This window comes from Paenibacillus sp. FSL L8-0663 (genome assembly GCF_038008125.1).
Classification (GTDB): Bacteria; Bacillota; Bacilli; order Paenibacillales; family Paenibacillaceae; genus Paenibacillus; species Paenibacillus polymyxa_D.
This window is the reverse complement of sequence record NZ_JBBOYM010000001.1, coordinates 4,740,729-4,912,500: the sequence shown is the minus strand read 5'-3', so window position 1 is coordinate 4,912,500 and position 171,772 is coordinate 4,740,729. Positions and strand designations below refer to the sequence as shown.

118 protein-coding genes, 11 tRNA genes, 2 rRNA genes and 2 pseudogenes (2 of these 133 only partly in view) are annotated in these 171,772 nt (G+C 47.3%); 99 read left to right on the top strand and 34 right to left on the bottom strand.

The genetic code is table 11. The features are described 5' to 3' along the window. The 20 genes from MKY75_RS21705 to glmS form a co-directional block, all read left to right on the top strand. Window positions 1-2,485 (top strand): 23S ribosomal RNA (locus MKY75_RS21705) (it extends 441 nt beyond the left edge of the window). A gap of 151 nt (window positions 2,486-2,636) precedes the next feature. Continuing rightward, a 5S ribosomal RNA gene (rrf, locus tag MKY75_RS21700) occupies window positions 2,637-2,753 on the top strand. Window positions 2,754-2,772: 19 nt separating this feature from the next. Beyond that, window positions 2,773-2,848: transfer RNA gene (locus MKY75_RS21695), tRNA-Asn, on the top strand. A gap of 3 nt (window positions 2,849-2,851) precedes the next feature. After that, window positions 2,852-2,924 (top strand) — tRNA-Thr (locus MKY75_RS21690). A gap of 11 nt (window positions 2,925-2,935) precedes the next feature. Next, window positions 2,936-3,007, top strand: a tRNA-Glu gene (locus MKY75_RS21685). Window positions 3,008-3,018: 11 nt separating this feature from the next. After that, window positions 3,019-3,094, top strand: a tRNA-Val gene (locus MKY75_RS21680). Between the two features lie 55 nt (window positions 3,095-3,149). Beyond that, a tRNA-Gln gene (locus MKY75_RS21675) sits at window positions 3,150-3,224 on the top strand. Between the two features lie 4 nt (window positions 3,225-3,228). Then, window positions 3,229-3,304: transfer RNA gene (locus MKY75_RS21670), tRNA-Lys, on the top strand. 11 nt (window positions 3,305-3,315) lie between these two features. Continuing rightward, window positions 3,316-3,396 (top strand) — tRNA-Leu (locus MKY75_RS21665). A 10-nt stretch (window positions 3,397-3,406) separates the two neighbouring features. Next, window positions 3,407-3,481: transfer RNA gene (locus MKY75_RS21660), tRNA-Gly, on the top strand. A 5-nt stretch (window positions 3,482-3,486) separates the two neighbouring features. Next, window positions 3,487-3,563 (top strand) — tRNA-Arg (locus MKY75_RS21655). 20 nt (window positions 3,564-3,583) lie between these two features. Beyond that, window positions 3,584-3,657, top strand: a tRNA-Pro gene (locus MKY75_RS21650). 9 nt (window positions 3,658-3,666) lie between these two features. Continuing rightward, window positions 3,667-3,737 (top strand) — tRNA-Gly (locus MKY75_RS21645). Window positions 3,738-4,476: 739 nt separating this feature from the next. Next, complete coding sequence (gene ppc, locus MKY75_RS21640; protein ID WP_029516811.1) at window positions 4,477-7,269, top strand: phosphoenolpyruvate carboxylase; 2,793 nt, start codon at window positions 4,477-4,479, stop codon at window positions 7,267-7,269. 191 nt (window positions 7,270-7,460) lie between these two features. Further along, window positions 7,461-8,027, top strand: coding sequence for an RNA polymerase sigma factor SigW (gene sigW / locus MKY75_RS21635; protein ID WP_016818747.1), 567 nt, complete (start codon window positions 7,461-7,463; stop codon window positions 8,025-8,027). Between the two features lie 150 nt (window positions 8,028-8,177). Beyond that, a complete protein-coding gene (locus tag MKY75_RS21630; protein WP_069011562.1) occupies window positions 8,178-8,801 on the top strand; it encodes an anti-sigma factor in 624 nt (207 codons plus the stop codon). A gap of 221 nt (window positions 8,802-9,022) precedes the next feature. Continuing rightward, a complete protein-coding gene (gene cdaA / locus MKY75_RS21625) occupies window positions 9,023-9,856 on the top strand; it encodes a diadenylate cyclase CdaA (protein WP_013312127.1) in 834 nt (277 codons plus the stop codon). Next, window positions 9,853-11,322 carry a CdaR family protein gene (locus tag MKY75_RS21620; RefSeq protein ID WP_340886511.1) on the top strand — a complete coding sequence of 490 codons (1,470 nt, stop codon included), beginning with the start codon at window positions 9,853-9,855 and terminating at the stop codon, window positions 11,320-11,322. Before cdaA ends, MKY75_RS21620 begins: the two co-directional genes overlap by 4 nt. Before the next feature lie 59 nt (window positions 11,323-11,381). After that, on the top strand, window positions 11,382-12,722 hold the full coding sequence (gene glmM / locus MKY75_RS21615; protein WP_029516808.1) for a phosphoglucosamine mutase: 1,341 nt from the start codon (window positions 11,382-11,384) through the stop codon (window positions 12,720-12,722). A 632-nt stretch (window positions 12,723-13,354) separates the two neighbouring features. After that, window positions 13,355-15,187, top strand: coding sequence for a glutamine--fructose-6-phosphate transaminase (isomerizing) (glmS, locus tag MKY75_RS21610; protein ID WP_029516807.1), 1,833 nt, complete (start codon window positions 13,355-13,357; stop codon window positions 15,185-15,187). 302 nt (window positions 15,188-15,489) lie between these two features. Here the strand turns inward: glmS and MKY75_RS21605 are convergent, their stop codons facing one another. After that, window positions 15,490-15,768, bottom strand: coding sequence for a helix-turn-helix domain-containing protein (locus MKY75_RS21605; RefSeq protein ID WP_165150842.1), 279 nt, complete (start codon window positions 15,766-15,768; stop codon window positions 15,490-15,492). Between the two features lie 295 nt (window positions 15,769-16,063). Here MKY75_RS21605 and MKY75_RS21600 point away from each other — a divergent pair, with 295 nt between their 5' ends. Together MKY75_RS21600 and MKY75_RS21595 are read left to right on the top strand one after the other, a co-directional pair. Beyond that, the gene (locus MKY75_RS21600) at window positions 16,064-16,300 is read left to right on the top strand and encodes a transposase (protein ID WP_340886510.1); all 237 of its coding nucleotides are present in this window, start codon (window positions 16,064-16,066) and stop codon (window positions 16,298-16,300) included. A 99-nt stretch (window positions 16,301-16,399) separates the two neighbouring features. Beyond that, complete coding sequence (locus tag MKY75_RS21595; RefSeq protein ID WP_238438049.1) at window positions 16,400-16,762, top strand: TnsA endonuclease N-terminal domain-containing protein; 363 nt, start codon at window positions 16,400-16,402, stop codon at window positions 16,760-16,762. A gap of 333 nt (window positions 16,763-17,095) precedes the next feature. Here MKY75_RS21595 and MKY75_RS21590 read toward each other — a convergent pair whose 3' ends face one another. After that, complete coding sequence (locus tag MKY75_RS21590) at window positions 17,096-17,326, bottom strand: hypothetical protein (protein ID WP_161626990.1); 231 nt, start codon at window positions 17,324-17,326, stop codon at window positions 17,096-17,098. Window positions 17,327-17,717: 391 nt separating this feature from the next. On the opposite strand from MKY75_RS21590, the gene MKY75_RS21585 reads away from it, so the two are divergent. From MKY75_RS21585 to MKY75_RS21555, 7 genes are all read left to right on the top strand, one after another. After that, window positions 17,718-17,843, top strand: a complete 126-nt coding sequence (locus MKY75_RS21585) for a hypothetical protein (RefSeq protein ID WP_340886507.1) — start codon at window positions 17,718-17,720, stop codon at window positions 17,841-17,843. Further along, entirely contained in the window at window positions 17,836-32,868 is a 15,033-nt protein-coding gene (locus tag MKY75_RS21580; protein WP_340886506.1) for an amino acid adenylation domain-containing protein, read from the top strand. The genes MKY75_RS21585 and MKY75_RS21580 overlap by 8 nt, the downstream gene beginning before the upstream one ends. A gap of 154 nt (window positions 32,869-33,022) precedes the next feature. Then, a complete protein-coding gene (locus MKY75_RS21575; protein WP_340886504.1) occupies window positions 33,023-36,331 on the top strand; it encodes a non-ribosomal peptide synthetase in 3,309 nt (1,102 codons plus the stop codon). Beyond that, window positions 36,321-38,147 (top strand): ABC transporter ATP-binding protein, encoded by a 1,827-nt coding sequence (locus MKY75_RS21570; RefSeq protein ID WP_340886502.1) that lies wholly within the window; start codon window positions 36,321-36,323, stop codon window positions 38,145-38,147. The genes MKY75_RS21575 and MKY75_RS21570 overlap by 11 nt, the downstream gene beginning before the upstream one ends. Beyond that, window positions 38,144-39,877 carry an ABC transporter ATP-binding protein gene (locus tag MKY75_RS21565; protein WP_340886499.1) on the top strand — a complete coding sequence of 578 codons (1,734 nt, stop codon included), beginning with the start codon at window positions 38,144-38,146 and terminating at the stop codon, window positions 39,875-39,877. The genes MKY75_RS21570 and MKY75_RS21565 overlap by 4 nt, the downstream gene beginning before the upstream one ends. Before the next feature lie 230 nt (window positions 39,878-40,107). Then, window positions 40,108-58,875 (top strand): non-ribosomal peptide synthetase, encoded by an 18,768-nt coding sequence (locus tag MKY75_RS21560; RefSeq protein ID WP_340886496.1) that lies wholly within the window; start codon window positions 40,108-40,110, stop codon window positions 58,873-58,875. Between the two features lie 219 nt (window positions 58,876-59,094). After that, window positions 59,095-59,388: a hypothetical protein gene (locus MKY75_RS21555; RefSeq protein ID WP_340886493.1), complete on the top strand. Its 294-nt coding sequence runs from the start codon at window positions 59,095-59,097 to the stop codon at window positions 59,386-59,388. A 642-nt stretch (window positions 59,389-60,030) separates the two neighbouring features. Here MKY75_RS21555 and MKY75_RS25640 read toward each other — a convergent pair. Then, window positions 60,031-60,464 (bottom strand): annotated as a pseudogene (locus MKY75_RS25640) (DinB family protein); the annotation flags it as partial. Between the two features lie 552 nt (window positions 60,465-61,016). Then, window positions 61,017-61,571, bottom strand: a complete 555-nt coding sequence (locus MKY75_RS21540) for a GNAT family N-acetyltransferase (protein WP_165149533.1) — start codon at window positions 61,569-61,571, stop codon at window positions 61,017-61,019. 437 nt (window positions 61,572-62,008) lie between these two features. Between MKY75_RS21540 and MKY75_RS21535 the strand changes: the two genes are divergently transcribed. After that, window positions 62,009-62,221, top strand: coding sequence for a hypothetical protein (locus MKY75_RS21535; RefSeq protein ID WP_029519366.1), 213 nt, complete (start codon window positions 62,009-62,011; stop codon window positions 62,219-62,221). Between the two features lie 575 nt (window positions 62,222-62,796). On the opposite strand, the gene bglS is transcribed toward MKY75_RS21535, so the two are convergent. Further along, the gene (gene bglS / locus MKY75_RS21530) at window positions 62,797-63,510 is read right to left on the bottom strand and encodes a beta-glucanase (protein ID WP_029519363.1); all 714 of its coding nucleotides are present in this window, start codon (window positions 63,508-63,510) and stop codon (window positions 62,797-62,799) included. A gap of 385 nt (window positions 63,511-63,895) precedes the next feature. Between bglS and MKY75_RS21525 the strand changes: the two genes are divergently transcribed. The 6 genes from MKY75_RS21525 (at window position 63,896) to MKY75_RS21500 (ending at window position 71,158) form a co-directional block, all read left to right on the top strand. Beyond that, complete coding sequence (locus tag MKY75_RS21525) at window positions 63,896-65,242, top strand: cellulase family glycosylhydrolase (protein WP_069011603.1); 1,347 nt, start codon at window positions 63,896-63,898, stop codon at window positions 65,240-65,242. A 178-nt stretch (window positions 65,243-65,420) separates the two neighbouring features. Continuing rightward, window positions 65,421-66,398 (top strand): LacI family DNA-binding transcriptional regulator, encoded by a 978-nt coding sequence (locus tag MKY75_RS21520; protein ID WP_340886490.1) that lies wholly within the window; start codon window positions 65,421-65,423, stop codon window positions 66,396-66,398. Window positions 66,399-66,562: 164 nt separating this feature from the next. After that, window positions 66,563-67,888 (top strand): ABC transporter substrate-binding protein, encoded by a 1,326-nt coding sequence (locus tag MKY75_RS21515; RefSeq protein WP_029519359.1) that lies wholly within the window; start codon window positions 66,563-66,565, stop codon window positions 67,886-67,888. A gap of 59 nt (window positions 67,889-67,947) precedes the next feature. Further along, entirely contained in the window at window positions 67,948-68,832 is an 885-nt protein-coding gene (locus MKY75_RS21510) for a carbohydrate ABC transporter permease (RefSeq protein ID WP_029519358.1), read from the top strand. After that, window positions 68,832-69,659, top strand: a complete 828-nt coding sequence (locus MKY75_RS21505) for a carbohydrate ABC transporter permease (RefSeq protein ID WP_340886488.1) — start codon at window positions 68,832-68,834, stop codon at window positions 69,657-69,659. Before MKY75_RS21510 ends, MKY75_RS21505 begins: the two co-directional genes overlap by 1 nt. A gap of 83 nt (window positions 69,660-69,742) precedes the next feature. Continuing rightward, a complete protein-coding gene (locus MKY75_RS21500) occupies window positions 69,743-71,158 on the top strand; it encodes a glycoside hydrolase family 32 protein (protein ID WP_029519355.1) in 1,416 nt (471 codons plus the stop codon). 75 nt (window positions 71,159-71,233) lie between these two features. Here MKY75_RS21500 and MKY75_RS21495 read toward each other — a convergent pair whose 3' ends face one another. After that, entirely contained in the window at window positions 71,234-72,421 is a 1,188-nt protein-coding gene (locus MKY75_RS21495; RefSeq protein WP_029519354.1) for a macrolide family glycosyltransferase, read from the bottom strand. 199 nt (window positions 72,422-72,620) lie between these two features. On the opposite strand from MKY75_RS21495, the gene MKY75_RS21490 reads away from it, so the two are divergent. The 8 genes from MKY75_RS21490 (at window position 72,621) to MKY75_RS21455 (ending at window position 81,455) form a co-directional block, all read left to right on the top strand. Further along, on the top strand, window positions 72,621-72,815 hold the full coding sequence (locus MKY75_RS21490) for an H-type small acid-soluble spore protein (protein ID WP_016820419.1): 195 nt from the start codon (window positions 72,621-72,623) through the stop codon (window positions 72,813-72,815). Window positions 72,816-72,833: 18 nt separating this feature from the next. After that, window positions 72,834-73,004, top strand: coding sequence for a hypothetical protein (locus tag MKY75_RS21485; RefSeq protein ID WP_013373210.1), 171 nt, complete (start codon window positions 72,834-72,836; stop codon window positions 73,002-73,004). A gap of 252 nt (window positions 73,005-73,256) precedes the next feature. Continuing rightward, entirely contained in the window at window positions 73,257-74,495 is a 1,239-nt protein-coding gene (locus MKY75_RS21480) for a sensor histidine kinase (RefSeq protein ID WP_029519353.1), read from the top strand. Further along, window positions 74,492-75,142: a response regulator gene (locus MKY75_RS21475; RefSeq protein ID WP_069011601.1), complete on the top strand. Its 651-nt coding sequence runs from the start codon at window positions 74,492-74,494 to the stop codon at window positions 75,140-75,142. The genes MKY75_RS21480 and MKY75_RS21475 overlap by 4 nt, the downstream gene beginning before the upstream one ends. A gap of 172 nt (window positions 75,143-75,314) precedes the next feature. Continuing rightward, a complete protein-coding gene (locus tag MKY75_RS21470) occupies window positions 75,315-76,736 on the top strand; it encodes an efflux RND transporter periplasmic adaptor subunit (protein ID WP_029519351.1) in 1,422 nt (473 codons plus the stop codon). Then, window positions 76,733-79,843: an efflux RND transporter permease subunit gene (locus MKY75_RS21465; RefSeq protein ID WP_340886485.1), complete on the top strand. Its 3,111-nt coding sequence runs from the start codon at window positions 76,733-76,735 to the stop codon at window positions 79,841-79,843. Before MKY75_RS21470 ends, MKY75_RS21465 begins: the two co-directional genes overlap by 4 nt. Before the next feature lie 126 nt (window positions 79,844-79,969). Next, complete coding sequence (locus tag MKY75_RS21460; RefSeq protein ID WP_340886483.1) at window positions 79,970-80,431, top strand: MarR family winged helix-turn-helix transcriptional regulator; 462 nt, start codon at window positions 79,970-79,972, stop codon at window positions 80,429-80,431. Beyond that, entirely contained in the window at window positions 80,418-81,455 is a 1,038-nt protein-coding gene (locus MKY75_RS21455) for a threonine aldolase family protein (RefSeq protein WP_029519348.1), read from the top strand. Before MKY75_RS21460 ends, MKY75_RS21455 begins: the two co-directional genes overlap by 14 nt. 222 nt (window positions 81,456-81,677) lie before the next feature. On the opposite strand, the gene MKY75_RS21450 is transcribed toward MKY75_RS21455, so the two are convergent. After that, window positions 81,678-82,517, bottom strand: coding sequence for a helix-turn-helix transcriptional regulator (locus MKY75_RS21450; RefSeq protein ID WP_029519347.1), 840 nt, complete (start codon window positions 82,515-82,517; stop codon window positions 81,678-81,680). Window positions 82,518-82,705: 188 nt separating this feature from the next. Between MKY75_RS21450 and MKY75_RS21445 the strand changes: the two genes are divergently transcribed. After that, window positions 82,706-86,014, top strand: coding sequence for a pectinesterase family protein (locus MKY75_RS21445; protein ID WP_340886480.1), 3,309 nt, complete (start codon window positions 82,706-82,708; stop codon window positions 86,012-86,014). A gap of 191 nt (window positions 86,015-86,205) precedes the next feature. Next, on the top strand, window positions 86,206-87,423 hold the full coding sequence (locus MKY75_RS21440) for a macrolide family glycosyltransferase (protein WP_340886477.1): 1,218 nt from the start codon (window positions 86,206-86,208) through the stop codon (window positions 87,421-87,423). 8 nt (window positions 87,424-87,431) lie between these two features. Here MKY75_RS21440 and MKY75_RS21435 read toward each other — a convergent pair whose 3' ends face one another. Both MKY75_RS21435 and MKY75_RS21430 read right to left on the bottom strand, forming a co-directional pair. Next, window positions 87,432-88,658 carry a sugar efflux transporter gene (locus tag MKY75_RS21435; RefSeq protein WP_209949876.1) on the bottom strand — a complete coding sequence of 409 codons (1,227 nt, stop codon included), beginning with the start codon at window positions 88,656-88,658 and terminating at the stop codon, window positions 87,432-87,434. A gap of 211 nt (window positions 88,659-88,869) precedes the next feature. Further along, the gene (locus MKY75_RS21430; RefSeq protein ID WP_165149518.1) at window positions 88,870-89,643 is read right to left on the bottom strand and encodes an alpha/beta fold hydrolase; all 774 of its coding nucleotides are present in this window, start codon (window positions 89,641-89,643) and stop codon (window positions 88,870-88,872) included. Window positions 89,644-89,828: 185 nt separating this feature from the next. On the opposite strand from MKY75_RS21430, the gene MKY75_RS21425 reads away from it, so the two are divergent. The 4 genes from MKY75_RS21425 (at window position 89,829) to arsC (ending at window position 93,674) form a co-directional block, all read left to right on the top strand. Next, window positions 89,829-91,421 carry an alkaline phosphatase family protein gene (locus tag MKY75_RS21425; protein ID WP_340886476.1) on the top strand — a complete coding sequence of 531 codons (1,593 nt, stop codon included), beginning with the start codon at window positions 89,829-89,831 and terminating at the stop codon, window positions 91,419-91,421. Window positions 91,422-91,502: 81 nt separating this feature from the next. Next, a complete protein-coding gene (locus MKY75_RS21420) occupies window positions 91,503-91,853 on the top strand; it encodes an ArsR/SmtB family transcription factor (RefSeq protein ID WP_318628112.1) in 351 nt (116 codons plus the stop codon). An 86-nt stretch (window positions 91,854-91,939) separates the two neighbouring features. Further along, on the top strand, window positions 91,940-93,229 hold the full coding sequence (locus MKY75_RS21415) for an arsenical efflux pump membrane protein ArsB (protein ID WP_029519340.1): 1,290 nt from the start codon (window positions 91,940-91,942) through the stop codon (window positions 93,227-93,229). Window positions 93,230-93,254: 25 nt separating this feature from the next. Beyond that, window positions 93,255-93,674: an arsenate reductase (thioredoxin) gene (gene arsC / locus MKY75_RS21410; protein WP_029519339.1), complete on the top strand. Its 420-nt coding sequence runs from the start codon at window positions 93,255-93,257 to the stop codon at window positions 93,672-93,674. A 45-nt stretch (window positions 93,675-93,719) separates the two neighbouring features. Here arsC and MKY75_RS21405 read toward each other — a convergent pair whose 3' ends face one another. Further along, complete coding sequence (locus MKY75_RS21405) at window positions 93,720-94,115, bottom strand: winged helix-turn-helix transcriptional regulator (protein ID WP_013373192.1); 396 nt, start codon at window positions 94,113-94,115, stop codon at window positions 93,720-93,722. Between the two features lie 162 nt (window positions 94,116-94,277). On the opposite strand from MKY75_RS21405, the gene MKY75_RS21400 reads away from it, so the two are divergent. Further along, entirely contained in the window at window positions 94,278-94,838 is a 561-nt protein-coding gene (locus tag MKY75_RS21400) for an NAD(P)H oxidoreductase (RefSeq protein ID WP_029519338.1), read from the top strand. 122 nt (window positions 94,839-94,960) lie between these two features. On the opposite strand, the gene MKY75_RS21395 is transcribed toward MKY75_RS21400, so the two are convergent. From MKY75_RS21395 to MKY75_RS21385, 3 genes are all read right to left on the bottom strand, one after another. Beyond that, window positions 94,961-96,211 (bottom strand): ABC transporter permease, encoded by a 1,251-nt coding sequence (locus MKY75_RS21395; RefSeq protein ID WP_069011593.1) that lies wholly within the window; start codon window positions 96,209-96,211, stop codon window positions 94,961-94,963. Further along, on the bottom strand, window positions 96,195-97,511 hold the full coding sequence (locus MKY75_RS21390; RefSeq protein WP_340886474.1) for an HlyD family secretion protein: 1,317 nt from the start codon (window positions 97,509-97,511) through the stop codon (window positions 96,195-96,197). Before MKY75_RS21390 ends, MKY75_RS21395 begins: the two co-directional genes overlap by 17 nt. A 134-nt stretch (window positions 97,512-97,645) precedes the next feature. Continuing rightward, window positions 97,646-98,179, bottom strand: a complete 534-nt coding sequence (locus MKY75_RS21385) for a MarR family winged helix-turn-helix transcriptional regulator (protein ID WP_069011591.1) — start codon at window positions 98,177-98,179, stop codon at window positions 97,646-97,648. 238 nt (window positions 98,180-98,417) lie between these two features. On the opposite strand from MKY75_RS21385, the gene MKY75_RS21380 reads away from it, so the two are divergent. Then, window positions 98,418-99,593 carry an alanyl-tRNA editing protein gene (locus tag MKY75_RS21380; protein WP_069011590.1) on the top strand — a complete coding sequence of 392 codons (1,176 nt, stop codon included), beginning with the start codon at window positions 98,418-98,420 and terminating at the stop codon, window positions 99,591-99,593. Between the two features lie 12 nt (window positions 99,594-99,605). Here the strand turns inward: MKY75_RS21380 and MKY75_RS21375 are convergent, their stop codons facing one another. Continuing rightward, complete coding sequence (locus MKY75_RS21375; RefSeq protein ID WP_029519333.1) at window positions 99,606-100,307, bottom strand: YoaK family protein; 702 nt, start codon at window positions 100,305-100,307, stop codon at window positions 99,606-99,608. A gap of 193 nt (window positions 100,308-100,500) precedes the next feature. Beyond that, entirely contained in the window at window positions 100,501-101,019 is a 519-nt protein-coding gene (locus MKY75_RS21370) for a DJ-1/PfpI family protein (protein ID WP_069011589.1), read from the bottom strand. Window positions 101,020-101,167: 148 nt separating this feature from the next. Here MKY75_RS21370 and MKY75_RS21365 point away from each other — a divergent pair, with 148 nt between their 5' ends. Beyond that, window positions 101,168-101,560 (top strand): winged helix-turn-helix transcriptional regulator, encoded by a 393-nt coding sequence (locus tag MKY75_RS21365; RefSeq protein WP_013312050.1) that lies wholly within the window; start codon window positions 101,168-101,170, stop codon window positions 101,558-101,560. A 148-nt stretch (window positions 101,561-101,708) separates the two neighbouring features. Here MKY75_RS21365 and MKY75_RS21360 read toward each other — a convergent pair whose 3' ends face one another. Further along, the gene (locus tag MKY75_RS21360; RefSeq protein ID WP_013312049.1) at window positions 101,709-102,044 is read right to left on the bottom strand and encodes a winged helix-turn-helix transcriptional regulator; all 336 of its coding nucleotides are present in this window, start codon (window positions 102,042-102,044) and stop codon (window positions 101,709-101,711) included. Between the two features lie 266 nt (window positions 102,045-102,310). Here MKY75_RS21360 and MKY75_RS21355 point away from each other — a divergent pair, with 266 nt between their 5' ends. The 5 genes from MKY75_RS21355 (at window position 102,311) to MKY75_RS21335 (ending at window position 108,589) form a co-directional block, all read left to right on the top strand. After that, entirely contained in the window at window positions 102,311-103,408 is a 1,098-nt protein-coding gene (locus MKY75_RS21355; RefSeq protein WP_340886471.1) for an FAD-dependent monooxygenase, read from the top strand. A gap of 83 nt (window positions 103,409-103,491) precedes the next feature. Further along, window positions 103,492-104,256, top strand: coding sequence for a GTP cyclohydrolase II (locus MKY75_RS21350; RefSeq protein WP_029519329.1), 765 nt, complete (start codon window positions 103,492-103,494; stop codon window positions 104,254-104,256). Beyond that, a complete protein-coding gene (ribD, locus tag MKY75_RS21345) occupies window positions 104,253-105,353 on the top strand; it encodes a bifunctional diaminohydroxyphosphoribosylaminopyrimidine deaminase/5-amino-6-(5-phosphoribosylamino)uracil reductase RibD (protein WP_029519328.1) in 1,101 nt (366 codons plus the stop codon). The genes MKY75_RS21350 and ribD overlap by 4 nt, the downstream gene beginning before the upstream one ends. Before the next feature lie 430 nt (window positions 105,354-105,783). Continuing rightward, entirely contained in the window at window positions 105,784-106,635 is an 852-nt protein-coding gene (locus MKY75_RS21340) for a fibronectin type III domain-containing protein (RefSeq protein ID WP_430025439.1), read from the top strand. Between the two features lie 835 nt (window positions 106,636-107,470). Further along, window positions 107,471-108,589, top strand: a complete 1,119-nt coding sequence (locus MKY75_RS21335; protein WP_029519326.1) for a slipin family protein — start codon at window positions 107,471-107,473, stop codon at window positions 108,587-108,589. Between the two features lie 60 nt (window positions 108,590-108,649). Here the strand turns inward: MKY75_RS21335 and MKY75_RS21330 are convergent, their stop codons facing one another. Beyond that, window positions 108,650-109,063, bottom strand: coding sequence for a chemotaxis protein CheW (locus MKY75_RS21330; protein WP_029519325.1), 414 nt, complete (start codon window positions 109,061-109,063; stop codon window positions 108,650-108,652). Window positions 109,064-109,338: 275 nt separating this feature from the next. Between MKY75_RS21330 and MKY75_RS21325 the strand changes: the two genes are divergently transcribed. From MKY75_RS21325 to MKY75_RS21255, 15 genes are all read left to right on the top strand, one after another. Next, on the top strand, window positions 109,339-110,274 hold the full coding sequence (locus MKY75_RS21325) for a sugar-binding transcriptional regulator (RefSeq protein WP_023990386.1): 936 nt from the start codon (window positions 109,339-109,341) through the stop codon (window positions 110,272-110,274). A gap of 208 nt (window positions 110,275-110,482) precedes the next feature. Further along, window positions 110,483-111,145, top strand: a complete 663-nt coding sequence (gene deoC / locus MKY75_RS21320; protein WP_029519323.1) for a deoxyribose-phosphate aldolase — start codon at window positions 110,483-110,485, stop codon at window positions 111,143-111,145. Window positions 111,146-111,175: 30 nt separating this feature from the next. Continuing rightward, the gene (locus MKY75_RS21315) at window positions 111,176-111,571 is read left to right on the top strand and encodes a cytidine deaminase (RefSeq protein WP_029519322.1); all 396 of its coding nucleotides are present in this window, start codon (window positions 111,176-111,178) and stop codon (window positions 111,569-111,571) included. A gap of 75 nt (window positions 111,572-111,646) precedes the next feature. Beyond that, a complete protein-coding gene (locus tag MKY75_RS21310; RefSeq protein WP_209949885.1) occupies window positions 111,647-112,825 on the top strand; it encodes a NupC/NupG family nucleoside CNT transporter in 1,179 nt (392 codons plus the stop codon). A 32-nt stretch (window positions 112,826-112,857) separates the two neighbouring features. Next, the gene (deoB, locus tag MKY75_RS21305; protein ID WP_318628103.1) at window positions 112,858-114,039 is read left to right on the top strand and encodes a phosphopentomutase; all 1,182 of its coding nucleotides are present in this window, start codon (window positions 112,858-112,860) and stop codon (window positions 114,037-114,039) included. Window positions 114,040-114,136: 97 nt separating this feature from the next. Next, complete coding sequence (gene deoD, locus MKY75_RS21300; RefSeq protein WP_023990381.1) at window positions 114,137-114,844, top strand: purine-nucleoside phosphorylase; 708 nt, start codon at window positions 114,137-114,139, stop codon at window positions 114,842-114,844. A gap of 32 nt (window positions 114,845-114,876) precedes the next feature. Further along, window positions 114,877-116,178, top strand: coding sequence for a pyrimidine-nucleoside phosphorylase (locus MKY75_RS21295; RefSeq protein ID WP_029519318.1), 1,302 nt, complete (start codon window positions 114,877-114,879; stop codon window positions 116,176-116,178). A 205-nt stretch (window positions 116,179-116,383) separates the two neighbouring features. Continuing rightward, window positions 116,384-116,956 carry a TetR/AcrR family transcriptional regulator gene (locus MKY75_RS21290; protein ID WP_029519317.1) on the top strand — a complete coding sequence of 191 codons (573 nt, stop codon included), beginning with the start codon at window positions 116,384-116,386 and terminating at the stop codon, window positions 116,954-116,956. 48 nt (window positions 116,957-117,004) lie between these two features. After that, complete coding sequence (locus MKY75_RS21285; protein WP_029519316.1) at window positions 117,005-118,195, top strand: MFS transporter; 1,191 nt, start codon at window positions 117,005-117,007, stop codon at window positions 118,193-118,195. Window positions 118,196-118,326: 131 nt separating this feature from the next. Next, entirely contained in the window at window positions 118,327-118,821 is a 495-nt protein-coding gene (locus tag MKY75_RS21280) for a hypothetical protein (protein ID WP_029519310.1), read from the top strand. Between the two features lie 116 nt (window positions 118,822-118,937). Then, complete coding sequence (locus MKY75_RS21275; RefSeq protein WP_029519308.1) at window positions 118,938-119,621, top strand: hypothetical protein; 684 nt, start codon at window positions 118,938-118,940, stop codon at window positions 119,619-119,621. 353 nt (window positions 119,622-119,974) lie between these two features. Then, window positions 119,975-121,027: a sulfate ABC transporter substrate-binding protein gene (locus tag MKY75_RS21270; RefSeq protein ID WP_340886469.1), complete on the top strand. Its 1,053-nt coding sequence runs from the start codon at window positions 119,975-119,977 to the stop codon at window positions 121,025-121,027. Window positions 121,028-121,106: 79 nt separating this feature from the next. Beyond that, window positions 121,107-121,940: a sulfate ABC transporter permease subunit CysT gene (gene cysT, locus MKY75_RS21265; protein WP_029519305.1), complete on the top strand. Its 834-nt coding sequence runs from the start codon at window positions 121,107-121,109 to the stop codon at window positions 121,938-121,940. Between the two features lie 79 nt (window positions 121,941-122,019). After that, the gene (gene cysW, locus MKY75_RS21260) at window positions 122,020-122,895 is read left to right on the top strand and encodes a sulfate ABC transporter permease subunit CysW (RefSeq protein ID WP_029519303.1); all 876 of its coding nucleotides are present in this window, start codon (window positions 122,020-122,022) and stop codon (window positions 122,893-122,895) included. Between the two features lie 162 nt (window positions 122,896-123,057). Continuing rightward, window positions 123,058-124,188: an aminotransferase class V-fold PLP-dependent enzyme gene (locus MKY75_RS21255; protein WP_029519301.1), complete on the top strand. Its 1,131-nt coding sequence runs from the start codon at window positions 123,058-123,060 to the stop codon at window positions 124,186-124,188. Between the two features lie 85 nt (window positions 124,189-124,273). Here the strand turns inward: MKY75_RS21255 and phnE (MKY75_RS21250) are convergent, their stop codons facing one another. The 4 genes from phnE (MKY75_RS21250) to MKY75_RS21235 form a co-directional block, all read right to left on the bottom strand. Then, on the bottom strand, window positions 124,274-125,071 hold the full coding sequence (gene phnE, locus MKY75_RS21250) for a phosphonate ABC transporter, permease protein PhnE (protein WP_013312028.1): 798 nt from the start codon (window positions 125,069-125,071) through the stop codon (window positions 124,274-124,276). Further along, window positions 125,068-125,922, bottom strand: a complete 855-nt coding sequence (gene phnE, locus MKY75_RS21245) for a phosphonate ABC transporter, permease protein PhnE (RefSeq protein WP_029519297.1) — start codon at window positions 125,920-125,922, stop codon at window positions 125,068-125,070. The genes phnE (MKY75_RS21250) and phnE (MKY75_RS21245) overlap by 4 nt, the downstream gene beginning before the upstream one ends. Next, window positions 125,919-126,689, bottom strand: a complete 771-nt coding sequence (gene phnC, locus MKY75_RS21240; RefSeq protein WP_340887112.1) for a phosphonate ABC transporter ATP-binding protein — start codon at window positions 126,687-126,689, stop codon at window positions 125,919-125,921. The genes phnE (MKY75_RS21245) and phnC overlap by 4 nt, the downstream gene beginning before the upstream one ends. A 133-nt stretch (window positions 126,690-126,822) precedes the next feature. Continuing rightward, window positions 126,823-127,791, bottom strand: coding sequence for a phosphate/phosphite/phosphonate ABC transporter substrate-binding protein (locus tag MKY75_RS21235; protein ID WP_340886467.1), 969 nt, complete (start codon window positions 127,789-127,791; stop codon window positions 126,823-126,825). Window positions 127,792-128,008: 217 nt separating this feature from the next. Here MKY75_RS21235 and MKY75_RS21230 point away from each other — a divergent pair, with 217 nt between their 5' ends. The 4 genes from MKY75_RS21230 (at window position 128,009) to MKY75_RS21215 (ending at window position 134,514) form a co-directional block, all read left to right on the top strand. Next, window positions 128,009-129,919 (top strand): bifunctional 2',3'-cyclic-nucleotide 2'-phosphodiesterase/3'-nucleotidase, encoded by a 1,911-nt coding sequence (locus MKY75_RS21230; protein WP_340886465.1) that lies wholly within the window; start codon window positions 128,009-128,011, stop codon window positions 129,917-129,919. Between the two features lie 246 nt (window positions 129,920-130,165). Next, window positions 130,166-131,572 carry a DNA-binding protein gene (locus MKY75_RS21225; RefSeq protein ID WP_069011956.1) on the top strand — a complete coding sequence of 469 codons (1,407 nt, stop codon included), beginning with the start codon at window positions 130,166-130,168 and terminating at the stop codon, window positions 131,570-131,572. 197 nt (window positions 131,573-131,769) lie between these two features. Next, the gene (thiD, locus tag MKY75_RS21220) at window positions 131,770-132,579 is read left to right on the top strand and encodes a bifunctional hydroxymethylpyrimidine kinase/phosphomethylpyrimidine kinase (RefSeq protein WP_039273953.1); all 810 of its coding nucleotides are present in this window, start codon (window positions 131,770-131,772) and stop codon (window positions 132,577-132,579) included. Between the two features lie 237 nt (window positions 132,580-132,816). Next, entirely contained in the window at window positions 132,817-134,514 is a 1,698-nt protein-coding gene (locus tag MKY75_RS21215) for a M3 family oligoendopeptidase (RefSeq protein WP_165149494.1), read from the top strand. 160 nt (window positions 134,515-134,674) lie between these two features. On the opposite strand, the gene MKY75_RS21210 is transcribed toward MKY75_RS21215, so the two are convergent. Further along, a complete protein-coding gene (locus MKY75_RS21210) occupies window positions 134,675-135,646 on the bottom strand; it encodes a ring-cleaving dioxygenase (protein ID WP_165149492.1) in 972 nt (323 codons plus the stop codon). 250 nt (window positions 135,647-135,896) lie between these two features. Here MKY75_RS21210 and MKY75_RS21205 point away from each other — a divergent pair, with 250 nt between their 5' ends. Next, window positions 135,897-136,427 (top strand): GNAT family N-acetyltransferase, encoded by a 531-nt coding sequence (locus MKY75_RS21205; protein WP_340886462.1) that lies wholly within the window; start codon window positions 135,897-135,899, stop codon window positions 136,425-136,427. 106 nt (window positions 136,428-136,533) lie between these two features. On the opposite strand, the gene MKY75_RS21200 is transcribed toward MKY75_RS21205, so the two are convergent. Continuing rightward, window positions 136,534-137,043 (bottom strand): thiol reductase thioredoxin, encoded by a 510-nt coding sequence (locus MKY75_RS21200; RefSeq protein WP_340886459.1) that lies wholly within the window; start codon window positions 137,041-137,043, stop codon window positions 136,534-136,536. Window positions 137,044-137,458: 415 nt separating this feature from the next. On the opposite strand from MKY75_RS21200, the gene MKY75_RS21195 reads away from it, so the two are divergent. From MKY75_RS21195 to MKY75_RS21185, 3 genes are all read left to right on the top strand, one after another. Next, complete coding sequence (locus MKY75_RS21195; protein WP_069011966.1) at window positions 137,459-138,481, top strand: S8 family serine peptidase; 1,023 nt, start codon at window positions 137,459-137,461, stop codon at window positions 138,479-138,481. Between the two features lie 324 nt (window positions 138,482-138,805). After that, window positions 138,806-139,540, top strand: coding sequence for a LytR/AlgR family response regulator transcription factor (locus tag MKY75_RS21190; protein WP_016820363.1), 735 nt, complete (start codon window positions 138,806-138,808; stop codon window positions 139,538-139,540). Continuing rightward, entirely contained in the window at window positions 139,541-140,845 is a 1,305-nt protein-coding gene (locus tag MKY75_RS21185; protein ID WP_069011968.1) for a sensor histidine kinase, read from the top strand. A 55-nt stretch (window positions 140,846-140,900) separates the two neighbouring features. Here the strand turns inward: MKY75_RS21185 and MKY75_RS21180 are convergent, their stop codons facing one another. Beyond that, complete coding sequence (locus MKY75_RS21180) at window positions 140,901-141,521, bottom strand: ABC transporter ATP-binding protein (RefSeq protein WP_340886455.1); 621 nt, start codon at window positions 141,519-141,521, stop codon at window positions 140,901-140,903. Window position 141,522: 1 nt separating this feature from the next. Beyond that, a complete protein-coding gene (locus tag MKY75_RS21175) occupies window positions 141,523-142,497 on the bottom strand; it encodes an ABC transporter ATP-binding protein (protein ID WP_340886453.1) in 975 nt (324 codons plus the stop codon). A 280-nt stretch (window positions 142,498-142,777) separates the two neighbouring features. Between MKY75_RS21175 and MKY75_RS21170 the strand changes: the two genes are divergently transcribed. From MKY75_RS21170 to MKY75_RS21160, 3 genes are all read left to right on the top strand, one after another. After that, window positions 142,778-144,028: a radical SAM/SPASM domain-containing protein gene (locus tag MKY75_RS21170; protein ID WP_340886451.1), complete on the top strand. Its 1,251-nt coding sequence runs from the start codon at window positions 142,778-142,780 to the stop codon at window positions 144,026-144,028. Between the two features lie 25 nt (window positions 144,029-144,053). After that, a complete protein-coding gene (locus MKY75_RS21165; RefSeq protein WP_340886448.1) occupies window positions 144,054-145,109 on the top strand; it encodes a radical SAM/SPASM domain-containing protein in 1,056 nt (351 codons plus the stop codon). A gap of 473 nt (window positions 145,110-145,582) precedes the next feature. Continuing rightward, window positions 145,583-146,458, top strand: coding sequence for an IS4 family transposase (locus MKY75_RS21160; protein WP_340886445.1), 876 nt, complete (start codon window positions 145,583-145,585; stop codon window positions 146,456-146,458). 203 nt (window positions 146,459-146,661) lie between these two features. Here the strand turns inward: MKY75_RS21160 and MKY75_RS21155 are convergent, their stop codons facing one another. Then, window positions 146,662-149,205 (bottom strand): ABC transporter permease, encoded by a 2,544-nt coding sequence (locus MKY75_RS21155; protein WP_340886444.1) that lies wholly within the window; start codon window positions 149,203-149,205, stop codon window positions 146,662-146,664. Beyond that, window positions 149,202-149,879, bottom strand: a complete 678-nt coding sequence (locus tag MKY75_RS21150; RefSeq protein ID WP_340886441.1) for an ABC transporter ATP-binding protein — start codon at window positions 149,877-149,879, stop codon at window positions 149,202-149,204. The genes MKY75_RS21155 and MKY75_RS21150 overlap by 4 nt, the downstream gene beginning before the upstream one ends. 574 nt (window positions 149,880-150,453) lie before the next feature. Between MKY75_RS21150 and MKY75_RS21145 the strand changes: the two genes are divergently transcribed. After that, on the top strand, window positions 150,454-150,582 hold the full coding sequence (locus MKY75_RS21145; RefSeq protein WP_340886438.1) for a hypothetical protein: 129 nt from the start codon (window positions 150,454-150,456) through the stop codon (window positions 150,580-150,582). A 254-nt stretch (window positions 150,583-150,836) separates the two neighbouring features. Continuing rightward, window positions 150,837-150,965, top strand: coding sequence for a hypothetical protein (locus MKY75_RS21140; protein WP_340886437.1), 129 nt, complete (start codon window positions 150,837-150,839; stop codon window positions 150,963-150,965). A gap of 483 nt (window positions 150,966-151,448) precedes the next feature. Here the strand turns inward: MKY75_RS21140 and MKY75_RS21135 are convergent. The 5 genes and pseudogenes from MKY75_RS21135 to MKY75_RS21115 all read right to left on the bottom strand — a co-directional run. Then, window positions 151,449-151,918: pseudogene (locus MKY75_RS21135) on the bottom strand (sensor histidine kinase); the annotation flags it as partial. 303 nt (window positions 151,919-152,221) lie between these two features. Beyond that, window positions 152,222-154,765, bottom strand: a complete 2,544-nt coding sequence (locus MKY75_RS21130) for an ABC transporter permease (protein ID WP_340886435.1) — start codon at window positions 154,763-154,765, stop codon at window positions 152,222-152,224. Next, window positions 154,762-155,439 carry an ABC transporter ATP-binding protein gene (locus MKY75_RS21125; protein ID WP_340886432.1) on the bottom strand — a complete coding sequence of 226 codons (678 nt, stop codon included), beginning with the start codon at window positions 155,437-155,439 and terminating at the stop codon, window positions 154,762-154,764. The genes MKY75_RS21130 and MKY75_RS21125 overlap by 4 nt, the downstream gene beginning before the upstream one ends. Window positions 155,440-155,547: 108 nt before the next feature. Next, on the bottom strand, window positions 155,548-156,465 hold the full coding sequence (locus MKY75_RS21120; protein WP_165149484.1) for a sensor histidine kinase: 918 nt from the start codon (window positions 156,463-156,465) through the stop codon (window positions 155,548-155,550). After that, the gene (locus MKY75_RS21115; protein WP_340886430.1) at window positions 156,462-157,139 is read right to left on the bottom strand and encodes a response regulator transcription factor; all 678 of its coding nucleotides are present in this window, start codon (window positions 157,137-157,139) and stop codon (window positions 156,462-156,464) included. Before MKY75_RS21115 ends, MKY75_RS21120 begins: the two co-directional genes overlap by 4 nt. Window positions 157,140-157,463: 324 nt before the next feature. Between MKY75_RS21115 and MKY75_RS21110 the strand changes: the two genes are divergently transcribed. The 7 genes from MKY75_RS21110 (at window position 157,464) to MKY75_RS21080 (ending at window position 163,425) form a co-directional block, all read left to right on the top strand. Next, window positions 157,464-158,417 carry an ABC transporter permease gene (locus tag MKY75_RS21110; RefSeq protein ID WP_340886426.1) on the top strand — a complete coding sequence of 318 codons (954 nt, stop codon included), beginning with the start codon at window positions 157,464-157,466 and terminating at the stop codon, window positions 158,415-158,417. Then, window positions 158,407-159,357, top strand: coding sequence for an iron chelate uptake ABC transporter family permease subunit (locus MKY75_RS21105; RefSeq protein WP_069011647.1), 951 nt, complete (start codon window positions 158,407-158,409; stop codon window positions 159,355-159,357). Before MKY75_RS21110 ends, MKY75_RS21105 begins: the two co-directional genes overlap by 11 nt. Then, a complete protein-coding gene (locus MKY75_RS21100) occupies window positions 159,351-160,109 on the top strand; it encodes an iron ABC transporter ATP-binding protein (RefSeq protein WP_029519266.1) in 759 nt (252 codons plus the stop codon). The genes MKY75_RS21105 and MKY75_RS21100 overlap by 7 nt, the downstream gene beginning before the upstream one ends. A 12-nt stretch (window positions 160,110-160,121) precedes the next feature. Continuing rightward, entirely contained in the window at window positions 160,122-161,102 is a 981-nt protein-coding gene (locus MKY75_RS21095) for a siderophore ABC transporter substrate-binding protein (protein ID WP_340886423.1), read from the top strand. A gap of 33 nt (window positions 161,103-161,135) precedes the next feature. Next, the gene (locus MKY75_RS21090; RefSeq protein ID WP_340886421.1) at window positions 161,136-161,879 is read left to right on the top strand and encodes an alpha/beta hydrolase; all 744 of its coding nucleotides are present in this window, start codon (window positions 161,136-161,138) and stop codon (window positions 161,877-161,879) included. Window positions 161,880-162,033: 154 nt separating this feature from the next. Next, window positions 162,034-162,945 (top strand): aldo/keto reductase, encoded by a 912-nt coding sequence (locus MKY75_RS21085; protein WP_340886419.1) that lies wholly within the window; start codon window positions 162,034-162,036, stop codon window positions 162,943-162,945. Between the two features lie 153 nt (window positions 162,946-163,098). Continuing rightward, window positions 163,099-163,425, top strand: coding sequence for a thioredoxin family protein (locus tag MKY75_RS21080; protein ID WP_025721930.1), 327 nt, complete (start codon window positions 163,099-163,101; stop codon window positions 163,423-163,425). A gap of 134 nt (window positions 163,426-163,559) precedes the next feature. Here the strand turns inward: MKY75_RS21080 and bacA are convergent, their stop codons facing one another. Next, on the bottom strand, window positions 163,560-164,357 hold the full coding sequence (bacA, locus tag MKY75_RS21075; RefSeq protein WP_029519259.1) for an undecaprenyl-diphosphate phosphatase: 798 nt from the start codon (window positions 164,355-164,357) through the stop codon (window positions 163,560-163,562). 125 nt (window positions 164,358-164,482) lie between these two features. Continuing rightward, window positions 164,483-165,823, bottom strand: a complete 1,341-nt coding sequence (locus tag MKY75_RS21070) for a hemolysin family protein (RefSeq protein ID WP_176715730.1) — start codon at window positions 165,821-165,823, stop codon at window positions 164,483-164,485. Between the two features lie 255 nt (window positions 165,824-166,078). Between MKY75_RS21070 and MKY75_RS21065 the strand changes: the two genes are divergently transcribed. The 6 genes from MKY75_RS21065 to def form a co-directional block, all read left to right on the top strand. Continuing rightward, entirely contained in the window at window positions 166,079-166,879 is an 801-nt protein-coding gene (locus tag MKY75_RS21065; protein WP_039273781.1) for a DUF1836 domain-containing protein, read from the top strand. 204 nt (window positions 166,880-167,083) lie between these two features. Beyond that, a complete protein-coding gene (locus tag MKY75_RS21060) occupies window positions 167,084-168,025 on the top strand; it encodes a glycosyltransferase family 2 protein (protein ID WP_340886416.1) in 942 nt (313 codons plus the stop codon). Between the two features lie 40 nt (window positions 168,026-168,065). Continuing rightward, window positions 168,066-169,019 carry a glycosyltransferase family 2 protein gene (locus tag MKY75_RS21055; protein WP_023990347.1) on the top strand — a complete coding sequence of 318 codons (954 nt, stop codon included), beginning with the start codon at window positions 168,066-168,068 and terminating at the stop codon, window positions 169,017-169,019. Between the two features lie 73 nt (window positions 169,020-169,092). Further along, on the top strand, window positions 169,093-170,472 hold the full coding sequence (locus MKY75_RS21050) for a lipopolysaccharide biosynthesis protein (RefSeq protein WP_028541812.1): 1,380 nt from the start codon (window positions 169,093-169,095) through the stop codon (window positions 170,470-170,472). Continuing rightward, window positions 170,447-171,421 (top strand): polysaccharide pyruvyl transferase family protein, encoded by a 975-nt coding sequence (locus tag MKY75_RS21045; protein ID WP_013312001.1) that lies wholly within the window; start codon window positions 170,447-170,449, stop codon window positions 171,419-171,421. Before MKY75_RS21050 ends, MKY75_RS21045 begins: the two co-directional genes overlap by 26 nt. 348 nt (window positions 171,422-171,769) lie before the next feature. Then, a protein-coding gene (gene def / locus MKY75_RS21040; RefSeq protein ID WP_103048278.1) for a peptide deformylase crosses the window boundary here: on the top strand, window positions 171,770-171,772 show its start. The gene runs 579 nt beyond the window's last position; 3 of the gene's 582 nt are visible here — the first part of the coding sequence; its start codon is at window positions 171,770-171,772; its stop codon lies off the right edge, out of view.

Sequence of the window (171,772 nt, the reverse complement as noted above, 5' to 3'; positions counted from 1 at the left end):
CCGTATGAATCCGGCAGGACCATCTGCCAAGGCTAAATACTCCCTGGCGACCGATAGTGAAGCAGTACCGTGAGGGAAAGGTGAAAAGCACCCCGGAAGGGGAGTGAAATAGATCCTGAAACCGTGTGCTTACAAGAAGTCAGAGCCCGATCTAGGGGTGATGGCGTGCCTTTTGTAGAATGAACCGGCGAGTTACGTTCCCGTGCAAGGTTAAGGTGAAGAGCTGAAGCCGCAGCGAAAGCGAGTCTGAATAGGGCGAATGAGTACGTGGACGTAGACCCGAAACCGGGTGATCTACCCCTGTCCAGGGTGAAGGTGCGGTAACACGCACTGGAGGCCCGAACCCACGCATGTTGAAAAATGCGGGGATGAGGTGGGGGTAGCGGAGAAATTCCAATCGAACCCGGAGATAGCTGGTTCTCCCCGAAATAGCTTTAGGGCTAGCCTCGGAAAGAAGAATCGTGGAGGTAGAGCACTGATTGGGTGCGGGGCCCGCAAGGGTTACCAAGCTCAGTCAAACTCCGAATGCCATAGATTTAGTTCCGGGAGTCAGACAGTGAGTGCTAAGATCCATTGTCGAAAGGGAAACAGCCCAGACCATCAGCTAAGGTCCCCAAGTGTGTGTTAAGTGGGAAAGGATGTGGAGTTGCACAGACAACCAGGATGTTGGCTTAGAAGCAGCCACCATTGAAAGAGTGCGTAATAGCTCACTGGTCGAGTGACTCTGCGCCGAAAATGTAACGGGGCTAAACACACCACCGAAGCTATGGCTTGATGCTTGCATCAGGGGTAGGGGAGCGTTGAATGCGGGTTGAAGGTGTACCGTAAGGAGCGCTGGACTGCATTCAAGTGAGAATGCCGGTATGAGTAACGAAAAGATCTGTGAGAATCAGATCCGCCGAAAGCCTAAGGGTTCCTGAGGAAGGTTCGTCCGCTCAGGGTAAGTCGGGACCTAAGGCGAGGCCGATAGGCGTAGTCGAAGGACAACAGGTCGAAATTCCTGTACCACCGTAATCCGCTATGAGCGATGGGGTGACGCAGTAGGGTAGTGACGCGGACTGATGGATGTCCGTCTAAGCAGTGAGGCTGGTGTGTAGGCAAATCCGCACATCGTTAAGGCTGGGCTGTGATGGGGAGCGAAAATTATAGTAGCGAAGGTCATGATCTCAGACTGCCAAGAAAAGCCTCTAGCCAGGAGAAGGTGCCCGTACCGCAAACCGACACAGGTAGGCGAGAAGAGAATTCTAAGGCGCGCGGAAGAACTCTCGTTAAGGAACTCGGCAAAATGACCCCGTAACTTCGGGAGAAGGGGTGCCTCGGTAGGGTGAATAGCCCGAGGGGGCCGCAGTGAAAAGGCCCAAGCGACTGTTTAGCAAAAACACAGGTCTGTGCGAAGCCGCAAGGCGAAGTATACGGGCTGACGCCTGCCCGGTGCTGGAAGGTTAAGGGGAGTGGTAAGCCTTCGGGCGAAGCTATGAACCGAAGCCCCAGTAAACGGCGGCCGTAACTATAACGGTCCTAAGGTAGCGAAATTCCTTGTCAGGTAAATTCTGACCCGCACGAATGGCGTAACGACTTGGGCGCTGTCTCAACGAGAGATCCGGTGAAATTTTAATACCTGTGAAGATGCAGGTTACCCGCGACAAGACGGAAAGACCCCATGGAGCTTTACTGCAGCTTGATATTGAATTTGGGTACGATCTGTACAGGATAGGTGGGAGCCGTCGAACTTTGAGCGCCAGCTTGAAGGGAGGCATCCTTGGGATACCACCCTGATCGTATCTAGGTTCTAACTTGGTACCGTAAACCGGTGCGAGGACAGTGTCAGGTGGGCAGTTTGACTGGGGCGGTCGCCTCCTAAAGAGTAACGGAGGCGCCCCAAGGTTCCCTCAGAATGGTTGGAAATCATTCGAAGAGTGCAAAGGCAGAAGGGAGCTTGACTGCGAGACCTACAAGTCGAGCAGGGACGAAAGTCGGGCTTAGTGATCCGGTGGTACCGCATGGAAGGGCCATCGCTCAACGGATAAAAGCTACCCTGGGGATAACAGGCTTATCTCCCCCAAGAGTCCACATCGACGGGGAGGTTTGGCACCTCGATGTCGGCTCATCGCATCCTGGGGCTGAAGTAGGTCCCAAGGGTTGGGCTGTTCGCCCATTAAAGCGGTACGCGAGCTGGGTTCAGAACGTCGTGAGACAGTTCGGTCCCTATCTGTCGTGGGCGTAGGAAATTTGAGAGGAGCTGTCCTTAGTACGAGAGGACCGGGATGGACGTACCGCTGGTGTACCAGTTGTTCCGCCAGGAGCACCGCTGGGTAGCTATGTACGGAAGGGATAAGCGCTGAAAGCATCTAAGCGTGAAGCCCCCCTCAAGATGAGATTTCCCAGTATGTAAGACCCCTTGAAGACGACGAGGTAGATAGGTTGGGGGTGGAAGTGCAGTAATGCATGGAGCTGACCAATACTAATCGGTCGAGGGCTTATCCTAAGATAAAACGCAAATAAGTTTCGGATCCAGTTTTCAGGGTGTAACCTTGAACGTATGTACAAGTGACATACGACAAGCGCATGGCTATTCATTCACACGATAAGTGATGAAGCGAATAACCTTACGGAAGAATTTGCGTAGCAAATTCATGTTTGGTGGCGATAGCGGAGGGGTTCCACACGTACCCATCCCGAACACGACCGTTAAGCCCTCCAGCGCCGATGGTACTTGGACCGCAGGGTCCTGGGAGAGTAGGACGTCGCCAAGCAGAACTTTATGATTATTATTCCCTGATAGCTCAGTTGGTAGAGCACTCGACTGTTAATCGAGTTGTCACAGGTTCGAGTCCTGTTCGGGGAGCCACTTGCTCTCATAGCTCAGCAGGTAGAGTGCATCCATGGTAAGGATGAGGTCACCGGTTCGAACCCGGTTGAGAGCTTGTTATAGGATGGCCCGTTGGTCAAGGGGTTAAGACACCTCCCTTTCACGGAGGTAACAGGGGTTCGAATCCCCTACGGGTCATAGGATATTATGGAGGCTTAGCTCAGCTGGGAGAGCATCTGCCTTACAAGCAGAGGGTCGGGGGTTCGAGCCCCTCAGCCTCCACCATTTTTCATTCTCTTACCTGGATGAAATCTTGGGGAATTGTGAATCATATGCATATTGGGGATTAGCCAAGCGGTAAGGCAACGGACTTTGACTCCGTCATGCATAGGTTCAAATCCTATATCCCCAGCCATTAAGAGCCATTAGCTCAGTTGGTAGAGCACCTGACTTTTAATCAGGGTGTCGAAGGTTCGAGTCCTTCATGGCTCACCATTGTATTACATGCGCGTGTGGCGGAATTGGCAGACGCACTAGACTTAGGATCTAGCGTCTTTGACGTGGGGGTTCAAGTCCCTCCACGCGCATATTGTTTTTGCGGACGTGGCTCAGCGGTAGAGCATCGCCTTGCCAAGGCGAGGGTCGCGGGTTCGATTCCCGTCGTCCGCTCCATATTTGCGCCCTTAGCTCAGCTGGATAGAGCGTTTGACTACGAATCAAAAGGCCGGGAGTTCGAATCTCTCAGGGCGCGCCATATTTAAAAAAGTATAATATCGGGATGTAGCTCAGCTTGGTAGAGCACCTGGTTTGGGACCAGGGGGTCGCATGTTCAAATCGTGTCATCCCGATACTAATTTGCGGGTGTAGTTCAATGGTAGAACTTCAGCCTTCCAAGCTGATAGCGTGGGTTCGATTCCCATCACCCGCTTACCGATTACCTAGAAGCCGAAAGGCTTCTTTTTATTTTGTCCACATTACATTTACTTCTATGTATATAGGCCAATGCAAATATGTCTCCTGTCATGCACAGTTGGGGATGACTTGTGTATATTGTACATAGGCTCTTGTTACTTTTGACACCTAGATCTCGAATTTCCTCCTCTAACGTACCCCTTTCTCCTGCAGTAAGGCTAATTTCGTGATCAAATCCTTTAAATATAGGAATCCTATAGCTATTATGGTGCGAATTTATGGTGATAACTCAACAGTTGCTCTTGGGTTGTGCACATTTCCCTTTATTTATGTGGGTAAAAATCGGAGTGTTAATGAGGAAATACCTTAGAAACACTGAGAAAATGGCTAATTTGTGTATATCTTTGTGGATAGAAGGCTAATGGAGTTGACTTTGTCAACAAATAATAAACATATACACACTACGTTGCATGAATTTGTACCTTTAAAAACACACTCTTTATAAGAGACTGTGCATAATGTTTCACGTATCACTAGTGTATACATTAATTTCTATTTATTAATTTCATATTTATTTATAAGAATCCAATATTTTCTCGAAAGAAGTAATTCAAAAAGATGATTTTTTACTGTAAATTTTGCAGCTTTTCATGCGGTTTTATTGTATGATGTTAAGAAAGTGTCAAATTTCGTGTGTATACGTACCTTTTCTACAACTGTATATGGTGTGGAACAGATCAGATGGGGGGAAAAGCATGACTGAGCTTACGTTAACCGCTAACAAAAACCAATCCAACAATCTGCTGCGGCGGGACGTTCGTTTTCTAGGGAATATTCTTGGTGAGGTATTGGTTCATCAGGGTGGCAACGAACTTTTGGATATCGTGGAGAAAATACGTGAGACAAGTAAATCGTTACGTGCCGGGTATCAGCCGGAGTTGTATGAGAATTTCAAACAAATGGTCAGCGGACTGGATACGGATATTCGTCACCAGGTTATTCGCGCGTTTGCGATTTATTTTCAGTTGGTGAATATCGCTGAGCAAAACCATCGTATTCGTCGTAAGCGGGATTATGAGCATTCGGCTGGTGAAGATGTTCAACCTGGTTCCATTGAAAGTTCCGTTCAGGAGCTTAAACAAGGGGGCTTCTCCGCTGAGGACGTTAGTAACTTGCTGAATGAGCTCTCTTTGGAGCTGGTCATGACCGCACATCCTACAGAAGCGACACGACGAGTAATACTTGATATCCATAAGCGCATTTCCGAGGACGTCATGCTGCTGGATAATCCGATGCTTACCTTGCGTGAGCGGGAACAGGTACGGGAGAATCTGCTAAACGAAGTAATTACGCTGTGGCAGACAGATGAGCTGCGTGATCGCAAGCCAACTGTATTAGATGAAGTAAGAAATGGAATGTATTATTTTCACGAGACCTTGTTTCATGTACTGCCAGATGTATATCAAGAATTGGAACGATGTTTAGACAAATATTATCCCGAACAAAAATGGCACATACCCACTTATCTGAGATTTGGTTCCTGGATCGGTGGAGACCGGGACGGCAATCCGTCTGTGACATCTCATGTGACTTGGGAAACGTTACGTATGCAGCGCAAGTTGGCTTTGAGAGAATATCAGCACACGTTAAAGGAACTCATGGGTTACTTGAGTTTCAGCACCAGCATTGTGCGAGTTTCCGATGCTCTGCTGGCTTCTATTGAAGAAGACCGTACTCACATTACACTTAAAAAGATGGAAGTATGGCATAACGAAAAAGAGCCTTACCGCATTAAACTGGCATATATGATTGCTAAAGTGAACAACATCCTGGATGAAAGCAAACAGGGTACCAATGAGCGTTACAATTCTGCGGAAGAGCTCATTGCAGACCTAAATGTTATTGACCACAGTCTGCGTCATCATTTTGCCGATTATGTGGCAAACACGTATATTCAAAAGATGATTCGCCAGGTAGAGTTGTTTGGATTCCATACAGCTACGCTGGATGTCCGTCAGCATAGTCAGGAACATGAAAATGCGATGACTGAAATTCTTTCTAAAATGAATATTGTGTCGGATTACAGTAAGCTGTCAGAAGAAGAAAAAATTAATCTGCTGGAAAAGCTGCTGAATGAACCTCGTCCGATTACTTCACCTTATTTAAAATATAGCGATAGCACACAGGAATGTCTTGATGTATATCGTACGATTTATTTGGCTCAGGAGGAATTCGGCAAGCAGTCCATTACAAGCTACTTGATCAGTATGACTCAGGGAGCTAGTGACTTACTGGAGGTTATGGTCTTATCCAAAGAGGTAGGCCTGTTCCGCATCGAGAAGGATGGCACTGTTATCTGTACGCTGCAATCTGTCCCTTTGTTCGAAACGATAGATGATCTGCACGCTGCACCTGATATTATGAGAAGATTGATGAACTTGCCTGTATATCGACAATCTGTGGCTGCGATGGACCAGCTTCAGGAGATTATGCTGGGATACTCGGACAGCAATAAAGATGGCGGTGTGGTTACAGCGAACTGGGAACTTCGGGTCGCTATGAACAGCATTACGGAAGTAGTTAATGAGTTTGGCGTAAAAGTGAAGTTTTTCCACGGTCGTGGAGGTGCGCTGGGTCGTGGAGGAATGCCACTTAATCGCAGTATTTTGGCTCAACCTCCTCATACGATTGGAGGCGGAATCAAGATTACGGAGCAAGGTGAAGTACTATCATCCCGATACTCGCTCAGAGGTATCGCGTACCGGAGCTTGGAGCAGGCAACATCGGCGCTGATTACGGCTGTAGCATATCATCGTTCCGGGAAGAAGGAAGTGTTTGAGGAGAGCTGGGAGGAGATTATCGCCCGCATTTCCCAAGTATCACTGGATAAGTATCAGGATTTGATTTTCCGAGATCCAGATTTCTTCAACTTCTTCAAAGAATCTACACCGTTGCCTGAGGTGGGCGAGCTCAACATTGGATCTCGTCCGTCCAAGCGTAAGAACAGCGAACGTTTTGAGGACTTGCGCGCCATTCCATGGGTTTTTGCATGGACACAAAGCCGTTACTTGTTACCTGCATGGTATGCGGCTGGAACAGGTTTGCAAAGCTTCTATCAAAACAATGAGGATAACCTTAAAGTGCTGCAAACGATGTTTAGGGACTCTGCTTTCTTCCGGTCACTTATTGATACACTGCAAATGGCAATCGCTAAAGCGGATTTACTGATTGCAGAAGAGTACGCTGGGATGTCGGATAATGAAGAGGCCCGGCAGCGTATTTTCGGGCAGATTTCAGCGGAGTTTAAGCTGACATCTGAGTTGATTTTGAAAATAACCGGACAATCCGAGATTTTGGACGACGTGCCGGTTATTCAGGAATCTATCCGCTTGCGTAATCCTTATGTCGATCCGTTAAGTTACTTGCAGGTTCAATTGCTAAGTGAGCTACGGGAGTTGCGGGATCAGAACGGTGATGATACGGAGATGCTACGTGAGGTATTGTTGACGATTAACGGAATTGCCGCAGGCTTGAGAAATACGGGCTGATATAGTGCGGTTGTACGAATACAGGCAATCGGGTACTCATGGGGTACCCGATTGTGCTGTTTGTATATTGAAGGCTGGCGTGCTTGCAGTTAGTAACAATACTACAGTTGATTTCCGGATAAAATTAAACTACGATGAATAATCATAAACATATAATAAGTAACCCATCAGCAAGTCTGGGGGAGTATAGAGTGGATAATATGGAAAGCCGCTTGGTAAGGCTGGTACAGAAAGGCGATCAGCGAGCTTTTGCGGAGTTAGTCGAGTTATATAAAGATCGGATTTTTCATCTTTCCTACCGGATGCTAGGTAATCGCCATGAGGCGGAGGATCTGGTGCAGGAAACTTTTTTGCGTGTGTATCGTAATTTGGAAAAATACGATCATGGACAGAAATTCTCAACTTGGATTTATCGAATTGCTACAAATCTGTGCATTGATCGTCTGCGAAGGAGAAAACCTACATACTCACTTGATGCTGAAATGAATGATCAGGAAGGTGTCGATGGGTACGCCATGCTCGCCAGTGAAGAGCTTACCCCTGAGGGGAGCACGCTTCTGTCTGAAACACAGGCCTTGATTCATGACGCCATCGACAGCCTTCCGGATAAATACAGAACGATTATGGTTTTACGGTACTTGCAGGAGCTTTCCTTACAGGAAATCAGCGATGTGCTCAATCTCCCAGTCACCACTATTAAGACAAGAGTACACAGGGGACGGGATTTTCTGCGCAAAAAACTGGAGCACAAGCTATAGATCATGCGCATAGATTCTAGGAAAAGAGTCTGCGTAGATGTTTTTATGAAACATAATGCTCGTTGTAACGTATGTAAGATGAGCAAAGTTTCTAAGCCGGAGCATGTTATGTTGAGAAACACGGAAGAATATTAGAAAGGATTGGCTCATATGGATTGCAAACAAGCCGTCTCTTTTATGCATGACTATCTAGATGGCGACCTGTCTGAGCAGGACAAACATGAGTTGGAACAGCACTTGTTAGACTGCCCGGAATGCCGCATGCGTTTTAAAGAGCTGGAGCGGACGGATGCGATGCTTTACGGTACACGCTATCATCAAGTGCCGTGTGTATCGGATGAGCTGACATTTCGCATTATGAATGCTTTGCCGCCGCATAAAAGACAGACTGCGGTGCCTATGCTGACCTGGGTGAAAAGGCATCCCGCTGTAACAGCCGCCGCCTTCTTCCTTATTGTTATATGCTCAAGCATGGCCAGCTTTTCTGGCACGGACCATCAATTGGTAGTCAAAGGAAGTCATCTGGATCAAGTTGTTATTCAGGGCGATACTGTGATTGTGCCTGAGGGGAAATCCATTGCCGGAGATTTAACAGTGCAAAATGGTGAAGCCCGTGTATACGGTGAAGTGGAAGGAAATGTCACTGTAATTGATGGTTCTTATTATCAAGCGTCCACCGCCCATATTGCAGGACAGGTTAAAAGTATTGATCAAACCTTGGATTGGATTTGGTACAAGGTTACTGATTTATTCGGGGGACCTTCTTCTCCATAAAAGAAGCTTGAAATGGCAAGGACGATATCGAGCGCCTCTTTCCGCTGGAAAAGGCGTTTTTTTGTATATGAAGCTGGCGAATTGTACTGTATTTTACTGATTTTGGCGGTTCTTTTGTCACACAGCTTGCAACGTGAGCCTGATCGTTATAACCTAGATAGAGAGAGCACACTGTGTACATATTACACCCACTCACTACAGAAAATTGCGGGGGCATGCGCATGTTGGATTATTTTGCGGACCTGACTTGGAAAGAGTCCATTAAAGATATTATCGACATTTTGATCGTAACCTATATTATGTATCAGCTTATTTTGCTTGTTCGCGGAACGCGTGCAGTTCAATTGTTGAAAGGGATTCTGTTTCTGGTTGTCATTTGGGCGGTTAGCACCTGGTTTGATTTGTATACGCTCAAGTGGTTGATGAATCAGATGTTCACCTTTGGTGTGGTGGCTATCTTTATTATTTTTCAGCCTGAGTTGCGTCGTGCACTGGAGCAATTGGGGCGTGGCAAATTATTTGGGCGTTCGTCTGCGGATGATGAAGAGATTAACAAGTTAATCGGAGAAATGATTAAGGCACTGAATTATTTATCACGTAGGAAAATAGGAGCTTTGGTCGTATTTGAGCGCGAGACAGGGCTAAACGAATATACGGAGTCTGGTATCAAGACACAGGCCGTAGTCAGTTCTGAACTGCTAATTAACATCTTCATTCCTAATACACCTCTGCATGATGGTGCGGTGATTATTCAAAATAAACAGATTGCTTCTGCGGCCTGTTATTTGCCATTATCGGAAAATCCGTTCATTAGCAAGGAGCTGGGAACCCGTCACCGGGCTGCGATTGGGGTGAGTGAGGTAACGGATGCCGTAACTGTCGTGGTATCGGAGGAAACAGGACAAATTTCTTTGGCCATTAATGGACAGGTCGTGCGCGACATTAAGGAAGAATCCCTAATCTCCAAGCTGTATGAGGAGTTGCGGCCAACACCGTCTTTGAAGGAAAAACGCGGCTCATTCTGGAATCGGAGGGGAGGCCGTGGAAATTCATGATGGACAAATGGATTAACAATAATACGATTTCCAAGATATTGGCGCTTGCGGTTGCTGTCCTGCTGTGGGGAATGGTCCATCTAGATACAGGTACACCTTCATCTACGCTGACCGTTTCTTATAATAATAAAGTGATTGATAATGTAGCCATTCAGGCCAGTGGTCTGGATGATTCAAAATATGTATTGTCAACCATGGATACTGACCATGTTAAGATGGAGGTCAGAGGACAGCGTTCTGTGTTGACTTCCTTTTTTGCGGATAATTATCAAGCAAAGCTAAACTTAAACGGCTTAGGAGCAGGTACTAAAACATTGTCACTCGAACCGGACTTGCCGGATGGAGTGGAGTTGGTATCTATGACTCCTAACCGTGTTACAGTGACGATTGAGGAAAAACAAACGAAATCATTTAATGTATCTATAGTTCCTAAAGGAAACCCAGATGCGGGACTGCAGCTTGGTAAGCCTGTGATTGCTCCTCAGACCGTAAAGGTCACCTTGCCCAAAAGCCAGTTGAGTACCGTCACTGCCGTTCAGGGGGCTGTTAATACGGATGGCATCTCAGAAAAGTTTGAACAGAAGCGTGTAAAACTGAAGGCTTATAATAAAAAGGGACAGGAACTTACGGGAGCGGTTATTGAGCCGTCTACTGTGTCCGTTGAAATTCCGGTAACTCAGCAGGCGAAGTCTGTGCCTGTTAAGATTGTCTATTCCGGAGAGTTGCCAGACGGACTGGTGCTTTCTAAAGTGAATGCAAACGTGAAGGAAGCGGCGGTGTATGCATCGCAGGATGTATTGAGCAGCCTTAGCTCTTACGTCACGGCTACATTGGATTTAAGCCAATTTACGGAAGCGGGGACTCGTACAGTTCAAGCTAATTTGGCAGCCCCCTCAGGTTCTGATAAAATCGAGCCAGGGTCCATACAAATTCAGGTGACTGTTGTTCCTTCCAATGAAGTCACAGATACGGAACGGACGCTGTCAGGCATCCCAATCGTTTTACAAGGTGCAGGAGATGGAGCGACTGCGACTGTTACAGCGCCCGCAGGCAAGACGATGGATGTTACTGTGAAGGGCCCGCAGGATCTGGTAAACAATTTAACCAATGATGATATTAGTTTGGTGGCAGATGTAAGTGGCCTCGCGGCTGGTCAACACGAGGTTACTCTGAAAGTAGGCTTGCCTAAATATATTACGCAAGCCGGAAATGCTGGCCAACTAAAGGCAACGATCAACATTGAGAGCCCTTCTACGCCTGCTGTAACGAATCCTAATAGTGAGAATGAATCAAACCCCTCTGGTAGTGGCGAAAAGGGGCAGGAGAGGCCACAGGAGGGGCAAGGCAATCAAAGTGGAAACTCTGACGCTAAGACCGGGGACAACGCAGCTGCGGAGGATAAAACAAATCCTCATAACGGCGCAGATTCTTCTGCGAATGGAACCCCGGAGAACAGTCAGCCATAACATGTTTTATCTGTAGTAAATAATCATGATTTATTAGACAAAAAAGGGAGTCATTTTACATGGGGAAATATTTTGGTACAGATGGTGTACGAGGCGTTGCTAATCAGGAACTTACAGCCGAACTGGCATATAGCATTGGCCGCTGCGGCGGATATGTTTTAGCAGGTAATGTAGAGAAACCGACAGTTGTTATTGGTATGGATACACGGATATCCGGTCTGATGCTGGAATCGGCTCTTGTAGCCGGTTTGCTGTCCATTGGAGCTAATGTGGTTCGCCTAGGTATTGTTTCGACGCCTGGGGTGGCATATCTCACACGTCAATTGAAAGCTGACGCTGGTGTAATGATCTCAGCATCACACAATCCAGTTGAAGATAACGGCATTAAGTTTTTTGGCGGTGACGGTTTTAAATTGACAGACGAAACGGAATTGAAAATTGAAGAGCTCATGGATGCAAAAGAAGACCAACTGCCTCGTCCGATTGGCGGCGGATTGGGAACGGTTGTTGTAGACGAGCATTCCCGTTACGATTATCTGGAGTTCTTGAAAACAACAATTAGCCATTCTTTTGAAGGAATAAAAATTGTACTGGATTGTGCAAACGGAGCAGCTTATGAGCTGGCGCCGAAGCTTTTTGCAGAATTGGGAGCTGAGGTGCACACCATCGGTGCCGAGCCTAACGGTTTGAACATCAATGATCATTGCGGCTCGACTCATCCTGAAAAGCTGAAAGAGGAAGTGCGCCGCTTGAAAGCGGATATTGGTCTGGCCTTTGACGGCGATGCCGACCGTCTGATCGCAATTGATGAGAACGGGGAAGAGGTAGACGGCGACTATATTCTCTGCATTTGCGGAGATGCAATGAACCGCGCAGGAAAACTCAAGGACAGCACTATTGTATCGACAGTGATGAGTAATATCGGTTTTTATAAAGCTACTGAAAAGCTGGCACTCAAGACTGCAAAAACTGCGGTCGGGGACCGTTATGTGATGGAAGAAATGCGTCGGGGTGGATTTAATCTGGGCGGTGAGCAGTCTGGTCATGTTATTTTCCTGGATCACAATACGACAGGCGATGGCATGCTGACTGGGATTCAGCTGGTAGATACCTTGAAAGCTTCCGGCAAGAAAATGAGTGAGCTAAAGTCGCTCATGAAACAGTATCCGCAAGTGCTCGTAAATGTGCGTGTGCAGGACAAACGCAATTACGAGGGGAATCCTGCTATTGCAGAAGCAATTGAGCAGGTGGAACAACAATTGGGCGATAATGGGCGTGTACTGGTTCGTGCTTCAGGCACAGAATCGCTCATTCGTGTGATGGCCGAAGGCCCGGATAAAGATGAGCTGGAGCAATTTGTCGGTCAGATCGTAGATGTCGTGAAGAAAGAATTAGTTTAAAATTTTGTAAACGTCGGTTGCCTGTGAAAAAGAAGCAGGCAACGGCGTTTGCGGTTATTTACTAGCGATTTATTGCCTTCATGGTGTAATTATGAATAAAGTGTCATTGCCAAATGATACTTAGCTGAATATAATATAGGGATGCTGTGACTCAGATAGAGAAAGCGAGGGTTGTAAGGTAACGTAATACAAGCGCCAGAGCTTGATTTTGTGCGGGGGAACTTGGTGGAGAAGCAACGGATTCAGTTGAAATAAAGTTGCTTGCAGATCGGTTCACGACAAAACAAGCTGACGAGGTGAAGGTGTTCGAAACATTCGGCGGGGACCTTCCGGTGAAGCATCAAGCCGTAAACCGGCAGCGGAAAATGAACAGGCAACTGTTTACACAACGCACCGGTAGATGCCTTTATTGTTTTATAACCTAAATTATAAGATTCATTTCATGAATGTGCGGCCATCATCATTGGCGTGCGCGGTTTGGGAATTTCGTTACATTCGTGAAGAGATGCCTGTAAATTCTATAGTTATCATTGACAACTTCATAGATGAATGAACTTTATTCCACAATCTACCGCACACGTTAGTCCTGTGATGAGTCGTCTTGTGAAATGATGATCGGGAGGATAACGAATATGTGTGGCATTGTAGGATATATTGGTAATCAGAATACGCAAGAGGTATTGATTGACGGATTGAAGAAGCTGGAGTATCGCGGTTATGACTCTGCGGGTATTGCCGTGTTTACAGATTCAGGATTGCAAGTAGCCAAGGCTAAAGGTCGTCTGGCGAATCTAGAAGCTAAACTGGATGGTACGCCGTTGGTAGGCCATGCAGGTATCGGACATACACGTTGGGCAACGCACGGTAAGCCTTCTGATGAAAACTCCCATCCACATTTGGATGAGAGCCAAAAGTTCTCTGTAGTTCACAACGGAATCATTGAGAATTATCTGGAGCTGAAGGAGCAGCTGATCAGCGAAGGTCATACCTTTATTTCCGAAACGGACACCGAAGTTATTTCCCATCTGGTTGCGCGTGAATATAAAGGGGATATCGTTAAAGCAGTACAAAAAGCAATTACCTTTATGCGCGGTGCTTTTGCACTGGGTGTGCTGACAGAGCATGAGCCTAATAAGCTGGTTGCTGTTCGTCAAGCTAGCCCGCTGGTTATTGGTGTGGGAGAAGGCGAGAACTTTATCGGTTCCGACATTCCGGCTATTCTGAAATATACACGCAATGTATTTATTTTGAACGATGGCGAAATGGCTGTTTTGACCAGTGATGCTGTCGAATTAATGACAATCGAAGGCCAATTTATTTCTCGGGAAATGATTCATGTCGAATGGGATGCTGTAACAGCGGAAAAAGGCGGCTATGAGCATTTCATGCTGAAAGAAATTCACGAGCAGCCTAAGGCTTATCGTGACACAATGTTGGGCCGTATCGATAAAGATACTAAAAAAGTTGTTCTTCCTGAACTGAAGCTGACAGAAGAACAAATTAAAAATATCCGCAACATTCAAATTGTTGCGTGTGGTACAGCTTACAATGCAGGTTTGATTGGCCGTACGGTTATTGAAAGTCTGGCTCGTATACCGGTAGAGAATGATGTGGCTTCCGAATATCGTTATCGTTCACCTATCGTAACACCAGAGACATTGGTGATCGTGGTGAGCCAATCCGGTGAAACTGCTGACACGTTGGCAGCACTGCGTGAAGCACAAGCAAACGGCGCTCATGTACTGGCGATTACAAACGTAGTCGGTAGCTCCATCGCTCGTGATGCAGATGATGTGTTGGTTACACTGGCAGGACCGGAAATTGCCGTAGCCTCGACTAAAGCCTATTCTTCGCAGTTGATTGCGTTCTATCTGTTTGGTTTGTATCTCGCTCAAGTGCGTGGCACACAAACGGATGAGCAAGTAGCCCATGTGCTGGCTGCTATGGAATCTCTGCCAGAGCAAGTGGAAGAGATGCTGGGTAAAGCAGATGCGATCAAATCCTATGCTGAGCAAATTGCAAGCCACAAGCACCTGTTCTTTATTGGTCGCGGTCAGGACTATGCTGTAGTACAGGAAGGCTCCCTGAAGCTCAAGGAAATCTCCTACATTCATTCCGAGGCATATGCTGCTGGTGAGCTGAAGCATGGTACACTGGCATTGATCGAAGAGGGAATTCCAGTTATCGCTTTGGTAACACAGGAATCCGTGTTGGAGAAAACCGTGAGCAACATTAAGGAAGTCAAGGCTCGTGGTGCAGATGTTCTTGCGATTACGTACGAAGAGCACGCAGTTGAGTTGTTGAAGTCCGTGGATCAGGTATTTGCCATTCCGAAAACACTTCCAATTCTGTCTGCTGCAATTTCGGTTGTATCTCTCCAACTGTTGGCTTACTACGCTTCTCTTGCGCTGGGTCATGATGTTGATAAACCACGTAACCTGGCGAAAAGCGTTACCGTAGAATAAGCTTTAGTAAAATTCTAAATTAATTGTCTGGTGATAAAAGAGTGTGGAACCAGTAAAAAAAGTCTGGAACTAGTCATTTTACAAACATCAAGAAAGATCCCGATGATATATCGGGATCTTTTTAGCTTAGGAGGGCAATTATGTCTACAATAGGCCAACGAATTCGAACTATTAGAAAAACAACAACTTAAATCAAATAAAGTTTGCAAATATAATTGGAATTTCTCAAGGAACGTTGAGTGAGCTGGAGCAAGATAAATATAGACCCTCTCTTGATTTAATTATAGCAATTAAGGAAAGCTTCAATTCCCATATAGAATGGTTAATCTTTGGAGATACACCTGTATCAATTGAGCCCACACAGTAGGGAACGTCATTCGATTAGCAATACAAAGTAAATAATCAGTTGTAACGTCAAAAACCTTTGCTAAAGATATTAAATGATTAATTTTAGGCCGTGCTACGTTTCGCTCCCAATTAGAAACAACCTGTTTAGTTACCCCGATTTTATTAGAAATTTCCTTTTGTATCCATTCATGGAGTAGTCTCAAATTTTTACATCGCTGTTCCAAAGTATTCATGAATTCATCTCTATTGAGAAAATCAAATAGCTTTTACCCGACCCATCTGCTTACTAATTATACTTACTTATAGCCCATATTATAGCTTATTCATACCCTACTGTACCCTACGAGTAGCCTATGAATAGGCTACGAAGTAAAATATAGCTAAAAAATATTACTTTGCTATTGTATAAAGCTGTGAGTTGTTATATTCTACATTTGTATTTTGAAGTAAAACTAAAATATATCTTAGGAGTAGAAAAAGATAACTGAACTTTACTCTGATTTAGTAGTTCTAAAAAGAAGGTGAATAATGAGCAAAATTCGATCAAGTAACTCTATAGCATCTATTCAACGGAAAATCAAAGAAGGAAGAGGTCAAGGCCACTTTTCGGAATATAAACCTTGGTTGACGGTACATGATGTACCTTCAATAGGGATAGTTACTCGAATTCTTGGTTGGAAAAGTGGTCGACTTCACCATTATCTGTCTGAACACTTTGAATTGGCACATCATTGCCAAATGGAAGTGGTCAGAGCAAGTGATTGATATTCGCGAACAATTTCCTTTATTACCCCTAGATAAAACCCTCTATATTGCATAAAAGTTAAACATCCAACTGACCCCAAGAATAAGCTTCCCATCATTATGACTACAGATATGTTACTTACAGTAAAACAAGAAAAAAGTATAAAATTTATTGCACATTCTATCAAACCTTTTAACAAGTTGACAAAACGAGTTGTAGAGAAATTACAGATTGAAAAAGAGTTCTTTAAAGACCAAAAGATAGAGTGGGCACTTATTACGGAAAGGCAGATAAACTACAATTTATTCAGGAATGTCGAATGGCTTCATAATGCTAAAAACAACGATAAGTTGTCAAATCACCATATAAATAGTCTCGAAGATAATCTCTATTATGCTATTCAACAAAGTGAAAAACCATTTGCGAAAGTTACAAGAGAACAAGATGAATTATTTGGTTTACCAAGTGGGTACTGGATATGACTCATCTAATACAGCCTACTCTACAATCCATGATTATTTTAGAAAATAGACGCAAGCGCAAGGATTCGGAGCACCAGCAGAGAATATATACAGGGAAGATCTCCCAAATTGGCCGGCACCCCGCCTCAGTGTCGACACGCGTCGAATTCCCCGATTGATGGCAAGCCATTCCCAGTGTTTCTTCTCCATTCGCTCTTTTTAGGCAAAATATTAACACTTTATGTTGGGAAGACCCAATTTAACTAAAGTTTTACTATACATTATTGGAAATTTTGATATAATTCTACCTAGGTCAACCTTCCAATTATGATAGAAAATAGAATTGGATGGTTTTTATACCTGTCCAAGCTGTGCCGCGAGAGACCAGTCCACTGGCAACCCAGCAAGCTGGCATGCGGAGACCGACAATTGTGGAAAATGACAGTCGAGAATATGTTGCTCCATGACGTCAGAAGGTCCAGAAAGGATGAAGCCAACCTTATCCCAATTCCGATGGAAGATGAAGCGCGTGAGCATTTTTGAAAAGCTGGAATTCACCGCCAATCCAAGGGCTGTCCCGTTCATGCCATACGGAGCATTCTTTGAGCCTCATGCAGCACCATCGTCACATCTAATCGCCAGGAAAGGCTCACTACCCCGCAGCCGGATCTTTACTTATCCACACCAGGCGGGGGAATACACAAATTGTACATAGAGTGTATCAATATCCTTAAACATAAGCTTCGACAAAGGCAGCTCCGGTGCCGAATCCGGAGGTACGGCCGACTTTGTGCTGGCCGGCCGGAACCCTACAGCAAGTCTTACATCGATGGGAGGAACATCCCTTGTCCACCCCCAAATCCAATTCCGAACCCAATGTTAAACCAAAGCCCGTCTTCGGGCGGCTCGTCCGCAGCAAGCATATTGAAGCAGAGGAGCCGGAAGCAGCCGCATCTCTTGCATAGAACGATGCTCTTTGTTGTCTTTCACGCATGGGAGCCGAGCGGGACAGCTGCTAGGCAGAGGATTGCCGCATGCGATCAACCGGGCAAGCGAAGCGGTGACTTGGCGAGAGCCATTGACATTGTTGTCACATGTTTGAAAAGGCGGGGAGCGAGGCTGGAGCGTTGCTGCGGCATATGCTCCGCCGGATTGCTTTTGCCGATGAAGAAAGGGGAACGATCCAGATGGCTTTTGAAAAAGAAACGTTGTTTTGGAACGAAAAATTCGGTAGCGACGATTATACCTTGACGCGGCTGCCTTACAGCAAAGCTCCAAGCTCCCTGGCGCCCATTATGACAACCGTCGGCGGTTCGCTTTCGGAGGAAGTGGCGCAGCGCGTCCTTCAAATGAGCAAGGGCGCTCCGCTGGCCACTTTTATGATTTTGCTCGCCGGTGTTCAGTCGCTCTTGCATAAATATACAGGCGCTTCTGACATTCTGGTCGGCATGCCGGTTGTACGGAAACCGACGGAGACGCGCCGATCCGTTAATCATACGGTCATTTTGAAAAACTCGCTTTCGGTGGGTGCGACTTTTAAAACGCTTCTGAGCGAGCTGAGGACTTCCTTGCCGGAAGCGATTCAGCACCAACATATTCCGTTCTTGAAAATGGCGGAGAAGCTGGACCTGCAATATGCAGACGGGATACCCGTCATCCATACGCTAGTATCTCTTAAGGAGCTGCATCTGGACGAAATCGGGCAAAACGTGGTCACGGATTGTTCCTTTGAATTCAGCTTAACCGGCGGGACGATACAGCTAGCGCTGTCATATAACGAGCACTTATATGACTCCGAGTTCATGACTCGGGTCGTCGGCCATCTGAATCGCCTGCTGGCCGTGGGGCTTCACGAGTTGGAGCTGGACATCGTGCGGGCGGACATGCTGTCGGAGGACGAGAAATTTCAATTGCTGCAAAGCTTTAACGATACCGAGAAGGACTATCCCCGTGATCGGACGATTCATCAGCTCGTGGAGGAGCAGGCGAAGCGGGTGCCCGAAGCGACGGCGGTTGTCTTTGAGGGGCGGCGGCTTTCGTACGCGGAGCTGAATGAACGGGCGAACCGGCTGGCGCGGACGCTGCGATCGGTCGGGGTGCTGCCCAATCAGCTGGTAGGCTTGATGGCCAGGAGATCGCTGGAGACGGTCGTTGGCATTCTGGCGGTTCTGAAAGCTGGCGGTGCCTACGTGCCGATCGACCCGGAATACCCGGAAGAACGCATCCGCTACATTCTGGAGAACTCGAACGCGCAGTTGCTGCTGACTCAAAGGGAGCTGCTGCTGCAGGTGCCGTTCGAAGGGACCGTGGTGGCGCTGGATGACGAGCAGGCCTACAGCGACGATGGCTCGAACCTGGAGCCGGCCAGCGGTCCGAACGATCTGGCTTATGTCATCTATACATCAGGTACGACGGGCAAACCCAAAGGGGTCATGCTGGAGCATCGCGGGCTGGTCAGCTTGAAACTGACGTTTGCCCATACGCTTCACACGACCGAACAGGATCGAGTGCTGCAATTCGCCAGCCTATCGTTCGATGCGTCGTGCTGGGAGATGTTCAACGCCCTGTATTTCGGGGCGACCTTATATATACCGTCAACCGAGACGGTTTTGGATGATCAGCTGTTCGAACGTTTCATGAACGAGCATGCAATTACGATCGCCACTTTGCCGCCAACTTATGCGGCTTATTTGAATTCAGACCGCCTGCCGAGTCTGAGCAGGCTCATCACGGCGGGCTCCGCCGTTTCAGCAGAATTCGTGCAGCAGTGGAAAGACAAGGTACAGTACTATAACGCGTACGGTCCGACGGAAGCCTCGATCGCCACATCCGTGTGGGCGGCGTCTACGTATGACACCGAACGCAGAGCGATACCGATCGGACGTCCGATCTGGAACCATCGCTTGTATATACTGGGCGCACAGAATCAGCTAGCGCCTATCGGAGTGGAGGGAGAATTATGCATCGCGGGCGTCGGCCTCGCCCGGGGATATTGGAACCGGCCGGATCTGACGGCGGAGAAATTCATCGAACACCCGTTTGAGCCCGGAGAGAGACTGTACCGGACGGGCGACTTGGCCCGCTGGCTGCCGGACGGAAATATTGAGTACTTGGGCCGGATTGACCATCAGGTGAAAATCCGTGGATTCCGGATCGAGATCGGCGAGATTGAAGAGCAGCTTCTGAAGATCGACTCCGTGCAGGAGACGATCGTAATCGCACGGGAAGGCAAAAGCGGGCAAGAACTGTGCGCTTACCTGGTCGCGGGCCGCCCGCTTACGCTCGGCGAGCTGAGAAGCGAGCTGGCGCAAAAATTGCCGAATTACATGATTCCGGCGCATTTTGTTCAGCTTCCGCGGATGCCGCTCACGCCGAACGACAAAATCGACCGCAAGGCTTTGCCCGCCCCGGAAGGAAACGCACTGACCGGCGGCGCGTACGTAGCTCCCCGCAATGAAGCGGAGCGGACGCTTGCCGATGTGTGGCAGGCGGTATTGAACGCCGATCGCGTTGGGGTAACGGATCATTTCTTCGAGCTGGGCGGAGACTCGATCAAGTCCATTCAAGTATCTTCGCGGCTTCATCAAGCCGGGTACAAGCTGGAAATCCGGGATTTGTTCAAATATCCGACTATCTCACAGCTCAGCCTGCATGTGAAACCGATCGGACGTACCATCGATCAAGGTGAAATAACGGGTGAAACGGAGCTGACACCGATTCAGCATTGGTTTTTCGGGAGCTCCTTTGCGGACCCGCATCATTTCAACCAGTCGGTGATGCTGTACCGGAAGGAACGCTTCGACGAAGAGACGGTGCGTCAGGTGCTGCAAAAGCTGGCCGAGCATCATGACGCCTTGCGGATGGTGTTCCGCAAGACGGAACAAGGGTTTAGCGCGCGGACCCGCGCGATTCAGGAAGGCGGGCTGTTTGCGCTGGACGTGTTCGACTTCAAGGATGCGGAGAATACCGCGCAGGCTGTGGAAGCGAAGGCAACGGACATTCAAGCGGGCATCGATCTGGAGAACGGGCCCCTCGTGAAGGCGGGACTGTTCCGGTGCGCGGACGGCGATCATTTGCTGCTCGCGGTTCATCATGCCGTGGTGGACGGCGTGTCTTGGCGCATTTTGATGGAGGATTTCGCTCTGGGTTACGAGCAGGCCGGCAAAAGCGAGGAAATTCGTTTCCCGGCCAAAACGGATGCGTACCGCACTTGGTCCGAGCAGCTGGCCGCTTACGCGCAAAGCCCGGAGATGGCGAAGGAACGGGCCTATTGGCAGGCCGTGGAACAAATTGCGGTTCCGGCCGTGCCGAAGGATCTGGAGGCGGACGTTACGACGCAGCAGGACAGCGAATCGCTGTTCGTGCGTTTGACTCCCGAAGAAACGGAGCTGCTGCTGAAGCGGGTTCACCGGGCCTACAACACCGAAATGAACGATATTTTGGTAACGGCGCTCGGCATAGCCGTTCGCAAGTGGACGGGACACGAACGGGTGCGGATCAATCTCGAAGGACACGGACGCGAACCGATCGGAACGGATATCGACATCACGCGCACAGTCGGATGGTTTACGACCAAGTTTCCGGTCGTCCTAGAGCCGGAAACCGACCGGGATTTGGCCTATCAGATTAAACAGGTCAAGGAAAGTTTGCGCCGCATTCCGAACAAAGGGCTTGGGTACGGCATATGCCGCTATCTCTCCAAATCGGAGGATGGCTTTGTTTGGGGCGCAGAGCCGGAAATTAATTTTAATTACCTCGGCCAGTTCGACGATGATGTCAACCAGGACGAGATCGGTATATCTTCTTATTCCGGCGGCAGCCCGGCCAGCGACCGGCAGGCCCGCAGCTTTGTGCTGGATATCAACGGCATGGTGCTGGACGGCGCTTTATCGCTTGATCTTAGCTACAGCCGGAAGCAGTATCACAAGGTAACGATGGAAGCCTTCGCTCAGCGGCTTGAGCAAAGTCTACGAGAGCTCATTATCCACTGCGCAGGCAAAGAAAATACCGAATTGACGCCTAGCGACGTGCAATTTAAAGGCTTGACCATCGCCGAACTAGAGCAAATCGCCCAGCGCTCGGGCCATCTCGGGGAAATCGAAAATATTTACTCGCTTACGCCGATGCAGAAGGGCATGTGGTTCCACAGCGCGCTTGACCGGCAAACGGCCGCTTACTTCGAGCAGACGCGATTTACGATGAGGGGAGTACTCGACGTCCAGCTTTTCGAGAGGAGCTGGACGGAACTTGCGAAACGTCATTTGGTGCTGCGGGCGAATTTTGTGCAAGGACCGGCGGGCGAGCCGCTGCAAATCATATACCGCGACAAGCCGGTCGGCTTTGAATATGAAGAGCTGCTTCATTTGCAGGCGGACGAGAAACAAGCGTATTTGGATAAAAAGGCCGAGGATGACAAACTTCGCGGCTTCGACATGGAACATGACGCGCTCGTTCGGGTTACGATCCTGCGCACCGAAGAGCAAAGCTATCATGTGCTGTGGAGTTTCCAGCATATTTTGATGGACGGCTGGTGCCTGCCGCAGCTGACGCAGGAGCTGTTTGAGACGTACTCGGCCTTGGCATCCGGCAAGCAGCCAGCGGGAGATAAGGGATCGGATTATGGCGCTTACATCGAATGGTTGGAGAAACAGGACGATCAGGCGGCATCCGGCTATTGGACGGCATTCCTGGCAGGTTATGAAGGGCAAACCGTACTCCCGGGACAAAAGGAACCGGCGCCGAACGGCAGATTTACGGCTGATCACGTCACCGCCGAGCTGGGCAAGGACTTGAGCGAGCGGATGGACCGGGTGGCGAAACAGCGCCTGGTTACGGTCAATACGCTGCTGCAAGCCGCTTGGGGCGTTATGCTGCAAAAATATAACGGAACAAACGATGCCGTATTCGGCAGCGTCGTGGCCGGAAGACCGGCGGAAATCCCGGGTATCGAGTCCATGATCGGGCTATTCATCAATACGGTGCCGGTCCGCGTCACGAGCGAAGCGGACACCGTGTTCGCCGACCTGATGGCGAAGCTCCAAGAGTGGGCGCTGGAGTCCGGGCGTTATGATTACTATCCGTTGTATGAAATTCAAGCCCGCAGCGTGCAAAAGCAGAACCTGATCAACCATATCATCGCTTTCGAGAACTATCCGGTGGACGAGCAGATGGAGCAGGCGGGCGACCAGCAGCACGGCGACCTGACGATCGCTGACGTTCAGATGGAGGAGCAGACGAACTATAACTTCAACGTGACCGTGGTGCCGGGAGTCGAAATCGAAATCCGGTTTGACTTTAACGCCGAAGTGTTCGATAAAGACAGCATCGAGCGGCTCAAGGGGCATCTCGTCCATCTGCTGGAGCAGGTGACGGATAACCCGGAAATTACAGTGGGCGAGCTGGAACTTGTGACGGAGGCGGAAAAGGCCGACCTTCTCGGACGTTTTAACGACACCACCACGGAATTTCCGCGCGAGAAGACGCTCGTTCAATTGTTCGAAGAACAGGCGGAGCTTTACCCGGACAACGTGGCCGCCGTCATGAACGAGCGACAGCTGGCTTACCGCGAGCTGAACGAGCGATCCAACCGCCTTGCGCGGAAGCTGCGGGAGACGGGAGTAGAAGCGGACCAACTGGTAGCGATTCTGGCCGAACGCTCGCTCGATATGGTCGTCGGCATTCTGGCGATTCTCAAAGCGGGCGGAGCCTACGTGCCTGTCGATCCGGACTACCCGGAGGAGCGCATCCGCTTCATGATCGAGGATTCGGGCGCGCCGTTATTGCTGATTCAAAAGCATCTGCACGAGAAGACCGACTTCGCAGGAACGCGCCTCGAATTGGACGATTTCGTTTGGGGCGACAGAGGGGCGGACTCCGAAGGTGCGTTGGACGCTTCGAACCTGGAGCCAATTTCCGGGCCGGGCAACCTGGCATATGTCATCTACACGTCAGGAACGACCGGCAGACCGAAAGGAACGCTGATCGAGCATAAGAACGTCGTGCGCCTCCTGTTCAACGACAAGAACCTGTTCGACTTCGGGCCGTCTGACACGTGGACGCTGTTCCACTCGTTCTGTTTCGATTTCTCCGTCTGGGAAATGTACGGAGCGCTGCTGTACGGAGGCAAGCTGGTCATCGTACCGCCGCTGACGGCGAAAAGTCCAGCCGAATTCCTGGCGCTGCTGGGCCGCGAACAGGTCACGATTTTGAACCAGACGCCAACGTACTTCTACCAGCTACTGCGTGAGGTCTTGGCGGACCATCCGTACGATCTGCGGATTCGCAACGTCATCTTCGGGGGCGAAGCGCTGAGTCCGCTGCAGCTCAAGGGCTTCAAGACGAAGTACCCGGAGACGAAGCTGATCAATATGTACGGCATTACCGAGACGACTGTTCACGTGACATATAAGGAAATAACGTGGGTCGAAATGGAGGCGGCGAAGAGTAATATCGGCAAGCCGATCCCGACGCTGAAGGTGTACGTCCTGGATGAAAACCGCCGCCCTGTGCCGATCGGCGTAGCGGGCGAAATGTACGTGGCCGGGGAAGGCCTTGCGAGAGGATACCTGAACCGTCCGGATCTGACGGCGGAGAAGTTCGTCGATTCCCCGTTTGCGGAGGGGGAGAAACTGTACCGCTCGGGTGACTTGGCGGCTTGGCTACCGGACGGCAACATCGAATACCTGGGCCGGATCGATCATCAGGTGAAGATCCGCGGGTACCGGATCGAGCTGGACGAAATCGAGACGCAGCTGCTGAACGTCGAGGGCGTGGAAGAAGCGGTGGTGCTCGCCCGTCAGGACGGCGAGGGCGAGAAGGCGCTTGTCGCCTACTTTGTGGCGGACCGAACGCTGACGGTCAGCGAAATGAGAACCTCGCTGGCCCAGGGAATGCCGGGGTACATGATCCCGTCGTACTTCGTGCAGCTGGAGCGCATGCCGCTGACGACCAACGGCAAAGTGGACCGCAAAGCGCTACCGGAGCCGCAAGGCGGCATACAAACGGGCGTCGAATACGTAGCGTCGCGTAACCGGACGGAGTCCCAGCTTGTGAAGATCTGGGAGGAAGTACTGGGCTACTCCGGCATTGGAGTCCTGGACAATTTCTTCGAGCTTGGAGGCCACTCCTTGCGGGCGACGAACCTTGTCAGCAAGATTCAGAAGGAAATGAACGTCGAACTTCCGTTGCGCGACGTATTCCGCTACTCGACAATCGAAGAGATGACTCTTGCCATCTCCCGGATCGGAAAGCAATTGTTCTCGTCGATTCCGCGGGCAGGCGCAAGAGCATATTATCCGCTTTCCTCGGCTCAGAAGCGGCTGTTTATCCTGAATCAGCTGGAAGGGGCCGATCAGAGCTACAACATGCCGGGCGTGCTGCTGCTGGAAGGATCGATTGACCGGAGCCTGCTGGAGAAGGCTTTCCGGGGACTGATCGCACGGCACGAAACGCTGCGAACCGGCTTTGAGATCGTACAAGGCGAAGCAATACAGCGCATTTACGAGAGCGTCGACTTTGCTGTCGAGTACCGTCATGCGAGCGAGGAAGAAGCGCCTGAAGTCGTGCAGGCCTTCATCCGGCCTTTCGACTTGGCGAAGCCTCCGTTGCTGCGGGCGGAGCTTGTAGAGCTGGCAGCCGAACGTTATTTGCTGATGTTCGACATGCACCATATCGTCTCCGACGGGGTTTCGATGGACGTGTTAGTCGAGGAACTCGTTCGTCTGTACGGTGGCGAGTCATTAGAGCCTTTGCGCATTCAATACAAGGACTATGCGGTATGGCAGCAGTCGGACGAGCAAAAAGTGCAGTTGAAACGCGAGGAAGCTTACTGGCTGGACCGTTACCGGGGCGAGCTGCCGGTTCTGGAAATGCCGACGGACTATCCGCGTCCTGCCGTGCAGAGCTTTGAGGGACAAACGCTGACGTCCTTCGTGGACGAGGCAACGAACGAAGGCTTAAAGCAACTGGCGGCTCAAAGAGGAACGACGCTGTATATGGTGCTGCTTGCGGCATATACCGTGCTTTTGCATAAATACACAGGTCAGGACGATTTGATCGTCGGAACGTCGATTGCGGGCAGAACGCACGGAGACACGCAACCTTTGATCGGAATGTTCGTTAATACGCTGGCGCTCCGCAATTATCCGGCTTCGGAGAAGACCTTCCTGTCGTATCTGGAAGAAGTGAAAGAAACGACCTTAGGCGCTTACGAGCATCAGAATTATCCGTTCGAAGAGCTCGTCGATAAAGTGCAGGTCAGCCGGGATTTGAGCCGCAACCCGCTGTTTGACACGATGTTCTCCCTGCAAAACTTGGAGGACAAAGAGTTTGGGCTGGAAGGGCTGAAATTGTCCCCGTACCCTAGCGAATACGGCACGGCCAAGTTCGACCTGAGTGTGGATGTTACGGAAGAAAACGGCGGCCTGGAGTGCAGCTTTGAATTCGCAACGGCTCTTTATAAAGAAAGCACGATCCGGCGGCTGTCGACTCATTTCGGACATTTGCTTGCGGCGATCGTAAGCCGTCCGGATGCGAAGATTGCCGAGCTGAACTTGTTGACGGCAGAGGAAAAAGAGCAAATTCTCGGCGCGTTCAACCCGGCGCAGCCGGAAGCGGCTCCTGTGGCGGCGTTCCATCGGCTGTTCGAGGAACAGGCGGAGCGCACACCGGAAGCGGCGGCCGTCGTGTACGAGAACGACCGGCTGACGTATGCGGAGCTGAACGAGCGGGCGAATCGCTTGGCGGCTACGCTGCGCGCAAACGGCATCGGCCGGGAGACGATCGTCGGCATTCTGGCCGAGCGTTCGGTGGACTTGCTGGTGGCCGTGCTGGCCGTCTGGAAAGCGGGCGGGGCGTATGTGCCACTCGACCCGGATTATCCGGCGGAGCGCGTGCGGTTCATGCTTGAAGACAGCGGAGCGAAGGTGCTGCTGACGCAAACGCCGCTGCGAGAGCGTGCTGAAGCTTGGCTCGGCGAAGAGGAGCGGGCGCTGGCGGCGGTGCTGTACCTGGACGACGAAGCGTCGTACAGCGAGGAGCGGGCGCATGCGCCGATTGGCTCCGGCATAGTCTCCGGCAAGCTGACGGATGCGGTGGACGACGGCGATGAGAGCCATCAGCATGTTGGCACCGACAGCTTCCATGAAGCCCGTCCGGAGGATCTGGCGTACGTGATCTATACGTCGGGAACGACGGGCAAGCCGAAGGGCGTGATGATCGAGCACCGCAGCCTGGTGAACACGGCGGCGGGCTACCAGCGGGAATACCGCTTGGATCAGTTCCCGGTGCGGCTGCTGCAGCTCGCAAGCTTCTCGTTCGACGTGTTCGTGGGAGATATCGCGCGGACGCTGTACAACGGAGGCACGATGGTGATTGTGCCGAAGGACGACCGGATCGATCCGTCTCGTCTGCACCACTGGATGGAGCGGGAACGGGTCACCATCTTCGAATCGACGCCGGCGCTGATCGTGCCGTTCCTGGAGTACGTGCACGAGCAGCGGCTGGATATGAGCTGGATGGAGCTGTTGATCACGAGCTCGGACAGCTGCAGCGTGGCGGATTACCGGACCTTGCAGGAACGCTTCGGCTCGTTGTTCCGGATCATCAACGCATACGGCGTGACGGAAGCGGCGATCGACTCAAGTTTCTACGACGAGCCGCTGACGAAGCTGCCGCAGACAGGCCATGTGCCGATCGGCAGAGCGTGGCTGAATGCGAAATTCTACATCGTGGATGCGCACCTGAATCCGGTGCCGGTCGGGGTGCTGGGCGAGCTGGTTATCGGCGGAGTCGGAGTGGCGCGCGGGTACTTGAACCGTCCGGGGCTGACAGAAGAGAAGTTCGTAGACAGCCCGTTCGCCGCGGGCGAGCGGTTGTACCGCACGGGAGACTTGGCGCGGTGGATGGAGGACGGCAACGTGGACTTCATCGGCCGGATCGACAACCAGGCGAAAATTCGGGGGTACCGGATCGAGACGGGCGAGATCGAGTCGCAGCTGCTGCGGGTGGAAGGCGTGCGCGAAGCGGTGGTGCTGGTTCGAAGTGACGCGAACGGGCAGAAGGCGCTATGCGCGTATTACACACCCGATACCGGAGCGGAGCTGGCAGTGAACGATCTGCGCGGCGCGCTGGCGCAGGAGCTGCCGGGCTACATGATCCCGTCGTACTTCGTGGAGATGGAGCGCCTGCCTCTGACGCCGAACGGAAAAATTGACCGGAAGGCGCTGCCGGCGCCGGAAGGGGAAGCGGGAAGCGGAACGGAGTACGTCGCACCGCGCAATGAGCTGGAAACAAAGCTGGCGGCGATTTGGCAGGAGGTGCTGGGGCTTGCGAAGGAGATTGGCGTTCACGACAACTTCTTCGACATCGGTGGTCACTCCCTGCGGGCGACGACGCTGGTCAGCAAGATTCATAAAGAATTGAGCGTGGATCTGCCGCTGCGCGACGTGTTCCGCCATTCCACCATTGAGAGCATGGCCGCCGCCATTTCCCGGCTGGATGAGCAGACATTCGTTGCCATTCCGGTGGCGGATGACCGAGAGGTGTACCCGCAATCTTTTGCTCAAAAACGTCTCTTTATCCTGAATCAACTGGAAGGCGCGGAGCTTAGCTACAACATGCCGGAAGCGATGCTGCTGGAGGGGGCTTTGGACCGGGCAAGGTTCGAAGAAGCGTTCCGTAAGCTCGTGGCGCGGCATGAAACGCTGCGCACCGGGTTCGAAATGGTGGATGGCGAAGCATCGCAGCGGATTTACCAGGACGTGAATTTTGCCGTGGAGTTCTATCGAGTGGATGAGCAAGAGGCCGAAGAGATGGTTCGCCGTTTCGTCCGTCCGTTTGACTTGGCGAAGCCTCCGCTGCTGAGGGTAGGCCTTGTCGAGCTGGCTCCGGAACATCATATTCTAATGTACGACATGCATCATATTATTTCCGATGGCGTCTCGATGGAAATCTTTGTTGAAGAATTCGTCCGCTTGTACGGCGGCGAGCAATTGGAGCCTCTGCGCATTCAGTACAAAGACTACACCGTTTGGCAGCATTCGCAGGAGCAGAAAGAACGGCTTCAGCGTCAGGAGGCGTACTGGCTGGACATGTTCCAAGGCGAGCTGCCGGTGCTGGAAATGCCGGCCGACTATCCGCGTCCGGCCGTGCAGAGCTACGAAGGCCAAACGCTGGAGTTTTCCTTCGACGCTTCGAAAACCGACGGCCTGAAGCAGCTGGCCTCGGAAACGGGCACGACGCTGTTTATGGTGCTGCTTGCGGCGTATAACGTCCTTCTGCATAAATATTCAGGTCAGGAAGACGTGATCGTCGGTACGCCGATTGCCGGAAGGAATCATGGAGATGTGCAGCCGTTGATCGGGATTTTCTTAAACACGCTGGCTATCCGCAGTTATCCGGCTTCGGAAAAGACATTCCTGTCATACCTGAACGAAGTCAAAGAAACGACCCTCCATGCCTTCGAGCATCAAAACTATCCGTTCGAAGAATTGGTGGACAAGGTGCAAGTCACCCGTGATTTAAGCCGCAATCCGCTCTTCGACACGCTGTTTACGATGCAGAATACGGAAAACGAGGAATTTGAGCTGGAAGGGCTTCGCCTGATTCCTTATCCGAGCGTATTAGATACCGCGAAGTTTGATATCAGCTTGGATGTGGGCGAGGAGAACGGCGGCTTGGATTACAGCTTCGAATATGCGACGGCTCTCTACAAAAGGGAGACGATCGAACGGCTGGCGAAACATTACGAGCAGCTGCTCGAAACGATCGTAAGCCGTCCGGATGCGAAGATTGCCGAGCTGAACTTGCTGACGGCAGAGGAAAAAGAACAAATTATCGGCGCGTTCAACCCGGCGCAGCCGGAAGCGGCTCCTGCGGCCGCGTTCCACCGGCTGTTTGAGGAACAGGCGGAGCGCACGCCGGAAGAGGCGGCCGTCGTGTACGAGAACGACCGGCTGACGTATGCGGAGCTGAACGAGCGGGCGAACCGCTTGGCGGCTACGCTGCGCGCAAGCGGCATCGGCCGGGAGACGATCGTCGGCATTCTCGCCGAGCGTTCGGTGGACTTGCTGGTGGCCGTGCTTGCCGTCTGGAAAGCGGGCGGGGCGTATGTGCCGCTCGACCCGGATTATCCGGCGGAGCGCGTGCGGTTCATGCTTGAAGACAGCGGAGCGAAGGTGCTGCTGACGCAAACGGCGCTGCGAGAGCGTGCTGAAACCTGGCTTGGCGAAGAGGAGCGGGCGCTGGCGGCGGTGCTGTACCTGGACGACGAAGCGTCGTACAGCGAGGAGCGGGCGCATGCGCCGATTGGCTCCGGCATAGTCTCCGGCAAGCTGACGGATGCGGTGGACGACGGCGATGAGAGCCATCAGCATGTTGGCACCGACAGCTTCCATGAAGCCCGTCCGGAGGATCTGGCGTACGTGATCTATACGTCGGGAACGACGGGCAAGCCGAAGGGCGTGATGATCGAGCACCGCAGCCTGGTGAACACGGCGGCGGGCTACCAGCGGGAATACCGCTTGGATCAGTTCCCGGTGCGGCTGCTGCAGCTCGCAAGCTTCTCGTTCGACGTGTTCGTGGGAGATATCGCGCGGACGCTGTACAACGGAGGCACGATGGTGATTGTGCCGAAGGACGACCGGATCGATCCGTCTCGTCTGCACCACTGGATGGAGCGGGAACGGGTCACCATCTTCGAATCGACGCCGGCGCTGATCGTGCCGTTCCTGGAGTACGTGCACGAGCAGCGGCTGGATATGAGCTGGATGGAGCTGTTGATCACGAGCTCGGACAGCTGCAGCGTGGCGGATTACCGGACCTTGCAGGAACGCTTCGGCTCGTTGTTCCGGATCATCAACGCATACGGCGTGACGGAAGCGGCGATCGACTCAAGTTTCTACGACGAGCCGCTGACGAAGCTGCCGCAGACAGGCCATGTGCCGATCGGCAAAGCGTGGCTGAATGCGAAATTCTACATCGTGGATGCGCACCTGAATCCGGTGCCGGTCGGGGTGCTGGGCGAGCTGGTTATCGGCGGAGTCGGGGTAGCTCGCGGGTACTTGAACCGTCCGGGGCTGACAGAAGAGAAGTTCGTAGACAGCCCGTTCGCCGCGGGCGAGCGGTTGTACCGCACGGGTGACTTGGCGCGGTGGATGGAAGACGGCAACGTGGACTTCATCGGCCGGATCGACAACCAGGCGAAAATTCGGGGCTACCGGATCGAGACGGGCGAGATCGAGTCGCAGCTGCTGCGGGTGGAAGGCGTGCGCGAAGCGGTGGTGCTGGTTCGAAGTGACGCGAACGGGCAGAAGGCGCTATGCGCGTATTACACACCGGATACCGGAGCGGAGCTGGCAGTGAACGATCTGCGCGGCGCGCTGGCGCAGGAGCTGCCGGGGTACATGATCCCGTCGTACTTCGTGGAGATGGAGCGCCTGCCTCTGACGCCGAACGGAAAGATTGACCGGAAGGCGCTACCGGCGCCGGAAGGGGAAGCGGGAAGCGGAACGGAGTACATCGCACCGCGCAATGAGCTGGAAACGAAGCTGGCGGCGATTTGGCAGGAGGTGCTGGGGCTTGCGAAGGAGATTGGCGTTCACGACAACTTCTTCGACATCGGCGGCCACTCCCTGCGGGCGACGACGCTGGCGGGCAAGGTATTTAAGGAATTAAACGTCAACCTGCCGCTGCGCGACGTATTCCGTCACTCGACGATTGCGGCGATGGCCGAGGCGATCGCCCGGATGGAACGGCGGGAGCATGAGGCCATTCCTCAAGCGGAGGAGAGAGAGTACTACCCTCTGTCCTCCGCGCAGAAACGGCTGTTCATTCAGCACACGCTGGATGGAGCGGATCAGCTTTACAACATGCCGGAGCTGGTGCAGGTGGAAGGCGAGTTTGACTTAGACCGGTTGGAAGCCGCCTTGCGGAAATTGATAACACGGCATGAATCGCTGCGCACCGGTTTTGAAATCGTGAAGGCCGAAGCGGTTCAGCGGATTTACCCGCAGGTCGATTTTGCTATCGAGCGTCATCAAGCGGATAAAGAGGATGCGGCTCAAATCGAGCAGATCGTCCGCAGCTTCGTTCGTCCGTTTGATCTCGGCAAGCCGCCGCTGCTGCGCGCCGGGGTCATCGAGCTGGAGCCGAACCTGCATATTCTCCTTTTCGACATGCACCATATGGTGTCCGACGGCGTATCGATGGCGATTGTGATCGATGAGTTCTCGAGTTTCTACGCCGGGGAAGAACTGCCGCCACTGCGCATTCAATACAAGGATTATGCCGTTTGGCAGCAGTCGAAGGCCCACCGAGAGCGGATTGGGCGGCAGGAAGCGTACTGGCTGCAAACCTTCGAAGGCGAGTTGCCGACGGCGGACCTGCCGATGGACTACGAACGGTCTGCGGCTCGCAGCTACGAAGGCGCGCATCTGGAGTTCGACGTCGAAGCTTCTCTCTCTGCGCGGCTGCGCGAATTGGCGGCCGAGCGTGAAAGCACGCTGTTCATGGTGCTGCTTGCGGCTTATACCGTGCTGCTGTCCAAGTACAGCGGGCAGGAGGACTTGGTCGTGGGTACCCCGGTGGCGGGAAGAACGAACGCCGATTTGGAACCGGTCATCGGGATGTTTGTCAATACGCTGGCGATCCGCAATCGTCCGTCGGGCGACAAAACGTTCTTGTCCTACCTGGAAGAAGTGAAGGAAACGGCTTTGGGTGCTTTCGAGAACCAGGATTATCCATTCGAGGATCTGGTGGAGCGTTTGAATGTGAAGCGGGAGCCGGGCCGCTTCCCGCTGTTCGATGCCGTTTTCGACTTGCAAAATATCGAAGAACGAGACGCCGAGCTGGAAGGGGTCAGCCTGAAGACTTACGAGCTTGACCATTTGGAAGAAGCGAAGTTCGATCTGACGCTGTTTATGTATGAAAACAACGGGGCGCTGAGCGGGGGCTTCTTCTACGCCACCAAGCTGTTCAAAGAAGCGATGATCCGCACCTTGACCGAGGATTACCTGCGGGTACTGTCTCAAATTGCGGAAAATCCACAACTCGAGTTAAGCCGGATTGAATGTCATAAACCGGCGGCAGGCGCAAAGAGTGCCGTCGATACGATCGAATTCGCATTCTAATCCTACAAGCGCGCCTCCGCCGTCAAGCGAAAGCGGCGCGCATCCCAAGGAAGACGGCGAACAACGTCCAAGCCCGTAAACGCGCAGGCCGAAAGCATGCTTTTTCGGACCTGCGCCGGGGCATGCGGTCACTTCATTTTTAGGGGAGGTACAAATGAAATCTTTGTTTGAAAAGGAAGAACGGTACTGGAGCGGCAAGTTTGACGCCGATGACAGCCTGAGCTTCCTTCCCTACAGTCAATCCTCCAAATTATACGCCGACGGGGAAGCTGTGGCCGAGCCGGGTTTGCTTCACCGTACTCTGCCGAGCGAACTCTCGGAGAGAATCATTTGCCTCGCCAACGGTTCGGATTTGGCTTTGTACATGATTGTTTTGGCAGGAGTAAAAAGCCTGCTGTTCAAATATACCGGGCGGGACCAAGTGCTGGTCGGCATGCCTTCTTATAGCGCAGACCCCGACGGGACTCCGCCGCCGCATGACATCTTGGTGATCAAGACGTCCGTAAGCCGCCAGACTACGCTGAAAACGCTGCTCGGGGGCATCAAAGCTTCCATCGGCGAGGCGCTGGAGCATCAGCACCTGCCTTTTCGGAAAATGGTGGAGCCGCTCCATCTGGACTATACGGGGGACGGCCTCCCGGTCGTCAACACCGTCGCATCCTTCGCCCCGATTCATCCGGAACCGCTGGGTAACCGGGTGGCGGCCGATACGGTTTTTCGCTTCGACCGCCAAAACCACTCCATCGAGCTGGAAATAAGCTTTGACGGGCAGCGGTACGAGCGGGCATTTGTGGAACAGGCGGCCGACCATCTTGTTCGGCTGCTGTCCGTGCTTTTATTTCAGCCGGATCTGGAGCTCGGACAAGCCGATGTGCTGTCCCCAGACGAGAGGGAGACGCTGCTGAAGCGATTTAATGACACCGAGACCGGGTTCGAGCGGGGGAAAACGATTTACGGCTTGTTCGAAGAACAGGCGGAGCTTTACCCGGACAACGTGGCGGCCGTCATGAACGAGCGGCAGCTGACCTACCGCGAGCTGAACGAGCGATCCAACCGCCTTGCGCGGAAGCTGCGGGAGACGGGAGTAGAAGCGGACCAGCTGGTAGCGATTCTGGCCGAACGCTCGCTCGATATGGTCGTCGGCATTCTGGCGATTCTCAAAGCGGGCGGAGCATACGTGCCTGTCGATCCCGACTACCCGGAGGAGCGCATTCGCTTCATGATCGAGGATTCGGGCGCGCCGTTATTGCTGATTCAAAAGCATCTGCACGAGAAGACCGATTTCGCAGGAACGCGCCTCGAATTGGACGATTTCGTTTGGGGCGACAGAGGGGTGGACTCCGAAGGTGCGCTGGACGCTTCGAACCTGGAGCCGATTTCCGGGCCGCTCAACCTGGCATATGTCATCTACACGTCGGGAACGACCGGCAGACCGAAAGGAACGCTGATCGAGCATAAGAACGTAGTGCGGCTCCTGTTCAACGACAAGAACCTGTTCGACTTCGGGCCGTCCGACACGTGGACGCTGTTCCACTCGTTCTGCTTCGATTTCTCCGTCTGGGAAATGTACGGAGCGCTGCTGTACGGAGGCAAGCTGGTCATCGTACCGCCGCTGACGGCGAAAAATCCGGCTGATTTCCTGGCGCTGCTAGGCCGCGAACAGGTTACCATTTTGAACCAGACGCCAACGTACTTCTACCAGTTGCTGCGCAAGGTCTTGGCGGACCATCCGTACGATCTGCGGATTCGCAACGTCATCTTCGGGGGCGAAGCACTCAGTCCGCTGCAGCTCAAGGGCTACAAGACGAAGTACCCGGAGACGAAGCTGATCAATATGTACGGCATTACCGAGACGACAGTTCACGTGACGTATAAGGAAATCACGTGGGTCGAAATGGAGGCGGCGAAGAGCAATATCGGCAAGCCGATCCCGACGCTGAGGGTGTACGTCCTGGATGAAAACCGCCGCCCTGTGCCGATTGGCGTAGCGGGCGAAATGTACGTGGCCGGGGAAGGCCTTGCGAGAGGATATCTGAACCGTCCAGATCTGACGGCGGAGAAGTTCGTCGATTCCCCGTTTGCGGAGGGGGAGAAACTGTACCGCTCGGGCGACTTGGCGGCATGGCTGCCGGACGGCAACATCGAATACCTGGGCCGGATCGACCACCAGGTCAAAATCCGCGGGTACCGGATCGAACTGGACGAAATCGAGACGCAGCTGCTGAAGATCGCCACCGTGCAAGAAGCCAAGGTGCTCGACCGCGACGACGCGAACGGCCAAAAGCAGCTTGTCGCTTACTACGTCGCGGAAACGAGGCTGGCGGCGCATGAACTCAAGGAGGAGCTCGCCAAGCAGCTTCCGGGGTATATGATTCCTTCGCACCTCGTGCAGCTTTCGCGGATGCCGCTGACCCCGAACGGGAAAATCGACCGCAAAGCGCTGCCCGCGCCGGAGGAAGCCGCGGCCGGAGGAGCGGAATATGTCGCGCCGAGAACGCTGCTCGAAATGAAGATCGCCCGCGTCTGGCAGGATACGCTTGGCGTTCCGCAGGTCGGCGTAAAGGATAACTTTTTTGAGTTGGGTGGCAATTCGTTAAGTCTGATGAGGCTCGTTCAAGCCGTTTACGATGAAACGGGCATCGAGATACCGCTAAACCGCCAATTCCATAATGTAACAGTTGAAGCCATGGCTTTCGGAGAGGGGGACCTGGGCCTGGATAGAGGGGGAGACTCCTTCATTAAGCTGAATAAAGTAGGAAATCTGAACGTGTTCTGCTTTCCTCCGGGCAGCGGCTTCGGCATCGGTTACCGAGAGCTCGCAAGCAGGCTCGACGGCCGGTTCGTGCTCTACGGCATTGATTTTATCGACGATGCCGTCGATTACGAGGCTATGCTGAACCGTTATGTGGACGAGATCGTCCGCATCCAGCCGGAAGGGCCTTACGTGCTGCTCGGCTACTGCTTCGGAGGAAACCTGACGTTCGAGGTAGCCAAAACGATGGAGAAAAGAGGGTATTCCGTAACAGACGTGCTAATGGTGGACTCGTGGATTAAGCACACGCTGACGCCTTCCGAAACGTCGGAGAAAGAGCTTGAAGAAACGCTTGCCGATTTCGACGAAGAAGAGAAGGAATTAATGAGCAGCCCGCTCGTGCGGGAGCGGGTTCATCGGAAGGTCAAAGCGACCTTGGCGTACGAAGCGCAGCTCATTAATTCCGGCACGATCCCGGCCCGGATTTACGAACTGATTGCGAAGGACAGCGAAGCGTTCCGCCTGGAGCACCAATTGCCTTCCTGGCGGGGGGCAACGACGCAAGCTTACGCCGATTACCGGCTGGAGGGCGCGCACGAGGAATTGCTGGAACTCGTGCGCGTGGACGAAACGGCCGTCGTCATCCGGGACATCTTAGAGCAAGTCAAGCGGCAGATCGAAGCGGAGGACGGGGTACTGCATGGAAGCTGACCGCCAGCCGTCTGTTCTAGAACAAGGCACAGTGGCGCCTTCCAAGCGCCAAACCGCTTACGCAGCCTGGAAAGCGTTCCGCTGGCTGATGTCCTATGTAAGCCGTCACAAAGGCTGGATGATCGTCGGTGTCTTGTCCGCGATTGCCGCCGCCGTTATTGAGATATGGACGGGAAGTTTGATCGAGCAGCTGACCACCCAGGCCGAGAAGGGGGCGGGGCCAATCGTTCTGCAAATCGTGTACGCGGTCTTTGTGGTCATTTTGATCGGTGTGCCGGCGAAGTTTTTCATGAGCTTCGGCGTGGAGCGAAGCAGCGCCTCTGCGGTGCAGGATATCCGCAGCCATGTCATGCGTCATATCGGTAAACTCCCGGTCTCCTATTTAGAAAAGCAGCACTCCGGCGACGTATTGTCGCGGATCAACAACGACCTGCAACTCATCCAGCAGTTTATGATTCGGGACCTCGCCCAGTGGTTTTATCATCCGCTGTTGTTCATCGGCTGTTTCGCTTATTTGATCTACCTCCAATGGGAGCTGATGCTGTACAGCCTGCTGTTATTTCCCGTAGCGCTGCTGGTTTCCCAATGGATCGGCAAGCAGTTGGAGCGGTTGACGGAGGAAGCCCAGGCGAACATGGGCCGAATGAACGTCAACCTCCAGGATACGCTTGGGGGTATGCCTATTGTAAAAAGCTACCTGCTATCCGGCATGTTATCTCGCTCCTACCAAGTGCTGCTGCAATTGACGGCCCAAAAAAAGCTGGCCGTGAAAAAGCGGGAAGCCTGGGTCAACCCGCTGCTTTCCACGCTGATGATCAGCCCGATCATTTTCGCCGTCAGTTACGGAAGCTATTTGATCTACAAAGGGCAGCTAGGCGCCGGAGAGCTGATCGCCTTCCTGTACTTGCTGAATCTGTGTCTGGAACCGCTGGAGCATATTCCCGAGCTCATCACGCGGACGTTCGAAATGACCGGTGCCCTGAGAAGGGTCTCCGAAATCGTCGAGCAGCCGACCGAAACGGAAAATGGCCGTTCGCTTCCGAAAACGAGCGCCGCCCCCATCGAGTTTCAGAACGTGACCTTCGGGTATGAGGAGAGCTCCCCGATCCTGCGGAATGTTAGCTTCTCGGTGCCGGAAGGGAAGACGATCGCGCTTGTCGGAGCGAGCGGCGGAGGGAAGAGCACGGTGTTTAAGCTTGTATACGGCTTTTATCCGCTTCCGGAGGACCAGGGCGAGATCCGCGTGTTTGGCAGCCTGATCCACGGCGCCGATCCGGAGCAGCTTCGGTCGCATTTTTCCGTGGTAACCCAGGATTCATATTTGTTTAGCGGCACGATCGCTGAAAATATCGGCTACGGGCGGGAAGTAGCGTCGATGGACGAGATTATCGAAGCCGCCAAAGCCGCTCAGGCGCATTCTTTCATTATGCAGCTTCCCGACGGCTACCAGACGTATGTCGGAGAGCGCGGAGGGTTTTTGTCCGGCGGGCAGCGCCAGCGCATTGCAATGGCCCGGGCTTTCCTGAAGGATGCTCCCGTTTTGCTGCTGGACGAGCCAACGTCGGCTCTTGATCCGGAGTCGGAAAGCGCGGTTCAGGAAGCGCTGGGCGTATTAATGAAGCAGAGAACGACGATGATTATTGCCCACCGGCTTTCTACAGTACAAAACGCCGACGAAATTTGGGTCATGGAACAGGGGAGTATTGTTGAAAAGGGCACTCATGAACAATTGCTGAAGATGAAGGGACTGTACGCCCAATCGTACTATCAGGAATTTACCGAGTCTGCCGAACGCAGGGAGGTGGCGTACACATGAAAAAGGGCGGATGGCTCTCGCAAGTGAAAGAACTCGGCTACTTGCTGATGTTTATGAACCGCAAGCGCAAAACCCAGTACGCCATTGGCCTGGCCGTGACGGCGCTCACCCAGACATTGTTCCTGATCGCCTTCAGCTTGGTCGTACATAACTTGGTTGATTTCGCCGTGGCCCGAGATACGTCCCTGATGGTGGAAGCCTTTATTATTTTGGGCGCGGCCTTGTTTCTGGAAAATGTGATTTCTCCCTGGTTCATTTACTTATACCAGCGCAGTGTCGAGCTGACTGTGCTGAATATTCGCGAACGTCTTTATGACAAGCTGTGCCGGGTGCGGCCGAGATTCCTGGAGCAGACGCACCATGGGGACTTGCTGTCGCGGGTGAACAACGACGTAACGACCGTTGAGTTTACATTCTCGCAGGTTTACTTCGTTTTGCTGCTTCAAGTTGTCTTTTGCATCGGCTCCATTGTCTCCATGGTGTTGATCGATTGGCGTTTTGCTGGCGTATCCTTCGTCATTCTGCTGCTGTCCTCCGTGGTCAGCCTAAAATTTGCGCGGGATATTCGCGCCTTGTCCGAACAAGGCTTGCAAACGCTCGGTAAAATGACCGAAAAATTCAAAGATTTTATGGGCGGCATTCAAATTGTGAAGCTGTTCCGCATCCGTACGATTTACGGCCAGTACGAGGCGTTGAACGAACAAATGACGCAGACGCTTCGGCAAACCGCGCAGAAGAACGGCATGCAGGCTGCGGTGAATCATTTTATCAGCTACGTCACGTTCTGCGGCATCATCGTCATCGGCAGTCTTCTTTATGCCTACGGACTGATGGGAATGGGAAGCGTCGCTGCCCTGGCGGTTCTGCAAGTGAATCTGACGCACGCCTTGTTGAACTTGGGGATGGTTCTGTCGATGACCCAAAATTCGCTCGCAGGCGCTCACCGGATTCAAGAGGTACTAAGAGAGGAAGAGGAACCGGAGCGTTTGGGATCTCCTCACAGCGAGCTCGTGTCGGAGGCTGCGGTGGAGTTTCGCGATGTGGAATTTTCCTATCAGGCGGATAAAAAGGTGCTTGTCGACATCTCCATGCAGGTGTTTCCCGGCCAGGTCGCCGCTATCGTGGGGGCCAGCGGCAGTGGCAAAAGTACGCTGATCAAGCTGCTGCTCGGCTTTTATCCTGTGGACAGCGGAGAAATCCTGCTCCAAGGCAAACCGTTCGGCCATTACACGCTGGACGAAATCCGCAGGCAGATTGCATACGTTCCGCAGGAGCCATTCTTGTTTACCGGCACGATTGAGGAAAACATCCGCTACGGCAACCCGGATGCAACGGATGAAGAAGTGATCGAAGCGGCCAAAGCGGCGTACGCTCACCATTTCATTCAGGAACTTCCTGAACAGTATAAAACGCCGGTGGGAGAGAGAGGAGCGTCGTTGTCGGGCGGACAAAGGCAGCGAATTGCGATCGCACGGGCGATTCTCAAAAACGCCCCGATTCTGCTGCTGGACGAAGCGACTTCCGCGCTGGATAACGAATCCCAGCATTGGGTACAGCAGGCCTTGAACGTATTGATGAAGGGGCGCACCACCATTCTGATCGCCCACCGACTCAGCACCGTGGAACATGCGGATTTGATTACCGTCATGAACCAAGGGACGGTCGTCGAGCGGGGCCGCCATCAGGACCTGCTGGCGCTCGGAGGTTTTTACGCCCGGCTGTACGGCTAGACCCGCTTTACGGCGGGCGGCTTCTTGCTCGCGAATGCGACAGAGTCTTTTAGTAATCCAAGGTATGACTTTATAACCGGTAGTTACCAGAAAACGTAGACACAAAAAATGAGGAAGAGTCCGATGGAGCCGTTCCGGGAATGGCCTGCGCGGTTCTTCTAAGAGTGACTAAGTGACATCTAGGTACAAAGCCTATCTATAAAGAATCTCTAAACCGGGAGTGTGTCGATGTGACAGAGAATACCAACGAGCAATATGGATTAACGCAAGCCCAGCGCCGAATATGGTTCATGGAAATTATGAATCCGGGAACGTCCATCACGATGCTTTCCGCGACCTACCAGATTACGGGCGAGATCAACACACAGCTTCTGAAGCAAGCGGCGGCAGAGATCGTCAAAACCTATGACGTTTTCCGAATCCGCATTAGCGGGGATTTGCAAAATCCAACGCAGTGGTTCGAAGAGCCGGAGAATGTCCAAGCTAGGATAAGCCGCCTCGAAATAGGCACAATCGAACAATTCTATGCTTGGGTGAAGGAAGTAAGCGAAAAACCGGCCAGCGTGTTCGACGAACACCTCTACGAATTTACGATTATTCATTTTGCGAACGGCCAAGTATGGCTCAATTTGACGGTAAACCATATTATCGCCGACGGCTTGTCCGTCAATGCTTTGCTGCATGCGGTGATGGAAAAATACCTGGAACTGCGCAAAGGCATCTCCAGCAGTTACCAGCCCCCTTCCTATCTAGATTATATTTCCGCGGAGCGTGAATATGAGCAATCGCAGCGTTATCAGAAAGGCAAGGAATACTGGCTGACGAAGTACAACACTTTGCCTGAAACGACCGGCATTAAATCGTATCCGCCATTCTCGATCGGCAGCGAATCCAATAAACTGTCCATCACTTTGGACGGTTCCCGGTATGAACGCATTCTGGCCTTCAGCGAACAATATCAGGTCAGCTTATATACATTATTTCTGTCCGCCATGTACGCCTTATTGTACAAGCTGACCGACAGCACCGATGTTCCGGTCGGCACGGTTTTTGCCAATCGCACCAGCAAGAAGGAAAAAGAAACGATTGGCATGTTCGTCAGCACCGTGGCTACGCGGATTCGTCTGAATCCAGACAGGAACGTGCTTTCCTTGATCCAAACGGTTTCCAAGGAAAATACGGCGGATCTGCGGTATCAGAAATACCCTTATAACCAATTGATCCAGGATTTACGCGAACAACACGGCCGCAACGATCTTTCGGGGCTGTTCCGCACGTCTCTGGAATATCTGCCTTTGAAAATCGTGGAGTACGAAGAAATCAAGGTACGCCTGGAGGCTCACTTCGCTAGGCACGAGATGGACGATTTGCTGCTGCGCTTCGACCATATGCTGAATGAAGGCCATGTCATTCTCCATGCTTCCTATCGTACCGGCTTGTTCGAGACGGCCGAGATTGATCGGATTATGGAACAGTATGTAACCGTTCTGGACCAGTTTCTTCAGACTCCCGAACTGCCGGTACGCGAGATTTCTCTGCTGAGCGATGAGGAGAGACACCGCATTCTCAACGTTTTTAACCCGCCGGTGGCAGGGCTGAGCGAGGGAGAAGCGTTTCATCGGTATGTTGAAAAGTTTGCCCGGGAAATTCCGGATCATCCGGCAGTCGTCTACATGGACAAACAGCTGACCTACGGCGAATTGAACGAACGCGCCGAGCGGCTGGCTTCTCTCCTTCGCGAACAGGGCGTGGGAAGGGAGACGATTACGGGGATCTGGGCGGAGCGTTCGGTGGAACTGCTGGTCGGGGTGCTCGCCGTTTGGAAAGCCGGCGGAGCCTATGTACCGCTGGACCCCGATTATCCGGCGGAGCGGATTGAGTACATGCTCAGCGATAGCGATGCATCGGTGCTGCTTACGCAGCGTCATCTGTTGGAGCGGGCCGGAGGTTGGTTGGCCGATGACCGGCTGAAGCTTCAAGCTGTCTATGCCATGGACGATGAACAGATTTATAACGGGGATGCCTTAGCCGTGGAATTTGAATCTGCCAACAGCGCCCCGCAAGACTTGGCTTATGTGATTTACACCTCGGGTACGACGGGACGCCCGAAAGGCGTCATGATCGAGCACGGCAGTCTCGTGAATACGGCGGATGCGTACCGTCGCGAGTACCGGTTGGATCAGTTTCCGGTGCGGCTGCTGCAGTTGGCCAGCTTCTCGTTTGACGTGTTCGTCGGAGACATCGCGCGGACGCTGTATAACGGAGGCACGATGGTGATTGTGCCGAAGGATGACCGGATTGATCCGAACCTCTTATACGGCTGGATTCGGGACCAAAACATTACGGTATTCGAATCGACGCCTGCGCTCATCCTGCCGTTCATGCAGCATATTTATGAAGAAGGGCTGGACGTTAGCTCCATGCAGTTGCTGATTACCAGCTCGGATGCTTGCAGTGTCACCGATTACCGATTGCTGCAGGAAAGATTCGGCGGACAATTCCGCATCATCAACAGCTATGGAGTTACCGAAGCGGCCATTGACAGCAGCTTTTACGGTGAGCCGCTGGATAAGCTGCCGTCGTCGGGTCATGTGCCGATCGGCAAAGCTTGGCTGAACGCCCGGTTTTACATTGTCGATGCCGCGTTAAAGCCGGTTCCTGTAGGGGTTCCGGGCGAGCTTGTCATCGGCGGCGCCGGGGTGGCGCGCGGGTACTGGAACCGTCCGGACCTAACCGCCGAGAAGTTTGCGGACAGCCCGTTTGTGCCGGGCGAACGTCTGTACTGGACAGGCGATTTGGCCCGCTGGCTGGAAGACGGCAACGTCGACTTCATCGGTCGGATCGACTATCAGGTGAAAATTCGCGGGTTCCGGATCGAACTCGGCGAAATTGAAACGGCCCTGCTGCGTTTCCCGGGCGTCAAGCAGGCTGTGGTGACCGACCGTACGGATGAGCAGGGGCAAAAGTATTTGTGCGGCTACGTGGCGGCGGATGCTTCCGTGCAGCTGAGCGATCTGCTGTCCCAATTGAAGCAAGAGCTGCCGGCCCATATGGTCCCGGCCCGGCTGGTGTCTCTTGATAAGCTTCCGCTCACGCCGAACGGCAAAATTGACCGTAAAGCGCTGCCTGAACCGACCGGAGAGGTAGAAGCAGGCCGTGAGTATGTGGCTCCTCGCACAACGCTGGAAACAAGACTTGCTCTCATTTGGCAGCAGGTGCTGGGTATTGCGCGAGTTGGAGTCCAAGACGATTTCTTTGACTTGGGTGGTCATTCCTTGCGGGCCTCCACGCTGGTTTCCAAGATTCGGAAAGAGCTGCAAGTCGAGGTTCCGCTGCGGGAAGTTTTTCGCTATACCACGATCGAACAGCTGGCCCAAAGAATCGGCGGTTTAAGGCAGCAGGAGACGTATGAGATTACAAAGGCGGCTGAGGCCGAGTACTATCCGGTTTCATCCGAGCAAAAGCGTCTGTACGTCCTGCGCCAGCTTGACGGGGCCGAGCGCAGCTACAATATGTCGGCGGCGCTTCTTCTCGAAGGCAAGCTGGACCGCACGCGCGTCGAGCACGCGTTCCGGGCGCTGATTCAGCGCCATGAGACGCTGCGTACCGGGATCGAGCAGGTTCAAGGCGAGCTTGTCCAGCGCATCTATGACGAGGTGGAGTTTGCTGTCGATTATTTCCAAGCGAGCGAGCGGGAAGTGGAGCAAGTGGTGGAAGCTTACTATCACCCGTTTGATCTGACCAAGCCGCCACTTCTCCGCATCGGCCTGATCGAAGTCGCCGAGGATCGCCACATTCTGCTGTTCGATATGCACCATATCGTCTCGGACGGCATTTCGACTGCGCTGCTCTTCGACGAGTTCAGCCGCCTGTATCGGGGTGAGGAGCTGGCCCCGCTGCGCATTCAATACAAAGATTATGCCGTTTGGCAGCATTCCGAAGCTTATGGGCAGATGCTTCAGCCGCAGAAGGAGTATTGGCTGAAACAGCTGTCGGGCGAGCTGCCGGTCTTGGAGCTACCGATGGACTTCCCACGGCCTGCGGTGCAAAGCTTTGACGGCCGAACTGTGAAGTTTTATATCGAGAAAGATCGGACGGAGAAGCTGAAAGAGCTGGCGGCACGGACAGGGACGACCCTGTACATGGTGCTGCTGTCGGCTTACACCATCCTTATGCATAAATATTCGGGTCAGGAAGATCTGATCGTAGGAACGCCGATTGCCGGAAGAACGCAGGAAGAAGTGCAGCCGATCGTAGGGATGTTTATCAACACGCTGGCCATTCGCAGCCGTCCGGAGCGTTCCAAGCCGTACCTTTCGTACCTGGAAGAAATCAAGGACATCACGCTCGGGGCTTTCGAACACCAAAATTATTTGTTCGAAGACTTGGTGGAAAGTCTTCACATTCCGCGCGCGACCGGCCGAAATCCGCTCTTTGATACGTTCTTCTCTCTGCAAAATACGGAGAACGAGCAAATTGTCATCGAGGGGCTGGAGCAATCATTTTATCCGCTGGAAAACCGAACATCCAAGTTCGAGCTGCTCCTGGACATTTCAGAGCTGGACGGTCAGCTCGAATGCCGGTTAGAGTACGCTACGGCTTTGTATAAACAGGAGACCGCGGAGCGGTTCGCCAAACATTATGACAAGCTGCTTGAAACCATCGCAGCAGCGCCGGACGGGGATATTGCCTCGCTGGAAATGCTCACGGAGGAGGAAATCCGCGAGCTGGTGCGCGGTTTCAACGATTCGGAGGCGGACTACCCGCGGCAGCAGACGATTCACGGCCTGTTCGAAGAGCAGGTGGAGCTTTACCCGGACAACGTGGCCGCCGTCATGAACGAGCACCAGCTGACCTACCGCGAGCTGAACGAGCGATCCAACCGCCTTGCGCGGAAGCTCCGGGAGACGGGAGTAGAGGCGGACCAGCTGGTAGCGATTCTGGCCGAACGCTCGCTCGATATGGTCGTTGGCATTCTGGCGATTCTCAAAGCGGGCGGAGCATACGTGCCTGTCGATCCCGACTACCCGGAGGAGCGCATTCGCTTCATGATCGAGGATTCGGGCGCGCCGTTATTGCTGATTCAAAAGCATCTGCACGAGAAGACCGATTTCGCAGGAACGCGCCTCGAATTGGACGATTTCGTTTGGGGCGACAGAGGGGCGGACTCCGAAGGTGCGCTGGACGCTTTGAACCTGGAGCCGATTTCCGGACCGAGCAACCTGGCATATGTCATCTACACGTCAGGAACGACCGGCAGACCGAAAGGAACGCTGATCGAGCATAAGAACGTCGTGCGGCTCCTGTTCAACGACAAGAACCTGTTCGACTTCGGGCCGTCCGACACGTGGACGCTGTTCCACTCGTTCTGCTTCGATTTCTCCGTCTGGGAAATGTACGGAGCGCTGCTGTACGGAGGCAAGCTGGTCACCGTACCGCCGCTGACGGCGAAAAATCCGGCCGATTTCCTGGCGCTGCTGGGCCGCGAACAGGTCACGATTTTGAACCAGACGCCAACGTACTTCTACCAGCTGCTGCGTGAGGTCTTGGCGGACCATCCGTACGATCTGCGGATTCGCAACGTCATCTTCGGGGGCGAAGCGCTGAGTCCGCTGCAGCTCAAGGGCTTCAAGACGAAGTACCCGGAGACGAAGCTGATCAATATGTACGGCATTACCGAGACGACGGTTCACGTGACGTATAAGGAAATCACGTGGGTCGAAATGGAGGCGGCGAAGAGCAATATCGGCAAGCCGATCCCGACGCTGAGGGTGTACGTCCTGGATGAAAACCGCCGCCCTGTGCCGATTGGCGTAGCGGGCGAAATGTACGTGGCCGGGGAAGGCCTTGCGAGAGGATACCTGAACCGCCCGGATCTGACGGCGGAGAAGTTCGTCGATTCCCCGTTTGCGGAGGGGGAGAAACTGTACCGCTCGGGCGACTTGGCGGCATGGCTGCCGGACGGCAACATCGAATACCTGGGCCGGATCGACCACCAGGTCAAAATCCGCGGGTACCGGATCGAGCTGGACGAAATCGAGACGCAGCTTCTGAACGTCAAGGGCGTGGAAGAAGCGGTGGTGCTCGCCCGTCAGGACGGCAAGGGCGAGAAGGCGCTTGTCGCCTACTTTGTGGCGGACCGGACGCTGACGGTCAGCGAAATAAGAACCTCGCTGGCCCAGGGAATGCCGGGGTACATGATCCCGTCGTACTTCGTGCAGTTGGAGCGCATGCCGCTGACGACCAACGGTAAAGTGGACCGCAAAGCGCTGCCGGAGCCGCAAGGCGGCATACAAACGGGCGTCGAATACGTAGCGCCGCGTAACCGGACGGAGTCCCAGCTTGTGAAGATCTGGGAGGAAGTGCTGGGCTACTCCGGCATTGGAGTCCTGGACAATTTCTTCGAGCTCGGAGGCCACTCCTTGCGGGCGACGAACCTTGTCAGCAAGATTCGGAAGGAAATGAACGTCGAACTTCCACTGCGTGATGTGTTCCGCTATACGACGGTAGAGTCGATGGCCGGGGCTATTGCCAGCTTGGAAGAAACACAGCACAGCTCGATTCCGAAAGCGGAAGAGAAAGCGTACTATCCGGTTTCCTCCGCGCAAAAAAGGCTGTACGTCCTGCACCAGCTGGATAGCTCGGAGCTGAATTACAACCTCCCAAGCGCCTTGCAATTGGAAGGGGCTTTGAACGAGGCCAAAGTGGAAAAGGCGCTGACTACTTTGGTGGCCCGGCACGATATGCTGCGCACCGGTTTTGAAATCGTGAATGGGGAGCCGGTTCAGCGTATTCATCCGCTCGTAGCTTTCAAGGTCGAGAAGCTTCAAGTAAGCGAAGATCAGGTTGCGGCCATTCTTGAAGGCTTCATTCAGCCTTTTGACTTGACCCAGCCGCCTTTGCTGCGCGCCCTGCTGATCGAACTGGAGAAAGAGAAATTTCTGCTCGCGCTGGATATTCATCATATTGGTTCCGACGGCCTTTCCATGGACGTGCTGCTGCGCGAATTCGTGCGGCTTTACAATGGGGAAGAATTGCCGGAGCTGCGGATTCAATACAAGGATTACGCCGTTTGGCAGCAATCCGAGGAGCAGCGCGAGCGCATCAAACGGCAGGAGGAATACTGGCGCGGGGTATTCAGCTCCGAGCTTCCGGTTCTTGAGCTGCCTCTCGACTTCTCCCGCCCGGCCGTCCAGCAGTTTGACGGTCAAACGCTCACGTTTACGCTGGATGCGGAGAAAAGCGAAGCTCTCAAACGGCTTGCCGGCGATTCGGGGGCGACGCTGTACATGCTTCTGCTGGCTGCGTACTCCGTATTGCTTCATAAATACGCGGGACAGGAAGATATAGTGGTCGGCACTCCGATTGCCGCCCGTTCTCACGCCGACCTGCAGCCGATCATCGGTATGTTCGTCAATACGCTGGCCCTTCGCTTGGGTCCGACGGCAGAGCGGACGTTCCTGGATTACTTGCAGGAAGTGAAGGAAACGACGCTTGGAGCCTACGAGCACCAGGACTATCCGTTCGAGGAGCTGGTGGAAGCTCTTCAGGTGAGCCGGGATTTAAGCCGGAATCCTCTGTTTGACACCATGTTTTCTTTGCAAAAGCACGAAAGCTTGGATTTAACCCTGGAAGGCTTGCAATGGTCGCTGTTCGACATCGAGGAAAAGACGGCAAAGTTTGATCTTAGCCTTGATATCGTGGAATCCGATAACGAGCTGGTTTGCAAGATTGAGTACGCTACTTCGTTGTTTAGACAGGAAACGATGGAACGGCTGGCGGGTCATTACGAGCAGCTTTTGGCGTCGATCCTGGCTCAGCCGGGTGCGCGGATTTCGGATTTGGATATCTTGACGGACAGCGAAAAGCATGATTTGCTGGTCGGGTTTGACGTGTCGTCTTCGGCTCTTGCGAAGCAACCCGCCGCAGAGGGTACAGGTTTGGAAGCGAATGAGTCGTGGAGAGAGAGAACGTTCCACGAGCTGTTCGAGGAGCAGGCGGAGCGCACTCCGGGAGCGCTGGCGGTTGTCTACGAAGACAGCAAGCTGACGTATGCGGAGCTGAACGCCAAAGCGAATCGTCTAGCGTATGCACTGCGGGCGTGCGGGGTGAAGCCGGAGCAGGTGGTCGGCATTCTGGCCGGCCGTTCGGCGGAGCTGTTGATCGGGGTGCTCGCCGTATGGAAAGCGGGCGGCGCTTATGTGCCACTCGACCCGGACTATCCGGCGGAGCGGATCGAGTACATGCTCGCGGACAGCGGGGCGTCGGTACTGCTCACGCAGACCTGCCTGCTGGAGCAGGCGGAAGCTTGGCGCAGCGAAGGAGCTCTAGTGCTGCAAACGGTGTTTGCGCTTGACGACGCCGAGACGTACAGCCTCGGAGCGGCTGTGGGCGTACAAGTTTTGGGCGAAGCAGGCGCAGAGGCGGAGGCTTTGGCGCAAGCGGAAACGGCTGCTGCCGAAACGTCTGCCACGGCTGAAGCCGAGAAGAACGTACTAACGGCGGATCTCGCATCGAATCCGGCGAATGTGAACAAGCCGCGCGATTTGGCTTACGTCATCTACACCTCCGGTACGACGGGCAAGCCGAAGGGCGTGATGATCGAGCACCGCAGCCTGGTGAACACGGCGGCGGGCTACCGACGGGAATACCGGTTGGATCAGTTCCCGGTGCGGCTGCTGCAGCTCGCAAGCTTTTCATTCGACGTGTTCGTCGGCGACATTGCACGGACGCTGTACAACGGCGGCACCATGGTCATCGTGCCGAAGGACGACCGGATTGATCCAACCCGCCTCTACGGCTGGATTCGCGACTACGCCGTGACGGTGTTCGAATCGACTCCGGCGCTGATCGTGCCGTTCATGGAGCATGTGCATGCCGAGGGCCTGGACCTCAGCTCGATGCATCTGCTGATCACAAGCTCAGATTCGTGCAGCGTAGCGGATTACCGTACCTTGCAGGAGCGCTTCGGCTCGCAGTTCCGTATTATTAACAGCTACGGCGTAACAGAAGCAGCCATTGACTCCAGCTTCTATGACGAGCCGCTGGAGAAGCTGCCGAAGACGGGCAGCGTGCCGATCGGGAAAGCGTGGCTGAACGCCAAGTTCTACATCGTGGATGCGAATCTGAAGCCGGTGCCGATCGGAGTGTTAGGCGAGCTGGTTATCGGCGGAGTGGGTGTGGCCCGCGGTTACTTGAACCGCTCGGATTTGACGGCGGAGAAATTCGTAGACAGCCCGTTCGCCGCTGGGGAGCGGCTGTACCGGACGGGCGACCTGGCGCGCTGGATGCCGGACGGCAACGTGGACTTCATCGGCCGGATCGACAACCAGGTGAAAATTCGCGGCTATCGGATCGAGCTTGGTGAAATTGAAGCGGCCATGAAAAATTTTGCCGGCGTGCGTCAAGCGCTTGTCATCGACCGGACGGACGAGCGGGGGCAGAAATATTTGTGCGGGTATGTCGTAGCGGATTCCAGCTTCGATCTGGAAGGGCTTGTAGCCCATCTGGACGCCGCGCTGCCTTCCCATATGGTGCCTTCGCGCATCATGCGCCTGGATCAAATGCCGCTTACGCCGAACGGGAAGATCGACCGTAAAGCGCTGCCTGTGCCGGAAGGAAGCATTCGTGCCGAGGTTGCATACACCGCGCCTCGTACTCCTGCCGAGCAGGCACTTGCGTCGGTCTGGCAGTCAGTGCTGGGCGTGGATCAGGTCGGCACGATGGACAATTTCTTTGCGCTCGGCGGCGATTCGATCAAGGCCTTGCAGGTATCGTCCCGTCTTTTGCAAACGGGGTACAAGCTGGTCATGAAAGATTTGTTCCATTACCCGACGATTACTGCCCTTAGTTTGCACCTGCAAACGGCGGAGAGAACGGCAAACCAGGCCGAAGTGACGGGAGAGGTCATCTTGACCCCGATTCAGCGCTGGTTCTTTGAACAAAATCCGGCTGACGTGCATCACAGCAACCAGGCGTTCATGCAGTTCTCCAAGCAAGGCTTTGACGAAGAAGCTTTACGCCAAGCGGTGCGTCAGCTTGTTGTGCATCACGATGCTCTCCGTACGGTTTACCGCCAAACCGAGAACGGCTATACCGCATGGAACCGCGGCGCCGGGGAGAACGAAGCACTGTTCGATCTGGAAGTTGTCGATTTCAAGGGAGTCGGCGACGTGAAAGAAACGGTAGAGGCTAAGGCGAATGACATTCAAGCGAGCATCGATCTTGAAAACGGTCCGCTGGTGAAGCTCGGCTTGTTCCGCTGCGACGACGGCGACCACCTGCTCATCGCGATCCATCACTTGGTCGTAGACGGCGTATCCTGGCGGATTCTGCTTGAGGATTTTGCTGCCGGCTATGAGCAGGCGCTGCAAGGGCAGCCGATCCGTCTGCCGCTCAAAACGGATTCATTCCAAACGTGGGCGAAACAGCTCGCTGATTATGCGAACGGTCCGGCGATGGAAAGCGAGAGAGAGTATTGGCAGCATATCGAGCAATTGACCTATGAGCCGCTTCCGAAAGATTTTGAACAAGGCAGATCCAAGCTGAAGGACAGTGGGCTCGTGACCGTTTGCTGGTCGATGGAGGAAACCGAACAGCTGCTGAAGCAGGCACACCGTGCTTACCATACGGAAATGAACGATTTGCTGCTTGCCGCGCTTGGCCTCGCGGTACAAGCTTGGAGCGGCCGTGAACGCGTGCTGGTGAATCTCGAAGGCCACGGCCGGGAAGATATTTTGCCGGATGTGGACATTACACGCACGGTTGGCTGGTTTACAAGTCAATTCCCTGTTGTTCTGGAGCCGGGTCACGCCCAGGCGCTCGGTCATCACGTGAAACAGGTTAAAGAAAGCTTGCGTCGCATTCCGAACAAAGGAATCGGCTACGGCATCCTGCGTCATTTGTCGGTGCCGCGTGACGGCGAGCGCTTTGCTTTGGAGCCGGAGATCAGCTTTAACTATTTGGGTCAGTTCGACCAGGATTACGAAAGCAGCGGCTCGCAGCCGTCTTTGTTCAGCCCGGGCTCCGATTCAAGCCCGAATGCAGTGATGGATTTTGTCCTCGATATCAACGGTATGGTGTCGGAAGGAGTGCTGGAACTCACGATCCGTTATGGGGAAACCCAGTATAAACGGGAAACGGTAGAGCGCCTAGGCACCCTGCTTCAATCGAGCTTGCGTGAAGTCATCAGTCATTGCGTATCGAAAGAGCGGCCGGAGCTTACACCTAGCGACGTACTGCTTCAAGATGTGACGTTGGAGGAACTGGAGCGGCTGGCCGAACATACGGCGGCGCTCGGCGAACTGGAGAATGTATACACCCTGACTCCGCTGCAAAAAGGGATGTTGTTCCACAGCCTGCTGGATGCCGATTCGGAAGCTTACTTCGAACAGGTGACCTTCGATCTATACGGAAGCCTGAATGTCGAAGCCTTCACCCAAGGATTGGATACACTGGTGCAGCGGAATGAGGCGTTGCGGACCAACTTTATTACCGGCTGGAGAGACGAGCCGATTCAAGTGGTATTCCGCGAGCGGAAGTGTGAAGTGTACTTCGAAGATATTCGCTCGGTAAGCGATGAAGACCCGGAGAAGACGATAGCCGATTTCGTCAGCGCGGATAAAGCGAACAAGTTCGATTTGGCCCGAGGCTCTCTTATGCGCGTGACAGTTTTGCGCACGGGCGACGAGTCCTACCATGTGGTCTGGAGTCACCATCACATTTTGATGGACGGCTGGTGCATGTCCTTCATGATCAAGGAAGTGTTCGACACCTACTTCGCGTTCCAGGAGAAGCGGACGCCGGAGCTTCCTCCGGCTACCTCGTACTCCCGGTATATCGAATGGCTGGAAGCTCAAGATGCCGCGAAAGCTTCGCGTTACTGGTCCGAGTATTTGGCGGGTTACGATCAGCAGACCAAGCTGCCCCAGGAGAAAACGCAGCTGAAGCAGGGCGCTTTTGAAGCGGCTGAAATCAATGTGGAACTCAGCAAGGAACTGACCGGGCAAATCGAGCGGGTGGCGCGCCAGCAGCAGGTGACGCTCAATACGTTCATGCAGACCGTTTGGGGGCTGGTTCTGCAGGTATACAACAACAGCGAGGATGTCGTATTCGGCTCCGTCGTATCCGGGCGTCCGGCGGAAATTCCGGGCATCGAAAGCATGATCGGCCTGTTTATTAATACGATCCCGGTCCGTATTCAAGGCAAAGCCGAGGAGACGGTAGCCGATATCTTGAGAAAAACCCAGGATCAAGCGCTGGCATCGGGAGCTTACGAAACGTTCCCGCTGTTCGAAATTCAGTCGCTGAGCGAGCAAAAGCGCGACTTGATCAACCATATCATGGTCTTTGAAAATTATCCGATGGAAGAACAGATTGAGCAGGTCGTCGGCGGAGACAAAGAAGCGCTGAAAATCGCTAATATCCAGTCGCCGGAGCAAACGAACTACGACCTGGACATTACCGTCATTCCAGAAGAGCATATTTTGCTGCGGTTTACGTACAATGCGCTGACGTTCAGAGAGGAAGACATCAGGCTGATCCACGGTCATTTTGCCCGGGTACTGGAGAAGGTTGCGGCTAACCCGAACATCCGCGTGAATCAGTTGGAGCTTTTGACGGCGGCGGAAAAAGAGCAAATTCTCGGCGCGTTTAACCCGGCGCAGCCGGAAGCGGCTCCGGCGGCCGCGTTCCACCGGCTGTTTGAGGAACAGGCGGAGCGCACGCCGGAAGCGGCGGCCGTCGTGTACGAGAACGACCGACTGACGTATGCGGAGCTGAACGAGCGGGCGAACCGCTTGGCGGCCACGCTGCGCGCAAGTGGCATCGGCCGGGAGACGATCGTCGGCATTCTCGCCGAGCGTTCGGTGGACTTGCTGGTGGCCGTGCTGGCCGTCTGGAAAGCGGGCGGGGCGTATGTGCCGCTCGACCCGGATTATCCGGCAGAGCGCGTGCGGTTCATGCTCGAAGACAGCGGAGCGAAGGTACTGCTGACGCAAACGCCGCTGCGAGAGCGTGCCGAAGCCTGGCTCGGCGAAGAGGAGCTGGCGCTGGCGGCGGTGCTGTACCTGGACGACGAAGCGTCGTACAGCGAGGAGCGGACAAATGCCGACAGCTTCCATGAAGCCCGTCCGGAGGATCTGGCGTACGTGATCTACACGTCGGGAACGACGGGCAAGCCGAAGGGCGTGATGATCGAGCACCGCAGCCTGGTGAACACGGCGGCGGGCTACCGGCGGGAATACCGGTTAGCTCAGTTCCCAGTGCGGCTGCTGCAGCTCGCAAGCTTCTCGTTTGACGTGTTCGTGGGAGATATCGCGCGGACGCTGTACAACGGAGGCACGATGGTGATTGTGCCGAAGGACGACCGGATCGATCCGTCTCGTCTGCACTACTGGATGGAGCGGGAGCGGGTCACCATCTTCGAATCGACGCCGGCGCTGATCGTGCCGTTCCTGGAGTACGTGCACGAGCAGCGGCTGGATATGAGCTGGATGGAGCTGTTGATCACGAGCTCGGACAGCTGCAGCGTGGCGGATTACCGGACCTTGCAGGAACGCTTCGGCTCGTTGTTCCGGATCATCAACGCATACGGTGTGACGGAAGCGGCAATCGACTCCAGTTTCTACGACGAGGAGCTGACGAAGCTGCCGCAGACAGGCCATGTGCCGATCGGCAAAGCGTGGCTGAATGCGAAATTCTACATCGTGGACGCGCACCTGAACCCGGTGCCGGTCGGGGTGCTGGGCGAGCTGGTTATCGGCGGAGTCGGAGTGGCGCGCGGGTACTTGAACCGTCCGGAGCTGACAGAAGAGAAGTTCGTAGACAGTCCGTTCGCCGCGGGCGAGCGGTTGTACCGCACGGGAGACTTGGCGCGGTGGATGGAAGACGGCAACGTGGACTTCATCGGCCGGATCGATAACCAGGCGAAAATCCGGGGGTACCGGATTGAGACGGGTGAAGTCGAAGCGAAGCTGCTGAGTGTAGGTGGCGTGAAGGAAGCGGTCGTCGTCGTCAGGGAAGATCAAGAAGGTCAGAAAGCTTTGTGCGCTTATTATACAGCGGAAGAAGGCTTGACGGCGGCGGACCTGAAGCGGGCGATTGCCAGCGAGCTGCCGGGGTACATGATCCCGTCGTACTTCGTGGAGCTGGAGCGCCTGCCTCTGACGCCGAACGGAAAGATTGACCGGAAGGCGCTGCCGGCACCGGAAGGGGGAGCAGGCGAAGGCCGCGAATACGTGGCGCCGCGCACCGAACTGGAGGCGAAGCTGGCCGCCATTTGGCAGGATGTGCTTGTTCGGGAGAAGGCGGTAGGCGTAACGGACAACTTCTTCGACCTCGGCGGTCACTCCCTGCGGGCGACGACGCTGGTCAGCAAAATGCATAAGGAGCTAGGTGTTGAATTCCCGCTTCGCGACGTATTCCGCTACTCGACGGTTGAGGAAATGGCCGCGGCTATGGAGCGGCTAGAGATCGGCTCGTTCACGGCTATTCCGGCTGCGGAACCTAGCGAGTATTATCCGCTCTCTTCCGCTCAGAAACGTCTCTATATCTTGAACCAGCTGGAAGGAGCCGGGCTGAGCTATAACATACCGGGAGCTATGCTGCTCGAAGGAAAGCTCGACCGGCAGCGGTTTGAAGAAGCGTTCCGCGGGCTCGTAGCTCGTCATGAAACGCTGCGTACCGGCTTTGAGATGGTAAAAGGCGAAGCGGTTCAGCGGATTTACGAAGAAGCTGCCTTCCAGGTGGAATATGTGCAGATCAGCGGGGAGCAGGCGGAAGAAACGGTGCGCCAATTCGTTCGTCCGTTTGATCTAGCGAAGCCGCCACTTCTGCGGGTAGGCCTTGCCGAACTGGCGCCGGACCGGCACATTCTAATGTTCGATACGCATCATATCGTATCCGATGGCGTTTCGATTGACGTACTGATCGAAGAGTTCGTCCGCTTGTACAGCGGGGAGCAGTTGGAGCCGCTCCGCATTCAGTACAAAGATTATGCGGTATGGCAGCAATCGGACGAGCAGAAAGCTCAGCTTGCCAAGCAGGAAGCCTACTGGCTCGACATGTTCCGCGGAGAGCTGCCGGTTTTGGAATTGCCGACGGACTATCCGCGCCCGGCTATGCAGAGCTACGAGGGCCGCACGCTGCAATTGTTTATGGATAGCGAGAAAAGCGAGGGTCTGAAACGGCTTGCAGCCGAGAACGGCGCAACGCTTTACATGGTTCTGCTTGCTGGTTATACAATATTATTGCATAAGTATACAGGGCAAGAAGACGTGGTGGTCGGTACGCCGATTGCGGGAAGAAATCACAGCGACGTTCAGCCGCTGATTGGGATGTTCGTCAATACTCTGGCCATCCGCAGTTATCCGGCCGCCGGTAAAACGTTCCTTGACTACTTGAAGGAAATCAAGGAGACGACGCTGGGCGCTTTTGAACATCAGAATTATCCGTTTGAGGAACTGGTGGATAAGGTGAACGTAGCTCGCGATTTAAGCCGCAATCCGCTGTTCGATACGATGTTTGCTTTGCAGAATACAGAGAATTTGGAAATCCAGCTTCCCGGACTCCATTTGTCGACGTATGCCAGCGAAGAAATTGTTTCTAAATTCGATCTCAGCTTGGACGTCACGGAGATCGAGAAAGGCTTGGAATATCTGTTTGAATACGCCACTGCTCTTTATAAAACCGAAACGGTGGAGAAATTGGCCGCTCACTACTTGCAGCTGCTTGAATCCATTCTCCGCAACCCGTCGGCGACTATTGCCGAGATGGGCATTTTGACACCGGCGGAAAAAGAGCAAATTCTCGGCGCGTTTAACCCGGCGCAGCCGGAAGCGACTCCGGCGGCCGCGTTCCACCGGCTGTTTGAGGAACAGGCGGAGCGCACGCCGGAAGAGGCGGCCGTCGTGTACGAGAACGACCGGCTGACGTATGCGGAGCTGAACGAGCGGGCGAACCGCTTGGCGGCTACGCTGCGCACAAGCGGCATCGGCCGGGAGACGATCGTCGGCATTCTCGCCGAGCGTTCGGTGGACTTGCTGGTGGCCGTGCTGGCCGTCTGGAAAGCAGGCGGGGCGTATGTGCCGCTCGACCCGGATTATCCGGCGGAGCGCGTGCGGTTCATGCTCGAAGACAGCGGAGCGAAGGTACTGCTGACGCAAACGCCGCTGCGAGAGCGTGCCGAAGCCTGGCTCGACGAAGAGGAGCTAGCGCTGGCGGCGGTGCTGTACCTGGACGACGAAGCGTCGTACAGCGAGGAGCGGACAAATGCCGACAGCTTCCATGAAGCCCGTCCGGAGGATCTGGCGTACGTGATCTACACGTCGGGAACGACGGGCAAGCCGAAGGGCGTGATGATCGAACACCGCAGCCTGGTGAACACGGCGGCGGGCTACCGTCGGGAATACCGGTTGGATCAGTTCCCGGTGCGGCTGCTGCAGCTCGCAAGCTTCTCGTTTGACGTGTTCGTGGGAGATATCGCGCGGACGCTGTACAACGGAGGCACGATGGTGATTATGCCGAAGGACGACCGGATCGATCCGTCTCGTCTGTACCACTGGATGGAGCGGGAGCGGGTCACCATCTTCGAATCGACGCCGGCGCTGATCGTGCCGTTCCTGGAGTACGTGCACGAGCAGCGGCTGGATATGAGCTGGATGGAGCTGTTGATCACGAGCTCGGACAGCTGCAGCGTGGCGGATTACCGGACCTTGCAGGAACGCTTCGGCTCGTTGTTCCGGATCATCAACGCATACGGTGTGACGGAAGCGGCAATCGACTCCAGTTTCTACGACGAGGAGCTGACGAAGCTGCCGCAGACAGGCCATGTGCCGATCGGCAAAGCGTGGCTGAATGCGAAATTCTACATCGTGGACGCGCACCTGAACCCGGTGCCGGTCGGGGTGCTGGGCGAGCTGGTTATCGGCGGAGTCGGAGTGGCGCGCGGGTACTTGAACCGTCCGGAGCTGACAGAAGAGAAGTTCGTAGACAGTCCGTTCGCCGCGGGCGAGCGGTTGTACCGCACGGGAGACTTGGCGCGGTGGATGGAAGACGGCAACGTGGACTTCATCGGCCGGATCGATAACCAGGCGAAAATCCGGGGGTACCGGATTGAGACGGGTGAAGTCGAAGCGAAGCTGCTGAGTGTAGGTGGCGTGAAGGAAGCGGTCGTCGTCGTCAGGGAAGATCAAGAAGGTCAGAAAGCTTTGTGCGCTTATTATACAGCGGAAGAAGGCTTGACGGCGGCGGACCTGAAGCGGGCGATTGCCAGCGAGCTGCCGGGGTACATGATCCCGTCGTACTTCGTGGAGCTGGAGCACCTGCCTTTGACGCCGAACGGAAAGATCGACCGGAAGGCGCTGCCGGCACCGGAAGGGGGAGCAGGCGGAGGCCGCGAATATGTGGCGCCGCGCACCGAACTGGAGGCGAAACTGGTCGCCATCTGGCAGGACGTGCTGGGGGCGGTCACGATTAGTGTAACGGACAACTTCTTCGACCTCGGCGGTCACTCCCTGCGGGCGACGACACTGGTCAGCAAGGTGCACAAGGAGCTGAGCGTGGACCTGCCGCTGCGCGATGTGTTCCGGCACTCGACCATCGAAGCGATGGCCGAAGCGATCAGCCAATTGGAGCGGCAGGAACACCTCTCCATTCCGGTTCTGGATAAGAGGGATTACTATCCGCTTTCCTCCGTGCAAAAACGGCTGTACATCCAGCAGCAGATGGAAGGCGCCGAGCTTAGCTACAACATGTCCGGCATGACGGTTCTCGTCGGGCGCTTGGAACGGAATCAATTCGAGGCGGCGCTCAAAGAATTGATAGCTCGTCACGAAATTTTGCGAACCGGCTTCGAAATGGTCGACGGCGAACCGGTACAACGGATTTATCCGGACTTGAAGTTTGCCGTCGAGTATACGAAAGCGACGGAAAGTGAAACGAAGAGCATCGTAGACGGCTTTGTGCGCGTCTTTGATTTGGAGCGGCCGCCGCTGCTGCGTGTGGGCTTAGTCGAATGGGAAGCGGAACGGCATCTGCTCATGCTGGACATTCATCATATCGTCACGGATGGCATGTCGATGGGCATCTTCGTCGAAGAGCTGCTGCGCCTGTATAACGGTGAGACTCTGGAACCGCTTCGGATTCAATACAAGGAGTTCGCCGCTTGGCAGCAGTCAGAACCTGTAAGAGAACGGCTGAAACGTCAGGAAGCCTACTGGCTGGACGTGCTGGAAGGCGAACTGCCGACGCTTGAACTGCCTACGGACTTTGTCAGACCTGCCGCTCGCAGCTTTGAGGGAGATGTGCTGCCCTTCAGCATCGACAAGCAGATGACCGACAGCTTGCAGCGCATCGCCGATGAGAACGGCGCCACCCTTTATATGGTGTTATTGGCGGCCTATTCAATCCTGCTCAGCAAGTACTCGGGACAAGAAGACTTCATTGTAGGCATGCCGGTTTCGGGCCGCACACATGCCGACCTGGAGCCGCTCATCGGAATGTTTGTCAACACTTTGGCGATTCGCCATTATCCGTCCGGGGAGAAGACGTTCCTCGCTTACTTGAGCGAAGTCAAAGAAACGATGCTGGGGGCCTACGACCACCAGGATTATCCGTTCGAGGAGCTTGTGAAAAAGCTGCAGGCGCCGCGAGATCAAAGCCGCAATCCTGTATTCGATGTCATGTTTGTTCTGGAAACCAAGGAAGATAACGTTCAAAGCTTCGGGGATATCAAGATCGAATCTTATCCGGAAACTCATACGGTTTCCCAATTTGATCTTACCTTGGTCATTTCGTTGCTGGATGAGGGAATGAACGGGCAGTTTGAATATGCTACCAAGTTGTTTACGCGCAATCTGATCGACAATTTCGCTCAGGACCTGCTCGTGATCATCACCCAAATTTGCGAACAGCCTTCGGTGCTGTTGAAGGATATTTCCCTGAACGGGCAATCCGAACAGGAGCAAGATGTGCTAGAGGCCATTGATATTATTTTCTAATCCCTTACCCGGCTTGGGTGTATGCCGTATTTTTCTCGGTACGCATCCTGCCGGGTGTTTTTTTCCAAATGAAAGGGAAAAATCCACCACAGGAATTTGACGTCAAGTGCCGCTGAGTAACGATTTCAATTTACTGGAAAATCGACAAAACACAACAGAAATCCGAAAAACGAAAAGAAGTAATGGCCGATCGTTGCAGACGAGTTTAATCTTTTGACTATGACACCAGAAGAACAACAAAAGGCACACGAAGACTACAGGATAAAAAGGAAACGTGAAGCTCTTGGAGAAGACTTTTGGTATTATGCCGAAACGTTTTTTTCAGTATTACAATCAGGAGGCTGGAATAGTAATCTACCTTCCATAAGTTCACTATTTAAAGAATTAAGTAAAATCAAGCTATCATTCGAACAAAAAAAGAGAATTAATAAACTAGCTAGAGATATAATGGCTTCATTGAAAGAAGTGAATAATGAATTAGTAAGAGATTTGATAGAAGAATCAGTATATTGAGGAAATGGTTATGAAAATTATATTATCGTAATAGTACAAGTTTCCAACTTTCTTTTTATGGTAATTTATGGTGGTTTCAGACTTTTTATTTTTCGTGTTTATCACGTGCTCTGGCAAACGCAGTAAAATCAACAAATTTGGTTCACGACTTTTTTATCACCTGACACTTCCTGTTCAGAAACATTAATGTAGGTAACTACGATTTAGTGTTGGTAACTCAAGATTATTAAAAACACGGCTGCTTTGGTTTAAATAAATATTATGGTAAAGAAATATTAGAAAATTTAAAGACAGGAGAACATATTTATAAGGATTTAACGTACATATTTTTAGAATTTTATTAAAAAATAAAAATCACAAATACTGGATTTTGGTACACAACTTTATTGTTCGAAGAAAGTGTCATAATTAGTGAGAAAATTTACAGATTGAACGAGAAAAATTATCATAATTGATGTTCGAAGAAAATAAAGTTGTAGACTGGAGTTGCTGATTTTACGCGATTGTCCATTTCAAAGGTCGTCAGCTTTTGAGAAATATGTTTTAGACTGATCCGACAAATGCAACCGCGGCAGATAAGGACGCGAAAATAAAATCCTAGACTGGCCGCTGTTGTGGTCAACATTCAACTATCGTGTCCTGTTACCCTAATAACTCTGCAGTTTGTAAGAAAGCGTCTAGCCGCTCCTTTTGAAGAAGATGATGACGGTAATGCATCTCCACCATCGTGAACCATTCGACCGCGTTTAACGCGCCGAAGGCTACGGCCGGATGAGTCGCCTTTCGCTGCAGCCGCTCTGGGTCTATGTTCTGTAGCGATGCCCCAATCTCATGCATGCGGCGCCCTGCTTCCTCCAGCTTGGCGACAAGCTGCTCCTTGCTCTCTGGCGAGGAGGCGTATATTGCAAGTCGGCCGGTACCTGAATGCGAACCGGTGGGAAGCTCCCTTGCTCAAACACGGCATGGCCGCCCTCCTCGCTGCCGCCACCGAGCGCCATGTACTGCTCCGCAAGACGGAGCTGCAAGTTCAGCGTGGAATGAGGCAGATGCAGGTACATTTGCCCAAGCGACCATTCGAGGGTTCAAGAAAAAAGCATATTCGTAGTTTATATCTTTAATACTTTATTTCCCAGTCTAAGACTATATTTTCTAATTACACCGGCCGCCTTCGCTAGCGCGCCGATCGCAAAGCTGGACTTCATTCCGGAGCGCAACTGCAGCCGCGCATGCGGGCCACACGTCGCCAGTCTATAACTTTATTATTCAGTCTAGTTCTTTATTGTTTAGTTTAAAACCTTATTATTCGCTAACAATTGACAATGAAGAAGTAGTACAACTTCTTATTATTTGTATAAATACGCATTTTTAGAGTTGCGTATATTCTCATAAAATTCGAAAAATTAGGGTGGACCGAATAACTTCGAGTCAATGAGTTCTCACTAATTATGAAAATGATCGTTGAATTATCATCAGCAGATTGCAAAGCCGTTTTGGGGTAGCTAAACCAGACCCTATATCGAAACCTAAAACCAAACGGCGACTTTTCCCTGGAATCCACTGGAGAGAAGTCGCCGTATTTGTTATGGAACGTTTTTTTAGTTTTAAAAATGAGATTAATCTATTGTTCTTTATTTCTGATTAGCACGTTGTGAGAGCCACTCTTTTTTCAGTAATGCATATTGATACGTATTCTCGTATTTCGGCGTGCCGTCTTCATATTTAACAAATGAAACGAATTCCATGAAGCAGCCTTCCTGGCGAAAGCCCAGTTTTTCACACAGCTTTTGGGAACGGAAGTTATCGTCCTCGACATAGGCGTACAGTCTTCTTACTTCCTGTTGCGTAAAGAGATATTCTATGAAGGCGTTGGCGCTCTCACTTGCGTACCCTTTCCCTTCAAATCTGGCATTAAAATTCCATCCAATACCATATGTATCCGAATCTCGTTCTTCCTTCATACCGAACAGCTCTCCAATCAGTTCGTTGCTGTCTTTCAGGCAGACCGCGATATGGGAGTCGTCACTGCTTCTTTTTTCGACCTCCAATGTAGCTTCCTCCAACGTCGAAATCTGGTGGTCCATAAAGCAGTTAACTCTTGGATTAGCTGTATACTCCAACAATCCGGCAGCGTCGGTTGCGATAAAATTCCGCAGGATCAATCGGTTGGTTTCAAGTGTTTGCATGAATATACCTCCAGTTGTTATTTAAATAGATGGCTTCATTCTGTAAGATCCTTTTATTCTATCAGAAACCGCTTTTCAATCGTAAACAACTGTCAGCGGACAATAAAGTTGCGTACTAAATATTAATGAAACATAATAAAAGACACTTTTAGTAAAATTAAAAGCCTGATGAACAAGTGTCATCAGGCTTTGTTAAAATCAGGACGGCTGCTTTGGTTTAAATAATAGAGAGCGATATTATGGTAAAGAAATATTAGAAAAGTTAAAGACAGGAGAACATATTGATAAGGATTAATTTGGAGAGACCATATATTATTTGTCTGTCACATGCTAACATCACTAAATGGCAAAATCGTTGGATATTTCTTAGAAGAGAATCGAACGGCATATTTTACTAAAAAATACAAGGGAATTCATGATCGTTACGAATGCCAAGCATGGATTTGCGGCAGGATTACCATGGAGAAACATTTCACTTTTGGAAAAAAATAAATTTAGATCAAGACAACACTCCGACGATCCCTAGAACAGATTACGTAGCGAATCCCAATGCTAAAACCTATGCAGTTGCAGTAGATCCTTTTAGGAAATTAGATGGACAAAAAACATCATTTCTAATGATGATGATCGATTCGGTCATCATATTATAGAAGTACTTTCCGAACAAGCATCGGATGCTCATTTAGCTCATTTGAAAAAGCTAGGTAACTCTTATGTTTTTGGAGGAAAAGAAAGTTTGAATTTCACTGTTGAAGGTTTAATTGATGAGATTAGTTTAGTTTAGTTTTAGTCCCGATAGTAGATGGTGCTTCTAACTCTTTGACGCTATTTGAAACGAGTGCTCATCTTCAAAAAACTAAGCCAGTAAATTTCTTTTTAAAGAGCGTAGAAAAACTGGACGATGGTGGGCTATGGATGAAGTAGGTGATAAATCCTTAAATAGGACTTGAGGCCATCAACTGTCCTCTTATTTGCTATGTTCAAGTTGGAGTGGCAGCCCTGATAGGCTGCCATTATTTTTCGTCCTTGGCTGTCGCTGTTATAACCCCTTGTTTTTCAAAAATGCCGACTTCACGGTAACCCATTTTCGATACAGCATCTGACCGTCTTCAAACTAAAAGGCATGAGCCCGGTACAATACCGAACTCATGCCCAACTGGTTGCATAAAAATATTTGTCTAACTTTAAGGGGGCACTTCATACAGGGCTGCTTTTATACTATGGGCTAATTGCTCGTGTATTTTACCCAATCATATTCAGCGTATAGCGGATTCGCTCCATTATACGAACCTAGCCAGTCGTCAACGCCAGTGCCATTCCATAAATTCATCATAATCTTGCCTGGCGTGCTTGGTATGTTTGTAGTTGCCGTATGCTTTAGAACCCCGTCAACATACCACTTAATGTATCCTGGCTGCCAATCGAAAGCATAGGTGTGAAAGCCTCTTGATGCATCAAAGCCCAGATCAACAACCTTCTCGTGACCACCGACACCGTTTGTATAATAGTTGAATTGCACTTTTGTCGTGTCTTTGCCTAAAAATTCAATATCTATTTCATCCCATTGCGTGCCATCAGTAGGCCCCGTATACGTAAAAAAGGAAGATACGATCCCTGTATTTTTAGCAGGCTTCATACTGACCTCGTATAAGCCGTATCTGTAAGTGTTCGTCGATCGATACTCTCCGCAGTCAAACTTATTGTACGCAGAACTCGTTAAGCCAAGCTTCATTTTGCCATCGTTCGTAAAATTAACATTATTGGCACGCCAAGTGCAATTAAACATGTTCCCATTGGAATATCCGTCTGCCTTTTGCCATGCCCCCGAATTGAAACCATTAAGTGGTTCCCAAAAAACATTCCCCGCATAAACGCTTACCGAAAAAAACAGAGAGACAATGCCCGTGACCATTAAAGTGAACCAAGATTTCTTCTTCATTTTACACCTCCATAAAAGATTGACCAAACATGAAAGAAATGGATGACGATGATACATTATTTCAAGTATTGACCATCTTACCGAAAAAATAAAGCGCTTCCAAATTTGGTATCTTCATTGTAGTTTGAAATGGAGTCGTCCACAATAGCAAACTTAACACTTGAGGCATAATTTAAAAAAAACTAAATTTTATCAAGTTGTGGTTTAAAAATGTAAGTACTACAATTATATACAAGAAATGAAAATCAGGATTAAAATATTCTATTAAGGGGGGAAATGACGATTTTGAAATGGGATAGACTCAGGAAGCGGAGCCACTACATGTTTATACCATTTTATTCTTTTGGTATAATAGTCAATTAATTTTTGAAGAGGAGGCCTTACTTTGAAAAAATTAGGTATGGTATGTAAAATAGCTCTGATACTTGTATTCTTATTGCCTTTAACACCGGTCTTTGGCCAACATATAGATGCATGGTCAGGTATGCCTATGGGAAAGCTCCATGTCAGGGGCAATCAATTGGTGAACAGCAGCGGAAAACCTGTTGTTTTAAGTGGCTGGCATCAGCCGTCGGGGGCATACTGGACCTATCAAAATAGTAATTATTATCTCAATTTAAATGGTAACAATCGTCATGCAGCAATTTTGGCTTATTTGAAGGATATCACTGACACCTTTGCAGACACCAGACCGAAGTATGGAAGCAACCACGGCTGGTATATGAATCAGGTCCGATTGTTTATTGACCGCCAGGATATGGGAGATGTGGCCGCAGGGTCATACAATTTCTCAGGTTTACAAGCAGCTACACAAAATGTGATTATTCCATACATCAATTATGCGAAAACAAAGGGCATTTATGTTACCCTTGGTCTTGATTTCACTTTGGCTAACGACCAGGCTACAACACAATCCAATCTGGACAAATTCAATCAAATATGGGGGTATCTTGCCTCGCAGCCGGCTATTAATAGCGCGGATAACGTCATGTTTGAACTGATCAACGAGCCTATTAAGTCATATGCGAATGGGCATTGGGGAGGCTATCCTGGTGAAAATGATTTTGTTGACCATTGGAATGATCTGAGAAGATTCCAAAACTCTATCATTTCCACGATTCGAAGTAAAGGAGCGGATAATGTCATCTGGGCTGCAGGACTTGGATACAACCAATTTTACAGCCCGGCGGCAAAACACCCGCTGATAGATCCATTGAACAACTACGGCTATGCTGTCCACTGGTATCCGGGCTACGGAGCGCATGATAACAAGGACAAGCTAAAATCACAATGGGATTCCAACATTAAGGCGGCAGCTCAAGCCTATCCAATAAATATCACAGAATTTACCTGGTTCAAAACACAGCCCGGCGATTCGGAGTACTGGAATTTGTTTAACGGCTCTAATAATGGATTTGGGCAAAACACGAAGTCCATTTTTACAGCAGCCGGTAATGTCAGCATGACCGCACACATGAATGGCTTTCTGCTGGAAGCTGGAGCAAGGAGTTCATTTGCGGACCCAACAGCCGGGTTAAAGTGGGATGGCGATAACCGACGTCAGGCGATGGCCCGCTTCTTGTTTGACTGGTACTATGAGCGTGCACGGACCTATCCGAGAGCACTACTCCAGAACAGTGAATCAGCAACGGATAATCTGCCTGCGGATGCACCGACTGATGTGCTTACAGATACATACATTAATGCACCGACGGACGCACAATCAGAATGATGTTAATACTTTCAGCTACCAACAGCCTTTCCAATTGGATAGGCTGTCGTATTATCTTATAGAAATGACTAGTGTAAGATTGACGGCCATTATGAGGCCTTCCGTTATGTAAAGTTGTTGAAACGATGAGGAGAGAGTATAGTTTGTATGTATTTATTTTGTACGGGAAGAGGTTCATATGGCGACAATTCATGATGTAGCATTAAAAGCGGGCGTGTCGGTCACTACCGTATCTCGTGTAATGAATAATCGGGGATATATCAGCGAAACTACACGCAAAAAAGTGTTCGACGCAATGGAGGAACTTAATTATCAACCAAATGAAATAGCACGATCTCTGCTACGTAAGCAGTCCAATATTATTGGCCTTATTATTCCTAATGTCTCGCATCCTTTCTTCAGTGAGCTTGCCAATCAGGTGGAGTATTACGCCTATCAGCATGGCTGCAAGGTCCTGCTGTGCAATTCACATATGGATCCCGTGAAAGAGAAAGTGTATATTGATATGTTGAAGCGGAACCGGGTGGATGGCATCATTATGGGTAGCCATACATTAGAAGTAGAAGAGTACCGACATTTGAATTCACCGATCGTGACGTTTGATAGGCAGATTGACCCGTATATTCCTTACATATCCTCGGATAATTATCGCGGAGGCGAGCTGGCTACGGAGCTGCTCATTCGCAAAGGCTGCCGGAAAATTGCCCATATCTGCGGAAATCTGGAGCTGAACATGCTGTCCAATGAGCGGACCAAAGCATTCCGGGATGTGGTGGGTAAGCATAATGTCCAGCATGTGATTGTTCAAACAGACTTGAATGTGTTCGACCAGAAGGAGTACGAGCTGATCATTTCAAAACTCGTTCATGAACATCCGGATGTGGATGGGGTATTCGCAACAAGTGATATTATTGCTGCTTTCGCGCTGAAGGAATATATTCGCGCTGGAAGGCATGTGCCAGAGAATGTGCGTATTGTAGGCTTCGATGATGTAAGCGTTGCTTCCTGGCTGACGCCAGAACTTACATCGGTAAGACAGCCGATTGCAGAGATCGGCAGGCTGGCGGTCGAGCTGATCCGCAGGCAGGCGGAGGGGGAGCAGGTACAACCTGTCAATCTGTTGCCTGTTGAACTAATTGAGCGTGCAACGACCTGAATGAAAATCTGTTCCTCTAACAAGGGGAACAGATTTTTTTTAGTACAAGTTAAAAATTCAACATGTCAAACGATTGACACAAGTTAAACCTTTGACATATAATCCGTTTGTAAGCGTTTTATTTAAGTGTTCAGAGCCATTATATAAATAAGGGGATGACAACAGTGAGTAAATTCAAAAGAGTTCAATGGATGGTAATGCTGCTTCTTTTAGTTATGGTGGTGTCTGCATGTGGTGGCTCCGGTGGAGAAGGTAATTCGGCTTCTGGAGGGGGATCAGGGGATTCAAAAAATGTGAAGATTACGCTTTTGAACTCCAAAGGCGAAATCCTTCCACAGCTGGAGGAAGCCGCTAAGGCCTTCCAGAAAGACAATCCGGGTATTACTGTTGAAATCCAGCCGGTTCCGACTGGTGGGTCGCCTTTTGAGCGTGCCTCCGCTTTGTACGCATCCGGAAACCCGCCGACCATGATCATGCTAGATACAGGTGATGTGGAGAAGTTCAAGGACCGTATCCTCGATCTGAGCGGAGAAAAGTGGAATAAGGACACAGTTGAAAACGCTACCACAGCTACGACGGTTGACGGCAAAAATTACGCGTTTCCGCTGGCTGTTGAAGGCTACGGATTCATTTACAACAAAGCCGTTGTAGATAAAGCGGTAGGCGGAAGCTTTGATCCTACCACAATTAAAACCCGAAATGACCTTGAAAAACTGTTTCAGCAAATTGAGGCATCTGGTAAGAAAGCATTGGTGATTTCACCAATGGACTGGTCTCTGGGCGCTCATTATTTGCCTCTTGCTTATGCAGGCCAGAACAAAGACATGGCTGAAGTGGACAAATTCATGGCGTCACTAAAAACGGGCCAGGCTAGCTTGGCTAATAATCCTGTATTTAACGGACTTATGGATACATTCGACCTCATGATGAAATACAACATCGATCAGGCTTCTCCGCTAGCAGGAGCTTATGAACGCGGACCGGAGCTGCTCGGCAAAGGTGAAGTTGGCATTTGGTTCATGGGCAACTGGGCATGGCCGCAAATCAACAGTTTTGATACGGCTAACAAAGAATATGGTTTCTTGCCTGTACCCATCAGTAACAATGCCGATGACTACGGCAATCAGGAGATTTCGTCCGCTGTATCCAAGCGCATTGTTATTGACAAGGAGAAGACTACTCCGGAACAGCAAGATGCGGCGAAGAAGTTCCTGAACTGGATCGTATATGATGAGAAAGGCCAGGATTTCCTCGTGAACCAAGCGAACATTATCCCGGCGTTCAAAAATATTACACTGCCTGCGGCCGACCCGCTTGGCAAGTCCATCCAGGATTATATTGCAAAAGGCAAGTCAGAGCAGTCGATGAGCATGCTGCCTGCGGACCACTGGTCTAAGACAGGATCTTCCATGCAAAAGTATCTGGCGAAACAGGGAGATCGTGCAACACTGGTTAAAGAAATCGAAAACTACTGGAAAACCGTTAAATAAGGTTGTTTTCAAATTACCTGGAATAGAGAGAGAAACCCGAAACAAAGGAAGGGATCATCATGATTACGGAAAAAGGAGTATGGAACCGGCTGCGGACGCGGCTACTGTTTACGGGCCCAACCTTGTTTGCCTTCATAACGGTAATGATTATTCCATTTTTGTATGGCATCTATCTGACGTTCACAAACTGGGATGGTATTTCCACCACACTATCGCTGGTAGGCATCCAAAACTATCTGGCTGTTTTTAGAGATATCGAGTTTTGGAAGTCATTCGGCTTGACGCTCAAGTATGTGTTTTATACCGTTGTTCTTATCAATGTGATCGCTTTTATGCTGGCTTATGTGCTGACTAAAGGGTTAAAAGGGCAGAGTATTTTCCGGGCAGGATTTTTCCTGCCCAACCTTGTCGGGGGCATTGTACTCGGTTTTATCTGGCAGTTTATATTCAACAACGTGCTTGTCTATTTGGGACAACATGCCAGTATACAGTCGCTCAGCACGACTTGGCTGGCTGATCCCGACAAAGCGTTCTGGGCACTCGTGATTGTAACGGTGTGGCAGAACGCGGGTTACATGATGGTCATTTACATCGCGGGATTGACGGGTGTGCCGAATGATATTATGGAGGCCGCAAGCATTGATGGGGCAAACAGCTGGACCAGACTGCGGAAAATGGTATTGCCCTTGATGGTTCCTTCTTTCATCGTATGTATATTTTTGTCCCTGCAACGCGGATTTATGGTCTATGACGTGAACCTTGCGCTCACGAAAGGTGGGCCGTTCAGCAGTACTCAAATGGTGTCGATGCATGTGTATGAAAAGGCATTCCTTTCCCGTGATTATGGTGTGGGGCAAGCAGAAGCATTCGTGTTGTTCCTGATGGTTGCTCTCATCACTCTGCTTCAGGTTTATTTTAGTAAGAAGTTGGAGGTGGAGGCGTAATGACAAGAAAAAGAGTTGCTTCCTCCGTAATCAAATTCATTGTGCTGACAGTCATACTCATATTGTTCATCGTACCGTTCGTCTTTCTGCTGATCAATTCGTTCAAAGAAAACATGGCCATCACCTCAAATCCGTTATCGCTTCCAGAGAGCTACAGTATGGTCAATTATATGAATGCATTTGATAAAATGAATTACATCGCTGCCTTCACCAACTCATTGGTCATAACGGTGTTAAGCGTTCTGTTTATATCGCTGTTTGCGGCGATGACGGCTCATTATTTTGTCAGAAACAACACCAAGTTCAACCAATATACATTTATGCTGATGGTTGCATCCATGATCATTCCATTCCAGGCTATCATGATTCCATTGGTGAAAATCTACGGGTCACTTGATCTGCTGAACAGTAAGTGGTCGCTGATTTATATGTATATCGGTTTTGGTAGCTCGCTGGCCGTCTTCATTTATCATGGTTTCGTAAAGAGTATTCCAAAAGAACTGGAGGAAGCGGCGCTAATTGACGGCTGCACGCGGGTTCAAACATTCTTCCGGATCGTGTTTCCGGTACTGATGCCCACGACTGCCACCATTTCCATTCTCAATGTGCTGTGGATCTGGAATGATTTTCTGCTGCCTTCCCTCATTCTGGTCGATCCGGAGCAAAGGACACTTCCGTTGTCCACGTATAACTTTTATGGAACCTATACAGTGGATTATGGTCCATTGATGGCAAGTTTGGTACTGACGATATTTCCGATCATTATCATCTATCTGTTCGCCCAGAAGTATATTATTCAGGGTGTTATGCAAGGTTCGATTAAATAATTGTAGGAGTAGGATGCCTTATCAAACAGACTAGAACGTATACGAGAGAGCGTGCAGATCAATTTATTTCCCAATCGAAGCATATGCTTCGGCCGGATTATCGGCTGAACTACCATTTAATGGCTGAATTCGGCTGGATGAATGATCCGAACGGCTTCATTCAATATAACGGGCAGTATCACTTGTTCTATCAACATTACCCGTATAAATCAGTATGGGGACCGATGCACTGGGGACATGCAGTCAGCCGCGATCTTATGAAGTGGGATTATCTACCGGTCGCTTTGGCACCGGACGGCGAGTTCGACCAGGATGGCTGCTTCTCTGGCAGTGCGATAGAGCAGGACGGGAAGCTTGTCCTGATGTATACCGGACATGTTGTAACCGGGCCTGACAAGGATCAGGATTACAAGCAGTCACAAGGGATTGCAGTATCGGAGGACGGGGTGACATTCGAAAAGTGGGAGGGCAATCCGGTCATCGGTTATGACGCCGTACCGGACACGATCAGCCGTAAAGACTTCCGTGACCCTAAGGTGTTCAGGCACGAAGATCAATATTACGCCGTTCTTGGTTCTAATGATGCCCAAGGGAACGGACTTGTACTGCTTTATCGTTCTGAAGACCTGAAAAGCTGGACGTATGTCAATGTACTAGCCGTGAGTGACGGACGTTTCGGCGATAATTGGGAGTGTCCGGATTTGTTCCCGCTTGGCGGTCGGCACGTATTTATGCTGTCTCCACAGCGCATGCCCCCTCAGGGAGAAGCATACCGCAATCTGCATTCCACCATGTACGGTATAGGTGATTTCAATGCGGAGGCTGGAACATTTACGGCAGAGCGGTATGCTCAGGTAGATCACGGATTCGATTTCTATGCCCCGCAGTCAACCTTGGATGATAAAGGGCGGCGAATCGTCATCGGATGGATGGATATGTGGGAGTCGGAGATGCCGACCCAGCAAGGGCACCATTGGGCGGGGGCAATGAGTCTTCCGCGGGAAGCGGTTATCGACCACGACAGATTGCTGTTCCGTCCGCTTGAAGAGGTGGAAAATTACCGATCCAATCTGTTCGAACAGCGGGATATCTTGCTGACAGGCGAGCAGATCATGGAAACGTTCGGAGATAGCTACGAACTGAAGGCGGTATTTGAGTTCGAAGCCAGTAACACCAATGAATTCGGCTTGAAGCTGCGAGTGGGCGACGAAGAGGAGACTGTACTCTCGTATCGTCCCGATGACGGTCTGTTCCGTTTTAACCGTGAGCGTGCAGGTATAGGCCCGGGCGGAGAGAGAAGAGTGCCTTTAAACTTAAACGAGGGCCGTCTGGAGCTTCGGATTTTTGTCGATAAAAGCTCGGTGGAAATATTCATCGGCGACGGTGAATACGTCCTCACAGGAAGAGTGTATCCGGGAGCAGAATCTACAGGCATTCGAGCGTTCACGAGCGGAAAGTGTACGATGGCTTCGTTTCAGAAGTGGGATATCTCCACATAGAAATGCATGATAAACAGGAACCCGACCCTTGATGGTCAGGGCTCCTGTTTTTTTGTAGAATTGTAATCGTGTGATTTACACAAGCTTATTTTGAAGATAGGCATCAATTTTTGCGAGGGCTTCTTCTGTACCGCCAGATTGCTGGAAGCTATCATTTATTTTTTGTACGCCCTCTTTATACGTTGCGTTCGACAGTACCTCATGTACGGCATCTCTTAACGATTGTACATTGATGTGGTCTTTGGTTATGCGATAGCCAGCTTGAAGTTCTGTTAACCGCTGCGCGACCATGGGCTGATCCTTGTCCTGCGGCAGTACAACCAAGGGTACGTTAAAGTGAATTCCTTCATTTACACTATTCATTCCACCATGAGTAATAAACACATCTGAATGACGTAATACCTCCAATTGGGGAACATAGGGCGAGATGATAAAGTGCTCTGGCGCCGGATTGATTTTCGTAAAGTCAGCTTTCTCGCCAGCTGCAATCACGACGATACCTTCAAAATCGGAAAAAGCTTCAATACAGGTGTTAAAAAAGTCTTCAGTATGGTCCAGAACAGTTCCCATCGAAATATACAAAACCTTTTTATCCTCTAGTCTGTCCAGTGGAAATGAATTTTCCCCTTTACGTTCTGGAAAGCTGGGACCAATAAAGAGATTCTCGTCACCATACTGTTCACCGTCTGGTTGGAAATATCGACTGGTATATACAACATTCAAAGCCCCTGTATTGCTCATAAATTGAACCATATTTTCGGGAGCAACACCGAACCTTTCTTTCATGAGCTGCAGTGAGGTCGTGGCATGTTCATCAAGTTGAAACGGCTCTTTTTCATTAAAGCGAAAGAGATTGGTAGCCATCCGATTCTGTGAAATCAGAAAAGATGGGGAGGAAGCAATACCAGGGATTTTCAAATAGTCTCTAACTAACTCGCCAGCTCCGAATCTATCATAGAATACAAAGTCAAAATCAATGCTTTTAGACAGTTGCTGAGTAATTGCTAATATGTCCAGCGAAGTCTGAATATGAATTTTCATAAATGCACTCAACCCATCCGGAGTATTGGAATCAATAGAAGCGGTCCTGACCAGATCAGAATGCAGGTGAACCTTCGCTCCAACTGCTTCGAGTCTGTCCTTGTATTTCTCAGTTGTAATGTAATGTACTTGGTCCCCTCGTGCTGCAAAGGCTTGCGTCATCCCAATCGTAGGGTTCACATGTCCTTCTGCCGGAAAGTTAACCATTAATATGTTTAACATTCATCATTACTCCTTTTCTCTACAATTAAGATTGCAGTTTTCACTGAATCTCTCAATCCATAATAACAATAATATTTATTTTTTCAAATGATATCCTTTCAAGATCGTGAAACACATGTTGGCATGAAATATGTATAACAAATATTTACCTCGTGCATAGTAAGGGGGAACTCTACTTAGCAAGGGAGGTTTTTTCTAAGTGAATGTTCAAAGAGCGCAAGAAATAGCGTCTTCTTCCATAATGGCGAATGTGTTGTGTGATGGGCTACCCATTTATATTCAGCATGTGAATGAACAGCGTGAGACGGCACGGATCTATGCGCTGAACAACCCGGAAGAAGAACGGGAAGTACCTTTGTACGCGTTAACAGAACGAGATCAGACCCTTGAATAGAAAGGAGCGACGTGAAAAATGAAACCGAACCAACAGAAAGAGATTGAGGCAGATCGTTTGAACTTTCGTGATCAGACGGATGATGTGGTCAGAGAAGTACCGGCCACAACGGATGCCAGCGAAGCTGTTGCAGCAATGACTTCACATATCAATAAATACGATGTACCAGATGAGTTGGAAGAAGAATAGTAAGTGGTCAAGCGCGCACAGGATAACCTGCTGCGTGCTTTTTATATGACGCATAACTTGGATGGTATCAAACAAAAAGTATTCAATGCCCAAACGTACAAGTGAAGCTGCCCATGTGTACGTTTTTTTCTTTTCGTTTTTTTGTAAAATAATATATAAATGATTTCTGTTCAAACTAAATGGACTAGGCCGTCATAGTGCCATTATCTCTATTAAGTCGAAAAGCCGAATTTAGAATTGTAGGAGGGAATTATGAACGATGAATTCAATGTACAGGTCCAGAATGTAGATCCGGAAATAAGTGAAAGTGAAGGTGAATTTGAGAAGAAAGATATTTCAAAAGTATTAACTATAATATGGATTTTTATAATTTATAGTGAGTCTGTCATTCTTCAACATTTGTCTAGTGGTCTAAATCTGCTGCAAAGTGTCTTATTTACTGTAATCGTCATATTACACATCCTCTTGTACTTGCATGCTCAAAGAGTTGCAAAATATTTTTCATGGGCTTATTTTGTTGTGCAAGGGGGATTGATCTTTTCAAGTGCATTTCTTCTACCTGACAGTTTCTCCATTGTGCTGGTTGGGTTAATGCCAATTTTGGTGGGTCAGAGTATAGGTATTTATTACAAGCCGCTTAAGGTCATTCTTGTATTTTTGATCTCTTATGTACTTTTTTGTGTGGCTGTGGTCTGGCATAATGATGGCAGGCAATTTGTATTGTTCATCCCGCTATTTTTTCTAATTGCAGTTGTTATAGTAGCTTATGCCATTCTTTTTCTCAAACAAGTTCAAGCACGAATCCGAACGCAAAACGTTCTTAAAGAACTTGAAATCGCACATCAAAAGGTCGAAGAACTTACAATTGCTAACGAAAGACAACGTATGGCCCGTGATCTTCATGACACGCTGGCGCAGGGGCTTGCTGGGCTAATCATGCAACTTGAAGCCATTGATGCCCATCTGACAAAGGGAAGTACGCAAAGAGCTCAGGAGATCGTCCAACAATCGATGTCACAAGTGCGAAGAACATTGTCTGATTCAAGGCGAGCTATAGACAATCTGCGTTCGAAAACCATCTCGGAAGTTGATTTTGCAGAAGCCGTGGAGGAAGAAATACAGCGATTCACAATGGCTACGAGCATTCGTGTAATCCGCAACATCAAAATTAAAGCTTCGGTTCCCAGACTGGTGTTCGAACATGGATTGTTTATTATAAGCGAGTGTTTAACCAACGTAGCGAAGCATTCACATGCGAATACTGTATGGATAAGTATTTTGGATAACGAAGGCAAGATTGAAATCGAGATTCGTGATGATGGAAAAGGATTTGATACGGATATTATTGCCAAGCAAACAGGGCATTACGGAATAATAGGTATACATGAACGTGTACGGATGCTGGGTGGGAAAATCAATATCAGCAGTATATTTCAAGAAGGTACGGCTATAAAAATAGAGGCGCCTCTTACTAAAGGAGACCTATTATGAAATACAAGATTTTAATCGTCGATGATCATTGGGTAGTTAGAGAAGGATTAAAGCTGGTGCTGGAGACCCATGACAGCTATGAAGTGATTGGTGAAGCGGGAGAAGGTGTAACGGCTCTTAAATTGATCGAAGAACTTCAGCCGGATGTCATCCTGTTGGATTTATATATGCCGCAAATGAGTGGTTTGGAAACCATGAAGGCCCTCAGAGAAAAACAAAATGAAACGCCAGTCATTATCCTGACGACCTATAACGAAGATGATTTAATGATTAAAGGACTCTCTTTGGGAGCAAAAGGATATTTGTTGAAAGATACCAGTCGGGAAAACCTATTTCGCACGATTGAGTCTGCGCTAAGGGGTGAAACGCTGCTTCAGCCAGAAATAACAGCAAGGGTATTTGCTGCCACGAATAAGAGAGAAGCTGAGGCAAAGTCACATGAAAGAAACTTAGTTCTGACTGATAAGGAAAGACATATATTAAAGTCTGTTGCACATGGTTTTAAAAGTAAGGAAATTGCGTTTGATATGGGAATTTCCGAGCGTACCGTAAAGGCACATTTAACGAATATTTATAACAAGCTTGGTGTTGATTCCAGATCTGAAGCCGTTGCTGTTTCGTTGGAACGTGGTATTTTACAGCTTTAGAAATAATAACTGAAAATATGTTATTTATTTGCCCAGTCGTACATAAGGTGCTTGCCCCTTTGTACGATTTTTTTGTTTGTTCATTGTTATAACATGAAAAAAGGATGAAAAAGTTTACTTGACCCACGGGTTGCTGATAGCACCTTTAGAAGAGAGAATCAGGGAGGATGACATGAAGTTGAAGAAAAAAGGAATTAGGATAATGATTGCAGGGGTTGCATTAGCTATCGTAGCTTCCGGTTGCTCCAGTGCAACGGAGAACTCTGTAACAGAAGCCAGTCACCCGGTGAAAGTGGAGAAACTTGCAATGAAACCTTTGGCCAATGATTTTAATTTGGCGGGGACATTGCAGGCAAGTAATGAGGCCAATGTTTCCTTTGAAGCGGATGGACGTATATTGAGCACTATGGTTGAGGTTGGGGATTCAGTAGAAAAAGGGAGTGTCCTTGCGAAGCTAGATACATCCAATTACCAGTTGCAGCTGGATCGGGCAAAGGCAACCATGGAAAAGGCAAAGGCTGGTGTTAGCCAAGCGGAGGCTTCTGTCCAATCGGCACAGGCGGGCATTCATAGTTCGCAATCCCAGGTCAATGCGGCCCAATCGAAATTGCAGGAATTGAACAATGGCGCCAAAAAGCAGGAGATAGCACAGTCTCAAAATGCGGTTACTGTAGCAACTAATAATTATAACAAGAAGAAAGCGGATGCCGCACGCTCCCAAAGTCTATTCCAGGCAGGTGCGGTATCTTTAACGGAAAATGAGAATGCGCAGCTGGAATTAGCAAACGCACAAAAAAGCTTAAGTGATGCGCAAGAGAAATTGTCTCTTTTGCTTGCAGGGGCATCCCAGGAACAGCGTGCCCAAGCTTCGGCCGGCGTAGATCAGGCCAGAGCAGGGCTGGAATCGGCTAGGGCTACTATACAACAAGGGCTAGCCAGTAAAGCTCAGGCACAGGCTACCTATGATGATGCATTGGCTGCTTATGAACAGTCATCCTTGTCACTGAAAAAAGCGACTTTAACCTCCCCGATCACTGGTGTTGTGATTGAAAAAAAGATATCTGATGGTCAACTGGGCTCCAGTGGAAGTGAGGCATTTGTTGTCGGAAATATCAAGACTTTAAAAGTACTCCTCCCCGTACCAGACAGTGAAATCTTATCGTGGAAGAAAAACCAAAAAGTTAATATATCTCTCTACGATGAAATGAGAACAGGAACCGTCACCCAGATCTATCCATCGACGAACTCCAAAACGGGAAGCATCAATGTGGAAGTTAGCATTCCCAATCCCGAACTGAATTGGAAGCCTGGTCAAGTCATCAGCGCATCTAAAAGCATAAATCAAAACGAAGCGCTTTTAGTGCCCGTAGAGGCCGTAATTAGTACGGGAAATGATCCTTATGTCTTTAAAGCTGTAAATGGAAAAGCTGTCAAAACACCGATTAAACTGGGGAAAGTGACTAATAATCAGCTCGAAGTGGTCTCTGGGCTACAGGCAGGCGATCAAATCGTTACGCAAGGAGCAGGAACCTTATTTAATGGTGATTTACTTGGGAATGGTGTACCTGGGAAATCGGAGGAGTCGTCCGAATGATTAAATATATCGTTAAAAAGCAAAAAATTACACTCATTTTCTTCGCCATGTGCATTGTGCTAGGGCTCTACAATTTTACATCGTTACCTAAACAGGAGCAGCCTGATGTTATTCCCTTGTCAGCCAGTGTTACAACCATCTATCCAGGCGCTTCACCTGAAAGAATCGAGCAAACCATTACTAAGGTCATGGAACAGAAAATTAAAGCCGTACAAGGTGTCAAAACGATTTCTTCCACTTCATCTAAAGGCCAATCTAGTATAATAATAGATGCTTTTGAAGATGCGGACCCGACAAAGGTGTGGGCTGATCTTCGTACAAAGGTACAGGATGCACAGTCTGAGCTTCCAGCAGATGCGATGCAGCCCATTATTAATGATAGCATGACAAGCTCTTTCATTGGTTCATACGCGATTACTTCTGATAAAATTGAGAATTTATACGCGTTAAATGAATTGATGAACAAATGGAAAGATCAATTAAAAACGGTCTCGGGTGTTTCGCAAGTTAATATTCAAGGAATACCAGATCAAGAAGTACGAATTAGTTTAGACACACAAAAGATGCAACAATATAACATCTCCTGGGAGCAGGTTGTTCAAGCAATCAAAAATGAGAATGAGAGAGTTCCTACAGGAAGTATGGATTTCAATGAGCGTACTTATCAGTTGACGGTAAATGCCTCTACGGATCCATCTATCCTAAATAACGTCCAGATTTCAAGCAATGACGATGGATACCCGATATCTCTGAAGGATGTAGGGACAGCCTCACTTGTTTTTAAAAAAGCGACTAGTTATACGTATGTGAATAACAAGCCTGCTATTTCCATCAGTGTGAGTGGAGATACAGGCACAGACGTGCCAACGGTATCTAAAGCGACAACAGCCAAAATCAGTGAACTTGTGAGCGGTTTGCCGAAGAATGTACATTTTGAACTACTTTTTGCGCAAAATGATCGAGTCGATGAAATGTTTGGAAACCTGACCAAAGAGATGATCATCGCTATTATATCGGTCATTGTTATATGTACATTAGGTTTGAATTTGCTGACTTCAGCATTTGTGGCCTTAGCCATTCCTGTTTCCATCGCCATTGGCTTTATCTTCTTGCCCACAACAGGAATCACGCTGAATCAAATTTCAGTCATCGGATTAATCATCGTATTAGGAATATTGGTTGATGATGCCGTCGTGGTCAATGACAACATTGAACGCCGACGCTCTGAATTTGGGGAAGATGCTACGGAGGCGGCCATTAAAGGGACGAAAGAGGTATCCTTATCGATCATTACAGCTACGCTAGCTACGGTTGCGGCATTTGCCCCGCTTTTATTCCTGCCGGGCACTATTGGTGACTTTATTAAACCGATACCTACCGTTATTTCGTTAACGATGCTGGCTTCCATGATTATGTCGTTAACAATTATTCCTATTTTCCGTCAATGGTACGATCAACGTCGTAAAGGAAAAGAGAGTAGTAAGACAGTTAAGCCACCTGGACTTCTGGGGAATCAAATACAATCTCTATCCAATGTGTATTCTAAAAACTGGATGCCTAGAATACTGCGACGTCCACTGTTAACAGCGCTTATTGGTCTTATGATGGGTACAGCAGCTTATGGACTACTTGCTGTTGTTCCCATTGAATTATTTCCGGATTCCGATCAAGCGGATGCCACGATTAGCGTAACGATGCCAGAAGGAACGTCGTTGCAGGCAACCAATCAAGTTGTAAACGAGATTGGGAGCTGGGTCAAAAAACAGCCAGAAACAGAGCGGCTGGCGGCAACGGCAGGTGGAGGAGCGCCTCAGCTGTATAGTGATGTTGCAGGCGGTCATGGCTCTGGGGGAGCGGTCAACGGCCAAATTGCTGTCGTTGGAAAAGAGGGGATATTTGATCTCAAAAAAACAGTAGATAACTGGACCCATACGCTACAAGCTAAATATCCATCTGCATTAATCAGCATTCGTGTTCCCCAATTAGGTATTCCGGTCGGCAGTGCGGTGTCTATCCGTATTAAAGGAGAAGATATTGATAAGCTGCAAAACATGACAACTAAAGTCAAAGAAATGGTTGCGGGGACCCCCGGAGCTGTAGATGTGACCGATAATATGGGTATGCAAAGCTATAATCTGAATTTCCAAATCAATCAGCAAGCCTTGGATAAATATCAGGTTAGCTATTCCGATTTAACGCGTACTTTGCTATTAATGGGTGACGGGGTGAATGTAACGGATTTTGATACGGGTAAGGAATTGCTTGATGTCAATATATACATGAACAAACCAAACCAAGATCCTGAGGTATTATTCCAACAATTAAGTGTGAACAATGCGGCACGGGAGCAAATACCTTTATCCCAATTAGCCACGATGAAACCGGACTTTTCCATCCAACAAATCCACCGTTATGATCTGGAACGGACGGTAACGATCTCAGCCAATGGAAATGGGCGTACGGCTACAGAACTCACTAATGATATCCGTAGCAAACTTACAAATACCCAGTTTGAACCAGGCTACACCTGGGAGATGGGAGGGGAAACATCTGCGCAGTCTGATATGTTTAAGGACTTGGGCAAATTAGCTGTTATTGTTATTTTCCTTATTCTCCTCTTGATCACCATGCAGTTTTACTCGGTGTCCACACCGCTCATTATTATGACTACTGTTTATCTGGCAGCGGCAGGGGGAATCCTTGGAAGTTTTATTTCAGGGATGCCCATTGGATTCATGAGTATTATGGGGATCATTTCACTTGCTGGTATCGTCGTGCGTAACGGTATCGTGCTGATAGAGTTTATTGAAGATGCGCGGCGTGAAGGCGCTGATTTAACAGACGCCATTCTAATGGCATGCTCTGCCCGTTTCCGTCCGATCTTGCTTACTTCGCTAACTGCCATTGTGGGTATGATTCCTATTGCCACAATCGGGGAGATCTTGTTCAAACCGTTGGCAACAACCATTATTTTCGGACTGATTTTTTCAACTATTTTAACATTGTTTGTAGTTCCGACGCTGTATATGGTCGTAGCTCATCTGAAGCTGAAACGGAAGCATAAGAAGCAAAAGGCTATAAATAGCGATAGTTCATTGACCTTGTAGGTAAATATATAATACAGGATCGTACATTAGGCGAGAGTCTTAATGTACGGTTTTTTTATTTCATTGACATAGTCCACAAAAATCTTTACTATAATTGTTGCAAAAGTCCACTAAATAGGGGGAGTTATGGTCAATATAGATGCTAATATCATAGCGGATATGAGGCGTTTTAATCGGTTCTATACGAATATACTGGGTGTTTTGGATAGACATGTGCTGGATAGCGGATATTCCTTTACCGAGGCCCGTGTCATTATAGAGATCGGGTTGATCGAGCCATGTATAGCGAATACTTTAGTCGAATCTCTTAAAATTGATCGCAGCTATATGAGTAGGATCATTGCTAAATTTTGCAAAGAGGGCTTTCTTGTTAAGGAAAATTCAACGTTGGATAATAGAACAAATCTGATTCGTTTGACTCCTAAAGGAAAGGCGTTCTATAACCAACTGAATGAAAGGTCTGATGAACAAATTCTAAAATTAGTTCAAGGACTCTCAGAAGAAGAGATAAAAGAATTACATACTTCTATGTTGTTAATTCAGAAGAAATTGGATAATTTGGAGAGGATACAGAATGATACGATTTGAATGCGACTATACCGAAGGTGCCCATGAGCGCATATTAAAGCGACTACTGGAGACGAATGATGAACAAACTCCAGGTTATGGTGTGGATGATCATTGTGAAAAAGCTAGAGCATATATTAAAGAAGCATGTGACTCCCCAAATGCGGATGTACACTTTTTGGTTGGAGGTACACAGACCAATACCACTGTTATTTCTTCTATTCTGCGTCCGCATCAAGGCGTCGTTGCGGCAGTGTCGGGACATGTTGCGGTTCATGAAACCGGAGCGATTGAAGCTGTTGGACATAAAATACTTACTTTGCCAAGCGGAGATGGGAAGATCCGGGCCGAGCAGGTACAAGATTTGTATGACGCTCACTGGAATGATGCCGCTCCTGAGCATAGTGTACAGCCCGGGATGGTTTATATTTCCCAACCTACTGAGAATGGAACGATCTATAGCAAAGCAGAGCTGGAAGCATTAAGTAGAGTCTGTCAAGAATGTGGTTTACCACTGTTCATAGATGGAGCCCGATTGGGCTATGGCTTGGTGGCCGAAGATAGCGATGCATCTTTAGCGGATATAGCACAGCTTTGCGATGTGTTTTATATTGGCGGGACAAAAATTGGAGCATTGATGGGAGAAGCCGTAGTCATTCTAAATGATACATTGAAAAAAGATTTCCGATATATGATCAAGCAAAAAGGGGGGCTGCTGGCTAAGGGAAGAATGTTGGGCATTCAATTCGAAACTTTGTTTGAAGACGGTTTATACGTTGAAATTTCCAAACACGCTATAGATATGGCAATGCTGCTTCAAAACGGATTATCTGAGCAAGGTTTTTCTTTTCAATACCGTTCTACAACCAATCAGCAGTTTCCGATTTTACCAGATCGTATACTAAAGGCATTGAGTGAAAAATATACTTACTCCTTTTGGGAAAAGGTTGATGATACACATAGTGCAGTTCGATTCTGTACCAGTTGGGCTACGAAGAAAGAAAATGTTGAATTGCTGATTCAGGATATTAAAGCATTGCAATAATGGTCATAGAAAGAGTAATTTATAATTTTAAAGATGTAAAATGACTTTGTAATAGCCATACTTCGGTGCACGCATTGCAGCGAAGTATGGTTTTTTTGTGCATTTTACTTATTCCAACGCGGCTTGTATTTAGTTCCATGAAAGAGCAAGTGGATATAAAAATGGAAAAACAAGACAAGAGCGGAGGTATAAAATTGGCGTCTAATTCTTTACACTGAATATCTACCGAACCTGCTTGCGGTACTGAAGAGGAGAGAGCCCAGTTATTTTTTTAAAGATTTTATTAAAGTGGGAAGCATGACCGAACCCGACATCCTCTGCAATATGCTGGATTTTGTCTTTGGTGGTTCGAAGTCTGGTTTGGGCCGCCCTGACCCGCACTACGCGGATGTATTCGCTGAAATGAAAACCAGTCAACTTTAGAAAGATACGGCTTAGGTAAGCTGGACTAATGAAAAAGCAGGCAGCCACTTGTTCGAGAGTTAACGGTTCATTGTAATGATCCTGAATAAAAGAAGAAATTTCCGTGATTTTCTGATGCATGGGATGGGAGGAGACAGGTTCACTACGCTCGATCGCTTCCGATCGGTGCACCAGGATCAGCATTTCCAGCAGTAAATGCTGTACGCAACGGTCATGCAGAGGCTGCTTATTCCTGCATTCGGTATTCATCTGTAGGAATAAACGTTCAACCTCCACTTGCTCTCTCGCAGGTAAGCGAAGTAACGCGGATTGCTGGTATGGCGGCAGGTCAAGAATGTCATGATCCTGCTGTGGGAGAAACGTCGGAGAAAAATGAATCAAAATGCGCTCTGTTTCCTGCAATTGCGTACTGGCGGTAGAGTGCAAGTCGTGAGGAAGGATGAATATCAGATCCCCCTTGCGAGCGGTGTATACCTTGCCATTCATAAAATAGATGCGTTCGCCTCGCAGTAAGAGATACAGCTCATAGTTCTCGTGGACATGGGGCCGGGGCATAACTGTGAAACCGGTACGATAGATGTGATGAATGGAGAATTGTTGTTCGCCAATGACATATTTATCTTCTTTCACTTCATTCATGTGCTTCTTCCTTTACAAATTAAGATAAGTAAGCGCATTCATACATCAACAGTATATATGACAACCTGCCAATGATAAAAGCAGAAAAGATTGATGAAAGGAGGTGAAGGCGCTTCTGAACGTCTCGGATCGTGTTTTTATAAAAATATGCGCTGATGTGGAAGAAAATCTTAGGGAGGAAACAGAATATGAGCAAGCAGCGTACATGGAAAAAGGTGCTATGTAACGTGGTTGTGGGTTCATTGTTGTTGACCTTGTGCCCGCCACTAATCCAAGCGGAGACTGCGGTAGGAACAGAGAACGCAAAGGGGGCAAAAGTGGCGACGGATATTCCGGCTTTTCCGGGGGCTGAGGGTGGCGGTAAATATGTTACCGGTGGACGCGGAGGTGAAGTGTATGAGGTTACCACGCTGGCAGACTACGGCAAAGGGGAGCAGATCATTCCCGGATCTTTTCGCGCAGCGGTCAGCTCCGATAATCGGACGGTCGTATTCCGGGTGGGTGGAACGATTCATCTCAAGGAGCCACTTAAGATCTTGGGAAACAATCTGACGGTTGCGGGTCAGACAGCTTCTGGCGACGGTATAACTGTAAGCGATTACACAACAGGGATTGAAGCAGATAACGTCATTCTCCGTTACCTGCGTTTCCGATTGACCGACCGTTACCCCAGTGAGGATGACGCATTGGGAGCCAGATACCATAAAAACATAATGATTGATCACTGTTCCTTTAGCTGGTCGGTGGATGAGGTACTGAGCCTGTATGACAACGTCAATACAACGGTACAATGGTCCATTGCGTCCGAAAGTATGCTAATGACTACGCACCAGAAAGGTCGCCACGGCTATGGCGGCATATGGGGTGGACGAAATTCCACCTATCATCATAACTTGTTGGCTCACAATGCAAGCCGTAATCCGCGTTTTCCAACCGATAAAAAACAAATCGACGCTGTGGAAATGACCAATAATGTCATTTATAACTGGGGATTTTTCTCCTCATACGGCGGTGGTGAAGGATCGTATAATGTGCTAAATAACTATTATAAGTATGGCCCTAACACATATGAGGGCGTTCGCGGTCAAATTTTTGTAGACGTGGGTAGTAAAAAATATAAAACACGCATCTTTATTGGTGGTAACTATATGTACGGCAATGACTCGGTTACGAAAGACAACTGGCAGCTTGGCACATCCATTGGGTCCATTATTGATCCGTCCACCCGTTTGGCGGAGCCGATTGAAGTCAGAGGGGAATACGACAACGGAATCTCACCCGATGCGTACGGTCCATATCAAGCGACAGATGCACAAACCGCATATACGGAGGTGCTTGCCGGCTCAGGAGCCACGCTGCCAAGAAGAGATGCGGTGGACGCCCGAATTATGAATGATGTGAAGAATGGAACGGGTGCATTTATTAACTCTCCGCGTGAAGCAGGGTGGATTTATGACGATTCTAACGTAACGACGACGGAGCTTTCTGACAGTGACCATGATGGAATGCCGGATGAATGGGAACGTGCCCATGGGCTGGACCCCAATAATGCAGATGATCGTAACGGTCAGGGGCTTGCCGGCACAGGGGCGTATGCTCATTTTGCCAAGGGTTATACGAATCTGGAGGTCTATTTAAATGATCTTATTGAGAAGCTGTCGAATGGAAATGAGGTGAATAATCCAGAGGCTGTCGTTCAGGTGTCGGATGCAAACGGACGTTCACTAAAGCATAACGATATTTTGGAAGCAGGCCGGGATGCGACCATAACAGCAACAGCCAAGGACAAAGATGGTATTGCTCATGTTGAATTTATCATTGACGGCAAACTCGCTGGAAAAGTAGAGACTGCGCCTTATCAAATGAATTGGAACCATGTGATGGACGGGACCCATTATATTATTGTACGGGTGACCGACCGCAAGGGGAATGCTGCATTTTCCAATCCTGTTACCATTCATGTCAATACGACTGCGCCGTCGGGAAGTTGGCTCAGCGAAGAGATTGGCTCTGAGGGCAACGATGGTTATATAAAAGGGCATACACAGGTCTTAAAAGAAGATGCAAGCGGCAGCAGTATAAGACTGAAGTCAGCGGGAGACGTTGACGGTAAGGCAGATATTTTCCATTATGCTTATCAAAAATGGGAAGGTGACACTGAAATTACAGCCCGTGTGGAACATATTACCCCAGTGGATGATAATGCCGAAGCGGGTGTAATGATTCGTGAATCGCTGAAGCCTGGATCAAAAATGGCTTTTATGTCTTTAGCATTTGTTAAATATGGTAAACAGGGTATTCTTATCAGTCGTGATCAAACGGAGGGTAAGACGAAACGTGCGTCAATGGAGACGTTTATTACAACGCCATATTCGGTTCGTCTGGTACGACAAGGACCAAAGGTTACCGGCTGGGTGTCCGCAGATGGTGTGACGAACTGGGAGAAGGTTGGTGAAACGGTTATAGATGTGCCGGATCATCAACCGCTATTGTTCGGGTTGGCTACTGATGCATCCAAACCACAAAACGATGTATGGAATTACAATACGTCGGAATTCAGCCATGTCACCATCCGCAACCTGACAGACTCAGGAGGAACTCGTCCTACTAGTGTGGTGGTAGCGACCTATGGTCCTGCTGACTTTACATCTCTCCAGGCAGCTATTGACGCAGTCCCTGACGACAGCAATACAAGGACAGTTATCCATCTCAAAAACGGTACGTATCGTGAGAAAATAAAGGTGAATTCCTCTAAGAAAAACCTGAGTATTATCGGAGAAGATCGGGATAAAACGATCATTGCTTTTGATGATACGGCCAAAACCGTGGTGGATGGAAAAGAATTAGGAACAAGCAACAGCTATACCATGCGTGTGCAAAGTCCTGATTTTGTGTTGGAGAATGTCACGGTTGCCAATACAGAAGGAACCGGGCAGGTGCAGGCTGTAGCGTTATATGCCGAAGGCGATCGTGGTAAGTATCACAATGTCAAAATTACCGGCCTACAGGATACGTTGCTTGTGAACCGTGGCAGACAGTATTTCAAGGACAGCTACATCAGTGGCAGTGTAGATTTTATATTTGGCAATGCACCCGCTGTGTTTGATAACTCGATCATACACAGCCTGCGTGCTGGATATGTGACAGCAGCTTCAACAGAAGAGAACAAGCCGGGATTTGTATTTATTCAATGTCGTCTGACAACAGAAAATGGCTTAACAGGCAAGGTGGATCTCGGACGGCCATGGCGCCCTTACGCTCATGTTACTTTTTTGAAGACCTATATGGATGACCATATCAAGCCGGGCGGCTGGAATAATTGGGGCAAGGAATCCAATGAGCAGACCGCAAGATTTGGAGAGTTTGATAACTTTGGACCAGGTGCAGGAAGTAGCGAACGTGTACCTTGGGCCAAACAGCTTACTGCCGATGAAGCAAGCCAGTACACCGTTGAAGCTGTTCTGAGTGGACCAGATCATTGGGATTGGCGTCTTTAAATTTGATGTTCAGTGGTTAAGCGGGGCAAGCGCTTCTAGCGTTCAGCCTCGCTTATTTCTATCGTTTGAGTGGAGGATACATATTTAATTTTTAGGTATTGAAAATACTTGTTTATATGGTAAATGTTTGCTATGTTAAAAATGTATTTATTTCAAATTGTAATTTATTTATGATTTTGGAGGTGTAACGTATGGCACGTGTGTTAGTAGTGATCACGCCTGCTGAAGGCCATGTTAATCCGACACTAGGATTAGTGAAAAGGTTGGTAGACAGTGGGGAGGATGTTGACTATGTGTGTACGGAAGAATATCGTACGAGAATTCAACAGACAGGAGCACAGATGATCACCTACCCTTTTGTGGATGATGCTTTTTCCAAAGACTCTGATTTAAAGCCAGCAGAATACAAACATCATTATCAATTTGTATACATGATGGTAAAAGGTATGATTCTTCCGATTATTCCAGAGGTTTTGAGAGTTATTGAAAACAGAACCTATGATTATTTAATCTATGATTCTTTGATGGGTTGGGGAGGCACGATTATTGCTGAGAAGCTAGGAATCCCTGCTGTGTGCTCTATCGCTTCTTTTGCTTTCGTAGAGCCATTGGGATCGGGGCAAGGCATGAATGACAATGATCCGGAGGTAAAAAAGTTATACACGGCTACGATGCAAATAACGCATCAACTGGCTAATGAGCTTCAGGTTGACGCTCCGGCTATAGAAGAGATTGCTCCTCATGGCGGACACTTAAGAATCGTTTATACAAGCCGCTATTTTCAACCGCAAGCCGAAAAACTGGATCACAGTTTTATTTTTACAGGTCCTTCTATTGTACCGCGTAAAGATGCTCCTTCCTTCCCGTTCGAACAACTTCGTGTTCTGCATCCACAGGCGGTGTACATTTCAATGGGTACTATTTTGAATAAAGACTTGGAATTTTATAAGCTTTGTTTTGCAGCATTTCGCGATTTGCCTGTGCAGTTTGTGCTGTCTTCAGGCAATTATACAGACATGGAGCCATTGGCCTCGTGTATCCCTGACAATTTTATAATCAAGCCTTATATTCCGCAATTGGAAATGCTTCAGCATGTGGACGCTTTTGTTACACATGCGGGGATGAACAGTACAAGTGAAGCACTGTATTACAATGTGCCGCAGGTCATGATTCCTTTAACATCGGATCAGCCCATCGTAGCTAGTCGGGTGCAGGAACTGGGAGCGGGTGTTGTTGTGGATAAAAATGAGCTTACACCCGCTAGTTTGAGAGCTGCCTTATTAGAGGTATTGAGTCATCCAACCTATAAAGAACAGGCTCATGTGATTGGCGAATCATTACGCCAGGCTGGTGGGTATAGTCATGCGGCAGATACAATCATGAGCCATTTCTCCACCATAGAAAAATAAGCAGCAGTCTATATACTGTGATTCCTTTCTTTTAAAGTAGCAGATTTTTCAAACTCTAGTTTCTTTGAAATCGCCAGAAGACCAAGGGAGCAGATGATCAGGGCCAAACATACCCAATAGGTATTTCGGTAACCAATCCATTGAGCGGTTAATCCGCCCATCAAGCTCCCCACCAGTCTTCCGATGGTTGTCGCATTGGAATATAGCGTCGATGCGTACCCTGGAAGAGAGGGCAACAAATCCTGCATGTAACTAATGCCAATGGCAGAAATCACTGCAACAAAGAAGGCTAGAAGAAGCTGCCCCACGAATAGCTGCCACATCTCCGTAGACATAAGGACAAGGAGATAATAGACAACTCCTGTTAATGCCCCTAAAAATATAAGCAAACGGTTGGAGTATTTAGCTGCTAGTACGCCTAACATGAGCATCAAGGGTATTTCTACAATTGCGCAAATACTGGATACTAGAGCAACGTCACTCGTGTCGCCTTGTAAATTGTGAATGATGAACAAGGAAATATTCAAATTATTCATCCAGTGAGACGTATAGAGCAGAGTAAGAACGGAAAAGGGAATCAGAATCTCAATATTTTTATGTAATGTAATGTGATGAAGTGAAAGTTGATTGTTATGTTTAAGTTGAGCGGGAGGCTGCTTGATAAAAAGGAATAGAAGCACAGCAATGAGAACAAAAATAGAGGTCGTTCCCATAAAGATACCCTTAAAGCCCGTATGTGCAATCAAAAAGGAACCAAAAAGCGGCCCGGTAATAAAGCCAAGAGAAAACATAGACCGAAGCGTTGAATTAGCAAAGGCGTGATCCGCAGATTTACTGCGATTTACTGCTTCACGTGCACTGGCAAATAACTGCGGCATCCCAGGAGCACCAATGGCCGTAAAGATCGTCATATAAACAAAAAGCACATAAAAATTTTGGATTACAAGATATCCTGCAAAGGCTACGGCATTAAATAACGTGCAAATTACCAAAATTTGTTTACGGTCTAAGCCGGTATCAGAACGTTTAGCAATCAGAGAGCTTATCCATATGCCACAAATCAAACTCACCGCTGTAAACACACCAAAGGTTCCTACAGATACGCCAAGTGTACTTGTAAAATATACAGCTAAAAAAGGTGCGCTGATGGATATAGCCATGCCTTGCAATAACATGCAGATCATGAACAATGGGTAGTTAGGTATAACAAAAAGATTTTGAATACGCTTTAGCATTTCATTTTTACACCCCTTCAGATTTAGAAGCAGAATAATACATACCTATCCCATCTAAACTATATATGAACTTAGCATAATTTGTATATTTACATGGTGTAAAATATTATATAATTTTTTTCACTTATTTGAGTAGGTCATATACAGGCAAAGATACAGTATCAGGATGGGGGTGTAGATGTGTATGCGGAATTCTCCTGTAGAATTTGCCTTAAAGACTGAAGCGATCTACGAACTGCTTAATCAGTTCATTCAATGATCCGGCGGCCTTCGTAGGAAGGCGGTGATCGACTTTTTCAATGAAAACAAGCTCACTCTTCGGTAATTGTTGATGCAATATTTTGGCATAGGGATGAAAGTGCTTATCCTCTTCACCATAAACGAGCAGGACAGGAAGGTGGATTTCTCCGAGCCGTGAGGTACAATTGTACTTCAAGCTGTAACGGTAATATTGTTCGACATTCCTAGGATTTCCCTGTTTCGCATCGTTGAATAACTTACGGAACAAAGATAGCTGTTTCGTTTGTGACCAAGCATTAGAGAGCGCAATCGTACCGACTGCGCCGATCTTGGAAAGAGCAATGCCCAAAGAAATTTTGTTTTTTAGCCGCCATTCGTTGACTTCCGACATTCCACTAATAACAATGCCTCCCCATGCCCGATCCGGATAAGTCAAGAGAAATTCAAGTACTATCGAACCTCCGGTAGAATATCCACATAAAAACACTTTATCCAGGCTCAACCGGTCCATCAAATGTTTAATATCCTGGGCGATGAGAGGATAAGTAACCGTTTGTTCGGAAGGCTGACTTTTACCGTGTCCTCTGATGTCAAAAGCTATGGTTCGAAAATGGGGCGATAGCCCTTGGATTTGGTATGTGAAATTTAAGCTAGTGAGTACCGGAGGGTGAATGAATAGGATGGCCATTCCTTCACCGGAATCCATATAATGCATGGAGTATTCGTTTATGTTTGTAGTCGTCATGGTTATGTTCCCTCCCTGAATGGTTTGATCTTAAATTTGGCCTATTAGATCCAAAAAATTCATGGAGGTGTATCTTTAATTGCTAGTATGAGATACCTTTGTCCCGATGATCCAATGCAGGAATAATTTTTTTAGTACAAGAAAAAAATAAGTGGATCAAGTTTTTCTAAGAAAGGGACACATACATGGGCATGAAGAATAAAGTTACCATAGCACTAGTGCTAGGTTTATTGTTGTTGGTCTTGGGGTGTAGAGCGGACTCCAGTCAACAGCTAAAACAACAAAGTGTGAAGCCACCTATCACAGTAAATCAAATGGGCAAAAAACCTGTCATTGTGATCTTGATTGATTCTTTAATGGATAAGCCTTTGCAAGAAGCAATTCAAGAAGGCCGTGCACCCGCAATGCAATATCTCTTAAATCAAGGGCAATATTTTCCGCATGTAGTGAGTTCATTTCCCACGATGTCTGTGACAATCGACAGCACATTATTAACGGGAACGTATGCAGACCAACATCATGTGCCCGGACTCGTTTGGTACAGCAACCAAAAGAAACGCATGATTCTCTACGGCAATGGTGCCAAAGAAGCCTTAAAGATAGACCAACTACAAGTATTCTTAGACGCAATTTACCAATTAAACCAAGTCCATTTGAACAAAAAAACGAAAACCATACATGAGGAATTGGCTGACAAAGGAAAAGAATCCGCGTCCATCAATGCTATTGTCTTTAGAGGGAAAACGAAACATGCCTTAAAAGTGCCTGACTTCATAGCGAATAGCAACAGGGTGCCAGAAAAAATGATAGTAACAGGGCCTAAATGGTTATCCTATGCAGCTCTGGCACAATTGAATCCGAAAAATAACTGGAATACTCCTTTGTGGAAAAAATTTGGGATGAACGATGAATTTTCCGCAAAAGATGCCGCTTTTCTAATCAGCCAGAAGAAACTTCCAGACGTAACCATCACATACTTTCCTGAGAATGATAATTTGGCGCATAGAAAGGGCCCGACTCAACTGAAGGGAATCGAAAAAGCAGATCAAGCACTGCAAACTGTGTTGAACGCATATGGTTCTTGGGAACAGGCTGTAAACAATGCGATATGGATTGTCATGGGTGACAGTGGACAAAGTGCGGTTTATGATGATCGACAGGCAGCAACGGTTGATATAAGGCCTCTTTTGAATCATTACCGCATTGCAAAATTAAATCAACCCGTAAGAACTGAAGACCAAATCGTGATTGCCGCTAATGAACGAATGGCGTATATCTATGCGATTAACGATAACGTGGAGTTGTCTGACGTGGTGAAGTTTTTACAAAATGAGGACAAGCTCGACATTATCGCTATGAAAGATGGTAAAAACAATATTCATGTTACAAAGGGGAAAACGGGTAAGCTATTTTCTTATCATCCCGGTGGAAAATTCATTGATGAATATGGACAATCGTGGACCTTGTCGGGCGAAGAGGACCTTGTGGATATTAAGGTGAATAACAACCGGATCAAGTATGGAAAATATCCAGACGTTTTGGCGAGGTTACACGGGGCAATGAATTCACATGAAGGAAGATATGTTGTCGTCACGGTCCAACCCGGATATGAACTCGTCGGTGAAAGTTCTCCCACCCACATCGGTGGAGGTGCTCATGGATCGCTGCATGAAAAGGATTCCCTTGTCCCATTAATTATTTCCGGAACGAATACACGCCCCAAAACACTGCGAATCGTTGATATAAAAGACTGGATTCTGCAATTGGTAAACGAATAAGTATTATTCGGTTCTTGATATTAAGATTGAACTCCATTAGCATATAAGCATGTAGTTATATAAGCGGAAGGAGGTCACACATTGGAGCAACTTGGTTATGTAGCCGATCATTTAAAGCTACTGGGGGATAAAACCCGGTTGGCCATGCTTTCCCTGCTAAGAGAAAGAGAATGGTGTGTTTGCGAATTTGTAGATATCTTTGATATGTCGCAGCCAGCAATTAGCCAACATTTGAGAAAACTAAAGTCGCAAGGGATTGTAAAAGAAGAACGACGAAGTCAGTGGGTATACTATTCCCTAAATGTAGACGATAAGCCGCATATTCAAGCTGTTCTTGAGCGTATGCCAGACTCCAAGCAAATTTTAAAATGGCTGAATAAAGAGGAGCCGATCACATTTTGTGAACCGGATTCCTCAGCTTGTTCATCCTAAAGACTGTTCCGTGTATCTCCTTGAGGGATAACGGTGCTATTATATAAGTATATGTTTATAAGGTAATATATTGGAGGTTTAGAACATTGATTTTGTTGGCATGCATTATATTTTTAGCCACTTTAGTATTGGTGATCTGGCAGCCTAAAAATCTGTCCATCGGATGGTCTGCCTGTGGCGGTGCCATACTCGCCTTGCTGGTGGGTGTCGTCGATTTGCATGATGTTTGGGAAGTTACTCATATTGTCTGGAATGCGACACTGGCTTTTGTAGCCATTATTCTGATTTCGTTGGTGCTTGATAAAATCGGCTTCTTCGAATGGGCGGCGCTTCACATGGCACGAGCTGCGCGAGGAAGCGGAACCCGGATGTTTGTTTATGTGACCATTCTTGGCGCCGTTGTTGCTGCTTTTTTTGCGAATGACGGTGCGGCCTTAATACTGACACCGATTGTACTGGCGATGGTTCGGGCACTTAAATTGGATGAGAAAATGATTTTTCCTTTTATTATAGCGAGCGGTTTTATTTCAGACACGACGTCGCTTCCGCTTGTGGTCAGCAACTTGGTCAACATTGTGTCAGCCGATTTCTTTGGGATCACCTTTATGGAATATGCGAGTCGCATGATTGTACCTAATTTATTTTCTTTAGCAGCCAGTATAGGAGTACTGTATCTTTTTTTCCGTAAAAGAATTCCGAAAACGTTTGATGCGACACAATTAATCAGGCCTGCGGAAGCGATTAAAGATCCAAAGATGTTCCGTATGTCCTGGATCGTTCTCGCGGTTTTGTTCGTTGGCTACTTTGCATGCGAATTTTTTAATATTCCCGTTTCGGTGGTGGCTGGTATTATTGCTATCTTTTTCTTATTGATGGCGCGTAGAAGCCCTGCAGTGCCGATGAAAGAAGTCATCAAGGGTGCTCCATGGGCTATCGTATTTTTCTCCATCGGAATGTATGTTGTGGTGTATGGTCTACGTAATGCCGGTTTGACGGATCTGCTGGCCCATGTGATTCAAGCGGCTGCCGGTCAAGGTATGTTTGTGGCCACCATGGGCATGGGTTTTATTGCGGCGATTATCTCGTCGGTCATGAATAACATGCCTACGGTCATGATTAATGCGCTTGCCATTGATGCCACCCATACAACTGGTATGGTCAAAGAGGCGTTGATTTATGCTAACGTCATTGGTTCTGATCTGGGACCGAAAATAACTCCGATCGGTTCATTAGCCACGTTGTTGTGGCTGCATGTGCTCCGTTCGAAAAACGTAAAAATTTCTTGGGGGACTTATTTTAAGACAGGCATTGTCTTAACCATTCCTACACTTTTTATGACCCTACTGGGCTTATATCTATGGTTAATCATTTCATAATGGAACATTGAAGGAGACGGTAATGATGGAAAAAAAGACAATTTACTTTTTATGCACTGGTAACTCTTGCCGCAGTCAAATGGCAGAAGGCTGGGCCAAAAAATACTTGGGAGACCGTTGGAATGTATACAGTGCGGGTATTGAAGCACACGGCCTTAACCCTAAAGCGGTGCAAGCGATGAATGAAGTAGGGTTGGATATTTCCGGTCAAACTTCAGATATTATAGATCCTGCTTTGCTGAACAGCGCGGATTTGGTTGTGACCTTGTGCGGAGATGCTGCTGATAAATGTCCTATCACACCTCCGCACGTTCGTCGTGAACATTGGGGATTTGATGATCCGGCTAAAGCACAAGGAACAGAAGAAGAGAAATGGAGCGTATTCCAGCGTGTACGGGATGAAGTAGGGGCTCGTATTCGGAAATTTTCGGAGACTGGTGAATAAACAAGGTACACAGCTTAGGTATAGTATTACAGCAAGCACGCCTCCTTAAAGGGGTGGTGCTTGTTTGGCGTTTTTCTCCTTCACAGAATACTCTTCCAACACCTTTGTTTTATCTCCATAGATCCTATCCAAATGATCTTCTCCCCATAAGCAAAAACGATCAAGCAGATCTTTAAAATCCCATCCATATTCACTAAGCTCATATTCCACTTTGGGGGGAACTTGGTTATAAATGATGCGGTGGATGATTCCATCCTTTTCAAGCTCTCTAAGCTGTTGGGTGAGCACTTTTTGGGTGATTTTCGGAATGAGTTGACGAAGTTCGTATGTACGTTTTCTGCCGCTGGTTAAATGGTGTAGGATAATGCCTTTCCACTTTCCACTGATGACCTCCAAAGTTGCCTCGATCCCGAGCATATAGGTTTTGGCTTTGTCTTCCATAGACTTTTCCCCCTCTCCGATCTGTAGTACAAAAAGCACTAAGGAACCTTAAAGTACCTACAGTACATTGAAGTGCGTACTTCACACTTTAATGTATAACATCCATAATAGCATCTGTAGACAGGGTTCACCAATTATGAGGAGAAAGAAGGTTACGGATACATGAAAGTTCTATTGGTCGTCACGCATCCTAGAGAAGATTCACTAACCCTTGCGGTCATGAATCGTTTTGTAGAGGGATTGAAAGAGAATAAGCACGAGGTAGATATTTTGGACTTGGATCGGGATGGATACAATCCGGTGTACAGCGCTGCAGATGAGCTGGATTGGAATACGACCCATAAACAATATGCTCCTGAAACACGGAAAGAGATGGATAGAATAGTGGCTGCGGATGCTCTGGTCTTTGTGTTTCCATTATGGTGGTATAGTGTCCCGTCCATGCTAAAAGGGTACCTGGATAAAGTGTGGAACATAGGTTTACTTCAGGAGTTCACGTCAAAGCAGGTTCTGTGGATGTGCTTGGCGGGGGGGACGAAAGAACATCTGATCAAGTATGAATATCACGATTTGGTTACTAATTATTTGAATAAAGCCATTGCTGGTTACGCAAGAGTAAGAGAGTCCAAGGTGGAGTTCTTCTATGATACTTTATCCGAATCGAAAGAATACATTGAAGGTTTACTGGAGCACGCTTATCAATTAGGTCGGGCATATAAGTGAATTTTATTCTGATAACAATGATAATTTAATATTATTGAGGATTTTACAAAATCCTGATTATTGAAAAAGGGTTAAGGATCGTTAGACGGCACTTAACCCTTTTTTATTTTGTAGACGAGACTCTATCCTTTTATAGGCTCGTGCATAGGTGCTGATGGTGCCCCTTGCATAGATAACCCGCCGCCAGTTGTGCTTGCTGGAACAACGGGATGTGGTAATCCCTTTTCAGAAGCAGTGCCCGCAGTCTGCTTGGCCAGCTTCTGTTTCTCCCATAGGGCTCTGGCGATCACCAGCAAGGAGAGTACACCCACATATAGTAACAGAGAACCGAGTTCGGGAAGCATCTCCTGCAAAGGTGCACCACGCAGACCCATAGTGCGCAGGAATTTATACATCCATACAAAGGGGAAGAAATCACCGATTTGAATCGCTAAAGGTGGAAACAGTGATCTGGAAAGAACAGCCCCTGATAGAACAAAAGCAGGCATGAGTATCATCACCATTCTGCCAATGGCTATTCCCGGATGTGCAGCGCCCCATGCAACCAGGACATTGATACAAACGGTACCGAATACATACAGGACAACTGGAATTATAAAGAGAATTGGATTGGCCTCGAAACGGCCTCCCCCAAACACTTTAAGCATCCCTAGAGAGAAGATTAAGCCAGCCGTCGAAAACAGCGTATAAGGAAGCATACGCAGCAGGATGTTGAACGGATTTTGCAGCTCAGCAGCCAGCCTCTTGGAAACCCGGAGTCTGGCGACCAGAGGTAAGCTATTTATATTCAGTATCATAAAAGAGAACATACAAGTGAATGCAAGTATCGTCGTATTCTGATAGTCATTCGTTGGATTAAACATGGAACGCACTTCCAAGGCGATACCATTGAGGGCCCCTTGAGCCTGTTCTGCGTTCATCCCGGTTTTCAACATAGCTGGAACAGACAGTTCCATATTCTCGGAAACGCTAATTTCCTGCATAGCTGTACGAATCGAAGTAATAGATTGTACATTGGTATTATCGAGAATGAGACCCACGCGGCTGGAGAGGGAACGATTGTGATTGTCCTCTAAACCATGCGGCAATGAAATAACAGCCAAATATTGCTCATGATAAAAATACTGTTCAGGGTTGTCCGTATACGAAACAATCTCAGCTACGTTCATATACGGGGAAGCATCTATTTTCTGAATGAACTCACGGCTGTAAGCTGTGTTATCTTGATCCACCACTACCACGTTAGCGTCGTTAATTTGGCTGCTTGGGAGCAACAGTGAATACCCCAGTACGGCAATCAATGGGAAGATAATAGCTATAATCGGATACTTGGAGTGAACCAGATACGACCATTCATCACGAAGAGATTTCATTTGTATTCACCTCAACTGTCATGCCTGGTAGCAAAGCTGCTTCTCTTGTTACATATACACGTATCTGGAATGTAGCGGTATCTGCTTCTCCTTTTTCACGGGACATCTTCACATTAGCGAATTGTGGTGCAGCAGTTACATAGCGTACCGTACCTTTCAAGTCCTTATTGAGACCAGAGATATGAGTTTTAATTTCTTGATCCTTGAATTTCCCCGCTTGTTCTTCATTCACATAGAGATCGTAATATAAATCGTTGGTTTCCAGGGTAATCACAGGAGCACCTTGCGCCACATTTTCGCCGACTTTGGTACTAATCGAAGTCACCTTGCCATCCTGTGGTGCTTTTAACACCAGGCGTTCTTTTTTGAGCAGCAACGTTTTAAGCTGAACTTCCTGTGTGTCTTTTTGTTGCTTTAAAAGGTCAATAGCCAGCTTCTGATCTGCCAACTGTTGACGACTCTGCTGAATGGTTTCCAGCTGGGTCTTGGAACGATCGACGGACAATTGGGCACCGCGAATTTCTTCCTCGGCTTGTTTTACCGAAACGGCTGCTTGTGTCGTCTGTTCACTGGCCTGCATACGTTCTTCAGAAGTGGCACCATGAAGTAGCTTTTGTAGAGCCTCTTTTTGCTGACTCAACTGATTTGTCGCTAAAGTCAAAGAGGATTCGGCATCATCCAACGCTGCTTTGGATGCACTTCCTGCATCATAGAGTGCTTTATTACGCTTATAGTTGGTCTGCGCAGTCTGAACGTTTTTGGTTGCTGAGGCTACAGCAATTCGTTGCTGCTGAACATCTTCATCCCGAACCCCGTTATTGACCTGTTGTTCCGCAGCAGTGGCTTGACGCTCAGCCGCTTGTGCCCGCTGCAATGCTGCCTGACTTTTACTCTCAGTCACTTGAGCTTGCGCGATATCTAGCTGTGCCTGTTTTTCCTGAGTTGCTGCCCGTGTATAGCCTAAATTGATGGATTGTTGTTGTTGGCTGATTTGCGTATTGAACTGGGCAATTTGTGTCCGCAGCTGCTCAATTTGCAGATCCACATCTGTGGAATCCAAAGTCATAAGGACAGTTCCTTTTTTCACCTTCGTTTCTTCTGTTACCGGGATGTTCAGGACTTTGCCTCCTACTTGTTCAAAAGATACATGAATGCTATCCGCATTTAGTGTTGTGCCTTTAACGGATCGCGAAGCATTGACTTGATCTTGTCCGTTGGTCTGGAGCAGGAAACCCCCGCCGATCAGACAGGCGATAGAAATGAGAGGGATGATGAGGCTGGTGGCTTGTGTGCGATTCATGGGTAATACGCTCCTTAGATTCATAAAATGGGTTAAACATAGACTCGAATAAATATCCTGATATGTACATTTTATTTATTCTTTTATTTAATAATTTAAAAGTTAGTCGGCTAACTAAAACGCAAAATTAAAACTTATTCTGGTTTTGTTGCTTTATATATCTCTTTTGCTTGAGGGATGCCACTTTCTATTTTTTGCAGTAACGTCAGGAGCAATTCCTTTTCATCGGTGGACAGGTGGCTCATCAGTGTGGAAGTGCTTGTAAAATGTATAGGCAGCAGTCTTTCCATCATTTCTGTTCCTTGTTCGGTCAGTTTAACAATGCTCATACGGCGGTCGGAAGGATGAACAGATCGAATAATAAGCCCATCGCGTTCCAGGCGGTCAAGCAGACCGGTAACAGTAGGCTTGCTAACCCCTACTTTCTCCGCAAGCTCTGTAGCCAGCAATCCTGTATGGATGTTGCGGTACAGAAGAATTAATATTGAAAATTTCCCATGAGATATACCGAACTTCTCAAAGCCCTCAAAGCTGACTTTAAAGACGCTGGAAGATACCCGCATAAAAAATAGCATAGCTTCTGTTGCTCTTACATCAATCTCGGGGATACGCATAGAAAATTCTTGTAGCGCCTCACGAGTGGGCAAGTCCCGTAAATCAAAATCCATAAGGTTCTCCTTTCTTCTTACAGTATGTTCCAATCAATAAATTAGTTAGCCGACTAATCTTAATCTATTCAAAAATGAATTTCAAGCTAAACTTTGTTAATCGTCATGCGATTGTTCACCATATGGAGGTTGTTCGTGCCATGGTTCAAGCTTTTCCCTACATTGATATTTACAATGAAGTGCTTGATAATAAGTGGATATCGCACGAGACCAAAAACCCAAAAGTGAGGAACCTGGAATGACGACAAAATTATACTACACTGCTCCAAATCTTACGGAGTGGGACACTCATATTACACAGAGCATGGAAAGAGACGGAAAATATTTGGTTACGCTGGAGGAAACGGCCTTTTATCCGCATGGTGGAGGCCAGCCTTGTGATACAGGAACAATTCAGGGCGTCCGTGTATTAGATGTTGTTCTCGAAGAAGGGGATATTTGGCATCAGGTAGAGCGTTTGCCGGAGGATCGGAAAGTAGCCTGCCGATTGGATTGGGAACGCAGATTTGATCATATGCAGCAGCATAGCGGGCAGCACTTGCTGTCAGCGGTTTGTCTAGAGTTGTTGGGTGCCCGTACGGAAAGCTTTCATCTGGGACAAGAATATGACACGATTGATGTGAACTGTTCGGATATAACGCCTGCGCAGCTATCGGCAATCGAGCAGGAAGTAAATCAGCAAATCTATAGTAATCGCAGCATAAAAAGTTATTTTGTAACCCGTGAGCAATTGAAGGACATTCCGCTTGTGAAAACGCCCAAAGTGACAGAAAATATTCGGATTGTCGAGATCGAGGGCATTGAATATAATGCTTGCGGTGGCACACATGTAGCTCAGACCGGGGAAATTGGAATCATTAAATGCTTAAAATGGGAGAAGCAGAAGGGGATGGCAAGAATCCATTTCAAATGTGGCGCTCGCGCACTCCAGGATTTTAACGATAGTGTTCAGATATTGGACGTGTTATCTATGAAGTTCAATACCGGGCGAAAAGATATTTTGACCCGATTCGAAAAGTGGGAGCAGGAGCATAAACAGCTTAAGGCGCAAGTGGAGCTCCTACAAGAGGAAAATGCTTCGTACCAGGCGAAAGAGTTGCTATCTGCTGTGCGGGGGCATGTTCTTGCTCATGTATTCGAACAAAAATCCCTGCAGGACATGCAGCAATTGGCTACCAAGCTGACAGCTGAGCATGATTTGCTTGTTCTATTTGCCACAACAGCAGAAAACAAAATCCTTCTGGCACATAACGGCACCCAGTCTGTTAGCTGCGGAGCATTTTTGAAAGAGAATCTGGGGGCATTTCACGGTAAGGGGGGCGGTAGCAACCAATCAGCTCAGGCTGCATTCCCGTCCCGTGAAGACCTTTTGAATTTCTTTGAAACGGCCCAGCGCCAGTTCGTTCAGGGCTGATGTAATGGAGGATTAGTGGCGTAGGGGAAGCTTCCACTTTTCCTTTTCTGTAAATAAAATAAAAGAAAAAATAAGTGCAACAACAGCGCCCCAAACGGCTTTATCCCCAATTGTCAAAGTTAGAAATCCCCCCAGCAAGGCTCCTACCAAGAAGGCTGCCAGGATGACACCATAACGCATCGCTCGAATGGCAGCGTTCGTGTCCTTGGTCGTTACGGCGACATACACAGCCTCGATAGCTGATCGGAGGTTACCGGTGCTGACCGTGGAGGTGTACGGCACATCAATGAGCTTGCGGAAGGAAGTCATTTGCACGGAAGCGACGAACGAGACGATCACCACCACTACCGTATTGGGAACTCCTTGCGGAATCAATCCCACGATGAAAAAAATCGCAATTTCCAGTAAAAGAATTGCGCGGGTCCAGTCCGGAGTTAAACGGTGGGTTGATTTTCGTTTAATCCCTTCAGCAACAAAAACCCCCAGTGAAAAGGCGATCAGGGGCGGGATATAGGATAACGCCTGAATCCAGTGCCCCTGAATGACTTTGACAGCCAGCAGCACGATATTGCCTGTCTGTGCGTTGGCGAAAACACCGCCTCTTCCAACAAAGGTATATGTGTCCAAAAAGCCCCCTACTAATGATAGTAAGGCGCCCAGTCGCAACGATTCGGACGTTACCTGATGTAAATGTATTTTGCCTTTCATAAACACGGCATATAAGCCTCCTATGCTAAACGTCGATTGTTTAAAGCTAACACGAAAATCCAGGACCATACAATTAAATTAATCACTTAAGCATGAAAATGACACAAAAAAGCCACATCAGGTCCCATACAATAGAAAGGACGTGATGCGGCTTGTTGGAGTGCTGTTTAAAGTGTCATCTGGAACTTCGAGAATGTGCTTATTGCAGAGCTTGAACGAGGGCTGCGCCGAATTCCTGTGCACCATCTGGGCCATCGGCTGTAATAATGTCGCTATGCGCAACGACATGCTGAGCGAGATATTCGGCTTGATGCACTTGAAGCTGATCCTTTTGTATATCCACTGGATAGCATGTAGCCGTTCTACCAGAGAGTAGTCCGGTTTGAGCCACGGCTACAGAGCCTGCGCAGATGCCAGCCAATAAAGTCTTTTGCTCATGAGTTTGTTTTAGCAGAGTTTGGAGATCCGCGTTATTCCACAGATGGTCATTCGTACCTGATCCGCCGATCACAGATACTACATCATAATCAGCCAGCACAGCGTTTGTAAAAACAAGATCAGCTGTCGCTTTACCGTTGTAGTCACCCGTGATTTCGCCTGTTTTTGTACTAGCTAGGGTCACGGTAACGCCTGCTTGCTCCAGCGCTTCCTTCGGTTTAAACAATTCATCCTCATTAAAGCGCTCTGGGGGTATAATAAAAAGAGCTTTTTTACTCATACTTTATTCCTCCTTGAATGTGTAACGTTATCTACTATTGTAGGATGGCTTCGTCAGGCTGTGAAGAATGCACTTTCAAGTACGGAGGTTACCTGCAGGTTACTATTAGAGTGCAAGACCATGATGATTTAGAAGGAGTTAATTATATATGTCTGATACGCTAAGAGAAGAAATACGGGAGAAGATCGTTAACGGAGACTATAACTGCGAAAAGGAACTAACCTTGTCAGTGTTAAGCGGAAAATGGAAGGTCGTCATTTTATGGCATCTGGGTGTGGAAGGAGCGCATCGTTTCAGTGACCTGCAAAGGCTGTTTCCGAAGCTGTCGCATAAAGTGCTGACCAATCAGTTGCGGGAGTTGATGGAGGACGGTATTGTGCACCGGGAAGTGTATCCCGAGGTACCTCCAAAGGTGGAGTATTCGATGACCGAGCTGGGGATGACGATTTTACCCATTGTGGAGATGATGTATGACTGGGGGAAAAAACGGGTGCAATCCATACGTGAGGAAATGCAACGCAGCGGTGAGGGAAACGTTTAAAGTTCCTTCATATGAAAAATAGAACGCCTTGCACTATGAGTACAATTGTACTTAGAGCAAAGGCGTTCTTTGGCATGTTAGCAGTCTGTGTTTTTATCATATTAGTCTAGGAACAATAGCGGTAGACGTGAAGCTGCTTCAATAAGAATCATTGCTGTTCAAGTGCTGGTAGAACCTCAATCCAGCGTGTAGCCCAAGTACCGATATGGTCAAACAAAGGAGCTAAATCGCGTCCTTTATCCGTAAGAGAGTATTCAATCCGTACGGGCTTCTCAGGATAAACCATACGTTGTATGATTCCTTCTTCCTCCAGCTCTTTCAAACGGTCCGAAAGGACCTTTCCACTTAAATTAGGAATTGAATTCTCAATAGCGACGAAACGTTGCGGACCATTCGTTAGTTGAAATACGATCAATACCGTCCAACGCTTACTCAGTAGTTCCATAGCCTTTTCAAACCGTGGACACATCTGCGGAATGTTCATGTGATCACCTCATGCTTATTATTAACGATTCACTGTTAAAAGTAAATGATTTTACTTTACATAAATTTATTACTTGACGAAATGATATGATATAAATATACTTTGTTACATAAAGTAACTTGTTAGCTTTGAGACGGAGCTTAAGATATGAATACTTAAAATTTAAACTTAATTTGATGTTATTTTTGATATTATTAATGATGTAATTAAATGAACAGGTACGAACTAATCGTTGAGGTTATGGTTTGGGTGTAGGGGGAAGTCGGATGAAGCTGGAATGTGAAGTGTGCGTAGTTGGAGGGGGACCCGCAGGGACTTTGTTGTCCTGTCTACTGGCGGCGCAGGGTGTATCCACGATATTGATTGAGCGACAGAGCATAGCGGGAAAGGCCTTTCGCGGTGAAATCTTGAATGATGAGGGTCAGGAAGTGATCCAAAGGCATAAGCTGCTCGAACAAATTCATGAGAACTATGTTCTCGCCTCCACAAGGATCGAATATTGGGGGCATCAGCGGCAAGTGAAGACGGTCAAGCCAGTATCAGTTGATGGTAATGTGGGGGTTCATATTCCACAGCCTCGATTTTTGGAGGCTTTGCTCAAACAGGCGTCAACCTACGAGTCCTTCCGTTACCTGGCGGGTACAACTGTGACTGCGTTGGAAGGTAACAGCGAGCAGGGCTACACGGGCTTGATCGCCCGCGATAAGAACGGTCATGAGATCACGATTGACAGTTCGTTGATTGTAGGGGCAGACGGTCGCTATTCGACTGTGCGCAAGCTGGCGCAGATGCCTGTGACGAACATTCGACACGGCTATGATCTGCTATGGGCGAAAATTACGGCACCTGCTGGGTGGGAGCCCGTCACTCGTCTGGCACTGGTCAATGGAGGTCAGTTGGCTTTATTCTCTCAGGCTGAGGGATATATTCAAATTGGCTGGAATGTGGAGGAGAGTAGCTTTCCAACCCTGTTTAAGCAATCCTTTGAACCATTTATACAACGGTTTACAGAGGCTTTTCCAGATTTGAAGCATAGTGTGCATGATCATATTCGTTCATGGAAGGACTTCGTACCGTTGGATATTTTCAGCAGTCGTAGTGACACCTGGACGCAGAACGGACTGGTCCTTATTGGAGATGCGGCGCATACCATGACACCTACCGGAGCTTTTGGCTTGAATGCAGCTTTGAAGGATGCCGATGTGCTAGCCAGTGAGCTTCTTCGTTTACGACAGAAGAGCTATACCGCAGAAGACCTAAAGGCGTTCGAAGACGGACGACGGCAGGCTGTCACCGAGCTTCAGGAACGGCAACTGACGATGGAATCCACGTTTCATGAACATTTCTTACACAGAGTTCAATGATTTATGACCCTAACAATAACGATTAGCCTTTAAAGAATTAGGCATTTTCTATATAGAGCTTATATAAAGGATGGTGCAGAGAGATGAACCAAAAAGATGTAGCTACGCTACTTAACGATAAAATTCAAACCGTTCGCGGAGAGCAATCTTCGACGATTTTGGTAGGACCGATCAAGCTGCCAGTTAATTTGGAAGGAGAAACGGTTGTTTTTCAGTGGTATTGCTGGTTGCCTGTCCGGGATGAGGAAGATCGTCAGGACTTACTGAATGCCACCGCTGAGACGATTGTGAAGCGATTGTCCACACTGGATTTGGCAGAGGGACAACAGTCAAGCGTTTTGGTGTACGGCGATCTCGAGCAGTCGGAAAATGCATTAGTTCGCATGCATAGTATTTGCCATACTGGAGATATTTTTGGTAGCAAGCGTTGTGATTGCGGATTTCAACTCCACCAGTCCATGAAAATGATCGTGGAACATGGAACGGGTGCATTGTTCTATCTGGCTAACCATGAAGGCCGCGGAATTGGTTTGTTTAGTAAAGCAATGGCTTATATTCTGCAGGAAGAAGGCATGGATACCGTGGAAGCCAATCATCAATTGGGTTTTGAAGATGATACACGCAACTATGCGGATGCCATTAGTGTGCTCCGTCACCTGAGACAAAAGCCGGTAACCCTGATTACAAATAATCCTAAAAAACTGGATGCCTTGAAAAAATCGGGTATGAATGTGGCGGGTCGTATGCCGCTCTGGGGCGATGTGTCGCAATATAATGAACGGTATTTGAATACAAAAGTGGAACGATCCGGCCATTTGCGGGATTCCGATCTCAGGGAGGTTCTATGACCACTCACGAAAAATATATGCGCCTGGCACTGGAAAATGCCAGAAGTGCTAAAGGGCAAACAGAACCGAATCCGCTCGTCGGATCAGTCATTGTCAACAACGGCCGTATCGTTGGGATCGGCGCTCATCTGAAGCCCGGCGAGCCACATGCCGAGATTCATGCGTTGCGTATGGCGGGTGAACACGCTCAGGGAGCGACGATTTACGTAACGCTGGAGCCGTGTTCCCATCACGGCCGGACAGGCCCGTGCGCGGAAGCGATTGTGAAGGCTGGTATTCGTCGAGTGGTGATTGCAGCGCTGGACCCGAACCCGCTGGTTTCCGGCAGAGGGGTGCAGATTTTGAAAGATGCAGGCATTGAGGTCATTGTCGGCGTATGTGAGCAGGAATCCATCCGCATGAATGAAGTGTTCAATCAATATATCGTGAGCAAGCGTCCTTTTATTACGATCAAATCAGCAGTAACGCTGGACGGTAAAATTGCAACTCGAACCTCTGAAAGCAAGTGGATCACATCTGAGGCTGCACGGGAGGATGTGCATCGTCTTCGTCACGAGCATGTAGGAATCCTGGTCGGTGTACAGACCGTGATTCATGATAATCCTCAGCTTACGACTCGTCTACCAGAAGGACGGAATCCGATTCGTATCATTCTGGATAGTAAGCTTCGAATTCCATTGGATGCTCGTGTCATTACAGATGGGGAGGCTCCGACCTGGATATTCACAGGACGGGCCTACGATGAAGGCAAGCGAAGCCAGCTGGAACAGCTGGGTGTAAAAGTATATCCGACACAGGATGAAAACAGCGATCGGGTTAACCTGCCGCAAATGTTGGATATTCTGGGGGCAGCGGAGGTGTCATCGGTGTTCGTGGAAGGCGGAGCCGAAGTGAACGCTTCGTTCGTGCAGCAAGGGCTGGCAGACAAGCTGGTGCTGTATATGGCGCCGAAGCTGGTTGGAGGACGTGCAGCCCCGGGATTTCTCGGGGGAGAAGGCGTGTCTGCGATGAGCGATGCGGTGGCATTGCATGATTTGAGCGTGACACAGGTTGGTGTAGATTGGAAAATAGAAGGGTATTTTGAGCGGGGAAAATGAGTGAGTTGTTTTCGGGTGGAGGAGGCGCTTCGCGGAGAGGTTGATCATCCGATCGCTGTTGCAGTGGGATTCTTCGGATTGTATGAGAGATTTAAAGGTAAGAATCCCACTGCAAAGGCGAACGCTTCCGCTTCTCCAGATGCAACCCCTTCGCTCCGCTGCTGCCCACCGCAAAGTCACTCTTTTTCCGAAATGTTGTGGAGCATGGGAAGGGCATAAGAAACTAAATACTCAAAAACTCAAAGGCTCAAAAACTTATAAATTCAAAACAGAGGATCTGAAGGGCTAAAAGGCCTGGAGGATTCTTTTTTTATATACTAAACGTTTATTAGGGTGAATGGTTAATGGGATGAATAACTTATAGGGTGAATGTCTTATGGGGTGAGTTTGAAAACATAATTACGCGAATGCCTACCACTGGATCTATAATTTGGATGCTGTAGGCAACATCGACCGCAGCATCACCGCTAATTCACCTATTTATGCCGTATTTCATAAGAACGGTGTAAAAACCTATGTGGCCTACAACTTTACAGACCAGGTCAAAACAGTAACCTTCTCAGATGGGCACAGTATTACCGTGCAGCCGAATAGCTTTAATGCCGGAAATGGAAGCGGCGGTGGCAATCCGCAGCCTGATACGGAGGCTCCGTCCATCCCGACGAATGTACGAGTTACGACCAAAACGGCTTCGACAGTCACTCTGGAGTGGGATGCAGCTACAGACAATGTTGGCGTTACGGGGTATATCGTTTATAAGGACGGGGCTCAGGCGGCAGAGATAAGCGGTATTTCCGCATCAATTACAGGGCTGAATGCAGCTTCCACTTACAGCTTTACCGTTAAGGCTCGCGATGCAGCTGGTAACCTATCTGCAGCAAGCCATGCTGTATCGGTAACTACGGAGGCAGCATCTGGCGGTAATGAGGGCGGCGGAGAAACGGAGGATTATAAAGTAGGAGCTCGCTTTGTCAGCGATCGTGAAGCATTGCTTCAATTTACACCCAAAACAGCCTCAGCCTATGTTGACGTGCATTATACTTTAACGGGTGGACAACAGCTCAATTACCGAATGACCAACAACGGCGGTGTCTGGGAGCAGCGGGTAACAGACCTCGATATCGGGAAGGGTGTCAGCTATTGGTTTACCTATGAAAAGGCGGGATTGCAATACGAGACCCCTCCATTCAGCTATACACACCAGCAGATTGCCTCAACAACGACAGACGTTCCAGAACTTCCAACACCAGGCGCTGATCCCGTTTTCGAAAAAACATCCTAGTGGATCAGGCCTAAGATACGAACGCGACTAGTTAACTATAGAGAGAAAGACACGAGGGAAGCACATATGCTTCTCCTGTGTCTTTTTCGTTTTTTATAGGGTCGTAATACTTTCGCCATGTTCGCGAGTTCTAGATTACGCGATAATGATAAAGGCTGATACAGGAAGATATTACCGAGGCGCGGATTTCCAAAGGTCCCGCAGTGCCTGCCCTGATGGGGTCAGGTATCCTGTAAACTTGCGTATCCACCAACAATTAGGGTTCGATTCCCAATCGCCTTCCACGCGACTTCTGGTAGAGTATTCGAATGATCGAATAAAAACAATGAAAAGACCCGGATAAGAGCATCCCATGTCTGGTCTTGATGACAGATACCGGGGCGATGGCTATGCGGCCAGCGGATACCGGAGAGAGCAAGCGCCGACAGGGCCCGAGGCTTCGGAGATACGGATTCACAGTCGATGTTGGGCTGATGAATCCCATCCTTAGAACACGAAAACAGGCGGTATCTTTCTTTTTCCTCAAGCTTGACCCCGCCGTTCACACCGGAGGGATGCTCTGCAAGGGTCCTAACCCTACTACAACAAATAAAAATAAAAAATCCTCATTTTAAAAGTGTGTTAATTTTAAGGCGGGCAGCTACGGAGCGGTCCATTTGAATCTGAAGAAGCGAAGCGTTCGCCTTTTGCCCCTGAAGTTTAACCCTATAAGGGGTTCATCAAATCCAAAAATTCAGGGGCAACAGCGATCGGAAGATCAAATGGATCGCGGAGCGCCACACGTAGAAAAAAGCACTCTTTTAAGTTGAGGATTCTAAATACTAGGAGTGATACGATGTTTAAGAAGATAACAATTAAATCCGATGAGCGCGGATTGCTGTTCAAAAAAGGAAGCTACCACAAATTGTTGCAACCAGGAACTTACCTATTGAAGACATTTCAGCAGGAAGCGGTTGAAATTTTGAATGTAGCCGAACCATTTTTTGTACCTGACCATGATATTCGTTTGTTTTTGACAGATCCCCTATTGCTTGAGCAATTGAATGTCATTGATGTAGAGGACCATGAATATGTGCTGCATTATGAGGATAATCGGTTTGTGGAGCTGCTGACGGCTGGGAAATATGCTTATTGGAACGTGCTCAAGGAACATCGTTTTGTTCGTGCAGATACTCGGCAGCCTGCAATTGATAAGGCATTGGGGCAAGCATTCTTGTCCAAGACACCGGGCTTCTGGAAGGCGCTTCAGGTGGGCAGCTATGAATTAGGATTTTTGTATTACGATAATGTGTTGCAGGGTGAGCTGAAACCGGGTAAATATTATTTCTGGATGTCCACGGTGAATACAGAGATCAAAACGATAGATATGCGCCAACAGCAAATGGACTTGATGGGACAGGAAATCATGACAGAGGACAAAATTACGCTGCGCCTCAACTTCGTCTGTCAGTACCGTATCATCGACCCATTGCGGGCATTAGAATTCCGGGCATACGAGGAGCAAATGTACATTATGCTTCAACTGTTGCTGCGCGAGTACGTTGGCACGATGAAGCTGGATGATTTGCTGAAAATGAAGCAGGAGATTGCGGTATATGTTTTGACTCGACTGAATGAGCAGAGCGACGAATATGGAGTGACTTTTACGTCAGCAGGGGTGAAGGATATTATTTTGCCGGGGGATATCAAGGATATTCTGAATACGGTGCTGTTGGCAGAGAAGAAGGCACAGGCCAACCTCATCACACGACGTGAAGAGACGGCATCCACTCGTAGTCTGCTCAATACGGCCAAGCTGATGGACGAGAACGCCACTCTCTATCGTCTCAAAGAGCTAGAATTCATGGAAAAAATCTGCGAGAAGATTGGCACGATTTCGCTAACTGGCGGGAATACGTTGCTGGAGCAGCTGAACACGCTGGTTCACATGAAAGAGGGGCAGGGACTCCAATAACTGAAAATACTCCCGAACGATGAGTGCAAGCCGCCTCAAGGTTCGGGAGTATTTTGCGTTTTAGTTCGTCTTGGTGGATGCGAGAAAAGCGTCCATATCGATCACCGGAATGAGGGTACCCTGATGCTCCATCACGGTAGGGAACAACTCGCGCTGCCACTCTTCCTCATTGCTTTGTAGCTGACTGTCCTCGGCAGAAGCCGTGTCCTCCACCTGATCGACAAGCAGAGCAATCTTCGCACGGCTGAGCAAAATCATTTTGTCCTCGGAGGAATCGCTGGATGCAGGAAGAAGCAGTTTTTTGCGTAAATTAAGGATCGTAAATACATTGCCGCGAATAGTCACCATTCCTTCATGCCATGCTTCGGAAAAGGGAAGCGGAGTTCCCTTCTTAGCATTCATGACTTCTTCTACTTCCACAAAGTTTAAAGCGAACTTTTTGTCCGCTAGACTGCACACAATAAATTCAGACATAACAATTCTCCTTATCTATTCAGATGAGCCATCACAGGTTGTGATTGAGCGGTAAAATGGGTTAACTATTGCGTTTTGACAGATGGAACGATAAAGTTGAGGATGCGGTAAAATGGTTGTAGTTACTCACAGAATATCACAAACGAGCAGTTAAATCTTCCAAAATAACAACCATACGGCCAAGGCGTGGCTTCAAGTTTCCCTTCATATATAATGTTTGGGACTAAAGCTGTGTCCGATGGCACTACATTTTAAGATAAGCGGGTTGAGGTAGAGTGGATCATGAAAAGCAGCGATTAAGTATCGAAGCAGCCAGATTATACTATCTAAACGACTACAGCCAGCAAGATATCGCGGTCAGACTCGGGGTTTCGCGTCCTACGGTATCGCGGTTACTTCAGGCTGCTAAGGAACAAGGATACGTGCGGATTAGTATTGTGGACCCGATGGAGGATATGGACGCGCTCGGAGAGCAGGTGAAGAAGAAATACGGACTGGATACTGTGTTAGTCTGTTATTCGCCGTTAAATGAATATCAGGAGATCAAGAAGCATATTAGCAAAAAAGCAGCCGATTATTTGCATGAAACGGTACAGGATGCTGATATTATTGGAGTGACATGGGGAACAACCATGCATGCCGTGGCGCTTCATCTCCAACAAAAGCAGGTCAAGGGAGTTGAGGTGGTTCAGCTCAAGGGAGGCGTGAGCCATTCACATGTCAACACATATGCTGTGGAAACCGTGAATTTGTTCGCAGAAGCCTTTCATACCATAGCAAGGTATTTGCCGCTGCCTGTAATTTTCGACAGTCACGCCGTTAAGAAAATGGTCGAGGAGGATCGGCATATCCAGCGTATCATCGAACTTGGCAAGCAGGCGAACATCGCGGTGTTTACGGTGGGGACGGTCAAGGAGGATGCGTTGCTGTTCCGATTGGGTTATTTTAACGGGGAAGAGCAGAAGCTACTGCAAAGAATTGGCAAGGGCGATATTTGCTCACGCTTTTTTGACGCTGAGGGCAATATATGCAGTCAGGAAATCAATAGTCGTACCGTCGGGATTGATTTGCCTGATTTGCGAAAGAAGGAGAAGTCCATTCTCGTCGCTGGAGGCCAGCGTAAAGTGGAGGCCATTCGGGCATCGCTGCGTGGCAAGTATGCGAATATTTTGGTGACGGATCAGTTTACGGCACAAGCACTTTTACAATAGAGCAAGTCGTCTCCATCCAGCAAAATACACGGTTATGGCGTGTGCCTACAGGGTAATATGAATGGTAGGTGAACGCCTTATGTACAAGCGTGAACATAATTTCAAAATGTGTTTTACATATGTTCAAAGCCGTGCTATGATGATCTCATCACAGAGAAATAAAGGACTTTTGTCTTCAACTATTTATCTAATGAAGGAGCTTTTAGATATGAACATTGCAGCATTAATCGACCATACATTGTTGCGTGCAGATGCGACGAAGGATGAAATTACGAAATTGACTGCCGAGGCAAAAAAATATCAGTTTGCTTCTGTATGTGTGAACCCGGCGTGGGTAGCTTATGCAGCAGAACAGCTCGCAGGCACAGGCGTAGCCATCTGTACAGTTATCGGTTTCCCGCTGGGAGCGAGCACGTCCGCAACGAAAGCATTTGAAACGAAAGATGCTATTGCTAACGGAGCGACTGAAATTGATATGGTTATTAACATAGGCGCTTTGAAGGAACGTGATGTACAGCTCGTCGAGCAGGACATCCGTGCGGTCGTGGAAGCAGCTGCTGGTACACTGGTAAAAGTGATTATCGAGACCTGCCTGCTGACTGACGAAGAGAAGGTACTGGCATGTGAGCTGTCCGTCAAAGCGGGGGCGAATTTTGTGAAAACCTCGACAGGCTTCTCAACAGGTGGAGCTACTGCGGAAGATGTGGCTTTGATGCGCAAAACGGTAGGACCTGAGATTGGTGTCAAGGCTTCTGGCGGCGTACGCAGTCTGGAAGACGTGCAAAAATTAGTAGAAGCTGGCGCAAGCCGGATCGGTGCAAGTTCCGGTGTGAAGATCATCGAGGGCGAGCAGTCTACATCTTCCTACTAAGTTTATTTTAAAGTCATGGAGGGATTCGCAATGAAGGATCAATTGATTCAGAAAGCGCTTGAGGCGCGTAAACAGGCGTATGTTCCGTATTCGAATTTTCAGGTGGGTGCTGCGGTTCTCGGAAGCGATGGCACGATTTATCACGGATGTAATGTGGAAAATGCCTCCTACGGCTTATGCAATTGTGCAGAGCGGACAGCGATTTTTAAAATGGTATCCGAAGGCTGCCGGAAAATTGATTCGATTGCGGTTGTAGCTGATACGGAAGGGCCTGTGTCTCCATGTGGGGCCTGTCGTCAGGTCATTTCCGAATTTGCTCATCAAGATACCAAAATTTATCTGACAAACCTTCATGGCAACACGGAAGAGTGGACGGTGGATCAATTACTGCCGGGTGCCTTTCGACCTGCGGATCTGGGGAAATAAAAAAAAGAATGCCTCTTTGGGGCGCGTTCTTTTTATGGGGAATGTAAGCGCTTAATGTAATAAGGGGGAAATTAAATGAAATATGTAATCGCTCTGGTAGGACTGCTTGTTGTATTTGCACTTACTTACGTTGCCAGCAGTGACAAGCGCAAAATCAGGTATCGTCCGCTGGTGGTTATGGTTGTTCTGCAAGCAGCGCTTGCTTTCGTATTACTGCATACAGGAATTGGCGAATTTTTGGTCAAAGGCTTTGCAGAAGGTTTTAATAGTCTTTTGGCATATGCAACTGAAGGGATTAACTTTGTTTTTGGCGGAATTGCGAATGAAGGAGCAGCACCGTTCTTTATCGGTGTACTGCTGCCAATCGTGTTCATATCCGCGTTGATTGGTATTTTGCAATATGTAAAAGTGTTGCCTTTTATTATTAAATATATCGGGCTTGTCTTGAGCAAAGTAAACGGAATGGGTAAACTGGAATCCTACAACGCTGTAGCTTCGGCTATCTTGGGTCAATCCGAGGTGTTTATTTCCGTTAAGAAGCAAATTGGTCTGCTGCCAAAACATCGGTTGTATACGCTGTGTGCGTCTGCGATGTCTACGGTGTCCATGTCGATTGTGGGAGCTTACATGCAAATGTTAAACCCCAAATATGTGGTCACAGCTTTGGTATTGAACCTGTTCGGCGGCTTCATTATCGCTTCTATTATTAATCCGTACAAGATTGAGAAGGAAGACGATTTACTGGAGGTTCAGGAGGAAGAGAAGCAGTCCTTCTTCGAAATGCTCGGGGAGTATATTATGGACGGCTTTAAGGTTGCGATTACGGTAGCTGCGATGCTGATCGGTTTTGTGGCGCTGATTGCCATGGTTAACGGGATTTTCTCCTGGTTGTTTGGAATCAGCTTTCAGGCGTTGCTTGGCTATGTGTTTGCGCCTTTCGCTTTTGTCATGGGTATTCCGTGGAACGAAGCCGTTCAGGCGGGCAGCATTATGGCTACCAAACTCGTATCCAACGAATTTGTGGCCATGCTGGATCTGACCAAGCAAACAGGCTTGTCGGAGCGTACAATCGGGATCGTATCGGTATTCCTCGTATCCTTTGCTAACTTCTCATCCATCGGTATCATTTCCGGGGCTGTGAAGGGTCTGCATGAAAAACAGGGAAATGTGGTGGCCCGCTTTGGTCTGAAGCTGTTGTACGGGGCAACGCTGGTTAGCGTGCTGTCGGCAACGATTGCAGGGTTGTTTTTGTAAAAAAAACAGCGAGTCAGGAAAGGATTTTTATAATGTCTAAATTTAAACGGATTCACTTGGTCGTTATGGACTCGGTTGGTATCGGCGAAGCGCCGGATGCTGCCCAGTTTGATGATTATGATGTAGATACACTCGGTCATATTGCGCGCGAACGCAGCGGTCTGAAGATGCCGAATATGGGCAAGCTCGGTCTGTCCAATATTCGTTCCATAGAAGGAGTGGCAGCAGCCGACAAGCCGCTCGCGTATTACACTAAGATGCAGGAAGCGTCCAATGGCAAGGATACGATGACGGGTCATTGGGAAATTATGGGCTTGAATATTGCAGTTCCTTTCCGTGTATTTCCTGATGGGTTCCCGGATGAGCTGATTCAACGCATTGAGGAGCACACAGGCCGCAAAGTGATTGGCAATAAGCCTGCTAGCGGCACGGAAATCATTGATGAGCTGGGCGAAGAACACGTGAAAACTGGAGCGCTCATCATCTATACCTCGGCGGACTCTGTGCTGCAAATTGCGGCGCATGAGGAAGTTGTACCTTTGAAGGAGCTCTATGAGATTTGCGAGTTCTGCCGTAAAATCACGCTGGAAGATCCGTACATGCTGGGTCGCATTATTGCCCGTCCGTTCGTAGGTGAGGCAGGGAATTTCTCTCGTACCTCTAATCGACATGATTACGCGCTCAAACCATTTGGTCGCACTACAATGAACGAGCTGAAGGATGCAGGCCTGGATGTGATCGCCTTGGGTAAAATCTCTGACATTTATGACGGCGAGGGTGTAACGAAGGCGGTGCGTACGGTGTCCAATATGGACGGCATGGATAAGCTGGTGGCCACGCTCGACGAGGATTTCACCGGATTAAGCTTTCTGAATTTGGTGGACTTTGACGCTGTGTACGGTCACCGTCGTGATCCACAGGGATATGGTCAAGCTTTGGACGATTACGATGCGCGTTTGCCAGAGGTTTTTGCTAAAATGACCGATGACGATCTGCTGATCATCACTGCAGACCATGGGAATGATCCGACGTATCGGGGAACGGATCACACCCGCGAATATGTACCTTTGCTGGTATATTCCCCGCGTTTTACAGCTGGGGGCAAGGAACTTGCGGTTCGTAAAACCTTTGCTGATATTGGAGCGACCGTAGCAGATAACTTTGGTGTAAAACTGCCTGAACACGGAACGAGCTTTTTGGCAGAGCTTCAGTAATCCAGGGCCCGCAAGAGTACAAGCAAGATTACAAAGATTAATGTAACGGTATAAATAACGATACAAGCACGGACAAATGGGACGGAGGAATAAAAACATGAGTGTACACATTGGAGCCAAACCTGGAGAGATTGCAGAAACGATTTTGCTGCCAGGAGACCCGCTACGGGCAAAATTTATTGCTGAAACATATCTGGAGGACGTGACCTGCTACAACGAGGTGCGCGGAATGCTCGGATTCACGGGTACGTACCAAGGCAAACGCCTATCTGTACAGGGAACTGGGATGGGGCTGCCGTCTATCAGTATTTATGTCAACGAACTGATTAGCGAATACGGTGTGAAAAACCTGTTCCGCGTGGGTACATGCGGCGGAATGAAGGAGCATGTACACGTTCGTGACGTCATTTTGGCACAAGCATCCTGTACGGATTCCGGTATGAATCGCCATATTTTTGGTGGCTACGACTACTCGCCGATTGCCAGCTTCAATCTATTGAAGGGCGCTTATGATCGTGGTGTTGCCAAAGGCTTGAACATGCATGTCGGCAATGTATTCAGCTCAGACAGCTTCTACCGTGATGATAAATCAGTGGTACAAAAGCTGATGGAATACGGCGTGCTGGGTGTAGAGATGGAAACTTCAGCTTTATACACGCTCGCAGCCAAGTTTGGCGTAAACGCACTGACGATTCTGACGGTAAGCGATCATTTGCTGACGGGGGAAGAAACGACCGCAGAAGAACGGCAAACGACCTTTAAAGAAATGATGGAAGTTGCACTGGATACAGCAGTATCTCTGTAAACGATCATACGCACAGTGAGGAGAAATGACATATGAGAATGGTAGACTTGATTGAGAAAAAACGTGACGGAAAAGAACTGAGTACGGAGGAAATTAATTTTATTATCCAAGGCTACACTCAGGGTGAAATTCCCGATTATCAAGTCAGTGCATTGGCGATGTCCATTTTCTTCAAAGATATGACTGAACGCGAACGCGCTGATCTGACGATGGCGATGGTTCATTCGGGTGATACCATTGATCTGTCCGCGATTGAAGGTGTAAAGGTCGATAAGCACTCCACTGGCGGTGTGGGTGATACAACAACGCTGGTACTGGCTCCGCTCGTAGCGGCCTTGGACATTCCGGTAGCCAAAATGTCAGGCCGCGGCCTCGGACATACCGGAGGAACGATCGACAAGCTGGAAGCTATTGCAGGCTTCCATGTCGAAATCAGCAAGGACGAATTTGTGGATTTGGTGAATCGCAGTAAAATAGCGGTCATCGGACAAAGCGGTAACCTGACACCTGCGGACAAAAAGCTGTATGCCCTGCGTGACGTTACGGCGACGGTCAACTCGATTCCGCTGATTGCCAGTTCGATTATGAGTAAGAAAATCGCTGCTGGCTCCGATGCCATCGTGCTCGATGTAAAAACAGGTGCAGGCGCATTTATGAAAACTGTAGATGATGCCAAAGCACTGGCACATGCCATGGTGAGCATCGGTAACAATGTGGGTCGCAAAACGATGGCAGTCATTTCCGATATGAGTCAGCCGCTGGGTCTGGCCATCGGGAACTCACTGGAAGTGAAAGAAGCAATTGATACGCTGCGCGGCGAAGGACCCAAAGATCTGGAAGAACTGTGCATGGCTTTGGGCAGTCAGATGGTATTTTTGGCAGGGAAGGCAGATTCCCTCGATAACGCCGAAGAGAAGCTCAAAGAAGTCATTCGTAATGGCAAAGCACTGGAAAAATTCAAAGAGTTTATTGCGAATCAGGGCGGTGACGCTTCTGTAGTGGATCATCCTGAACGCTTGCCGCAAGCACAGTATCTTATTGAGGTGCCTGCGAAGCAGGACGGTGTGGTAGCTGAAATCGTGGCTGACGAAATCGGTACCGCAGCGATGTTGCTTGGAGCAGGACGTGCGACCAAAGAATCCGAGATTGATCTGGCTGTCGGCTTGATGTTGAACAAAAAGGTCGGGGATGCTGTTCAAAAAGGCGATTCACTGGTTACCATCCATGCGAACCGTGAAGATGTAGCCCAAGTGCTGGAGAAAATCTACGCGAACATCCGTATTGCGGATCATGCGGAAGCGCCAGTGCTAATCTACGGAACAGTGACAGAGTAAGCGATAAGCCCTATTCATAAAGTCGTATTAGTAGCATGCATATGAAGCCGGAGGCCCTAAGTTTAGGGTGCTTCCGGCTTTTCTGTTGTCCTCGTTCTCAGACAATTGAACGGCAGAATTTAAAAATGGGGTTGTCAATTTCAAGTGAGGGTAATATACTGAACCCATAAACTGACGACCGTTCGTAAGGTATTGGAGGAAAAGCATGACACTACAGAAAATTAAAACAGTTAGCTTGCAGCAATTTGCGAAAAAGGGATACGATGCGTCCTCTCTGCAACTGATAGCTGATGAGGTAGGGATTAAAAAGCAGTCCATTTATGCTCATTTTAAAAGCAAAGATGATTTGTTTTTAGACATATTTAAGGATGCGGTGGATCAAGAGATTTTGGAACTGGATCGTTATTTTCAAGATCAATCCGAACAATCACTTGAAGTTGTCCTGCGCGGACTAATCGTTGAATTTAAGGAACGCTATGAGAGTGCTATGAATTTGCGTCTGATTCTGTATATCGGCTTTCTGATTCCATCTGCACTGGAAAGCCAGGTTCAGGCTTTGGTCACACGCTACGTACAGCATAAAACCAGCTTGGTACACGGGCGACTGGCAACTGAAACATCGGTTAAACTTCGTGTTCCAGCTCAATCTGCCGCGACAGCCTATATGAATTTGATTGAAGGCATGCTGGTAGAACTGGTGTACAACGGCACCGACGGTTTTGATCTGCGTCTGGAAAGCTCTTGGGATATTTACTGGCATGGCTTGATTCGGGCCTGAACAACTGAGCAGTTGAAGTAAACATGATTGTATTGGGGGAAGAGAACAGTGTCTGTGAAAGAAAGCTTTTGGTCCAGAAACTTTATTTTTTTGATGATATCCAACGCTTTATTGTTCATGGCATTCGAAATGCTTATGCCTACGCTGCCGCTGTTTGTGGAAAGTCTTGGCGGCAGCCCATCCCAGATTGGATTGGTGACTGGCGTGTTTATGTGTTCTGCTATATTGATTCGTCCATTTTCAGGTACGCTGATCCAGCTCTTGGACAAGAAGTATGTTCTGATTATCGGAGTTGTGATTTGTATGCTGGCAACGGGAAGCTACATGCTTTCCAGTAGTTTGGTACTGCTGTTAGTATTTCGGCTGGTACATGGCTTTGGATTCGGCATTGCGAGCACGTTGTATGCTACCTCAGCCTCAGATGATTTGCCGCCTCATCGTATGGGGGAAGGAATGGGCTACTTTGGCGTAGGTGAAACCGTAGCGATTTCAGTGGGGCCACTGATTGGTATATGGATGCTTCACGCATCAGGTTTTAACGGACTGTTTTCCACGGGAGCTATAATTCTACTGTTGTCGCTCGTGATGAGCGTATTGGTTCGTCGCCGTGCTCCGAAACCTATGTCGGCGGATACAGTGCAGGGCAAAAAGAAGGTTCCTTTTAAATTATTTGAAAAAAGAGTGCTGCTGCAATCCTGTCTTGCGTTGCTGGTTGGCGTGGTGGCAGGTGGAGTGATGTCTTTCGTGGCTTTATTTGCCAAGGAGCAGGGCTTTACCAATGCAGCATGGTTCTTCTTTACTGTGGCTATGGCAAGCTTCCTCGTCCGACTGGTGTCAGGTAGAATTTTCGATACCAAAGGCCCAGCTTATATCCTGATTCCTGCAGGGATTGTGCTTATCGCCGCCATCGTTATGGTGGCCTCATCGCGGACCGAGTTACAATTTTTGATTGCTGCTGTGATGTATGGTTTGAGCTTTGGAGCTATTTTCCCAGCTTTGCAGGCTTGGGCAATCAGTGTGGTCGGAGAAGATGAGCGAGAGGACGCTGTAGGCTCCTTTTATAATTTCTTCGATTTGGGCATTGGAGGAGGCTCTTTGGTTCTGGGGATGGTTGCTGGATTAACCTCTTATAAAACAATGTATTTGTTCTCCACTTTGCTGATTGCGGCTTATCTAATTATATTTGTGACGTATATTGTATTGGATAAGAAAAAGTCCCATAACACGTTGAACGTATAAGCTATGATTACGGAATACGAAATATATGATGGAGCGCTTGCGTTTGGGTGCCTTTGATCAAGTTTGAAAAAAATGACAGCCGGACTCATAATAGATATGAGTCCGGCTTTTTTTACGAAGGAGGAAATCAAATGGTGGAGAAATGGGTTTGGGTTGGGGTTGCCGGAGCAATCGTGGGTTATGTCACTCTTGCCAATATATCGACTACCATGCATAGTACATCATCGGTGAGTCAGGCGCACTCGGCTGCTCCGTTAAGTGCACAGAGTGAGAATGGGAGCGCAGCGAAGCGTATCGTACATGATCAAAGAATGCATTTTGAAGGACAAGGCGGAACGAACTTTAAATTTGAAGAGGGGCGCAAGCTGTACATCAGCATCAAGAATGTTGGAAAGCAGCCCATACAATACAAGCTCAACAGTTCGAATGGATCGGACTTGCAAGGTACAACGAGCGGATTTTCCAGTCGAACGTTGCAGCCAGGAGAACGCCATGATCTGCTGTTTGTAAAGCCAGAAGGGCAGGATGAAGCAGCAAATGACTCCTTAAAAGAGCTGATTTTGAAAGTAAGTACGGACGATGGATCGCAAGGAAGCGTTAAAACCTTTGCCTATATCACACTGTAAGCTCCTTCCAGAAAGGGCACGACATGCGGTCATTAGTCTACTTATGTTACAATAGAACGGTTGAAGACTTAATGAACAGAATAGGTCAGAGCAGAAAGCAGAAAGGATGACCCGTTGTGCCCATAAACCATGAATTCGGTAATCAAAAGATGTCACGGAGGCTGTCACTCACAGCTATTTTACTTACACTTACTTTTGTAGCACTTACTGGCTGTGGTCAGGATAAGAATGCTGAAACCATTGATACTGGAAGCAGTACAAGCGTGATCGAGAATGGAGCCGGCGGTAATCGTAGCGGTTCAGCCCAAAATGACAAAGCAGCGAAAGAGAGCGAGAGTGCAGAAAACAGCGATACTGATGCACAAAAGTTAGCTCCTTCGGCTCCAGCTGCTTCATCGGATACTTCTTCTTCTCCGGCAGCCTCCAATCCATCGCAAAATCCATTTGAGGTAGCAGGTATTCAAGATCCTAAAGCGTTTTTGAACACGTTCAAAGCGCTGCAGAAGGCAGTTGCCGACAATGACAAGGAGAAAGTGGCCGATTATATTTTGTACCCTCTGCGTGTTAATGATAGTGAAAAGTCGTTAACGATTCCGAATAAGAAAGATTTTATTGCCAAGTATGATCAGATTTTTACGGACGCGATTCGCGAGGCGCTTGTGAATCAAAAGACAGATGATTTGTTTGTTAATTATCAGGGAGTCATGGTGGGATCAGGTGAACTGTGGTTGAGAAGGGCTACGGACAATCCGAAGCTTTTTGGAGTCTTTTCGATTAATCTTGAAACGGTTGCCAACTAAGTCGTACCCCGTGTGTAAATGACCTCTAAACGGTCGGAAACATATACAATGTTTCTGACTGCCCCCCTTAAAGAAAGAAAAGTACAGATAATGCATACCAAAAAAAGGTTTGACATCACTCCTAAACTCTCGTATTATATCCGTATAACTCATTAAACAGGTAGGAATTAAAGAATTAAAGTTTGATCTCGCCATTTTGGCGGAGAACCTCTAGGAACAGCAGGCAGACACTGTCCACACGACAGGTTTGACCTAACAGGGCTGCATCAGGGAATTCTCCGCTCTTTTTTTAATTATGTCTGTAAATAACAGGCGTAAATGAATACAAATTACATAGAATTCGGGGTGTCTTGATGAAGAGGCAATGGAAAAGTGGACTTATTCTCGGACTATCTTTGGTTTTAACGATGATGCTAAGCGCTTGCGGGGCAAGCAAGGGAGGGACGGAGGTAGATGGTAGCTCTGCTGCCGTGGAGTTGCTCAATGTTTCTTATGATCCGACCCGTGAGCTGTATGAGGCATATAATAAAGCATTTGCCGCCCATTGGGAGAAGGAGAAAGGACAGAAGGTTACGATTAAGCAATCTCACGGAGGATCTGGCAAGCAAAGTCGTTCTGTGAAGGACGGGCTGGATGCGGACGTGGTCACTCTGGCTCTGGGCTATGATATTGATGCGCTACAGGAAAAAGGACTCGTTCAAGAGGGATGGCAAAGTAAATATGAGCATAACAGCGCCCCGTACACTTCAACCATCGTGTTATTGGTACGCAAAGGGAACCCGAAAGGGATTAAGGACTGGGACGATTTAATCCGTGGCGATGTGCAAGTCATTACACCGAATCCTAAAACTTCGGGTGGAGCACGTTGGAACTATCTTGCAGCCTGGGCTTATGCGCTCAAGAAGAACAATAATGATGAAGCCAAGGCCCAGCAGTTTGTACAGGAGCTGTATAAGCATGTGCCGGTATTGGATAGCGGAGCACGTGGAGCGACAACGACTTTCGTAGAGCGTGGAATTGGCGATGTGCTGATTGCATGGGAAAATGAAGCACTGCTCTCGGTGAAGGAGCTGGGTGCGGATAAATTCGATATCGTATATCCATCGATCAGTATATTAGCTGAACCTCCGGTAGCAATAGTCGATAAGGTGGTAGATAAAAAAGGTACACGCGAGGTAGCGGACGCGTACCTGAAATATTTGTACAGTGAAGAAGGGCAGACCATTGCTGCTGAAAATTATTATCGCCCAACATTGGAGAGTGTGACGGCAAAGTTCAAGGATCAATTTCCTAAATTGGAGCTCGTAACCTTGAAGGATGTATTCGGGACATGGAAGGAGACGCAGCAGAAGCATTTCAGCGACAAAGGCATTTTTGACCAGATTTATGTACCCGGCAGTTCATAAAATAGGTGGACTGTGTAGACGATTGGATTGGTAGCCGCGAGTGTCATAGTGAATGAATTCAGAGAGGGATGGACAGAACATGAGTCAAGTGCAAGCCACTCGAAAACGCGTACTTCCCGGGTTCGGGTTAACAATGGGTTATAGTGTGCTGTATCTCAGTCTGGTGGTGCTGGTGCCTTTATCGGCACTGCTTCTGAATTCAACTGGACTGACGTGGGAGAAATTTTGGGACGTGGCGACTGATGTCAGGGTGCTGGCTTCCTACAAGGTTAGCTTTTTGTGTGCCGCGGCTGCGGCGCTGATCGACCTGTTTCTCGGTTTATTGATAGCCTGGGTGCTGGTGCGTTATGAATTTCCGGGGAAACGAATTTTTGATGCGGTGATTGATCTGCCCTTTGCTTTGCCTACTGCGGTAGCAGGGGTTGCTCTAACTGCCCTATATGCGCAGAACGGCTGGATCGGTTCGTTGTTCGAACCGCTTGGATGGAGGATGGCGTACTCACAGACGGGGATTACGCTAGCATTGATGTTTATTGGCATTCCGTTTGTCGTACGGACAGTTCAGCCGGTGCTGGAGGAACTGGACAAGGACGAGGAGGAGGTCGCTGCTACGCTGGGAGCTGGCAGATGGCGTATCTTCTGCAGCGTTATTGTGCCGGAGCTGGTACCACCGCTGCTGACGGGTTTTGCGCTCGCCTTTGCCCGTGGCATTGGCGAGTACGGCTCTGTCGTCTTCATTTCTGGCAATATGCCGATGAAGACGGAAATTGCTCCACTGCTCATAATGTCCAAGCTGGAGCAAAATGACTATGCAGGAGCTACGGCGGTAGCATTGATGCTGTTGGTGATTTCATTCGTGCTGTTATTCGTGATTAACAGCATTCAGCGCTGGTCACGGCGCCGTACTGTCTAAACGTAACTGTCTAATGTAATTGTTTAACGTTAATATGCAGGGCTGCGCATAATACCCGCGTTCTAAGGAGGGATACACCATGTCACAAGCAATAACTGGGCAGGAGCTTGCTTCTGCACCAGTGCGTTCATCTGCACCGCCCAACAGGGTCACAACCGAAGCCCCTTGGGTAAAGTGGACGCTGATTGTTGCTGCTTTTTTAGCTTTGCTCTGGGTACTGGTATTGCCGCTAATCGTCGTGCTTACCGAAGCGCTCAAGCAAGGATGGGGCGTATACGTTGAAGCGCTACGAGACCCAGATGCCATGTCTGCATTGCGGTTGACGCTGCTGGTGGCAGCGATCACTGTACCGCTGAATACGGTATTTGGTGTAGCTGCCGCTTGGCTGATCACGAAATTTCAATTTCGCGGCAAAGGCTTACTGGTCACCTTGATTGATTTACCCTTTGCCATCTCTCCTGTCGTTGGAGGGCTGATGTATGTATTAGTGTTTGGTGCACAGGGCTGGCTTGGACCGTGGCTGGACGAGCATGATATTAAAATTATATTTGCTTTGCCTGGTATTATTTTAGCGACGCTGTTCATCACCTTTCCATTTGTGGCGCGAGAACTCATTCCAATGATGGAAGATCAGGGACAGCAAGAGGAAGAAGCGGCGGTCACGCTGGGCGCGCGCGGTTGGCGCATTTTCTGGAAAGTGACGCTGCCGAACATCAAGTGGGGTCTGCTGTATGGCATCATTTTGTGTAATGCGCGAGCCATGGGTGAGTTTGGTGCAGTGTCCGTCGTCTCTGGACATATCCGGGGAGAGACGAACACACTGCCGCTGCATGTGGAAATTTTGTATAACGAATATCAGTTCTCGGCATCTTTTGCGGTGGCCTCGTTATTATTATTACTTGCTCTGGCAACCTTGGTGCTTAAAAGCTGGTTTGGACGCAAACGCGTGCATTAACTTATGATTTTGTATATGATCCCTTAGGGCCTCTCTTTGCGTCTATCGTCTGTTAACGGCGAGAAGATGGGAAGAGAGGCCCTTGTTCTAAGGTGGCTGATATGGATAATAAAATGATCATATCAAGGCACGTTGGTGTGCCCAGGAGGAGCGAAGGGAAAAATGAAACATCCGTTTCAGTCCTACCGTCAGCTGTTTCCAGTGCTGTCCTCACATATCCATGTAGGGAGCTGTTCCCAAGGGGCCGTATCGAGGCCGGTTTCCGCTGCCATTGAGGAATATCATCGAAGTTTGCTGCAACACGGTCATAACGGTGATCTGTCTATGGCACGTTTGGAGGAGGCTAGAGGGCATTTTGCCAAGCTCATCGGGGCGGAGACTGACGAAATTGCGGTCCTGTCCTCAGCCTCTGAGGCGATTGCCGGGGTGGCCACAGCCCTTCCTTATGTATCGGGAAAAGAAGGCATTGTGTATGCGGACACCGACTTCCCGACAGTGGGACACATCTGGCAGGCACAGGAGATGTTCCGTGATCACATCTGTTGTATCCCCTCCATCGAGGGAGAAGTGATAATAGAACAGTATGAGGAGCATGTTACGGAGAAAACTGCGCTCGTTATGGTGTCACAAGTGAACTATACCAACGGATTTCAGCAGGATTTAAAATCCATTGCAGATATAGCTCACCGAAATCAGGCGTTGCTGTTTGTGGATGCCTATCAGTCTGTAGGGATTATTCCAGTGGATGTAAAGGCAATGGGCGTAGATATTCTGGTCGCTGGAGCACGCAAATATATGCTTGGAATTCCGGGCGTGGCTTTTCTTTATGTAAGCAAGGATCGAATAGACCGCTTCAAGCCCCGTCTTACGGGCTGGCTTGGGCAGGAGCCCGCTTCCCGGTTTGATATTGCTCACCCGGTTCCGGCGGCGGGAGCCCGACGCTTTGAGACGGGATTGCCTTCTTTCATTAGCATTTTTGCCGCCAATGCGGCCTTAAAGCTGCTGCTGGAGATTGGGGTCACGAATATTCAGGCTTATATGAGTGAGTTGTTGGATTTTTCCGTTGAATATGGACGACGCAAAGGGCTACACATACGTGTACCTTACAGGGGAGGCACATTACCAAGCCTACTCGCTGTTGAAGTAGCGGACGTGTCGGCTGTGGAGAAGAATTTGAGAAGCCAAAATATGATCGTTTCAGCACGAAAGGATGTTATCCGTGTGGCTCCGCATTTTTACAATACGGCTGAGGAAGTCCGACGGGTTTTAGATGAATTGGCAGGGAGATGTTGAACGACAAAAGCCTCTTCCGAGTGAATGGGAGCATAACATGTCCCTTTTTACACAGGAGAGGCTTTTTTGGCGTTTAGAATTCTAATTATACGATTCGTTTGCGCAGCCAGCCGGAAATCAGATCCGTCAAAATGATCAGGACCACGATGCCGAGCAAGATAACGCCTACGCGGTTCCAGTTGCGCATTTGGAGTGCAAACAGTAGCGGAGTACCGATACCACCTGCACCGACCAGACCAAGCGTGGTAGCAGAACGGATATTAATTTCAAAACGGTAAAGCGAATACGAAAGAAACTGTGGAATCACCTGCGGTAGCACGGCGAAGAAAATCACCTGCCAACGGTTGGCACCGCACGCGATCAAAGCTTCCTGGGGCCCGTGATCGACACTTTCAATCGTTTCCGAGAAAAGCTTCGCCAGCATGCCGATGGAATGAATGCCGAGGGCAAGCACACCCGCAAACGAGCCGGGGCCAACGGCTTTGATAAACAAGATGGCGACGATCATTTCGGGAAATACCCGGATGACACTAAGTACAAATTTCCCGCTACCCGATAAGGGACGCAGACGGGTCATATTGCTGGACGCCCAAAAGGCGAACGGAAGGCAGACAAATGCGGACACGAAGGTTCCGAGCACTGAAATGACCAGCGTATCCAGCAACCCGCGCAGCAAATCCTCTCCCTCAGGGATGTAGACGAACGACCAGTCGGGATGAAGGAAGCCGTCCAATATAGCGACAGAGACACTTTTGGCCGTTCCCTGTAATCCTTCAAACTGCATCCCGCGAAAAGCCCAAATATAAATGATGATTAGCAGAATAGCTATCGCCCATAGGCGCAGGCGGGAGCCAATAGGTCTGCGAAGCGTAGGATCATTCATAATAATTTCCTCCGTAGCAGGTTACTGCCGTAATCAATCGCAAGGACGATGACGAGGGTCAGTAGAATAATGATGCTTGCCCGATCATATCGGAACAGCCCCAGAGAACGGTCAAGCAACAGACCGATACCGCCAGCGCCAACCAGGCCCAGAACGGAAGCCGCGCGCACATTAACCTCAAAGGTATACAGCAAGTACGACACAAAATAAGGCAGAGCCTGCGGAACGACACCAAAGGCGATGACTTGGATGCGGCTCGCGCCAACAGCAGTCATGGCCTCCAGTGGTCCGGGATCAATGGCTTCAATCGCCTCAAAGGTCAGCTTGGCTATAATGCCAAAGGAGAAGAAGAGCAGGGCGAGCATCCCTGCAAACGGCCCGATGCCGAACACCGCCACAAAGATCGAGGCGAACAGCAAATCGGGAATCGTCCGTACTAGATTCAGGATCGTGCGCATCGGCAGCGAGATCAGCTTGCGCGGCATCACATTATAGGCGCACAGCAACGCGACAGGGATTGCCAATATGGCTCCCAGTGTCGTGCCGACAATAGCGATCTGGATCGTTTCCAGCATCGGTTTCCAGATGGTAGGCAAGTAACTCCAATCAGGAGGAAACATTTCCTCCAGCAATTTGCCCATCTCCGGTAAGCCAACGATCAATTGGTAAGGCGTGGCATCCGTATGAATGGAGCAGGCTACCAGCACTACGATAAAGATCATCCAGGTGGCGTAACGTTTATAGCGTCCTGGCAAAGGTGGCCCTGCGGGCGGCTTACTTGGCTGCGGCGGTCCAGCATGCGGTGACGGTTGCGTCGAAGAGAGCGGCTGGGCAGTAGAGTCGGGCTTCATGATCCCACTCCCAGCAGCTCATCATGCTTGATGGCCCGGCCGTATATTTCCGCAAAGGCCTCATCCGTAGCCTCCTTCGGTGTGCCGTCAAAGACCACTTCTCCGGCGCGCAATCCGATGATCCGCGTTGCATATTCGCGCGCGAGATCAATGAAATGCAGATTGACGATGGTCGTAATCTGCATTTCACGGTTGATCCGCTGGAGGTCATCCATCACCTGGCGGGTGGTCAGCGGATCCAGCGACGCGACAGGCTCGTCCGCCAGAATGATTTTAGCCTCCTGCGCCAGAGCGCGGGCGATGGATACGCGCTGCTGTTGGCCACCGGACAGTTCATCTGCCCGGCTGTAGGCTTTTTCGCGGATGTTCACGCGCTCCAGCGCTGTTAGTGCCAGCTCGACATCCTCCTTCGGGAAGAGGCCGAGAATGGTTCGCAGCGTCGAATGATAGCCGACACGGCCGGAAAGTACATTGCGGAGCACCGTCGAACGCTTAACCAGATTGAAGCTTTGAAAGATCATGCCGATGTCACGGCGAATGCGCCGCAGCTCGCTGCTTCCAGCAGACGTGACGGACCTGCCACCCACGATAATGTCGCCGGACGTAATGTCATGCAGTCGGTTAATAGAACGCAGCAGGGTAGACTTACCTGCACCGGATAAGCCGACGATGACGACCATTTCTCCCTCCTGAATCGTCAAATTAATATGGTTCAACCCTTTGGTGCCGTTCGGGTATGTTTTCGATACGTTACGGAATTCGATCATATGCTCCCAACTTTCTCCCCCGATGGGGTGGAATGAAAACAACACCGCCATGAATACATGGACGGTGCTGCCCTGTCATTCGTAAAGCCTGTTTCGTAGCTGTTACTTCATTACAGTACCTTGCTTGCTCCGATTACTTAACCGCTTGACCAACAGCTTCGGCGTATTCACGCACGGAGTCGAAGTTTTTATCGTCGCCCTTTTCATAACCTACATGGGTGTAAATCTCTTTAATGATTTCGCCGCCTGCTGGGTCTTTGGCAATGTCAATAAAGGCTTGGCTGATCTTGTCTCTCCACGCTTGATCCATATCAGAACGTACGCTGACGGTGTCATTTGGAATTTTAGCTGTGTAATGAATGACGCGAGTTTTTTCAAATACATCCGGGATTTCCTTCTTCACCGTGTTACGTGCATCTTGGAAAACAGCTACCGCATCAACCTGACCGTTCAGCAACGCCAGAATAGCAGCATCATGGCCTTTGATTGTTACACCCTGCACATCCGTGTCCGGGTTCACGCCAGCTTTTTTCAGCTCTGCTGCAGGGTACACGTAGCCTGCGGAGGAGGTTACATTTTGCCAGCCAACCTTCTTGCCTTTCAGATCAGCTAGACTTTGAATCGGAGAATCCTTTTTCACCACGATCATGGCTTTATAAAAGTTCACTTTTTCAGTCGTGTCCTTGCCTGTGGCATCTTCAATGCCATAGCGTTGAGCTTGCAGGAGCAAGTCGGCCGCTTTACGGTTATCGTGTGCCAGTACATAAGCATTAGGCGGAAGGAACCCTACATCTACCTGTTTGGAAGACATGGCTTCCACAATCGTATTGTAGTCAGGAGATACGGTTACTTTCACCGGGATTCCAAGCTTATCACCCAGTAGATTTTCGAGCGGTTTGGCTTTGGCTTCGAGCGTATCTGCATTTTGAGAAGGAACGAACTGTACCTTTAACTCCTTAGGAACATAGGCTGTGCTTTCGTTTTTAGAGCCATCTGTACCCGGAGTGGACGCGCTGTTGTTATTGCTTGCATTGGAGCCACAAGCGGCTAGACCCGCTGCCAGTGTGAAGGTCATGCACAAGGTCAGTGCTTTTTTGAACAAAATAATTTCCCCCTAAACATAGTAATAACGAAAATAAAATAAAAAACCTGTAAATGCTGTGACAAACCAAATCTTAACAGCTAGTCCCGCTGCTAGGGTAAAAACCACTCCTGACTTTGGTAAAAATGATGTAAAATTTATCATATTAACATTCTCTTAACAGTGCTCTGTTAGACTTGTTCAAGCTCTATGACCGAAGCTGAGGGAGAGAACAAGATTGGATATTTTGGATATTAACGAAAAGGCAGGCCATGAAAATGTAGGTCCTGTGAGAGTGAAATTCCGTATTATGGTTACAACCGATTTGCATGTCAGCTTGTGGAATTACGATTATTATACGGATCAGGAAACGCTGCATTACGGTCTGGCGCAAACAGCCAGCTTGATTCAAATAGCCCGGGCGGAGGTACCCAATCACCTGCTGCTGGATAACGGAGATGTGATTCAGGGGAATCCAATGGGAGATTATGCTGTACAGCGACTCCAACAGGACCCAAGCGCGGTGCATCCCGCCTATAAAGCCATGAATCTGCTTGGGTATGAGGCAGGTAATATCGGGAATCATGAATTTAACTACGGACTGGAATACTTGCAGACTTGCCTTCGAGGAGCGCAATTTCCATATGTGAATGCCAACATTTATATAACGGGAGAACAAGAACAAAACTACTTTACACCTTATCTATTACTGGATAAGACGGTAGAGGATGAAGCAGGTGGTAAGCATCTGTTGAAGGTAGGGGTCATCGGCTTTGTCCCTCCGCAAATTATACAATGGGACAAGGCGTGGCTGGAGGGGAAAATCATTGTCAAAGATATGCTGGAAACAGCAAGACGGTTTATTCCAGAAATGAAGGCAGCGGGAGCCGATCTGATCATTGCCATGCCCCATGCTGGCTTCGAAGATATTCCCGAAACACTTGATATGGAAAATGCGGTGCTGCATCTGAGCAGGGTGGAAGGGATTGACGCCATTGTGTTTGGTCATGCCCATAAAGTATTCCCAGGATCTTCGTTTATGGGAAAAACAGGTGTCGATCTAGAGCGAGGTACCATCCACGATATCCCAGCAGTGGAGCCGGGCTTTTGGGGGGATCATCTGGGGATCATCGATCTGGAGTTGACCTTTAGTGGAGGAAAGTGGCAGGTGGTTGCATCTGCTGCCGAGGTACGCCCAGTGTATGATCCGATACGCAAGGAGGCGCTGGTACAACCGGATACTGCCATTCAGCAGGCGGTAGCAGAAGAGCACGCCGGAACACTAGAGTATATTCGTGCACCTGTAGGTCAGACGACGGTGGCGGTGAACAGCTTTTTTGCTCAGGTGATGGATGATGCTTCGGTTCAGCTCGTGAATGATGCGCAAATGTGGTATGTGAAGCAGCAGATGCAAGGGAGCGAGTACGAAGGAGTGCCCGTTCTGTCGGCAGCAGCTCCTTTTAAAACAGGCGGCAGATATGGCCCATCGTACTATACCCATATTCCAGCGGGAACGTTGGCGATCAAGCATATCGCCGATCTGTACAATTTTCCGAATACGCTGCATGTCGTTCGACTGACCGGAACGGAAATCCGGGAATGGCTGGAGTGGTCTGCTGGACAATTCCAGCAAATTGATCCTTCAGCAGAACAAGAGCAAGGGCTGATTAATTCTGATTTTCCAAGCTTTAATTTCGATATCATCGACGGTATCAGGTATCAGATTGATGTAACACAGCCAGCCAGATATGATGCTGACGGGGGCCTAAAGGACCCAGATGCACACAGAATCATTCAGATGTCTTTTGATGGCGAACCGATGGATATGCAGCGACATTATCTGGTTGTTACGAATAACTATCGCGCGTTTTCCTCTGCGCTGGTCAATCCGGGTGGAGAGCGAATTATACTTGCTTCACCGGATGAAAACCGTCATGTGCTGACCGAATACGTGCGGCATATGAAGACGTTGACGCCAAAAGCTGACGGCCATTGGTCCCTCGCCCCATGGTCAGGGCGTCCGCATGTGACGTTCCTGACCTCACCGCAAGCAACGGATGCCGCTAATGCCTATTCGGAGTTGCTTTATGAAGGGTTAACGGTAGAAGGGTACGCTAAGTTTGCCGTCGATTTCGGACGTTCACGGTAGAACTGCTAACTAGTTTTTGTCCTATAAGTCCACAGCATCAAAATAATAGAAATAGACTGTCCCTCAGAGGACGGTCTTTTTTCATAAAACAGATTTAAAATCGTACAAAACTCGTGATTTTATATGTCCTGAGTCGTGTTTAAAGTTATTGACCTCTCGTATAAATAGACATATACTTTGATTAAACAAATTTTGGTTTAAAAGGTAATGAAAAAGTCACCATCATTCGTTTGAGGGGGTGTCCCTTTGGAAAAAAACACCACGATCCGCGCAGAAATAGAAAAGTATATTCAAACTGAAGGCATTTCAATGCAATGTTTTGCAGATGCTTCCAAGGTAAATCCGGGTACACTTAGCGGTATACTTAATCGGAACCCGCCACGGCCGATCTCAGTCAATCAGCTTGATCTGATTACCGAGGCCATGGGATTGGAAGAAGGATCTTTGTTCGAGATGTATGTTGATGAATGTTTTATTCATTCCTTGCCGCACTGGAGGAGGTTGCGTCCGTTTCTCCTGCGTTGTTCAGAGTTGAACAAGCTGGAGTGTATACGCAGTGTACTTGGCTATTTGATGGACGATTTATCGAACGTTCCTGCCATTTTTGAGACCGCAGAAGCGATGTTTGAGGATGGCAGATATGAAGCTTCCATGCTTCTGTATGATTGTGTCATCGAAAGTGAGAAGTATACCCACTCTGAACGATTGGCGATCAGCTATTTCCGTATATTCCAGATTCAGATTAAGGATAACCAACGGAACTTGAAGGCTGCTGTACAATTCCATTTGTACCGTAGTCGTCTACCGGAAATTTACGCATTGGAAGGCTTACATATGCTATCTCAAGTGTTTGCTTTAAAAATGCAATGGTCCGAGATGGAAATGTATGCGGACGAGCTAAGAGAGCTGGCGCAGGCATTGTATCGCAATCGGAACCGTTTCGGAGATGAGCACCTGGAGCTGCTTAAGCCGCTCGTTTATTACTATGCTCAGGGGCATCTGCTCAAGGCCAGTTGCTATGAGTTTCAGGGTAGATATGAGGAATCCAAGCAATGGATTGAAGGTTATGCAGATTTGAGCTGGTTTGAGGGTTTAGACGAAGAAGGCTGGAAAGTGGTCAACTTGCATCGTGTATATGCACAGGGCAACCGACTTTGTATTGAAATTAAAATGGGCAACACTTCTGCAATCTATGAATATATTACTTACCTGCGCGAGCATCCGGATGAGACATTGGAAGGCTTGAACACCTTGCTCGAATCGGCGAACCGGTTCGGTTATTTCGTGGATGCCGAACTGGGACTGTTTAGTCAGCAACTCAAGAACTTCTGGGAGCTTGCACCGGAACGATGGGACACTCATTATCGCAAGCACTTTAATGCATTTCGTTTTGCATCCTTTTGTAAGGTGTTTGCAGAATATTATTTCCGAAAAGGCGATTACCCCGAGGGAGTGGGACAAACACTGCATTGCTTGCAATTGTCTGTTGATAATAGCTATACCGAACATATCATTGGTTGTATGGCTTTATTTGAGCAGCATCGGAATTTTGCTACACCGGAACAGCAGCAATTGTATCAGAGCCTATGCCTGGGCGTACGTGCAAATGAAAAGAATCATGCCTATGATCACAGTACCGGCGGATATTTATAATTCTAAATTTCATTCAAATTCTTCATATAACACGTTATTGCGAGGATATTCCCGTTTCAAAAGGGGATGTTCTCTTTTTTTAGCTGCTGCCGTCGCTTGTGACTTTTAGCATAGAGAGGATCGTTTTGCGCGTTGACAAGTTTCGCAAGCGGGATTAGGATAAATGCAGCACAGAAAGTGAAGGAGAGCATGAACAAATGACGATTCCCAAAACATTAACGATAGCCGGCTCCGACACAAGCGGTGGAGCGGGTATTCAGGCAGACCTGAAAACCTTTCAGGAGCTTGGCGTATATGGTATGACCGTATTGACAACCGTAGTAGCGATGGGGCCTAAAACCTGGGACCATCTTGTATATCCTGTTGCGTTGGATGTGGTAGAAGCGCAGCTGCGTACTGTATTGGAAGGTATCGGCTTTGATGCGATGAAAACCGGCATGCTAGGCTCGGTTGATATTATCGAGCTGGTAGCCAGCCATTTGAAAAAGCATGATCTGAAGCGGATCGTAATTGACCCGGTCATGGTCTGCAAAGGCACGGATGAAGTGCTTCAGCCGGAAAATACAGAGGCGATGCTGGAATTGTTGATCCCTGGCGCTGACCTGGTAACACCGAACTTGTTTGAGGCTTCGCAACTGGCGAAGAATGGACCGATTACGACACTGGAGCAGATGCAGGAAGCGGCTGCGATTATTCATGAGCGTGGAGCTAAGCATGTACTGATCAAGGACCGTGGCAAAATTCGTGCAGGTAAAGCGATGGATCTGCTATATGACGGAATCACTTTTGACTGGTTTGAAGCCGATGTTGTAAAAACAAACTTTACCCACGGTGCAGGCTGCACCACTTCGGCAGCGGTAACGGCTGGTTTGGCACAAGGGCTGACTGTACGTGAAGCAGTGGATCAGGCCAAGAAATTCATTACACAGGCCATTGAAGGTAGCTTCAAGCTGAATGAATTCGTCGGTCCAACCCTGCATGCGGCACATCGTTTGCAAAACCAATAAAGCATGAAGGTCTGCGACATTAGGGAGACTTATAAATCCCCACCAGGCTGTATATATATTTAGGTTGCTTTAGGCAGCGACATCTATGATATATAAGTTAGATTAGGCTCAAAAGCCGCAATACATAGTATTGCGGCTTTTGAGGTTGTATTTTATTGGAATTTCAGCTTCCAGTTTGGTCTAATCGTACTGTATAATAGGCATCAGATTTATTACATTTAAGGAGGAACCGAAGCAATGACATTATTCAGCCAAATGGCTTACAGCCGACCAGAGCAACCTGAAATTGAACAGCGGTTTAAAACACTGTTGCAGCAGTTTCGTGAAGCGGACAGCGTAGAACGTCAAAATGAAGTGATTTATGCGATTAATAAGCTGCGCAGTAATGTGGAAACGCAATTGCAATTGGTGGAAGTTCGGCACTCCATTAATACGGAGGACGCCTTTTACAAAGCGGAGCAAGAGTACGCTGATGATTTCATGCCGGTTATTCAGGAGTATGTAACCGATTACTACCGGGCATTGGTGGATTCTCCATTCCGCAACGAGTTGGAGAATCAATGGGGCAGCCAGCTTTTCAGTATTGCCGAGGTAGCCCTCAAGTCGTTCCATCCGGATATTATTGAGGATTTGCAGCAGGAGAATAAGCTGACTTCGGAATATGCTCAATTGATTGCTTCAGCGAAGATCCCGTTCGAGGGGGAAGAACGCACATTGTCACAGCTCCTGCCATTTGAAATGGCTACCAACCGGGAGACACGCAAACAGGCCTCCGAGGCTAAATATCAATTTATGAGTGAGCATGAGGACGAGCTGGATCGAATTTATGATGAATTGGTCAAGGTACGTACGCGCATGGCACACAAGCTGGGCTATGACAACTTCGTAGAATTGGGCTATGCCCGCTTAGGACGTACAGATTACAATGCCGAGATGGTAGCCAATTTCCGCGAGCAGGTGCTGAAGCACATCGTTCCTTTGGCAACCAAGCTGAAGGAGCGCCAGCGCGAACGGATTGGAGTAGATCAGCTTCGCTATTACGATGAAGGCTTCAACTTCCTGTCAGGCAATCCTACGCCTAAAGGTGACCCGGAGTGGATCCTTCGTAATGGAGCACGCATGTATGAGGAGCTTTCAGCGGAAACACATGAATTTTTCAGCTTTATGATCGAACGTGGATTAATGGATTTGATCAGCAAAAAGGGAAAACAAAGTGGAGGCTATTGTACATTTTTGAGCGAATATGGCACGCCGTTTATTTTCTCCAATTTCAATGGTACGTCCGGTGATATCGACGTATTGACGCATGAAGCAGGTCATGCCTTCCAGGTCTATGAAAGCCGACATTTTGAAATTCCCGAGTACCATTGGCCAACGATGGAGGCGGCTGAGATTCACTCTATGAGCATGGAGTTTTTTGCATGGCCCTGGATGAATCTGTTCTTCGAGGAAGATACGGACAAATATCACTTTGAACATCTATCTTCATCGTTGCTGTTCGTTCCTTACGGCGTAGCCGTGGATGAATTCCAACATGCCGTATACGAACATCCGGATTGGACCCCAGCCGAACGTAAAAGCGCATGGCGCTCCATTGAACGTAAGTATAAACCGCATCTGGATTATGAAGGCAACGAGTATCTGGAGCAGGGCGGATTCTGGCACAAACAGGGGCATATTTTCCAATCTCCGTTCTACTACATTGACTATACACTCGCGCAACTGTGCGCGTTCCAATTCTGGAAACGCATGAGTATCGACCGGACAGCAGCGTGGGAAGATTATTTGAAGCTGTGTCGTGCTGGGGGAAGTCGATCCTTTACCGGATTGGTTGAGCTGGCTGGACTCATCTCGCCATTCCAAGATGGTTGCATTGCCTCAGTAATCGGAGAAATCGAAGCATGGCTGAACAGTGTGGATGATAAAAAGCTGTAAGCTAACTAAAAAGGGCATTTCACTTACCTGTCAAAGCGGAAAAGCATGCAAATGACATGTTTTATAGGTAAAAGCAGGGCAATTGCACGAAAAAAGCCGGGAACCTCTACATGATGTAGGAGTCCCGGCTTTGTGTGATTTTAGAGCAAATATAACCCTATTAATGTTTAGTGTTAAGCGGTTTAAGATTGGCCTCAATCGAAGCACGGCGCGACTCCAAAAATGGAGGCAGTGATAGGGATTCGCCCAGAAACTCCAATTCCTCATCGGTGTCAAACCCCGGTCCATCGGTAGCCAATTCAAACAGAATGCCGTTCGGCTCACGGAAGTACAAGGAACGGAAATAAAAGCGATCTACAAAACCAGAGTTGGAAATCTGCAGCTGCCCAATACGGTCTACCCATTGTTTGAGCTCTTCCTCGGTTTCAACACGGAAAGCTACATGGTGCACACTGCCGCGTCCTGGTCGCTCTTGTGGCAGATCGTTGCGCTCTTCCAGATGCACCTCAGTTCCTGTACCGCCTTCACCCGTTTCATAGATGACCACATCCGCTTGTCCAGCAACAGGGGAAGGATAGGAGCCCTTTTTACGGAAGCCCATAACCTGTTCAAGGATGAGAATAGTATTCTCCGCTTTGGGAATGGTCAGATGAACCGGCCCAAGTCCTACAATGCCGTATTCGGCAGGGACAGGGCTTTTCTCCCAAGGCGTGCCGCCGCGCATTCCGTGATCATGCTCATCTGAAACGAGGAAGAAGCGTTGTCCTTCAAAATCCTCAAACGAAAGTGCCAGGCGTCCTGCTTGATCCGTAATTTCGCCATGTTTTACATCCAGCTGCTCGAAGCGGTTTTTCCAGTAATCCAGTGCCTTGTCATTTGGTACCCGTAGGGAGAGAGCTGAAATGCTGTTATTTCCTGTACGAGTTTGTCCCGCATGTGGAATTTCAAAGAAAGTGACTTCTGTACCCGCAGTTCCACGCTCATCTCCGTAAAAAAGGTGATACACACTAACATCATCTTGGTTCACCGTTTTCTTGATCAACCGAAGTCCCATTACCTGAGTATAAAAATCAACATTTTTAGCCGCTGCCGCTGTAATCGCCGAAACGTGATGCAATCCTAATAGTTTCATGTCATTATCCTCCTTGGTTTTTATATGATTAGGTTTTTCTAAACAAAATAAACAGTCGAAAAACTTTTCTTTATATTTATTATCTTGATATTAAGATATATTATTTTTGATTGTTTGTCAACTTAAATTACGGTCTTGCTTCAAAGACGGACAAAACTAGAATTTCGAAATAATGCAAAAGCAGATACAATAAAGCTCAATATAGCCCAAAGTAGATAGAATGAATTTTATTATAAAAGGAGTGTGCTCCATGTATACGGATAAGGATTTAACGATTAGGCCCGTAACAGAAGAAGACCTACACGCCCTTTGGACGTTAACTTTTAAGGAAGAAGCACCGGAATGGAAGCAGTGGGATGCACCTTATTATGAACATAAGCCACTTTCTTTTGAGGAGTATTTAAAAGAGAAGGAAAAGCGAATCGGACAAGATGACTTTTGGATCATTGAAGTGGAGGGTAAGGTCATTGGATCGGTTAGCTACTATTGGGAGCATAAGCCGTCCCTATGGCTTGAGATGGGGATAGGTATCTTTGATTCGCAGTATTGGAGCGGTGGGTATGGTACGAGGGCACTCCGACTATGGATCACGCATTTGTTTAATACATTGCCTCTAGTAAGAGTAGGCTTTACAACATGGTCGGGAAACCACCGGATGATGAAGGTTGGAGAGAAGCTGGGTATGACCCTCGAAGCCAGGCTTCGCAAGTGCAGATATTATAATGGAGAGTATTATGATTCGATCCGAATGGGGCTTTTACGGGAAGAGTGGGAATTGTGATTAAATTATAAAGTATAGAAGACTCGCAAGAGGGACGCCTTTTTTAAAGAACTCCATCTTGCGAGTCAAAGTTTCAATGATTTGGATCGTTTTGAAATGCGAAAGGTTACTGAGGACAATTGGCAAAAATAGTTAGCAATTCATCCGCATTTGGTCCAGTATCAACTTGTTGGGCAACGACTTTTCCATCTTTAATATATGCTAATGTTGGAGTAGCTTGTAAATTGATGTGATCTCTAAGAAATTGCCGAATGACTGGTTTCCAGTCCCCACCATCCAGATTGTAATAATAGATGGGTTGTGATATACGGACAGAAAATTCTTTTAAAATGGGAGAGAATTCACGACAATCGGAACAGCTAGGTCTACCAATATAAAGGTAAAAACCTTCTCCCGAGTTGAATTTGTCCATGGTTTCATTCGCATTAAGTCTAGGTAAATCTTTTACATCATTCTCGTATTCTTCAACAGTCGGAATATTTTTATTTTGTTCTATAGTCGTAAAATTCTTATGTTCTGCAGCATAGTTAGTATCATTAGCAATGAAAAAGCTTGTCAAACACATACAGAATATAAAAGCAATTTTGAACGGTAGAAATTTTTGTTTTTTTATCATAAGGAACCTCCAAATTATTTTTTTTGCGTGATTAACTAATTTTCCGGACATATAATTATTTTGATTATCACCTTCTTAAAATATTTATACGGAGCCTTAACAGACTATTGAGATTAATTGCTTCCAGATAGCCTGTATTCTTAAGTTGTAGTTAATCTATGAATAAGGTTACTATAGTTGATCTATCTAGAAATATTACTGTAATAATCAGCGCATATTGTGTCATTTTGCGTCTTGCTATACTCTAGTAACTCGTAATTATAAATGGTCAGCATTGAAATTTTAATACATTTTTATCGGAAATTTGCTTTTTATAGCATTAAATTGGTTATTTTATCACTTACACATTCTATATCAAACTAAAGTGCTAATTTATATATAGCATTCTATAAATTTGATAGGATAGGTGAAGACTATGTTTAACAACAAACAAGTAGTCATAATTGATACTGGAATGGACATGACGAATCGTAGTTTAAGTAAACATGTTATAGATGGAGTGAGATTTCAATTTTCAGGAAACGAAATTATCGAGGATAATGATTTTCAGGATGACCATGGGCATGGAACATCTGTGGCAGATACGATTATGCAAGTTTTTAGTGAGGCTCAATTTTACATCATAAAAATAGCAAATGAAGAAGGGAAAACGAGTACTAGACTCTTGCAGATGGCGTTGAAGAAATGCCTTAATCTGAATATTAAATATATTTGCATAAGCATTTCGGTTACTTCAGAAGGATACTATCAGCAACTTAGCCAAATTACACAGCAGTTAGTAGATCAAAATAAACTTATTTTTGTATCTGTAAAAAATGGTAGTCAGAGTAGTTATCCAGCTAGTCTGCCTACTGTCATTGGTGTAAATGGGCAAATGTTTTGTTCAATTGAGTCATTTTTATATTCAAAAAACAAAGAAATTCAAGCTGTATTTGATGATGCCCCAATTTTTGTCTATACACTTGCCGAACGGTTTGCCTTTTTTAAAGGTACTTCTAAAGCGAATGCTCTTTGTGTGGGGAGAAGTATGCAACTGATCTCTTCTGAGGTGAAGAACTCTGACATTTATAATAAAGATATCACGTTTTCAGAGGTTAATGATATTCTTGAACGCAGTGCTTTGGAATATGAGGTGACAGTAGCTGAATTTAAACCTATCCTTGATGCTGACATGGATAGTAACTTAGTAAAAAAATTTGGCAGGTATATAGAAAAGGCGATTTATGAAACCACTAATCTTGAAATTGACATCCATACTTTATATAAAGTTCCTTTTATTTGTGAGTTGACGGGAATAACTTTTAAAAATTTTGATGATTTTTGGAATAGCTTAGAAAAAGAGTTGAATCATACCTTAAACGATTATCACAATATACATATATTAAATGTATGTTCTCTCGCTGCATTGTTGAAATACTTGGAGGAGCTAGATGTTTAATCAAATTAAGCTGTTTGAAATCTATATTTTTAGTATTTAAATAAAAATATAAAAATGTATTTATTTAGAAAAAAGATTTGATTATAGAAAACTTGAAATGGTATACTATATATGTAATTAGTAAGCGCTATATAATAAATAAGGTTAACTTTGAACCTCCATAATAAACCCAGTAAAGAGGGGATTGGAATTGTGCTGGGCATGACCGAAAATCATATTGTTCCTTGCAACTGAGAATTAATTCATTGATGTGAAGTTCATAAGTTAACTTATACACGATACTTTACAATTAAGAATAATTAATGTATGTAGGGATGTGATTGGATGTTAAACATTGCTCTGTGTGATGATACAAATGTAGAACTGGCCCGGGTGGAGAGGTTTACGTTAGAATATCCCTTTACTAAAGTAGAAGTAGATACTTTTGGAAGTGGGCAAAAGTTGCTGCAATATGTAGCTAAGAATAAAACGGAATACAATATTTATCTGCTTGATATTGAGATGGCGGATATGGATGGCATTAGTTTAGCCAAAAAGGTAAGAGAGTTTGACAATAAAGCTGTAATTATCTTTGTAACCAATTATGACGAATACATGCCAGATGTATTTAAAGTACAAACCTTTGATTACATACTGAAACCTGTGAATAAAGAAACCCTTTTTGAGGTTCTTCAAAGAGCTGATCACTATTTACATAGTTCACATAGTTATTTTGAGTTTAGCTATGAACGAAATAAGCTCATTATAAACGAAGATGAAATTATGTACTTTGAGAAAAGTGGAAGGGCTGCTCATATTTATACAGAGACAAAAGAATATAAGTGTAATCAGACAACTTCACAAATACTTGCTCAACTTGATCCGATGGCTTTCACTCAGATTCATGCTTCGTATATCATTAACCTGAAATACGTTGTGGGAATAAAATGCGAAAATATTATGATGAAACGGATCGTAAATGGTGAAATTCAGGAAACTTATTTGGAACTACCGATCAGTAGAAAGTATAAAAAAGATTTTAAACAAAAAATGATGAATTATATGAGGAAGAGATTCTAATTGGAAAGAGTCATGTTTGATTTTATACTAAATTCTTTTGATATTTTCATTATAAGTAGATTTCTGAATAAAGTTTTATTTACTAAAAAGGGACTTTCGACGGAGAAAATCTGGCTGTTTACGATTGCATTAATAGGTCTGACAGTAGTCGGTATGTACTTTTTGAAAACAACATTTGATGTTATGCTAAATGTTGTTCCAGTGTTCACTATACTTTGTTTTTACCCAAAAAATCATATAACAACAAAACTGTGTTGGGGTACAGTTGTAATTGCAATTGAAATCTTATCTGTAGGAGTATGTTGCGCCATCATGAATGCTTGTTTTCCAAATGTACTCCTTACATCAGATAATGTATCTTATTATTACGAAGCGGGTGCTCTCCTCTCAGAAATCAGTAAATTTTTCTTTTTTTTATGGGTCCCTTTACTTTTTAAAATAGATGTTTATAAAAGAGAAACTACTCTGCATTATTTATACATGTGTTTGTTTGCAGTTCCTATCATAACTCTTTGCATGTTGTGCAGTCATTTTGATTTGATTTTAAGATCAGGTAAGAACCCAAATGAGTGGTTAAGTGTAATTTCTATGATTGGTGTTTTATCAATCAATATCATCATGTTAATTATTTATGAACAATTAAGCCGAATGTACGGCGAAATGATAGAGCAGGAATTATTAAACTTCAATCTTAAAGCAGAAAATAAACACTATGATAATCTGGAGAAATCGCAAAAAGAAATTCGGAGAATCAGGCATGATATGAGAAATGAACTGTTGACCTTAAAAGGATTGCTAAAAGAAAATAATGTTGAGGCAGCAGAGGGGTTTATAGAAGAAATTCTCTCAGATATTAAATGTACTGAAACTCAGAAATATTCACCGAACAATGTACTTAATTACGTACTCACCGAGAAAATAAATTTGGCTACTAAAAAAAGCATTGTAGTGAGCATTGATAGTTTTCTTCCAGAAAAATTTTCTCTAAATAATAATATTATAGCCGTTGTATTTGGTAATTTGCTGGATAATGCAATAGAGGGCTGTGACAAGGTAACTGAAGGTAAGAAAACAATGGATATAAAAATAAAATATCATGCAAAGCAACTTTATATAGAGATTTCCAATACGTTTAATCCGCTGTTTGTAAATAGTAATTTTATAAGTAATAAAAAGAATAGAAAAAATCACGGTTTTGGATTGAAAAGTGTCAAGCAGATTGTAAAAGAAAACTCAGGAATCCTGGATATAAGGACCGTGGAAGACCGGTTTTGCGTCAATATTATTTTATGGGACTTAGAATAGGAATCGAATTCGTGAAAGGGCGTAGATGCTTATGCAGCTACGTCCTGCTCCTGCATTACAACAATATTTGTTCATATTTACTCCCTAGTTCACTATCATGTGTAATTAATATAATGGTATGGTTGTACTTTAGATCATCTAATAGATCAACAAAGTTCTTTTTTACAACACCATCTAAATTTGAAGTGGGTTCATCAAAAATTAATACTTCTTTATTAGTATAGATATTCCGCAGTATCGAAATTAATTGCTGTTGCCCTCCTGATAAAGAAAAGTTTTTACCGATTATTTGATCTTTTTTACTTTCTTCGATAAATTTCTTGGTATCCAATAATTCAATATATGAATTCAGTTGCCTCATAGGGATACCTGGTTGCCCCAAAGTTATATTGTTAAAGATCGTATCTACATACATGACAGGTTCCTGGAAGCATATGCCTATTTTGCTGATAATATCTTTACGTTTCCATTCTCTCATTTCCTTTTCGTTCACTAAGATATCACCTGTATAATTACAATTAATCTTGGTGAGTAATTTTAATAGTGTGCTTTTTCCTGCCCCGTTGCGTCCTGAAAGGCAAAAAATATGATTTCCATGAACAGAGAACGAGACATCGGATAGCGCTTTTTCCAAACCGTTATAGCTATAACTTACATTTTTAAATTCTATGTCCATTTTATTTCACCTCTTCAGCTCTTATAATCGACTCAATTCTTTCGATGGATACTTTTGCCTGCTTCCAAGCGGCCACATAGTTTGTAACACTTTTGATCGGACTTATGATCTGATTTGAATAATAAACAAATACCGTCAGTACTCCCATACTTGTTTGGCCTTTCATTACTAAAATTGTACCCATCCCCAAAAGCAATACACTTCCAATAGAGGTAATGACAGAAGGGACAGTGGAAGCTACGATAATTGTATTGCTTCTCTGTCTATAAGCTTCAAGTGACTTTTCCTCTAAAGGCATGTACTTTCCCAAAATATAGTCTTTTATATCCATTCCAATAGAATACAGAAGTGTTCCAAGCGTATGCCTAATATAAGAAATAGAGTCATCATAAGCATTCATGACTGCTTTTGTCTTTTGAGTAATTCTTTTATTAAAGAATATTTGACTAATCATTGTTAAAAGCATGATTAAAAATACAAGTGTAAATAATTTGTAGTTGAAAAAAAGCAATACAATACAAATAACAATTAGAAAAAGTAAGTTTGATATTAGCATAGGGATACCGTGGGATACTAATCTTTCGATGATTCCAATGTCGTTAATAAACAAGGAAAATAGCTTATCGTTGTTTGAAGTAATGGTCTCACCTGGCAAAACAAAAAACTTTTCTAACAACTTTTTTTTCATAGTATAAGAGATTCTTTTACCTAATTCGGCAAAAATGAATTCACAAAGTAAACTGCATAGGTGAGATAGAATAAATAAGCCTGTTGCTATTCCTATAAACTTCACAATTAAGGAGAGGTCTTTGGATATTAATCCAGAGTCAACAATTTTACTTATGTATTGGGGAATTATCATGCTAAGTATTGTATCTAAAGCTTGAAAAACTAAAATAAGTACAATAAAAAGATAAAATTTATGAACTTCTTTAAAAATCCAATTATATTTTTGAAGCATAAATTTCCATTCCACCCTTCTGATACAAATATATAAAAGAAGCTACTTCTCATTCTACTATTGAATATCTAGTAATTATATTTATGGTATAAATGACCTCTTTAATGTCGTGAAATACATCTATGTATACGTTTTTTACGGATTTAGCGCAACCTCAGATACTCTAAAGAATCCATTGTTATTTAACTCTAATTATTATCAATTTATGGCATTAAAACATTAGATTATGACATAACAGTAAATATCAGAACAATTCATGATCTATTTAATAGAATGGAAAATGAATTTGGGATGTATGAGAGGAGAAAAAATCATGGTATATGTTTTAAATCCTTACTCACGTGAACTATTTCATAATCATCAAGTCATTATCGCGAATACAAAATCGGGAGCTTTTTTGAAAACCTCTAAATCTTATTATCTTGTGCTGAAGGATATGGTTAATAATGGGGAAATTGAGTCGTTATTAAATCCTACCAAAGGTTCTCAACATGCTGATGTTATTCATAATTTAACAAGTCTCTTTTATGAATTGGTGAATATCAAATGTATTCTAACCGAAGAACAATTAACCAATATTCATGAGGAGGTCTTAGATGTTGTTTATCTAGGATTAACAAATAGATGTAATTTACACTGTAAACATTGCAGCGCTTCAGCGGATGTCCATTTTACCGATGCGCTAACAACTGAAAAAGTGAAAGAAATCATTGATCAGATCGTCGTTCTTAAACCCCAAGCCATCAATGTTACGGGTGGAGAGCCTATGATGCGATTAGATATCATGGAGCTTTTGGCGTACATAAAACAAACATTCAACGGAGCTATTTTGCTCTCTACCAATGGTCTTTTTATAACCCCAAAAAATGTGGAACAATTGATTAGGTATGTAGATAATGTTTCCCTTAGTCTGGACGGTTATGATGAAGAAACTTGCGATCAAATTAGAGGCAATGGTGTTTTTAGTAGAGTTATAAAAAGTATAAAACTAATGCAAAGTAAAGGGTTAAAAAAAATCGCATTATCAATGGTTATTACAAAATATACTTTTGATGGAGGTGAAGATAAATTCCTTGATTTGTGTGAAAAATTAGGTGTTAAACCTATTGTAAGAATCTTAACATCCGCTGGAAGGGCAGGAGAGAATAGTGAAGAGATTTTTCCCGAAAAGCCATTTGTGGATGATCTGACCTCTCAAGATGTTGTCTGTCGACTTTGTTCACCAGGAAAAAGGGAACTATTTATTGGAGGAAATGGGAACATTTATCCTTGTGGAGGGTTGATGGATTCTGATGATTTTGTTTTAGGAAATGTATTTGATGATAATTTAATCGAATTAATAGCTAAAGGCAATCAAAAAGCAGATCACAATAAAATCGGATGTGTAAGACCATGGGAATTTGAACCCTGTAAGAACTGCAACGTTAATTTATTTTGCCATCACTGCATTAGCAACATCTACTATTTGCATCAAAACCAAGAGTTGTTCGATACCATTTGTCAAACACAAAAGAAACAACTTCAAGAACTAGTTTGGAATAGCTAAATCTTTATTTGAGGAGAGTAATGCCATGAACTTCACATATTGGGTAACTGAGGATTGTAACTTGAGATGTAAATATTGTTATGTTAGTAAAGCCCCAAAAACGATGAGTAGGGAAACGGCGGCAAAAGCTATTGATTTTACGGAAAAAAAGCTTGCTGCGAATCCTTTGGATCATAAAGATAAAATAGGCATAGCATTACATGGGGGGGAGCCATTACTTAATTATCCGATCATTCGTTATCTAGTAGAAGAGTTAAAGCGAAAAATTCATGGCGATATTTCTTTTACAATGACGACAAATGGAACCATTTATAACCAAGAAATGCTTGATTATGTTTCTGAAAATATCCAATTAACAGTTAGTTTGGATGGGAAGCAGGAAAGTAACGATATCAATAGAGTATACAGAAATGGAAAAGGAAGTTTCAATCGAGTGATTGAAACCCTTGATTACATTAATCATCAATCACATTCTTTCCGAGTAAGAATGACCGTTACACCTAATAATGTTTCATATTTTACTGATAATTATATTTTTCTTTTTGAAAAAGGGTATCCGATTGTCAGCTTTGCACTAGATGAAAGTGATCCGAATTGGAATAAAGAACTTATGAAAGTTTATCAAAAGAATCTTAACGAAATATTTTCATATATGGTGAATAAGGATATCACCAAAGCACAGTATTTTTTATATAATTTCAAAAACGCATATTTTCGGCCAAGAGGTACGTGTGATGGATGTCATACCAGTTTTCACATCTCCAGTGCAGGGAATATCTATCCTTGTATTTTTGCAGTAGGACGAGAGGAATTTTCCATGGGGAACGTGTTTTTCGATATAATTGAACAGCGTTTATCTAATTTAGACGTAATCAATCAAAAAGACCAGGGAGCTTGTACAAAGTGTGCTATGTATAATAATTGTCGCAGCAAAATGTGTAAAATTATTAATAAAATCCAAACTGGAAATTATTATGGATCATCACCCGTATTTTGTGCAACTCAAAGGATACACTATTCAATAGTGAAGGAGTATGAATATATATTAAAAAACTTCAAGCTTCTTCTTTCTACCCACTGATTTATTATGCTATTTATTCGTAGCTTCATAATCGTATTTGGGCTCTAGAGTCACTATATTTGACTTAAAAAAAATGTAATCCCCTAAGAAGAGTTTTGCAAAACCTTGGTTTTTAGCCGCAGTATGGGTTCTGACCTTGGAAAAAAGGAAGCTGTGAATCGAAAAAAGTAGTCCATCCTCAGATGGGGACGGTGATATTATCCCCTTTGGGTAGAGAGTGTTAAAAGAGCACATGTATGATGTGAGCTGGCACTATTTTTCTAAAGGGGATTTTTGTCATGTCCATTAAAGGACAGAAGTTTAGAATATACACACCAGAGTTCAAATTGAAGGTGGTACGTATGCATTTTCTCTGTTTTCTCCACGCCTGTTGAATAACCACAAAATGGTAGAAAAAAGATCGCCTTTTCTGTAGAATCGTTGGTACCATCCAAACGAATCCGAAAGAAGACGATCTCATGAAAAATTCTATCATGATTACATCTATCCTTCAATCTATGCTGACTCCTGAAGAAGTTCAAAGAGTTGTGAAGTTCATAGGTTATGAAGACAAAGCCCGTAAGTTTACGGTGTACCATTTACTCCAATACTGGTGCATGGCTCCATTGGAACAATGGGGTAGCTATCGATCCAGCGTAGATTATGCGGCTCCCTGTGGCTTGCCCGTCGTCCACTACTCACGCTTTTCAACCAAAGCCGCCGAAGTCCCGTTTTCCGTATCTAAGGAACTTTTCCATCTACTTGTTTGCAAATGTAACCGAGAAGCACGTCGGAAACTGACTTTCCCAAAAGAATTATTACTCATCGATTCAACCACGATGACGGTGGGGAAAACGCATTTGCCTTGGGCTCCTTATCACGGGGAGCGTGCAGGTATTAAACTTCATGTCGCTTTACGAGCAGAGAATGGGCACCCCCTTCAGGTGGTCGAAACACTGGGCTCCAAGCATGATGGTCCCATGAGTGAAGTGTTGGCTCAATCGGACTACATTTTGGTGATGAACCGTGCTTATGGGAAACTGGAGCGTCTGGACGACTTCAAAACCCGTGAACAATCCTTTGTCATTCGGCTTCGCGACAACGTCCATTTGGAAAAGCCTCATGCGCTACGTCGCCTTGCGAAGCCGGATTCATCCGTCATTCGGGATATCACTTGCCAGTTGGGAACCCCTCAGTGTCGTTCCAGACAACGTCATCGTGTGGTAATGTTTTGGGATTTTGAAGGTCGGGAAATTCGGGTAGTTACCGACTTAATGCAGGTGAGTGCAGAACAAATCGCACAGATGTATAAGGCTCGGTGGCAGATTGAGGTCTTTTTCTTCTGCAAAAACTACCAGTGGAATGGCTGATCCAGATTCAGCATATTCTTCTTGAGCGTGTCTCTGCTTCTATGAATCAAATTACTTATTCTGGTTAATCAACAGACGTGTGTTTTCTCATTATTATAATTAATTTCAGGGAAGTTAGGGAACGAGTACAAACTATAGAGGTGAATAAATAAGAAATGACCTAGCTATAAGTTTTTGCTAGGTCATTTCGACTAAAGGGGGGGTTATTCTGCTGTTCGCAGTCGCTCTACGATAGTTTTCTTGTTGCTCAGAGAATAAATAGCGAGAGGAAGACAGATCCCAAGCACGAGTAGAACAGGCAGCACGAGGATCAGCGGCCAAATAATAAATTTATAACTCATAAACCATATTTGAGTACTCAAGGGTCTCGCAATCAGGACGGAAAATAGGCTTCCTAATAAGATGGAGCATATGCTGGTGCCGAGTACATAGTACATCCCCTCATATATAAGCATTGTTTTTAATTGTTTGTTGGTCATGCCAATGCTTTGTAGTATAGCAAATTCTTGATGCCGGGTCAGAATACTAGTTAGAAGCGCGTTTGCAAAATTAATAATGCCAATCACACCAATAATAATACTGAGCGTACCGCCGATCATCAGAATTGTTTTTTGTATACCTGAAAACTCGGCAATCACGGTGGATTTGGACCGATAGTCCATCACTGGCTCCTTTATTTCGGTATAATTCTTTATAAAGTTCTCCATCGTTTTTTCTTTACTGTCGGATACATTAAAGGCATAACTCATTATCATAGGCTTCTTCACAAGCGTCTTGTAGATATCCGCCGGGAGATAGAAGTCAGTATAACTAGCAACTTCTACACCAGAATTGGTTGATTTTACGCCAACATGACCAAGCACTGTGAATTCATGGCTAGTGTACTCCTGGGCATTTGCTGTTTCCATATAGTTATGAAGAGTAACCTTTTCACCTACTTTGTATATGGACTCTTCCATGTGAGGATTATCGTAATCGTCTAAAATGACCCCTTCCAAAATATACTTTCCCGAAGCTAGCTTGCCATAATCAAGTTCGCCATCAATTAATTTTAGTCGGTGAAGGGGGAGATCTTCAAGCCCATACACTACTGTAGATAAGTTGCCGCGAGCGTCAGGAGTGACGATGTCCCCATTCCCCTCTTTGTTCTCTTTATGCTCTATAGCGAATAGATTGCTGCCACTGTACAATCGTCCACCTTCTTCAAAACCGGGTTGTGCCTGTACGGCCTGTATATAGCTTTCCGTTGTTGCATCGTCATGGCCTTTGAAATTATATTGGAAATAATTAGCATGTGCAATCAGAAAGTCAGTGTCATGGCTTTTAGACACATACTTATTCATATCCAGACTTTGGGATAATGTAAAAGTAGTATTCAGTAGCACTAGACCTAGAGAAAGGCTAAGCAGCACCAAAATAGTCCGCTTCTTATTGCGGCCTAAGTTGGCTCGAGCCATCAGGGGCATTTTAGCACCGTTAGTTGATTTTTTCAGTTTTTTCTTACCCTTTTTGGTAGCTCCGTCTACGTATCTTACTGCCTCGATCGGAGACACAGTCGCCGCAATTCTGCTAGGCTTATATGCACTGATCATAACTGTCATGACTGCAAACAGAGCGGAGCCGATAAAAATCCATGGGCTGGGGGATAGGGTTACCTCAGCATTTGCGTGCATAGAAGTGTTCATAAGCAGCAGAGGGATAAGCGATTTGCCGACCCCAAAACCCCCGAGCAAGCCGATGGGAACCCCGATCAAGGAAAGAAATAATGCCTGTCTTCGGATGATTCTGCTGATTTGTCGGCTGGTTGTGCCGATGGTTTTTAGAAGACCGAAGAAACGAATATCACGCATCACCGAGATTTGGAAAATATTATAGATGATCAAGTAGCCAGTAAGCATGATCAGTAACAGACCAGTGGCTAGGGGAAAGACGGCTTCAGGGTTCGAACTGAAAGTGTTGGAAAGATAAGCCCAGTTAACATTACTGTTAATATAGTTTGGTGCATTTTTGTCCAGGGAATAACCGCTTTCTGTAATCACTTTATTAAGGTTTTCCCGCATGTTCGAGCTGTTATCGAACATGATATCAGCATTGATGGTTCCGGTCATATCATGATCCTGCTTATATGTGTAGCGTAATTCTTCGGCATGAGCATCCACATAAGCTTTAGAAGCAAAGATTTGACCTGCATTAAACACGGGGTCACTCTTCCACCAGCCGGAGAGGATAAATTCACGCTGTACCATTTTGCCGTGAACCTCAAGCTTCAAGGACAATGGGGCGCCTTCCTTCAGGGGAGTACCCAGTAACTGTAGGGTCTTCGAGTCCGCGATAACCTCATTTTCCGCCACTGGTTTGTGGCCTTTTTCTAGCTCAATCAATCCTAGCTTCAGCCCTACATCGTCATAATACCAGAACTCCGCACGACGCTTTACAAATTGCTCGTTCGTCACCTTTTCACTTAACAAGCGGTTATGTGCTATCTCCTTAATAAGAGGGTGGTCTTTGATGTGATTAAATTCCTCATCGTTGATATATTTAAGTGAAGCATGCGCAGTTCCTCCGGACTGCCGCATCGTTGCCTGCTGGAAACTTTCCATCGCGCCAATCCCCATAGTAAACACAGATGTAAATAACAAAGTGGTTAAGGCAATAGCGATAACCGCAATAATGTTGCGGATTTTATTGGCTTTTAAACTTTTATCTGATAAATTACGAACCGCCTTACTGTTTTTTACTTTGATCATCTAGTCGCACCACCTACTATTTTACCGTCCTCAATACGAATGATCCGATCGGCCATTTGCGCAATTTCCTCGTTGTGGGTAATCATCACCATTGTTTGGGCGAACTGTTGGCTGGATACCTTGATCAACCCTATGACATCCAGACTAGTTTTACTGTCCAGGTTGCCAGTAGGCTCGTCAGCCAAAATAATGGCCGGTTTCGTCGCCAGTGCTCTCGCAATGGCGACTCGTTGCTGCTGCCCTCCCGAAAGATTACTCGGTAGATTGTTTAGTTTGTTCTCAAGCCCCAACGTATTTGTAATTTGGGCCAGATAGGCTTTGTCTGGTTGTTTCCCATCCAGTTCAATGGGGAGCACGATATTCTCATAGACATTTAAGACTGGAACTAGATTATAATTTTGAAAAATGAAGCCGATCTTTCTTCGGCGGAAGATGGTTAATTCTTCATTTTTCAGAGAATAGATATCCTTGCTGTCAACGGTGACGTTTCCGCTTGTAGGCCGATCCAGCCCACCAAGCATATGCAGAAGGGTGGACTTCCCGCTGCCGGATGTACCAACGATAGCCACAAATTCTCCAGCGCCTACCTCCATGTTGACACCATCCAACGCATGAACCTCAGTACCTCCTATACCGTAAGTTTTTCTTAGTCCTCTGGTTTCTAATATCTTCATTTTTTGCTTTCCTCCCAATAAAAATATCTGCATCATAATTGCTTTCACACAAATTTTATTATAATACCTCTTTCTTTCTACAATCTTTCTGAAATCTAACAGAATTGAAAGATTATTTGAGTGAGGGTGGAAAGATTAAATTGTGACGGGTGGTGGGAAATGTAGAAGGGACAGACTCCTTCTGAGATATCTGTTTTGTGGTGCCTCTGCTTGAACTCAGCCGGAATCAAAATGATTTTTGGTCTAATATACATTCGCTTGCTTGGCTTCATTGTATCTCGTGGGATGAGGCTTGTACTGAGCGGATGTATACGAAAGTAATCCTGTTTTTTCATGTTATGCCGGGTAAATCAATGAGTGCAATTATTTATTTTGTAAAAGTGAGACTTCTCGGTGTTGTTCGAAATACACGAATAATGAATAAACGTGAATTTATGGCCTTATTTTAAATAACAGGATAGTTGTAAAAAGTGCATAAGCCACTAATTATGTCAAATAACATACTGATTTTTACAATAGGAAATTTTGAGGTATCTTTAATGATATTTTAATAGTGAAAGGAGGTGGAATTAACATGGAGAAAATTGAAATCTTAGAAAATATGGATTTTGATATGGAAGTACAGTGTGATCCTAATAATTGCAAACATGATTGTCTTGGTGACGATGGACATTGTAGCGTTCATTTCTTCGAATCTTTTTGAAAGAATGATTTATCTAATCAGGTATTAATTGACCCCTGAAAGGAAGAAGTAAGAACACTTCTTAGTTTGTCTAGTGCCCTCGTCTTTTGAGACGGGGGTTTTTCTTTTGCATCACATCTGGGAAAGTAGAGTGTTGCCCCTGGATGTAAACAGTACATAAGCCACTAATTATGACAAATAACACACTGATTTATACAATAGAAAATTTAGAGGTATTTTTAATGATATTTTAATAGTGAAAGGAGGTGGGATTCATGGAAAAAGTTAAGGTTTTAGAAATTATGGATTTTGAAATGGAAGTACAATGTGATGGTTCTAGTTGCAAATATGATTGTCTTGAAGACAGTGGAAAATGTACCTCTTATCTCACGCCATTTTTTTGAAAGAATGATTTTGTCTAACTCGGTTTTAGTTGACCAATGAAAAGGAAGAAGTAAGGAACACTTCTTAGTTTGTCTGTGCCCTCGTCTTTTGAGACGAGGGCTCTTTCTTTTGCATCATATCTGGGAAAGTAGAGTATTGCCCATATACCTCTAGGCGATTCAGGTGGGACACCCTTCTTCATGTTCTGCGCGGCTGCCGTCATGGGGGTTTGTTCCCTGACGTTTGGAAATCTCCGTGAATGTCAATAGCGAAACTCATGGAGCTAATTGGCATCCGTGAAGCTTCGCTAAATTGTAGATGATCAAGTAGTCGATAAGCATGATTATCAGCAAAGCAAAAGCTAGCGCTATGATCTTTCTCGTATCCGTACTAGATTGGTGGAAATAGATGGCCATTCCCAGACTTATATCGTCTAAGCGTGGACAGTAGTATCCTCATTGCCGCCATAGTCCCTTTTCAACTCTTGAGGTTTCAATAAAGCCCTATCGTTCTCCTCCATAAAACCGTACTTTGATGTACCCACCCTCCGCAGCGATGATTTCTCTAGCTAAAAACAGTCCAACCCCGACACCCTCCTGCGAGTTAACAGTAGGGGAGCGATAGAAGCGGGTGAAGATCGACAAAACAATTCGTATGCCATCACTTTTATATCCATGTTTCCGCCTGTCTCTGTACATTTTATAGCGTTATCCATAATGTTATAGACAGCTTCACTGGTCCACTTTAGGTCAAAATAAGCATGAATAACGGTGTCCTCCCTAAAAACTGTTATCCCTTTGGCATCTGCTTTTGGCGTTATTTGCTCCAATGCAGGATCAAGGAGCTTATGAACAGATTCGCTTGGCGCTACCGTGATAATCCCCGTTTCAAGCCGCGATGGTTTCAGCAATGCCTGGATCAGGAAGTTAAGCTTTTCGGCCTGTGCAGATAGAGCTTTCACACAAAAACTTGTACAAATACGTTGTTAGGTTCTTTAAGAGCAGGAACAATCCCGTTACTCAAGGCGATATCATCCTCGATAATTATTATATAGTTCATTATTCTCCTCTTGTATTTTGGTTAAACAATTCCGAGCTCTAACAACCGCTCACAATAAAAATGTAAATGAGAGCCGCCCATTCTCTATTTCTATTTTACAGGATATGCTCTTATTTGCTCATGGTTCAGGGAGCAGGTATTAACCACTGTTGAATAACCAAGAAATGACCCAGCCAAAAGTTTTGCTAGGTCATTTCTTTTCTTAACTAAGGAGTGTTTATTCTGCTGTTCGCAGTCGTTCTACGATAGTTTTCCTGTCGCTCAGAGAATAAATAGCGAGAGGAAGACATATCCCAAGAGCGAGCAGAACAGGCAGCACGAGGACCAGCGGCCAGATAATAAATTTATAACTCATAAACCATATTTGACTACTCAAGGGTCTCGCAATCAGGACGGAAAATAGGCTTCCTAATAAGATGGAGCATATGCTGGTGCCGAGCACATAGTACATCCCCTCATAAACAAGCATTGTTTTTAATTGTTTGTTGGTCATGCCGATGCTTTGTAGTATAGCAAATTCTTGATGGCGGGTCAGAATACTAGTTAGAAGCGCGTTTGCAAAATTAACAATGCCAATCACACCAATAATAATACTGAGCGTACCGCCGATCATCAAAATTGTTTTTTGCATACCTGAAAGCTCGGCAATTGAGGTGAATTTGGATTTATAATGCATCGTTGGCTCCTTTATTTCGGTATAGTTCTTTAAGAAGCTCTCCATCGTTTTTTCTTTACTATCGGATACATTAAAGGCATAACTCATCACCACAGGCTTCTTCACAAGCGTTTTGTAGATATCCGCCGGGAGATAGAAGTCAGTATAATTAGCAACGTCTACACCAGAATTGGATGATTTTACGCCAACATGACCAAGCACTGTGAATTCATGGCTAGTGTACTCCTGGGCATTTGCTGTGCCCATATACTTATGAAGAGTAACCTTTTCACCTACTTTGTATACGGATAGTTCCATTTCAGGATTATCGTAATTGTCTAACCTGACCCCTTCCAAAATATACTTTCCTGAAGCTAGCTTGCCATAATCAAGTTCACCATCAATTAATTGTAGTCGGTGAAGGGGGAGATTTTCAAGCCCGTACACTATTGCAGGTAAGTTGCCGCGAGCGTCAGGAGTGGCGATTTCCCCCTTCCCCTCTTTGTTCTCTTTATGCTCGATAGCGAGTAGATTGCTGCCACTATACAATCGTCCACCTTCTTCAAAACCGGGTTGTGCCTGTACGGCCTGAATATAGCTTTCCGTCGTCGCATTGTCAGGGCCTGTGAAATGTTCTTGAAAATAATTAGCATGTGCAATCAGAAAGTCAGTGTCATGGCTTTTAGACACGTACTTATTCATATCCAGACTTTGGGATAATGTAAAAGTAGTATTCAGTAGCACTAGACCTAGAGAAAGGCTAAGCAGCACCAAAATAGTCCGCTTCTTATTGCGGCCTAAGTTGGTTCGAGCCATCAGGGGAATCTTAGCACCGTTAGTTGATTTTTTTAGTTTTTTCTTCTTCTTTTGGGTAGCTCCGTCTACGTATCTTACTGCCTCAATTGGAGACACAGTCGCTGCAATTCTGCTAGGCCTATATGCACTGATCATAACTGTTATGACTGCAAACAGAGCGGAGCCGATAAAAATCCATGGGCTGGGGGATAGGGTTACCTCAGCGTGCCTATAATTGTTCATAAGCAGCAGAGGGATAAGCGATTTTCCGACCCAAAAACCCCCGAGCAAGCCGATGGGAATCCCGATCAAGGAAAGAAATAATGCCTGTCTTCGGATGATTCTGCTGATTTGCCTGCTGGTTGTGCCGATGGTTTTTAGAAGACCGAAGAAACGAATATCACGCATCACCGAGATTTGGAAAATATTATAGATGATCAAGTAGCCAGTAAGCATAATCAGTAACAGACCAGTGGCTAGGGGAAAGACGGCTTCAGGGTTCGAACTGAAAGTGTTGGAAAGATACGCCCAATTCATAGAAGTTTCAATGAAGTTCGGTGCATTTTTGTCAAGGGAATAACCACTTTCTGTAATCACTTGATCAAGTTTTCCCTGGATGTTCGAGCTGTTATCGAACATGATAACTGCATTGATGGCTCCGGTCATATCATGATCCTGCTTATATGTGTAGCGTAATTCTTCGGCATGTGCATCCACATAAGCTTTAGAAGCATAAATTTGACCTCTGTCTATCATGGCGGCGGGGTCACTCTTCCACCAGCCGGCGAGGATAAATTCACGCTGTACCATTTTGCCGTGAACCTCAAGCTTCAAGGACAATGGGGCGCCTTCTTTCAGGGGAGTACCCAGTAACTGTAGGGTCTTCGAGTCCGCGATAACCTCATTTTCCGCCACTGGTTTGTGGCCTTTTTCTAGCTCAATCAATCCTAGCTTTAGCCCTACATCGTCATGATACCAGAACTCCGCACGACGCTTTAAAAATTGCTCGTTTGTCACCTTTCCACTTAACAGGCAGCTATATGCTATCTCTTTAATAAGAGGGTGGTCTTTGATGTGATTAAATTCCTCATCGTTGATATATTTGAGATAACCCTGCCCTGACCCACCAGCCTGTCGCATCGTTGCCTGCTGGAAACTTTCCATCGCGCCAATCCCCATAGTAAACACAGATGTAAATAACAAAGTGGTTAAGGCAATAGCGATAACCGCAATAATATTGCGGATTTTATTGGCTTTTAAACTTTTATCTGATAAATTACGAACCGCCTTACTGTTTTTTACTTTGATCATCTAGTCGCACCACCTACTATTTTACCGTCCTCAATACGGATGATGCGGTCTGCCATCTGCGCGATTTCTTCATTATGAGTAATCATTACCATCGTTTGGCGAAACTGCTGGCTGGATACTTTGATCAATCCCATCACATCCAGACTGGTTTTACTGTCCAGATTTCCGGTGGGTTCATCTGCCAAGATAATGGCGGGCTTGGCTGCCAGTGCTCTGGCAATAGCTACACGTTGCTGTTGTCCACCGGAAAGATTGTTTGGCAGATTATTCATTTTGTGGTCAAGGCCCAAGGTATGTACAATTTTATCTACGTGGGCTTTGTCTGGTTCTTTACCGTCCAGTTCAATAGGAAGCACAATATTTTCGTAGACATTCAAGACAGGTACCAGGTTGTAATTTTGAAACACGAAGCCAATCTTTCGTCTGCGAAAAATAGTCAATTCTTCGTCCTTCAATGTAAAAATATCTTTGCCGTCAATCGTAACGTCTCCACTTGTTGGACGATCAAGTCCACCCAGCATATGCAGAAGGGTAGATTTGCCGCTCCCGGACGTACCAACAATAGCGACAAATTCTCCACTTTCCACCTCCAGATTCACGCCGTCTAAGGCATGAACAGTAGTATCTCCGTTCCCGTAATGCTTCCTTAATGCCTGAGTTTTCAATAGAGCCATGTACATTCTCCTCCACAAAAAAATGTCTGTATCGTAGTCATCTACAGTACAGACACTAACACACTAATCTTTCTACAATCTTTCTGAAATCTAACGGTATTGAAAGAATTAAGTATCCATAGAAAGAAAAATAGAGAAGGTAGAACCACGGCCGTAGTGTGACCGTACTTTGATGTACCCACCCTCCGCAGCGATGATTTCTCTAGCTAAAAACAGTCCAATCCCGACACCCTCCTGCGAGTTAACAGTAGGGGAGCGATAAAAGCGGGTAAAGATCTTCCCTTGTTCTTCTTCTGCAATGCCTATGCCGCTATCAGTAATATCAATTCGACAAAACAATTCGTATGCCATCACTTTTATATCCATGCTTCCGCCTGTCTCTGTATATTTTATAGCGTTATCCATAATGTTATAGACAGCTTCACTGGTCCACTTTAGGTCAAAATAAGCATGAATAACGGTGTCCTCCCTAATAACTGAAATCCCTTTGGCATCTGCTTTTGGCGTTATTTGCTCCAGTGCAGCATCAAGGAGCTTATGAACAGATTCTCGCCTTGGCGCTACCGTGATAATCCCCGTTTCAAGCCGCGATGTTTTCAACAATGCCTGGATCAGGAAGTTAAGCTTTTCGGCCTGTGCAGATAGAGCTTTCACACAAGTGGAGGTATCCTGTGATAGTTCGTATTCGCTAAGTAGTTGGGAATAAAGCAGGATGTTGGCCAATGGTGTTTTCGTTTGGTGTGAAATATCGGAAATCAGCTCATTTATTTTATTTTTTTCGGCAAGCAAATTTTTGGAGGATACGGAACAAATGGAAAGAAATCTCACAAATTTAGCTTCTATTGCAGAAAGAACGGATTCATCAAAGACATCCTCTGAGAAGCTGCCATTTATCGCGGCATCCAGCATGTTCTCAATAGTTTTCATTGTTCTTTGGACGCTCCTGCGATACAGCATAATAGCAACCATAGTAGTGCATACAGCAGCAACGGCAATTCCAATACATATATATAGGAGTGTTGTCATTTCAACGCCCAGGTGTAGCCCAGCCCATACACCGTTTTAATATATTGTGGGGAGGAGGGGTGATCCTCCAATTTATCCCGCAACCTTTTTATCGTAACCGACAAGGCATTTTCACCTACATACTCAGCTCCGTTAGTCCAGATGCTGTCTATCAAATGATCACGCGAAACGGTATTTCCTCGATTGTTGATTAGGATGCGCAACAATTTTTGCTCCGTTTTACTTAGTTCAATCGGTATATCATTCTTATTAAATTCCATCCTCTCAAATGAGAAGGAAAAATCACCTAGCTGAATGGAGTCTGCAAGCGAGTATCTGGATTTCTTAAGCTGAACACCAACTCTTGCTCTCAGTATCATCAGACTGAAGGGTTTGGTGATGTAGTCATCAGCACCCAGCTCAAGACCAGTGACAATATCTGTTTCCATATCATTCGCAGTCAGAACAATGACGGGTAAAGCTTTTGTTTTACGTATATGGGTTAAGAGGTCGAGTCCATTCCCATCCGGCAAGTTTACATCAAGTATCACTAGGTCAAAGGGAGTGACGTTCAATTGCTCTTTTGCAGCAGCTATGTCATACGTTTGCACAAATACGTTGTTAGGTTCTTTGAGAGCAAGAACAATACCGTTACTCAAGGCGGTATCATCCTCGACGATTAATATGTGATTCATCATTCTCCTCCTGTTTTTTTGGTCTATCAAATTAATGAAACCCGAATTCCAAGAACTGCTTACAGTAAAAATGGAAAAGAGGGCCCCAAAATCTTCCACCTCTATTTTACAGGATATTGCTCTTATTTGCTCATTCGCTCTTTAGACTATTCAGGTTTTGCTAACACCTTTCTTGATATGGTTTATTCATTGCAAAAAATTTGACAGATACAATATCACTGATATAATTTATGCTAGTTGATTTTGATAATCATTATCATTATTGGAAGGGAGGACAGGGCCGAAGCTTGGTACAGGTTATTGGACAGGCTCCCTTAGTTAGAGATGAAATTGCGCTATTTAATACTGGCTTTTTTGGTACTGGCTTTCGCCTCGGTGTTTATCGGTGTTCATGATGTAACTCCACTTGACTTGTTCCACTTATCCAACGATCAAGCGCAGGTACTCCTGATTAGCAGATTCCCACGTTTGATCAGTATCATTATCGCAGGGGCGAGTATGAGTATCTGTGGGCTCATTATGCAGCAGCTTACCCGGAACCGATTTGTTTCGCCGACCACCGCAGGCACGATGGATGCGGCACGATTGGGTGTGCTGATGGCTATTATGGTGTTTGGAGCGGCGGAATTCTGGACGAAGATGCTGACGGCTTTCGGATTTGCTCTAGGGGGAACACTGATTTTTATGAAGATACTGGATAAAATCCGTTTCAAGGACCCGGTGTTTATCCCGCTTGTCGGTCTGATGTTTGGAGGCATTTTAAATTCGGTAACGACTTTTTTTGCTTACAAATACAATCTGATCCAGGGCATTTCTTCGTGGATGCAGGGGGATTTTTCTCTAATCATGAGTGGTCGCTACGAGATGCTCTATCTTAGTGTTCCTTTGGTTGCGTTGGCGTACATATATGCGAACCGTTTTACAATTGCAGGCATGGGTGAGGATTTTGCGGCCAATTTGGGCGTACATTACAAGCGCACCGTCAATGTGGGTTTGGTGATCGTGGCTTTGGTTTCCTCTGTTGTCATCTTAACGGTCGGGACGATTCCCTTTTTGGGGCTGGTTGTACCCAATCTCGTCAGCATGTATATGGGGGATAATCTGAAAAAAAGCCTGGCCCATACAGCGATCTTGGGCGCCGTCTTTGTGCTGTTTTGCGATATTTTGGGACGGGTGATCATTTATCCGTATGAAATTTCTGTAGGGCTTACGGTGGGTGTGATCGGGAGCGCGTTGTTCTTGTATTTGCTGCTGAGGAGAAGGGCTTATGAATCCTAAATTAAAAATCGGAATATTAGCTGCTGCCGCGCTTGTGTTGATTGCTGCTTTCGTGTTTATAGATCTTCCGCATACCTGGCATTACGCGCTGCCACGACGATTGAAAAAGATCGCAGCTTTCATTCTGACAGGTGGCTCCATTGCTTTTGCAACCGTTATTTTCCAGACGGTTACGAATAATAAGATTTTGACTCCGGGTATTATCGGACTGGATTCACTGTATATGCTGATTCAGACGACGATTATTTTTGCATTTGGCTCCGTCCCCTTCATTTCGACCAGCAAAGAATTGAACTTTTTGCTGTCGGTGGGGCTGATGGTGCTGTTCGCAGGAATGCTATACAAATTAATTTTCCGCAAAGATGGACGCGGGATTTATGTACTTTTGCTGATTGGTCTGGTGTTCGGCACGCTGTTTAACAGTTTATCTACCTTTATGGAGGTACTGATTGATCCGAACGAATTTGCGAAAATCCAGGACAAGAGCTTTGCCAGCTTCAGTAATGTAAACACTGAGCTGCTGTGGCTTTCTGTATTCGTGCTTGTGCTCGTATTTGCTTATGCGTGGAGATTCATCAAGTATCTGGACGTGCTGTCGCTCGGACGAGAGCATGCGATTAATTTAGGTCTCCCTTATGGTTTTATTATCAAAAGGCTGCTAATTATCGTAGCGATTCTCATTTCCATTTCTACAGCGCTTGTCGGGCCGATTACGTTTCTCGGATTAATTGTGGCCAATGTGGCTTATCAGGTGATGAAAACCTATCAGCATCGTTATATTATTCCGGCCTCTATCTGTGTCAGTGTTATTGCGTTGGCAGGATGCCAACTGCTGGCAGAAAGAGTATTCGACTTATCGACAACAGTCAGCGTCATTATTAACTTTATCGGGGGGGTGTACTTCCTGTACCTTTTGCTGCGGGAGAATAAGTCATGGTAGAAGTCAAAAACGTAACCAAACGCTACGGGAATAAAAATGTGGTGGATCAGGTATCTGTCACTGTACCTAAAGGCACGATTACCTCCTTTATTGGACCTAACGGCGCTGGAAAAAGCACCTTGTTGTCGATGATCAGTCGCCTGACTGACAGTGATGAGGGAGAAATCCTCATTGACGGGCAGGCCGTGAGCCTGACGAAAAGTGAGGAGCTAGCTCGGAAGATATCGATTTTAAAACAGACCAACGATGTCAACATCCGCTTAACCGTGAAGGAACTAGTCAGTTTCGGTCGTTTTCCGTATTCCAAGGGCAGATTGAACAGCGAGGATCGCAAAATGGTGGAGCAATCTATGGCTTACATGGGACTGGAGGATATGAAGGACAAGCATATTGATTTGCTTAGTGGGGGACAGCGACAACGGGCTTTTATTGCCATGATTTTGGCTCAGGACACAGAATACATCCTCCTGGATGAGCCACTGAACAATCTGGATATGAAGCATTCGGTTCAGATTATGAAGACGTTGCGTGGTTTAGTTGATGATCTCGGCAAAACGATTCTAGTCGTGCTGCACGACATTAATTTTGCATCCTGCTATTCAGACTATATTGTGGGGATGAAGGATGGCAGGTTGCTAAAACAAGGAACGGCAGACGAGATGATTGATAGTCAGGTATTAAAGGACTTGTACGATATGGATATTCCGATTCAACAGATTGGTGACCATAAAATTTGCGTTTATTTCACTTAGGGGGAATGTTAAATGAAGAAAAATATGATGTTTTTAACGCTGATGCTTGCATTGGTACTGATCGCGTCAGCCTGTGGCAAAGCAGCTCCGGCAACACAAGAGACGACTGGAAACGGCTCCTCTGCTGCAACAACGGAATCCAAAACCATCTCGGTCAAACACGCACTGGATGAAAACCCGGTACAAGTCAAAGTTAACCCCAAAAATGTCGTTGTCTTTGATTTTGGTTCATTGGATACGCTGGATAAGCTGGGTGTTGACGTTGCGGCAGTAGCGCAGCAGGATCTTCCTACGTATTTGAGCAAATATAAAGATTCCAAATATGCAAGCGCGGGCACGCTGTTTGAACCGGATTACGAGAAAATCAGTGATTTGTCTCCTGAACTCATCATAATAGGCGGCAGACAAGCTGATGCATATAAAGAGTTGAGCAAAATTGCACCTACTATTTCGATGGCTGTAGACACCAAGGATTACATCAATTCCTTTAAAAAGAACGTGGAAACGTTGGGGCAAATCTTCAACAAAGAGGATGCTGCCAAGCAGGAACTGGCTGCGATTGATAGCTCCATCAAGGGCGTACATGACAAGGCTGTAGCGAGCAAAGCTAAAGGACTGATCGTGCTGACAAATGAAGGAAGCCTGAGCGCATATGGCTCACAATCCCGTTTCGGTATCATTCATGATGCTTTTGGCGTAACCCCTGTAGATCCTGGCATTAAAGTATCCACGCATGGACAAAAAGTTTCTTTTGAATATGTACAGCAAAAAAATCCGGATTATATTTTTGTCGTTGACCGTGGAGCAGTGGTGGTCGAAGAAGGCAAGGAGCAGGTTACAGGTAAACAAACCATGGAGAATGAACTGGTGAAGAAAACCAATGCATTTAAAAACGGTCATATTATATACCTTGATCCTAACTACTGGTACCTGTCAGGTAATGGTCTGGAATCCGTATCTGAAATGATCAAGGAAATGGATGCTGCATTGTAATGCATACATTTACATCATGGGGGACTGTGTAGGATGAAAGGTCATGTAGATGAAATTTCATTAGATGGGTATCTTGTGCACGTCTATACACCTCCCGTCTCCGTGAATCATAATGAGCTGTATCCGGTGCTGTATGTGCAGGATGGTAGCTCTTTATTTCTAAGCGGATTAGATGAGCTGGAAAGAGGTTTTTCTACGGGGGAGCTGCTCCGTGTGGTGCTGGTAGGTATTAAGCCCGTAAATCGGCTGGATGATTATACGCCTTGGAAGGCAGCTGCTTTAGTAGAAGGAAGACCTGCTTTTGGTGGTGGTGGAGATGCCTATCTGGCGTTTGTGGTTACAAAAGTAATGCCATACATCGAGGCAAAATATCCAGTGCATACTGGAACGGAGCATACGGGCATTATCGGCGCCTCATTGGGCGGATTAATTTCCATGTATGCCGTCTTCCAGTATAAGGACGTATTCGGACGCGTCGGTTCTATCTCAGGCTCGTATTGGTATCCGGGTATGATTGATTATATGCAATCTGCATCATGTGCAACTGTGAGGGATGGGACACAACGCTTTTATATATCTGTCGGGACCCGTGAAGGTGAAGGAAAGACGAATGTACAAAAAGATATGGTTCCGCTCACCCTCCAGGCATACGAGTTGCTGCGGACACAGGGACTGGATGCAAAAGATGTGCTTCTTGAGCTGGATCAGGATGCAGTGCATCGAGTAGATTGTTTTCAGCGTCAATTTCCTAAGGCCGTTCAATGGCTATTCGGATAGTACGAATTAATTACGAATTAATTACGAATCGTATACAACAACCTCAAAGATTGGAGAGTGTGGAGTCTCTATGCCTTTGGGGTTGTTTTTTTCGTATAATAGAGAAATATTGAAAATTTAAAGTTATACGTTATTGGAAGTGAGGGGAGCATAAATGAAAAGAAACAGCCTAGGATCATCAGATTTGCTGGTAGGTGAGATTGGCCTGGGATGTATGTCGGTCGGTACGGAGGAGCAGCAAGCTGTTTACTTGATTCATGAAGCGTTGGATAAAGGCGTAAATCTGTTGGATACGGCTGATTTGTACCAGCATGGACGCAATGAAGAAATTGTGGGGGCAGCGATCCGTGGACGGCGGCAGGATGTTATCCTGGCGACCAAGGTTGGGAATCGGCGCATACCAGGGCAGGAGGGCTGGGAATGGGACCCGTCCAAGAAATATATCCTGTCAGCTGTTAAAGAAAGTCTGCGTCGCCTGGGAACGGACTATATCGACCTGTATCAGCTGCATGGAGGGACAATTAACGATCCGATAGACGAAACCATTGAGGCTTTTGAGCAGCTACAGCGGGAGGGCGTCATCCGTTATTATGGTATTTCCTCCATTCGCCCGCACGTCATCCGTGAATATGTCAAACGCTCGAATATCGTTAGTGTTATGAATCAGTATAGTTTACTGGACCGACGTGCAGAGGAAGAGGTACTGTCTTTGCTTCAGGAGCGGGGAATCAGCGTGATTGCACGTGGACCCGTAGCGAGCGGTGTATTGGCTGATAAGGGGGAAGAAAAGGCAGCGAAGGGATACCTAGACTACGAAGAAGCAGAGCTGCTGGACGTGCGTAAGCAATTAAAGGCTTTTGCAGGGGCGGACCGTAGTATGGGGCAGACAGCTATCCGTTATAGCCTTTCACATCCGACTGTCGCTGCTGTGATCCCGGGTGCAAGCTCTTTGGGACAATTGGAGCATAATATTTCTGCTGCAGATATTGCACCGCTAACTCAACAAGAGCGGCAGGCGCTACAGCAAATTAGCCGAGCCAATCGTTATGATGCGCAATACCGCTGATCCCGGCAATGATGGGACAAGTGTCAAACATGTACCCGTCCCAGTTGCAATTTATAAAAGAACCATTACAATATAAGAATAAGCTTCCGTTTATATAATTCCATATGTGAATATGGAGATGTTTTGTAAATACAACCTAGGAGGGACTAACGAATGGAACGCATCGAATCTCAGCAGCAATATCAGGATTTAATTAACGGTGACGGTCTGACCGTCGTGAAATTTGATACAACCTGGTGTCCGGATTGCAAGACACTGGATAAATTTATGGACGGCATTATAGAAGAAAACGCGGATAAGCGTTTCTTTGCGCTTGATGCGGAGAAATTCCAGCCGATTGCCGACGAAAATCAAGTGCGCGGCATTCCGAGTCTGCTCGTGTTCCGAAATGGCGAAAAAATTGCTCATTTGCACAGCAAATACGCTAAAACGCCAGCTCAAATCTCGGAATATTTGACTACGCTGGAATCCAAACAATAATCAGAACGCATGATAGGGATCGTTCAGTACGATCTATCTTTTCTGCAAAATAGTAAAAGGGATATCCAAGGCTGATCATTCAGATCCTATGGATATCCCTTTTTAGTTAGTGGTTATCGGTACCAAACAATGGCTTATAAAATAATGAAAAAGAACACAGCCGCCAGCACGAAGCGGTAAATGGCGAACGTAGTCAGACTCAAGCGTTTGAGCAGACCGAGGAATGTTTTGATCGCCAGCATCCCGACGATAAAGGAAGTAATAAAGCCTGCTGCGAACACCGGAAAATCACTCATAGACAGATGATCCATACTTTTAATCATATCAATACCCGATGCACCCAGCATGACCGGAACCGATACGAGGAATGTAAATTCCGCGGCTGCCGTATGACTTACACGTGCGAATAGGCCCCCAGACATGGTTGAGCCTGAACGGGAGAAGCCTGGCCATAGAGCTAGGACTTGGAACAGACCGATGGTAAAAGCCTGTTTGTACGTGATCTCATCCAACGTATGTGATCTAATGGGCGGATGAAATTTCTCGGCCGCAATCATCAACAGGCCTCCGATGACCAAACTATAGAGAACCGTTTCAGGACCAAACAGGTATTGCTTAATTACATCACGGAACAGTACGCCAATTAGCCCAGCTGGGATCATGGCTAAAATAATATGTAACAGGTTTAGACGTGGCTGACTCGAGATTTTGCGTCTGAAATCAAACAGGCTCAGGAATCTGCGCCAGTATAATACGACGACTGCCAGCACAGCACCTAATTGCACGATAACCTCAAACGTTTTGACCGTATCATTCTCTGTGTTTAATCCTAGAAGATCAGCCGTGAGGATCATGTGACCCGTCGAAGAGACCGGCAAAAACTCTGTCAGCCCTTCAATAATTCCCATAATAATAGAAGATAAAATATCCACTTTACTAGCTCCTCCTTACACGCGTGCAGGGCAAACGACCTAAGCCGTTTGCCCTGGAGATATGTCATTTCAGTAGGAGTGAACACAAGTGTCAAGTGCAAAGATAAACGCTCAGGTCACACGGTTCATTCCCGGGAAGAAGTGTCCGATTCTGCTTCCAATTCAGATGCGGGGGATGTGTAGTGTAAAATAATCTCCACCCGACGAATACGATTTTTACCCATTTCACGAATGATAAATTTCACATCTTCTTCTATGAATTCCTTGCCCTGTCTAGGTTCCGGAACCCGGCTATACACCCACCCTCCGACAGTATCCACGTCTTCATCGTCCAATGTCAAGCCAGTCAGATCACTCAGATCGGAAAGCATCACTTTACCATCCATCAAATAACTGTTCTCCGTCAGTTTCTCGATTTCCTTCCGTTCATCCTTATCAAATTCGTCCCGAATTTCGCCAACAATCTCCTCCAAAATGTCCTCGATGGTAATGAGACCGGAGGTTCCACCGTATTCATCGACCAGGAGAGCGATATGAACCTGCTCCTTCTGCATACGTTTCAGCAGTGTGTTGACGGGGATAACTTCCGGAACGGTCAAGATCGGTTGAATCAGGCTGTCGAAAACAAGCTCGGGATTGCGATCATACTCAAGGAATAGCTGTTTGGTATTAATCATACCAATGATCTGATCCTTGCTATCTGTCGCCACCGGAAAACGGGTATACTGCTCTTCGTGAATAGTCAGCATGTTTTCTTTTAGCGAGCGATTCGTAAACAAGCATACCATATCTGTACGTGGCACCATAATTTCTTTGGCAACGGTCTCGTCAAAAGCAAAGATACGATTTACGTAGCCATATTCGGTGTTATTGATCTTACCACTTTCCACGCTTTCGGACAAAATGATCTGAATTTCTTCCTGAGAGTGCGCTTCTTCATGCTCACTAGCCGGTTGAAGACCAAACAGACGAACCAGACGATTGGCCGAGCCGTTAAGGAGCCAAATAAACGGATACATAATCCGGTTAAACCACACGATGACTGGAGAGGTTAACAAACTGACAGCTTCCGCTTTGCGGATCGCCAATGTTTTGGGAGCCAGTTCGCCGATCACCACGTGCAGGTAAGTTACAATGACGAATGAAATAATAAAGGCCAGGATATGTGAAAAATCCCCATTGATGTTGAGCTGTTGAAAGAGAGGCTCCAGCAATTTGACTACGGTCGGTTCACCGAGCCAGCCGAGTCCCAACGCTGTAATCGTAATACCAAGCTGACAGGCGGACAGGTAGCCGTCCAGATTATTGACGACCTTTTGTAGCGCCAGTGCGTTTTTACGGTTCTCCACAACCAGCTGATCGACCCGGCTGGAACGGATTTTAATAATCGCAAACTCGGTAGCCACGAAGAAAGCACTAAATAAAATCAACACCGCAAACAAAAATAGACTGACACCTATACCCATATAATTTTCACTCATCCCTTTTTCGTTCAATTTTTTTAAGGAACTCCATTTTAAGTTCACTTGAACTTATTTTAAGAACTTAAAAGAAAATATACAAGGTTCATATGGAATCGTAGCAGGTCGCCTACCTCCAATTTACACAGAAAATAAGGCATAATAGAACCCGCACGTCTCATTGCTTCACTTTACAAGCCTAGTTTGAGGGCGTATGATGAGTTCAAATGAACTTGAAATGTAATAAAGGGAGGAAAGCAGATGGAGTCTTTTACCCTTACTCGTCGTGATATGGCCCATTTGCTGCTGGCCATGGAAGGTCGCCGCGAATTGCAGCCTTTGGCCGTTCTGCAGGACGCCTGGAGGCGCACTCATAGCCATCTCGCCCGCTCCGGGAGCGCGATGCCGACATTTTTATACACCGATGTGACACCTGTGCTAGATAAAATCATCAAGGGTAAGCACAGCGCAGCCTTTTCGCTGCAAGAGATTGTTTCCCTGGGGCAACTAGTCGAGTACAGCCATGTGTCACTAGCATCTATGCAAAATTGGGTCAAACGCGACTTCAAGGAATTTCTCGGCGCTCCGAAGATCGGCAAAAAATACTCGGTCAACCAGGCAGCTATATTGCTCATTGTAGAAGATTTAAAATCATGTCTTGATTTTGAATCCATTCGTCAGCTATTTCATATCCTGTTCCAACAGCCCGAAGATGATACGGACGATCTGATTCAGCCGGTCGATTTGTACGCTGCCTACTCAACTTTGTTTGAGGAGCTGGATGCGAATGGAGACCAACTGCTCGATGTTGCTGGTGCAGGCTATGTAAAGGATAACGGAGATTCCGTTACAGTACAGCAGCGTCAGGAAGGTGCGACAGAGGAGTTGCTGGTTCAGGCGGCTGATCAATACACCAGTCGTTTACAGCATTTGACCCCTAACCAGTGTGAAGCAGTGCGTAATACTTTGCTGGTGGCAGCAGTAGCGGTGCAAAATAGTTATTTTTTGTCCATGGCACGTCGGTATGTGAATGCGACGTTGTTTCTGGACTTCCAAGGGTAAATCAGGATTGGCACTAGAAGCCAATCCTATTTTTTTACTCTTTTTAGAGGATTGTCTACCCTTTTGGAGACTGAAAAAGTATACAAAAGAGGTATATACACTAAAACGCTGTCAAAGATACAATAAACATATATAATCCAGCAATTGGAAAAACTTTGAATATCTCTTCCAAAGCATCTGGATACACACACAGGAGGTAATGGCATGTCCGATGTCTCCATCATCATTTGTACCCGCAACCGGATCGAAGACCTGACACGCTGTATACAATCTATTGCAGTACAACAGCAATTGGAGCATACGGCTGTAGAACTGCTGATTGTTGATGACGGCGATATTTCCGACCAACAGATCGAGCAGTACCGTCACATGGTATCCGGATTGCCTCAAAGCGTTTTGAAATATTATAAAAAAAGTCGTCCCGGCGTTTGGTTATCTCGCTATGAGGCCTTGTCCCTTGTGCGGCATGATATTGTGCTGTATTTTGACGATGATGCAGAACTGGACGATAAACTCTATATCCGGCGCTTGCTCGATACCTATGATCAGGATAAAACGATTGTGGGTGTTGGAGGGATTGCAAAGGGATTACATTCGAGCCGGGCAGGAAAGCTGCTGGGCGTTTTGACATTTCAGATGTCTTCATCCCTCGGCAAGCTCTCGCCTAGTAGTCTGGCAGGTTCTTTGCTGCGTTGGGGCGAAGCAACAGAGGTTTTCGATACAGAATTTTTCCATGGCTGCAATATGTCATTTCGGAGGGATGCGCTTCGGGACATGAAGCCGTATCCGTGGATGACCAGTTATGCTGTGGCTGATGATTTGTACATGTGCCAGTTAGCGAGCCGTTACGGCAAATTGGTTATCAATCCTGACTTAACCATCATTCATCATGAATCTCCAAGCTCGCGCGATAAGGCGGGCAAAGTAGCCAAGGCTACAGCGATTAACCACTATTATTTTCTTGCTTTGAAAAAGGCTGGAGTGATTCAGTATGGAGCCCTTTTATGGACCTTATCCTACTTGATGCTCAAAGAAACGCTGCGTCGCAATTTTAATGCCGCAGATGGATACAAGCAGGGGGTGTTGTTCATTCTGAACCCGCGCAAGCAAAAATATAACGAATATTTAGGCCCGGCGGTTCAGTAATCTGTTTTTTTACACATTGACAGGATAAAGGGGGAGTATGATGTTAAGCTTGTCCATTGCTCTGTGCACCCGAAATCGGGTTGACGATCTGACCCGATGCATCAATTCAATTGCCATTGGGGGAGCACCGGAGGCATGTGAAACCGAGCTATGGATTATTGATGACGGAGAACTGCCGAAGCATGTGCTGGAACGCTATGAGCGTCAGTTGGGCAGAGCAGGAATTACCTACCGATATCATCGTAAGGAGCAGCCGGGATTATGGTTATCTCGTGTAAAGACAGCTGAACTTGCGCAGGGTGACATTATTTTGTTCCTTGACGATGATGTTGAGTTGCCGAGCAACTATTTAAATGAGTTGATGCGTACCTATGAAGCTTACCCGCAGGCTGCTGGTGTCGGCGGTATTGCACAGGGAATGAGTAACAGCTTCATGGGAACGATTCGATGCTTGCTGTCATTCCAGCAGTCTTTGTCCAAAGGGAGGTTGTCCCTCAGCGGTCAGTCCGGCTCGATGTATAACTGGCATAAGGCCAAGAAGACGTTTAGAACCCAGTTTTTTCATGGCTGCAATATGTCATTTCGCCGTGAGGCGATTCGCAGTCTGGAGCCGGTACCTTGGTTGCAAAGCTATAGCGTAGGCGAGGATCTGTTACTTTCGCGCATCGCAATGAAAAGCGGTCCGTTATACATTAACCCGGCGCTTACGCTGCTTCATCACGAATCGCCGTCCTCACGCGACAATATGGAGCAGGTTACTTATATGCGGGTGATGAATCATATTCATCTACTGCGTGAAGAGGGATCTGGACCGATTGGTTATGCAGCACTATATTGGACGACGTTGTATCAGATTTTGAGAGAAAAGCCCAAGAAAAATCATACTGCCATTCAAGGCTATAGAAGAGCGTTGAAAGCGATCTTTTCAAGTCCGAAGGAGCCTGTTGGTGGGGGACAGTTGCCTGAACGCAATTCCAAAAAAACGGTAGGCTGATGGAGGTGCGTCAAAAGACGCGATGCGAGCATAGAGACGAGAGGCTTAATAAGGAACAGGAGTTGGACGTAACATGAGCACTTGGACAGCAGCAAGGAAAGTATTCACGGGTGACAGTCTCGCCAAAACGATCATGCGCACGAGCTTTAACAATTTTTTTGTGCTAATCGTTACGACCCTGACTTCCATCCTGACCGCACGTATGCTCGGAGTAGAGGGGAAAGGAGAACTGGCGGCAGTTCTGTTCTGGCCTACGCTGATCGGCAGTGTGTTGAGCTTCGGGTTACCAACGTCGTTAATTTATAACATCAAGAAGAAAACAGGCACGACGGAAGAATTGCTGGCGTTGTCGCTCTGGATTCAGTTGCCTGCCAGCTTGTTGGCAGGAGCGGTGGCCTGGATATGCATGCCGCTGTGGCTGAATGGTTATGGTGCGGACATCATCCAACTGTCCCAGCTTTATTGTGCGGCAGCCATACCGCTGGCAGTGCTTACAGCGCTGACGACAGCATTGTCGCAAGGGCTGGATCGATTTAGCGTATATAACGGCCTGTTGTTTTACTACCCACTACTGAATTTCATCGGTCTGGTGACACTGTGGCTGATGGGCTTGCTCAATGTGCAACTGGCTGGAGCAGTGAATTTTGCCGCGAGTTTCCTTGCACTAGTGTGGGCGTTCCTCCGTTTGCGCAAGTATATGAATTTGCGTGCTTTCCGCCCATTTACCAGCCGCCAAGTGCTTCGTCCTTATTATAGCTATGGAGCGAGGGTTTACGGGATGGAGCTGATGGGGACGCTGTCCACACAAACGGACAAAATCGTTATTGTGGCGCTGCTATCACCCAAAGCGTTCGGTCTGTACTCTGTCGTCTACGCCTTGTCTCGTGTGTTCAATGTGGTGCAAAATGCCGTCACAAACGTTACCTTTCCCAAGGTGACGGGGATGGAGCACAGCAAGATTGTCGAAACGGTAGGTCGTGCTTTTCGCATCTCTATGGCTGCGATGCTAATCGTCATTGTGCCTGCTCTCTTCATTGGACGATACATGCTGGGTTTGCTGTACGGCCCCGCTTTTCTGGAAGCATCGCTAACGTTCTACCTGCTGTCACTGGAATGTATCATTGGTGGCGGCTCATGGATTCTGGCTTCGGCCTTTAACGCGCTGGGACGTCCGGGACTGGTATTGTTCCGGCAAATTGTAGCCTATGCGATCACCGTTGGTCTATTTTTTATTTGTACACCAATCTTTGGTCTGGACGGCATTGCGATTGCTTTGCTTGTAGGCGCTTGTGTACGGTTGGCGTTCTCACTGTTCTCGTTCCCCATGTTTTTCAATGTTCCGCTATCACGGATCATTTTTGATAAAAGTGATATTACATTTGTCATTCAGACTATACAAAAGAAGCGCAGGAAGGGAGAACTGAAAGATGCCGAATTTGCATCCCATGGCTAAACTGAAAAACAAGCTGAGCGTCATTCTCGACGTAGTCCCCCAAGGTTCGAATATCATTTATGTCGACTATCCCGTCTATAATAACGGTGGGGATGTACTCATCATGAAAGGCACTGAGGCGTTCTTCAAGGATAATGGCATCCGTGTCCGTGCCCGTTATAGCGCTATGGATATTCCCGATCAGCTTCAAATCCCGGGTGACTGGATTATCGTGTGTCACGGCGGCGGCAACTTCGGCGATCTCTATTCAAATCACCAAAATTTGCGGGAACGCATCGTTCGCGATTTCCCTAACCACCGAATTGTGATTATGCCGCAAACGATCCACTTTCAATCTGAACAGAAGGCTAATGAGGTCGCTGCCCTGTTTAATGCTCACCCGGATCTACATATGTTTGTGCGGGATACTCGCTCTTATCAGTGGGCTAAGGACAAGCTGAACCAGTGCAGTATCACACTATGTCCTGATATGGCTCACCAGCTCTGGCCATTGAAGCCGACTACGGAAACCGTGAAGGATGTATTGTATTTCCTGCGGACTGATATTGAAACGGTGGGTGGACAAAAGAAGTTCGATGACGAGGCAGATGCCGCTCACCGTCTGGACTGGGATACTTTGTTCACTCCGCTGGAAGTGAAGGGAATTGTCTATTTCCAGAAGTTTTACCGACTGGATAAGAAAATCGGCGGCCCGTTGCCCACGCGTACATTCTGGTACAAGTACACAGATCATCTCATGAACAAAGCGGTTACCCTGTTCAGTTCTTATCGCGAGGTTCGCACTTCACGGCTGCACGGTCACATTCTGGCCTGTCTGCTTGATATGCCGCACGTTGTCATTGACAACTCCTACGGCAAGAACTCGCAATATTATAATACCTGGACACAGCCGAATCCAAAAGCGCAGCTGTTTAGTGAAGCTCCAAGTGCGTTGGAGCAGCCATCTTAATAGTAAGAAAAATTATTTTCAAAAGCCTCCTGATCATTGAATTGATTTAGGAGGCTTTCAGTTTCGCTTATGTAGGGTCAAAATTATTTAATGTGATAAATAATAAAAGCAGTGAATATTTAATGGCTTAATCTAAAAAGGGTAGGACGCCCGTGTAGCGGTCTTTATTGCGCTAATTTTCCCTCCAAACGTCGCTTTATTTTGACAATTCATTTCATGAATAGATATAATTTATGGGATAAAACTTGCAGAAAACCGGGGAATTCCCCAGTTTTTGCATCGCATCATATATTACATGGCAGTACATCACATGAAAATATATTTATTTTAATGAATCGAGGCTGACGAATG

What these genes read in the sequence shown, in the direction of transcription:
- MKY75_RS21440 (WP_340886477.1), top strand. Translation starts at nt 86,206, where the DNA reads ATGGCACGTGTGTTAGTAGTGATCACGCCTGCTGAAGGCCATGTTAAT.
- bglS (WP_029519363.1), bottom strand. Translation starts at nt 63,510, where the DNA reads ATGAAGAAGAAATCTTGGTTCACTTTAATGGTCACGGGCATTGTCTCT.
- MKY75_RS21195 (WP_069011966.1), top strand. Translation starts at nt 137,459, where the DNA reads ATGTTTAACAACAAACAAGTAGTCATAATTGATACTGGAATGGACATG.
- MKY75_RS21370 (WP_069011589.1), bottom strand. Translation starts at nt 101,019, where the DNA reads ATGAGTAAAAAAGCTCTTTTTATTATACCCCCAGAGCGCTTTAATGAG.
- MKY75_RS21540 (WP_165149533.1), bottom strand. Translation starts at nt 61,571, where the DNA reads ATGCAAACACTTGAAACCAACCGATTGATCCTGCGGAATTTTATCGCA.
- MKY75_RS21280 (WP_029519310.1), top strand. Translation starts at nt 118,327, where the DNA reads ATGGTGGAGAAATGGGTTTGGGTTGGGGTTGCCGGAGCAATCGTGGGT.
- phnE (WP_029519297.1), bottom strand. Translation starts at nt 125,922, where the DNA reads ATGAAGCCCGACTCTACTGCCCAGCCGCTCTCTTCGACGCAACCGTCA.
- MKY75_RS21385 (WP_069011591.1), bottom strand. Translation starts at nt 98,179, where the DNA reads ATGGATTTTGATTTACGGGACTTGCCCACTCGTGAGGCGCTACAAGAA.
- MKY75_RS21315 (WP_029519322.1), top strand. Translation starts at nt 111,176, where the DNA reads ATGAAGGATCAATTGATTCAGAAAGCGCTTGAGGCGCGTAAACAGGCG.
- MKY75_RS21470 (WP_029519351.1), top strand. Translation starts at nt 75,315, where the DNA reads ATGAAGTTGAAGAAAAAAGGAATTAGGATAATGATTGCAGGGGTTGCA.
- MKY75_RS21500 (WP_029519355.1), top strand. Translation starts at nt 69,743, where the DNA reads ATGCTTCGGCCGGATTATCGGCTGAACTACCATTTAATGGCTGAATTC.
- MKY75_RS21130 (WP_340886435.1), bottom strand. Translation starts at nt 154,765, where the DNA reads ATGATCAAAGTAAAAAACAGTAAGGCGGTTCGTAATTTATCAGATAAA.
- cdaA (WP_013312127.1), top strand. Translation starts at nt 9,023, where the DNA reads ATGTTGGATTATTTTGCGGACCTGACTTGGAAAGAGTCCATTAAAGAT.
- MKY75_RS21505 (WP_340886488.1), top strand. Translation starts at nt 68,832, where the DNA reads ATGACAAGAAAAAGAGTTGCTTCCTCCGTAATCAAATTCATTGTGCTG.
- glmS (WP_029516807.1), top strand. Translation starts at nt 13,355, where the DNA reads ATGTGTGGCATTGTAGGATATATTGGTAATCAGAATACGCAAGAGGTA.
- MKY75_RS21210 (WP_165149492.1), bottom strand. Translation starts at nt 135,646, where the DNA reads ATGAAACTATTAGGATTGCATCACGTTTCGGCGATTACAGCGGCAGCG.
- MKY75_RS21360 (WP_013312049.1), bottom strand. Translation starts at nt 102,044, where the DNA reads ATGAACATTCCGCAGATGTGTCCACGGTTTGAAAAGGCTATGGAACTA.
- MKY75_RS21380 (WP_069011590.1), top strand. Translation starts at nt 98,418, where the DNA reads ATGACGACAAAATTATACTACACTGCTCCAAATCTTACGGAGTGGGAC.
- MKY75_RS21570 (WP_340886502.1), top strand. Translation starts at nt 36,321, where the DNA reads ATGGAAGCTGACCGCCAGCCGTCTGTTCTAGAACAAGGCACAGTGGCG.
- MKY75_RS21155 (WP_340886444.1), bottom strand. Translation starts at nt 149,205, where the DNA reads ATGATCAAAGTAAAAAACAGTAAGGCGGTTCGTAATTTATCAGATAAA.
- MKY75_RS21405 (WP_013373192.1), bottom strand. Translation starts at nt 94,115, where the DNA reads ATGGAAGACAAAGCCAAAACCTATATGCTCGGGATCGAGGCAACTTTG.
- MKY75_RS21055 (WP_023990347.1), top strand. Translation starts at nt 168,066, where the DNA reads ATGTTAAGCTTGTCCATTGCTCTGTGCACCCGAAATCGGGTTGACGAT.
- MKY75_RS21475 (WP_069011601.1), top strand. Translation starts at nt 74,492, where the DNA reads ATGAAATACAAGATTTTAATCGTCGATGATCATTGGGTAGTTAGAGAA.
- MKY75_RS21510 (WP_029519358.1), top strand. Translation starts at nt 67,948, where the DNA reads ATGATTACGGAAAAAGGAGTATGGAACCGGCTGCGGACGCGGCTACTG.
- MKY75_RS21215 (WP_165149494.1), top strand. Translation starts at nt 132,817, where the DNA reads ATGACATTATTCAGCCAAATGGCTTACAGCCGACCAGAGCAACCTGAA.
- MKY75_RS21255 (WP_029519301.1), top strand. Translation starts at nt 123,058, where the DNA reads ATGAAACATCCGTTTCAGTCCTACCGTCAGCTGTTTCCAGTGCTGTCC.
- MKY75_RS21520 (WP_340886490.1), top strand. Translation starts at nt 65,421, where the DNA reads ATGGCGACAATTCATGATGTAGCATTAAAAGCGGGCGTGTCGGTCACT.
- ppc (WP_029516811.1), top strand. Translation starts at nt 4,477, where the DNA reads ATGACTGAGCTTACGTTAACCGCTAACAAAAACCAATCCAACAATCTG.
- MKY75_RS21465 (WP_340886485.1), top strand. Translation starts at nt 76,733, where the DNA reads ATGATTAAATATATCGTTAAAAAGCAAAAAATTACACTCATTTTCTTC.
- MKY75_RS21120 (WP_165149484.1), bottom strand. Translation starts at nt 156,465, where the DNA reads ATGACAACACTCCTATATATATGTATTGGAATTGCCGTTGCTGCTGTA.
- MKY75_RS21485 (WP_013373210.1), top strand. Translation starts at nt 72,834, where the DNA reads ATGAAACCGAACCAACAGAAAGAGATTGAGGCAGATCGTTTGAACTTT.
- cysT (WP_029519305.1), top strand. Translation starts at nt 121,107, where the DNA reads ATGAGTCAAGTGCAAGCCACTCGAAAACGCGTACTTCCCGGGTTCGGG.
- MKY75_RS21150 (WP_340886441.1), bottom strand. Translation starts at nt 149,879, where the DNA reads ATGAAGATATTAGAAACCAGAGGACTAAGAAAAACTTACGGTATAGGA.
- MKY75_RS21170 (WP_340886451.1), top strand. Translation starts at nt 142,778, where the DNA reads ATGAGAGGAGAAAAAATCATGGTATATGTTTTAAATCCTTACTCACGT.
- MKY75_RS21555 (WP_340886493.1), top strand. Translation starts at nt 59,095, where the DNA reads ATGACACCAGAAGAACAACAAAAGGCACACGAAGACTACAGGATAAAA.
- MKY75_RS21580 (WP_340886506.1), top strand. Translation starts at nt 17,836, where the DNA reads ATGTTTGAAAAGGCGGGGAGCGAGGCTGGAGCGTTGCTGCGGCATATG.
- MKY75_RS21595 (WP_238438049.1), top strand. Translation starts at nt 16,400, where the DNA reads ATGACTACAGATATGTTACTTACAGTAAAACAAGAAAAAAGTATAAAA.
- MKY75_RS21295 (WP_029519318.1), top strand. Translation starts at nt 114,877, where the DNA reads ATGAGAATGGTAGACTTGATTGAGAAAAAACGTGACGGAAAAGAACTG.
- MKY75_RS21080 (WP_025721930.1), top strand. Translation starts at nt 163,099, where the DNA reads ATGGAACGCATCGAATCTCAGCAGCAATATCAGGATTTAATTAACGGT.
- MKY75_RS21330 (WP_029519325.1), bottom strand. Translation starts at nt 109,063, where the DNA reads ATGTCTGAATTTATTGTGTGCAGTCTAGCGGACAAAAAGTTCGCTTTA.
- MKY75_RS21435 (WP_209949876.1), bottom strand. Translation starts at nt 88,658, where the DNA reads ATGCTAAAGCGTATTCAAAATCTTTTTGTTATACCTAACTACCCATTG.
- MKY75_RS21180 (WP_340886455.1), bottom strand. Translation starts at nt 141,521, where the DNA reads ATGGACATAGAATTTAAAAATGTAAGTTATAGCTATAACGGTTTGGAA.
- MKY75_RS21395 (WP_069011593.1), bottom strand. Translation starts at nt 96,211, where the DNA reads ATGAAATCTCTTCGTGATGAATGGTCGTATCTGGTTCACTCCAAGTAT.
- MKY75_RS21270 (WP_340886469.1), top strand. Translation starts at nt 119,975, where the DNA reads ATGAAGAGGCAATGGAAAAGTGGACTTATTCTCGGACTATCTTTGGTT.
- MKY75_RS21480 (WP_029519353.1), top strand. Translation starts at nt 73,257, where the DNA reads ATGAACGATGAATTCAATGTACAGGTCCAGAATGTAGATCCGGAAATA.
- thiD (WP_039273953.1), top strand. Translation starts at nt 131,770, where the DNA reads ATGACGATTCCCAAAACATTAACGATAGCCGGCTCCGACACAAGCGGT.
- MKY75_RS21365 (WP_013312050.1), top strand. Translation starts at nt 101,168, where the DNA reads ATGTCTGATACGCTAAGAGAAGAAATACGGGAGAAGATCGTTAACGGA.
- MKY75_RS21160 (WP_340886445.1), top strand. Translation starts at nt 145,583, where the DNA reads ATGATTACATCTATCCTTCAATCTATGCTGACTCCTGAAGAAGTTCAA.
- MKY75_RS21600 (WP_340886510.1), top strand. Translation starts at nt 16,064, where the DNA reads ATGAGCAAAATTCGATCAAGTAACTCTATAGCATCTATTCAACGGAAA.
- MKY75_RS21455 (WP_029519348.1), top strand. Translation starts at nt 80,418, where the DNA reads ATGATACGATTTGAATGCGACTATACCGAAGGTGCCCATGAGCGCATA.
- MKY75_RS21100 (WP_029519266.1), top strand. Translation starts at nt 159,351, where the DNA reads ATGGTAGAAGTCAAAAACGTAACCAAACGCTACGGGAATAAAAATGTG.
- MKY75_RS21165 (WP_340886448.1), top strand. Translation starts at nt 144,054, where the DNA reads ATGAACTTCACATATTGGGTAACTGAGGATTGTAACTTGAGATGTAAA.
- MKY75_RS21085 (WP_340886419.1), top strand. Translation starts at nt 162,034, where the DNA reads ATGAAAAGAAACAGCCTAGGATCATCAGATTTGCTGGTAGGTGAGATT.
- deoB (WP_318628103.1), top strand. Translation starts at nt 112,858, where the DNA reads ATGTCTAAATTTAAACGGATTCACTTGGTCGTTATGGACTCGGTTGGT.
- MKY75_RS21050 (WP_028541812.1), top strand. Translation starts at nt 169,093, where the DNA reads ATGAGCACTTGGACAGCAGCAAGGAAAGTATTCACGGGTGACAGTCTC.
- MKY75_RS21535 (WP_029519366.1), top strand. Translation starts at nt 62,009, where the DNA reads ATGGATTTGCGGCAGGATTACCATGGAGAAACATTTCACTTTTGGAAA.
- MKY75_RS21430 (WP_165149518.1), bottom strand. Translation starts at nt 89,643, where the DNA reads ATGACGACTACAAACATAAACGAATACTCCATGCATTATATGGATTCC.
- MKY75_RS21110 (WP_340886426.1), top strand. Translation starts at nt 157,464, where the DNA reads ATGAAATTGCGCTATTTAATACTGGCTTTTTTGGTACTGGCTTTCGCC.
- MKY75_RS21495 (WP_029519354.1), bottom strand. Translation starts at nt 72,421, where the DNA reads ATGTTAAACATATTAATGGTTAACTTTCCGGCAGAAGGACATGTGAAC.
- MKY75_RS21425 (WP_340886476.1), top strand. Translation starts at nt 89,829, where the DNA reads ATGGGCATGAAGAATAAAGTTACCATAGCACTAGTGCTAGGTTTATTG.
- MKY75_RS21145 (WP_340886438.1), top strand. Translation starts at nt 150,454, where the DNA reads ATGGAGAAAATTGAAATCTTAGAAAATATGGATTTTGATATGGAAGTA.
- MKY75_RS21070 (WP_176715730.1), bottom strand. Translation starts at nt 165,823, where the DNA reads ATGGGTATAGGTGTCAGTCTATTTTTGTTTGCGGTGTTGATTTTATTT.
- ribD (WP_029519328.1), top strand. Translation starts at nt 104,253, where the DNA reads ATGACCACTCACGAAAAATATATGCGCCTGGCACTGGAAAATGCCAGA.
- phnE (WP_013312028.1), bottom strand. Translation starts at nt 125,071, where the DNA reads ATGAATGATCCTACGCTTCGCAGACCTATTGGCTCCCGCCTGCGCCTA.
- MKY75_RS21060 (WP_340886416.1), top strand. Translation starts at nt 167,084, where the DNA reads ATGTCCGATGTCTCCATCATCATTTGTACCCGCAACCGGATCGAAGAC.
- MKY75_RS21140 (WP_340886437.1), top strand. Translation starts at nt 150,837, where the DNA reads ATGGAAAAAGTTAAGGTTTTAGAAATTATGGATTTTGAAATGGAAGTA.
- MKY75_RS21310 (WP_209949885.1), top strand. Translation starts at nt 111,647, where the DNA reads ATGAAATATGTAATCGCTCTGGTAGGACTGCTTGTTGTATTTGCACTT.
- MKY75_RS21350 (WP_029519329.1), top strand. Translation starts at nt 103,492, where the DNA reads ATGAACCAAAAAGATGTAGCTACGCTACTTAACGATAAAATTCAAACC.
- MKY75_RS21620 (WP_340886511.1), top strand. Translation starts at nt 9,853, where the DNA reads ATGATGGACAAATGGATTAACAATAATACGATTTCCAAGATATTGGCG.
- cysW (WP_029519303.1), top strand. Translation starts at nt 122,020, where the DNA reads ATGTCACAAGCAATAACTGGGCAGGAGCTTGCTTCTGCACCAGTGCGT.
- MKY75_RS21450 (WP_029519347.1), bottom strand. Translation starts at nt 82,517, where the DNA reads ATGAATGAAGTGAAAGAAGATAAATATGTCATTGGCGAACAACAATTC.
- deoD (WP_023990381.1), top strand. Translation starts at nt 114,137, where the DNA reads ATGAGTGTACACATTGGAGCCAAACCTGGAGAGATTGCAGAAACGATT.
- MKY75_RS21125 (WP_340886432.1), bottom strand. Translation starts at nt 155,439, where the DNA reads ATGGCTCTATTGAAAACTCAGGCATTAAGGAAGCATTACGGGAACGGA.
- MKY75_RS21565 (WP_340886499.1), top strand. Translation starts at nt 38,144, where the DNA reads ATGAAAAAGGGCGGATGGCTCTCGCAAGTGAAAGAACTCGGCTACTTG.
- MKY75_RS21390 (WP_340886474.1), bottom strand. Translation starts at nt 97,511, where the DNA reads ATGAATCGCACACAAGCCACCAGCCTCATCATCCCTCTCATTTCTATC.
- MKY75_RS21575 (WP_340886504.1), top strand. Translation starts at nt 33,023, where the DNA reads ATGAAATCTTTGTTTGAAAAGGAAGAACGGTACTGGAGCGGCAAGTTT.
- MKY75_RS21590 (WP_161626990.1), bottom strand. Translation starts at nt 17,326, where the DNA reads ATGAACGGGACAGCCCTTGGATTGGCGGTGAATTCCAGCTTTTCAAAA.
- MKY75_RS21115 (WP_340886430.1), bottom strand. Translation starts at nt 157,139, where the DNA reads ATGAATCACATATTAATCGTCGAGGATGATACCGCCTTGAGTAACGGT.
- MKY75_RS21045 (WP_013312001.1), top strand. Translation starts at nt 170,447, where the DNA reads ATGCCGAATTTGCATCCCATGGCTAAACTGAAAAACAAGCTGAGCGTC.
- MKY75_RS21630 (WP_069011562.1), top strand. Translation starts at nt 8,178, where the DNA reads ATGGATTGCAAACAAGCCGTCTCTTTTATGCATGACTATCTAGATGGC.
- glmM (WP_029516808.1), top strand. Translation starts at nt 11,382, where the DNA reads ATGGGGAAATATTTTGGTACAGATGGTGTACGAGGCGTTGCTAATCAG.
- MKY75_RS21090 (WP_340886421.1), top strand. Translation starts at nt 161,136, where the DNA reads ATGAAAGGTCATGTAGATGAAATTTCATTAGATGGGTATCTTGTGCAC.
- MKY75_RS21460 (WP_340886483.1), top strand. Translation starts at nt 79,970, where the DNA reads ATGGTCAATATAGATGCTAATATCATAGCGGATATGAGGCGTTTTAAT.
- MKY75_RS21190 (WP_016820363.1), top strand. Translation starts at nt 138,806, where the DNA reads ATGTTAAACATTGCTCTGTGTGATGATACAAATGTAGAACTGGCCCGG.
- MKY75_RS21095 (WP_340886423.1), top strand. Translation starts at nt 160,122, where the DNA reads ATGAAGAAAAATATGATGTTTTTAACGCTGATGCTTGCATTGGTACTG.
- MKY75_RS21065 (WP_039273781.1), top strand. Translation starts at nt 166,079, where the DNA reads ATGGAGTCTTTTACCCTTACTCGTCGTGATATGGCCCATTTGCTGCTG.
- MKY75_RS21355 (WP_340886471.1), top strand. Translation starts at nt 102,311, where the DNA reads ATGAAGCTGGAATGTGAAGTGTGCGTAGTTGGAGGGGGACCCGCAGGG.
- MKY75_RS21445 (WP_340886480.1), top strand. Translation starts at nt 82,706, where the DNA reads ATGAGCAAGCAGCGTACATGGAAAAAGGTGCTATGTAACGTGGTTGTG.
- MKY75_RS21335 (WP_029519326.1), top strand. Translation starts at nt 107,471, where the DNA reads ATGTTTAAGAAGATAACAATTAAATCCGATGAGCGCGGATTGCTGTTC.
- arsC (WP_029519339.1), top strand. Translation starts at nt 93,255, where the DNA reads ATGGAAAAAAAGACAATTTACTTTTTATGCACTGGTAACTCTTGCCGC.
- MKY75_RS21205 (WP_340886462.1), top strand. Translation starts at nt 135,897, where the DNA reads ATGTATACGGATAAGGATTTAACGATTAGGCCCGTAACAGAAGAAGAC.
- phnC (WP_340887112.1), bottom strand. Translation starts at nt 126,689, where the DNA reads ATGATCGAATTCCGTAACGTATCGAAAACATACCCGAACGGCACCAAA.
- MKY75_RS21605 (WP_165150842.1), bottom strand. Translation starts at nt 15,768, where the DNA reads ATGAATACTTTGGAACAGCGATGTAAAAATTTGAGACTACTCCATGAA.
- MKY75_RS21290 (WP_029519317.1), top strand. Translation starts at nt 116,384, where the DNA reads ATGACACTACAGAAAATTAAAACAGTTAGCTTGCAGCAATTTGCGAAA.
- deoC (WP_029519323.1), top strand. Translation starts at nt 110,483, where the DNA reads ATGAACATTGCAGCATTAATCGACCATACATTGTTGCGTGCAGATGCG.
- MKY75_RS21400 (WP_029519338.1), top strand. Translation starts at nt 94,278, where the DNA reads ATGAAAGTTCTATTGGTCGTCACGCATCCTAGAGAAGATTCACTAACC.
- MKY75_RS21105 (WP_069011647.1), top strand. Translation starts at nt 158,407, where the DNA reads ATGAATCCTAAATTAAAAATCGGAATATTAGCTGCTGCCGCGCTTGTG.
- MKY75_RS21200 (WP_340886459.1), bottom strand. Translation starts at nt 137,043, where the DNA reads ATGATAAAAAAACAAAAATTTCTACCGTTCAAAATTGCTTTTATATTC.